The 230,686-nt window shown below is 55.1% G+C and carries 210 protein-coding genes, 3 tRNA genes, 5 pseudogenes and 1 riboswitch (2 of these 219 only partly in view); of the genes and pseudogenes, 154 read left to right on the top strand and 64 right to left on the bottom strand.

All coding sequences use genetic code 11. The features are described 5' to 3' along the window. The 4 genes from COHPA_RS0111125 to COHPA_RS0111110 all read left to right on the top strand — a co-directional run. Nucleotides 1–161: the final stretch of a cytochrome c oxidase subunit II gene (locus tag COHPA_RS0111125; protein WP_035120649.1), read on the top strand. 301 nt of this gene lie to the left of the window's left edge; 161 of the gene's 462 nt are visible here — the last part of the coding sequence; its start codon lies beyond the left edge, outside the window; it ends in the stop codon at nt 159–161. 63 nt (nt 162–224) lie between these two features. After that, nucleotides 225–1,856 carry a cbb3-type cytochrome c oxidase subunit I gene (locus COHPA_RS0111120; protein ID WP_084760990.1) on the top strand — a complete coding sequence of 544 codons (1,632 nt, stop codon included), beginning with the start codon at nt 225–227 and terminating at the stop codon, nt 1,854–1,856. A 5-nt stretch (nt 1,857–1,861) separates the two neighbouring features. Next, the gene (locus COHPA_RS0111115) at nt 1,862–2,509 is read left to right on the top strand and encodes an SCO family protein (protein WP_027086244.1); all 648 of its coding nucleotides are present in this window, start codon (nt 1,862–1,864) and stop codon (nt 2,507–2,509) included. After that, a complete protein-coding gene (locus tag COHPA_RS0111110) occupies nt 2,506–3,063 on the top strand; it encodes a hypothetical protein (RefSeq protein WP_027086243.1) in 558 nt (185 codons plus the stop codon). The genes COHPA_RS0111115 and COHPA_RS0111110 overlap by 4 nt, the downstream gene beginning before the upstream one ends. Nucleotides 3,064–3,093: 30 nt before the next feature. On the opposite strand, the gene COHPA_RS0111105 is transcribed toward COHPA_RS0111110, so the two are convergent. Next, on the bottom strand, nt 3,094–4,515 hold the full coding sequence (locus COHPA_RS0111105) for a glycosyltransferase (protein ID WP_084760579.1): 1,422 nt from the start codon (nt 4,513–4,515) through the stop codon (nt 3,094–3,096). A gap of 878 nt (nt 4,516–5,393) precedes the next feature. Between COHPA_RS0111105 and COHPA_RS0111090 the strand changes: the two genes are divergently transcribed. The 6 genes from COHPA_RS0111090 (at nt 5,394) to COHPA_RS0111060 (ending at nt 10,205) form a co-directional block, all read left to right on the top strand. Then, nucleotides 5,394–5,468: transfer RNA gene (locus tag COHPA_RS0111090), tRNA-His, on the top strand. Between the two features lie 89 nt (nt 5,469–5,557). Continuing rightward, a tRNA-Pro gene (locus tag COHPA_RS0111085) sits at nt 5,558–5,632 on the top strand. A gap of 174 nt (nt 5,633–5,806) precedes the next feature. Continuing rightward, nucleotides 5,807–7,237, top strand: coding sequence for an RtcB family protein (locus COHPA_RS0111075; protein ID WP_027086241.1), 1,431 nt, complete (start codon nt 5,807–5,809; stop codon nt 7,235–7,237). Between the two features lie 8 nt (nt 7,238–7,245). Next, complete coding sequence (locus COHPA_RS0111070) at nt 7,246–8,544, top strand: AAA family ATPase (protein WP_245590295.1); 1,299 nt, start codon at nt 7,246–7,248, stop codon at nt 8,542–8,544. A gap of 83 nt (nt 8,545–8,627) precedes the next feature. Beyond that, nucleotides 8,628–8,978, top strand: coding sequence for a DUF3243 domain-containing protein (locus COHPA_RS0111065; RefSeq protein ID WP_027086239.1), 351 nt, complete (start codon nt 8,628–8,630; stop codon nt 8,976–8,978). 270 nt (nt 8,979–9,248) lie between these two features. Next, nucleotides 9,249–10,205 carry an NmrA/HSCARG family protein gene (locus tag COHPA_RS0111060; RefSeq protein ID WP_027086238.1) on the top strand — a complete coding sequence of 319 codons (957 nt, stop codon included), beginning with the start codon at nt 9,249–9,251 and terminating at the stop codon, nt 10,203–10,205. Between the two features lie 80 nt (nt 10,206–10,285). Here the strand turns inward: COHPA_RS0111060 and COHPA_RS0111055 are convergent, their stop codons facing one another. The 4 genes from COHPA_RS0111055 to COHPA_RS0111040 are packed head-to-tail and all read right to left on the bottom strand — an operon-like array spanning nt 10,286 to nt 14,437. After that, complete coding sequence (locus COHPA_RS0111055; protein ID WP_027086237.1) at nt 10,286–11,389, bottom strand: GerAB/ArcD/ProY family transporter; 1,104 nt, start codon at nt 11,387–11,389, stop codon at nt 10,286–10,288. A gap of 21 nt (nt 11,390–11,410) precedes the next feature. Next, nucleotides 11,411–11,644, bottom strand: coding sequence for a hypothetical protein (locus COHPA_RS0111050; protein WP_027086236.1), 234 nt, complete (start codon nt 11,642–11,644; stop codon nt 11,411–11,413). Between the two features lie 5 nt (nt 11,645–11,649). Beyond that, the gene (locus COHPA_RS0111045; protein WP_027086235.1) at nt 11,650–12,849 is read right to left on the bottom strand and encodes a Ger(x)C family spore germination protein; all 1,200 of its coding nucleotides are present in this window, start codon (nt 12,847–12,849) and stop codon (nt 11,650–11,652) included. Nucleotides 12,850–12,877: 28 nt separating this feature from the next. After that, nucleotides 12,878–14,437 carry a spore germination protein gene (locus COHPA_RS0111040; protein WP_027086234.1) on the bottom strand — a complete coding sequence of 520 codons (1,560 nt, stop codon included), beginning with the start codon at nt 14,435–14,437 and terminating at the stop codon, nt 12,878–12,880. 428 nt (nt 14,438–14,865) lie between these two features. Between COHPA_RS0111040 and COHPA_RS0111035 the strand changes: the two genes are divergently transcribed. The 17 genes from COHPA_RS0111035 (at nt 14,866) to COHPA_RS0110955 (ending at nt 32,908) form a co-directional block, all read left to right on the top strand. Further along, entirely contained in the window at nt 14,866–15,513 is a 648-nt protein-coding gene (locus tag COHPA_RS0111035; protein ID WP_027086233.1) for a response regulator, read from the top strand. A 214-nt stretch (nt 15,514–15,727) separates the two neighbouring features. Next, a complete protein-coding gene (locus tag COHPA_RS0111030) occupies nt 15,728–15,985 on the top strand; it encodes an acyl carrier protein (protein WP_027086232.1) in 258 nt (85 codons plus the stop codon). A gap of 18 nt (nt 15,986–16,003) precedes the next feature. After that, nucleotides 16,004–17,014: an ABC transporter ATP-binding protein gene (locus tag COHPA_RS0111025; RefSeq protein WP_027086231.1), complete on the top strand. Its 1,011-nt coding sequence runs from the start codon at nt 16,004–16,006 to the stop codon at nt 17,012–17,014. After that, on the top strand, nt 16,986–17,777 hold the full coding sequence (locus COHPA_RS0111020; protein ID WP_027086230.1) for an ABC transporter permease: 792 nt from the start codon (nt 16,986–16,988) through the stop codon (nt 17,775–17,777). The genes COHPA_RS0111025 and COHPA_RS0111020 overlap by 29 nt, the downstream gene beginning before the upstream one ends. Before the next feature lie 2 nt (nt 17,778–17,779). Then, a complete protein-coding gene (locus COHPA_RS0111015; protein ID WP_211237874.1) occupies nt 17,780–18,604 on the top strand; it encodes an ABC transporter permease in 825 nt (274 codons plus the stop codon). Between the two features lie 33 nt (nt 18,605–18,637). Beyond that, on the top strand, nt 18,638–20,230 hold the full coding sequence (locus COHPA_RS0111010; protein WP_027086228.1) for a bifunctional metallophosphatase/5'-nucleotidase: 1,593 nt from the start codon (nt 18,638–18,640) through the stop codon (nt 20,228–20,230). 30 nt (nt 20,231–20,260) lie between these two features. Next, complete coding sequence (locus COHPA_RS0111005) at nt 20,261–20,521, top strand: acyl carrier protein (protein ID WP_027086227.1); 261 nt, start codon at nt 20,261–20,263, stop codon at nt 20,519–20,521. Continuing rightward, nucleotides 20,518–21,681 carry a BtrH N-terminal domain-containing protein gene (locus tag COHPA_RS0111000; RefSeq protein WP_027086226.1) on the top strand — a complete coding sequence of 388 codons (1,164 nt, stop codon included), beginning with the start codon at nt 20,518–20,520 and terminating at the stop codon, nt 21,679–21,681. Before COHPA_RS0111005 ends, COHPA_RS0111000 begins: the two co-directional genes overlap by 4 nt. A gap of 23 nt (nt 21,682–21,704) precedes the next feature. Next, nucleotides 21,705–23,237, top strand: coding sequence for a class I adenylate-forming enzyme family protein (locus COHPA_RS0110995; RefSeq protein WP_027086225.1), 1,533 nt, complete (start codon nt 21,705–21,707; stop codon nt 23,235–23,237). Beyond that, nucleotides 23,234–24,379: a nucleotidyltransferase domain-containing protein gene (locus COHPA_RS0110990; protein WP_027086224.1), complete on the top strand. Its 1,146-nt coding sequence runs from the start codon at nt 23,234–23,236 to the stop codon at nt 24,377–24,379. The genes COHPA_RS0110995 and COHPA_RS0110990 overlap by 4 nt, the downstream gene beginning before the upstream one ends. 11 nt (nt 24,380–24,390) lie before the next feature. Next, nucleotides 24,391–25,500 (top strand): hypothetical protein, encoded by a 1,110-nt coding sequence (locus tag COHPA_RS0110985; protein ID WP_027086223.1) that lies wholly within the window; start codon nt 24,391–24,393, stop codon nt 25,498–25,500. Between the two features lie 14 nt (nt 25,501–25,514). Continuing rightward, nucleotides 25,515–26,231 carry a dTMP kinase gene (locus tag COHPA_RS0110980; RefSeq protein WP_027086222.1) on the top strand — a complete coding sequence of 239 codons (717 nt, stop codon included), beginning with the start codon at nt 25,515–25,517 and terminating at the stop codon, nt 26,229–26,231. A 5-nt stretch (nt 26,232–26,236) separates the two neighbouring features. Next, the gene (locus COHPA_RS0110975) at nt 26,237–27,049 is read left to right on the top strand and encodes a sulfotransferase (RefSeq protein WP_027086221.1); all 813 of its coding nucleotides are present in this window, start codon (nt 26,237–26,239) and stop codon (nt 27,047–27,049) included. Beyond that, nucleotides 27,009–27,635 (top strand): adenylyl-sulfate kinase, encoded by a 627-nt coding sequence (gene cysC / locus COHPA_RS0110970; protein ID WP_027086220.1) that lies wholly within the window; start codon nt 27,009–27,011, stop codon nt 27,633–27,635. Before COHPA_RS0110975 ends, cysC begins: the two co-directional genes overlap by 41 nt. Next, complete coding sequence (locus COHPA_RS0110965; RefSeq protein WP_027086219.1) at nt 27,626–30,286, top strand: hypothetical protein; 2,661 nt, start codon at nt 27,626–27,628, stop codon at nt 30,284–30,286. Before cysC ends, COHPA_RS0110965 begins: the two co-directional genes overlap by 10 nt. After that, a complete protein-coding gene (lysA, locus tag COHPA_RS0110960) occupies nt 30,283–31,563 on the top strand; it encodes a diaminopimelate decarboxylase (RefSeq protein ID WP_027086218.1) in 1,281 nt (426 codons plus the stop codon). Before COHPA_RS0110965 ends, lysA begins: the two co-directional genes overlap by 4 nt. Continuing rightward, a complete protein-coding gene (locus tag COHPA_RS0110955; protein ID WP_027086217.1) occupies nt 31,502–32,908 on the top strand; it encodes a peptide ligase PGM1-related protein in 1,407 nt (468 codons plus the stop codon). The genes lysA and COHPA_RS0110955 overlap by 62 nt, the downstream gene beginning before the upstream one ends. 11 nt (nt 32,909–32,919) lie before the next feature. Here the strand turns inward: COHPA_RS0110955 and COHPA_RS25960 are convergent, their stop codons facing one another. Together COHPA_RS25960 and yyaC are read right to left on the bottom strand one after the other, a co-directional pair. Further along, complete coding sequence (locus tag COHPA_RS25960) at nt 32,920–33,087, bottom strand: hypothetical protein (RefSeq protein ID WP_211237873.1); 168 nt, start codon at nt 33,085–33,087, stop codon at nt 32,920–32,922. A 202-nt stretch (nt 33,088–33,289) separates the two neighbouring features. Further along, nucleotides 33,290–33,889, bottom strand: coding sequence for a spore protease YyaC (gene yyaC / locus COHPA_RS0110945; protein ID WP_027086216.1), 600 nt, complete (start codon nt 33,887–33,889; stop codon nt 33,290–33,292). A gap of 321 nt (nt 33,890–34,210) precedes the next feature. Here yyaC and COHPA_RS0110940 point away from each other — a divergent pair, with 321 nt between their 5' ends. Both COHPA_RS0110940 and COHPA_RS0110935 read left to right on the top strand, forming a co-directional pair. Next, nucleotides 34,211–34,522 (top strand): DUF1806 family protein, encoded by a 312-nt coding sequence (locus COHPA_RS0110940; RefSeq protein WP_035120635.1) that lies wholly within the window; start codon nt 34,211–34,213, stop codon nt 34,520–34,522. Further along, a complete protein-coding gene (locus COHPA_RS0110935) occupies nt 34,519–35,232 on the top strand; it encodes a PIG-L family deacetylase (RefSeq protein ID WP_027086214.1) in 714 nt (237 codons plus the stop codon). Before COHPA_RS0110940 ends, COHPA_RS0110935 begins: the two co-directional genes overlap by 4 nt. Here COHPA_RS0110935 and COHPA_RS0110930 read toward each other — a convergent pair. Next, the gene (locus tag COHPA_RS0110930; RefSeq protein WP_027086213.1) at nt 35,229–36,389 is read right to left on the bottom strand and encodes an acyl-CoA dehydrogenase family protein; all 1,161 of its coding nucleotides are present in this window, start codon (nt 36,387–36,389) and stop codon (nt 35,229–35,231) included. The genes COHPA_RS0110935 and COHPA_RS0110930 overlap by 4 nt on opposite strands. Before the next feature lie 149 nt (nt 36,390–36,538). Between COHPA_RS0110930 and COHPA_RS0110925 the strand changes: the two genes are divergently transcribed. Beyond that, nucleotides 36,539–37,396: a patatin-like phospholipase family protein gene (locus COHPA_RS0110925; RefSeq protein ID WP_027086212.1), complete on the top strand. Its 858-nt coding sequence runs from the start codon at nt 36,539–36,541 to the stop codon at nt 37,394–37,396. 62 nt (nt 37,397–37,458) lie between these two features. Here COHPA_RS0110925 and COHPA_RS0110920 read toward each other — a convergent pair whose 3' ends face one another. The 3 genes from COHPA_RS0110920 to COHPA_RS0110910 are packed head-to-tail and all read right to left on the bottom strand — an operon-like array spanning nt 37,459 to nt 39,310. Beyond that, nucleotides 37,459–37,767 carry a putative quinol monooxygenase gene (locus COHPA_RS0110920; RefSeq protein WP_035120630.1) on the bottom strand — a complete coding sequence of 103 codons (309 nt, stop codon included), beginning with the start codon at nt 37,765–37,767 and terminating at the stop codon, nt 37,459–37,461. Then, entirely contained in the window at nt 37,760–38,785 is a 1,026-nt protein-coding gene (locus COHPA_RS0110915; protein WP_027086210.1) for a helix-turn-helix transcriptional regulator, read from the bottom strand. Before COHPA_RS0110915 ends, COHPA_RS0110920 begins: the two co-directional genes overlap by 8 nt. 27 nt (nt 38,786–38,812) lie before the next feature. After that, nucleotides 38,813–39,310, bottom strand: coding sequence for a DinB family protein (locus COHPA_RS0110910; protein ID WP_027086209.1), 498 nt, complete (start codon nt 39,308–39,310; stop codon nt 38,813–38,815). A gap of 160 nt (nt 39,311–39,470) precedes the next feature. Here COHPA_RS0110910 and msrA point away from each other — a divergent pair, with 160 nt between their 5' ends. From msrA to COHPA_RS0110895, 3 genes are all read left to right on the top strand, one after another. Beyond that, on the top strand, nt 39,471–40,097 hold the full coding sequence (gene msrA, locus COHPA_RS0110905; protein WP_027086208.1) for a peptide-methionine (S)-S-oxide reductase MsrA: 627 nt from the start codon (nt 39,471–39,473) through the stop codon (nt 40,095–40,097). A gap of 77 nt (nt 40,098–40,174) precedes the next feature. After that, nucleotides 40,175–41,044 (top strand): HAD family hydrolase, encoded by an 870-nt coding sequence (locus COHPA_RS0110900; RefSeq protein WP_027086207.1) that lies wholly within the window; start codon nt 40,175–40,177, stop codon nt 41,042–41,044. After that, a complete protein-coding gene (locus COHPA_RS0110895) occupies nt 41,023–41,772 on the top strand; it encodes a GNAT family N-acetyltransferase (protein ID WP_027086206.1) in 750 nt (249 codons plus the stop codon). Before COHPA_RS0110900 ends, COHPA_RS0110895 begins: the two co-directional genes overlap by 22 nt. A 112-nt stretch (nt 41,773–41,884) precedes the next feature. Here the strand turns inward: COHPA_RS0110895 and COHPA_RS0110890 are convergent, their stop codons facing one another. From COHPA_RS0110890 to queF, 3 genes are all read right to left on the bottom strand, one after another. Continuing rightward, a complete protein-coding gene (locus COHPA_RS0110890) occupies nt 41,885–42,427 on the bottom strand; it encodes an Hcp family type VI secretion system effector (RefSeq protein WP_027086205.1) in 543 nt (180 codons plus the stop codon). 674 nt (nt 42,428–43,101) lie between these two features. After that, nucleotides 43,102–43,641 (bottom strand): VUT family protein, encoded by a 540-nt coding sequence (locus COHPA_RS0110885; RefSeq protein WP_035120623.1) that lies wholly within the window; start codon nt 43,639–43,641, stop codon nt 43,102–43,104. A gap of 29 nt (nt 43,642–43,670) precedes the next feature. Next, nucleotides 43,671–44,162, bottom strand: coding sequence for a preQ(1) synthase (queF, locus tag COHPA_RS0110880; RefSeq protein ID WP_027086203.1), 492 nt, complete (start codon nt 44,160–44,162; stop codon nt 43,671–43,673). Nucleotides 44,163–44,303: 141 nt separating this feature from the next. Beyond that, nucleotides 44,304–44,347: riboswitch (PreQ1 riboswitch) on the bottom strand. Between the two features lie 819 nt (nt 44,348–45,166). On the opposite strand from queF, the gene COHPA_RS0110875 reads away from it, so the two are divergent. Further along, nucleotides 45,167–45,709, top strand: coding sequence for a hypothetical protein (locus COHPA_RS0110875; protein WP_027086202.1), 543 nt, complete (start codon nt 45,167–45,169; stop codon nt 45,707–45,709). Here COHPA_RS0110875 and COHPA_RS25110 read toward each other — a convergent pair. Next, nucleotides 45,710–45,838: pseudogene (locus COHPA_RS25110) on the bottom strand (IS3 family transposase); the annotation flags it as partial. It lies immediately after the preceding gene. A 132-nt stretch (nt 45,839–45,970) separates the two neighbouring features. Here COHPA_RS25110 and COHPA_RS0110865 point away from each other — a divergent pair. The 11 genes and pseudogenes from COHPA_RS0110865 (at nt 45,971) to COHPA_RS0110810 (ending at nt 58,756) form a co-directional block, all read left to right on the top strand. Next, nucleotides 45,971–47,032 carry a Fe(3+) ABC transporter substrate-binding protein gene (locus tag COHPA_RS0110865; protein ID WP_035120621.1) on the top strand — a complete coding sequence of 354 codons (1,062 nt, stop codon included), beginning with the start codon at nt 45,971–45,973 and terminating at the stop codon, nt 47,030–47,032. Between the two features lie 3 nt (nt 47,033–47,035). Continuing rightward, complete coding sequence (locus COHPA_RS0110860) at nt 47,036–48,688, top strand: ABC transporter permease (protein ID WP_027086199.1); 1,653 nt, start codon at nt 47,036–47,038, stop codon at nt 48,686–48,688. Between the two features lies 1 nt (nt 48,689). After that, entirely contained in the window at nt 48,690–49,364 is a 675-nt protein-coding gene (locus tag COHPA_RS0110855; protein ID WP_027086198.1) for an ABC transporter ATP-binding protein, read from the top strand. Between the two features lie 194 nt (nt 49,365–49,558). Next, a complete protein-coding gene (locus tag COHPA_RS0110850) occupies nt 49,559–50,326 on the top strand; it encodes an NUDIX domain-containing protein (RefSeq protein WP_425393680.1) in 768 nt (255 codons plus the stop codon). A gap of 4 nt (nt 50,327–50,330) precedes the next feature. Then, nucleotides 50,331–50,507: pseudogene (locus tag COHPA_RS25105) on the top strand (cysteine hydrolase family protein); the annotation flags it as partial. 83 nt (nt 50,508–50,590) lie between these two features. Beyond that, the gene (locus COHPA_RS0110840; protein ID WP_027086196.1) at nt 50,591–52,030 is read left to right on the top strand and encodes a nicotinate phosphoribosyltransferase; all 1,440 of its coding nucleotides are present in this window, start codon (nt 50,591–50,593) and stop codon (nt 52,028–52,030) included. A gap of 511 nt (nt 52,031–52,541) precedes the next feature. Further along, entirely contained in the window at nt 52,542–55,175 is a 2,634-nt protein-coding gene (locus COHPA_RS0110835; protein WP_211237872.1) for a winged helix-turn-helix domain-containing protein, read from the top strand. Nucleotides 55,176–55,325: 150 nt separating this feature from the next. Then, the gene (locus COHPA_RS23375; RefSeq protein WP_027086194.1) at nt 55,326–55,565 is read left to right on the top strand and encodes a hypothetical protein; all 240 of its coding nucleotides are present in this window, start codon (nt 55,326–55,328) and stop codon (nt 55,563–55,565) included. A gap of 97 nt (nt 55,566–55,662) precedes the next feature. Continuing rightward, nucleotides 55,663–56,328 (top strand): DUF2306 domain-containing protein, encoded by a 666-nt coding sequence (locus COHPA_RS0110820; RefSeq protein ID WP_027086193.1) that lies wholly within the window; start codon nt 55,663–55,665, stop codon nt 56,326–56,328. Continuing rightward, complete coding sequence (locus COHPA_RS0110815; protein ID WP_027086192.1) at nt 56,325–57,290, top strand: NAD(P)-dependent alcohol dehydrogenase; 966 nt, start codon at nt 56,325–56,327, stop codon at nt 57,288–57,290. The genes COHPA_RS0110820 and COHPA_RS0110815 overlap by 4 nt, the downstream gene beginning before the upstream one ends. A gap of 101 nt (nt 57,291–57,391) precedes the next feature. Further along, nucleotides 57,392–58,756: an MATE family efflux transporter gene (locus tag COHPA_RS0110810; protein ID WP_027086191.1), complete on the top strand. Its 1,365-nt coding sequence runs from the start codon at nt 57,392–57,394 to the stop codon at nt 58,754–58,756. 53 nt (nt 58,757–58,809) lie between these two features. Here the strand turns inward: COHPA_RS0110810 and lplA are convergent, their stop codons facing one another. Beyond that, complete coding sequence (lplA, locus tag COHPA_RS0110805) at nt 58,810–59,802, bottom strand: lipoate--protein ligase (RefSeq protein WP_027086190.1); 993 nt, start codon at nt 59,800–59,802, stop codon at nt 58,810–58,812. 471 nt (nt 59,803–60,273) lie between these two features. Here lplA and COHPA_RS0110800 point away from each other — a divergent pair, with 471 nt between their 5' ends. From COHPA_RS0110800 to COHPA_RS0110780, 5 genes are all read left to right on the top strand, one after another. Beyond that, nucleotides 60,274–61,998 carry a proline--tRNA ligase gene (locus tag COHPA_RS0110800; protein ID WP_027086189.1) on the top strand — a complete coding sequence of 575 codons (1,725 nt, stop codon included), beginning with the start codon at nt 60,274–60,276 and terminating at the stop codon, nt 61,996–61,998. Nucleotides 61,999–62,016: 18 nt separating this feature from the next. Next, on the top strand, nt 62,017–63,090 hold the full coding sequence (locus COHPA_RS0110795) for an undecaprenyldiphospho-muramoylpentapeptide beta-N-acetylglucosaminyltransferase (RefSeq protein ID WP_027086188.1): 1,074 nt from the start codon (nt 62,017–62,019) through the stop codon (nt 63,088–63,090). A gap of 362 nt (nt 63,091–63,452) precedes the next feature. Further along, nucleotides 63,453–65,759 carry a glycoside hydrolase family 65 protein gene (locus tag COHPA_RS0110790; protein WP_027086187.1) on the top strand — a complete coding sequence of 769 codons (2,307 nt, stop codon included), beginning with the start codon at nt 63,453–63,455 and terminating at the stop codon, nt 65,757–65,759. A gap of 479 nt (nt 65,760–66,238) precedes the next feature. Then, the gene (locus tag COHPA_RS0110785; RefSeq protein ID WP_027086186.1) at nt 66,239–66,970 is read left to right on the top strand and encodes a ZIP family metal transporter; all 732 of its coding nucleotides are present in this window, start codon (nt 66,239–66,241) and stop codon (nt 66,968–66,970) included. Nucleotides 66,971–67,003: 33 nt separating this feature from the next. After that, a complete protein-coding gene (locus COHPA_RS0110780; RefSeq protein WP_027086185.1) occupies nt 67,004–68,137 on the top strand; it encodes a site-2 protease family protein in 1,134 nt (377 codons plus the stop codon). A 58-nt stretch (nt 68,138–68,195) separates the two neighbouring features. On the opposite strand, the gene COHPA_RS0110775 is transcribed toward COHPA_RS0110780, so the two are convergent. Next, entirely contained in the window at nt 68,196–68,570 is a 375-nt protein-coding gene (locus COHPA_RS0110775) for a hypothetical protein (RefSeq protein ID WP_035119420.1), read from the bottom strand. Between the two features lie 415 nt (nt 68,571–68,985). After that, complete coding sequence (locus tag COHPA_RS0110765; RefSeq protein ID WP_027086182.1) at nt 68,986–69,618, bottom strand: TraX family protein; 633 nt, start codon at nt 69,616–69,618, stop codon at nt 68,986–68,988. A gap of 253 nt (nt 69,619–69,871) precedes the next feature. Here COHPA_RS0110765 and COHPA_RS0110760 point away from each other — a divergent pair, with 253 nt between their 5' ends. Genes COHPA_RS0110760 through rnhA form a run of 4 tightly spaced genes read left to right on the top strand, consistent with a single transcriptional unit; the run spans nt 69,872 to nt 73,736 of the window. Then, nucleotides 69,872–71,152: an ArsB/NhaD family transporter gene (locus COHPA_RS0110760; protein ID WP_027086181.1), complete on the top strand. Its 1,281-nt coding sequence runs from the start codon at nt 69,872–69,874 to the stop codon at nt 71,150–71,152. A 40-nt stretch (nt 71,153–71,192) separates the two neighbouring features. After that, nucleotides 71,193–72,425 carry a multidrug effflux MFS transporter gene (locus COHPA_RS0110755; protein ID WP_027086180.1) on the top strand — a complete coding sequence of 411 codons (1,233 nt, stop codon included), beginning with the start codon at nt 71,193–71,195 and terminating at the stop codon, nt 72,423–72,425. A gap of 29 nt (nt 72,426–72,454) precedes the next feature. Continuing rightward, nucleotides 72,455–73,072 carry a class I SAM-dependent methyltransferase gene (locus COHPA_RS0110750; protein WP_027086179.1) on the top strand — a complete coding sequence of 206 codons (618 nt, stop codon included), beginning with the start codon at nt 72,455–72,457 and terminating at the stop codon, nt 73,070–73,072. A gap of 16 nt (nt 73,073–73,088) precedes the next feature. After that, the gene (rnhA, locus tag COHPA_RS0110745) at nt 73,089–73,736 is read left to right on the top strand and encodes a ribonuclease H (protein ID WP_027086178.1); all 648 of its coding nucleotides are present in this window, start codon (nt 73,089–73,091) and stop codon (nt 73,734–73,736) included. 117 nt (nt 73,737–73,853) lie between these two features. Here rnhA and COHPA_RS0110740 read toward each other — a convergent pair whose 3' ends face one another. Beyond that, nucleotides 73,854–74,678 (bottom strand): hypothetical protein, encoded by an 825-nt coding sequence (locus tag COHPA_RS0110740; RefSeq protein ID WP_027086177.1) that lies wholly within the window; start codon nt 74,676–74,678, stop codon nt 73,854–73,856. 74 nt (nt 74,679–74,752) lie between these two features. Next, nucleotides 74,753–75,598: a hypothetical protein gene (locus tag COHPA_RS0110735; protein WP_027086176.1), complete on the bottom strand. Its 846-nt coding sequence runs from the start codon at nt 75,596–75,598 to the stop codon at nt 74,753–74,755. Nucleotides 75,599–75,765: 167 nt separating this feature from the next. On the opposite strand from COHPA_RS0110735, the gene COHPA_RS0110730 reads away from it, so the two are divergent. After that, nucleotides 75,766–75,954 (top strand): hypothetical protein, encoded by a 189-nt coding sequence (locus COHPA_RS0110730; protein WP_027086175.1) that lies wholly within the window; start codon nt 75,766–75,768, stop codon nt 75,952–75,954. 59 nt (nt 75,955–76,013) lie between these two features. On the opposite strand, the gene COHPA_RS0110725 is transcribed toward COHPA_RS0110730, so the two are convergent. After that, nucleotides 76,014–76,796, bottom strand: coding sequence for a hypothetical protein (locus COHPA_RS0110725; protein WP_027086174.1), 783 nt, complete (start codon nt 76,794–76,796; stop codon nt 76,014–76,016). Nucleotides 76,797–76,873: 77 nt separating this feature from the next. Beyond that, complete coding sequence (locus COHPA_RS0110720) at nt 76,874–78,163, bottom strand: ABC transporter substrate-binding protein (protein WP_027086173.1); 1,290 nt, start codon at nt 78,161–78,163, stop codon at nt 76,874–76,876. A 730-nt stretch (nt 78,164–78,893) separates the two neighbouring features. On the opposite strand from COHPA_RS0110720, the gene COHPA_RS0110715 reads away from it, so the two are divergent. From COHPA_RS0110715 to COHPA_RS0110685, 7 genes are all read left to right on the top strand, one after another. Beyond that, nucleotides 78,894–79,625, top strand: coding sequence for a response regulator transcription factor (locus tag COHPA_RS0110715; protein WP_027086172.1), 732 nt, complete (start codon nt 78,894–78,896; stop codon nt 79,623–79,625). Beyond that, nucleotides 79,622–80,641 carry a sensor histidine kinase gene (locus COHPA_RS0110710; RefSeq protein WP_027086171.1) on the top strand — a complete coding sequence of 340 codons (1,020 nt, stop codon included), beginning with the start codon at nt 79,622–79,624 and terminating at the stop codon, nt 80,639–80,641. Before COHPA_RS0110715 ends, COHPA_RS0110710 begins: the two co-directional genes overlap by 4 nt. A 29-nt stretch (nt 80,642–80,670) precedes the next feature. Beyond that, the gene (locus tag COHPA_RS0110705; protein WP_027086170.1) at nt 80,671–81,396 is read left to right on the top strand and encodes an ABC transporter ATP-binding protein; all 726 of its coding nucleotides are present in this window, start codon (nt 80,671–80,673) and stop codon (nt 81,394–81,396) included. Beyond that, nucleotides 81,393–84,113, top strand: coding sequence for an ABC transporter permease (locus COHPA_RS0110700; protein ID WP_027086169.1), 2,721 nt, complete (start codon nt 81,393–81,395; stop codon nt 84,111–84,113). Before COHPA_RS0110705 ends, COHPA_RS0110700 begins: the two co-directional genes overlap by 4 nt. 777 nt (nt 84,114–84,890) lie before the next feature. Continuing rightward, nucleotides 84,891–85,763: a stalk domain-containing protein gene (locus COHPA_RS0110695; protein ID WP_027086168.1), complete on the top strand. Its 873-nt coding sequence runs from the start codon at nt 84,891–84,893 to the stop codon at nt 85,761–85,763. Between the two features lie 24 nt (nt 85,764–85,787). Continuing rightward, entirely contained in the window at nt 85,788–86,513 is a 726-nt protein-coding gene (locus COHPA_RS0110690) for a superoxide dismutase family protein (protein ID WP_156926640.1), read from the top strand. Nucleotides 86,514–86,556: 43 nt separating this feature from the next. Then, entirely contained in the window at nt 86,557–87,102 is a 546-nt protein-coding gene (locus tag COHPA_RS0110685; RefSeq protein WP_027086166.1) for a hypothetical protein, read from the top strand. 114 nt (nt 87,103–87,216) lie between these two features. Here the strand turns inward: COHPA_RS0110685 and COHPA_RS0110680 are convergent, their stop codons facing one another. Further along, complete coding sequence (locus COHPA_RS0110680) at nt 87,217–88,815, bottom strand: helix-turn-helix domain-containing protein (protein ID WP_027086165.1); 1,599 nt, start codon at nt 88,813–88,815, stop codon at nt 87,217–87,219. Between the two features lie 12 nt (nt 88,816–88,827). Continuing rightward, nucleotides 88,828–90,534 (bottom strand): sensor histidine kinase, encoded by a 1,707-nt coding sequence (locus COHPA_RS0110675; RefSeq protein ID WP_027086164.1) that lies wholly within the window; start codon nt 90,532–90,534, stop codon nt 88,828–88,830. Between the two features lie 267 nt (nt 90,535–90,801). Here COHPA_RS0110675 and COHPA_RS0110670 point away from each other — a divergent pair, with 267 nt between their 5' ends. From COHPA_RS0110670 to COHPA_RS0110630, 9 genes are all read left to right on the top strand, one after another. Next, a complete protein-coding gene (locus COHPA_RS0110670; RefSeq protein WP_027086163.1) occupies nt 90,802–91,731 on the top strand; it encodes an ABC transporter permease in 930 nt (309 codons plus the stop codon). 14 nt (nt 91,732–91,745) lie between these two features. Continuing rightward, entirely contained in the window at nt 91,746–92,648 is a 903-nt protein-coding gene (locus tag COHPA_RS0110665) for a carbohydrate ABC transporter permease (protein ID WP_027086162.1), read from the top strand. Between the two features lie 54 nt (nt 92,649–92,702). After that, a complete protein-coding gene (locus tag COHPA_RS0110660) occupies nt 92,703–94,346 on the top strand; it encodes a type 2 periplasmic-binding domain-containing protein (RefSeq protein WP_027086161.1) in 1,644 nt (547 codons plus the stop codon). 96 nt (nt 94,347–94,442) lie between these two features. Further along, on the top strand, nt 94,443–95,174 hold the full coding sequence (locus tag COHPA_RS0110655; RefSeq protein ID WP_027086160.1) for a ThuA domain-containing protein: 732 nt from the start codon (nt 94,443–94,445) through the stop codon (nt 95,172–95,174). Between the two features lie 31 nt (nt 95,175–95,205). After that, nucleotides 95,206–96,258: a Gfo/Idh/MocA family protein gene (locus COHPA_RS0110650; RefSeq protein WP_027086159.1), complete on the top strand. Its 1,053-nt coding sequence runs from the start codon at nt 95,206–95,208 to the stop codon at nt 96,256–96,258. 248 nt (nt 96,259–96,506) lie between these two features. Beyond that, nucleotides 96,507–97,286, top strand: coding sequence for a basic amino acid ABC transporter substrate-binding protein (locus tag COHPA_RS0110645; RefSeq protein ID WP_051421833.1), 780 nt, complete (start codon nt 96,507–96,509; stop codon nt 97,284–97,286). 76 nt (nt 97,287–97,362) lie between these two features. Then, entirely contained in the window at nt 97,363–98,022 is a 660-nt protein-coding gene (locus tag COHPA_RS0110640; RefSeq protein ID WP_035119418.1) for an amino acid ABC transporter permease, read from the top strand. 5 nt (nt 98,023–98,027) lie between these two features. Next, complete coding sequence (locus tag COHPA_RS0110635; protein WP_425393705.1) at nt 98,028–98,759, top strand: amino acid ABC transporter ATP-binding protein; 732 nt, start codon at nt 98,028–98,030, stop codon at nt 98,757–98,759. Nucleotides 98,760–98,839: 80 nt separating this feature from the next. Then, nucleotides 98,840–102,484 (top strand): Npt1/Npt2 family nucleotide transporter, encoded by a 3,645-nt coding sequence (locus tag COHPA_RS0110630; protein WP_027086155.1) that lies wholly within the window; start codon nt 98,840–98,842, stop codon nt 102,482–102,484. Nucleotides 102,485–102,807: 323 nt separating this feature from the next. Here the strand turns inward: COHPA_RS0110630 and COHPA_RS0110625 are convergent, their stop codons facing one another. Then, nucleotides 102,808–103,509, bottom strand: a complete 702-nt coding sequence (locus COHPA_RS0110625) for a peptidylprolyl isomerase (RefSeq protein WP_027086154.1) — start codon at nt 103,507–103,509, stop codon at nt 102,808–102,810. 194 nt (nt 103,510–103,703) lie between these two features. Here COHPA_RS0110625 and COHPA_RS0110620 point away from each other — a divergent pair, with 194 nt between their 5' ends. Both COHPA_RS0110620 and COHPA_RS0110615 read left to right on the top strand, forming a co-directional pair. Further along, nucleotides 103,704–105,461, top strand: a complete 1,758-nt coding sequence (locus COHPA_RS0110620) for an ABC transporter ATP-binding protein (protein ID WP_027086153.1) — start codon at nt 103,704–103,706, stop codon at nt 105,459–105,461. Next, entirely contained in the window at nt 105,433–107,382 is a 1,950-nt protein-coding gene (locus COHPA_RS0110615) for an ABC transporter ATP-binding protein (RefSeq protein WP_027086152.1), read from the top strand. Before COHPA_RS0110620 ends, COHPA_RS0110615 begins: the two co-directional genes overlap by 29 nt. A 7-nt stretch (nt 107,383–107,389) precedes the next feature. Here COHPA_RS0110615 and COHPA_RS0110610 read toward each other — a convergent pair whose 3' ends face one another. Continuing rightward, nucleotides 107,390–107,944: a L,D-transpeptidase gene (locus tag COHPA_RS0110610; protein WP_027086151.1), complete on the bottom strand. Its 555-nt coding sequence runs from the start codon at nt 107,942–107,944 to the stop codon at nt 107,390–107,392. Nucleotides 107,945–108,044: 100 nt separating this feature from the next. On the opposite strand from COHPA_RS0110610, the gene COHPA_RS0110605 reads away from it, so the two are divergent. The 12 genes and pseudogenes from COHPA_RS0110605 (at nt 108,045) to COHPA_RS25100 (ending at nt 115,210) form a co-directional block, all read left to right on the top strand. Next, nucleotides 108,045–108,296, top strand: coding sequence for a DUF6953 family protein (locus tag COHPA_RS0110605; RefSeq protein ID WP_027086150.1), 252 nt, complete (start codon nt 108,045–108,047; stop codon nt 108,294–108,296). Between the two features lie 418 nt (nt 108,297–108,714). After that, nucleotides 108,715–108,816: pseudogene (locus tag COHPA_RS26470) on the top strand (DUF6953 family protein); the annotation flags it as partial. Further along, the gene (locus COHPA_RS26465; RefSeq protein WP_425393704.1) at nt 108,808–108,888 is read left to right on the top strand and encodes a putative holin-like toxin; all 81 of its coding nucleotides are present in this window, start codon (nt 108,808–108,810) and stop codon (nt 108,886–108,888) included. The pseudogene COHPA_RS26470 and the gene COHPA_RS26465, both read left to right, overlap by 9 nt. Before the next feature lie 239 nt (nt 108,889–109,127). After that, on the top strand, nt 109,128–109,367 hold the full coding sequence (locus COHPA_RS23365; protein WP_051421745.1) for a nucleotidyltransferase family protein: 240 nt from the start codon (nt 109,128–109,130) through the stop codon (nt 109,365–109,367). A gap of 252 nt (nt 109,368–109,619) precedes the next feature. Beyond that, the gene (locus COHPA_RS0110590; protein ID WP_027086149.1) at nt 109,620–110,198 is read left to right on the top strand and encodes a TetR/AcrR family transcriptional regulator; all 579 of its coding nucleotides are present in this window, start codon (nt 109,620–109,622) and stop codon (nt 110,196–110,198) included. A 182-nt stretch (nt 110,199–110,380) separates the two neighbouring features. Further along, nucleotides 110,381–111,145 carry an SDR family oxidoreductase gene (locus COHPA_RS0110585; protein ID WP_027086148.1) on the top strand — a complete coding sequence of 255 codons (765 nt, stop codon included), beginning with the start codon at nt 110,381–110,383 and terminating at the stop codon, nt 111,143–111,145. A 276-nt stretch (nt 111,146–111,421) separates the two neighbouring features. Next, a complete protein-coding gene (locus tag COHPA_RS0110580; RefSeq protein ID WP_027085583.1) occupies nt 111,422–111,766 on the top strand; it encodes a helix-turn-helix domain-containing protein in 345 nt (114 codons plus the stop codon). Next, a complete protein-coding gene (locus COHPA_RS0110575) occupies nt 111,688–112,572 on the top strand; it encodes an IS3 family transposase (protein WP_084760463.1) in 885 nt (294 codons plus the stop codon). Before COHPA_RS0110580 ends, COHPA_RS0110575 begins: the two co-directional genes overlap by 79 nt. Nucleotides 112,573–112,794: 222 nt before the next feature. Then, entirely contained in the window at nt 112,795–113,493 is a 699-nt protein-coding gene (locus COHPA_RS0110570; protein ID WP_027086147.1) for a CTP synthase C-terminal region-related (seleno)protein, read from the top strand. A 259-nt stretch (nt 113,494–113,752) separates the two neighbouring features. Beyond that, nucleotides 113,753–114,382 carry a hypothetical protein gene (locus tag COHPA_RS0110565; RefSeq protein WP_156926639.1) on the top strand — a complete coding sequence of 210 codons (630 nt, stop codon included), beginning with the start codon at nt 113,753–113,755 and terminating at the stop codon, nt 114,380–114,382. Nucleotides 114,383–114,436: 54 nt separating this feature from the next. After that, nucleotides 114,437–114,940 (top strand): GNAT family N-acetyltransferase, encoded by a 504-nt coding sequence (locus COHPA_RS0110560; protein ID WP_027086145.1) that lies wholly within the window; start codon nt 114,437–114,439, stop codon nt 114,938–114,940. After that, nucleotides 114,941–115,210 (top strand): histidine phosphatase family protein, encoded by a 270-nt coding sequence (locus tag COHPA_RS25100; RefSeq protein WP_084760564.1) that lies wholly within the window; start codon nt 114,941–114,943, stop codon nt 115,208–115,210. It abuts the gene before it with no gap. Between the two features lie 313 nt (nt 115,211–115,523). Here the strand turns inward: COHPA_RS25100 and COHPA_RS0110550 are convergent, their stop codons facing one another. Genes COHPA_RS0110550 through COHPA_RS0110525 form a run of 6 tightly spaced genes read right to left on the bottom strand, consistent with a single transcriptional unit; the run spans nt 115,524 to nt 120,331 of the window. Then, nucleotides 115,524–116,468, bottom strand: coding sequence for an ABC transporter permease (locus COHPA_RS0110550; RefSeq protein WP_027086144.1), 945 nt, complete (start codon nt 116,466–116,468; stop codon nt 115,524–115,526). After that, entirely contained in the window at nt 116,461–117,390 is a 930-nt protein-coding gene (locus tag COHPA_RS0110545) for an ABC transporter ATP-binding protein (RefSeq protein ID WP_027086143.1), read from the bottom strand. Before COHPA_RS0110545 ends, COHPA_RS0110550 begins: the two co-directional genes overlap by 8 nt. A gap of 18 nt (nt 117,391–117,408) precedes the next feature. Beyond that, nucleotides 117,409–118,485 (bottom strand): DUF4097 family beta strand repeat-containing protein, encoded by a 1,077-nt coding sequence (locus COHPA_RS0110540; RefSeq protein WP_245590337.1) that lies wholly within the window; start codon nt 118,483–118,485, stop codon nt 117,409–117,411. A 5-nt stretch (nt 118,486–118,490) separates the two neighbouring features. Next, nucleotides 118,491–119,234 (bottom strand): hypothetical protein, encoded by a 744-nt coding sequence (locus COHPA_RS0110535; RefSeq protein WP_027086141.1) that lies wholly within the window; start codon nt 119,232–119,234, stop codon nt 118,491–118,493. Next, on the bottom strand, nt 119,235–119,957 hold the full coding sequence (locus COHPA_RS0110530; RefSeq protein WP_027086140.1) for an ABC transporter ATP-binding protein: 723 nt from the start codon (nt 119,955–119,957) through the stop codon (nt 119,235–119,237). Between the two features lie 2 nt (nt 119,958–119,959). After that, entirely contained in the window at nt 119,960–120,331 is a 372-nt protein-coding gene (locus tag COHPA_RS0110525; RefSeq protein ID WP_027086139.1) for a GntR family transcriptional regulator, read from the bottom strand. Nucleotides 120,332–120,534: 203 nt separating this feature from the next. On the opposite strand from COHPA_RS0110525, the gene COHPA_RS0110520 reads away from it, so the two are divergent. From COHPA_RS0110520 to COHPA_RS0110480, 8 genes are all read left to right on the top strand, one after another. Further along, nucleotides 120,535–122,841 carry an ATP-binding protein gene (locus tag COHPA_RS0110520; protein WP_027086138.1) on the top strand — a complete coding sequence of 769 codons (2,307 nt, stop codon included), beginning with the start codon at nt 120,535–120,537 and terminating at the stop codon, nt 122,839–122,841. 72 nt (nt 122,842–122,913) lie between these two features. Beyond that, entirely contained in the window at nt 122,914–123,696 is a 783-nt protein-coding gene (locus tag COHPA_RS0110515; RefSeq protein WP_027086137.1) for a sporulation protein, read from the top strand. A 28-nt stretch (nt 123,697–123,724) separates the two neighbouring features. Next, a complete protein-coding gene (gene rpiA / locus COHPA_RS0110510) occupies nt 123,725–124,396 on the top strand; it encodes a ribose-5-phosphate isomerase RpiA (RefSeq protein WP_027086136.1) in 672 nt (223 codons plus the stop codon). Nucleotides 124,397–124,915: 519 nt separating this feature from the next. Then, on the top strand, nt 124,916–125,551 hold the full coding sequence (locus tag COHPA_RS0110500) for a histidine phosphatase family protein (protein WP_027086135.1): 636 nt from the start codon (nt 124,916–124,918) through the stop codon (nt 125,549–125,551). A gap of 15 nt (nt 125,552–125,566) precedes the next feature. Next, a complete protein-coding gene (locus tag COHPA_RS0110495) occupies nt 125,567–126,181 on the top strand; it encodes an FMN-binding negative transcriptional regulator (RefSeq protein ID WP_027086134.1) in 615 nt (204 codons plus the stop codon). Beyond that, a complete protein-coding gene (locus COHPA_RS0110490; protein ID WP_027086133.1) occupies nt 126,178–126,654 on the top strand; it encodes a hypothetical protein in 477 nt (158 codons plus the stop codon). The genes COHPA_RS0110495 and COHPA_RS0110490 overlap by 4 nt, the downstream gene beginning before the upstream one ends. Before the next feature lie 40 nt (nt 126,655–126,694). Beyond that, a complete protein-coding gene (locus COHPA_RS0110485; RefSeq protein ID WP_027086132.1) occupies nt 126,695–126,994 on the top strand; it encodes a hypothetical protein in 300 nt (99 codons plus the stop codon). 20 nt (nt 126,995–127,014) lie between these two features. Continuing rightward, nucleotides 127,015–127,632: a GyrI-like domain-containing protein gene (locus COHPA_RS0110480; RefSeq protein WP_027086131.1), complete on the top strand. Its 618-nt coding sequence runs from the start codon at nt 127,015–127,017 to the stop codon at nt 127,630–127,632. Nucleotides 127,633–127,656: 24 nt separating this feature from the next. Here COHPA_RS0110480 and COHPA_RS0110475 read toward each other — a convergent pair whose 3' ends face one another. The 4 genes from COHPA_RS0110475 to COHPA_RS0110460 form a co-directional block, all read right to left on the bottom strand. Continuing rightward, complete coding sequence (locus COHPA_RS0110475; protein WP_027086130.1) at nt 127,657–127,923, bottom strand: type II toxin-antitoxin system RelE family toxin; 267 nt, start codon at nt 127,921–127,923, stop codon at nt 127,657–127,659. Further along, nucleotides 127,907–128,143 carry a hypothetical protein gene (locus tag COHPA_RS0110470; protein ID WP_027086129.1) on the bottom strand — a complete coding sequence of 79 codons (237 nt, stop codon included), beginning with the start codon at nt 128,141–128,143 and terminating at the stop codon, nt 127,907–127,909. The genes COHPA_RS0110475 and COHPA_RS0110470 overlap by 17 nt, the downstream gene beginning before the upstream one ends. A 175-nt stretch (nt 128,144–128,318) precedes the next feature. Next, nucleotides 128,319–128,534, bottom strand: coding sequence for a hypothetical protein (locus COHPA_RS0110465; RefSeq protein WP_027086128.1), 216 nt, complete (start codon nt 128,532–128,534; stop codon nt 128,319–128,321). Nucleotides 128,535–128,707: 173 nt separating this feature from the next. Then, on the bottom strand, nt 128,708–129,535 hold the full coding sequence (locus COHPA_RS0110460; protein ID WP_027086127.1) for a hypothetical protein: 828 nt from the start codon (nt 129,533–129,535) through the stop codon (nt 128,708–128,710). A gap of 245 nt (nt 129,536–129,780) precedes the next feature. Between COHPA_RS0110460 and pyrH the strand changes: the two genes are divergently transcribed. Then, entirely contained in the window at nt 129,781–130,524 is a 744-nt protein-coding gene (pyrH, locus tag COHPA_RS0110455; RefSeq protein WP_027086126.1) for a UMP kinase, read from the top strand. On the opposite strand, the gene COHPA_RS0110450 is transcribed toward pyrH, so the two are convergent. Further along, complete coding sequence (locus COHPA_RS0110450) at nt 130,521–131,201, bottom strand: SOS response-associated peptidase (protein ID WP_027086125.1); 681 nt, start codon at nt 131,199–131,201, stop codon at nt 130,521–130,523. The genes pyrH and COHPA_RS0110450 overlap by 4 nt on opposite strands. A gap of 145 nt (nt 131,202–131,346) precedes the next feature. On the opposite strand from COHPA_RS0110450, the gene COHPA_RS0110445 reads away from it, so the two are divergent. The 11 genes from COHPA_RS0110445 (at nt 131,347) to COHPA_RS0110390 (ending at nt 145,651) form a co-directional block, all read left to right on the top strand. Further along, nucleotides 131,347–131,718, top strand: coding sequence for a YhjD family protein (locus tag COHPA_RS0110445; protein WP_027086124.1), 372 nt, complete (start codon nt 131,347–131,349; stop codon nt 131,716–131,718). Between the two features lie 9 nt (nt 131,719–131,727). Beyond that, nucleotides 131,728–132,996 (top strand): DNA polymerase IV, encoded by a 1,269-nt coding sequence (locus COHPA_RS0110440; RefSeq protein WP_027086123.1) that lies wholly within the window; start codon nt 131,728–131,730, stop codon nt 132,994–132,996. After that, nucleotides 132,993–133,313, top strand: a complete 321-nt coding sequence (locus tag COHPA_RS0110435; protein ID WP_027086122.1) for a YolD-like family protein — start codon at nt 132,993–132,995, stop codon at nt 133,311–133,313. The genes COHPA_RS0110440 and COHPA_RS0110435 overlap by 4 nt, the downstream gene beginning before the upstream one ends. Nucleotides 133,314–134,016: 703 nt before the next feature. Continuing rightward, on the top strand, nt 134,017–135,471 hold the full coding sequence (locus COHPA_RS0110425) for a protein adenylyltransferase SelO (protein WP_027086120.1): 1,455 nt from the start codon (nt 134,017–134,019) through the stop codon (nt 135,469–135,471). Nucleotides 135,472–135,594: 123 nt separating this feature from the next. After that, nucleotides 135,595–136,443 (top strand): alpha/beta hydrolase, encoded by an 849-nt coding sequence (locus COHPA_RS0110420; RefSeq protein ID WP_027086119.1) that lies wholly within the window; start codon nt 135,595–135,597, stop codon nt 136,441–136,443. 1 nt (nt 136,444) lies between these two features. Further along, nucleotides 136,445–136,816, top strand: a complete 372-nt coding sequence (locus COHPA_RS0110415) for a YkvA family protein (protein WP_027086118.1) — start codon at nt 136,445–136,447, stop codon at nt 136,814–136,816. Between the two features lie 149 nt (nt 136,817–136,965). Next, nucleotides 136,966–138,099 (top strand): DegT/DnrJ/EryC1/StrS family aminotransferase, encoded by a 1,134-nt coding sequence (locus tag COHPA_RS0110410; RefSeq protein ID WP_027086117.1) that lies wholly within the window; start codon nt 136,966–136,968, stop codon nt 138,097–138,099. A gap of 4 nt (nt 138,100–138,103) precedes the next feature. Beyond that, nucleotides 138,104–138,625 (top strand): GNAT family N-acetyltransferase, encoded by a 522-nt coding sequence (locus tag COHPA_RS0110405; RefSeq protein WP_027086116.1) that lies wholly within the window; start codon nt 138,104–138,106, stop codon nt 138,623–138,625. Nucleotide 138,626: 1 nt separating this feature from the next. Further along, entirely contained in the window at nt 138,627–140,990 is a 2,364-nt protein-coding gene (locus COHPA_RS24395) for a glycosyltransferase (RefSeq protein ID WP_027086115.1), read from the top strand. Nucleotides 140,991–141,014: 24 nt separating this feature from the next. Then, the gene (locus COHPA_RS24390; RefSeq protein ID WP_027086114.1) at nt 141,015–144,125 is read left to right on the top strand and encodes a glycosyltransferase; all 3,111 of its coding nucleotides are present in this window, start codon (nt 141,015–141,017) and stop codon (nt 144,123–144,125) included. Nucleotides 144,126–144,427: 302 nt separating this feature from the next. Then, nucleotides 144,428–145,651 carry an IS256 family transposase gene (locus COHPA_RS0110390; protein ID WP_027086000.1) on the top strand — a complete coding sequence of 408 codons (1,224 nt, stop codon included), beginning with the start codon at nt 144,428–144,430 and terminating at the stop codon, nt 145,649–145,651. A gap of 243 nt (nt 145,652–145,894) precedes the next feature. Here COHPA_RS0110390 and asnB read toward each other — a convergent pair whose 3' ends face one another. After that, the gene (gene asnB / locus COHPA_RS0110385) at nt 145,895–147,703 is read right to left on the bottom strand and encodes an asparagine synthase (glutamine-hydrolyzing) (RefSeq protein ID WP_027086113.1); all 1,809 of its coding nucleotides are present in this window, start codon (nt 147,701–147,703) and stop codon (nt 145,895–145,897) included. Further along, nucleotides 147,691–150,732, bottom strand: coding sequence for a glycosyltransferase (locus COHPA_RS0110380; RefSeq protein WP_027086112.1), 3,042 nt, complete (start codon nt 150,730–150,732; stop codon nt 147,691–147,693). The genes asnB and COHPA_RS0110380 overlap by 13 nt, the downstream gene beginning before the upstream one ends. A 225-nt stretch (nt 150,733–150,957) precedes the next feature. On the opposite strand from COHPA_RS0110380, the gene COHPA_RS0110375 reads away from it, so the two are divergent. From COHPA_RS0110375 to COHPA_RS0110330, 7 genes are all read left to right on the top strand, one after another. Continuing rightward, complete coding sequence (locus tag COHPA_RS0110375; RefSeq protein WP_027086111.1) at nt 150,958–151,851, top strand: glycosyltransferase family 2 protein; 894 nt, start codon at nt 150,958–150,960, stop codon at nt 151,849–151,851. 61 nt (nt 151,852–151,912) lie between these two features. After that, the gene (locus COHPA_RS0110370; protein WP_027086110.1) at nt 151,913–152,698 is read left to right on the top strand and encodes an alpha/beta hydrolase; all 786 of its coding nucleotides are present in this window, start codon (nt 151,913–151,915) and stop codon (nt 152,696–152,698) included. Between the two features lie 195 nt (nt 152,699–152,893). Further along, nucleotides 152,894–153,484: an AAA family ATPase gene (locus COHPA_RS0110360; RefSeq protein WP_027086108.1), complete on the top strand. Its 591-nt coding sequence runs from the start codon at nt 152,894–152,896 to the stop codon at nt 153,482–153,484. A 533-nt stretch (nt 153,485–154,017) separates the two neighbouring features. Beyond that, nucleotides 154,018–154,617, top strand: coding sequence for a TetR/AcrR family transcriptional regulator (locus COHPA_RS0110355; protein ID WP_027086107.1), 600 nt, complete (start codon nt 154,018–154,020; stop codon nt 154,615–154,617). A 69-nt stretch (nt 154,618–154,686) separates the two neighbouring features. Next, complete coding sequence (locus tag COHPA_RS0110350) at nt 154,687–157,008, top strand: MMPL family transporter (RefSeq protein ID WP_027086106.1); 2,322 nt, start codon at nt 154,687–154,689, stop codon at nt 157,006–157,008. Between the two features lie 1,070 nt (nt 157,009–158,078). Then, on the top strand, nt 158,079–159,452 hold the full coding sequence (locus COHPA_RS0110335) for a purine-cytosine permease family protein (RefSeq protein ID WP_027086104.1): 1,374 nt from the start codon (nt 158,079–158,081) through the stop codon (nt 159,450–159,452). Between the two features lie 3 nt (nt 159,453–159,455). Beyond that, on the top strand, nt 159,456–160,268 hold the full coding sequence (locus tag COHPA_RS0110330) for a carbon-nitrogen hydrolase family protein (protein WP_027086103.1): 813 nt from the start codon (nt 159,456–159,458) through the stop codon (nt 160,266–160,268). A 27-nt stretch (nt 160,269–160,295) separates the two neighbouring features. Here the strand turns inward: COHPA_RS0110330 and COHPA_RS0110325 are convergent, their stop codons facing one another. The 3 genes from COHPA_RS0110325 to COHPA_RS0110315 all read right to left on the bottom strand — a co-directional run bounded on the left by COHPA_RS0110325 (nt 160,296) and on the right by COHPA_RS0110315 (nt 162,375). Beyond that, nucleotides 160,296–161,168, bottom strand: coding sequence for a hypothetical protein (locus COHPA_RS0110325; RefSeq protein WP_027086102.1), 873 nt, complete (start codon nt 161,166–161,168; stop codon nt 160,296–160,298). Between the two features lie 69 nt (nt 161,169–161,237). After that, on the bottom strand, nt 161,238–161,684 hold the full coding sequence (locus COHPA_RS0110320) for a hypothetical protein (protein WP_027086101.1): 447 nt from the start codon (nt 161,682–161,684) through the stop codon (nt 161,238–161,240). Nucleotides 161,685–161,970: 286 nt separating this feature from the next. Beyond that, nucleotides 161,971–162,375 (bottom strand): CBS domain-containing protein, encoded by a 405-nt coding sequence (locus COHPA_RS0110315; protein ID WP_027086100.1) that lies wholly within the window; start codon nt 162,373–162,375, stop codon nt 161,971–161,973. 224 nt (nt 162,376–162,599) lie between these two features. Between COHPA_RS0110315 and COHPA_RS0110310 the strand changes: the two genes are divergently transcribed. From COHPA_RS0110310 to COHPA_RS0110295, 4 genes are all read left to right on the top strand, one after another. Then, a complete protein-coding gene (locus COHPA_RS0110310) occupies nt 162,600–164,903 on the top strand; it encodes a type IA DNA topoisomerase (protein WP_035119416.1) in 2,304 nt (767 codons plus the stop codon). 118 nt (nt 164,904–165,021) lie between these two features. Next, nucleotides 165,022–165,609, top strand: a complete 588-nt coding sequence (locus tag COHPA_RS0110305) for a Uma2 family endonuclease (RefSeq protein ID WP_027086098.1) — start codon at nt 165,022–165,024, stop codon at nt 165,607–165,609. A 276-nt stretch (nt 165,610–165,885) separates the two neighbouring features. Further along, complete coding sequence (infC, locus tag COHPA_RS0110300) at nt 165,886–166,374, top strand: translation initiation factor IF-3 (RefSeq protein ID WP_027086097.1); 489 nt, start codon at nt 165,886–165,888, stop codon at nt 166,372–166,374. An 18-nt stretch (nt 166,375–166,392) separates the two neighbouring features. Further along, nucleotides 166,393–167,472 (top strand): acyl-CoA dehydrogenase family protein, encoded by a 1,080-nt coding sequence (locus tag COHPA_RS0110295; RefSeq protein ID WP_027086096.1) that lies wholly within the window; start codon nt 166,393–166,395, stop codon nt 167,470–167,472. An 86-nt stretch (nt 167,473–167,558) separates the two neighbouring features. On the opposite strand, the gene COHPA_RS0110290 is transcribed toward COHPA_RS0110295, so the two are convergent. Then, entirely contained in the window at nt 167,559–168,134 is a 576-nt protein-coding gene (locus COHPA_RS0110290; RefSeq protein ID WP_027086095.1) for a dihydrofolate reductase family protein, read from the bottom strand. A 151-nt stretch (nt 168,135–168,285) separates the two neighbouring features. Between COHPA_RS0110290 and COHPA_RS0110285 the strand changes: the two genes are divergently transcribed. Together COHPA_RS0110285 and COHPA_RS0110280 are read left to right on the top strand one after the other, a co-directional pair. Continuing rightward, a complete protein-coding gene (locus COHPA_RS0110285) occupies nt 168,286–168,822 on the top strand; it encodes a sigma-70 family RNA polymerase sigma factor (RefSeq protein WP_027086094.1) in 537 nt (178 codons plus the stop codon). Next, a complete protein-coding gene (locus COHPA_RS0110280; protein WP_027086093.1) occupies nt 168,819–170,006 on the top strand; it encodes a DUF4179 domain-containing protein in 1,188 nt (395 codons plus the stop codon). The genes COHPA_RS0110285 and COHPA_RS0110280 overlap by 4 nt, the downstream gene beginning before the upstream one ends. An 81-nt stretch (nt 170,007–170,087) precedes the next feature. Here the strand turns inward: COHPA_RS0110280 and COHPA_RS0110275 are convergent, their stop codons facing one another. After that, nucleotides 170,088–170,543, bottom strand: coding sequence for a DinB family protein (locus COHPA_RS0110275; protein ID WP_027086092.1), 456 nt, complete (start codon nt 170,541–170,543; stop codon nt 170,088–170,090). A gap of 38 nt (nt 170,544–170,581) precedes the next feature. Next, the gene (locus COHPA_RS0110270) at nt 170,582–172,621 is read right to left on the bottom strand and encodes a molybdopterin-containing oxidoreductase family protein (protein WP_027086091.1); all 2,040 of its coding nucleotides are present in this window, start codon (nt 172,619–172,621) and stop codon (nt 170,582–170,584) included. Nucleotides 172,622–172,756: 135 nt separating this feature from the next. On the opposite strand from COHPA_RS0110270, the gene COHPA_RS0110265 reads away from it, so the two are divergent. From COHPA_RS0110265 to nasC, 10 genes are all read left to right on the top strand, one after another. After that, entirely contained in the window at nt 172,757–173,866 is a 1,110-nt protein-coding gene (locus tag COHPA_RS0110265) for a WD40/YVTN/BNR-like repeat-containing protein (RefSeq protein ID WP_027086090.1), read from the top strand. Beyond that, the gene (locus COHPA_RS0110260) at nt 173,863–174,141 is read left to right on the top strand and encodes a MoaD/ThiS family protein (protein WP_027086089.1); all 279 of its coding nucleotides are present in this window, start codon (nt 173,863–173,865) and stop codon (nt 174,139–174,141) included. Before COHPA_RS0110265 ends, COHPA_RS0110260 begins: the two co-directional genes overlap by 4 nt. A 112-nt stretch (nt 174,142–174,253) precedes the next feature. Next, entirely contained in the window at nt 174,254–175,666 is a 1,413-nt protein-coding gene (locus tag COHPA_RS0110255; protein ID WP_027086088.1) for a hypothetical protein, read from the top strand. A gap of 191 nt (nt 175,667–175,857) precedes the next feature. Beyond that, a complete protein-coding gene (locus COHPA_RS25560; protein WP_156926637.1) occupies nt 175,858–176,022 on the top strand; it encodes a hypothetical protein in 165 nt (54 codons plus the stop codon). Between the two features lie 164 nt (nt 176,023–176,186). After that, complete coding sequence (locus COHPA_RS0110250) at nt 176,187–176,387, top strand: cold-shock protein (protein WP_027086087.1); 201 nt, start codon at nt 176,187–176,189, stop codon at nt 176,385–176,387. Between the two features lie 126 nt (nt 176,388–176,513). Further along, nucleotides 176,514–176,723 carry a cold-shock protein gene (locus COHPA_RS0110245; protein WP_027086086.1) on the top strand — a complete coding sequence of 70 codons (210 nt, stop codon included), beginning with the start codon at nt 176,514–176,516 and terminating at the stop codon, nt 176,721–176,723. 245 nt (nt 176,724–176,968) lie between these two features. Further along, nucleotides 176,969–179,398, top strand: coding sequence for a nitrite reductase large subunit NirB (gene nirB / locus COHPA_RS0110240; protein ID WP_027086085.1), 2,430 nt, complete (start codon nt 176,969–176,971; stop codon nt 179,396–179,398). A gap of 28 nt (nt 179,399–179,426) precedes the next feature. After that, the gene (gene nirD / locus COHPA_RS0110235) at nt 179,427–179,762 is read left to right on the top strand and encodes a nitrite reductase small subunit NirD (RefSeq protein ID WP_027086084.1); all 336 of its coding nucleotides are present in this window, start codon (nt 179,427–179,429) and stop codon (nt 179,760–179,762) included. 24 nt (nt 179,763–179,786) lie between these two features. After that, nucleotides 179,787–182,147, top strand: coding sequence for a nitrite reductase large subunit NirB (gene nirB / locus COHPA_RS0110230; RefSeq protein ID WP_027086083.1), 2,361 nt, complete (start codon nt 179,787–179,789; stop codon nt 182,145–182,147). Continuing rightward, a complete protein-coding gene (gene nasC, locus COHPA_RS0110225; RefSeq protein ID WP_027086082.1) occupies nt 182,148–184,268 on the top strand; it encodes an assimilatory nitrate reductase catalytic subunit NasC in 2,121 nt (706 codons plus the stop codon). A 724-nt stretch (nt 184,269–184,992) separates the two neighbouring features. On the opposite strand, the gene COHPA_RS0110220 is transcribed toward nasC, so the two are convergent. After that, nucleotides 184,993–186,225, bottom strand: coding sequence for an S-layer homology domain-containing protein (locus tag COHPA_RS0110220; RefSeq protein WP_027086081.1), 1,233 nt, complete (start codon nt 186,223–186,225; stop codon nt 184,993–184,995). 242 nt (nt 186,226–186,467) lie between these two features. Further along, nucleotides 186,468–187,271 carry a (2Fe-2S)-binding protein gene (locus tag COHPA_RS0110215; protein WP_027086080.1) on the bottom strand — a complete coding sequence of 268 codons (804 nt, stop codon included), beginning with the start codon at nt 187,269–187,271 and terminating at the stop codon, nt 186,468–186,470. A gap of 226 nt (nt 187,272–187,497) precedes the next feature. Between COHPA_RS0110215 and lplT the strand changes: the two genes are divergently transcribed. Further along, nucleotides 187,498–188,709: a lysophospholipid transporter LplT gene (lplT, locus tag COHPA_RS0110210; protein ID WP_027086079.1), complete on the top strand. Its 1,212-nt coding sequence runs from the start codon at nt 187,498–187,500 to the stop codon at nt 188,707–188,709. Here lplT and COHPA_RS0110205 read toward each other — a convergent pair. Beyond that, nucleotides 188,685–188,981 carry a hypothetical protein gene (locus COHPA_RS0110205; protein ID WP_027086078.1) on the bottom strand — a complete coding sequence of 99 codons (297 nt, stop codon included), beginning with the start codon at nt 188,979–188,981 and terminating at the stop codon, nt 188,685–188,687. The genes lplT and COHPA_RS0110205 overlap by 25 nt on opposite strands. A 171-nt stretch (nt 188,982–189,152) precedes the next feature. Here COHPA_RS0110205 and COHPA_RS0110200 point away from each other — a divergent pair, with 171 nt between their 5' ends. Both COHPA_RS0110200 and COHPA_RS0110195 read left to right on the top strand, forming a co-directional pair. Next, nucleotides 189,153–191,000 (top strand): sulfatase-like hydrolase/transferase, encoded by a 1,848-nt coding sequence (locus COHPA_RS0110200; protein ID WP_027086077.1) that lies wholly within the window; start codon nt 189,153–189,155, stop codon nt 190,998–191,000. Nucleotides 191,001–191,048: 48 nt separating this feature from the next. Continuing rightward, the gene (locus tag COHPA_RS0110195; protein WP_027086076.1) at nt 191,049–191,717 is read left to right on the top strand and encodes a phosphatase PAP2 family protein; all 669 of its coding nucleotides are present in this window, start codon (nt 191,049–191,051) and stop codon (nt 191,715–191,717) included. Between the two features lie 68 nt (nt 191,718–191,785). Here COHPA_RS0110195 and COHPA_RS0110190 read toward each other — a convergent pair whose 3' ends face one another. Next, nucleotides 191,786–192,388 carry a TetR/AcrR family transcriptional regulator gene (locus COHPA_RS0110190; RefSeq protein ID WP_027086075.1) on the bottom strand — a complete coding sequence of 201 codons (603 nt, stop codon included), beginning with the start codon at nt 192,386–192,388 and terminating at the stop codon, nt 191,786–191,788. 222 nt (nt 192,389–192,610) lie between these two features. Here COHPA_RS0110190 and COHPA_RS0110185 point away from each other — a divergent pair, with 222 nt between their 5' ends. After that, complete coding sequence (locus tag COHPA_RS0110185) at nt 192,611–194,113, top strand: DHA2 family efflux MFS transporter permease subunit (protein ID WP_027086074.1); 1,503 nt, start codon at nt 192,611–192,613, stop codon at nt 194,111–194,113. Nucleotides 194,114–194,592: 479 nt separating this feature from the next. Beyond that, nucleotides 194,593–195,027, top strand: coding sequence for a hypothetical protein (locus COHPA_RS0110180; RefSeq protein ID WP_027086073.1), 435 nt, complete (start codon nt 194,593–194,595; stop codon nt 195,025–195,027). A gap of 132 nt (nt 195,028–195,159) precedes the next feature. Here COHPA_RS0110180 and COHPA_RS0110175 read toward each other — a convergent pair whose 3' ends face one another. Next, nucleotides 195,160–196,041, bottom strand: a complete 882-nt coding sequence (locus tag COHPA_RS0110175; RefSeq protein ID WP_027086072.1) for an aldose epimerase family protein — start codon at nt 196,039–196,041, stop codon at nt 195,160–195,162. A 180-nt stretch (nt 196,042–196,221) separates the two neighbouring features. Between COHPA_RS0110175 and COHPA_RS24385 the strand changes: the two genes are divergently transcribed. From COHPA_RS24385 to COHPA_RS0110145, 6 genes are all read left to right on the top strand, one after another. Continuing rightward, nucleotides 196,222–198,264, top strand: coding sequence for an ATP-binding protein (locus tag COHPA_RS24385; protein ID WP_027086071.1), 2,043 nt, complete (start codon nt 196,222–196,224; stop codon nt 198,262–198,264). 77 nt (nt 198,265–198,341) lie between these two features. Next, nucleotides 198,342–199,010: a hypothetical protein gene (locus tag COHPA_RS0110165; RefSeq protein ID WP_027086070.1), complete on the top strand. Its 669-nt coding sequence runs from the start codon at nt 198,342–198,344 to the stop codon at nt 199,008–199,010. Between the two features lie 109 nt (nt 199,011–199,119). After that, nucleotides 199,120–200,166, top strand: a complete 1,047-nt coding sequence (locus COHPA_RS0110160) for a LacI family DNA-binding transcriptional regulator (RefSeq protein WP_027086069.1) — start codon at nt 199,120–199,122, stop codon at nt 200,164–200,166. A gap of 13 nt (nt 200,167–200,179) precedes the next feature. After that, complete coding sequence (locus COHPA_RS0110155; RefSeq protein ID WP_027086068.1) at nt 200,180–200,632, top strand: VOC family protein; 453 nt, start codon at nt 200,180–200,182, stop codon at nt 200,630–200,632. A gap of 22 nt (nt 200,633–200,654) precedes the next feature. Then, on the top strand, nt 200,655–201,353 hold the full coding sequence (locus COHPA_RS0110150; protein ID WP_027086067.1) for an SDR family oxidoreductase: 699 nt from the start codon (nt 200,655–200,657) through the stop codon (nt 201,351–201,353). 29 nt (nt 201,354–201,382) lie between these two features. After that, nucleotides 201,383–202,012, top strand: coding sequence for a ThuA domain-containing protein (locus COHPA_RS0110145; protein WP_027086066.1), 630 nt, complete (start codon nt 201,383–201,385; stop codon nt 202,010–202,012). A gap of 74 nt (nt 202,013–202,086) precedes the next feature. On the opposite strand, the gene COHPA_RS0110140 is transcribed toward COHPA_RS0110145, so the two are convergent. After that, the gene (locus tag COHPA_RS0110140; protein WP_027086065.1) at nt 202,087–202,695 is read right to left on the bottom strand and encodes a DUF3298 and DUF4163 domain-containing protein; all 609 of its coding nucleotides are present in this window, start codon (nt 202,693–202,695) and stop codon (nt 202,087–202,089) included. Nucleotides 202,696–202,867: 172 nt separating this feature from the next. Here COHPA_RS0110140 and COHPA_RS0110135 point away from each other — a divergent pair, with 172 nt between their 5' ends. Continuing rightward, entirely contained in the window at nt 202,868–203,206 is a 339-nt protein-coding gene (locus COHPA_RS0110135; RefSeq protein WP_027086064.1) for a zinc ribbon domain-containing protein YjdM, read from the top strand. A 70-nt stretch (nt 203,207–203,276) separates the two neighbouring features. Here the strand turns inward: COHPA_RS0110135 and COHPA_RS23340 are convergent. Together COHPA_RS23340 and COHPA_RS0110120 are read right to left on the bottom strand one after the other, a co-directional pair. Next, nucleotides 203,277–204,378 (bottom strand): annotated as a pseudogene (locus COHPA_RS23340) (MFS transporter). 416 nt (nt 204,379–204,794) lie between these two features. Next, nucleotides 204,795–205,346: an ANTAR domain-containing response regulator gene (locus COHPA_RS0110120; protein ID WP_027086061.1), complete on the bottom strand. Its 552-nt coding sequence runs from the start codon at nt 205,344–205,346 to the stop codon at nt 204,795–204,797. A gap of 334 nt (nt 205,347–205,680) precedes the next feature. Here COHPA_RS0110120 and nirB (COHPA_RS0110115) point away from each other — a divergent pair, with 334 nt between their 5' ends. The 3 genes from nirB (COHPA_RS0110115) to COHPA_RS0110105 are packed head-to-tail and all read left to right on the top strand — an operon-like array spanning nt 205,681 to nt 209,375. Further along, nucleotides 205,681–208,167 carry a nitrite reductase large subunit NirB gene (nirB, locus tag COHPA_RS0110115; RefSeq protein ID WP_027086060.1) on the top strand — a complete coding sequence of 829 codons (2,487 nt, stop codon included), beginning with the start codon at nt 205,681–205,683 and terminating at the stop codon, nt 208,165–208,167. 31 nt (nt 208,168–208,198) lie between these two features. Further along, nucleotides 208,199–208,537: a nitrite reductase small subunit NirD gene (gene nirD, locus COHPA_RS0110110; protein ID WP_027086059.1), complete on the top strand. Its 339-nt coding sequence runs from the start codon at nt 208,199–208,201 to the stop codon at nt 208,535–208,537. 22 nt (nt 208,538–208,559) lie between these two features. Continuing rightward, the gene (locus tag COHPA_RS0110105) at nt 208,560–209,375 is read left to right on the top strand and encodes a uroporphyrinogen-III synthase (RefSeq protein WP_027086058.1); all 816 of its coding nucleotides are present in this window, start codon (nt 208,560–208,562) and stop codon (nt 209,373–209,375) included. Here COHPA_RS0110105 and COHPA_RS0110100 read toward each other — a convergent pair. From COHPA_RS0110100 to COHPA_RS0110090, 3 genes are all read right to left on the bottom strand, one after another. After that, nucleotides 209,358–211,322 carry a sensor histidine kinase gene (locus COHPA_RS0110100; RefSeq protein WP_027086057.1) on the bottom strand — a complete coding sequence of 655 codons (1,965 nt, stop codon included), beginning with the start codon at nt 211,320–211,322 and terminating at the stop codon, nt 209,358–209,360. The genes COHPA_RS0110105 and COHPA_RS0110100 overlap by 18 nt on opposite strands. Before the next feature lie 17 nt (nt 211,323–211,339). Beyond that, entirely contained in the window at nt 211,340–213,289 is a 1,950-nt protein-coding gene (locus COHPA_RS0110095; protein ID WP_027086056.1) for a sensor histidine kinase, read from the bottom strand. A 78-nt stretch (nt 213,290–213,367) separates the two neighbouring features. After that, nucleotides 213,368–214,030 (bottom strand): response regulator transcription factor, encoded by a 663-nt coding sequence (locus COHPA_RS0110090; RefSeq protein WP_027086055.1) that lies wholly within the window; start codon nt 214,028–214,030, stop codon nt 213,368–213,370. Between the two features lie 183 nt (nt 214,031–214,213). On the opposite strand from COHPA_RS0110090, the gene COHPA_RS0110085 reads away from it, so the two are divergent. The 3 genes from COHPA_RS0110085 to COHPA_RS0110075 all read left to right on the top strand — a co-directional run bounded on the left by COHPA_RS0110085 (nt 214,214) and on the right by COHPA_RS0110075 (nt 217,371). Further along, the gene (locus tag COHPA_RS0110085; RefSeq protein ID WP_027086054.1) at nt 214,214–215,371 is read left to right on the top strand and encodes an HD-GYP domain-containing protein; all 1,158 of its coding nucleotides are present in this window, start codon (nt 214,214–214,216) and stop codon (nt 215,369–215,371) included. Nucleotides 215,372–215,486: 115 nt separating this feature from the next. Continuing rightward, a tRNA-Thr gene (locus tag COHPA_RS0110080) sits at nt 215,487–215,562 on the top strand. A 222-nt stretch (nt 215,563–215,784) separates the two neighbouring features. After that, nucleotides 215,785–217,371 (top strand): SIR2 family protein, encoded by a 1,587-nt coding sequence (locus COHPA_RS0110075; RefSeq protein ID WP_027086053.1) that lies wholly within the window; start codon nt 215,785–215,787, stop codon nt 217,369–217,371. Between the two features lie 181 nt (nt 217,372–217,552). Here COHPA_RS0110075 and COHPA_RS26080 read toward each other — a convergent pair whose 3' ends face one another. The 4 genes and pseudogenes from COHPA_RS26080 to COHPA_RS26455 all read right to left on the bottom strand — a co-directional run bounded on the left by COHPA_RS26080 (nt 217,553) and on the right by COHPA_RS26455 (nt 219,614). Then, on the bottom strand, nt 217,553–218,383 hold the full coding sequence (locus tag COHPA_RS26080) for a site-specific integrase (protein WP_027086052.1): 831 nt from the start codon (nt 218,381–218,383) through the stop codon (nt 217,553–217,555). Between the two features lie 218 nt (nt 218,384–218,601). Beyond that, nucleotides 218,602–218,748: pseudogene (locus COHPA_RS26460) on the bottom strand (tyrosine-type recombinase/integrase); the annotation flags it as partial. Between the two features lie 309 nt (nt 218,749–219,057). After that, nucleotides 219,058–219,420, bottom strand: a complete 363-nt coding sequence (locus COHPA_RS0110065) for a hypothetical protein (RefSeq protein WP_027086051.1) — start codon at nt 219,418–219,420, stop codon at nt 219,058–219,060. Then, nucleotides 219,405–219,614 carry an ImmA/IrrE family metallo-endopeptidase gene (locus tag COHPA_RS26455; RefSeq protein WP_156926747.1) on the bottom strand — a complete coding sequence of 70 codons (210 nt, stop codon included), beginning with the start codon at nt 219,612–219,614 and terminating at the stop codon, nt 219,405–219,407. The genes COHPA_RS0110065 and COHPA_RS26455 overlap by 16 nt, the downstream gene beginning before the upstream one ends. A 413-nt stretch (nt 219,615–220,027) precedes the next feature. On the opposite strand from COHPA_RS26455, the gene COHPA_RS0110050 reads away from it, so the two are divergent. The 3 genes from COHPA_RS0110050 to COHPA_RS24375 all read left to right on the top strand — a co-directional run bounded on the left by COHPA_RS0110050 (nt 220,028) and on the right by COHPA_RS24375 (nt 222,452). Beyond that, complete coding sequence (locus COHPA_RS0110050; protein WP_027086049.1) at nt 220,028–220,258, top strand: hypothetical protein; 231 nt, start codon at nt 220,028–220,030, stop codon at nt 220,256–220,258. Further along, nucleotides 220,255–221,007 (top strand): C39 family peptidase, encoded by a 753-nt coding sequence (locus COHPA_RS24380; protein WP_027086048.1) that lies wholly within the window; start codon nt 220,255–220,257, stop codon nt 221,005–221,007. The genes COHPA_RS0110050 and COHPA_RS24380 overlap by 4 nt, the downstream gene beginning before the upstream one ends. A 161-nt stretch (nt 221,008–221,168) precedes the next feature. Continuing rightward, nucleotides 221,169–222,452: a fibronectin type III domain-containing protein gene (locus COHPA_RS24375; protein WP_027086047.1), complete on the top strand. Its 1,284-nt coding sequence runs from the start codon at nt 221,169–221,171 to the stop codon at nt 222,450–222,452. Between the two features lie 172 nt (nt 222,453–222,624). On the opposite strand, the gene COHPA_RS25545 is transcribed toward COHPA_RS24375, so the two are convergent. Beyond that, a complete protein-coding gene (locus COHPA_RS25545; RefSeq protein WP_156926635.1) occupies nt 222,625–222,792 on the bottom strand; it encodes a hypothetical protein in 168 nt (55 codons plus the stop codon). Nucleotides 222,793–222,906: 114 nt separating this feature from the next. Here COHPA_RS25545 and COHPA_RS24370 point away from each other — a divergent pair, with 114 nt between their 5' ends. Then, the gene (locus COHPA_RS24370) at nt 222,907–223,704 is read left to right on the top strand and encodes a hypothetical protein (RefSeq protein WP_027086046.1); all 798 of its coding nucleotides are present in this window, start codon (nt 222,907–222,909) and stop codon (nt 223,702–223,704) included. Nucleotides 223,705–223,729: 25 nt separating this feature from the next. Here the strand turns inward: COHPA_RS24370 and COHPA_RS0110025 are convergent, their stop codons facing one another. Both COHPA_RS0110025 and mscL read right to left on the bottom strand, forming a co-directional pair. Further along, the gene (locus COHPA_RS0110025; RefSeq protein WP_027086045.1) at nt 223,730–224,362 is read right to left on the bottom strand and encodes an NUDIX hydrolase; all 633 of its coding nucleotides are present in this window, start codon (nt 224,360–224,362) and stop codon (nt 223,730–223,732) included. Beyond that, nucleotides 224,363–224,872: a large conductance mechanosensitive channel protein MscL gene (gene mscL, locus COHPA_RS0110020; protein ID WP_027086044.1), complete on the bottom strand. Its 510-nt coding sequence runs from the start codon at nt 224,870–224,872 to the stop codon at nt 224,363–224,365. Nucleotides 224,873–224,980: 108 nt separating this feature from the next. Between mscL and COHPA_RS24365 the strand changes: the two genes are divergently transcribed. After that, nucleotides 224,981–226,738, top strand: coding sequence for an ATP-binding protein (locus tag COHPA_RS24365; protein ID WP_027086043.1), 1,758 nt, complete (start codon nt 224,981–224,983; stop codon nt 226,736–226,738). On the opposite strand, the gene COHPA_RS0110010 is transcribed toward COHPA_RS24365, so the two are convergent. Beyond that, nucleotides 226,705–227,619, bottom strand: coding sequence for a diacylglycerol/lipid kinase family protein (locus tag COHPA_RS0110010; protein ID WP_027086042.1), 915 nt, complete (start codon nt 227,617–227,619; stop codon nt 226,705–226,707). The genes COHPA_RS24365 and COHPA_RS0110010 overlap by 34 nt on opposite strands. Nucleotides 227,620–227,761: 142 nt before the next feature. Between COHPA_RS0110010 and COHPA_RS0110005 the strand changes: the two genes are divergently transcribed. The 3 genes from COHPA_RS0110005 to COHPA_RS24360 form a co-directional block, all read left to right on the top strand. Then, complete coding sequence (locus COHPA_RS0110005; protein ID WP_027086041.1) at nt 227,762–228,865, top strand: DNA alkylation repair protein; 1,104 nt, start codon at nt 227,762–227,764, stop codon at nt 228,863–228,865. Continuing rightward, nucleotides 228,862–229,923: an FUSC family protein gene (locus COHPA_RS0110000; RefSeq protein ID WP_027086040.1), complete on the top strand. Its 1,062-nt coding sequence runs from the start codon at nt 228,862–228,864 to the stop codon at nt 229,921–229,923. Before COHPA_RS0110005 ends, COHPA_RS0110000 begins: the two co-directional genes overlap by 4 nt. 634 nt (nt 229,924–230,557) lie before the next feature. Further along, nucleotides 230,558–230,686: the 5' end (the start) of a hypothetical protein gene (locus COHPA_RS24360; protein WP_027086039.1), read on the top strand. It continues 537 nt past the right edge of the window; only the first 129 of its 666 coding nucleotides appear in the window; the start codon lies at nt 230,558–230,560; its stop codon lies off the right edge, out of view.

Here is a 230,686-nt window from a genome sequence, read left to right as displayed (position 1 = left end):
GCTTCGAAATCGCAGGCACGAACGTCAATGCGATGGTGCCGCCGGGTTATGTACAGGAAATCACGCAAAAGTTCAGCAAGCCCGGCGAATACTTGGTGCTTTGCAACGAATATTGCGGAATCGGCCACCAGATGATGAGTACCTTCATCACGGTAATTTAAAGGGGGGAAGCGGACGTGGAAACCACCAAACTACAATTGCTTAAAGACAAGGCTAACCGAGCGATGGGGATCAATCCGAGCGACGCGCTCATTAGCAAGACGTACATGTTCATCGCCTTCGCCGCGCTGCTGCTGGGCGGAATCTTAGGTTTAACGCAAGGGCTTGAGAAGGCCGGTCTCATAACGCTTCCGGAGTGGCTCACCTACTACCAGGTGCTGACCGCGCACGGGTTCCTTCTCGTTATCGTGTTAACGGCGTTCTTCACCATCGGTTACTTCTACGCCGGATTGTCGCACACGTTGGGAGGTCTGCTACCTAAGGTTAGGACAATGGCCTGGATCGGCTTCTCGCTCAAGATCATCGGCTTCCCGCTCGTCGTCGTGCCCGTCTTGCTTAACGACGCGACGGTGCTGTACACGTTCTATCCGCCGATGGCCGCAAGCCCATGGTTCTACATCGGACTCGTGTTCATCGTGCTCGGCGTCTGGATGTGCGCGTTCGGCGCGTTCGTTCAAGTGGCGAGCTGGAGGAAAAGAAATAAGGGGCAACACGTCCCTATTCTCGCTTTCTTCGCGACCGGCGTATTCGTGCTCTTATTTTTCGGCAGTATAGGGGTAACGATCGAAGTGCTTACGATCATTCCGTGGGCGTTCGGCTGGACGGACACGATTAACGTCATGGTTAGCCGCACGTTGTTCTGGTCCTTCGCGCACACGCTCGTTAACATCTGGTATTTGACGGCGGCATCCGCATGGTATGTCATCGTGCCTAAAGTCATCGGCGGCAGACGGTTCAGCGACGTGTTGACAAGGTTCGTTATTATCGCGCTCGTCATTACGAACATTCCCGGCGGATTCCACCACCAGATTATCGACCCGGGAATTTCGCTGGCGATTAAATTCATGCACGTATTCATGAGCTTGGTCATTTCGGTTCCTTCCATGATGACGGCTTACGCGATGTTCTCCGTGTTCGAGCGCAGAGGCAGAGAGCTTGGCGGGAGAGGGCTGATCGGTTGGTTTAAGCGAATGCCGTGGGGCGACGTACGCTTCCTGGCGCCGTTCATCGCCATGGCCGCGTTCATCCCGGGCGGAGCCGGCGGTATCGTCCAATCGACCAACCAGCTCAACCAAGTCGTCCATAATACGATGTGGGTCGTCGGACACTTCCACCTGACGGTCGGCACTACGGTCATGCTGACGTTCTTCGGCATCAGCTACTGGCTGATCCCGTATATTTCGAAACGCGTGCTGACGCCGAAGATCAATAAGCTTGGCGTCATCACGACGATCATCTGGACGGTCGGCATGGCTTTGATGTCCATCTCGATGCATACGGTCGGCTTGCTCGGCGCGCCGCGCCGAACTTCCTATACGACCTACGGCGACAGCGCGACGGCCGCGAGCTGGGATCCTTACATCATCGTCCTGGCGATCGGCGGCACGCTCTTGATGATCGGGGTTATCCTGCAAGCCTATGCCGTCTTCCACCTGATGTTCCGCGCTCCTAAAGGCGAGACGGAGTTCCCGATCGCGGACGTCGAAGAGAACGCATCGGAGACGCCTTATTGGACGGAACGCTGGGGACGCACGATATTCCTCATGCTGCTCCTGATCGCGATGGCTTATGTCATTCCATTGGTCGATATGATCGTCAATGCGCCTCCGGGCTCGCCGCCGTTCAGAACCTGGTAATCGCCATGAGCCCCCGGAGCAAAGTTCGACCTACGACCGTCGCGCTAGTCGTCGTTCTCTTGTTCGGCGCCGTATGGTTCTACGCGGGGACGGACGGGTTTACCGCGTACACGACGGAGCAAGCCAGACTTGCTCGGTTGGCGAAGACCCAGCCTTCGTTCCCGCCCGATGTAACGCTCGAAGACAGCCGAGGAAGCAGCTACTCGATCTCCGAATTCGCGGGCCGATACGTATTCATTACGTTCTTCTACTCCTCCTGTCCGACCGTGTGCGTAGAATTGGAGAGGAACATGGAGCAGGTCTACGATAAGCTGCCTCGGTCGTTGCTCGATCAGGATATCGTCTTCCTGAGCATCAGCTTCGACCCGGATCGGGATGACCCGGCGCGGCTTGAAAAGTACCGACAGTTTTTCGACTCCGACGGCGAGAAGTGGCGGATGGCGAGGGTGAAGGATCAGGCGGAGTTGGATCGATTGCTGGATCGGTTCGGGGTCATTGTCATCCCGGACGACAGCGGCGGCTTCGCGCATAATTCGGCGTTCTACTTGGTAGACCCGGCGGGAACGTTAGTAGACGTGATGGATTATGAGGATGCAGACAGGGCGGCTGAGAAGGTTGCAGGGTATTTGAATAAGGGGGGCGCGGGCTTATGAAACAAGCGGCGTACGGATTCGCGTTGTTCGTGTTCTTGGCGCTGCCCCCCGTTGCCCGGTTTCTCGAGTCGGTCATGATCATGCACATGCATATGCAGATGCCACTGCTCGTCATCGCCGGGTACATGATGGCGCGGTACTTCCAGCTGTGGTTTCCCGGATTTTTGGCGAAGTGGAACGGCAACGGCATTCCTGGGATCGTACTGTTCTCGATCGTCGTCATGTACTGGAATTTGCCGCGAGCGATGGACGAATCTCTCGAGCTTGCCGGATCGGAACTGTTCAAGTTCGTCAGCTTGACGTTCTTGGCGGGATTGCCGCTAAGAGACAGCTGGCAGAAGGTAGGCTATGCCTGCAGATCGACCGTATTCATTGGCTACATGGCGATTTCCGTTGCGCTAGGACTGTTGTACACGATCGCTCCCGTTCAGCTATGCAACAACTACTTGCTTATCGAACAAATCACGCTGGGCTGGGGATTTCTGACGACCGCGATCTGCATGGCGGTATACGTTGTTTATCGCTTGATGATTCGGCATTCCGAGTATGAGTAAACGATTAACGTAAACCCCTGGCCATTAGGCTCAGGGGTTTTGCTTACGCGCTCGGCGGGATATTCTCGGCTGAACGATACTGTAATAGATGCGCTCGTAGGCTGCGGCTTCTTGCTCGACGGCGGGAAATCGCGTTTGTTTCATATTCGCTTTGAAGACGTTAAGCATAGCGGGATTATCGAGCAGCTCGGTAATGCGCTCGGCCAGGTGGGATGGATCTCCGATACGGAAGGCAAGTCCGTTGTAGCCGTCTATGACTTTCTCCGCCATCCCGCCCACGTTGGTCGCGATCGCCGGAACCTGACTGGCCAATGCTTCTTGCAGCGCTAGAGGATGGTTCTCGTACCAGATCGAAGGGATAACGGCAACGTCCACCTGCTGATAAATGTTCGGAATGTCGTTTGCCGTATACACGCCCAACATCTCGACGCGACCGTCTAAGGAGGCGGCATGTTCCAGCTTGCGCACGTATTCCTCGGGGCCAGACCCATAGATTCTCAGCTTAAGCCGATCCGAGGGGATCAGAGACATGGCTTGCAGTATCAGATGAACCCCTTTATGCGGAACGAGGGTGCCGCCATAGAATAAAGTCAGAGAGTCTCCGGGTTGATAGCTCCTTTCGTTGACTCGAATGTTCTCGAGGTTCATGCCATGATGGATCACATCCACTTGCATATCCGGCAAATGGCTTCTGAACACGCTTGCCAGGAACGTCGACGGCGAAACGATTCTGCTCGCGGATCTCAGTAGCGGAATATGGGATTGAAGCCTCTGTTCCACGTCCGGGATCTGGCAGTGGATGAGGCAGTTCCGGCCATTGTCGGGACCGGCGCAAAGCGCTTGATCGTTGCGAAGCAAGGTGTTCTTCGGGCATAAGAACCAGAAGTCGGTTAGCGTAACGACATATCGGGTTCGAAGTTGAATGCAAGCTTGCATGAATTCCATCCCTCTTAACGGATGCCCGAAATGAACGAGGTGCGGCTTTTCCTTCCTGATCACCGATTGCGAGAATAGTAGCAAATCATTGTTGCTTATATCGAAGGTCTTGGCAGGGTCCGATCGACTATGCCGATAGGCCAGAACGGGAACCCCTTCATGGATATATTCGCGATACAAGACATCGCCTATAGCCGCCGTGAATAGCTCCGGATTCCTATTGCTGTAAGTGACGATCTTGACTCTATGCCCTTTGGCGCTCAAGGATTTAGCTTGGTTAAGAACGAATTTCTCGGTCCCGGCGTAGGATTCCGGAAAAAAGGAATGAACGACGAACAATAGGTTAAGCCTTCGATGGCGTCTTCGCCGTCTGATCGGCTGCTTCCTTCGTAGTCGCTGCAGCCTTCTTCTAAGGCCGATCCGGCTTGTTGTCCGGTTTCTAATCAGCTTCTTACCCCGGTCTCGTCTAGGTTTGCGCCGTTCTGCCGCTCTCTTCCTTCTCGTCTTCAAGGTCACCGCTGCGCCTCCTTAGCCATGCGTCATACATTCGCTAAGTTACTATATTCCCGGTGAGCATCAGATTCGTGGGTGGGTTACTCGTAGCGGGCGGACTATGAAAAAAGTGGTTGACATGGTTAATGTTCGGATGTTAGGATTACCAGCATATATTTCATTCGAGAAAGGAGTGCAGAAGCATGATGAAGATGAATCGTCTCGAGTTGGCAACCCCGGTTGCTTGTCAATTGCCGCAGAATCGTAATCGGAAGCATGGCTTCTACATCCAATCTCATACGGGCATTCTTTACGGACGCAGATCCGGTTCGGTTCGATGGTTGTATTCTACAGCCTGAATCCGTTCGCGGTAAACTTACATAAGCGTACATGTAAAGACTGCTTGATGCCGAGCGGTCTTTTTCTATGGCTGAATACGCCGTAGGGAAGGATCAGGGGCAATCAGGGGTCTTTTTTTGATTCCTTCGAAGTTCAGATCGCGGGACGATTCCATGATGAGAGGAGATGAACGAGGTGCGGAAGTTTTGGAATAAACGTCAGGAACGCAAACATCGGGAGCAATTTTATTGGGATAGCCGATTGGTGATGTTGAGTTACGTGCCTTTGCCGTAGGGTGAAGGTGAACGCCTATACTTCATCGGGCTATCTGGAATCCGGTATCATCCTTGCGCGGCGGCAGGGATGCGGAGACAGGTGGCTTTTGTTTTTAGAGGGAAAGAAAGTCGAAATTCAACGAACGAAGCGAGGTGAGCGCACGATGAAACGATTGAAGAGATATTGGTACCAGCGTCGGCAACGGAATGATCCGGAGACGATTGCCTGGGAAAGCCATTTGAAGGTATTGAGTTACGTTCCTTATCCGGTAGGGTGAGGATCTTTCGGAGGCCATGGCGAAAAGGCGAACGCGGCGGATTGTGACTCCGCAAGTACCGGTTCGATTCCGGTTGGTCTCCCCAAACCTAACAATTTGGATGGGCAATATCACATAGGCTGCTGCTACCCGGCGGCCGACAGATCGCGGGGAATGCCCGCACCTATCCTCCATCGGGACGTAGCTCAGCTTGGCTGGAGCGCTTGCCTTGGATGCAAGAGGCCGCAGGTTCGAATCCTGCCGTTCCGACCCTTATGAATCAGAAGGAGGCTGATAAGACATGATCGGACTTAACCCTAGCCGCAACGCCGCAATGTCGCCACATCCGACAAGCCTGCTCATTGTCCTTCGGCCTCTACGGGCCCTAGCAAAGGAAATAGAAGAGCGGCTGTCCATTAACCTTTGAGAGGAAGTACCTTCTTTATGAGTTCAAATTTTAACGATGTTTATTATCGGCGAGTCGATCTCCCTGCAGGGGAATTGCACGTATTCGCCCACGAAGACTTATTTCACGCCATGGGAGCCAAGGTGCTCGAGATGGCCAACAACAATATGCAAATTCCGAATATCCGGTATATGAGCTATACGCCCGATGCTCATGTCGGCGTCGGCACGTGCATCGGCACGACGGCGGTATGGGGAATGGACAACGGCTTCGTATCGCCGTCGATCGTCGGAAGCGACATCGGCTGCGGGATGAGGGTGCATCTGACGAACTTGCACGAGCGGGACCTTCAAGACGTCAAGCTTCGGCGCAAGCTGGTTAAAGCGATCGAGAAACGGATTCCGGTCGAAAATCACGCGAGAGGTTATTTTTCGGACGTTCGCTTGGAGGACGTCCTTCGCAAAGGGCTTCACGGATTGCCGGGCAAATATGTCCCTGATGCGTACACGCCGAGGAAAGCGACTTCGTTGACGCATGTCGAGTGCAGCCGGTTTCGGTTCGACGAAGGCGAGCTGGATCGAATTCCGGAGCCGGCGTGGCATAGGTCCCATCGCCAGCTCGGCACGCTTGGCAACGGGAATCATTTTATCGAGATCCAAGCTTTAAGCATTAACGAGGACAACCGCGCAACCGCAGAGAAGTGGGGTTTGAAAGACGGCCAGATCGCCGTCATGATCCATTCCGGCTCCCGTTCTTGGGGCGGAGCGGTCAATCAGTATTGCGGCTCGCAAGTCGCTAAGACGATGAGGAAGCTCGGGCTTGGCACGGCCGACCCGAAGCTCGCCTATGCGCCGCTCGACAGCGAAGCCGGACGTACGTACGCGCATTTGATGTATTCGGCGCTTAATTTCGCGGTGGCGAATCGGCACTTGATGGCTTTTGCCGTTCGGGACGCATTCCGAGAGACGTTCGGCTCTCAGGCGGAATTAAGCACGCTATATGACTTGATGCACAACTACGCGGTCGAGGAAAATCACAAGGAAGAAGCGTTGCTCGTCCATCGCAAAGGCACGACGCGCGCGCTTCCTGCAGGCCACTCCGGCAATCCAGAGCCTTACCGCGCTACAGGACATCCTGCTCTCATCCCGGGCTCGATGGGAACGGCTTCGTATCTCATGGTCGGAGCTGCAGAGGGCGTGCGCAACTACTATTCCATCTGCCACGGGGCAGGGAGGATTCGTTCGCGGAACGCGACGAAGCAGCTCGTTACGGTGGACGAATTCGCCTCCTCGATGCGGATCGGGCAAGAGGACGAGATCGTGTTGAATCATCGGGCGCTCGAGGCTCTGATCGATGAGTCGCCGCAAGCGTACAAAGACGTAGACCGAATTATAGACAGCGTCGTCCGGGCTCGGCTTGCCGACGTAGTCGCCAAATGCCGTCCGCTGGCGGCGGTGAAAGGGGTGTAATGGATAAGATGACTTTACAAGCCAAAGCGACGGAGCCTCGGTTCATCGTCCGTGCGGAGCCTGGCGCAGGCCAGCCGCAGGACATGAAGAACTATTTCAACTATATCGAGGCCGTTCACAAAATTATCGATTTTCTGAGAGATCGGTTCCGGTGCGATTTCCGGCTTTATTATCAAGATGACGGCAACGAAGCGTGGAACGGACTAGAGGAAGATATTCGCAACGGGTACGAGGGGGTCGAGCATGTAGCAAGCTTATACGACTTGGTGGAGACGAACATTTTCGAATTTTCCGGCGATCCTGAAGCGACGAGGAAAGGGTACGCGATCAGGCCGGCCGTACGCAATAATCTGTTTATCTATCCTAAGCACCGCGTCGCGTTGGTCAGGATCCCTAAGATTACTCTGCATGGCATCGGTTACGAAGATCTGATATTCGCGGAATCGGATGAAGGGATGGTACGGTTTCTGGAGGAGATGAGAAGCCGTCAGCTAGATAATCCGAAGATCGTCCTGTTCACCGACACAAGAGACGGGCTGGAACAGACCCGCGAACCGTTTACTTATTCCGTTAGCCGAAGCGACGTGTTCTTGGACGAAGAGCTCAAGACGCAAATTTTCCGTTCGGTCGACGAATTTTTCTCGAAGGACCGCTCGTTCTTCCAAACGTACGGCATTCCCTATAAAAGGGGCATCCTCCTCTACGGAAAGCCTGGAAACGGGAAAACGACGCTGGTTAAATCGATCTCTTCCACGACTAGCGCTCCCGTAGCTTATTGGCAAATTACCCAATATACGAACAGCGGATCGATCCAAGAGGTATTCGCCGCAGCGACGCAAATGGCGCCGATGGTGCTCGTCATCGAGGATATCGATTCGATGCCGGAGTCCTGCCGCTCGTACTTCTTGAATACGCTGGATGGCGCAATCTCCAAGGAAGGCGTCTATCTCATCGGTACGACGAACTATCCGGAGAAGATCGACCCCGCGCTCATGAACCGCGCCGGCCGATTCGACCGGGCGTACGAAGTCAGAACTCCGAACGAACCGCTTCGCCAAGCCTACTTGATTCGCAAGGGAATGGATCGTCTTGCGGATGAGGAGACGATCGCCAGAACCGCTCGCGCAACGGAAGGCTTTACGCTTGCTCAATTGGGCGAGCTGTATGTCTCCGCCGCGCTGCAAATGCATTACGAGAACGCGGTCGATCTGGATCGGCTGATCGCCGATATGAAATCGGATTACGCAAAGGGGCGCAGCGGGGAGTGGATGACGGAAAACCAACCCCGGCGTCTTGGTTTCTCGTAGCGATCCGGTGAACGGAGGTTCGGTCCCGCGCGACTTGGTTACAATGGTAATGCATTCAGTCAAGTCCACCGAGGAGGGTTCCCATGTCCGAGAATAATCATGTCGTGGAGAAGGGCGGCAACATCCACCCGAATAACGTAGACGAAGCCATCTCGAATATCGATGCCGACGAAAGAGACCGCATTCTTCGCAACTTCGAAACGTTCAAAAACTATCTGGGCAGACGGGTCAAGATGGCTCAAAGCATCGGACTAGGCGAAGAGCAAATGACCGTCATCGCCGAGGAAGTAGCCGACTATCTCGCGAATAACGAAAGTCCGCGCAATAGCGAAGAGATGCTTCTGCAAGAACTATGGGCGGTCGGCACGAAAGAGGAACGCCACATGCTCGCGCATGTGCTCTTAAGGATGGTTCAGCCGCAGAACAAACATTGATCGCATTCGAAGTGTCCCGGTTGGGCGAAAGTCCGCGCGGGGCACTTTTTTTGCATCGCTCGGACTCCCGAGGTCTGGGAATTTCAGAATTCGACAAGAAATCCTAGTTCGATAGTCGCATTGACGACGCCTCCGCCAAAAGTGCATAATTTGATTAAGTTACACAAAAATTTCCAGTATTCGGGGCGGTTATACGCACAAGCCGGACATCGGGTAAGGAGTTATCTTCTTCAATAAACGGATAGTGAGATTGATCGGGAGGGAATGCATATGGCTGACAAGAAGGTCATCGCGGTGATCGGCGCAACGGGAGCACAGGGACGCGGATTGGTACGGGCTATTCTGGACGACAAAGAGGGAGATTTCGCTGTCCGTGCCCTATCAAGAGACGTTAACGGCGAAAGGGCAAAGGAATTGGTTGAATGGGGAGCCGAGTTAGTGGCTGCCGACCTTGATGATATTGAAAGCTTGCATCAGGCGTTCCAAGGAGCGCACGGGGTATACGCCAACACTTTTTTCTGGAATACTTTTTCGCCCGAGAAGGATACCGAGCACGCCAGGAATATGGCTGCCGCCGCCAAGCAAGCAGGCGTTCAGCATCTGATTTGGTCGACTCTTGAAGATACGCGTAAATGGATTCCTTTGGGCGACGACCGTATGCCGACGCTGATGGGAACCTATAAGGTCCCGCACCTCGACGTGAAAGGAGAGACCGACCGATTTTTCATTGACGAAGGAGTCCCGACCACGTTCTTATTGACATCGTTTTATTGGGACAACATGATTTATTTCGGCATGGGGCCGAGGCGGGGAGAAGACGGCGATTTAATCTTTGCGCTGCCTATGGGCGATAAGAAGCTGGCAGGTATTGCCGCCGAAGATATCGGCAAATGCGCTTACGGAATTTTCAAGGGAGGGCCTGCCGAATACGTCGGGAAGTATATCGGAATCGCCGGAGAACATTTGACGGGAGACGAGCTTGCCCTGTCTCTTTCGAAAGCGTACGGCCTGAAGGTTCAATACCATAACATGCCGCCTGCGATGTATCGCGGCTTGGGGTTCCCCGGCGCGGAGGATTTAGGAAATATGTTTCAATATTTTCAGGAGTACGAACAAGTGTTTTGCGGCGCGCGAGACATCGGTACTTCTCGTCGATTAAACGCTGCATTGCAAACTTTCGATGAATGGTTGGCTAACCATAAACATCGAATTCCGATTGAGCAATGATCTTCTTCCGTAAATAATAGCAAAACATCAAAAGCCGGCGATCTTGGATCGTCGGCTTTTGAATGATTTTGTGCTGCGGATCACTTAACAAGAGGTCTTTTTATTTTGCGGATAACGGCGACAATGAGCAGAAGAGCAGGGAGCAGCAGTCCGTTAATGTAGGCGAATGACGCCCACACCGGAATAAATGCGGTCAGATCTCCAACGTTGCGGTATACGACAAGCGACATCACAATCGTTATCATGCCGAGCGGAAGCGTCAAGAATCGGTAATCGGCCGCCTTCATCACCCGGGCAAAGCCGACAACGGACACGTAGAACAGTATCGCTAGACGGAAATATATCGTAACGAACCAGATCGTCGCCATAATGATTTCGATCCGCTGCAGAAAATTGCCGATGTTTATTTTTTTGGACAATTCGTAGGTCGGATACATGAACAACGACGTGAGTTGTCCTCCGAATAAGAGAATCGTAATCAGCGTTGTGATGAACATCAAGAAGCCTGCCATCGCCAATCCGGTGAACAGGGCACGACCGACTTTCTCCGATCGGTTGACATGGTTAACCAGCATTAGGAAAATAACGGGTTCGAGAAACGGAAAGCTAACGTAGGGCAAGCTTGCTCTGATTACAGGCTTCCATCCGTTCTCAAGCACGGGCAGAAGATTTGTCTTGCTGACTTGCGGGACTATAAATAGGAAAAGGACGGCAAATAACGCGACGATCCAAGGGAACAACAACTCCGCAGTGCGCGCCAAGGGCTCCAGGCCGAGGCGCACGCCGACAATAATGACGCCGAATAAGACGATATGTATCGCCTCGATCGGCGTCTCCGGCATAATCTGCATCGTTAGAAAGTCGCCGATGTCGCGCAAGGTATAAAAGCCGATCATAAAAGGGAAGGTGGCCAAAAACCACAATGACACGATTTTCCCAACCCATTTGCCGAATATAATCTCGATGTATTCGGTTAGCGCCATGCCTGGAAATCGGTTAGAGAGCCTGATGGCGATCTGCAGCACCAGCAGCCCGATAGCAGGCGAGAGCAGGCTTGAGATCCAGGCGTCCTGCTTCGCCTGGGAAGCAAGAGTGGACGGAATGACGATAATCGCGCTGCCGATACAATAGAGCATGATTAAGATCGATAACTGCCTTGCGCTTATTTTGCCGTTATCCATCATCGCGAACACCGTCCGATCCGTTTAATTGATCATGCCGATTAGCCATTCGTTTACCGGCTTGAAGGCGAACGTAATCCAGTGGGTCGGATTCCAAATCGGGATGTGGAGCGCTCTGGCTATGCCCAGAACCGTCCCGAGCAACAGCAACGCGGCGAATGTCCATAGTTCCTTCCACAACCCTTGTCGCCGTAATGGCGTGACCTCGAACAAAGCGATGCCTATCGATACGGCTGCGACAGCCGCGGCGATCATCATCTAAATCACTCCTTTATTAGGTTCTTGAGAGAATTGTTGATTGTACCGGACAACGTGGTTTGGACCTTCACCTTCACATGAACGGGCATGATCGCGAAATGTCGGTCCCAATCCTTTCGAAGCTTCTTCCATAACCTCGGATTGGCTCGGTGAACGGCATCGCCGAAGCCGAAAATGTCCGATTTGAACTGTTTTTGCGCCTTGACGATGGCGGAATCCAATATATCCTCCAGCTTCTGAACCGATCGTCTATCTATTTCGGCGAACGTCTCTTCCTTGGTCAAGTCGATCCGGCACAAAACCTCGCTAATGTTCTGTTTGACCCGCAGATCCACATCGACGATTGGCTCTCCGTCTACGGTGCGGGCCTTTACTTTCACATTGGAGCGAACGACCTGCACCGCGATTTTTCCTCCGTTCGGACAGGACATGAATCCGAGGGTGGTCGAAATCTTATTGATGATATAGTTGTAGCCTTTGCTTTCCGTTTCGTTCAGCCAACCGACTAGCTTATCCTTCTTAAAGACGGCAAGACTTGCGGAGGAAATGCTCGCGGGCACATCGATGCGCTCCATGTTGGACTTGTTGTTACCGGCCTTTTCATCGCCTGTCGCTTCGAGGGTGGCGAGCACCGGGTGTTTGCCTTCGTTGGCGAGATCGGCAATCAATTTATCTAGCGTGACGCTCAACGAAGGCGCCCAATTGTTCTGCGAGGTCGTCATCGACTTATAAATCTTGACGGCGGGAAGTTTCTCCAGCGGCGTCATGATTGTCAACATCTCTTTCGCTTTTCGGCCTTTGGCGATCGCAACGAAGAAGTCGGTCCTCAGCTCGTGATCCCGGATCATGAAATCCAACACGTCGCCGATGCCTTCTCGCGCCAGCTCTTCTCCAATAACAAGAATTCGCAAATGAGCCATATATATTTTCCTCGGGCTGTTCGTCGTCATTTTGCGTATCGCTTCCATTACGGTGTTGCCGGTTTCATTAAACAAGGTGACGGGCGATCGACCGCTTCCCCCTTTCTCCGCAACTTCTCCAGGTTCTACGATTTGGGCCGATACCAGATATCGATCATTGTCCGTTCTGTCGATGCTGAGTCCGACGGTAATGGCCAGATCGTTTAATTCGCTCCGGTTCCAGCAGCCGGTAGCAAGCGACAACAACAAGACCGTCAATATCGTCAAGACGACTTTGCATTTCAAGCGGTTCCTCTCCTTGGTTGGAAGCAGTCTATTTCGGTTTAGCCGGAGGCGGCGACGTCTTGCCTTGCCGGATGATATTGCGCCGATTGATTAGCCGGGGGCGGGTGTTCATTAACCAAAGGGGTTTCCGGATCACCGTATCCTTCAGATCGTCCGGAATGTACGGAGAGAATGGAGCCGTATAAGGCACCCCGAACGACTTCAAGCTGCTCATGTGAAGGAGTAGAACCATGAGCCCGAGGAATATGCCGAACATACCGAACGAAGCGGCAAGCCCCATTAATGGAAAACGCAGCATACGCATAGTAATGGACATATTGATGGCCGGATAGATAAAGCTGGCGATCGCCGTGATCGACACGACGATGACCATCGCCGCCGACACGATGCCGGCATTGACGGCAGCCTGACCGATAACGAGCGTGCCGACGATCGAGACGGCTTGTCCGACCGCTCTTGGCATGCGCAATCCGGCTTCCCGCAATACTTCGAATACGATTTCCATGACCAGCGCTTCGATGAATGCCGGGAACGGAATGCCTTCGCGTTGAGAGGCCAAGCCGATGAGCAACTGAGTGGGCAGCATCTCCTGATGGAACGTCGTAATAGCAATATAGAGGGACGGAGCCAGCAAAGAGATGAATAAGCCGATAAAGCGCAGAATGCGAATCAAGCTGCTTATATCCGCGCGTTGGTAGTAATCCTCGGCCGAGTGAAGGAACGAAATGAATAACGCGGGAACGACGAGTACGAACGGAGTTCCGTCGACCAAGATGACGACTTTGCCTTCGAGCAGCTCGGCGGCAATTACGTCCGGACGCTCCGTGTTGTAAACGGTGGGAAAAGGGGTGAAATCCACATCCTGGATATACGCTTCGATATATCCGCTTTCCAATATTCCGTCGATATCGATCTGATCGAGCCGGCTGTGAACTTGCTCCACAACGTGGTCGTCGGCGATGCCTTTCATGTACATGACGGCTATGTCGGTTTTCGTTATACGACCGATCATGCGGTTATCCAGCCGCAAGTTTTGATCTTTAATTTTTCGGCGAATTAACGCGGTGTTCGTTCGCAAGCTTTCCGTGAAGCTTTCTCGAGGGCCGCGGACGACGGTTTCGACAGCCGGCTCCATGATGGCGCGGTGCTCGTATTTGCTAAGATTGATGAACAAGCCCCGGTCGTATCCGTTCAGCAGCAAAATAACGTTGCCGGACAACAGCGAATGAATCAATTCGTCGAAAGTGTCCGTCTCGTTGATCTGCTCGACCGCGAGCGCATGATTACTTAAATAGTTCAACATATCGGCGTCCGAACGTATCGCATTCGCCAATGCATCTTGGTCAAGACCGGACATTAGCGCCTCGATAACGCCGCTCTGGATCGACGTAGTATCGACTAAGCCGTCTGTATAGATTATGGCGGAATGAAGCTGTTCGTTCGCGCCGATCGGCAAGTCCCGGACGACAAGGTCTCCGCTGTTACCGAGAGTTTGCCGAATGTGTTGAACGTTATGATGTAAATCAAGATGCAGTTGAGCGGTTTGCTTGGCCGCCTCCTGCCGTTCGGGATGGTTGTTGCGTCGCATGGGCATGTTCCTTTGACGATTGTAGCACCATTGTTGCCTCCGACCGACGCTCGTAAACGCTTTGAATGTTACAATGAAGATATCAACCGAATATGAATGAAGGGCTTGGAACCGGGGAACGAATATTACTTCCTCATCCGGACAAGTAAAGCGTAAAGCTCATGTCATCAAACTCTGACTGCATTAAGTCAGAGTTTTTATTTATTTTGCCAAAAAAAGACAATAACCCAAGTTAAATGGGTGTATTTTGCAAAAACAACCATAATTCGACTTGAATAATGTTTGACAGTATATGTCAAAGGGCGCAGGTGGAAAAGGACGACTTCAACTATAATAAGGTTCAAGTATACGGAAAACGGTTTCAGGGGGAGTGATATCGCCGGGAGTGGCGAATCGAAGAGATCGATCAAATAGAGGAGGGATGAATAATGATAACGGTAGTTGTTGCAGATTCGCAAAGAATCGTCTGCGAAGGCATTAAGCTGATCTTGGAGCGGGAGCCGGACATGCAAGTCGTCGGGTTCGCCTCCACGGTGGACGAAACGTTGAGCCTGTGCGAACGGTGTCAGCCCAACGTCATATTAATGGACGCGAATATGAAATCCGCCGACGGGGCAGACGGAACCGAACGTATTCTCATTCATTCCGAAGGCGAGACGAAAGTAATCGTTCTATCGAAGGACAAAGAAGGCATTATCCAGGCGATCAGCAACGGAGCCAACGGGTACGTTCTGAAGACGATCAATTCGGAAGAGCTGATTCTTACGATCAAGACCACCGTTCGAGGGCTTAGCGTCATGCATCAGGAAGCTTTCTCCGGATTCGCCCGTCAGATGAAAAACCATAAGAAGTCGGATTCCCCGCTGGGTCAGCCATGGAATGTTACCCTGACCAAACGCGAGCTCGAAATTATCCATCAAGTCATCGAAGGCAAAGAAAACCGGGAAATCGCCAAAAGCCTCTATATTTCCGAAGGAACCGTCAAAAACACCATTTCAGGCATCCTGAAGAAGTTGAATCTCAAAACCCGCATCCAGCTAGTCGTATTTGCTCTTAGGAACGATATCGGCGCCTAAACCGGCAACGCTTACGATCACGAATAGGACATCCGGACAATCCTTTTTGTCCGGATGTCCTATTTTGTTGCTCCAAGTCATGGCGAACGGGCAGTCATTTCGTGACGGATAGCATCTAGGTCCATATCCGAAGTTATTGTACGGTTGTAATACGCAAATTATATTGTCGCAACACGATAGAACTTGTTATACGGCGGAGGAGGTGAGGTTAACGATGGACATTTACGCGAAAATCGTGGAAATCGTAGCATTGGTTTTTCGATTGGATTCGGAACAGGTGAGAAGAATGTCGGCGGACGACTCGCTCGCCACCATCGGGCTCGACTCGCTGAATTGCATGGAGATTGTCGTTAACATCGAGGAAGAGTTCTCGGTCGCGTTCCATGACGAAGAACTGCTGCTCGACAATCTCAATACGATCAACAAGCTGTGCGTAATGGTGTCGAAGAAGCTGGAGCTCTACACGATTTGAGCAGAGGGAGAGAGCGGAATGGCTTTGATCGAAGTGACCGATTTAGTCAAGGAATACAAACTGAACGTTCGCAAAAAAGGTTTGAGCGGAGCGATCCGAAGCTTGCTCGTTCCGGAGTTCAAGCTGAAGCGAGCCGTCGACTCCATCAGCTTCACGATCGACAAAGGCGATACGGTCGGCTTCATCGGTCCTAACGGGGCCGGCAAATCGACGACGGTCAAGATGCTGACGGGTATTCTGGCGCCGACGTCCGGGAGTATTACCGTCGGCGGTCTATCTCCGTTCAAAGAACGCAAGAAGAACGCGATGCGCATCGGAGTCGTCTTCGGCCAGAAGACGCAGCTGTGGTGGGATCTTCCCGTGATCGATACGTTCGATCTGCTCCGGCACATCTATCGCATTCCTGCCCAGGCGTATAAGCACAATCTAGCCATGTTCAGCGAGATGCTCGGGCTGCAGGACTTCATTAACGTGCCGGTCAGGCAACTGAGCCTCGGCCAGAAGATGAGGGCCGACATTGCCGCTGCGCTGCTGCACGATCCGGAAATCCTTTTCTTCGACGAGCCGACGATCGGACTCGACGTGGTGGCCAAAGAAAAAATCCGCGAGTTCATTACGTTCGTGAATCGTGAGAAAGGCACGACGATGCTGTTCACGACTCACGACATGGACGATATCGAGAGAACCTGCAACCGCATGATCATTATCGACAAAGGGACGAAAATATACGACGGCACCGTGGAGGACATCAAGCGCACGTACGGCAACGATCGGATTATGGTCGTGGAGTTCGGCGAGAAAGCGGAGCCGATCCGCATCCCCGGCGTAGAGCTGATCGACGCGAAAGATAACCGGATGTGGCTGAGATTCCATAAAGACGAAATTCAAGCGTCTCTGATCTTGAACCGGCTCACCCAGAAATACAGCATTTCCGACTTCACCGTTCAGGAGCCGGAAATCGAGGGAATTATCAGAGACATATATCTCGGGGGGATACACCTTGACAAGAGCGTATCTGGAGTTTGCTAAGAAATCGTTCCAGAACAACATCGTATACCGCTCGGAGTATGTGGCCGGGGTCATTAACGCCATCGTCATGATCTTCGTGAACATCGCTATCTGGAAAGCGATCTACGAGGAGGAAGGCTCGCTGGAAGGCGTGCAGTTCAAAATCCTGGCGACTTACATCGTGCTGTCCTTCCTGCTGCAAACCTTGTACGTGATGGATGAATACTTCATTGAAGTGAAAGTGAGGAACGGTCTCGTGTCCTCGGACCTTCTCAAGCCGATCGGATTCAGACTCTACGTGTTTTCGTATACGGTCGGCACGCTCGCGTTTCGATTCCTGTTGCAGATGTTGCCTGCCCTCATCCTGTCGATCTTCCTGTTTCATCTTCTGTTTCCCTTCTCTACCGTCATGTTCCTGTACTTCCTTGTGAGCGCGATTCTAGGCTATCTCGTGCTGTATAACTTGAATTTTCTGATCTGGGTAAGCTCCTTCTGGTTCTATTGGACGTTCAGCCTCGTTACGATCAAGGATGCCGCCGTCATGCTGCTATCCGGCGCGTTGATCCCGTTCTGGTTCATGCCCGAGGGGATGATCGATACGCTGCAGTTGCTGCCGTTCGCCTCGATCTACTCGACGCCGATACAGATTTACTTGGGAATGGTGCCGGAGGACGAAATCTTGACCGGTTTGATTCGGCAAGCGGTGTGGGTGCTCGTGCTGTATGCGGTCGGGCATGTGTTATGGAAAGGCGCTTCAAGGAAACTCGTCGTGCAAGGGGGATGACCGTGGGCAAACATAGCATGCGAAGCCTGTTCGTGCTGTTCTTCAAATACTCGAACATGAACCTGAAGCTGGCGCTCGAATACAAGCTGAATCGAAGCTTGATCGCGCTCGCCATCTTCTGCCGGGAAATGATCGGCGTAGTCGTCATGTTCCTCATTCTGCTGCGGTTCCTTCATATCCGCGGATGGGAAATCCACGAGATGCTGTTCCTGTACAGCTTCTTGTTCCTCTCTTACAGCTTGTTCGTGCTCCTGTTCGCGGGAATCCGCGATTTCGATAATATGGTGCACTCGGGAGACTTCGACCGGCTCCTTACCCGGCCGCTCGGTCTCATGTATCAGATTATCTCGGCGAGAATCGATTTCACCGCGACGATCGGCCACGGCGTAGTCGGAATCGTCCTGTTCATGAACACCGCCTTCTCGGTCGGAATCGAATGGAACTGGCAGAATAGCCTGTATTACGTATTGGCGCTGATCGGCGGCACCATCATCCAAGCTTCCCTCTTCCTGTTGTCCGCTTGCTTCAGCTTCTGGGCGGTCAAGACGGAGAACCTGCGCAACCTGATCTTCTTCAACGCGAGGAGGATCGCCGGTTACCCGCTGAGCTTCTATCCCGTCTTCATCCAAAAGCTGCTCATCTTCGTTATTCCGTTTTCATTCGTCAACTATTTTCCCGCTCAATATTTTCTGAGGAAAGACGGGTCTTTCTGGGAAGGGTATCTCTATTTGACGCCTGTCGTCGGCGCGTTGCTATTCTACCTCGTGTTTTTGCTATGGAAGCTTGGCGTGCGCAGTTATACGAGTACGGGCAATTCCGTCTACTAATCAAAATGAATGGCGAGGGGGGAGCAATAGGCTATGGAATCCGCGGCAACAAGAAAGAGTTACCGCAACGTGATCGTGCTCGGCGTTCTGCTCCTGGCCCTCATCGTCTATCTGACGATAAGACTGGTGAACTTCAATGAAGTGAAGCTGGCGGCGGGCTTCTACGATAAGAAAATCACGATTATGAGTACGGCGGACATTCACGGACATTTGGTCTATGAAGAGGCCAACGGCGGTTATTATACGCTGGACGAGATCAATACCCAGATGGGGCTGCCGCTGATGAAGGGCATCGTCGAAGACATTCGCGCGGACAATCCCGACTCCTTATTGCTGGATAGCGGGGACATGTTCCACGGCACGAACGAAGCCAACGTGAACGAAGCGGAAGGCATCGTGAAGGCCATTAACCTGATGGGATACGACGCGATGGCTCCGGGCAACCATGACTTCGACTACGGCTTCGACCGTCTATTGGAAATCAAGTCGGAGTTAAAGTTTCCGATGCTGTCGGCGAATGTCAGCTATAAAGGAGAAGCGGTGTTCCAGCCGTACCTCATCAAGGAGGTCGGAGGGTTAAAGATCGGGCTGTTCGGGCTTACGGTACCGGATTCGTTGTCCAATATGAACGTGTTCGGCCCGTCGGACGTCCGCTTCGGGGACCCCGTGGCCGCGGCCCGGTCGACGGTCGCCGCCTTGCAGGCGGAGCAGGTGAACGCCATCATCCTCGTGTCCCATTTGGGAGACGACAGGGACAAGGAACTGGTGGAACAAGTCGGCGGCATCGATCTCGTATTGAGCGGCCATCATCATTGGCTCTATAAGAAGGCGGATCGCGTCGGCGATACTTACGTGGTCGAAGCGGGCTCTTACAGCACGCATATCGGACAAGCGGACCTTTATTTCCGGGACGGCAAAGTCGTCGATCTGTCTTGGACGCTTCATCAGTCTCAAGACCGATCCAAGGAAGACCCCGAGATGGCGGCGATCGCGGACGAATATTACGCCATCGCTTTCGAGAAAGGGAAGAGGGTCGTAGGGAGCACGGATGCCGTTCTGGACGGCGTAAGGTCGCACGTCAGGTCGCAGGAGACGAATCTGGCGAATCTGCTTACGGACGCCATGCGAGAGGCGGGAGACGCCGATATCGCCCTGCTGAACGGGGGCTCCATTCGCGAGAGCATCCCGAAAGGCGAAATTAGGCTGTACGATGTCAGCAAGCCGCTGCCGTTCGTCAATTCGCTCATGACGGTGGAAGTCCGAGGCGACAAAATCTACGAGGCGATCGAGCGGGGGCTGCGAGGCTGGCCGAACGGTTCCAGCAACGGCGGATTCCTGCAGGTATCCGGCATCTCCTATACGTTCGACGGCTCCAAGCCTGCCGGCAAGAGGCTCGTCAGCGTCGCGAAGGACGGCAAGCCGCTCGACAAGGACAAGCTGTACAAGCTCGCGACCAACGATTATCTCGTGTACGGCGGCGACAACTACGAGGAGTTCAAAGACGCGAAGCAGCTGTACAAAGGCGACCTGCTGAGCACGGTACTCGCCGACTATATCGAAAGCAAGGGCGAAGTGGAAGGGAAGACAGACGGCCGGATTACGGTGATCAACGAAAGATATAAATAATATCGCGCCAGAAGAAAGGTGGACATTCACATGACTAAAGAAGAAATCGAACTGAAAATTTGCGAGATGATCAAGGAACGCGCTCCTATTCCAAGCGATACGATCCGGCTGGACGAGGATTTGAGGGAGAATTACGGCGTCGATTCCCTGGTGCTTGTCGAACTGTTGGTGGAGATCGAATGCGCGTTCGACATTACGTTCGATAGCAGCTCGCTTACGAACGAATTTTTCTCGACGGCGGGAACGATTGCCGATTACGTCTATCAGCGACTGGCGGCTGCCATCCTATGAGCGCCCCGTACGAGGTCGGAGCCGCGAAGTCCAAACGCTCGATTCCGGACGTCCCGCGTTATTTCGTCCCGCATGTCGGAGATTGCTTCGCCAATGCTTACGGTGCCGTCGCCAAGCATATGGGGCTGAACCCGGAGCTCGTGCTGGCGGATTATCTCTGCTTTATGTACGACGAACAAACCGAGTACATCGGGATCAACTTCCTGGGCAGGTATTCCACCTCCGTAGAATTTACCGAGGAAGAGCTGAACTCCTCGATGGAATTCGCTTATTTGCCTCCTACGGCGATCTACCTTGAACAGAACAAGCCGGGATTGCTTCCGGAATACAAGGATCGTCTTCAGATCCGGCTGCTGATCCAAGATGATCCGGCAATCGCTTATAGGAGAACCAAAGAGCTGCTGGATGCCGGTCGACCCGTCATTGCCGTCGTGGATTTGCACGGCGTGAGCTACCATCGGGCGTTCAAGCGGGAACACGGCATTCATGCGGTCGTCCTTACCGGCTACGACGAAGAGAATCAAATTTACGAGCTGTTCGACAAATACAAGTTGTCCAGCAGCGATTTCGACGGAACCTTGCCGATGGAGGAAATCATGCAAGCTCGTTCGGCACTCTGCCTGCAGAACAATCCGATTACGGGTCCGTTCAGCCGTCCGGTGAGAAACCTGTGGATGGAGCTTGAAGTCGGAGAAGAGTTTCGGGTGACAGAGGAACGAATCCGGGCGATTATCCGCCAGAGCAGTCTGCGGATGAAGGGGTTGCAGCCCGTACACGGACGGGTGTGCGGCCTGGAACGGCTTGAAGCTTTCCGGCAAAGCCTCCTGGACAAGAAAGAGATCGTCTTCGACGAGCTTGAGGTGTATCGGTTCCGCACCTATTACAACCGGTCGATGAAGGGGCTCAGCAGGCAGAGGAAGAGATTCCAAGCGTTCATACAAGAAGCAAGCGCTTTAATATCGATTCCCGGGGACGTGTGCGCGGAGTTAAACGAAGAGTTGGAAGCTTCCGCCATGAGGTGGGATATCGCCGCCAATCTGTCGCTAAAGCTGGGCATTGCCAGAAAACCGGCGATTCTGGATGAACTTTGCGAGCAGCTTAGGTTCATTCGAGAAGCGGAGACGAAAGTCGTCGGTTATTTGGATCGATGCGCGGAGTAACGAGAACCGAAGGAGGGATCGAGATGGCCGAGCCGAATTCGCCATGGCGCTTGTTCGAAGCAAGCCGCGACAAGTACCGGGACCATATTCTGCTGATCTACAAGGACGAATCGTTCACGTACGAGGATATTTACCGCAAGGCGCTCGAATTCGAGCGGATGCTCGAAACTTACGACTTCACGATGGGCGGAGTTTTCTTGCCCAATTGCACGGAGTTTATTACGGGTATGCTCGCCTTGAACAAGCGCAAGAAGGCGTTCGTCTCCTTATCCTATCAATTCAAAGGCGAAGCGCTGATCGAATTGCTCGACCATACCGATATCGAGTTGCTCATTACGGACGCCGCAGGGCTGGAAGCGATTCGCGATCATATCGACCGGCTGAATATCCGCATCGTATTGGAACTTCAGGCGGAGGGGAGCTTTCGCATTCACGAGTTCCCGAACAAGGAACGCCGAGAGCTGTCGGGAATCGACGAGAACACGTTCGGCATCTGCTTCACGTCGGGGTCCACGTCGCGGCCGAAGGGCATCGTGCTCTCGAACGACGCGATCGTCGGCAACGCGCTCGCGGTCGCGGATCATCTGAACTTCACTTCCGAGGACCGGACGATCGTTCCGCGATCGCTGGCTCAAGCCAGCCCGCTTGCGGGAGACGTGCTCATGGCCATTAGCCGGGGAGGCGGCATCATTCTGCTGAACAACGTGTTTCACCCCGCCATTTTCCTCAAAGCGATTCAAGATTATAAGGCTACTCAGTTCTATATCGTCCGGACGATGCTGCTGCAGACGTTAGAGTATCCGGGCTTCCATAACTACGACGTCAGTTCCCTGCGAAGGGTGCTGATCGGCGGCATGGTGAACTCGCTCCATATCTATCAAGCGGCCGCCAAGCAATTCCCCCGCGTGAAAGTATACAACGCCTACGGGACGTCGGAAGCGGTCGCCAGAGTGACGTTCGGCGAACACGAGGACGTCACGAGCCGGCCTTGCGTCATCGGCAAGCCGATCAAGGGCTGCGGCGTCCGCGTCCTTCGGGAAGACGGCTCGGAGGCGGACGACGGCGAGACCGGCGAAATCTACATTACAAGCGATTATGTCATGAACGGGTACTACAAGGCCCCGGCGTTGACCGCGGAAGTGTTGACGCCGTGGGGGGTTCGGGTGAAAGACGTCGGGTACAGGGACGAGAACGGATTATACTTCGTGCTCAGCCGCAACGACGACATGATCATGCAAGGCGGCAGCCGGGCTTATCCGATCGATATCGAGGAGGTGCTGCTGAAGCATCCTTCCGTGAAGGAAACGGTCGTCATGGGCATCGAGGACGAGAAGCTGGGACAGAAAATCGTGGCGTTCGTCTGCTTGAAGGCCGACGTTAGCGCGGATTCGAGACAATTGTACAAGTGGTGTTTCGCGCAGCTGGAGGACCGGAAAGTGCCGAAGGAGATTCACATTGTCGATCAAATTCCGCGGAACGTGATCGGGAAGATCAACAAGAACGAAGTTAAAGCGCTGTATCGCCATCTGATAACCCAAGAGGAGGCCGTGTTATGAACCGCAATCAATTATCGCCCGAAAGACAGCTCGTATTGATGGCATCGGTGGAGATCGACGAGTCGCAGCGGGAAGCGCTGACGAAGCTGGTGACGTCCCGGATCGAATGGGCGGAAGTCATCTACCAGATGGTTACCCACAGGACGCTCAACATGCTGCGCTACAACTTGAATAAATTCGATCTGTTCGAGGGATTGGAAGCCGAGCTGAAACGCTTGATGAATATGCAGTGGGAAGTGTACCGCGAACGCAACGGTTACTATGCCCGCAAGCTGGCGGAAGCGCTCCGGGCGTTCGAGAAGGAAAAGCTGGTGCTCGCGATTCTGAAGGGCAATCTACTGGTGAACGTCGTCTATCCGTCGATCGAGACCCGGTTGTTCAACGATCTCGACTTCCTGATGCAATTGGACGATGTCAACGGGGTTACCGCCGCGCTGGAAGGACTAGGTTACGTTCAGGGGCATTACGATGCCGCGAAGCACGAGATTACCGAAGCGACCCGCAAGGCGAAGCTCGTTCAGCAGATGACGACGCACGAGATTCAGGAGTTTCTGCAGCTGAGCGATAACCCGTTCGCCCCGCTCGTCGAAATCGACGTCAATCACGACATTCTATGGCGAGGCAATTGTCCGTACAAAGTGCCGACCCGTGAACTGATCGCCCGGGCGGTTCCGATCGACATTCACGGCGCAACGGGCTACAGGCTCGATCACGCGGACAACATGATCCAACTCTGCTGCCACCTGTACAAGGAAGCGGCGCTCATGGTATGGATCACGAGCCTTAAAGACTTGAAAATCTATAAGTTCGCCGACCTTCATATGTACATTCGCAAATTCGGGCAGGAGATCGACTGGAACGTGTTCGTAGAGAGAGTCAAGCATTACAACCTGGAGAAAATCGTCTATTACAACTTCCACTACATCGCGATGATGTTCGGAGATTCGGTGCCGGAGGACGTCGTTCGGCAGCTGCAGCCGGATGATCTAGGCTACTTGGATCATTACGCGATCGAGAACGAAGAGCCGTCGGTATGGGAGTTCGACTTCTTCACCCGGTTGTTCGACGTCAATCGGATCTCGGCGATCGACGAGCGGCAAGTCGCGGGCTTCAGAAGATTCCAGGCAGCCAAGTTCAGCTAGGAGACAAGCCTATGACGAAGCAGAGAACGGTAACGCTATTGTGCTCCGGGTTCGGTCTCGGACTGTATGTGCCCGGTTTGCTGATCGCGAGACGACTTCAACGTCTGGGCGTGCGCGCGGACGTATGCGTGTTCGAGAACGTTATCCTGCCGGATAAGCTCGATCAAGTGCTGCGCAGCAAGCAGGCTTGCCATCGCAGCTTCCCGTTCGCGCAATTCTCGGCGAAGATGCCGATGGACATGACGAAGACCGTCGACGAAGAGACGATCGATGCGTTGCTGGGCGAGTGGGCCGCGGAAGGGCGACGCGATTTTCTCGTCTTCTCCGGCCACTGGCTGCACGTCGTGAACCGGTACCGGGACAAAGTGCACCCCGAGACGGTGAACGCGGAGATCGTCTACGTCGATTGCGGTCTGCCTCCTTCTTGGACAAGCTTGAAGCACTTCGAGCCGGATTATGCCGCGGGCTATCGCGAGACTTGGATTTACGATACGGAGAAGATGAAGCTCGCGACTCCGATTGCCGTTAACGACGCGCCGCCGATCCCTTATCGGGAGAGGGAGCCTCGGTTCGTCATCCATGGCGGCGGTTGGGGGATGGGAACTTATCAGAGCAAAATACCCGAATTGCGCGCGCAAGGCATTCCGCTGGACATCGTCGTGTACGAGACGGAAGAAGCGGCGGGCGGCGCTGCGGGAGACCGATTTTTCATGATGGATCCTTCTTGGTCGCCTTGGCGTCGCGACGAAGCGGGCGGCCACATATTCCCTCCCTTCGGAGAGGTCGTGCAGGGGAAGCCCGTCGCATTCGCTAGCCGGGAATCCCATCACGAGCTGTTCGACGTTACCGGGAAAACCCGAGGCATTATCGGCAAGCCGGGAGCGGGCACGATGATCGACTCGTTGGCTTCGGCGACGCCGCTTATCATGCTGGAGCCTTTCGGCGAGCACGAACGGAGGAATACCGAGATGTGGGCAACGCTCGGATTCGGCGTTCCATACGAGCAATGGAAGCAGGCGGATTACTCGCTGGGAATGCTGGAGCGCCTGCACGAGAATCTCATGGCCGCGAGAGGAGCGTACGCGGACTTCGCTGCCCAATATCGGTCCAATGTCGGATGACGAAGGGTGGGTATATGAGACATGACCGATGGGTAAGGAATCCGAACAAAGGAATTCTCATCGTCTACGAAGGCATAAGCGGATCGGGCAAAAGCGAAGGCATTGCCCAGTTGACGAAAGATCTCGTCTCCCAAGGCTATCCGGTATCCGTAGCCGAGTGGAATTCCAACCGATTCATCCGAGGCGTGATCGGCGTGATGCGCAGGCTTCGTCTGTTGACGCCGACCGTCTACAGCTTATGGCAATGGTTCAGCTTCCTCATCGATTACTGGTTCTTTATGGTTCCGAAGCTTAGACGGAATCGAATCGTCATCGCGGATCGGTACGTCTATACGGGAATGACCCGCGACGTCGTCAATGGCGCCGGGGCAAGGCTTAGCCGACTAGGGCGGTTCCGGGTACGGAAACCGGATATGGTCGTCTTCTTCGATACGCCGCCCGAGACATGCAACGAGCGCATTCAATCCCGGGGCAAAAGGCTATTTCATCCCGGAAGGCCCGTTCGTACAAACATGCGGTCGGCCGAACGGGATCTGCTGTATTTGACGCGAATGCGGGACGAATACGCGCGGATCTTCTCCGACAAGAGCTTGCTGCGGGATACGACGGTCTTATTCGTTCAGGATTCTTCGCGCAAGGCGAACGAAGTCGTGAAAGCCTATATTTCGCAAAGGACGGAAGCGGCGGCTTCGCGCCTATTTCAAGCGGACAACCGCACGAGGGGAGTGTAACGAAGGTGGATATTATCATTTCCGCAGCCGTGCATCGATCCGGTTCCACGCTGCTGCAGAGAATCGTCAACAGCCGCAAGGAAAATTTGATATGGGGCGAGCACCAGGGCGTCGTTACGAACTTCCTGGACATCTACAAGCAGGTTCGCACGTACTCTCTGGATTATCGCAAGGAACGGAACGCCTATTTCGGCAGCGACGAGAATCCGAACGTATGGACCGCGACGATGACGCCGGAGTTCCCGTTCGTGGAGCAAGGGGTCGTGGAATCCGTTCGAGCGTTCCTGAACGCGCTGTATTCGCAGTACCGGGATTCCCACGACACGATCGGGTTTAAGGAAGTGCGCTACGGGGAGCAGGAGCTGAAGCTGCTGCGCAAATGTTATCCCGAAGCGGAGTTTCTGCTGGTCGTCCGAAATCCGATCCATACCTGGCAAAGCTTGATGAACTGCCGGGGCTGGTATAAGGACGACGTCAGAACGACGGCTAACAAGTGGAATCACAATACGGGCGGCTATTTGGCTCTGGCGGGCAGCGATCCGAAGTCGCATCTGATCGTATACGAGAATCTCATTCGCAAGGACCCTGCCACATTGGATACGGTCGAAGCCTGCGCCAAAGTGCCAAGGCAGCAAATCCTCAACGTCATGAGTCACAAGGTCGGCAGCACGTCGAACGAATCGATATCGGACGAGGATCGGAACGTCATTCTCGAAATATGCGGAGAGCGCATGCGACAGTTGGGGTACCTGACTTCTGAGGGGGAGGAGGACCGCCATGAACCATCCTTCGGTCGTCTGGCAGTCGTCCAAGATTAACCGGGAAGATCGCTGCGTCTTGAATCAGCATCCGAGCTTCGTGCTCTGGTTCACCGGGCTGTCCGGAGCGGGCAAGTCGACGCTCGCTTACGAGTTGGAGCGAAAACTGCACGAAATGCATATCCGATCCTTCGTCCTCGACGGAGACAATCTTCGGCACGGCATCAACAGCAACCTCGGATTTTCCAGAGAGGAACGGCGCGAGAACATCCGCAGGGCGGGCGAAATATCGAAGCTGTTCGTGGAGGCGGGCATCGCGACGCTGGCTTCGTTCATCTCTCCTTTCCGCGAGGACAGGGAAGGCGTAAGGGCGCGGTTCGCTCCGCGAGAATTCATCGAGGTGTACGTGGAGTGCCCCATCGAGGAATGCGCCAGACGGGATCCGAAAGGCCATTACAAACGCGCGAAAGAAGGGACAATGAAGAACTTCACGGGCGTCGACAGCGACTACGAGCCGCCTTTAAGTCCGGAGATCGTGCTGCGGACGGACGAGCAAACCGTGGACCAATGCTGCGAAGCAATCGTTCTTTATTTGTCGGCCAGCGGTCTCATTCCGAGGAAGAAGGTGAGCGCGCTATGGGATTAAACGAGTATTTGGAGAACTTGGTCACCACGGTCCACTACCCGATCACGTTCGGAGCAACCGAGCCTGCGACGTTATCGAGATGGATGGTCAAGGCGGTGACGATTCCGAATGCGGGACCCTGGGGCACGAAGCCTTACTTGGGCGAGGACGGAAGAACGATATACGTGTATGAAACCTCGACATTGCCGGTCGAGAAATTGGAACAGAATTGGCGCCATTACAATTCGGACTTGATCGAGGTTCATCAAGATCCGAACAAGCCGGGCAAAATGTTCAATCCGGAGCCGGACAAGTGGTTGTATGCCGTATGCAACGTGTATGCGATGGAGGACAGCGAAGCGCTGATCAAAATTTTGACCTACATGCCGTCCCCGATCCGGTTGTGGATTAACGGCGAATTGGTGATCGCAGGCAACGAGGATTTCGTGGTGAAGGACTTGCTCGCGAGGGTGCGGTTCAAAGCGGGCAACAACGTCGTTCTGGCGGAACTTCCGCTGCGCTTGAGGGTATCCTTGACGACGCAGGAATTCATCGTCAAGCTCCAGCCGTTGCGCCGATTGCGGAGCGAATCCGCGAATTACGAGTTCATCGACCCGGAGCTGATCGATACGCTTGAGCGTTCCGCGTGGATCGCTCCGGAGAGAGTGAACGTCAAGGGCGGAGAGCAGCTTCGACTGATCGTGCTGTCGTCCTATCTTCGCGGGGAAGGCGGGCAGCCTGTCTTGGTGCGGCTCGAAAGCGCGGACGGCCGGACGCTGGCGACGGTTCGGACCGAGTCGGGCCAAGCGACAACGCTGCCGATCCCCGAAGCGGCAAGCGGCACGCTGCGCATCGTTGCCGAAGGATCGGAGGACGGCGCGGGCGTTCGCTGCAAACCCGTACATTTGTTGTGCGGGGACTTCGCGGAGGAACGGGACAGCCTGCTTCGCCAAGCGGCCGGCAGGCAAGACTTGCGAGAGGATATCATCTCTTCGATGCGACAAATGATGGAGCTGCCCCAGTCGTTCCAAGAGGTGAACCAATTGGTCCCTTACGAGGTGTACGACTCGCTGCTAGAGAGAATGGCGGAGTTCCGCGCAAGCATGAACGCTCCCGAGAGGCTATATCTTCGAACGTACTCGGAAGTATTCAAGGCCCGCTATGCCGTCTATCGCCTCAAAGACACGAAGGACGCGTCTATCGCTTACGTCGTCAATTTGCCGGAGCATTACGACCCGGACCGCAAGTACCCGCTAGTCGTCTATTTCCATGACGCCCAAGGACGCAACTTCCCCTCCGATCTGCCTTGGACGAAGCGTTTCTCGTTCACGGAAGCGATAATCGTGCAGATGGTGGGCATCGGCAGATTGAACTATACGGACGATATCGGGGTCATTCGCACGATCGGAGAGATCGTGCAGGAGCTGAATGCGGACCGCGACAGAATATACGGCATCGGATTTTGCACCGGCGCAATGAAAGCGTATCGGCTCGGCTTTATCGCGCCCGACTTGTTCGCGGGCATCGCGACGATAATCGGGGACGCAAGGATCGACGCGAATGAACCGCAGTACGAATGGTTCGACAACCTGGGCAATACGACCGTATACGGGCTTTGCAGCGACGAGAACTGGTTTTTCAACAGCGCGCGCAAGATCAACTTGCTCCAACGAATGAAGAAATCGCATATCAAGCTGTACGCCGGGTTTTTCCACAACGAATTCAACACGCTGCACAATTCCCGAACGCTGATGCGCCGGTTGGTCGCAACGGACAAGGAAAGATATCCTCGGGAGATCGACTTTATGGTGTTGGAGCCGTGCTTCTCCAAGTCCCATTGGCTTCGGGTGAAGCGCATTGTCGATTTGAAAGAGCGAGCGAACGTGAAAGCCAGGATACTCTCGCGGCAAGAAGTGGAGATTCGCGCCGATAATGTGAGCGAGCTGGAATTGCTGTTAAGTCCCGAGGAGATGGGGCTGGATTCGGAGATCACCCTGCTGGTGAACGGCAGGAGAGCGTCCGCGCGGTTGAGTCGGTATTCTCGGGCGACGTTATCGATCGGCGACGCTGCCGCTTCGCTGTCCGTATCGAATCTATCGAAGGAGGCTTTCATCGCCGCTTACGACGCCATCGGCGTCGATGAGACGCAGCTTGGAATCAAGCGGCTGTACACGGGGCCCTGCACGGTCGTGAAGCCTTCCGGACGCAGCCCGTTCACGACGAAGCTGTCGTACCTGCTGCAGAATCCGATTCGCGATCGGTATATATATTACAAATACGAGTCTTGCCGGGAGTCGGAGTTGAACTTAGAGCATACGAGCGAAAGCAACTATATCTTCATCGTCGATGCCCGTAGCCCGAGCGTGCAACAGCAAAGGCTGCTGGAGGCGATCGGACTAAAGCTTGAGCCCGAGCGGCTAACCTGGAAGGGGCAATCTTACGAGGGCGACTACTATGCCTTCATCGCTTGTCCGAATCCTTGGTTCGCGGACCGCCGGGTAATGGTCGCGGTATATAACAGCGACAAGCTGGACGGCGAAATCGTCGGACTCATGAATTCCTTCGATCGAAACCCGCTCTTCTATTATGACGCGATCGTGTATCATCATGGCCGTATTCAGGGGCTCCGCCATGAGGCGGAAAAGTCCGAATCTCTAGGAGGGGTCGTATGAACGACGTTGATTACCGGTCGCTGGCCGAGCAGTACGGAACACCCTTATACGTCTACCAAGGCGACAAAATCGAGAGTCGATACCGGCTATTGCGCAGCTGTCTGCCGGAGACGTTCGAGGTGTTCTATTCGGTGAAGTGCAATCCGCTGCTCGGCGTCTGCCAGTTGTTCCGCGAGCTGGGAAGCGGCATCGAAGTCGCTTCTCTCGGAGAGCTGCGCATGGCGCTGCAAGCGGGCTTCAAGCCCGGAGACATCATCTTTACGAGTCCGGGGAAATCGATGGAGGAGCTGGAAGCCGCGATCGATTGCGGCATTTACAGCATTAACGTCGAATCCGTTGAGGAAGCGCGGCGGATTAACGCGATCGCCATGCGAAGGAACGCTCTCGCGAAAATTTCGGTGCGGATCAATCCGAACTTCAACTTCTCCGGCGCCGGAATGAAAATGACGGGAGTACCGACGCAGTTCGGCATCGACCAATCGGAAATGGCCGAGGCGATGGACGAGATTCTATCTCTCCCCTACGTATCCTTAATCGGAATTCACGTATTTTCCGGTACGCAGATGCTGAATGCCGATCTCATCGTCCGTAATCTGGCCGAAGTGATGAAGCTCGCCGTGGAATTATCGGAGGCGCACGATTTGGCGTTGCAATTCCTCGATTTGGGCGGAGGGTTCGGCGTTCCGTATTTTCAGAGAGAACAGGAATTGGATACGGACAAGCTGCGCCTCGGTTTATCGGAGCTGTGGGAGCAGTACGGCGAGAAGCTGCGGGGCGTCCGCATCGGCGTCGAGAGCGGGCGGTTCCTGCTGGCCGAGTCCGGCGTATTCCTGACCAAGGTGTTATACGTCAAGGATTGCAAAGGGGCGAAATACGTCGTATGCGACGGGGGCTCCAATCAGCACGCGTCTTCTGCTTTCCTGGGCAGGTACGTAAGGAACAACTTTCCTATGCGCTTGCACGGCAAGGACGGGGAAGAGACGGAGGAAGCGAACGTCGTCGGTTCGCTCTGTACGCCGACCGACGTGATCGGGCAGAAGGTCCGGCTTGCGAAGGCGGAGGCGGGAGATCTTCTCGTCGTGGAGAAATCGGGAGCGTACGGGTTGACCCATAGTCCGGTGCTGTTCTTAAGTCACGCCCTTCCGGCTGAAATCATGATCTATCGGGACGAAGTTCACGTTCTGCGCGAAAGGGGGAAAGCGGAGGATTGCCTCCATGGGCAGCGTTCGCTGCTTACGGGAAGGTCCGTCCGCGACGAGTATGTCTACTCCATTTAATTTAGTCGCCCGGTTGACGGAAGAGCGCGATCGCGGCGCGATCGTGTGGCTGCTCAATATCGGGGCCGAAAAATATTGGAATCCGGTGCAGCCGGGCGTCGTCGACCGCGGCGAAGATCGGATCGTGGGCCGGGTAGAGGAGATGAACCTGCTGCTATGCCGCGAGCAGGACATTCTGATCCTGCGGGAGATGCCGGACCCGTATTACCTGGACAAGCTGCGGGAGTGGGGATTCTCGATTCCGCGGCGGATCCGGGTCCCTAGGCAATCCGATTCTTGGACGCCGATCTCGGAATTGGTGTTGCGGGACGTGGATCTCTTAACGGAGCTGGCGAAGGTTGCCGAAGCGAACGATGACGTCTGGTTCGTTCCGTATGCGGTGACCCGATTGGAGGAGCAGATTGCCGCGAGATGCGGGCTGCGTCTTGCGGCGGCGCCATCCGGCGTGAACGCGGCGGTCAACGACAAGATTGCCAATCGGGAAATCGCGGTGGCGTTGGAGCTGCCCGTATGCCAAGGGCGCGTATGCGGCTCCGCCGAAGAAATCGGTCAAGCGTACGCGGAGTTGACGGAGCAGCCTCCTTACTTCGACAGGGTCATCATTAAAGAACCGTTCGGCGCGTCGGGCAAAGGGTTATATATCGTAGACGGCCCGGACAAGCTGAGGCCGATCCTGCTGCGGGTTTCCAGATTCGCCAAGAGCAATCCGCAAGCGCAATGGCTGGTGGAAGGCTGGTACGATAAGCAGGCCGACATCAACTACCAGCTGTACGTGTCGGAGGACGGCAAAGTCGATGTTTTTTCCATTAAGCAGCAGGTGTTGAGGGATACCGTGTATATCGGCTCGAGGATGCCGGTGGAGTTGGGAGCGGACGCGATCGACCGTTATCGGGAGTTCGGGGAGGCGATCGGGAAGCATTTGCACGCCATCGGCTTTACCGGAGTCGCCGGCATCGATTCGATCATTACTCGGGATGGGGGAGTCATCCCGATTATCGAGATCAACGGCCGATTCACGCTATCTACTTATATCTCGTTTCTGGAGCGCGTAATCGGGGATGCGAAAGTGTTCTCTCGGTACTTCAAGGTCGCGACGGACGAACCGGTCGACTTTCGCGCGGTTTGCGAGGAGTTGGAACGGGAGCGGTTATTGTACAGTCGGGATACGGGAGAAGGCGTCCTCGTCTATACGTCAGGCACGCTGCCGACGGTCAAGGACGAGAGCAGCGGCAAGTATCCGGGGCGTGTCTTTACCTTAATCGTCGCCCGCGATTGGGAGCGGGTGGAGGAGATCGGCTCGAGATTGGAGTCGTTGCTGGATAGCTGGCAATATCAATTAACCTAGTCCGCCGAGGACTAGGTTTTTTTGCGGTTGTTGTAGCTGTTGTTATTGTAGTTATTGTTGTAGTTGCAGTTGTTATTGTTATTGTTATTGTATTTGTTGTTGTTGTTATCGTAGTTATTGTTGTAGTTGCAGTTGTTGTTGTTGGCGGACTTCCGGTTAACGTGACGATTTATCTGCACCGAATGCAGTTCCAGGGATACATGAACAATCTCTAAAACGACTAGATGCACGGAGTACCGTTAGTTCGAGGACAATAGGGCTTTGGAAGATATTTTGGGTAACTAGCTGTACCTCGTGCAGGTAAATTGCCGGAAATGATCCAAATGCAGCGGACTAACTGTACTTCATACAGGCGTTGGAATCGATGCCGGCGGCAGGCAATCATGCATCGAGTTGCCCTAACCGGAGATGAGCAGCGTCGTCTTGCCGCGGCAGCAGCACGAGAGCTAAGTGCAAGCTTCTCGCTATGAGTTCGGCCATTCGGGTGACGAGATACAGGCGCGTGCTCTGCAGCAAGGCCAGTTCCATGAAGCCGCCGACGTTGACGACGCCCGACAGATGGATGTCGCCGACCGGGGGGAGCTTCTTGCCGACGCCGGACCCCGGATGCAAGGGGCCTTCCCCGAGAAGAATACTGCCGACGTTGGCGGAGTTGCCGAGGCAGGCGTCGACTCCGATAATAAACGGATTACGGGTCGTCCAATAGAGCCGTTCCATCGTTTCATCGAGATTCATCGCATGCACGGGGTCTTCCAGCGTGCCGTATACGTCGAATATGGAGCTATGGAATTTGCGCAACGCCGACCCGACAAGAGGTCCGAGCGAGTCGCCGGTCGACCGGTCGGTGCCGATGCAGACGATGGCGACCCGCATGTCCGACGGCAGCAGCTTGAAGTAGTCGCGCAATTGAACGGCGAGCTTGACGCTGGCGCCCGGATCGGTTACCGCGATCCGGAAAGGCCACTGAATAGAACGCTCCACGGCATCACTTCCCAAACATAATGTATCGCTATTGTTCGATGATACATTATGTATCAAGAAAAGGTTGTCGGAATATGCGAGGCTCGATAAAAATAAATGGTATATCGCCTCCGTACCGCGTGAAGCCCGGATATAGTCGTCCAAACCGGCTAATTCCCGCCCAAGTCCGCCATCTGCTCCGAGTCAGTCGCCCAACCCGGCTAATTCCCGCGAAGTCTCGCCTCCCGCTAGCCCGAATCATTATCGCTTTGTTGTCATTTCTCGGGCTTGAAGGTAAATTGAATAGTATATTCATCAGCGCAATGAAGGAGCAGGAGAATGATGAAGGAGATTCATAGTAAGGATTTAGCCGAGGCGCTGGCCGCGTATCGCGGTCAAGAAGCCTATATTCATAGCGAAGCGACGTCGTTCGTGTTCGCGCGCAACTTCCGCATTCGGATTACGGATACGGCGGTGGCGGGCGAGGGACCGTATCGCGTCGGGATTCGGTTCGAAGGTCAAGGATGGATTCGGGCGGAAGCGCTCACCCACTACGAGATTGACGAGCAAGGAAGGCTGCTGCTGGCGGGGCATGACGAGCAAGGGCGCATGCACGTCGCGTTGGAGTTGGGAAAGGAGCCGTTCCCGGAATGAGCAGAAAACTATTGGCGGTATTCGCGCACCCCGACGACGAGTCGTTCATCTGCGGGGGAACGCTGGCGAAATACGCGAGCGAAGGCGTGGACATCACGCTGGTCAGCGCGACGCGCGGAGAGATGGGGAGACGGATGGGCAATCCTCCGTACGTCACCCGGGAGACGATGCCGATCGTGCGGGAGAGAGAATTGAGAGAAGCGTGCGAAGCGCTCGGCATTAACCGGCTGATCTTCTTCGACATTCGCGATAAAACGGTAGAGTTCATCGATTCCGAACTGCTGATCGCCAGGATTGCATCGCTGATCGACGAAATCCGGCCCGACGTCGTACTGACGTTCCATGAGACGCTGGGCGGGCACCCCGACCACTGCGCTATCGGCCAAGCGACGACGATCGCGCACGAGCGAACGAAGGAACGCAGCGGAGCCGAACTGTTCTTCATCACGTTCAGCGATAAGCTGGCGAATGCGGAACGCTTCGGTTATACGTACCCGAATCCGATCGTCCGGGTCGATATCTCGAAGCACCATAAAGCGAAGTTAGCCGCGTTCCGCGCGCATCGCTGCCAGACGGAGATCGATCCGTGGGTGTGGGCGCCGGACCGGCAAGCCCTGTCTAGATTCAACAAGTACGAGTATTTCATCGCGGGCAACAAAAAGTCCCCGCCGCATCCGGGCGAGGACTTGTTCCCTCCGTCCAAGCGTTAAGGCGCTTCGCTTAACGCTTCGAACGCGAGCATCGAGAGCACGGTATTGTCCATCGGAGGATTGTGCAAGCCGGCGCGAACGTCGCGGTAGTAACGTTCGAGCGGCGAGCTCTTCGCCAGGCTGGAGCCCCCGACGACGCGCATCGCCAGATCGACGACCTTAAGGGCGTTATTCGTGGCGACGTATTTCGCCAAGCCGAGCTCGGCCTTCAAGCCGGGGCGGTCCTCCGCCTTGCTATTGTCCCAACGGTCCGCAGCCGCATAGAGCAGGCAGCGGGCCGTTCTAATGTCCGCTTCCATCTGTCCGATCGACTGCTGGACGAGCGGAAGATCCGCGATCGACCCTTGCAGATGGTTCGGCCGGTGCGACTTCGCGAATCGCGCCGCGTAATCCCGCGCGGCGATCGAGATGCCGACGTAGCACGCCGGAATGTGCAGCAGCCATCCTCCTCCGTCATCGATTCCTTTGCCGTTCAGTCTTGCATTCTCGGCTGCAAGCGCGCCATGCAGCAAGACGTCGTGGCTGCCTGTCGCGCGCATGCCGATCGTGTCCCACGTCTCGACGACCGTCACCCGATCGGTTTTCCTCACGAGAAACTCGGCCGTGCAATCTTCTTCCGGCAAGTAGGCGGACACGACGAACCGGTCGAGGATCGGCGAGAGCGTGCTGAACGTCTTGCGTCCCGTAATTCGCCAGCCCTCCTTGTCCCGAACCGCCGTCGTCTCCGGTTTGCCCCCGCGGCTCGGGCTGCCCGAAGCGACTTCGCTGGCGAACGTGTTGATCATAACCCCGTCCCGAACGACGTCGCGGCACAGCTCCGCGAACAGCTCCTCCGGCCACTTGCCGCACTCGCGAAAATGCAGCATTTGCCCCAGATGCCAACCGACCGCAAGCGCGGTCGAACCGTCCCCGTAAGCGAGCCGTTCCTGCAACTGCACCATCTCGTATAGGGATAACTCGTCGCCGCCGAATGCACGAGGGACCGTAAGCTTCATATATCCGGCTTCGCGAAGCTCGGCGAAGTTCTCGAAGGGAAACGAACCCTCCCTGTCGTGAGCGGCGGCGCGCTCCGAGAATCGCTTAGCCAGCTCCTCGACTTGGAGTACCCTCTCCCGCTGCGCGTCATTGCGTATATAATGATCGATCATCCGTTGCATGACGTACCTCCGTTCCTTGTGTCATTTTCTATTATTGAAATAATCACCCCCCGAGTCAACTTCGGGAAGGCAAATTGACTATCCCGATCCCCGATGCTTACAATGGCAATAGCCCATCGTACGAGCGTTGGCGAAAGGGGGCCGAATCGATGACGTCTACCGGGTTAGTGCTGGAAGGCGGAGGCATGCGCGGGGTCTACACGGCCGGCGTGCTGGAATATTTCTCGGAGCAGGGGCTTTATTATCCGTATATTGTCGGCGTATCCGCGGGGGCTTGCATGGCGGCCAGCTACTTGTCCAGGCAACGCGGCCGCAACCGAATCGTCAATGTCGACTGGGTCAAGGACCCTCGCTATATCTCTTGGAAGAACTATTGGCGCAAAAGGCAGCTATTCGGAATGGACTTCATCTTCGACGAAATCCCGAACGCGCTCGTCCCGTTCGATTACGATACTTTCCGGAAGAGCCAAGAAGAGCTTGTCATCGGAACGACGGATTGCCATACCGGCGAAACCGTCTACTATCGCAAGAGCGAGCCCGGCTTCGATCTGCTGCGCGTGCTGCGCGCGTCCAGCTCGCTGCCCTTCATCGCCCCCATCGTAGAGTACGGCGGCCGGGAATTGCTGGACGGCGGCATCTCGGATCCTATACCGCTGCGCCAAGCGGAGAGGGACGGATGCAAGCGCAACGTCGTCATTCTTACCCGCAATTCCGATTACCGTAAATCCCGCAACCGGTTCACTTGGTTGATCCGCCGCGCCTACGGCCGATATCCGGACTTCGTCGCCACGATGATGCGCAGGCACGAGATCTACAACGAGACGTTAAGCTATATCGACGAGCAGGAACGAAGCGGCCATACGTTCGTCATTCGTCCGCAGTTGCCGCTGACGGTCGGACGAATGGAACGCGATCCGGTTAAGCTTGATGCGCTGTATTTGCAGGGGTATAAGGATGCGGAGCGAATGATGCCGGCATTGCGGAAGTGGATGGAAGCGCAACGATAGATAATGCCAAGAAGAAAGCAGCCCTGCCGGAGACGGCAGGGCTGCAGTTTTGCGGGCAGACGCTAGACGTCTAATCCCTTGCCGCCGACGGGGCGGAGACGGACCGGCTCGATGGCCGCGATTAACGGCCGAGCGCGCTGGATGACTGCCAGCACCTCCTCGTCCTTGAGGGAATTCGCGTGGGCTTCGGCATCGCGCCACAGCTCCGTGATCCAAATCGCATCCGGATCGTCAACGGATTCGTTGATGATATAGTGATGGCATCCCTCCATATGTTCCAAGTTTCGAGAAGCTTCTAATAGGACGGACAGGAGCTCCTCTCTTTGCCCCGGGTGAGCCGTCAACTTGCCGAACATCGTAAATTTACTCACGATCGCGACCATCCTTTCCTATGTTCTGCGGTTGATCCGCTTTATTCCGCATCGCTTCATAATGCTCCTGCATGCCCCGGGTGACTTCCGTCATACGTTCGATGAGCATGCGGGGCTCGACAATTTCGAGAGACTTTCCGTAAGGGAGAAGGAAGTACGGCACGTACGTCTTCAGCGATTGTTCTCCTAGATTGAATACGGCTTCCCCGGGAACCTCGCGTTCGATTAGCGCATGGCCGAATAGCCAATGCCTGCACAGCTCGTTAAGCGCGTGCTCGTGTCCCCGAAGTCTGACGGCGATCAGCTTCTCGGCGTCAAGCGAATCCGGGAGCAAGGAACGCAGGAGGAAGTCTCTTGCGGAAAAGGCAGCCGGGCGCTCGAATCGGGTATTCGCCGGCTCTAAACGGACGATGCGATCCGCGCGGAAGCTCCGAATCGCTTGCCGCGTATGACAGTACCCGACGACGTACCAGATTCCTTTCCAATGAACGATCCCGTAGGGATCGAGGACGCGACATGCGGCGTTCGTCTCGGGCGATCCCTTGGAATAGGCCATGTTCAGCGATACGCCTTCGGCTGCGGCATCCTCCAGCAGTCTGAGCAGCTCGCGCTCCTTCGCGTTCGTGGGCGTCTGAATGACGGCAAGCCCGCCGCTATGCCGATTGATCCATTCCAACTGCTCGTCGTTCGTGTACCGCTTCAGCTTCTCTACCGCCCGGACGAGCGCATCCGTGAACGGATAACCCGCTTCCTTGGCGAATACCGACGCGTGCACGAGCGCTTTCTGCTCCTCGGAATCGAAGAGCAGGGGAGAGTCGACGAACTCGCCGTACAACCGGTAACCGCCGTTCGGTCCGGCGTCGGCGATGATCGGGGCTCCGCTGGCGCACAGCGAGTCGATGCATCGGTATACGGTGCGGACGTGGATTTCCAATTTGTCCGCGAGCTGTTGCGCCGTTACCCGTTTCCCCGAACGAAGCAGCCATAGAATGGTCAGCATATTGTCAGCTTTGGACATGCCGCTTCTCACATCCCGTAAATCAGATTAAAGGCGAGGCGTCAATCCTTGGTCGACCCACGATTCGTAAGTCGGGCCGTACACATCGGGCACCCGAAGGCCGGCCTGGCGCATGAGCACGGTCATCTGCCCGCGATGATGCGCTTGGTGCATGAGCGTGAACCGCAAGGAAGCTCCGTTCGGCCAAGCTTCGCCGAGAATCGCGACAGTCTCGGCCAGTTTCGCGTCGTTCCACTGCGTTCGAACGGCATGCAGTAAATCCCGGCTGATCCTGTGATACTCAGACGCGATCATCACGGCGGAAGACGGGGCTTCTTCGCCTCCGGCGGGTGCATCGAATTCAAGCCCCAGATTCGTCATGAAGTGAAGCGAGCGCGCCAGATGCCAGGCGATCTGTCCCAGCGTACGCCGGCCATCGCTGACCGCTTGCTTCAGCGAATCGTCCGATAATGCACGCAGCACGTTCTCGGTTATTTCCACTTCTTTAGTCCATTCTGCCGCAAAGTCCTCGATTTTGGCAAACATATTCCATCCTCCGATACTAGTTGGATTGGTTGGTTAAAGCAAGATCAGCATACACAACAAACACTGACAGATACGGTCAGTGTTTGCCGTCTTCTTGTTTTTGCCGCGGCTTACGTTCATAATTTCAGTCAAATCGAGGAAAACGAGGCCGAGTCGCACAATGACGATTATTCGAACGCTGACGCTGGGAATGGGCTGCTTCTGGAGTCCCGAAGCGTTATTCGGGGCAATACCCGGAGTTATACGGACGCGCGTCGGTTATGCAGGCGGCACGACGGCTCGTCCGACGTACCGCGAGATGGGGGATCATTCCGAGGTCGTTCAATTGGATTTCGACGAGGAGCTTCTATCGTACGAGCAGCTGCTGGAGACGTTCTGGACGAACCATAACCCCGTTAATATTAACGGTTATAAAGGGAGGCAGTATCAATCGATGCTGCTCTATCGCGACGAGGATCAACAAGAAGTCTTTCATCGCGTGAAGCAACGGATGGAAGAGGGCAAGGGAATCCTTGAGACCGAGATTTCGCCCTACACCCTACTTTACCTAGCCGAGGCCAGACACCAGAAGTATTACTTGCGCAGGTTCCCGAATGCCCTAGCGAAGCTCGGCGAACTCTATTCGTCCGAAGAAGAGTTGATGAACGCCACTTTAGCCGCGCGGCTGAACGGATTGGCCAAAGGCTATACGAATCTGGGACGCATCGTGGACGAGATCGGCCGGTGGTGGGTGAGCGATAGCGAGCGGGCGGAGACGATCCGGCTGATTCGGGAGATTCGCTGGTAAATTTTGCGTGCCGATAGATGTCAATCGCCTCTTTAATGTGGTAGATTATTCTATAAAAATAAACGGGGGGCGACGAGATGAGAACATTATACGTGTCCGACATGGACGGTACGCTGTTGAACGACGAGCAGCGGGTTAACCCGGAATCGGTTCGCATCCTCAATGGGCTGATCGACAAGGGATTGCAGTTCACGGTCGCGACCGCTCGGTCCTACGAGTCCGCGACCAGGCTCCTCGCCGGGCTTAACCTGCATTTGCCGGGAATATTCATCAACGGCGTATTTATCGCCGATCCGCATAGCGGGCGAATCATCGAATCGCATTACTTATCGAATGAGTTAGGTCAGGAAATCGTCGGGCTGTATTTGCAAGCAGGGCTCAACCCCGTCGTCTACACGATCAACGACGAAGGGCAATCGCGAGTCTATTATCGCGGCGTACATAACCCGAGCGAGGACTATTATTTCGGCGACCGGCTCCAGACGGAGAGCGAGCGATTCCGCCTCGTCGACGATTATACGGAATGCCTGAAAGAGAAGCTGATCGCGGTGAACGCCATCGAGACGCCGGATCGTCTGCAAGCGGTCTACGAGGTGCTCGACAAGCGGGAAGGCTGCATCTGCCATTTCGGGCCGGATATTTACGCGCCGGGTTATCATTGGCTCGAAGTGTCTAGCGACCAAGCAACGAAACGCAAAGGGACGCAGAGGCTGAAGGAGTTGCTGAGCTTCGACAAGCTCGTCTGCTTCGGGGACAACTTGAACGACCTGTCGATGTTCGAGGGAGCCGACGAATGTTACGCGGTCAGCAACGCGCACGAGTCGGTCAAGCAGATTGCCACGGGAATCATCGATAGCAACAATAACGACGGCGTCGCTAGATTTTTGGCGGAGCATGGGCAGAAGAGTGCCGGGGGGGTCGCCATATGGGTGCCGGAAAAGAAGTAGAGGAGTTTTCGATCAACGCTTGGCCATCTCTGCAGACGGTGTTGTTGGACGGATGGCTGCTGCGGTTCGCGGACGGATATACGTGGCGTTCGAATTCGGTCAGCGCGCTCTACGAAGGGGGCGAGCGGACGCTGGAAGACAAGATCGCGCTATGCGAAGCGATCTACGCGGACGCGGGACAGCCGGCGATTTTCAAGATCACGCCTTTCATCCACCCTCGGTTGGACAGCCTTCTCGGAGAACGCGGCTACGAGTCGGTAGAGCATTCGCTCGTGATGGAACTGGAGGATTTGTCCGCGGTTCCCGAGCCGTCGCGCTATGACATCCGGATCGACCCGTCGGTCAATCAAGCTTGGATCGATCGGCTGATCTCGATGAACGGAGTGTCCGAGAAGAACGGCCGCGCGACGATGAAGATGTTCGAGAGACCGCTCATGAGGACGGGATTCTTCACGCTCTATGACGGAGAGACGGCAATCGCTTGCGGAATCGGCGTCGCGAACGACGAGTACGTCGGGCTGTTCGACATCGTCACCCATCCCGCGCATCGCGGCAAGGGAGCGGGAGAGCAGTTGCTTCGGTATATCTTGAAGTGGGCGAGAGAAGGCGGGACGAAGAAAAGCTGCCTGATGGTGCTTCGCGACAACCCGCCCGCCAACCGGCTGTACGAGAAGTTGAATTATCGCACGATCTACGAGTACTCTTATCGTTCACGCACTAGTAAATAGAACGACAGCCGTATACGCAAGGAGTTGCACGAACAGAAATATAAGCAGCATCGGCGACGATGAGCAAGGGGCACTCCGAGGAGTGCCCCTTTGCGTTGCGATTGCTTTGCGTTTACAGCTTCTTGTTCGACTCGAAGCTCCATCCGCCCGTAACCGGGGGATTCGTGCCGCCCTTGGCGTTCTGCGAGCTGTAGCTGAGGAGGATGGAAGAGAAGCTTAGCTCCAGCTTCTCGAACGCGTTGTCCGCGCCGTAGGAAGTAATCAGAATGTCGTTGAGCTCGTAGGAGAGCGCCGTGGCAGGCGCTTCGCCGCGCTTGACGAAGGCGACGACGCCTTTCCTGATAAACGTCCCCGAAGCCGTTGCGAGGAACAACTTCACGGACGCGGCGTCGGGGGCCTTCGTTATGACTAGTGGTCCGGCCGTAGCCTTGCCCGCGCTTGAACCGCCTCCCCCGAACATGATTCGCGAGTTGCTCACGCTGATTTGCGCGCTGCTCAGAGCGATCCATCTTTCGTACCCCTTGAGCGTCGATTCCCCGTCGATTCCGTCCAGCCTCAAGTAAATATCGTACGGGGTGCCGCTTGTCGTGGCCGCCGATCCCGCGAACGTGCCGAACGACAACGCGAGCAGACAAACGGCCAGTAAGGCGATCAAGCTCTTGTTCGGTTTTCTGATCCGATATCACTCCTTAGACAATGGGAATGGCGTCATAGGAGTGTATTCGGGGCGGCGCGGGTATAGAATCGGGCTGAGATTGTAGCGGAGAGCGACAATACTAGGCGTGCGGCGAGGGGACGGGCTGAGATTGTAGCGGAGAGCGACAATATTGGGCGTGCGGCGAGTGTGCGTGCTGAGATTGTAGCGGAGAGCGACAATGTTGGGCGTGCGGCGAGGGGACGGGCTGAGATGGTAGCGGAGAGCGACAATGTTGGGCGTGCGGCGAGGGGACGGGCTGAGATTGTAGCGGAGAGCGACAATGTTGGGCGTGCGGCGAGTGTGCGTGCTGAGATGGTAGCGGAGAGCGACAATATTGGGCGTGCGGCGAGTGTGCGTGCTGAGATGGTAGCGGAGAGCGACAATATTGGGCGTGCGGCGAGTGTGCGTGCTGAGATTGTAGCGGAGAGCGACAATGTTGGGCGTGCGGCGAGTGTGCGTGCTGAGATTGTAGCGGAGAGCGACAATATTGGGCGTGCGGCGAGGGGACGTGCCGAGATTGTAGCGGAGAGCGACAATGTTGGGCGTGCGGCGAGTGTGCGTGCTGAGATTGTAGCGGAGAGCGACAACAATAAAGGACGGAGCCGTAAAGGCTCCGTCCTCAACCAACCCTATCACGCTACCGCATTCGCGCCGACCAGTCGCCTAGGCAGCACGCCTATTACGCCGGTGCCGAGGAATTGCATCGCGATCTTCACGAGAATTTGGCCGGCGATCGCGTAGCCCGTCATTTCCCACGTGAGGAAGCCGCCAAACAGCGGAGACAAGCCGACGATGACGAAGATGGCGCTGTCGAGCGCTCCCCCGACGATGCCGCTATAGAGCACCTTTAACCCTATCGGCAGCTTGAGGCGCGTATAGATCTCGGTGTCCGTTGTCTCCGAGAACAGGAAGGCGATCGCCGACGCGGCGACAATCTGAAGTCCGTCCCCGAGCAACGAGGAGGATATGGCGGAGATGACCAGTGCCGTAACAATCGCAATGTAAGTATTGCGGCGGCCGACCGCGTTCTGCACGAGATCGCGGAAGATGAACGTCGCACCGATCAGGAACGAGCCAACGGGGAAAATGAGGTTGCCAAGGTTAAGCGGAGCGTAAGAAGCCGTTAGTATATTCGCCGTCACGATAGACAGCAGGTACAGTAGAATGCACACCATTTTCATATTCATATCGTTCAACTCCCTTATCGATTGTCGATTGTCTCTGGATACAGATCATGATTCATGAGGCGATATTCCACCATCCGCTCGTACTTCGTGCCGGGCTGGCCCCAGTTGCAGTACGGATCGATCGAGATGCCGCCGCGTGGAGTGAACTTGCCCCACACCTCGATGTAGCGCGGCTCCATCAGCCGGATCAGATCGTTCATGATGATGTTCATGCAGTCCTCGTGAAAATCGCCGTGATTGCGGAAGCTGAACAGATACAGCTTAAGCGCCTTGCTCTCGACCATTCGCCGGTCCGGGATGTACGAGATGTACAGCGTGGCGAAATCCGGCTGGCCGGTAATCGGGCATAGGCTCGTGAACTCGGGGCAATTGAACTTGACGAAGTAATCCCGTCCGGGATGCCTGTTGTCGAACGCCTCGAGAATTCCCGGATTGTACGAGAATTCGTACTTCGTGCCTTGGTTGCCTAGCAGCGTGACGTCTTGCATTTCTTCTTTCGTGCGCATGACGAATAATCTCCTTCCTGAATGAGAAGAGGGAGATATCGGAACTGGCTCTATCCACTAAAGAGCATGAAAAAAACGACACCTGTTCGCAAGCCGGACGGCAGTAACGTACTGCGGCTTCGGCTGCGAGAGACGTGTGCGTTTTCCTTAGTTTTTTATAGAGGGAGTTCGCGAACCTCTCCTGAGACGGCCGTATGGGCAAGCCTCAGATTTTCTTCTTTAGTTACACAGGTACTATAGCACAATCTGCCCGGGCAGCCAATCCCAAAACTGAAGGGTAGTGTAGTTTAAGATCATACGCGCCGAACCGGATCATAAGTAGATCGAATTTCTTAGAACAAGAAATGATACTAGGAATGCACAAGTTGAGTTGCAGGAGACTAGAAGAACTTGTTCTAACTTAATAGAAATAGAATAAATGCAAAAAAGGCTGTGCTCGGGAGTGATCCGATGAGAAGAAGGCTTGAAAGAGCAGTGATAGGCTGTACGATAGCAGTACTGTTCGTACTTTTGATTCCTCTTATGGAAAGCTATATATTACCGAAGAAGCAGGTCTCAACTCAACAAATGAGTAGCGATAACATAGACATCTCAAGGGATAAATATTATTTCAGGAACTTTACTTGGTCAGGTATATTCCCACTATACGGTGGGTTCATTTCTGACCCTCATTTTTTGTTCCAGCTTCCAGAGGACTTAACCCAGTATCTTTCGCCGGTCTTTCAGACAAAGCCATTCAGATACCAATCAATACCAATTAATACGGGTGAATCCTTTCTAAATGCCACTCCATTGTCTGGAGTGGCATCTTCTTTACGTCAGTCATTATTGATGAATTTACGGGGCACCCACATGGATTATTTTAGTCAATTTTACTCATTATAATAAAAGGTCTTTTGTTGGATGAAAATCTAGATTATGGGTGATAGACTTGAGATTGGAGGAGCCATGATGAAAGGATATCAACGTGACTTCCCAATCAATCGTACTGGAGGATTTTCGGAATGAAACGTAAGATGTTTATGTCGTTTGTCATGATTATCATAATGGCGCTGGGCTTGCTGGGGCAAGCGGTTGCAGCCAAGGATTTTGCGTTCTCGCGGATTGGACCCGATGCTAATGCTTCCATTTATCAGCCACCGTCGGGGATTTCGGGAGGGGTACCGGGCATGTGTTACTATTACAATTCAAATTATACAGATGTTATATTCCATTGTGCACAAACCATCCAATATCATCCGAATGGTTTTATTGCAATAGGCAGCAGGACATTCGAACTGAAAGTATTTGATAAAAATTGTATTGATTTGCGTGATAAAATTGATAGGCTTGCGACAATCTATAAGATCTATCGTTCTGATTTGGCTAGGTCACTGAATGAAATGAATAAGACCTATCTGACATGGGACGAACTCATTAACTATGGGAAACAAAGAGACCTAATAGGCTTGCATGCAAGTGCTGTCATAACTGAATGGACATATGCACAGAAAGGTCACCAATATATTAATTCTTTAATTACTTTAATTACTAAGATTAAACCGTAACTTTAGCATGTAATGAAAAGATTCGCTTTGGGCATTATCAGCGGGCGTTCCCTTACGGGTAATGCTCATGGTAATGCCCTTATTCTTTACCGCCTTCTGGAACGCAGATGACGTGTACACAGAGCCTTGATGCATTATCGGCATACCCACTGAGAATCATTTTCAATTACTCATTGACACTAGTCTAGATGCGGTGTTATGATTCAAAAGGCGACAATGATAATGATTTTCATTACCAATATGAGGAGTATGAACTGGAACATGATTATCCGTAAATTTGTATCTATAGCGCTCGCAACTGTACTTATAACGGGATTGGTTTCGGCATGCGGTAATACCGCAAGTCCAAGTGCAGCACCGGAGAGTGCAGATAAAGTTGTCAACATTTATTCCGCCCGCCATTACGATGTGGACGCCAAGCTGTACACACAGTTCACGCAAGAGACCGGAATCAAAGTGAATGTGGTTGAGGGCAAAGCCGAAGAGCTGATCGAGAAGATCAAGCGGGAAGGCAAAAGCACGCCTGCCGACTTGTTTATTACGGTTGATGGCGGCGTATTGAATAATGCGAAACAGTCGGGTATTCTTCAGCCGGTAGAATCCAGCGTGATTGAGGGGCAAGTGCCGGCTGCGCTCCGCGATACCGACAACCAATGGATCGGACTGTCCACCCGCGCGCGCGTCATCGTCTTTTCGAAGGACCGGGTGAAGCCGGAGCAATTGTCCACGTATGAGGATTTGGCGTCGGACAAGTGGAAGGGCAAGGTTCTCGTTCGTTCCTCCACGAGCATGTACAATCAGTCGCTTCTAGCATCCTTCATTGCATTGGATGGGGAAGAGAAGGCCGAATTATGGGCCCAAGGCATCGCAGCCAACCTCGCACGCGATCCTGAGGGCGGAGATCGAGATCAAGCTAAGGCGGTTGTTGCAGGAATCGGCGATGTGGCCATCATGAACACTTATTATGTAGGACAGCTGTTTAACTCCGATGATTCGGAAGAAGTGAAAGTCGCCGAGCAGATTGGGGTGTTCTTCCCGAATCAAGAGACGACAGGCACGCACCGCAACATCAGCGGCGCCGGCTTGATCAAGCATAGTCGGAACAAGGAGAATGCGGTAAAGCTCATCGAATTTCTGACAGGTGAAAAGGCGCAGGCGTTATTCGCCTCCGAAAACTTCGAATATCCGGTGAACGAGAAGGCGGAATGGCCTGAATTGCTGAAGTCCTGGGGAGCCTTCAAGGCCCAAGAGGTGGATTTCGCTGAGTTCGGGGATTATAATAAAACCGCTGTTCAAATTATGAATAAAGTAGGTTGGAAATAGGCAATGCAGCAACTGGCCAGACTTCTGCGGGATTTCAAAAAGCATAACAACGGCTGGTTGTGGATCAGTCTTCTGGCGGCAGCGATCATATTGCTGCCTCTTCTAGCTATTCTGGCTTCGGTAGGTAAGGCGCCTAACGAGAATTGGAGTCACATTACCGAGTACATGCTCAAGGATTATGTGCTCCAGTCGGTATGGCTGGTCTTGTTCACTGGAATCTTGACCGTTCTCTTGGGAGTGATCCTTGCATGGCTTATGGCGGGGCATGACTTTCCGCTGAGAAAATTTTTCCGGTGGGCGATGTACTTGCCCTTGACCATTCCGCCCTATATCGGGGCCTATACTTACGGCAACATGTTTAGTTACACGGGAACCGTTCAGACAACGCTGCGTTCGATGGGCATCAAGCTTGACCAAGCCTATTTCGATATTATGTCCATGCAGGGCGCCGTCTTCATCTTTACGATGTTCCTCTTCCCCTATGTGTATATGATTACCGTATCCTTCTTGGAAAAGCAAAGCGGCTCATACATCGAGAATGCAAGACTGCTGGGACGAACGCCGGTGGCCGTCTTCACCCGAGTGGTGCTGCCTATTTCACGTCCTGCGATTGTCGGAGGCGTAACTCTCGTTGCGTTCGAAGTGCTCAGCGATTACGGGGTCGTGAACTATTACGGCATACAAACCTTTACGACCGCGATATTCTCGACCTGGTTCGGCATGTACGATATCGAATCGGCGACTCGACTGGCAGCCTTCTTCATGATCGGAATCGTCAGCCTACTGGCGCTGGAAAGGTTGCTGAGAGGCCATCGCAAATTCAGCGCGACAACCAGCAAGAATAGTCCGCTCGCACCAATCCGGCTTAAGGGAATATCCCGCTGGGGTGCCACGGCGTTCTGCCTACTCGTCTTGGCCGTTTCCTTCGTCATTCCGGTAGGACAGCTATTCGTCTGGGCCGGGTGGACTTATGAAGAAGTTCTTCTGACTTCCGATTTTCTCGAAATGACGTTTAATACGATCTCCGTTGCCTTCCTAGCAACCGCGTTCATCATGCTGTTGTCCATCGTCGTCGCCAATATGACCCGCATCATGAACAACTCATTCGGAGCCGCATTGGCCAAAGTCTTGACCCTCGGTTACTCGATACCGGGCGCTATCGTCGCCATCGGGGTGTTGTCGATATTTATCTGGGCGGATGAACGCTTGGCGCCGCTGTACAGTTGGATGGGCAGGGGCGATGCTCCGCTGATCCTGAGTTTGTCTCTGGGGATGATGGTGGTTGCCTATATTATTCGGTTCACGGCAACCGGTTATAATTCCGTTGAGGTGGGATTCGAAAAAATCGGATTAAAGTATATGGAAGCGTCGAGAATGCTCGGCATCGGCTTCACGCGGACGTTCTTCAAGGTCGATCTCCCCTTGATCAAGGGAGCTCTGCTGAGCGGGACCCTTCTGACATTCATTGAAATCGTAAAGGAACTTCCGTTGGCGTTGCTGCTCAGACCTTTCAACTTCGACACGCTCGCTACCAAGTCGTATCAGTACGCGAGCGATGAGCGGATTTTCTCCGCCGCAGTGCCATCCTTGTTCATTATTGCGGTCAGCCTGATATCGATCATCGTTCTCCATCAAGCGGGAAAGAGAGTGGTATGACTTGAGTATTGTAGCTATTAATAAGTTGACTTTCACCTATTCCAGCAAGAAGCTTTGCGTTATCGATGATTTCTCCTTCTCTATGAACAAGGGAGAGATTGTCGGGGTTGTGGGAGAGAGCGGGTGCGGTAAAAGCACGCTTCTCAGGCTGATTGCAGGACTCGAAACGCCTCTGAGCGGCAAGATCGATATCTCGGAAGTGACCGTGGTGGATTCCCGTACCTTTGTTCCGCCCGAACGTCGTGGTGTCGGGATGGTTTTCCAGGACTACGCCTTGTTCCCGCATCTTACGGTGGCCAAGAACATCGAATTCGGACTCCATCGCCTGTCCCGATCGGCGAGAAGTGCCCGTGTGAAAGAGATGGTGGAACTCGTAGCGCTCGCCGGTATGGAGAACCGCTACCCCCACGAACTCAGCGGAGGACAGCAACAGCGGGTGGCGCTGGCCCGCGCGTTGGCGCCTAAGCCGACCTTGCTATTGATGGATGAGCCGTTCAGCAATTTGGATGCGGCCCTCAAGGCGGCGATTCGTTCCGAGCTGCGGGAGATTCTTAAGAAAGCCGAGATGACATGCCTGTTCGTCACACATGACCAACAAGACGTCGATGCGCTTTGTGATCGGACGATCAAGATGGGCGAACGTATCGCCGTACAATCCGAGCGGATCAGTTCCTGAGACATACAGATAGGATCGTTTTAAACCATCGGCCTCGTGGGCGGTGGTTTTTTCAGTTTGTAAGACTCGATGTGCCCACCATGGGTATCCTCTTTCGATTTCAGATTAAAGGGTTACCCTAGTACCCATTGACTTTCCGATTAATAATGTCATAATGACAATATAAAATGAGCTGCAAGGTGGGTTCCATGATCATGTCAACGGACGATGCAACGAACTACTCCCCGCGAAAATACCGCACGCCGGACGGCGCGCCTGCGGACATCGTGATTTTCACCATCACGTCAACTCCGCGCAACACGACGAAGAGATCGTTGCCGACGCGCGATCTCGAAGTATTGCTCATCCAGCGCCGTAACTGGCCGTTCGCCGGACAGTGGGCGTTACCCGGCGGTTTCTCGAATGAGACGGAGACGATCATGGAGAGCGCGAAGCGAGAACTGGCCGAAGAGACGGCCGTCGAGGACGTGCATATCGAATATTTCAACGCCTACAGCACGCCGGGGCGCGATCCTCGAGGCTGGATCATCTCGCACGCTTTCCTCGCGCTCGTGCACGAGCGTTACTTGGCGAACCGGAGGGCGGACGACGACGCGGCGGATGTCCGACTGTTCAAGGTCGAGGAAGCGCTCGGCATGGACCTTGCATTCGATCACGACGTGATCTTGCGGGACGCGCTGGAGCAGATTCGGCACCGAATGCTGACGACGACGATCGCGAAGGAGTTTCTGCCCGAGGAATTCACGATCGGCGAGCTGTATCAAGTGATTCGAACGGTCGTGCCGACGTTCGAGGAGAAAAACTTCATTCGCAAGATCACTTCGACGCAAAGCCGGAAAGGTCTTATCGAAGAAGCGAAGGATCATCGCGGAGAGCCTCTCATGTCCAATCGCTATTCGCAAAGAGCGGCACAGATGTACCGCTTCACGGATTACGTGCCTCGGTTATCCATTTACAGTTAAAGGACATCTGGTCGGCGTGTGTACAGATATTTGCGTCCTGCATACGGCAGTGGATGCGTATAACAGAGGGTATCGAATCGTCGTTCACGCGGATGCGGTCGCTTCGTTTAATCCGCAAGGGCAAGAATGGGCGCTGGGGCATTTCGAGCGCACGCTTGGCGCGAGCGTCGTAGTCGGCTGAGAAGTCCCGCAGGGGTTAACTTTCGGGCAAATGGACGATGATTGGATTGGGAATAGACGAAGCGTGGCGGAAGGGGCAGGTCGATGAACGGCAACAACATGACGCTGCATACGGATAAATACCAGATCAACATGATGTATGCGCATTGGATACAAGGAACGAAGAACGACAAAGCGGTGTTCGAGGTGTTCTTCCGCAAGCTGCCTTTCGGCAACGGTTATGCGGTATTCGCCGGGCTCGAGCGGGTCGTGGACTACATTCGTAACTTGAAGTTCGGCGAAGAGGAGATCGCGTACTTGCGTTCGCAAGAAGAGGGGTACAAAGAGGAGTTTCTGCAGGAGCTTCGGGAGTTTTCGTTCACCGGGCAACTCGATGCGGTGCCGGAGGGCACGCTCGTGTTCCCGAGCGAGCCGATCGTTCGCGTAGAAGCGAGAGTGTTCGAAGCGCAGTTGATAGAGACGGCGCTGCTAAATTTCGTGAACTATCAGACGCTCATCGCGACGAAGGCATCGCGCATTAAGCAGGTGGCTGGGAACGACGGCCTGCTCGAATTCGGGACGCGGCGGGCGCAGGAAGCGGATGCGTCGATATGGGGCGCGAGGGCTGCCTTTATTGCGGGCTTCCACGCGACCTCCAATCTGATGGCGGGCATGCTGTTCGGCATCCCGACGAAAGGGACGCACGCGCACGCTTGGGTGCAAGGGCACGATACCGAGGAGGAAGCTTTCCTCAAATATGCCGAGGCGTTGCCCGATCAGGTGACGCTGCTCGTCGACACGTACGATACGCTAAGAAGCGGCGTGCCCGCCGCGATTCGCACGGCGCAATATCTGGAGCGCCAAGGAAAGAGAATGAATGCAATCCGACTCGACAGCGGCGACCTTGCGTACTTGTCGCGCACCGCGAGGCAGATGCTCGACGACGCGGGGTTCCCTTACGTGAAGATCGTCGCCTCGAACGACCTTGACGAGAACATTATTTTCAACCTTAAAGGGCAGGGCGCGAAGATCGACACGTGGGGCGTCGGCACGCAGCTTATTACGGCGGGCGACCAGCCTTCGCTCGGAGGCGTCTATAAGCTGGTCGCGAGGGAGAAAGACGGGCAGTACGTGCCTGTTATTAAAATCTCTGGCAATCCCGAGAAGGTGACGACGCCCGGCTTCAAGGCGATGTATCGGATCGTGAGCCGAAGCACGGGGAGAGCGGAAGGCGACTATATCGCATTGGAGCACGAGAAGCCGCCTACGGACGAACCGCTGAAGCTGTTCGATCCGGTTCACCCTTACATCTATAAGAACGTCGCCGATTACGATGCGGTGCCGCTCTTAAGACGGATATTCCAAGCGGGCGAGTTGGTGTACGAGATGCCGAGCTTGAAGACCATAAGAGAGTATCACGCGCAGCAGCTAGACTTGTTCTGGCCCGAGTACTTGCGCAAGCTGAATCCGGAGCCGTACCGCGTGAGTCTGAGCGCCGAGACGTGGCAGTTGAAGATGGATTTGATCGCGAAGATGCGGCAATAGGACAGGGAGGGCAGGGGCGGCACAAGGATGCCGCTCTTTGATTTTGCGCAAATAGCGGCGAATCGATAGTTATTTTTCGTAGTAATAGTAAATTTGCGAAGATAACAACCAATCGACAGGTATTTGAACGTAAAGAACGGATTTGATTGAAGTCCGGTTGAAATAACGGCTTATCGTTGTTATTCGGCGGTAATGACACCGTTGTTGGCGAAATAACGGCATATCGTTGTTATTGTGACCGGGTAGCGAATGAGGTCGGGAGAGATTCACGCGAGATAAAGGTTGCCGGAAAAATGCCGTAAGCCTATGATGGCTGTAGAGGTCACTACAAGCGATTCGAACCCGGCACGTTACTTCGGACGGTCGGAACGGTGCCGGATCTATTGACGCTTGCGAAGAGAGTAGGAACGAAGCGATGAATATGCCCCTATTGGCGACTAAACTCTATATTCCTCTCCCGCGGACTCATGTTGTTCGAAGGCCGCGCTTAATCGAGCAATTGAACGAAGGATTGAATGGTAAGCTGACCCTCGTCTCCGCTTCGGCCGGCTTTGGAAAAACGACGCTGATCGGCGACTGGATCGCGGGTTGCGGACGGCCTGCCGCATGGCTGTCGTTGGACAAAGGAGATAACGACGCCAACCGCTTTTTGGTTCACTTCGTTGCTGCTTTGCAGACGATCGAGGACAGTTTCGGACGGAGCTCCGTTAACGCGCTCCAATCCCAGCAACCGCCTTCAACCGAAACGATTCTAACGATGCTGCTCAATGAAATCTCCGCCCACCCGCACAAATTCGTCTTCGTTCTGGATGACTATCATCAGATCGATGCAGAATGGTTAGGCGATTCTATTGCTTTTCTGCTCGATCATCTCCCTGCCCAGATGCACCTGGTCATCGCCACTCGCGAAAATCCGCAACTCCCCTTGGGACGGTTACGCGCCAGGGGTCACTTATCCGAGTTGCGCGAAGCGGACCTCCGCTTTACTCCGGGCGAAGCAGCCGCTTTTCTCGATCAAGCGATGGGGTTAAGTCTTACGGCCGATGAGACGAACGCTCTGGAGACTCGCACCGAAGGCTGGATTGCCGGTCTTCAGCTAGCGGCACTCTCCATGAAAGGGCATAAGGATATCCCTTCGTTCATTCGGGAATTCGCCGGCGACAATCGGTACATCATGGACTATTTGGTCGAAGAGGTCCTGCAGCGTCAATCCGAATCGATTCGGAGCTTTTTGCTTCGGACGTCCATTCTCGACCGCTTGCATGGCCCGCTATGCGACGCCGTCGCGGGTCAGGAGGAAGGCAATGCGCGGCTGGAGCTGCTGGAACGCGGGAATTTCTTTGTCGTCCCTCTAGACGACAAAAGACGCTGGTATCGCTATCATCACCTCTTCGCCGAGGTTCTCCATATGCACTTGAAGGCTGATCATCCCGATCAGGTAGCCATGCTGCATCTGCGCGCGAGCGTGTGGTACGAACAGAACGGAATGGCGGCGGATGCGATCCGCCATTCGCTCGCCGCAGAGGATTACGTGCGAACCGCGGACCTCGTCGAGCAAGCTATACCTTCTTTGCGCAGGAACAGGGACGAGATTGCCATGTTGGGATGGATTCAGGCGCTCCCGGTCGAACTGATCCGATTCAGGCCGGTGTTATGCGTTTGGTATGCCGGAGCGTTGCTAGCCGGCGGGAGGTTAGAAGCCGTTGAAGACCGGTTGCGGGATGCCGAGCGGTGGCTGCTCGCATTGGCTGATCAGAACGGTCGTCAACAAGCATTGTCGGCAGGAATGATTGTCTTGGACGAAGAGGAGTTTCGTCGCCTTCCGGGGTTGATTACCGTATATCGCGCGGGACTTGCATTAGTTCTAGGCAATGTGCAGGCTGTTCAACAATATGCACGGAAGGCGCTCGAGCTCGTGCCCGAGGAAGACGGTCTTCCGCGCGGAGCGGCGACGGCGCTCTTGGGACTCGCATCCTGGAGGAGCGGAGATTTAGAGGAAGCTCGCCGGATGTTCGCCGAAGGCTTAACTAGAGTGAAGCAGGCAGGTGCCGTATCCGATGCGATCAATGGCGCCAACGCGATCGCGGTCATCTGTATGGCGCAAGGCCGACTGCGCGAGGCTATGCGTACTTATGAGCGCGGCTTGCAGCTTGCGGTGGAACACGGCGATCCTAATCTTCGGGGGACGGCGGACATTTACGTGGGAATGAGCGAAATTTACCGAGAGCTTAACGACCTTCGTGCCGCCGAGCGGCATTTGCTGAAGAGCAAAGAACAAGGCGCGCATGCCGGATTTCCGCAATTCCGATATCGCTGGTGTATTTCCATGTCTCGATTGCGGGAGGCGCAAGGAGACTTGAACGGTGCGCTCGATCTTCTTCTTGAAGCAGAGAACTTGTTTGCCAGCGATTTTTTCCTTGATGTACGACCTACGGCAGCGTTGAAGACGCGGCTGCGAATCCTGCAGGGAAGGTTGGGGGGAGCGCTCGATTGGGTGCGGGATCAAGGGTTGTCCGTCCAAGACGACCTATGCTATGCACGCGAGTTCGAGCATGTCACCCTGGCTAGAGTACTCTTGGCCCAGAATAAGATTGACCATGCGGACCGCTCGTTGCGCGATGCATTGGAGCTTCTGGGGCGTCTCCTCCAAGAGGCGGAAGCAGGCGGGAGGATTGGAAGCATGATCGAAATCCAGGTCGTGCAGGCCATCGCTCATCATATGCAAGGCGACACACCTGCCGCGCTTCGGCAACTGGAACGATCTCTGACATTGGCTGAGCCGGAAGGCTATGTCCGTACCTTCGTAGACGAAGGTCAACCAATGGCTAACCTGCTTGAAATCGCCGCTAACCAAGGGATCGCGCCTGCTTACGCCCGTCGCCTTTTGGCAGCTCTAGGCAGGGTTGATACGTTGCGCGAACCACGGACCAAGCCGTTCAAGAAGCTACTGCTCGAACCGCTAAGCGAACGAGAGCGCGATGTGCTTCGGTTCCTCGCAACCGACTTGAGCGGCCCGGACATTGCCCGCGAACTCATCATATCCTTGAACACCTTGCGTACTCATACCAAGAACATCTATGACAAGCTAGAGGCGAACAGCCGTCGAGAGGCAGTCCGCCGAGCGATTGAACTCGGTTTATTATAAGCAGACAGCTTTCGCCCCGGATTTTCCGGGGCTTTTTTCTATTCTTCTATCGACAACAATCACCGCATGAATCACCAGATGTGGTGATGCCGTCTCACCACATGAATGTGTATCTTTGGAATTAAGCAAGCAACATGGAGGAGGTTACGAATGAGTGAAAGGAACGGGTCTGCGGAGGATCAACGCGAACACGCAAGGTATGAAATTCGACTCAAAGGACATCTGGACAGCCGGTGGTCAGGTTGGTTCGAAGGCATGAGCTTCTCGTACGGCAACGACGGAACGACCGTCCTCGCCGGCAGAATCGTCGATCAAGCCGAATTATTCGGAATGCTGAGAAAAGTGCGCGATCTCGGTCTGCCATTAGTCTCTGTCATCCAGATGGAATAAAGAGGGGGAGGGAGAATAGCATGAAGGTTACGGTCTGGAATCTTATCGGTTTAGCAGGGGTTGCGGCCCGGCAAGTGACGGCAAGAGAGAGCCTAGTATGAAAGCGAACGACTATGAAGCGGGGAATAACGGTTCGGCGAAAGGGTTTGTCGCAGCTATATTCATACTGAGTTTCATTCCTCTCGCCGCCGGTATCTTTCGCCTTGCCGTGCTGGCAGGCGGCGCGGAAATTACGCCGGACAACGCGCGATTCTTCGCGTCTCCGACGCCGGTCGTGCTGCATATCCTTGGCGCCGTCGTGTATGTCATCCTGGGCGCGTTGCAATTCGTACCCGGTTTTCGGAGGCGACGGCCAGGCTGGCACCGCGCGGCTGGGCGGCTGCTCGTTCTATGCGGACTGATCGTGGGGCTCTCGGGGCTGTGGATGACCTTATCGTATCCGATTCCGTACGGCGGTCGCCTGCTTTACGTCTTGCGTCTCCTGTTCGGATCGGGCATGGTCGCTTCCATCCTCCTCGGCTTTATGGCGATCCTGCGAGGAGACGCGATCCGGCATCGTGCCTGGATGTCGCGGGGCTTCGCGATAGGGCTTGGCGCGGGCACGCAGGCGCTGACCCTGATGGCCGGGGAGATGGTCGCCGGCCCGCCGAACGATCTCGGCGAAGCTTTGCTGAATGGCGCGGGTTGGGTGATCAACCTCTCCGTGGCCGAATGGGTCATCCGCAGACAACGCAAGCCATATGAATGGAGGAAAAAGAGATGAAAGCTATCGTATACGAACGGTACGGACCGCCGGACGTGTTGCAACTGCGGGAGGTTGCCAAACCGGTTCCCAAGGAAGACGAGATCCTGATCCAGGTCTATGCGGCAACCGCCGCGGCGGGAGATTGGCGCTTGCGCAAGGCGGATCCTTTCTTGGCGCGGCTGTTCAACGGGCTGTTGAAACCGAAACGCGTCCCTATTCTTGGATTCGAACTGGCCGGCGTGGTCGAAGCGACGGGCAGTAAGGTGACTCGATTCAAGTCCGGCGATGAGGTCTTTGCATCTTGCGGCTTACAATTCGGCGCCTATGCCGAATACAAATGCTTGCCCGAGACAGGCAGCGTCACCTTAAAGCCGGCGAACATGACGTTCGAGGAGGCTGCCGCTGTTCCGGTTGGCGCCTTAACGGCATTGCAATTTCTTAGGAAAGGCCGCATTCAACGCGATCATCGCGTTCTCGTCTATGGCGCTTCAGGTAGCGTAGGGACATATGCGGTACAGCTGGCTAAGCATTTTGGCGCGGAAGTGACCGGAGTATGCAGCACGTCGAACGTGGAATTGGTGAGATCGCTCGGCGCCGACCGGGTCATCGACTATACGAAGGATCGGATATCGGATGATGGTCCGGCTTACGATATTATTCTCGACACGGTCGGGAAGAGTCCATTCCAGGCATGCTTGAAGCGTCTGTCGCCTAACGGCCTTTATCTGCAATCCGCTCAAGTGAGACTGTTGCCAATCGTTCGCGGGCAATGGATCAACTTGACGAGCAGCAAGAAGGTGATCGGGGGAGGAGTGAAGGAAAACCCGGAAGACTTGCTCTATTTGAAGGAACTCATCGAAGCCGGAGAGCTGCGTGCGGTCATCGATCGCCGTTATCCGCTGGAGCAAGCGGCCGAGGCTCACCGTTACGTAGAACAAGGCCATAAGAAAGGAAACGTGGTGTTAAGCGTTCGGCAGTGATGATGAGCTACGTTATATTATTTCGTTTAACCAATAAACAATGTATTGACTTCTTGCGCTCTCCGTCTATAATGAGGGACTGAGAAGGGCAGAGTGATCCCATGCAACTAGTCAAACACATCTTGAAGTTAGCCATTCCGTCGATCGCTACGTTCTCATCCATGACGTTCACCGGACTATTGGTCCTCATGATCGTCGGTAAACTCGGAGCGGCGGCGATTGCCGTCGTCGGCATCGTGAATATTATCATGTACAACCTTTGGGCGTTGTTCTCCGGCGTGCAAGGCGCGATCAACTACTTGGTCGCCCAAAACTACGGCCAAGACGATATGCGCCAGGGCAATCAGCGAATGCAGATCGCGCTGCTCATCACCGCGGTGCAAGGGATCGTGTTGATCGCGGGCAGCTTCTTCCTGCCGTACGGGATCTTATGGGCGATGGGCTCCAACGAATCGATACTCGATCTGGGGACGCCTTATTTGCAAGTCCGGATGCTGGCGCTTGCGTTCGGGATGTTCAACACCGTGTACTTCGCTTTCATGCGGGCGGTCGGAGATACAAAGACGCCGATGACGTTATCCTTGATCAACAGCGGGCTAGTCGTCATCTTGACCTACGTGCTGGCTTACGGAGAGTTCGGATTCCCGGAGCTGGGGCTGCAAGGGGCGGCTTGGAGCATGGTCATCGCGGAGGCGGCGACGATGCTATTGTGCTTGCTTGTACACTATCGTTATATGCATGAAAAATATCAGACGCGCGAATGGGTACCGATAGAACGCCCGCAAATTCGCTTGGTATCTTTCGAAAGCATGAAGCTCGGCATCATGGAAGTGTCGAACAGTATGGGAATGCTCGTGTTTACCGCATGCATCACGCATCTGGGCACGACGGCGATCGCGGCCAACGAGATCGCTTTGAACGTCCTATCGTTCGGATTCATGCCGTCGAACGGATTCGGAGCCGCGGCCACCATCGGAGTCGGTCAAGAAATCGGCAAAGGCAACCGGGTGGAAGCTCGCCGCTTCGGCATCGTGACCGTCTATTTGGGACTTATTTTCATGGCGCTCATCTCGATCGTATTCTTCCTGTTCGCGTTGCCGCTCGCGAAGATGTACACGACCGAGGAAGCCGTCTATACGACCGCGGTCTCGCTTATTCAGCTGACGGCTTTCGTTCAATTGTGCACGGGAGCGAACATTATTTTCGGCGGCGGATTGCGCGGCATCGGGGATACGACATTCCTATCGAGAACGGCGTTCGCAACCAACTGGCTGTTCTTCATTCCGTGCGCGGTCATCTTGACGCAAGTGTTCGATTTCGGTCAGACGGGAGCTTGGACCGCGCTTTGCATGTCGATCACGCTAACGGCGGCTATCAACTCGTTGCGGTATTTAAAGCTCGATTGGTCGAAGCTCAGCGTCGTAACGGGCAAAGCCAATGCCGCTCCCGCCGCGATGCATATGTAAGGTTTACCAAACAACCGCTTCCGGTGACGGAGCGGTTGTTTCTTTGCATACGTCTATACGAGCAGAGCCAAGAAATCCTCGCGGGGAATCGGGCCGAGGTACGCCCGCAGATCGACGCCCTCCAGCGCGGCGGCGAGAGACGCGGCGTCATAGCGGACGCCGATCAGCTTGGCCGCGATATCGGACACTTCGCCCGTGCCGAAGAAGTCGCCGTAGATGGCGGCTTCCTTCACGATTCCGCCTTCCACGTTGAGCCGCACGTCGTACGTGCCCGCGCCCTCGACGCGTTGTTTCTGCTTCACGTTGAACGCCGGGGAACGTCCGTAGTTCCAGTCCCAGGAACGGTATCTTTCGTCGGCGAGCGCGCGCGCTTCCGCCCATTGTTGTTCGCTCAGCTTGTACTCCGGAATTTCAGGCTCGTCCGCGAAGATCGACTTGAGCAGCGATTGGCGGAACTGCTCCATCGTCATCGGCTCGGCGAGAAACTCGGCGATGTTGGCGACGCGGCTGCGTACCGACTTCGTCGCCTTGGACGCGAACTTGGAAGGGTCGACGTTCAGCGCCGAGACGATCGCCTCGACCTCGGAGTCGAACAGCAGCGTGCCGTGGCTGAACATGCGGCCTTTGGAGGCGAACTGCGCGTTGCCGGATATTTTGCGTTCGCCGACTTGCAGATCGTTGCGTCCGCTGAGCTCGGCCTCCACGCCAAGCTTGCGCAGGGCGGCTACGACCGGCTCGGTGAACTTGCGGAAGTTATGGAACGATTTGCCGTCGTCGCGCGTGATGAAGCTGAAATTCAGGTTGCCAAGATCGTGGTATACCGCGCCGCCGCCGGATAGCCGCCGCACGACGCGGATGCCGTTGTCGGCGACGTAGGAAGCGTTGACTTCCTCGGCGGTGTTCTGGTTTTTGCCGATGATGATGGAAGGCTCGTTAATGTAGAAAAGAAGATAGTCGTCCTCCGCGGGGAGCTTCCGCAGGATGTACTCCTCGAGCGCGAGGTTCAAGGCGGGATCGTGAATGTTGCCGTTATCGACGAATCGCATGAAGATTCCTCCTAAGCTGACTGAATCGCATTATGGAATCAGTTAAGCACATCGGGAAACGGATCGCAAATGCGGGCATCTGTTCTTGACACCTTATCGCGAATGCGTTAGATTACTATCCAATAGCAACTCCCATATCGAACAGCAATGACCCAAGGAAACGTCGTTCAAGCTCGGTCGTACAGAGAGGAAGCCCTAGGCTGCAAGGCTTCCCGATGCGAATGGACGCACCCCGCCTTGCGAGCTGCCGCGGAGAATCGAGTATCCGCCGCCGGGATCTTCCCGTTATCCAACGAGAACCGACAGGGTGCTTGATGCTGCCTGCTCGGTTGAACTAGGGTGGTACCACGAGCGAGCGCATTCGTCCCTGACGAGTGCGCTTTTTGGCGTTCGGGGGGCGAACGGTGCAAACACGGATCCCCAGATAACGGAACTCATGAAACATCTTCCCTAATGAAGGAGGCAATCATCATGCGTCAGAATACACTGCTCGCGCCAACTCTGCGCGAGGCGCCGGCCGATTCGGAGGCGATCAGCCACCAACTGTTGCTGCGCGCGGGATTCATTCGGCAATTGGCGGCGGGTATCTATACATATTTGCCGCTAGGGTGGCGAGTGCTTCGCAAACTAGAGAGTATCGTCCGGCAGGAGATGGATGCGGCGGGCGCGCAGGAGCTGCTCATGCCGGCCATGCAACCGGCGGAGCTGTGGCAGGAGTCGGGACGATACGACGTATACGGGCCGGAGCTGATTCGGCTGAGCGATCGGCACGACCGGGCGTTCGCGCTCGGTCCGACGCACGAGGAGGTTATTACGGCGCTCGTGCGCGACGAGATTCAGTCGTACCGGAAGCTTCCGGTGACGCTCTATCAAATCCAGACGAAGTACCGCGACGAGCGGCGTCCGAGGTTCGGGCTGCTGCGGGGACGTGAGTTCTTGATGAAGGACGCGTACTCGTTCGATACGAGCTGGGAGGGCTTGAACCGCACTTACTGGCGGATGTACGAGGCTTATGGCGCAATCTTCGCGCGCTGCGGCTTGAACGTTCGTCCGGTGGAAGCCGACGCGGGAGCGATCGGCGGCGAAGGAAGCACGCACGAGTTCATGGCGCTCGCCGACATCGGGGAGGATACGATCGCGAGCTGCACGCACTGCGACTATGCATCCAACCTGGAAAAGGCTCGCGCGGGGGACAGAGGCGCGCAGACATCGACCGATCGTACCTCCGTTATCCCGCAACCCGAAAAAATCCACACGCCGAATATCCGCACGATCAACGAACTGGTCGCGGCGCTCGATATCCACGCTAACGAGCTCATCAAGACGATCGTCGCGCTCGTCGACGGCAAACCGGTTGCGATTCTCGTTCGCGGCGATCACGACGTTAACGAGATTAAAGTTCGCCATTACTTCGGCGGCGCGGCAAACTTCGAGATGGCGGACGCGGATACGATCGAGCGCCTGACGGGCGCGGCTGTCGGATTCCTCGGCCCGATTGGCTTAGACCTCCCAATACTGGCAGACATTGCGGTAGCGCGCATGTCTGGCGGCGTTGCGGGAGCGAACGAGCGAGATTTCCACTTGCGCAACGTTCAACCGTTACGCGACATCCCGCACGCGCAGATCGGCGACTTCCGCAACGTTGCGGAGCGCGACCCATGCCCGCGTTGCGAGGAAGGCACGCTCGCGTTCAATCGCGGCATCGAAGTCGGACACGTATTCAAGCTCGGCACGAAGTATAGCGAGAAGCTGGGCGCGGCGTTCCTGAACGCCGAAGGCAAGCGGCAAGCCGCGATCATGGGCTGCTACGGCATCGGCGTTTCCCGCATGCTGTCCGCGATCGCGGAGCAGAACCACGACGCGGGCGGGCTCGTCTGGCCGCTCGCGATCGCGCCGTTCCATGTCCATCTGATTCCGGTGTCTATCAAAGACGAGACGCAGATGCAGGCGGCGGAACGTCTCTACCAAGAGCTATCCGCACGCGGGATCGAAGTGCTCCTTGACGATCGCGACGAACGTCCGGGCGTGAAGTTCAAGGACGCGGACTTGTTCGGCATTCCGATGCAGGTCGTCGTCGGCAAGCAGGCCGGCGAAGGGCTCGTCGAGTTCAAATTCCGCAACCAAACGCTCAAAAATACGATACCCATAGACGAAGCTACTCGGCGTATAATGGAGAAGATGAACAGTATCGGTTAGACGGATGGGAGCGGCATAATGAAGAAGATCATGTTTACGGGCGGCGGGTCGGCCGGTCACGTAACGGTGAATTTGGCGTTAATACCAAGGTTCCAGTCGGAAGACTGGACCGTTGAATATATCGGCTCGCATGCGGGTATCGAGAAACAATTGATCGCGGACGTTCCGAACGTGAGGTATCACGGGATCGCGACGGGCAAGCTGCGCAGGTATTTGGACTGGAACAACATCAAAGACCCGTTTCGGGTCGTCAAAGGCGTATTCGATGCGTACCGCGCGATCAAGCGGGGCAAACCGGACGTGATTTTTTCCAAAGGCGGGTTCGTTTCCGTTCCGGTCGTGCTGGGCGCCAAGCTGAACCGGGTGCCGGTCGTCATTCACGAATCGGACGTGACGCCGGGACTCGCGAATAAGATCGCGATTCCGTTCGCGACGAAGGTGTGCACGACGTTCCCGGACACGGAGCGGCATCTTCCGAAGAAGAAGGCGTACTACGTCGGTCCGGTCATCCGTGAGGCGCTGGGCCGCGGCAACGCGGCCGGAGGGCGGGCGTGGAGCGGGTTCACGGATCGCAAGCCGGTCATGCTCATCATGGGCGGCAGCTTAGGCTCGCGCCGAATCAACCTCGCGGTGAGAGAGTCGCTGGAACGATTGACCGGGCGGTTCCAGATCGTGCATCTGTGCGGGAAAGGGCAGACGGACGACTCCGTAAAGGCGCCGGGCTACCTGCAAATCGAATACGTGCAAGACGAATTGCCGGACATCCTCGCGATGACCGATCTCGTCGTCTCCCGCGCGGGAGCCAACTCCATCTTCGAGTTTCTGCACCTGCGCAAGCCGATGCTGCTGATCCCGCTCACGAGAGCGCAAAGCCGAGGCGATCAACTGCTTAACGCCGAATCGTTCCGCAAGTCGGGCTATTGCGACGTGCTGCAGGAAGAGGATCTGACCGCGGACACGCTCGTCTCGCGAATTGACCGGCTTTACGATAACCGTCAAGCCTATATCGACCGCATGGAGAAGGGCGCGCCGCATACGGATACGCTGGGTAACCTGATGAGTCTGATCAAGGGCGTGGCGAAGAAACGTTAGCTGCAATCGTACAGTTATCGAATCAAATCGACCAGCATATTGAAATTACCTGCGAACATGCAGGTAATTTTTGCGTTATCGGGTCAAATAAGCGCTGGTTAGGACTGTGACTGCACTTTCGCAGTTATTTAAGTCTCTAGGAGGGACAACGTATAAAATACATGTATTTTCGCAGACGTTGCGACTTGGCAGACTAGCCGGAGCCAAACCAAACCAAACCAAACCAAACCAAACTCCGTAATAATGCCAACGATCTCCATGCGATCAGACATTCATGCGCCGAACCAGCCGTGCTATCTTGTCACAAGAAGCCGCGAAACGCGTGAGCGCAGCGGCCAACTTGCAGATGAGGGGCGAATCGCATGGCGAAAGCAGCGGACAAATATTTGAAGGTAGACCCTTGGGCGGTCGTCGAGGAGGGTTTCGACCCCGCGCGTAACCGGGTATCCGAATCGATCTTCTCCTTGGGCAACGAATATATGGGGATACGGGGATTTCCGGACGAGGGTTATAGCGGGGACAGCCTCGTCGGCAGCTATTTCAACGGTTTGTACGAAGAGATGAAGCTCGGCGCGCATTACAAGGGCATCATTCGCCAGCTCCGGTTCATGGCGAACGCGGTCAACTGGGCGCACACGCGCATCGAAGCAGAGGGAGAGACGCTGGATCTGGCGACGAGCGCGTTCTCCGGCTTCATGCGCAGAGTCGATTTTCGCACCGGCGTCTATGAACGTCGATTCGTCTGGCATCTGGCGAGCGGCAAGTCGATCCGGATCACGTTCGAGCGTCTTGTCAGCATGACGCAATCGAACTTGGGCGGCCAGCGGGTCGCGTTCGAAACGGACGATTTCGAGGGCAACCTCCGCATCCGCGCAGGCCTTGACTTCTCTCCGATCCACGAGGATCAAGGCAAGAACCTGTGGAACGAGATAACAAGCGGAGAGGAGAACGGCTGGACGAGCATCGTTGCCAAGACGATCAACACGGGCAACCGACTGGCGTCGGCTTTCACGCTGTCGGCATCGCACAATGCGGCAACGACGCCCGTGAAGGAAGAGAAATACGTCGGGCAAGCGTTCGCGCTTCCGCTGAGGCCGGGGCAGCCTTCGCACTTCTCCAAGCTTGTCGTCAACTACGCCGAGAAGGACGCATCCGTCGACATGGCGGCGCTGAAAGAGTGTGTGACTGCCGTTATCGACGCCTTGCCGATCAAGACGTTCAACGAATTCGTCGCCGATCAAACCGCGTATTGGACGCGCATCTGGGAGACGTCGGACATCGCGATCGAGGGCGATCCGGACAATCAGCAAGGTATCCGCTACTGTATTTTCCAACTATATCAGACGTATCGGGGAGACAATCCGGGCTTCAATATCGGCGCGAAAGGCTTGACCGGCGAAGCGTATCGCGGGCTCGCGTTCTGGGATACGGAGACGTACTGCCTGCCGTTCTATCTGTTCAACAATCCGAAGGCGGCCAGAAGCTTGCTCGAATTCCGCTACAAGTCGCTGCCGAATGCGCTGGAGCGGGCGAAGGAAGTCGATTGCAAAGGCGCGTTCTATCCGATCGCGACGATCGACGGCACGGAAAGCTGCGACCTGTGGCAGCATTCGAATCTTCAGCTTCAAGTCGGCACGGCTGTCGGCTACGGGATATGGCATTACGTGAAGGTAACCGGAGATAAAGCGTTCCTGCACGAGCAAGGCATGGAGATGCTGCTGCAGCTGTGCCGGTTCTACGAGAGCCGCGGCCAATGGGGACAGAAGACGGGGCAGTTCGGGTACTACGGGGTCATGGGACCTGACGAGTTCCAATTGATGGTCAACAACAACTGCTATTTGAACCTGACCGCCCGAAAACTGTTCGAGTACACGCTCGAAGCGATCGAGGGCATGCGCAAGGACGTGCCCGAGGCGTTCAAGTCGCTGGCGGATCGGCTTGGCGTGACGGAGGCGGAATGGAAAGGCTGGCGGCGTCTGGCCGATAACATGAAGATCCCGCTCGACGAAGAGACGGGCGTGTACGAGCAGCACGACGGGTTCTTCGATATGCCGCACATCGACATCCATTCGATTCCGGTGACGGACTTCCCGCTCTACCATAACTGGTCGTACGACCGCATCTATCGTTACGACATGATCAAACAGCCGGACGTGCTCATGTTCATGTTCCTGTACAACCAGCAATTCTCGCCCGAAGCGAAACGCGCGAACTACGAATATTACGAGTCCCGCTGCATTCACGAGTCCTCGCTGTCGCCGTCGATCCATTCGATCTTCGCGGCCGAGCTCGGCAAGCACGACGAAGCGTACAAGTTTTTCGAGTTCGCGACTCGCCTCGATCTCGACAACTACAACCGCAATACGCGGGAAGGGCTGCACACGACGTCGATCGCGGCGGCTTGGATGAACATCGTGTACGGCTTCGGAGGCATGCGTTCCGACGGCCCCGACGGCTTGATCTTGAACCCTTCGATCCCGGCGCGTTGGAGTGGGTATAGCTTTAAGTTCCAGTACAAGGGCACGGTGCTCGGCGTGCGCGCATCGCGCGGGGACGTAGAGGTGAAAGCCGTCTCCGGCGAGCCGGTTCGGGTGCGCTTGTACGGCCGGGACTATACGATCGACGCGGCCGGCGTTACGCTGGAGCTTGAAGAGGCGAGAATCGGATAAGGCGTATGGCGAAGAGGTTTTCATGCGTGAGTCCGCGATCGATCGGATCGGATCGGGCGCATACGCTGAATAACGTACAACAACCGTTCTCCGCTTCAACTGCATGAAATACAGTTCGTTATCGCAAGATCGCCAATTTCACCTGAATAACCGCACGAACTACAGTACATTATCGCCGAAACATCGGTTCTCGCATTTTCTCCCAAAATAACTGCACTTCGTACCGTTAACAGGTCAAGGAGTATCCCGTTGGTCGGAATACCTGCCATACATGCAGTTAGTGTCGAGCGATGAGATGACGCTGCTTTGGCCTAGTTGATATCGATCGATCGGTAATAAAAATAGAGGTGCCCCTCGGTCGAATCGACTTTGGGACACCTCTTTTCATCATGAAAGGTCGAAGAGGTTGCAAATCGGATGGATTATTCTTAAGATCAGATCATACGTAAACAAGAATATTGCATAAAGGAAGGTTGGATATGGAGGCAGCGTTGGCAGGAAGCTTTATATCCGCAATGGCCACTGTTTTCGGTGCCGCTCCGATCTTTTTCATCCGGAAGCTGTCCGAGAAGTGGAAAGATATCCTGATCGCTTTCACGGCGGGAATTATGGTGTCCGCTTCTACTTTCGGTCTTATGCCGCAAGCGATCAAGGAATCGGGCATCGTCGGGTTAACCTTGGGCTTGCTTGCGGGGATTATCGTGCTGGATCAGATCGAGAAGAACATTCCGCATATCGACGTCGAGAACGACAGCCGGGTCTCCGCTTTCGATTCGAAGTCTTTGCTGGTCATCATCGCGTTGTTCATTCATAATATTCCGGAAGGGCTGAGTACCGGGTTCAGCTACGCGAGCCAGAGTTCGGGACTCGGACCGATTGTGGCGATCTCGATCGGGGCGCAGAACGTTCCGGAAGGGCTGATTCTCGCCGTATTCCTCATTAACTCGAACGTCAGCAAGCTAAGGTCGTTCCTCATCGTATTTATCACCGGCCTTATGGAGGCCGTATCGGCCGTCGCCGGATACATGATGGCGAGCGGCATCCAGGGGATGATCGGATTCGGGCTGGCGTTCGCCGCGGGCGCGATGATGTTCATCGTGTATAAAGAGCTCATTCCCGAGAGCCATGGACACGGTTACGAAAGACCTTCGACGTATTCGTTCATATTCGGCCTATTGATCATGATCTATATCAGTCATTGGTTCGGCTGACCAAGCTGCCCCAGGAAAGGATACCGCTGCGCTATGAAAGCCAAAACCCGTTCCACCCTGACCGCGATCGGCGTATTCCTGCTGGCGAAGTTCAAGTGGGTCATCGCTCTGCTCAAGTGGTCCAAGTTCGGCGGCACGCTCTTCTCGATGGCGGCGAGCCTGTCGGCTTACGCGTTATTCTTCGGATGGAAATTCGCGATCGCGATCGTGTACCTTATATTCGTTCATGAAATGGGCCATCTCGTGGCGGCCCGCCACAAAGGAATCGCGACGTCTCCGGCGATGTTCATTCCTTTCGTCGGCGCGATGATTTCCATGAAGGAACGACCGCGCGACGCGGCGACCGAAGCCTATTTGGCTTACGGCGGTCCGCTAGCGGGATTGCTTTCCTTCTTGCCCGCGGTGCTGCTCTATCAGGTGGACCAAGTTCCGTTCTGGGCGCTCGTCATCTACCTCGGCGCGACGATCAACCTATTCAACTTGCTCCCGGTGTCGCCTCTGGACGGGGGCAGAATCGTATCCGTGCTCTCGACGAAAATATGGCTGTTCGGACTGGCCGCTCTGCTGGCGCTTGTCGTGGCGTTCCCCGATAGTCCGATGATGTACGTGATTCTGCTGATCGGGATATTCTCCTGGTGGAACCGCGCGAGGGAAGGCTACCGCAGCGAAGTGCTGGGCTACGAGAAGGAGAAGCTGGAGCGGCTCGCGGCGATGCTGCGGGACTGGCCGAAGCTGACGAGCACGCTGCCGCTTAAGATGGCGCTGGCCGCCGAAGCCGAAGAAGCGATGAAACACAGAGGCAAGCTGCGCAAATGGTCGATTCCTTTCCTGCACGACAAGGAGAAGTTCGCGCGCGAGAAGGCGGAGATCGACCTGAATTATGTCATGCGAACGCGCGAGTTGCTGCAAGAGTGGGAGCATCAGCCGGTTCTGTACGAGGACGGAGATCCCGACCGTCCGGTGCCGTCCGAGCTGCTCGAGCATGCTGTGCGCAAGGCTGAAGCCGATATCGCCGTCATTCAGGAAGAGCAAACCCGTTATCGGACGTACTATAAATCCTCGTCGGCGGTGAAGTGGAAGGTGCTGATCGCGTACTTGCTGCTGGCGGGCGTCTTGTCGGGGTTCATGCTGTACGGTTATCGATTGATGGAGCTGTATACGTTATAGGCGATGAACGAACAACGACTTCCTATCCCGCATGACGGGATGAGGAAGTCGTTGCGTTTTACCGGTTGCCGTACTTGTACACGCCGATACCTAGAAAAACCGACGCTACGATGAACACGTAGGGGCCGGAGCCCGCCGCATTGATCGAGACGCCGAACACGTCCGCGCTTTTCCAGTTAATATAGGCGATGCCGCAGACGATGCCCGCGATCGCGCCGACGTATCCGCCGAGTTTATGGATCGATTTGCCCTGGAGCAACCGAATGATCGGATACAGGAAACAGATCAGGAACAAGTATCCGTCTTGGCTGAAGCCGTTCTCGGAATAAAATCCGAGTTCCACCCATGTGAAAAATAGACATAACACAGCCAAGCAAGTCGAGACGAAAATGATTTTGCCGCCCAAATCCCACGCGCTGAAGTTGAATTTCATGAAGTCCTCCCGATGTCGCTGCTTATTGTGGCGAGGCATGCTCGCAAGCCTCATTCAGTATAACAAGTCCAAGTATGCCGCGAAGCTAAAGATAAGCTTAAATTTAATGGAGCGAATGACCTTTGATTATATGCGGGGGATTAAAGAAGCCGATCGTTCTATTACGCCTGCATGGAATACAGTTATTCGGTCTCAGATCCTTATACAAGTTGATTTACTTGCACAAAATGCATGTAGGAGCTCGTAAATCTTTAAAAAATGTATTTTTCGCCTAAATTACTGCACTCTGCGCAGTTACTTTGGATTAGTAGACAGCTCATTCAGTTCTAGAACTGTATTCAATACATGTAAGCGAAGATTTAATGGAGCGGAGTTTTTCATAAAAAGCAGCATCAGCATGCGGGCTACTCTATCATTAGTCGAATTCCAGCAGCGCCGCGAGGGCGGCGAGAGCGGCCAGATGCGCGGGATAGAAGCTGCGCCATAGCCAGCGGGGAGGCGCCAGTCCAAGCTTGAAACTCGCGAACAGCGTGTCCCGGTAGGCGAGGAAGAGCGTCGGGAAGATGCTGAACGCTTGCACCAGCCAATCGGAATCGAGAGCGAATGCCAGCGCGTTAAGGGCAAGATGCGCGAGCACCCAATATCTGCGATCCAGATAGCGGTAGATGCAGATGAGCGCGATCGCGTAGTAGCCGTAGTCGAACGGGAGCGCTTCGAGCGCGAACGCGGCGACGGCGGCGAAGCCGACGGCCCAGCGCGGATAACGGTCTGCCGAGATCAGTACCGCGAGACAAACCGCCAACGTGCCGATGACGTTAATCTTTAACGTAGATAACCCTAGCATGAAAGGAATTTGGGAGAGGACGGCGAGAATGACGAGGCGCCGCAGGTAGCGGCCGACGTCGCGCGTGCGAAAGTAGCCTTGCACGATGAAATAAGCATAGATCGGGAACGCCATCCTACCGATGACCCGCCAAGAGACGTTGCCGGGGAAGAAAATGATGCCGATATGATCGATTAACATCGAGAGCATGGCGATGATTTGCATGGCTGCGCCTCCGTGCGCGTTCGATTGTACTCTTATGTAAAAGAATATACGAACGGTAAGCGGCGAACAAGCGCAGGGAAGGAAGGGTTGACCGTCGCAGCGGGTTGGACAATAATGGGTGTGTCGGCAACGGACATAACGGTGAAATGAGTTGCTATGGCAGTCCGCTCGCAAGCGGATTGCCTCTTTATTTTTTCGCTCGGCTACAAAATAAGGTATGATGAGTGTTGACGATATCGACTCGGGAGGTTTTATGGAACAGCAAGCGATCTATGCGATAGCGATATTCGCCGTCGCTTACGGTTTGATTATATCGGACAAGGTTCATCGGACGATCGTTGCGATGCTCGGAGGCATAGCCGTCGTCGCTTTCGGCATCGTAGACGTGAACTCGGCGATTGAGTCGTATATCGACTTTAATACGCTGGGCTTGCTGATCGGCATGATGATTATCGTCGGCGTGACGGCGAAGTCGGGGCTGTTCAGCTACATCGCGGTCATAGCGGCCAAGCGGGCGAAGGGCGAGCCGGTCAGAATCATGCTCGCGCTTGCGGTCGTTACGGCGGTCGCTTCGGCGTTCTTGGATAACGTAACGACGGTGATGCTTATCGTACCGGTGTCTTTCAGTCTGGCTAGACAATTGCAAGTAAGTCCGTATCCGTTCCTATTCACGCAAATTCTCGCTTCCAACATCGGCGGCACGGCGACATTAATCGGCGACCCGCCGAATATCATGATCGGCAGCGCGGTGGAGGAATTGACCTTCATGGCGTTCATCGACAATTTGGCGCCGATCGTCGTCCTGATCTTGGCGGTTCATCTTCCGCTGTTCAGGTTGCTTTTCCGCGGCGAACTTCGTACGACGGAGGCGCGCAAAAGCGATGTGATGGATCTCGATGCGCGCGCGCTGCTGACGGATATTCCGCTGCTGTGGAAGAGCCTAGCCATTCTGGCGCTCACGGTCATCGGATTTTTCCTGCATGGCGTGATCCACGTGGAGTCTTCCGTTATGGCGCTTGCCGGCGCGTTTCTCTTGTTGCTGCTAGCGGGCGAACATACGATGGAGGAGGCGCTGTCCCGCGTCGAATGGACGACGATTTTCTTCTTCGTCGGATTGTTCACGCTGGTAGGCGGATTAGTAGACACCGGCATCATTCGGGATTTGGCCGTACAAGCCATCGATCTTACGGGCGGCAACGCGACGGCTACGGCTATGCTGGTGCTATGGATGAGCGCGCTGTTCTCGGCGTTCATGGATAACATCCCGTTCGTGGCGACGATGATTCCGCTCATTCAAGAGATGGGCGCCTTGGGCGTTAGCGACCTAGAGCCGATCTGGTGGAGTCTGGCTCTCGGAGCATGCTTGGGCGGCAACGGGACGCTGATCGGCGCCAGCGCGAATCTCGTGACAGCGGGGCTGGCGGCCAAGGAAGGCTATCCCATCAAATTCGTGAAGTTTATGAAGCTTGCATTACCGCTGATGCTGCTGTCGGTTGCGATCTGCAGCGTCTATATTTATTTGCGATACTTATGAGTAATGGTGATCAGATAACATGCAGCAAGAAGGAGTAACGATGAACGGATTAGAAATGGCTAGCGCCAAGCCTGTGGGCAGACGACAAGCGGTCGTATGGCTAATCGCGCTGCTAGGCTCGCTGACCGCGTTCGGGCCGCTGTCGCTCGATCTGTATTTGCCCGCATTGCCTCAACTGGCGACCGATTACGGAACGAGCTCGTCGCTGGCCCAGCTTAGTCTCACGTCTTGCATGATCGGCTTGTCCGTCGGCCAACTGTTCGCAGGCGCGTGGAGCGACGTTATCGGCAGACGGTGGCCGCTGCTTGTCGGGCTTGCGGTGTACGGTATCGCATCTCTATTGTGCGCGATGAGCCCTTCGATCGGAACGTTCATCGCGCTTCGGTTTATACAAGGCTTTGCCGGCTCGGCGGGCATCGTCATTGCCCGCGCGGCGGCGCGGGACATGTACGAGGGTCCCGAGCTGACCCGCTTCTTCGCGATGCTAATGCTCGTGAACGGTGCGGCCCCGATCTTATCGCCGGTCATCGGAGGGCAGTTGATGAAGGCGATGGGCTGGGAAGGATTGTTCTACGTGCTGGCGGGATGGGGGCTGCTGCTGTTCGTCGGCGTTCTATTCGGTTTGCCGGAGACTTTGCTTGCGGAGAAGAGGATGACCGGCGGATTAGGCGAGACGCTGCGGACGTTCCGAAGGCTGCTCGGCAATCGCCGCTTCATGGGATTCGCGCTTACGCAGGGATTGGTGTCTGCGGCTATGTTCGCGTACATCTCGGGCTCGCCGTTCGTGCTGCAGAACATTTACGGCGTATCGCCGCAGCTATTCAGCGTGTTCTTCGCGGTCAACGGTCTCGGAATCATTATCGCCGGACAACTAACCGGCCGGCTTGCCGCCCGGGTGGACGAGAAGAAGCTGTTCGTCGCAGGATTAGGCATCGCGCTCTGCGGGGGTGTGTCGTTGTTAGCGATGATCGCGCTCGACGCTCCGCTCGCTTTGATCCTTATCCCGCTCTTCTTCGTCGTGTCGAGCGTCGGTATGGTCAGCACAAGCGGATTCGTTCTCGCGATGGGCGATCAGGGGCATGCGGCGGGCAGCGCGTCGGCCCTCCTTGGCTTGATGACGTTCCTGCTTGGCGGGCTGCTGGCGCCGTTCGTCGGCATTGCCGGCAGCAGCAACGCACTGCCGATGGGCATTATTATCGCGGCATTGGAATGCTGCGCGGTGCTTGTTTTTCTGCTTATGGTTCATTGGAGAAAAACTCCCGCAGCCGTATAATGGATAGAGATAAAGAGGAGCGTGCATGCATGGACAACGTGACGAATACGCTGAGACAAGCTTACGATAAATACGCGGAAGAACGGGACCAATCGCGGATGGCGCCTTGGAAGTTCGAGGTGCGCCAGCAATTCCTGCACTCGCTGCTGGAGGAAGATAAAAATTCGATTCTGGAAATCGGGGCAGGGACGGGGCGAGACGGGCTTTATTTTCAGGAAAACCAGTTCGAGGTCGTGTGCGTCGATCTGTCCTCCGAGATGGTGCGGCTGTGCAAGGAGAAAGGGCTCGATGCGCGGCAGATGGACATTCGCGAGCTGGCGTTCGACGACTGGCAATTCGACAGCGTCTATGCGATGAACAGTCTGCTGCATATTCCGAAGGCGGAAATCGGAGACGTGCTGGCGAGTATTCATCGGGTGCTGAAACCGGGAGGGCTGTTCTTCTACGGCGTATACGGAGGAGAGAGCTCCGAGGGCGTATGGGACAAAGACGCCTATGAGCCGAAGCGGTTTTTCGCGATGTACACGGACGAGGAACTGCAGGCGCTGGCATCGCCGCTGTTCGGCGTGGAGGAATTTCACACGGTGCCGATGGGGGAAGGTTCGCCGCATTTTCAGGCGTTGTTGCTCCGGAAGCCGGGCGAGTAGGGCAAGGGGGATATCGATGGCGAAGCAGAAATATTACGTCGTGTGGGTAGGCAGGGAGCCCGGGATCTACGTGACGTGGCCGGAGTGCCAGAAGCAAGTCGATCAGTTCGAGGGCGCCAAGTACAAGTCGTACGAGTCGAAGGCGGAAGCCGAGGTCGCATACGGGGCCGGGTGGAAAAGGAGCTTCGGACAAGCGGCTAAAGCGTCGGGCGGGGCTGGAGGTGCGAAGTCTTCAGGCGGAGTGGCGTCCAAAGAACCAATCGACTACAACAGCATCTCCGTCGACGTCGGAACGGCCGGCAATCCGGGTCCGGTCGAGTACAAAGGCGTGGATACGCAGACCGGCGAAGTCCTGTTCTCCGTCGGTCCGATCAGCAAGGGGACGAACAATCTCGGCGAGTTCCTCGCGATCGTGCACGGACTCGCATACTTGCAGAAGCAAGGGAGCAACAAGACGGTCTACAGCGACTCGATGAACGCGATCAAATGGGTCAAGGAGAAGAAAGTCGCCTCGACGCTCGTCCGCGACGAATCCACCTCCGAAATCTGGGGCCTCGTAGACCGCGCCGTCCAATGGTTGAAGACGAACAAGTACCCGAATAAGGTGACGAAGTGGCAGACCAAAGAGTGGGGCGAGATCAAGGCGGACTACGGTCGGAAGTGAGGGGCGCTGGGCTCAAGCGGCTTCCATTAACGTTCAAACGTAAAAAGCAGCCTGCCGGAATGGGCAAGGCTGCTTCACGCGCTGAAGAAGACCGTCACAAGTTCCTTTAATACCCTACTAGATCCCTTTCAAAACATAAGGTACGTCCAACGGTTGAATATGAGGAAGCGGTCTCCATTTGTTCTTGCCCGTTACTTCTTCGTAGCTGCCATCTTTTAAGCTAAGATAGATGCTATACTCAAGATCAATTTCGATGTCCCCGTTGTGTAATAAAGACTCCCATTCAATCCATGAACTTCCTTTCGGAAAAACGAACGCAATGCCGTCTGTTTTTCCAAAGCCCTTCTCAGAGACCTTTGCACTAAAATGAATAAACTCGTAATCGGTTCTAGTCGTGCTGGCAGCTACTTTAGCGACAACATTTGTTTTTGACGCATTTGCGTATTCAAAATAACCATACGCTTTGGTCGGATTAGAAGAAATCGAGTGTTTGAATGGCTTCGAGACCTTCGGTTCTATTTCATGCTTCGGATCCCAAAAGTAATCTCTCATGAAAAAGTCGTTTAGATCATCTGAATAATATACATCGATGGCGCTAATTACACGGTATCCTTTGTCGGCACGATATGGCTTTGACGTCCAATCGATAATACCGTCCTTATCCGAGTCGTAGATGACTTTTTTGTCTTCAGGCCCGTCTGGGTCTATGCTTATAACAAAGTTGGTCATTTTCATAGTTGTTCTGTTAGGCCTAGTTGAAATCGCCCTAGAAGTGGCAATAATTTGCCTCTTATCAGTGTCAGCATAGGAGACTTTGAGATTTGTAATGTAGGTAACTCCGCTTATTTCGGCCGAAGCGGGAATGGCTGCTATCAGCAACGACGCTGCCACCATGAATGCCAAAGCCAATTTTCCGATTTTAAGCCTTACTGTTGTCAACATGATTTAATTCTCTCCTTTTGTCGTCTTATTCTGCGACTCATGATGGTTTACAACGGTTCATTCGCCTCTTTCACCTACTGGATCCCTTTCAAAACAAATGGTACTTCTAACGGTTTAAGAACGCTATCTGGTGTGTTTCGAGTCAACGGTCTCCATTTGCGCGCATCCGTTACTTCTTCGTAGCTGCCATCTTTTAAACGAAGAGAGAAGCTATACTCAAGATCAATTTCATTGTTCCCATTGTGCATTAGCGACTCCCATTCAATCCACGAAATTCCTTTCGGAAAAACGAACGCAATGCCGTCTGTTCTTCCAATGCCCTTATCAATGACATCTGCCCGAAAATCAATAAACTCGTAGTCGGTTCTAGTCGTGCTGGCAGCTACTTTAGCGACAACCTTTGTTTTTGACGCATTAGCGTATTCAAAATAACCATACGCTTTTGTCGGATTAGACGACTCCGAGTATTTGAATGGCTCCGAGACCTTCGGTTCCATTTGATGCTTCGGATCCCAAAAGTAATCTCTAACGAAAAAGTCGTTTACTCCATTTGAATAAAATACAACGATGCCGCTAATTAAACGGTATCCTATGTCGGCACGATGTCTATTTGACGTCCAATCGATAATACCGTCCTTATCCAAGTCGGAAATAAATTTACTGTCTACAAGCTCGCCTGTATCTAAGCTTTGAAGATAGTTGGTCATTTCCATGATTTTTCTGTTAGGTCTAGTTGAAATCGCCTTAGAAGTGGCAACAATTTGCGTGTGAGCGGCGTCGGCAAATGCGACTTTCAAATTTGAAATGTAGGTAGCTCCGCTTATTTCGGCCGAAGCAGGAATGGCCGATACCAGCAATGATGCTGCCACCATGAATGCCATAGCTAGCTTTCCAAATTTATACCTTACTGTTTGCAACATGATTTAATTCTCTCCTTTTCGATGGCCTGCGAATCAAAACTAGGTTTGAATTAGCATTAGCGAATAAAGTCGAATACTGCCTTTTTATTTCTATAAATTAACATTAAATGAAGCATCAATCCATATTGTATATTTAGTACCAGAAAATTGTCTATAGTTCCAAAGGCATGAGGATATTTAGGTCTCTGACCGCGAAGAGGGAGGAGGTCGACAAGCTGCTCGGGCTGGAGTTAGGGGCGGAAGTGAGCGACGAGTCTCCGAGCTTCATTCTGTTGCCTTGCCAACGTAAAAAGCAGCCTGCCGGAATGGGCAAGGCTGCTTCACGCGCTGAAGAAGACCGTCACAAGTTCCTTTAATACCCTACTAGATCCCTTTCAAAACATAAGGTACGTCCAACGGTTGAAGAACTCTATTATTAGTAAACCGGACTCCATTTCCTCGTGCCCATTACTACATCGTATTTGCCATCTTTAAAGCGAAGAGAGAAGCTATACTCAAGATCCATTTCGATGTCCCCGTTGTGTAATAAAGACTCCCATTCAATCGATGTATCTCCATTCGGAATAACCAACGAAACGCCGTCTGTTTGTCCAAAGCCCTTCTCAGAGACCTTTGCACTAAAATAAATATACTCGTAATTGGTTCTTGTCGTGCTGGCAGCTACTTTAGCGACAACATTTGTTTTTGACGCATTAGCGTATTCAAAATAACCAATCGCTTTGGTCGGATTTAACGAAAGCGATTGTCTGAATGGCTTCGAGACCTTCGGTTCTATTTCATTCTTCGGATCCCAAAAGTAATCTCTAATGAAAAAGTCGTTTAGTCCATTTAAATAAGATACATCTATGGAACTTTTTATACGGTATCCTCTGTCGGCACGATATCTCTTTGACGTCCAATCGATAATACCGTCCATATCCGAGTCGGAAATGACTGTTCTGTCATCAGGCCCGTATGGGTCTATGCTTGTAACAAAGTTGATCATTTTCATAGTTGTTCTCTTAGGCCTAGTTGAGACCGCTCTAGAAGTGGCAACAATTTGCCTGTGGGTATCATCGGTATATGAGACTTGGAGATTTGTAATGTTGGTAGCTCCACTTATTTCGGCCGAAGCAGGAATGGCTGCTACAAGCAACGACGCTGCCATCATGAATGCCAAAGCCATTTTTCCGAATTTATACCTTACTGTTGTCAACATGATTTAATTCTCTCCTTTTGTCGTCTTATTCTGCGACTAATGATGGTTTGCAACGGTAAATTCGCTTCTCTCACCTCCTATTTTAATCCAGCCATCGCCTCGTCGACTGCCGCTTGGCCTTGTTGCTCCACTTGCTCAAGCGCCTCTTCGATCGTCAGCTCGCCCGCAATCGCGCGATCGACAAAGCCTTGCGCCACCGCTTTAAATGCGTTGATCACATCGATGTTCATCGCCGAATAGGGGTCAACTTGATTGGACTGAGCTTTAAGCGCGTACAGTGGAGACAGATCGTGTCCGGCGATCGGACTGATGTCTTCTATAACGGCGGGCAAGCCGTAATTCGGCTGCGCCTGCGCGAGGGGCCGATTATTCGTAGAATCACTGACGATGAAATCAACAAGCTTGGCCGCTTCTTCCCGGTGTTGGGATGCTGCCGATATGCCGAAAATATCGAACAACTCATACGCGGTGGAATATTCAGGATTCTCGGGGTTGACCGGTACGGAGACTACACCCCAATCGATCGATCCCCCGCCATCCGGCATCTGGGAATAAGGTTCGAAATTATACGCCGTGTTCTGGGAACCGACTGTCATCGCCGCTTGCTGCGTGAAAAATGCCGGAGCTTGACTGACTTCCTTATTTACCTGGTCTTTGTCCTTGTCGAACACGACGCCAGCCCGGAAAGCCTCTATGGCATAGGTCCATATCTCGCGCCATTGATCCGTGTTCATCGTCACATTGCTCGTCTTGGGATCGATGAAGGGAATCTGCTGCGTCTCTCCCATGCGAAGAATCAAGTTCAGGGTGACCTCTTTGTAATAATTCATTTGGAACCCGTACAACGGCTTGCCGTCTTGAGCCTTTGTCGGAAACCGCATGGCGAGCTGAATCACTTCCTTCCAGCTCATGCCATTCGTTGGATACGGCAATTTATACTGATCGAATAGTTTCTTATTGTAATAGAGCGCTTGGGTATGAAAAGTAGGCGCCAGTCCGTATAGCTGACCGTCCGGCGATGCGGCGCCGATCAAATCGGTGACAATCGGGGATAGCTTGTCCGAAAGCCCTTTACCCTTCTGTAACTGCGACAGGTTGAGCAATTGACCTTTCTCTACCGCTTGCTTATACAGATCCAGGCCGTTCAAATACATGACATCGGTAGGTCCGGCCTGGTTCGCATCGTCTTGGACGACTTGAACGTTAATGCGGGGAAATTTCGTTTTAAAAGCATTGCCGTACATCAGGTTGAATTGCTCGGCGGACGGATAATTCACGGTGAGCGTAACCTGTTTGTCCTTTGAAATCTGACAGCCTGCCAGGACGAGCATTAACAATGCGACGATAACAATTGCGAACTTTGGCATACCGATCGACGGCCTCCGAATCTAGGTTTGAATTAGCGAATAAAGTCGAATTATGTTCATTTATTACTACAAATTTACATAAAATGAAGAGACAAACCATATTGTATATTTCGTACCATAAAATTGTCTATAGTTCCAAAGACACGAGGATATTGAGGTCTCTTGATAGGCAAGGATTTTTTTAACCTATCGGAAAGTATAAAATGGGGGGTTAGAAGCTGCTTATTTTAATAGGGTGGTGTGGGATGAGAACGGATCGTAAACAGACATACCCGGGGGGATATTCGTAGGTGCTAGCGTGATAGTCGCTATCGTGTGACCGTGAATACGTCCGCACAGCGACGGAGTGAACCCCACTTTCTCCGCCAACCAATAGAACCTGCGATAGAACCTGCGATCGTACAGCTATTTCATGGAACCGGTAAGGTGTTAAGTCCATAAATGCAAATGTGCAGGTGATAGCGAGCTGCGTGACTCCATTGAGGGTTTGCAGGACTAATACCTGTAATTTTGCAGGATGAGGGGATAAACGAGCGCTTTCGAGTAGGATTAACTGCAGAATTGCAGGTGCAGCGACTCCAGAGGAGGACAAAGTGTGCGCACCCCCGATGGAGCGGTTTGTAAATGTAAGGTTGATTTTCTTGTAGGTCTCTTGATAATTTCTTCATATTTATCCTGTACAATGGAGAGTAAATAGGTTTCGGATCAAGCGAGAGATGAGGCGCATAACGTGAACAACTATGTCGAGACGAAAGCGACGATTCTCGTCGTCGACGACGAAGAGAAGATGATTGCGTTCATAGCCAGCTATTTGCGCAACGACGGGTATCGAGTCGTGGAGGCATTAAGCGGCGTAGAGGCGCTGGAGAAGCTGCGGCAGGCGCCGAACGTCGATCTGGTGCTGCTCGATTGGATGATGCCGGGCATGAACGGACTGGATACGTGTCGGCAAATCCGGAGTTTCTCGCAGGTGCCGGTCATCTTCCTGACCGCGAAGGCGGAGGAAGTCGACAAGCTGCTCGGACTGGAACTGGGCGCGGACGATTACATGACGAAGCCGTTCTCCATTCGGGAACTGGAGGCGCGTATTCGCGTCGTGCTTAGACGCACGCAATCCCAGCCGCACCGGAATGCGGCAGCGGAGCGGAAGTCCGACGAACTTCTGCAACGGGGAGGGTTGACGATCGACTTGCCCAAGCATGCGGTCAGCGTGCAAGGGCAGCCGGTCCCGTTCACGCCGACGGAGTTCAAGATTCTGCGGACGCTGGCGCAGTCCCCGGGGCGCGTGTACAGCCGTCTGGATTTGCTTGAAATCGCGCTCGGCGAAGAGTATACCGGCTACGAGCGGACGATCGACACGCATATTCGGAACATCCGGCGGAAGATCGAGACGGACTTTTCCAATCCGGCATACATCGTGACGGTTCACGGCGTAGGCTACAAGTTCGGTGATGCCCAATGAAGCTGCGCGCGAAGCTTGCCGTTACCATTGGAATCGTGGCGACCCTTACCGCAATCGCCGCGCTATTGCTCGGATACGCGTGGGGGAGCCATGGAGACGCAGGTAGTCGTTCCCTGCAATATGCGCTTATTCTGCTATTTCTCTTTCTTCTTCTTGGAGCGGCAGCGTTGTGGGTCGCGCAACTGCTCGCGAGCCGGATGCAGCAGCTCGTCGCCGAGGCGCGTCAAGTATCGCTAACCGGCATAGAGAAGGATATCCAAGTCGGCGGCGGGGACGAAATCGCCGAATTGGCCGTCTTGTTCAATCGGGTTTCGAGGGAATGGATCCAAGGGGAAGAAGCGCGCAGTCGGCTCGTCTCGGACGCGGCGCACGAGCTGCGGACCCCTGTGGCGATCTTGCGCGGACATCTGGAGACGATGCTTAAAGGCGCGATGGAGCCTAAGCGAGAGAACCTCGTCTCCCTGCTCGACGAGACGAAGCGGATGTCGCGGCTCATCCAAGAGCTGCAGCAGCTCAGCTTGGCCGAAGCGGGGAAGCTGCGGCTCGATCGCGAATGGATCGATATCAACCTCGTTCTTCGGGAAGTCGTCGATATCCTCTCGGTGGAAGCGGAAGAGAAAAGGATCGGACTCGGCGAACTGGACGCCTTGGCGTGCGAGGTCTACTGCGATCCGTCGCGCATGAAGCAGACGCTGATCAACTTGATCGGCAACGCGATTCGTTATACGCCGGAAGGCGGCAAAGTCGAGATTCGGCAAAGCGCGGAGGCGGACGGCTTCATTCGGATCGAGGTTGCGGATACGGGACCTGGCATCGCGGCCGATAAGCTGCCGTATATTTTCCACCGGTTTAACCGCGCGGATGACTCCCGCAGCCGTTCGGCGGGCGGGACCGGCCTAGGTCTCGCGATCGCCAAGCAATTCGTCGAAGCGCACGGCGGCACGTTGAACGTCGCAAGCGAGATCGGAAGCGGTACGGTGTTCGTGCTGAGGCTTCCCGTCTTTCCGGCAGCGTAACCCATTCATTGTGAAACGAGGGAATCGGCATGAAGGATCAGCCAGTACTGCTCGAAGCGCAAGCCGTTCGCAAAATATACGGAATCGGAGATCAAGCGATCGAAGCGGTAAAGAACGTAAATTTCGAGCTGCGCCGCGGCGAGATCGTCTCGATTATGGGACCGTCCGGTTGCGGCAAAACGACGCTGCTCAACTGTCTGGCCGGCATGGACGACGTCACCTCGGGGAGCGTTCGGATGGAAGGATTTCAGGTTTCCGGACTTGCCGAACGGGCACGGGACGCTTTTCGCGCGAAGTACCTCGGCTTCGTCTTTCAATTTTATAACCTGGTGCCCGTGCTTAGCGCGGTCGAGAACGTCGAGCTTCCGCTTCTATGCAACGGAGTCGCCAGATCGGCTGCGAGAGAGAGGTCGCTTCAAGCGCTGACGCGGGTCGGTCTCAGAGACCGGGCGAACCATCGCCCGGACGAATTGTCGGGCGGGCAGCAGCAACGCGTCGCCTTGGCGCGGGCGATCGTGCACCAGCCGAGAATCGTATTCGCGGACGAGCCTACGGGGGCGCTCGATGGCGACAGCAATGCGATGGTCATGGATTTGATCGATCATATCAACCGGCACGACGGGATTTCCTTCGTTATCGTGACCCATAACCCGAAGGTGTCGGGTTACGCCCACCGTACGCTGTACATGGACAACGGCAAGCTCATATCGGAGCGTCGGTCTGTTTCTGCGGAGGAGAGGGCCCTGACGCCATGATGCTGCTTATCGGATTGACGCCGCTCGTCCTATTGCTGCTATACGTCGTATGGCTAAACCTTCGTTTTCCCCATATTCGGCGCATCGCCGCAAGAGAGGCATTGCTGAACAAGCCGACAACGTTGCTGACGATCGTCGGTCTGTCGATCAGCACCGCGTTGATAACGCCGTTGCTGTCCATGCTGACGACTTATTCCGCGAGTACGGATCGGTTCGTCAGGGAACATCTCGGCAATATCGCTTACGAAGTTCCAGCGATCCAACAACCCGTTCTACCGAACCATTATTACGAACCGGAAGATATGCGGTCCATGCTGCAGTCCGTAAGCGGCGAGGCGTCGGACCTGCTGCCGATCATCTCTTACGCCCTCACGCTCAGCAGAGGATCGGACGCGTCTACGGAACGGTTATTGCCGAGCGTTCTCGTCGTCGGGACAGATATGGCGCAAGCATTGGACTGGGATCCCGGGCTGCGGGAGCTGAACTGGCCCGAACGGCTAGCCGAGGACAGAATCATCCTCTCCTCGGCTGCAGCGAACCAGTTGAACGCCAAACCGGGGGACAGCGTGCGCGTTCTGGATTTGGACAATCGCAAAGTCGGCTTTATCGTCGACCGCGTCGTCGCGGAGCGGGGGCTGACCGGGTATCTCGGCGTTCAGCGTGCCGAGGCTACGGCGATCGTCAGTGCGGATGCCGCGCGCAAGCTGTTCCATCTGCCTGAAGATACTTATACGAGCGCGGTCGGCTCCTCTTTCCCCGCGCCGCCTTGGCAGACCGTTTACGTCAAGGAAGAGGCGGTCCGGACGGCCTCGGACGCGAACCCGACGTCTTACGCGGCCTATTTCTTCGGCGTTCCGATCATTAACGCGTTCGTCATGAGCATCATTCTGACGATCAATCTGTTCCGGTTAATCGCGGAAGAGCGCAAGACGGGAATGAGAACGATGCGTACGCTCGGGGTGAGCCGGCTGGATTTGAAGCGGATCATGCGGCTGGAAGCGCTCTATTGCGCCGGATTGGCTTGCTCGATAGGCGGACTGGCGGGTGCGGCGCTAACGGCGTGGATTGTCAAAGGGTACAGTCGGTTTTTCGATTTCGCGGGGGAATCGGAACTTCTCTTGAACCCCGGTACTCTCATCGAGTCGGCCATCATCGGCATGTCGCTCGGGGTCGGCGTCGTATTCGCGTGCATGTGGGTCGTCTCTCAACGCGCGCTCTCCTATCGGGAGATGGGGACGGTCCACGCCAAGCGACGCGTCGCGCAGACCTCTTCAGGATCTCATCTGCATGCCGGGCTGTCGGGCATACTGTTGCTGCTCGTTGTATTCCTTGTCTCGTTAACGGCCATTCCATCCGTTAGGGAGGCTTGGTTCGAGGGCGGCGACTTCGCAACGATGTCGATCACCGCATTCCTATTGATCGTCCCTGGAATCGGTTACGCCGGGGTCAGATGGCTGGAATGGACGTGCCGGATTGCGCTCGCGGTGCTTCGCAGAGCTTCCGGCGCTTTCGGCATGCTGAATTTGGGGCTGTCCCAACTGAAGGCTAACCGGGTTCGGACGGGACTGTTATTGATTCTCTTCTGCTCCGTATCTTGCTTGGCGAGCTTCTCCACGGTGCTGGCCGACTACAATAATCGGCTCATCGAGCAGACGGATAGCAGAACGGCGACCGGCGGCTTCGATTATTATGCGGAAGACATCCGGGTTGTCTCTTCGGAGCAATTGCTCGTCGCGCTGAACGAAGTCGGATTTCCGCAAGAGGAGTTTCCGCAAGCGGCTTCGCTCGTGCGACTTCCGTGGGAGGAGTCGGAGTGGAGAGGCTACATGATAGGCGGCGTCGACGCCGCTTACGCGAGCGCCAACGAGCTTCCGATTGTTCCCGATTATTCAGGGGAAAGCCATGCAAGCGACCCATGGATGACGCTGCTCGAAGATCCCGACGCGATTATCGTATCGACCGGCGCGCTAAGCTTCCTGGGCGGTTGGGGCCTGTTCGGGGCGCAAGAGGCGACGACCGTGACGTTCAATGTGAATGGGCATGAGGTCAGCAAGCGAATCGTAGGTGTAGTAGACGACGAACGGCTCTCGTATCCTGCGCAACCTGGGATTTGGATGAACGCCCATGAAGTTCTCCGGCTAGGAGAGAGAGCGAAAAAGCGGCATTCCGCGATCTTCCTCCGCTTCGATAACGCCGAGCTTGCGCGGCAATGGCAGAGCGATACCGCGACGGCGCTCGCCCGGTTCAACGTATCGCCTCTTAACAGCGCCGTGAATGAGAACGCCGGTTATTTCCTTAACATCGGACTGTTGCTGAGTTTGTTCGAACGCTTTAACCTGGTTGCTCTCGCAATCGGAATCACGGGTCTTGCGGTCGTGACGCTTCGCGCGGCGAAGCTCAGAAAACGGGAGCTTGGCGTGCTAAGAAGCATCGGCATCCCGCCGCGACTGCTTCGCATGTATATATGGACGGAGGGCTTCCTGACGGGCGCTTTCGGTTCATTGCTCGGTTATGCCGCCGGCGGGTACTTCGCTTACGCGATTTGCGAGCCTCAATGGCGAATCGATGCCGCGGGAACGAACTTCGTCCCGCCGACGCCGCGATTGTTTATCGTACTGGCGATTATTCTGTTCACGGTCGCCATGACGACGTTCTGGACCGCCCGATCCGTCTACAAGGTGTCTCCGATCGAATCGACCAAGTATATCCCGTCCTAAAGACGTTCCGCCTTAGCGGGGCGTTTTTTTAACATTTCATAGGCTGCCCTATTTCAATAGGTGATGTGGGATGAGAACGGGTCGAAAAGCGGACATAGAACCTGCGATTGTACAGCTATTTCATAGAACCGGTAAGGTGTTAAATCAACTAAATGCAAATGTGCAGGTGATAGCTAGCCGCGTGACTCCATTGAAGGTTTGCAAGACTAATACCTGCAATTTTGCAGGACGAAAGGTTAAACGAGCGATTTCGGGTAGGATTATCTGCAGAATTGCAGGTATGCAGCGACTCCAGTGGAGGACAAAGTGTGCGAAACCCCGATACAGCGACTCCAGTGGAGGACAAAGTGTGCGAAACCCCGATACAGCGACTCCAGTGGAGGACAAAGTGTGCGAANCCCCGATACAGCGACTCCAGTGGAGGACAAAGTGTGCGGACCTCCGATGCAGCGACTCCAGTGGAGGACAAAGTGTGCGAACCCCCGATGCAGCGACGGAAGTAGGGAGGGCCGTCCATCCTGCTGCGCTCTGACGTACGCTGCCTTTGACGCCAAAAGCGCACTCCGGGAGAGCCGTGACTTTAGCGGTTGAGACGAGCAAGCCCGACCGATCCGAGCAGGATCGGTTTTTTTATGGATACAATCGCATTCCGCGGGTGTTCTTCACACGATCTTCGCATCATTTTCGCACAAACTCGATTTCGTCCCCTCAGAAACTTCAAACGTCCTCTGTAACATAGGAATCGTAAATCAGTGACGAGGAGATGGAATTGTGGCAATGAGAACAAGGTGCGCGCTGTTGTTGCTGGTGGCATTCATGGCTAGCATGCTCGGAGGACGTTCCGCGTTCGCGGACGATGAGGCGTTCTTGGACGAGACGGAGATCGCGGAACCGGCGGCCGAGGACTTCTTCGAAGGATTAGAGGAGATGCAGGAGAACGAGCTCGCGTTCAAGATCGTCAGGCTGGAGGTCGTCGGCGGCAACGCGAAGGTGACCGATGCGCATTTCAAAGCGACGTTGCTGTTCCAGAACACGAGCCCGTATACGATCAAAAACCCGGCGACGTCCGTCGAGCTGCTCGACAAGGAGTTCAATACGGCGGCTTTCGCTAAAGTGAAGTTCGAAGGTGCGTTGAAGCCGGGCCAATCTCAAGGCTTCGTCGCGGAGTTCGACAGCAAGATCGAGGTAACGCCGGGGCAGCGTGTCAAAGAGTTCTCCGTGGAGATGAACGACTACTTGTACGGAGAGAGGATCGACGATGCGTCGGCGATCGAAGACAAGGGTACGTACTTATTCGTGGACGGCAAGCGACTGAAGGTGAAAGTGGCAGATCCGTACGGCTATCAATATGTTCCGGCGAAAAACTTGCTGGAGGCTGCCGGCTTCAAATACGTCTGGGACGCTAAAAAGTCGACGTTCACGGCTACGAAAGGCAAGCTCAAGGTCGAGCACAAAATCGGGTCGAGCACGATGAAGGTGAGCGGTAAAGTCGTAAAGCTGGACAGCGGTCAGACGACTACCTTGAACAAGGTGCCGACGATGTCTCTTAGCGTGCTGAAGTCGATATCCGGCAGCTTCGCGATCGCGAGAGGCGAGCATGACGGCGAGATCATCATCTTGTCCGTAGCGGATCAGGATCTCATTAAATAACGTAAACGGGAGGCGCACATGCGCATGAAAACATGGAAATGGAAACAAATCGGTATTGCATTCGCCTGCGGATCGCTATTCTTCTCCGGTATTGCCATGGCGAAGCAGAGCAATATCTCCGTGTCGTTCGACAAGGCGAAGATATTCGTGAACGGAGCGGACCGCTCGTCGTCCGAGGGGCAATACAATAACAATGGCCAACAAGTACCGGAGTCGCTGCAATACAAAGGCACCACCTATGTGCCGATTCGCATGGTCGGCGAGTTGCTCGCGCAGCCGGTCTATTGGGAAGAAGCGACGAAGTCGATATGGATCGGCGAGACGTACGTTCCGATTATTAACGCGACTGGAACCGTTATCGGCAAAGCGCTGCTGTCCGCGGCCGAAGGCGGCGTGAAGGTCCGTCTCGAAGCGAAGGGACTCTCAGAGGGCAAGCACGGCTTCCATCTGCATGAGAAGCTGATCGAGAACAACGATTTCAAGACGGCCGGCGGACACTACAATCCCGATACGAAGAAGCACGGCCACGACAATCCGGAAGGACACCACGCAGGAGACTTCCCGAATCTCGTCGCGGATGCCGACGGCTCGGTGAACGCGGAATTCGTTCTAGAAGGCCTGACGCTGGAGAAGGGCGCGGATCGGTCGGTGTGGGGCAAATCGTTCATCATTCACGCGACGGAAGACGACTATAAGACGGACCCATCCGGCAATTCCGGCGATCGCATCGCCGGCGGCAATATTCGATAAGGGCGGCACAGCGTCTATGTCTATGACACCTTGGATGCCCTGGATGAGGAGATTCGGAATTTCTTTCGCCGCCGCGCTATTATCGGGTTTGCTGTTCGGAGTTCTGCTGCGCGTCGTCATGGGCATCATCGCGCTTGCTTATCCCGAGATGGCCTCGGGCTTTCACTGGGAAGCGTTGCTGATGCTTACGGTGCTTGGCATGTTGTTCACGCTGGGGAACAGCTTGATCTTCACGTGCGTAATGCCTGTGTTGCCGGATAGGTGGGCGACAAGAGGGCTGAGTTACGGTGTCGCGAACGCGGCTGTCATCGGGACTCCGTTCTTCCTGTCCAATCCGGGCGGCGAGTTGTTCGGACCGCAGGCGTTCCTGGGCGTCTCGCTGTTCACGTTGTTGTTCGTCTGGGGTGGCGTAAGCTTATCCTGGACAGTCGACAAGCTCGAACGATGGGTGGCGGTTGGACGAATCGGGCGCACTCGGTTTACGTACGCGAGCTTCATCGTATTGATCGTGCCCGCGATCATCATCCTGTTCAACATCGGACGCGAGATGTTCACGGAGATCATCCCGGAAATACGGAACCATTGGTAGCGGCAGAGCCGTTCTCGTCGAAAGACGAGAGCGGCTTTTTATATTTGAGCACTAGTCTATAACCGACGGGAATTGACAAATTATTTCCTCGGAAATGATAGCTTATCCCTTCGGTTATTGCGTCTGCCGCTGCTTCCGGTAATCGATCGGCGTGCAGCCTGTTTCCTGCTTGAAAAACTTCGAGAAATGGGGATAGTTCGCATAGCCGACTTTGCGGGCGATGTCGTGTACCGACCACTTGGTCGTTTCCAGCCATTGCTTGGCCGTCTGAATACGGGCTTGGATAATGTACGTGCCCAGAGAGACGCCGATTTCCTTCTTGAACAGCCGAGCCAGATAGTCGGGGTTCAAGTAGACGACTTCGGCGAGGCTGATCCGCGTAAGATCGTCGCCAAGATGCGCATGGATATGCCGGGTGATCTGCGCGACGACGGAAGTCGGGGCGGCCGCGAAGTCGCGGTATTCCATCGCGGTGCGAAGCAAGTAGGCGAGATACTTCTCCATGTCCTCGATGGAGTGCAGCGATTGCGAGAACAACTGGTCATGCGTCCGTCCGGCGTACAGCTTGTGCGCTTGGATTTCTTGGCTCTTAAGATAGGCGTACACGAGCTGCGCGATATCGAGCCGGAACTGGCCGAGCACGGACACGCTCACCTCTTGCCCCCGGACGAGACGGTGCAAGTACCGGGATGTCTCGTCCAAGAAGGCCGCAGCGTCGTTCGCGTTCAGCAATTCGTCGAGCAGCTTCAGGTCGGGCGGAGCGTAGGCGGCTTGCCTTTCCTCGTCATGGCCGAGGACGAGCACGCGGTTACGATGCTTGATGCGTTCCTCGTTCGCCCGGATCAAGGAACGCATCTCGCGGTGGACATCACTCAGCCGAGCGGGACGAGCGATCGTACAGCAAGCGTCGCTCTTCAAGATCCGGTTCGCGACGGGAAGGAATGCTTCGCAGAGTTTCGCGGCTTCTAGGGCGCGCTCGGCCTCAAGATCCGTTGCACGCACGATGGCGATCCAATTGAACGGCTTGTATTCGAAGATCGCTTCCGCGGTCGCGGCAAGTTGCTGGAACGACTCGTTCAGCACGTTGAGCAGCGCGAAATCGAACAGTCCTTTATCGTCTTTGCCTAAGCTCTTATCGTAAGGAAAAATAGTGAACAGCAGGGGCAGGAAGACGTCTTCTTGCCCATAAGACAGGTTGCGTTCGGCGATCGCGTCGGCGATAGCCGTAGCTTTCAGCTCCTTCGCCTCCGTCGCGAGCTTCCGCCAGAAGTGTTCGATCACCGTCTTCTCGCTTTTCTTCCAATAGATCCCTTCCCGGATCGCCTTCTCGTTCTCCGCCTGCTCGCGAACGCGCGCAATCGCCTTCCGGATAATGAGCGTCAGCTTGGCGAATTCGATCGGCTTCAGGAAGTATTCGAAGCTGCGCAGCTCGATCGCCTTCTGCGCGTAGTTGAAGTCGGCGTAGTTCGTCAAGAAGATCGCCTGCGCCTCGTGCTTTTCCTCACGCATCCAAGCGAGCAGATCGAGGCCGCTGCCCTGCGGCATCTCGATGTCGCAGATCAGGATGTGAACCGGCTCCCGTTCCAGCAGCTCGCGCGCTTGCGCGACGTTACTGGCGGTGTAGACGCGCTCGATGCCGAGCGCCGGCCAATCGATCTTCTTCGTAAGCGCCGTAATGACGAAGTAGTCGTCGTCCACGAGCAAGACGTTCATCGCGCAACCCTCCTAGTATTCTTCGTACGGCAAGTCGAACCCTACGCGTGCGCCGCCCGTCGCCTCGTTCGAGAAACCGACGCGCGCTTCCTTGCCATACAGCAGTTCCAGCCGCTGAAGCGTGTTCATAATCCCGATATGGGTGCCTTTCGATTGATCGAGCGGCTCGCCGAGCGACAACTTCGCAAGCACGTCGGCCGGGAAGCCCGGACCGTCGTCGGAGACGCGGATGCGCAACCGCTTCCCGCTTTCGCCGGCGAACGAGTCGACCTCGACGCGAATGTGCGCCTCTTTGTCGCGCGACACGGCGTATTTGACCGCATTCTCGATGAACGTCATGATCGCGAGCGGCGGGATTTTCGCGTTGCCGATCTCGTCCTTGTCCGAGGGCAGGATCGCGTACGAAAACGCGTCCCGGTAACGATGCCGCTGAATGTGCAAGTACGTCCCGGCGTGATCGAGCTCATCCTCGAGCCGCACGAAATCTTGTCCCTGCTGGACAATGTAGCGGAAGTACTTAGACGTCGAAATCGCCATCTGCTCGATGCCTTCGTACATTTGCATTTGCGCCATACTATGGATCGTCGTCAGGCAATTCAGGAAGAAGTGCGGGTTGATCTGCAGCTTCATATAGTCGAGCTGGATGCGCTGCTTTTCCATTTCCCGCTCATAGATGTGAATTTTGAACGACCGGATTTGCTCGGCCAAGTATTTGAACTGCGCGTTTGCTTGCTCCAGTTCGACGATTTTGCTGCTTTTGAAGTCGAGCGGCCGATCGTCGTCGTTCAGGAGCGCGAGATTTTTAGCGAAGCTCTGGATCGGCTTCAACACGCGGCGGTTAAAAATCAGCATGACGGTGCTCAGCGTGAACGTCACGACGAGCAACAGCAGCATGATGAGCAACTGGGCGATCATGATTTTCTCGAATGCGCCGAACTTGATCGTCATCTTCACGCTAAGCGCGGCGTTCGAGAACGACTTGGTTACGTTGGAGCGGGATGGCGCGCCGCCGGCAGCCGGGTTGACAAGGTTATGCCCGTCGGCGTCCGCCAGTATAGCTTGGCCATTCGCTCCGAGGTTGATTTCGCTTAGCGGACGAATCAGATCTTCGGCCGAGATCAGGCCGATCAAATAGCGGTCGTAGAACGGCACGATATTGATGACGTAATAGGTACCGTTGATCTGTACCGGCGTCCAGCGAGAATAATACTGCTGGTAGACGATGCGATCGTTCGTATACGAATCGATCTGCCGTTTGAGCGCCAAGTAGTCGGTATAGTTCAGGGTCATCGGGCCGCTGTTGGCGAAGAAGTTATGTTCCTTCAAATAAAGAAAAAAGTTGTACTGTTGCCCGTAATTTTTCTGCAGCTCGGAGAACCGTTTGTATAGCGTGGTGTTCGCGTCACGGAACGCGGCCGAATCGGCGTCGGCGGCGGCCATCGTCTTAACGCTCTCGTCGTTGACGAGCGTCCAGCCCATATAGTGGTTCATATATTCGAAGTCGTGGTTGATCCGGTCGATGTACAAGTCGGCTGCATCCTCCAGATAGCTGGAAGATTGCTGGCGGACAATCGACACCGCGACGAAACTGATAATCCCGTCCAGCGCGAGCGCCGTAGAGAGGATGAGCAGCATAATTCTCAAATAATGCCCGATCGGGTGCGGCTTGCTCTCGGCAAGTTTCTCGGAAGACGGCGGCGCAGGCTTTGCCATAGGCATGAGCAGTCCCTTCTTTTGTGTAAGCGATTTCATTTCCGGTTTATCTACCATTATAGAACGAAAAAACGAAGAAAACATAAGCAGATATTGTCTTGGCGGCTAAAGTCCGGATTGCACATGCGAAAGTCTGAAAAGCGCAACCGTTTCACGGCTGCCGAGGCGAAGCTAGGCCCAAAAAGTCCGTATGACGATAGTGGGACGTCCGGATTCCGTTCGCGGGCTGCTCTACAATAGGGACATAGACATCAAGAGAAGAGGTGAAGGCCATTGAACGCTAGCCGAGCGACGTTCAACGTTCATTACGCATGGCGGCGCATTAGCCGGAACTGGGGGCTGTACTTGCTCCTGCTGCCCGCCGTCGTGCTGTTGCTCTGTTTCACTTACAAGCCGATGTACGGCGTTGTTATCGCCTTCAAGGATTTTAGCCCGGTTAAAGGTATCTCGGAAAGCCCATGGGCGGGCTTCAAATACTTCGAGAAGTTCTTCCATTCCTATCAATTTCCGATCACGATCAAGAACACGGTCGCGATCAGCCTGTACAGCCTCGCGACGTTTCCGATTCCGATCGCGTTCGCGCTGCTCGTCAACCAAATGCGGCAAAACCGGTTCAAGAGGGTATTTCAGACAATCAGCTACATGCCGCACTTCATCTCGACCGTCGTGCTCGTCGGCCTGCTGCTGATCCTCCTGTCGCCGAGCAGCGGCCTGATCGGGCAGCTATACGGGCTTTTCGGCGCCGAAGCGCCGAACGTGATGGGCTCGACGACTTGGTTCAGCAGCGTGTTCGTCTGGTCGGACGTCTGGCAGCATACCGGCTGGGACAGCATTATTTATATCGCCGCTCTGTCGACGGTTAATCCGAGCTTGTACGAGGCAGCCACGATGGACGGGGCAAGCCGGTGGCAGAAAATCCGGTATATCGATATTCCGATGCTGATTCCGACCGTCATTACGCTCCTGATCCTGCGCATGGGCGGCCTGCTGGGCGTCGGCTTCGAGAAGGCGTACCTGATGCAGAATAACCTGAACATCTCGTCCAGCGAGGTCATCTCGACCTACGTGTACAAAATCGGGTTGCTCAGCTCGCAGTACAGCTTTTCCGCGGCGATCAACCTATTCAATACGATGATTAACTTCGCGCTGCTCATCCTCGTGAATTACATGTCCAAAAAATTCAGCGAGAACAGCTTATGGTAACGAGGAGGATGGCTATGAACGCAATAGAAACGGCGGCGCCGGCGCCTCGCAAGCGCGCGTCGGCGGGGGACGTCCTGTTGTACGTATGGGCCGCGCTCGTGCTCGTCGTGCTGCTTTACCCGCTGTACTTTATCGTCATCGCGTCGTTCAGCGATCCGTCCGCTGTCGGCAATGGCCTCGTCTGGCTCTTTCCGCGCGGCTTCACGCTCGAAGGTTACACGGAGCTGCTGAAGCATAGCAACATCTGGATCGGCTATCGCAACACGATTTTCTATACGATTGCCGGTACCGCGATCGGTCTCGCGGTCAACGTGTCGGCGGCGTACGCATTGTCCCGCAGAGATTTGTTCGGCCGCAAGACGCTGTCGTTGTTTTTCATCTTCACGATGTTTTTCAACGGGGGGCTAATCCCTACGTTTCTCGCGATTCGCGATTTCAACTTGTACAATTCGTGGCTGGTCGTCGTGCTGCCGTTCTCCGTCGCCGTCTTCGACATCATCGTGGCGCGCACGTTTTTCCAGACGAGCATTCCGAACGATTTGTGGGAAGCGGCGCAAATCGACGGCTGCGGCAACCTGCGTTATTTTGTCCAGATCGTGCTTCCGCTCTCCAAAGCAATCATCTCGGTGCTCGGGTTATGGATGGCGGTCAGCCAATGGAACTCGTACTTCAACGCGCTCATCTACCTGCGCGACAAAGACCTGTACCCGCTGCAGCTTGTCCTCCGGGACATTCTCATTACGAATCAGATGCAATCGAACATGGGGACCGGCGAGGCGGCGCAAATCGCGCTGCGATTGGCGAACCTGCTGCGCTACTCGGTTATTATCGTCTCGACGATTCCGATCATGCTCGTCTATCCGTTCGTGCAAAAGTACTTCAATAAGGGGGTGATGGTCGGTTCGGTCAAGCAATAAGGCGGGACAACCGCGCAGGCATTCGATATCATCATGATAACGGGGGTAATGTCAATGATTCGATCTTCTTCGAAAAAAACGCTGACGGCCATCGTGCTGGCTTCGATGCTGGCTGGCGTACTGGCGGGGTGCAGCGGCAATAACGATAACGGCGGAAGCGCAAGCAACAACGGCAACGGCGCGAGCGCGGCGGCGCCTTCTGGCAATGAAAGCAACTTCAACGCGGAAGGCCTTCCGATCGTGAAGGAGCCGGTCACGTTGAACGTGCTGACGGTTCGCTGGGGCAACATGGGAGACAGCTTCACGAAGAACGCGTGGCTGCAGAATTTGGAGAAATCCACGAACGTTAAGATTAACTGGGAAGTGAAGTCTTCTAATGACTGGGGCGACCAGAAGGCGATCTTGATGGCGAGCGGAGAGCTGCCGGACATCATCTTCGGCGACATGGCGTTCACCTCGTCCGACATCGTCAACAACCTTGGTTTGTTCCGTCCGCTTGACGACCTTATCGATAAATATATGCCGAACTTACAGGCGGCCATGACGGAGTCGCCGAACATGCGGAAAATCAGCACGTTCCCGGACGGCCAAATTTATTCGCTGCCGGCAAGATTGCCCGCGCGTCCCGCGTCGGCGATGCAGCCGGTCATCAACAAGACGTGGCTCGATAACCTCGGGCTGCCGGTTCCGAGCACGATCGACGAGCTGTACGCGACGTTGAAGGCGTTCAAGGAGAAGGATCCGAACAAGAACGGCAAGCAGGACGAAATCCCTTATAGCGATTCGGCCGACATCGATATGAGCATGTTCATGCCGTTCGGCATTGCGGATCTCATCGGCCTCGGCATGATCATCCAAGACGGCAAGCCGGTCTATTATCCGACTTCCCCTCAATATAAAGAGGCGATCAAGTGGGCGAATAAGCTGTACGCCGAAGGCTTGATCGACAAGGAGACGTTCACGCAGGACGGCACCATGCTGACCGCGAAGCGGCAGAATCCGGACGCCGCGCTGATCGGGTTCACGTACCAATGGACGCCGGACGCCGTATTCGGCAAGTGGAAAGACCAGTACGTCACCATTCCGCCGATCGTCGGTCCGGACGGCAATCGTTATCAGCAGGGCGATCCGAACGGACTTAGCTTCCGCCGCAACGAGCTTCTGATCTCGGCGACGAGTAAGTATGCGGAGATCGCGGCGCGGTGGGCCGACCAGTTCTACGATAACGAGGCGAGCATCCAGAATTTCTGGGGAGCGATCGGATCCTCGATCAGCAAAAACGCCGACGGCACCTATACGCTCATGGATCCGCCGGAAGGCACAAGCGCGGACGCCTGGTATTGGGACAGCTCGACGCGAGACTTCGGTCCGAAGTACGTAAGCCCGAGCTTCGAGCAGAACATCAAGCTCGATCCGTCGACGGGAGACGGCTTGAAGCTGGAGATCGACAAGCTCGGCGCACCGTACGTGGCGACGCCGTATCCGGAAGTCATGTATACGTCCGAGGAATACGAGGAGCTGCCGACGCTGACGACGGACATCGGCGGCTACGTCAAAAGCATGCGCGCTCAATGGATCACGAAAGGCAACATCGACGAAGATTGGGACGCGTACGTGAAGAAGCTGAACGACATGGGACTCGAGAAGCTCGTCAAAATTTACGGCGATGCGTACGCTCGCTATTCGACCGTTAAATAAACGAAACGCATAGCAACGGACTGCCCCGCGGACAGGTTGCCGCGGGGCGGTTCCTTAGAGGCGCGAAACCGCGTCGACATCAAGGAGGCATTCAACATGGACAACGCATTGCGCGTAACGGTATGGAACGAGAACAGGCACGAGAAGGCGAACCCGGTCGTCAGGCAAATTTATCCGCAGGGCATTCACGGCGCGATCGCTGGTTTTCTGAAGGAAGCGGGCTTCGAGACGCGGACGGCGACGTTGGACGAACCGGAGCACGGCTTGACGGACGCGACGCTGGAAAGCACGGACGTGCTGATCTGGTGGGGCCATCTCGCGCACGGCGAAGTGAGCGACGAGATCGTTCGCAAGGTGCAGCAGCGCGTGTTGGACGGCATGGGGCTGATCGTGCTGCACTCCGGTCACTTCTCGAAAATTTTCCGCGCTTTGATGGGCACGGGCTGCGACTTGAAGTGGCGCGAGGCCGACGAGCGCGAACGGCTATGGGTCGTGGCGCCGGGCCATCCGATCGCCGAAGGCATCGGCGAGTACATCGAGCTGGACAAAGAAGAGATGTACGGCGAGCATTTCGATATTCCGGCGCCGGACGAGCTGATCTTCATGAGCTGGTTCGAAGGCGGCGAGGTGTTTCGCAGCGGCTGCGCGTACGCGAGAGGCAGCGGCAAGGTGTTCTACTTCCGCCCGGGCCACGAGACGTATCCGACGTATCATAACAAACAAATTCAGCGCGTTATTGCGAACGCCGTCAAGTGGGCGACGCCCGCGCGTCGCGAACGTCCGATTCGCGGCAATACGCAGCCGCTCGAGACGATCTCAGCGAAGTAATCCGGGCGAGAAGGAGAAAGGGGAAATCATCATGACCAAACATCGGATCGGACTAATCGGGCTTGGCGGCATGGCCTACGAGCACCTTCGTTGGATGAACGCGGAGGGCCGCTTCGAGCTCGTCGCGATCAGCGACGTGAACGCTGAAGCGCTGGAGAAGGCGGGCAAGCAATTCGGCATTCCGGCAGAGAAGAGATACTCCGAGTTCGAGAGATTGATCGCGGATACGGACGTCGATGCGATCGTGGCGGTCACGCCGAACGACTCCCATGCGGCGATCGTTCGGGCGTGTCTGGAAGCGGGCAAGCCGTTCCTGGCGGAAAAGCCGTTCACCCGGGTATTCGAGGAAGCGGAGGAGCTGCTCGAGCTGTACCGGGGCAAGCCGGCGAAAGGCATGATCGGGTTCAGCTACCGTTACACGGCGGCATTCCGTTATGCAAGGGAGCTGATCCGCGAAGGCAAGCTCGGTCCGGTACGCAGCTTCTCGATTCAATATTTGCAAAGTTGGGGAGGCGTGCAGAACGATACGCCGTTCCTGTGGCGCTTCGACAAGCGGGTGACGGGAACGGGTACGCTCGGCGACCTCGGCTCGCATATGATCGACATGGCGCGCTATCTGTTCGGCGAGTTCGAGGAGTTGTCGGCGCAACTTCATACGATCGTGCCGGAGAGACGCGACCCTGCCTCGGGCCGAATGGCGAAAGTCGAAGTCGACGACTTCGCGAGCTTTCAGGCCAGAATGGCGGGAGACGTCTTCGGCGTGTTCCAGACTTCCCGCAACGCGTTCGGTTCGGGCAATCAGCACGAGGCGTCCGTCTACGGCGACTTCGGCACGCTCCACGCGTCGACGCTGAATCCGGACCAGCTTGTCTGGATTCGCCATGACGACACGTCCGGGGAAATCGCGCGTACGACGCTTGACGTGCCGCATCGCTGCAAAACGTCCCAGTACGCCGATTTCGCGGCGATGCTGGACGGAGAAGAGCGCGACGGATTGCCGGGCGTCGTGGACGGCTACCGCAATCAGCAGGTGCTGGATGCCATCGTCCGGGCACACGAGGCGAAACGGACGATTCGTATTTAACGATTAGAGGTATTGCGACGACTGCCGTTCTTGCGGCAGTCGTTTTTTAATGAGCGATAAGGAGAGCAGCAATCCATATAGGCGGGTTTGCTGTAACCGCTCTTATGATGTGAACTTTCTTGACAAATGCCAATTATTCTCATTGATATCCGATTGTTTGCTTGATAAACTTTCTTTGTTATGAGTCGCAATTATAGGGGGATGCTAGAGTGAAAAAAACAACTTGGATATTAACATCGATCGTCATCATGGCAATGATCGTATCTGCTTGCGGCAATAAAGAAGACAATAACGCAACGAACGCTTCCGGCGGCGATGAGAAAGTATATCGCTTCGCGACGGACGCGCAATATCCGCCGATGGAGAGCATGGACAAGGACAAGATCGTCGGCTTCGACGTCGACTTCCTTGAGGCCGTCATGCAAGAGGCGGGCTTGAAATACGAATTGAAGAACGTCGGATGGGAAGCGCTGCTTACGAGCGTTGAACAAGGAACGGAATTCGACGGAGGCATTTCGGCAATGTCCATCACCGACGAGCGCAAAGAGACGTACGATTTCTCGCCGGCTTACTTCGAATCGACGAACATGATCCTCGTTAAAGAAGGAAGCGCGATTGCGAACGCGCTGGACCTGAAAGACAAGAAGGTTGCCGTCCAAATCGGCACGACGGCGGATAAGCTTATGACCGAGATCATGGGCAAAGGCAGCACGGACTTGAAGAGATTCGAAAGCAACACGCTGGCCATCATGGAGTTGGATAATAACGGCGTCGATGCGGTTGTCGCGGATATCGCCGTGGTTCAAGAATACTTGAAGAACAACCCGAACGCGAAAATCAAAGGGATTCTTGACCGCGAGAATTTCGCATCCGAATACTATGGCATCGCCTTCCCTAAAGGCGGCGAGCTGAGAGCGAAGCTTGAGCCTGCGGTTAAGAAAGTGCTTGAAAGCGATAAGTACAAAGAAATTTACGCCAAATGGATCGGCGGCGAGCCGGATATGACCGGCGTGCTGAGTCAGAAGTAAGAGATGGGGAAGCATGCGTAATGATACATTGCGCATGCTTTTTTTGCGAAGGAGCATGATGAATACATAAGGAAGGATGTGCCTGGTGAGCGATTTTAATTTTCACATTATCGAGGAGTACTTTTCGCTGTTCATGGAAGGTACGCTCTTAACGATCGAGCTCTCGATCGGGGGGATCATTCTCGGATCCTTGCTAGGACTGGCAATTGCCTTCGGGAACATGTCGCGCAGATGGTATTTGCACTTGCCGACGCAAGGCTATATTCATTTATTCAGAGGAACGCCTTTACTGCTGCAAATTTTGATCGTGCATTTCGGCGTCGTCGCCCAAGTGCTGGGCAGGACGGATGCGATCGTCGCGTCCGTTGTTGCGCTTGCTCTTAACTCGGCTGCCTATACGGCGGAAATTTTCCGCGCGGGCATTCAGTCGATCGACAAGGGACAGACGGAAGCCGCGCTTTCATTGGGGATGACCCGAGGACAGGCGATGCGCCATATTATCCTGCCTCAGGCGATTAAACGCATGATTCCCGCATTCGGCAACGAATTTATCGTGTTGATTAAAGATTCTTCGCTAGTTGCCATCATTACCGCGCCGGAGTTGATGTATTGGACAAGATCGGCAGCCGCGCAATACAGCAGGGTGTGGGAGCCGTATTTGTTCGCCGCGCTCGTCTACTTGGTGCTGACTTATTCCTTGAGTAAGCTGCTTAAATTCGCGGAGAGGAAAATGTGATGCCCATGAATCCGATCATATCCGTGCAAGGAATCCATAAATCGTTCGGCAAAAACACGGTGCTTCGGGACATTTCGATCGAGATCGAGAAGCAAGAGGTCGTCGTCGTGATCGGTCCTTCGGGCTCCGGCAAGTCGACGTTCCTGCGATGCTTGAACCTGCTCGAGAGACCGGAGTCCGGCGATATCCGGATCGAAGGCCAGTCCTTATTCGATAAGAAGACGAAGATCGAAGAGATCCGCGCCGAAGCCGGCATGGTGTTCCAGAACTTCAACCTGTTCCCGCACAAGACGGTTCTCGAGAACATTATGCTTGCGCCGATGAAGGTGCGTAACCAGTCCGCCGAGCAAGCCCGCGCGAAGGCGCTGGAGCTGCTCGCCAAAGTCGGGCTGATAGACAAAGCCGACGCGAAGCCAAGCTCGCTGTCCGGGGGCCAATCGCAGCGCGTGGCAATCGCTCGCGCCCTCGCGATGGAGCCGAAGGTGATGCTGTTCGACGAACCGACCTCCGCGCTCGATCCGGAGATGGTCGGCGAAGTGCTGGCCGTCATGAAACAGCTGGCGCAAGAGGGAATGACGATGGTCGTCGTCACCCACGAGATGGGCTTCGCGCGTGAAGTCGGCGACCGGATCGTGTTCATGGAACAGGGGAAAATCGTCGAGATCGGCGAGCCGAAGCAAATTTTCGAGGCAGCGCAGCAAGAACGGACGAGGGTATTTTTATCGAAGGTACTGTAATTTTAGTTCGCGATATAGGCTTCCCTACTCTCATGTTGTACAATTGCCTAATGGCGTTGTACGAGGGAGTTTAGAGTCGAATGATGAAAGCCGGAAGCAACAAGCCGCGATCGCGGTTATCGCTAGGGGAAATCGGCCAAGGCGGAGCGGAAGGAGCTCGCGTTCGTTGGCTGATTTTCTATTTATTCTGCGTGGTGTCGGCGTCCACCGTAGGGAGAACGGCTGCGGATACGTTATTCCTGTCCCGGTTCGACGCATCCCGGCTTTCGATGATGTATTTGCCGCAAGCGGCCTCTTTGATATTCATTGGTTTTCTATTTCAACGTTACGGCAGCCGAATCCGTCTGGATCGGCTGCTTGTGCTGCTTATTCCGGTCATTTCGGGTTTAGTCGTACTATCGCGGCTCGGGGTGGCGGCCGATCTAGGCTGGGTATATCCCGTCATTTACGTCGGGTTCGACGTATTCAACTTTCTCATGATCGTATGTTTCTGGCAGTTCGCTTCCTCCGTGCTCGACCAGCGAAAGGCGAAGAAGACGATTCCGCTCGTCGGCAGCGGCGGCATCGTCGGCGGGATCCTAAGCGGCTTCGGTCTGAAGCTGCTGGCCCCTCTCATCGGTACGGACAACTTGCTCCTCCTGTATGCCGCTCTGCAACTGCTTGCGTTGGTGTCCGTCCTCTTGATTAACCGGACGGTCCCGAACCCGGCGGATACTTACGGGAGCGGAGCGGCTGGAGCTAAGGACAAGCAGGCGAAGAACAAGCTCGGCAAGCGTTCGGGCTTGTTCGAGAACGTGCCGCATCTGAAGTACATCGCGATCCTCTCGGGCGCTCTCGTGATCTCGCTTACGCTCATCGATTATCAGTTCAAGGTTATCTTAAGAGAGTCGCTGCAGAACGAAGCGCTTGCGGGGTTCATGGGCAGTTTCTACGGTTTCTCCGGGTTATGCGCGTTACTCGTGCAATTGTTCGTGGCGGGCAAATTGCTCAGCCGGTTCGGAGTGATGATGTCGATTCTCGTGTTTCCGATCGCGTTGTTCGCGGGGAGTCTCGGCGTATTGCTTGCTCCGGCGTTAGCGCTGGCACTGCTCGTGAAAGGCAGCGACAAAGTGCTCGGGGATACGATATATTCCTCGGTCAACCAGCTCATCATGTTCCCGATCTCTCCGGAATGGCGCAATCGCGCGAAGAGCTTCCTCGACGGCGTCATCCGCAACGGGGCGAAGGGAGTCGCCGCCGTCAGCTTGATCGTCTTGTCGCCGCTGCTCAGCGTACGGGAATTCAGCTTCGTCGTGCTTGCGCTCGTCGGCATCGGCATCTACGCGGCGATTCGCGTTAAGGGCGCTTATCTGCGCATGCTGCTATCGACCTTGGAAGCGCGGGGGACGGAGTTGCCGGAGGCGGAGCTCGATCTGATGGATCCCGCCAGCCGCCGCTTGTTGGCCGGAGCGCTAAGCAGCCCCGATCGCCAGCAAGCGTTGTATGCGCTGCGAACGCTGTCGGGGCTAGAATCATTCGATCTGAAGCCGTATTTGCCAGCGTTGCTGCGCCACCCGGCTTCGGAGGTCGCGGCGGAAGCGCTCAGGCATATCGAGCGGGCGACGCCGGACGGTATGCGGCAAGAATTGCGGAAGCTGCTCGCGGAGACACCTGACGACGGCGTTATCGCGCAAGGGCTCATCGCGATTGCCGCGTACGCCGAAGAGTCCGACTTGGTGCTGCTGACGGAGAAGCTCGATGCGGACAAGGTAGAGATAAGAGCAGGTGCGATCGCAGGTCTGATCAAGTATTACGGAATCGAAGGCATGTTCCGAGCGGTAGGCACGTTAAAGGCGCTGATCGAGAGCGGCTTCGAGGACGAGCGGACGGCGATGGCGTCGTTGTTCGGCCGGATCGGTATCCGGGAGTTCTATAAGCCGCTTATCCCGATGCTTCAGGATTCATCGGCCGAAGTGCGCAGATGCGCGCTGCGGTCGGCGAGCGAGCTCGCCGTACCCGAGCTTGTGCCGTACATCGTTCCGTTGCTGAAGGAGAGCCGGACTCGCCGGCAGGCAATAGAAGCGTTGGCGGCTTACGAAGACGCGATCGTGCTTCCGTTGCTCGAACCTTACTTGGCCGCGGCAGTGTCGCCCGCTTCTCCGCATGTGCCGAAAGCGATTGAACGAATCGGTACGCAGGCGGCATTCGACATGCTGCTGAGGCATTACGGGACGGCAGGCTTCGACATGCGCGATCGGCTGCTCGCTGCGATGACGGGCATGGAGCGGGAGCCGCTTAAGGTAGACGCGAACGAAGTCGAACGTTTGGCGTTGATCGAGCTTGAGCATTACCGGTTATTCGCCGACAATCTGAACTGGACGACGCGCAGAGCCTCGGATACGGAGCTGCGCGATGCGGCGGAGCAAGCGCGGGCATCGATGATGCGGAGAGCGTTCGGACTGCTCGGACTCATTTACGATCCGATGACGATCGATGCCGTATATCTGGGATGGTTGGAAGGCGACGCCAGACGACAGGCGAACGCGGCTGAAGTCATGGACCAGCTGTTGCAGGGGGAAGTGAGGACGGAGCTGACGAAGTGGATGCTGGCATCGCGCACCGCGGAAGCAAGCAACGGGCAAACGGTGAAGAAGGAGCAGCTCATCTGGTTATATGAGCGCGGAGACGAAATGCTGCGCGAAGCGATCCGCTATTCCGCGATCGGCGCGGAAGCGGACCGAACGGGCAGACGAGGTCTTCCGTTCATAGGAGTCGACGATGGGGACGCGCTGCGCGAGCGGATGACCCGTCTGCAAATGCTGCGGCAATCGAGCTTGTTCGAAGGGTTTAAGAGCAAGGATCTTCTGCCGCTCGTCGATTATTTGCAGAAGATCGACGTGTCTCAAGATCAGCTTCTCTTCAGGGAAGGCGATCCCGGCGATTCGATGTTCCTCGTGCGCGAAGGCACGGCAGGCATCTACCGACGCGATACGCTTATCGATGAGCGCGGCCCCGGCGACCATATCGGCGAGACGGCGGTGTTGACGCGCAGGTTGCGGACGGCTATGGTCCGCGCGAAGACGGACGTTAGTCTGCTGCGTCTAAGCTCGGCGGATTTCTACGAGGCGCTGTTCGACCGGACGGAGCTTGCGCTCGAGATGATGAAGCGGATGTCCCGCAAGCTTCGCGAGGCCATGGAGCGCCAGCGTCAAGCCGAAGCGTCGGGGCTTACGGCACAGGCGCATGCCGAAGCGGCGGCGGCTCGCGAAGCGACTTCCGACACCGCTTCCGACAACGCTGCCGATTCGCCATCCGAGCCGTCCGCCGAAATCACGAACCAAGTCATCCTGCGCAGAGTGCTTATTTTGCAGAAAATAGAGCTGTTCGCACACCTGTCCCAAGACGACTTCGTTCGGCTGGCGAACCGGGTCGAGGAGGTCGCGTACGAACCGGGAGAAACGATCTGCCGCATGGACGAGCACGGGGATACGATGTTCGGCATTATCGAAGGCAGCATCCAGGTGCATAGAGGCGCGGAGAAGCTCGCGCAGCTCGGCGTCGGGCAATGCTTCGGCGAGATGGCGATCATCGACAGCGGACCGCGCTCGGCCGACTGTACGGCGATCGAGAGAACCGTGCTGCTCAAGCTGGGCCGCCAGCAGGTCATCTCCTTCGTCTTCCAGCAGATCGAAGCGCTCAAAGGGATGATGAAGGTGCTCGCCGATCGGCTTCGGGAGCTTAATTAGGATCAAGGTTGAATATTCTCGGTGACTGACTAATTGACTAACTAATTGACTGACTAAACGATGCTAAATGTACCGAATGCAGTTCCGGAATGAAACAAGTTACCATTAGATCGATGAGATGCATGGAGTGCTGGTAATTCGGCGCAAAAGTGGTTTTGAAGGAGATTTGAGCCAGTTACATGTACTTGGTGCAGGTAGATCGTCATAACAAAACATCCTTGGTCGATTAACTGTATTTCATGCACTCAAGCGGGATTCGACCCAACCAAAAAGACGTTCGTTCATCGGCATTAGCAGCCGGAGAACGAACGTCTTCTTTCGCGTTACTTGATGATTTCCGGTTCCGGAGCGTCCGCGCCGCGGGTGTCTACCGTAACCTTCTTCATGACTTGAGCCGTCTTCGGGCGGTCTTGCGAGCCTCTCGGCGTGCTTACGATCTCGTCCGCGACTTCGATGCCTTCGATCACTTTGCCGAACGACGCGTATTGGCCGTCCAGGTGCGGAGAATCCGCGACCATGATGAAGAACTGGGAGCCCGCCGAGTTCGGATCCATCGAGCGAGCCATCGAGAGGACGCCTCTCGTGTGCTTCAGGTCGTTCTTGAAGCCGTTGCCCGAGAATTCGCCTTCGATACTGTAGCCCGGTCCGCCCATGCCGGAGCCTTCCGGGTCGCCGCCTTGGATCATGAAGCCCGGGATTACGCGGTGGAAGATCGTGCCGTCGTAGAACCCTTTTTTAACTAGAGAGATAAAGTTGTTGACCGTGTTCGGCGCGATCTTAGGGTAAAGTTCTACCTTGATCGTCTTGCCGCTGTCCATCTCGATCGTGACGATAGGATTATCGCCGGAAGTGTCCAAAGTACTCGTGGCTGCCGCCCCCTCTTGATTAGTTGATGCCGGCTGAGAAGCCGTTCCCGATGCATTGTTGCCGGAATTGTCGCGCTTTCCGCATCCCGCCACGATGAGCAGGGCAACGAGCGCCAGAGCCAATACGGCTAAGCCTGTCCGTTTTCTTGCTGCGAACAACCTTGCTTCCCCCTTGCATGCACATATTACTTTCCGTATCATACCATTTTCGCGCCGTGCGAATCCAGTCGGGTACTTACCGCGATTAACGGGACGTATACGTGGTTTTATTAACCGCTCTTGCAACCCGGGGAGCGATTGGTTAAGGTGGGTTTAGACGCTAGAGGCCAACCTCGATAGAAAGGACAACGCGGATGCGGACTTTTTTCAAATTTCTAGGGAAGTATCGGATCTCGGCCGGCATGGCCGTCGGTTTCATGTTAATAGAGCTGTTCGCGGAGCTGCTGCAGCCTTACCTGATCTCGATCATCATCGACAAGGGGATCGCCCGGCAGGATCTGTCGGTCGTCTGGCTATGGGGCGGCGTGCTCGCGCTTGCGGCATTGGCGGCGTTCGTCTGCGGCATTCTGAGTTCGTTCGTCTCGGCGCACGCCAGCCAAAGCTTGGGCTACGACGTTCGGGAAGCGCTTTATTCGAAGGTGCAGGGGATGGCTTACGCCGCGTTCAACCGGTTCGCGACCTCGTCGCTCATTACGAGACTGACGAACGACGCGACGCAGCTGCAGGACGTCGTGTTCATGGGGCTGCGGTTTTTCCTGCGGATGCCGCTGCTCGTCGTCGGAAGCATGATCATGGCGCTGACCGTGGATGCATCGTTAGGTTTGTTGCTCGTCGTTACGGTTCCGGTGCTGGTTTTATTCGTTATTTGGGTGATGAGAAAGGCGTCGGCGCTATTCCGCAGAGTCCAAGCGAGGCTCGATACGCTGAACGGCGTCATGCAGGAAAATTTCACGGGCATGCGGCTCATCCGGATATTCGTACGGCGGAAGGTGGAGGGCGAGCGGTTCGACCGGCGCGGGCGCGAGTTGATGAACAGCTCCGTGTCGGCGATGCAACTGACGGAGTTTACGCAGCCTTTCATCTTGCTTCTCATGAACGCGGGCATTATCGCGGTGCTCTGGTTCGGACATCAGGAGATCGATACGGGAAGCGCGTCGATGGGGCAGGTCGTCGCGATCGTCAACTATTCGCTGCGGACGGCCGTGGCGATGTCGATGCTCGGTTCGATTATCATGACGGTATCGCGCGCCCGGGCTTCGGCTCAACGGGTCGAAGAGGTATTGTTTACGGAGGAAAAGGACGCTTTGGCTACGGGCGGCGACGCTTCGGCGGCAACGGCGTTGGACGGCGATCTGGCGTTCGAGAACGTGACTTTCCGCTATCCCGACGCGGGGGCGCCTTCGCTCGAGGACGTGACGTTCGGCGTGCGGGCGGGACAGACGGCGGCGATCATGGGCGCGACCGGCTCGGGCAAAACAACGCTCATGCAGCTCATCATTCGCTTCTACGAACCGGACTCGGGCGTCGTGCGTGTCGGCGGGGAGGACGTGCGGGAAGTCGATCTCGGTACGCTGCGCGGTTCGATCGGGTACGTCCCGCAGGAGGCGCTGCTGTTCACCGGTACGATCCGGGACAACATCGCGTGGGGCAAGGAAGACGCGACGATGGAAGAAATCGTCGAGGCGGCGGAGTCCGCGCAAATTCACGAGACGATCATGAAGTTCCCGGACGGCTACGACACGCAGCTCGGACAGCGCGGCGTGAACTTGTCCGGCGGGCAGAAGCAACGGCTGTCGATCGCCCGGGCTCTCATAAGGAAACCGGCGATTCTGCTGCTCGACGACAGCATGAGCGCGCTCGATACGCGGACGGAGGCGGCGGTCATGCAAGCGCTCGGCCGCTTGTCCGGCACGACGACGCTGCTCATAACGCAGAAGATCAGCGCCGCGTCGAAGGCGGATCTGATCATCCTGCTGGACGACGGACGCATGCTCGCTCAAGGCAGCCACGGGCAACTGCTGGCGACCGAATCTCTCTACCGCGCGATCTACGAATCCCAATCCGGAGAGGAGGCGGCGGCTCATGCGACGGATATGGCAAGCTATAAGTGAACCTTTTCGCTACCCGCGTCCGGACCTGAAGCTCGAGGAACAGAAGGGCCTCGGCTTAGGCGGGCCGATCGGCCCGAGAGGTCCGGCGATGCCGGTTCCGGGTCAAGGCGGCCCAGGGGGCCAGGGGGGCGCGGGGCGTCCGGGCAGTCAGAGCGGTTCAGGCGGGCCGGGCGGTCGCCGCAAGGCGGAGAAGGCGAAGGAGTGGCGCAATACGCTAAGCCGGATTTGGAACTACCTCTCCTATCGCAAAGCGCAGATCGGCATCATTCTCGCGATGGTCGTCATGACGACGGCTCTGGCGCTCTTGGGACCGTATTTGATCGGCCAAGCGATCGACGATTACCTGGAAGGGCCGGGCGGCGAGCCGTGGGTGCTGTTCCTCGTCGGCTTGTCCGGCGTGTACGTGCTAAGCTCGGCCATCGGCTGGGTACAGAACGTGTGGATGATTCGCATCGCGCAGGAGACCGTGCTGCGGATGCGCTTGGATTTGTTCGCCCGTCTGCATAAGCTGCCGATTCCGTTCTTCGGCAAGCGCAGGCAAGGCGATCTGATGAGCCGGATGACGAACGACATGGACAACGTCAGCTCGACGCTCGGCAGCTCGGCGATTCAACTGTTCTCGAGCGTGCTGATGCTGACGGGGACCATCGTCGTCATGCTTCGGCTCAGTTGGATTCTGACTGTGCTTACTTTCTTGATCGTTCCTCTTATGGTCCTCGGCATGAGGTGGATTACCCGGCGGACGGGACCGCTGTTCAAGGAACGGCAGCGGCATCTCGGTGAGCTGAACGGATACATCGAAGAGACGTTGTCGGGACAGCGCATCGTCAAGGCGTTCTCCCAGGAAGAGCGCGTCATGCGGGAGTTCCGGGAGCGCAACGATAAGATCAAGCTGGCGGGCTTCTGGTCGCAGTCGATCTCGGGCTTCATTCCGAAGCTGATGAACGGGCTGAACAACCTTAGCTTCGCCATCATTGCGGGATTCGGCGGCGTGCTGGCCATTCACGGCAACGGCGTCACCGTCGGGACGATCATTATTTTCGTGGAGTATGCCAGACAATTCACGCGGCCGCTCAACGATCTCGCGAACCAATGGAATACGCTGCTGTCGGCGATCGCGGGCGCGGAGCGCGTGTTCGAGGTGCTGGACGAGCGGGAGGAAGACGCGGACGAGGGCAATGCGCGGGAGCTTGCTGCGATGAAGGGCGAGGTCGTGTTCGACGGCGTATCGTTCTCGTACGACGCGCAAGCGGGACAGACGCTGAAGGATATCGATTTCGTCGCGAAGCCGGGCGAGACGATCGCGATCGTCGGACCGACCGGCGCCGGCAAAACGTCGCTCATCCAACTGCTCGCCCGCTTCTACGACGTGAGCGGCGGCACGATCAAGGTGGACGGCCACGACATCTCGGCGATCAAGCGGGACAGCTTGCGCTCGCATATGGCTTTCGTGCTTCAAGATTCGTTCCTGTTCGAAGGAACGATTCGCGACAACATTCGATACGGACGGCTGGACGCGCCGGACGCGGAGGTCGAAGCGGCGGCTAAGCTCGCGAATGCGCACGGTTTTATCGCCCGGTTGCCGGGCGGATACGGGCACGTGTTGAAGGGCGACGGCAGCGGCATCAGCCAAGGGCAGAAGCAATTGCTCGCGATCGCCCGCGCGATTCTCGCCGACCCGTCGATCCTCGTCTTGGACGAGGCGACGAGCAGCATCGACACGGTGACGGAGATTAAGATCCAAGAGGGCTTGTACCGCTTAATGGAAGGCCGCACGAGCTTCGTGATCGCCCACCGGCTGAACACGATTCGCAAGGCCGATCAAATTCTCGTGCTGAAGGACGGACGGATTATCGAGCGCGGCACCCATTCGCAGTTGCTCGCGGCCGGGGGCTTCTACAGCAGTCTGCATCAGGCGTGAGTCGGCGTTATTGTTGGATGAGTACGGGCGTCTTGACCTTGATTTGATCGTACAGCCAGCGGACATCCTTATTGTGCATACGGATGCAGCCTTTGCTGACGTACTTGCCGATCGACTTCTCGTTGTTCGTGCCGTGGATGCCGTAGGCGTAAGAGGTCTTGCCGCTCTTAAACGTAACGAGAAGTCCGAGCCAGCGGTCGCCTAACGGATTCTTCGGATCGCCGCCCTTGATCTTCTCCTTGTAATAGGGGCGGTTCTTGATTTTCTCGCGGATGGTGAACAGGCCTTCGGGCGTGAGGGACGGCTTGCGGCCGGTCGCTACGATGAACGACTTGACCAGCTCGCCGAGCTCGTAGAAGTACAGCTTGTTCTGGCTTTTGTCGATGACGATGAACTGCTCGTACTTGGCGTACTTCTCGGCGAGTACGTTCGTTGCTTCGGCTTTCTTGGTCGCTTTGGCTGCGGCTGCAATGGCTGGCGTGGCGGCCAGCGTGAAAGACAAGAATAGCAATAGGACGAATGCGGTGAGCGTGCGCCAGCTCCCGGTGCGAATGACGCTCATGGATGGATGCCTCCCGTGTCGGTAATGACACACTATATGCGGGAGGCGAGACAAGAATGGCGACTTTTAACAACATTTTATATACGAAGGGGACAAACAAGTGAATTATACAGCGAACGATGTCGCAACCTGGATGTTCAACCGCATGCGCGACGCCGGCGTCTTGTACCAAGAAGAAGCCGTCGAATACATCCGCGCCAACTTCGGAGACTCGTTCATCTACGTGAACGAAGCCGGCCACGAATCGATCGACAAAGAAGTGAAGAAACTCTTCAAGAAGATGCACGGCGGCAAAGCTGCATGGGATCGGGACGGGTTCTTCTGGGGCTGGACTTCGGCGATAAGGGTGTAGGGTAGTGTGAGGTGAGGGAGGCTGTTGAGGGAGATATCGGAGGAGTAAGGGGAAGATCCGCGCGGGGCGCGGGTCTTTTTTATGTAATCGTAGTGTCAAAGCTGGAGTTCCGAGTGGGAGTGGGACGAATAACAGTAAATGGATAGTTATTATTCGGGTAAACAGTTGAATTATCCAAATAACAACAGATCGATAGTTATTGGGGCGTATATACGGGTGTTGACAGTTTAGTGGCTCAAATAACTGCAAACTGTTGTTATTTGGCGAGTATGAGCTCGATATGGACGAAATAACTGCAGATCGTTGTTATTTTGTTATGGGTATGACTGCTTTTTTTGGGAGTGTCAAGGATTGACTGAATTTGTTTGAAATGTAAAGGAACATCCAAGTGGGCATGGTTTACTAAGAAGCCGTCGAATACATCCGCGCCAACTTCGGAGACTCGTTCATCTACGTGAACGAAGCCGGCCACGAGTCGATCGACAAAGAAGTGAAGAAGCTGTTCAAGAAGATGCACGGCGGCAAAGCCGTGGAAGTTAAAGATGCGATTCTCATCATGATTGGTTTTGCAACTTTTGTAATTGCGCTTTAACATACATCGGGAATAACTACAAGAAAAAGTAAAATCCCACCCCAAGGTTAGCGCCAAAGGTGGGATTTTTTCTCTTTGCTTACTCAGAAGGGAAACCCGTCCAAGCCAATTGTCGAGGCCAAGTGTTCCAGCACTTGGTCTTGTTATATGAATAATAACATACGGAGAATTGAACGACAAGAATGTTAGTACCGTAGGATCCGTGCGGGGTCGGGTCTTTTTATGAACATAAAGCTTATATCGCAGAAGCCTTTTCAGTTGAGAAGATCGGACTTTTTGGTTCCTTCGCAAGAGATGAGCAAACGGAAGAAAGTGATATTGATATATTAGTGGAATTTAAGCAGCCAGTTGGCTTTGAGTTTATTGAACTTAAAGAATACCTAGAATCATTGTTTCAAAAACGAGTAGATCTGGTAACGGCAAACGCGCTAAAACCGTTTATGAAAGAACAAGTCATGAACGAGGTGCAATTTCAATGAAACGAAAGGGCATTTCAATTAATTGACATCTTAGAGTCAATTAACAAAATTGAGACTTACACTAAGGGAATCGATTTCGATTCCTTTTGTTGTAATGAAATGATGTTTGATGCGGTAATTAGAAATCTAGGCCGACCAGAGATTGCTGGAGGCCCACTTTTATGGAAAATAATACTCAACTATCCCTCACAGGCCCGAATACTTTACTGATCGTTCTCAAAATGATAAGATAACTCGGCGGAGGTGATTGTCATGGCGCGAAATCGAGAGTTCGATGAGAATGTGGTGCTTCAAAAGGCGATGGAGCTCTTCTGGGAGCAAGGATACGAAAAAACATCGATAAACGACCTTGTAGAAAGGATGGGAGTCCATCGTCGGAGTTTATACGATACTTTCGGAGATAAGCATGCCTTATTTATGATGGCGATTGATCGATATGAGAGTGCTACCAAGTCTAACCTTGAGTCTCTTGTTTCACGGAGTAAATCTGCCAAGCAAGCGATTCGTTTTATTTTCGATTATATGATTGAAGGTAGCGAGGATGGGCCGACGGGATGTCTATTCGTCAATTCCGCTGTCGAACTGGCTTCTCGGGATAGCGAGGTCGATGCTAAGGCATGTGAATCGTTCAAGTTTACCGAGGAATTGCTGGCGGAGCTTATTCGCAAGGGTCAACACAATGGCGAGTTCCAAAGTAAGGAATTTGCGGAGGTTCTTGCGGCAAGCTTGCATAATACGCTGCTTGGCATTCGTGTCCTAGTACAAACTTCGGTCGGCAAAGATAAGCTGAATCTAATCGCTAACTTTTCCATGTCGCTATTAGATAAATAATCGGTCTTGCATTTAATACTTTACCGATCGTTCTCAATATGTTATGCTGCGAATACGAGAACGACCATTCTCATAACCGCAATAAGGGGTGAACCCAAGCTCCGGTGGCGGCATTGTGAAATGCAGTTATTTTTTTTACCAATACGAGAACGATGATTCTCAAATAGGGAGAGGGATTCGATATGTCAATCGCGCAAAATCAAAAAGGCAAAGTGGCTTTGATTACGGGTGCCACCCGTGGAATCGGCTTAGAAACCGCCCGCGGGCTTGGCCGATTGGGTATTACCGTTATTATCGGTGCTCGCGATGCCCGCAATGGCGTAGCTGTCGTCAATCAATTAAAGCAAGAAGGAATAAACGCGGTCAGCGTGAAAATAGATGTGAATGAGATCGCGGATCATGGAGCAGTCTATGATTATATTGACAATAACTTCGGCAAACTGGACATTCTAATTAACAATGCAGGCATTCTGCTGGATGTGGAAGATATTTCGGGAAACATCGTAAACCGCACGAGCACGCTCCCGATTGAACTTATTCGTGAAACGTTCGATGTTAACTTTTTCTCGCAGATCCAGTTCACTCAAACCCTATTGCCGCTTATTCGTAAATCCGAGGCGGGGCGTATCGTTAATCTATCCAGCGTTCTTGGTTCCTTGACTTTGCACGCCAATCCCGACGCTCCGATCTATTCTTTCAAAACCTTCGCGTACAATGCCTCAAAAGCAGCTTTGAATGCTTTTACCATTCATTTAGCGCATGAATTGAGAGACACTCCGATCAAGGTGAATTCCGTTCACCCAGGTTGGGTCCGCACCAGACTCGGGGGAGGCAGCGCATCAATGGATGAAGCTGAAGGAAGCGTGACCAGTATCAAATTTGCTACCCTTCCCGAAGAGGGACCAACAGGCGCATTCTATCATCAGGACGACCAACTGCCTTGGTAAGCGAATAACGCATGTGCTAGAGACTAAGGAGATCCGCGAACATTCGCGGATCTTTTCCTGCTTCAAAATCGAACAAATGTTCTTCGGTTTATTGGTACAAGATGGTATACTGGTGAAGTACAATTGAATCTTGGGTGGGTTGCACTTTTAACATACATCGGGAAATAACTACAAGAGAAAGTAAAAACCCACCCTTGGTTAGTAGAGTGCACCCCTTAGAATGGACATTGGAAAAACCCCTGGTTTATCCGATGAATTCTAGGGGGTGCATTTTTTATGGCTGTTAAGGGGCAGAAGTTCAAGCGATACACGCATGAGGTTAAAGTAGAGGCAATTCGCCTCCATGTTGAGGAAGGTTGGACTTATCGTCAGATCAATGAACATTTGGGGATTGCAGATCAAGATCGCATGAAAAAATGGATGCGGAAGTATCGGAACTTGGGGCAGTTCGGGTTATTGGATCGGCGTGGCCGAAAAACAGAATACATCAACCAAGATCGACACTTACAAAGCTTGATACGGGAAAATGAAATGCTAAAAAAGTGTTTGGAAATCTGGATGCGGGAGGTGTGCGTCGAAAGTACAGGGCCATTGAGCAGGCGTCAGAGTGGTATGCGGTAAGTGAGCTTTGCAAAGCATTTAAGGTTTCGCGCAGTGGTTACTACGCCTATTTAGCGCGTAAGGGGGCTAGTCGAGATAAGGATCTCAAAGCAAGAATCCAGGCCTTATATACGAAGTATGACGGTAAATACGGGTATAGGCAGCTTCAGCTTTTCCTTTTTCAAGAACAGGGAATATGGGTTAACCATAAGAAAGTTCTACGTCTAATGCAGGAGCTCGGGATACGTTCTAAAATCCGGCGTAAGCACCGCTGTAACTACGCGTCAACAGTCGGTGGGCGCGTCGTGGAGAATCTGTTAAAGCGAGACTTTCAAGCCAACATGCCAAATCGAAAATGGGTCACAGATGTCACTCAGGTTCGAGTGGCGGATACCTGGCTATATTTATCGGTCGTTAAAGATTTATTCAATAATGAAATCGTCGCTCATCATATGGACTTACGTAACGACAACCAACTCGTCTTGCGGACATTCGAGAAGGCCTTTGAAAAGCAAAAGGACATGTCTGGATTGATCGTTCACAGCGATCAAGGATTCCAGTACACGTCCTATGCATACCACGACATGCTGCCAAAGGTTGGCGCCCAAATCAGCATGTCACGCCGAGGCAATTGTCATGACAACGCCTCAATGGAGAGCTTCTTCTCGCATCTCAAAACGGAAGGGCTCTACCTCTATGATATACGAAGCGTTGAAGAGGCACAAAGGCGAATCGAAACTTATATTGCGTTTTATAACCATTCTCGACCGCAAAGAAGACTTAAAAAAATGACGCCGGTTGAGTACCGACGCCAGTTTGTTGCTTAGGTGTTTTTTCATTGTCCGCTAAATGGGGTCTTGACCATAGCGCCGCGGTGGGTTTTCGAGCTTCTGTAACTTAGAAGGGATGAACCATCCAAGCCAATTGTATAGCCGAGTGTTAGCCGCACTCGGCTTTCTAAATAAAACAATACCATAAAATGTTGATGAAATGAACAACGTAATTTCGAATGAAGCCAGAACCATAAATTGACTAGGAGATGGGGAGATATGAAATTTGCGATTATTGGCGAGTTTGATTCTTCATTTAAGCCCCATCAAGTAACGAACGATGCCATACGCCATTCATTGCATTCCATGAATCGTAGCGTGGATTGGAATTGGATCTCTACTGAAGAGGTGCTTTCCGATAAAGAAGGAATTCTTAACTCCTACAGTGGCTTTTGGATTGCGCCCGGCAGTCCATACAAAAGGATGGAAGGCGCATTGGACGTAATAAGGCACTGCAGAATGAACAATGTGCCATTATTGGGGACTTGCGGCGGATATCAGCATATTGTAATCGAATATGCTAGGAACGTTCTATTCATAGAAGATGCCGAGCATGCCGAATATGATCCCTATGCGTCTAATCTCGTTGTGAATAAGCTTGTTTGTTCTTTGGCCGGTAAAGCTTTGGATATTAAGGTAGACAAAGAATCAAGAACCTATCGAATTTATAATCGAATACGGATCAAAGAGGAGTACTATTGTAACTTCGGTTTAAACCCGGAGTACCAGGAAAAGCTGCATCAAGCAGGATTAAAGACAGTCGGAAGCGACGACGACAACGAATCGAGAATCGTTGAATTGTCGAATCATCGTTTCTTTGTGGGCACGCTTTTCGTACCTCAGTTACTCTCTACTCAAGAACAACCTCATTGCTTAATCACGGAATTTTTAAGACAAGTCATTAATAGCACCATATAGAGATGACGGAGGTCCGCAGAGTTTGCGGGTCTCTTTTTTGTCGAACTTAATAAGAATTTTAAGTGCTTCTACACCTTGCATAGTATATACTCGTTACAAATATATCCATAGATTTCCTTATCTCATTCGGGCGTAGCCAGAGAGGACTTCACCGGCGGCGTGAGGGAGGATAACCCAAATTAGCAGAGAGAAAATTTATAAAATACTATACCTACTTTCAGCAATTCCAGTTGGATTTGGTTGTTTCTACGTCTTTATAGTGTTTGCATTCAACTTCGGGGATAGCTTTCCTTTTGGTAATGGAAATAAACTACTTGCTGTTATGGCAGTGGTAATAGCTGTAATAGGAATGATCCTTTTTCTATGGTTAGGAAAAATAATTTACGATTCGTATCGATATATTCCGCATATACTTGGCATAATTCTAGTTTCAACTATTTTAGCCATACCGGCCATAAAGCTTGTTAATCATATTAATGATTCCTATCGTCAATATTACGCCAAACATCATGAAGATAAATATATTACTGCTCTGCAAAAACAATTCGAAGAGAAACTGAGCTCATCAGGTCTAGATTTTGATAGGGCCAAGAGTAACTTCGAATCACTTTATTATAGAGATAAGAGAGTCTATTTAACCAAATCAAACGATCGGAAATTGACAATCGAAGAGATAGATAAGGTTATTCATATTGTGCCAGAAGCCGATGTGCAGATTAGCATAACGATTTATTATCACAATAAATTAGATGCAACCAATGAAAGGTTTCATTTGTTGCTCAATAAGGATAAAACGCCAACCGCAGTATGTGATCCGGGCAATATGGATGACTATGAATTGTTTTGCGCCAAATATGTTAGCGAGGCGTATAGAAACAGTGGGATTTGAACCGCCCCGGCGGGCGGATGGAAGTAACGCTTGTCATTGATTGGAGGCGATCTTGTGAATATAAGAATATTGGATGAATCGGATGCCAGGCAATATCAGGAACTACGATTGTGTGCACTGCTGGCGAATCCCGAAGCTTTCGGTTCGACTTATGAGAGAGAAAGTCGATTTACCGTGGAATTTATTATCGACCGTATAAAGCCGAGCAAGGACAAATTTGTTTTAGGGGCATTCGACAAAGATGGAGCTTTAATAGGAATGGTAACCCTTGTCCGTGAAAGCGGAGTGAAGACCGCCCATAAAGCCAGCGTATTCGGAATGTACGTGACCCAGGAACGAAGAGAGCAAGGAGCAGGAAAGGCGCTAATGAACGAACTAATCAAGATTGCCAGAGATATGGATGGTCTCGAACAAGTGAATTTGACTGTTGTATCGAATAACGAACAGGCCAAGAAGCTTTATCAATCAGTAGGCTTTGAGATATACGGAACAGAACGCCACGCATTAAAGTTTAATGACCGATACTATGATGAGACTCTGATGGCGTTACCTCTGTGAATAGAGCAACATTGTCGAGAAGGGGAGACGACTAGGCATGCTCAGGACAGGGCCATCCCTCGGATCAAACAACTGCTCGCTGAATTCGCAGGCAAGAAGATCGCGATCGGAACGCACGGGAACATCATGACGATCATACTGAACTATTTTGACGGGAGCCATGGTTATGAGTTCTGGGCACAGACGTCGAAGCCCGATATCTACAAGCTGGAATTCGATGGCGAGCGATTCGTGCAAGTAGAACGGTTATGGACGCCGCCCGATCGGTGAAGAAGATCTCGATCCTCCATGCTATGCTGAAAATAACAACGAATCGATAGTTACTTTTTGCGCTTTTGCTCATATCGAAGAAATAATAACAAATGGATAGTTATATCTGTAAATATCGTTCGATTGAAGTCACTTTCGCCAAAATAGCTGTAAATGGTTGTTATTCGTCACCTAACCTACGCTGGACTCGACAATAACTGCTAATGGTTATTATTTTGCTGCCGCCACCGCCATTGCAACCACCGTCGTTGCCACCGCCATAAGCAATCGCCCTCCGCCTGGCCTGCAAGGCCAAGCGGAGGGCGATTATAGTTTACGCGGCCACGTCCCGCTTCGTGAACGCCAGCCAAGCAACCAGGTTGAACACGATATAATAGCCGGCCAGCACCGCGATGGAGAAGCCGAGCGTCATCCCTTCTTGGTAAGGCTGACCATCCAGATACTGCGACAAGTCTATATTTGCAAACAGCAAGTACTTGCTCCATTCGTACGGGTGGAAAATCTCCAGCATGAGCACGCCCGCGAACAGCAGGAAGATCGAGAAACCGATCGCCATCGCGCTGCTGCGGAACGCGGACGAAATCATGAACGCCAGCGTCACGAACATAATCGTGGATACGCCGTTCAGAAGATACGTCTGCCATAGATGGCCGAACATGTTGTGCTCCTTAACGATTCCGTGCGAGTCGACGGTCAAGTAAGGAAGCCCGGTGGAATCGAATTGGTAGAGGATACCGTTCACGAGCAGCGATATTAAGAAAAGAATAATGAGCAGCAGCAGGCCGAACATGATCATGGAAGCGTATTTGGCTATGAGTATCTTCAAGCGGTTGGCCGGCCGGATGAGCAGCAGCTTGATCGTGCCGGTCGAGAATTCGCCGGCCAAGCTGTCCCCCGCGATAATGACTGTGAACAACGTGATCAGAACGATGAGATCCGCAGCGCCGTTAATGCCGCTCCACATCGTTCCGTCTTCCGGAGCGATGTCGTGCGCGAGCCGATACTTACTGATCGCGAGCTCGTCCCGGGCCCAGTCCTTACTGTCCTCGCCCATGTTCGGGTCCGCGAGCATTTTCTCGTAATGCGCGACATCCGCAGTAACCTCCGTCTGCCACGTCGTCTCCGTCAGGTCCTTGCGGTCGTAATACCAGTCGAAAATACTGGCGATGATCACGATGGCGATCATGCCGCCGATCATCACCCATGTGCGGTAACGACGATACACTTTCATATTCTCGTTCGCGATGAGATTAACCAATGCCTTCGCCTCCCGTCATTTCCAAGAAACGATCCTCGAGCGACTGCCGCACCGCGCGGGCGCCGTACACGTCGACGTCGTTCTTGATCAAGTAAGCCAAAATTTCCGGTATCCGGTCGCGGCCCGTCACGACTTCGATTCCCTCCGAAACCGCCTTCGCGTCTTCGACGCCGTTCATCGCGCGGATGTCCGCGACCGCGAGGGCGTCCGCCGAAGCTTCGATCAAGTACGTCTGCGCTTGGTCGTTGCCGCCGACGAACTCTTCGACGCCTTTCACGTCGATGAGCTTGCCGCGCTGCAGAATCGCGATCCGGTCGCACATCAGCTCCATCTCGGACAGCAGATGGCTCGATACGATGACGGTGATCCCTTCCTCGCGGGTGAGATGCCGCAAGTAATCGCGGAGCTCGCGAATGCCCGCCGGATCGAGACCGTTCGTCGGTTCGTCGAGAATGAGCAGCGACGGTTTATGCAGCATCGCTTGGGCGACGCCGAGCCGCTGGCGCATGCCGAGCGAATATTTCTTCACCTTATCGTGGATGCGGTCCTCCAGCTTAACAAGCTTAACGACTTCGTCGATCCGCGCTTTGGTGACGCCCGGCACCATGCGGGCGTAGTGGACCAAGTTGCGGTACCCGCTGAGGTATTTGTACATTTCGGGATTTTCCACGATCGCGCCGACATGGCTGATCGCTTGCTCGAATTCGGACTTGATGCTTTTGCCTTTAATGAGAATTTCGCCTTGCGTAATCTTCATCAGGCCGACCATCATGCGGATCGTCGTCGTTTTCCCGGCGCCGTTCGGTCCCAGGAAGCCGAATATTTCCCCTTTAGGTACGTCGAACGTCAAATGATCGATGATCGTCGTCTTGCCGATCCGCTTCGTGACGTTGCGTAAGCTTACGACTGCTTCTTGACTCATGGTTGTGCCCTCCCGTTATTATTCTTCGGCATAGATGACGATGTTGCCGTCTTCCGAAGTTACGTCGACTTGCCACTTTCCGTCGCCGACGGTTCCCCGCAGCGAGTAATCGCCTTTGCGCTCGCTCTCGACCGGGAACGGCAGCGTTGTCCGGAAGCGTCCGCCGGCGGTTGCCGCGTTCAGCCTGTATCCCGAATCGGCGGGCAGAATCACGCTCGTCTTCCCGTTGTCGGCGGTGACCCGGATATCCCCGCGAACGTCTTCCAGCTGGAGATCGCCGTTGCGGCTCCTCAGCTCGACGGCCCCGTCGACATTCCACATGTAGACAGGTCCGCCTTTGGTTTCTCCGCTTACTTTGCCGGCGATGCTTCTAAGGAAGTTACGACCCGAATGATTGTCGATCGCGACGTTGCCTCGAATGTCGATCAAGTTTGCGTCAGCGGAGCGATTGATCAGCTCGATATCGCCCGTTATACCGGACAGGTAGATGTTCCCGTAGTCCGAGGTCGCGGTAACGTTGCCTTGGACGTCGACGACTTCGAGCAATTCGCCGATCGCCGTGGCTGTCGCGTCTCCGACCGTTCCTTCGATACGTACCGTCGCGTTCTCGCTTTCGACCCGTACGTTCATGCCGTCCGGCACGAGCAATACGTAGTCGATGGTCGTGTCGTCGTTCCAATCGACGCGTTTGCCGTCCACGGATGCCTTCAGCGCGAGGCGACCGTCCCGGGCGACTTGATCGATCTGGACGGCGTCGCGCTTGCGATTGGCGAGATCCGCATCCCGAGCGGTCGCGGTAATCGTATAGCGTAAACGGACCATGGCGTCCTCCGAACGATTGACCGAGATCCGGCCCTCTACGACGCTGGACAATGACACTCCCGCGAGGTCTTCACGAGGGATGGTCAATTCCTTCTCCGCCGTAGCGACAGACTCGCGCCGCGAAGCATCGTACGCGTCCGTCTTCCGCTCGTTCACGAACGGCTTCCCGAATCGCTCGAACGACTCCGCTTTATTCGTCCAAAAGTCGGCGATCATTAGGCAGAACAGCGCCGCGACGGAGAGGAGGAGAAGCATTCTTCGCTTGCGAAACATGCGGCTCACACCTCCACCTCCTTCTCGAAGATATAACCGTTCAGCCACGTCAGCGCCGCGCCGAGCAATGCGAGACCGATGAACGGTCCCGAATTGAAGTACACCTTGTCAAGCTCGTTTCCTCCGACAATGAGCTCGGGCGCCCATTGCAACGCGTCGGACAGCAACGGATTGAACCGCATGATCAGCCATAGCGCCGCGAAGAAGGAGACGAACACCACGAGCCACTTGAATCTGGCGACCAATTGTCCGCACAGGAACGCGAATTGGACGACGATGACGAACAGCGTGACGAAGAACAAATACATCCATAGCATGTGCGCCGCCAAGTTGAAGAGCGCGGGGAAAGCATCTGCGGCTTGATCGTACTCGTTGAGCTCCTGCCATTGCGACGGAAGCAGCGTCGCCGCGAAGCTGCCGGCGATCCATATGCCCGTCGCCACGAGCAGAGCAAGCGAGGCTGCCAGCTTCGCCGTCAACACCTTCCACCCGCGAACGGGCAGAGACAGCAATAGATAAACCGAGTTCGACCTCCACTCGGCATGAAGCTGGTAATATCCCATACCGACCGCGAGCGCTCCCGCGAACAGGTAAGGGAGGAACAAGGCGATCGATGGGACGTAATCCGGGTTCCAATCGTCTCTCTTGTACAGGAAGAGCAAGTGCAGCAGAAGAACGGCCGCGCAGAATACGCCGTACAGCGGCAACGAGGCGCGCACCTCTTTCAGGAACAATTTGCGAAACGCCATCTACGCGTACACCTTCTCCCATAAGTTCTCGAGCGAACAGCCGTATTCCATCCGCAAATTTTCCGCCGTGTCGTGGATGTGCACGCGTCCGTCCCGCAGGAAGATTACGTCGTCCAGCATCGGCTCCGAATCTTTCACGGAGTGGGTCGAGAGCACGATCGTCTGCTCGTCCGTCCGAAACTCGCGGATGATCAAGCGGATGATCGCGGAGCGCGACGACGGATCGATGCCCGAGAACGGCTCGTCGAGCAGCACGAGCGGCACGTTGCGCGCGAGCGCCGCGATCAGCTTCAGTCTGGCGCGCATGCCCTTGGAGAGATTGCGTACCTTCTGTTTCGGGTCCAAGTTCATCGCGTCCAGCATTTGCGCGGCTTTGTCCGCCTCCCAGTCGCGATAGAACGAAGCGATGAAGCTCAAGGTTTCCTTGACCGTCATCCAGTTATAGAGATGATCGATCTCGGGTAGGTACGCGATGTGCGCCTTGTTGCGCACGTCGGGCTCGCGTCCGTTCACGCGGATCAGGCCGGAGCTCGGGTAGATGAGTCCCGCGAGCATCTTAAGCAGCGTCGACTTGCCGCTGCCGTTCGGGCCGAGCAGGCCGACGATGGTGCCTTGCTTAATCCGAAGATCGATGCCTTGGAGGGCGTGCTTCAGCAAATACCGTTTATGTACTCCCGTCATCTCGATTACGTTCGGTTGCGTATGTTCCGTAACGCCGGTCATGTCTATCCCTCCTCCTTGTATAGCTGTCCGCGCAACAGACGTTCGGTTTCGTCCGGCGCTATGCCGAGCTCGCGCATCTCCTCGATAAATTGCCGAATCGCGGCTTGAGCCATTTCCGTTCGGATATTCTGCAGCAGCGCCGGATCGTTCCGGATGAACGTACCTTGGCCGCGGAGCGTCTCGGTCAACCCTTCGCGCTCCATCTCTTGGTACGCGCGCTGCACCGTATTCGGATTTACTTGGGACATTTGCGCCCTCTCCTTGTGCGAAGGAATTTTGTCGCCGGGCGAAAGCTCGCCTCTGGCGAGCGCCTTTTTGACCTCGTCGACCATCTGCTGATAGATCGGTTTGGGACTGTCGAAGTTCAGCTGCACGTACGATCCTCCTTCTCGACCGCGAACCAGTACACTATTTGACTAGTGCACCATAAACATTATTTCTATTTTCATCCGTTGTCAATCTATTTGTTCCGCGTGTACAGTTAGAGAGAGGTGACAGCAAGGGATTTGTCGAATTGTTTCGAATATAAAAAGGCAACCGTGTTTCGGCGTCACTTACCTATCAGGAGGCAATCATCGTGTCTATACGCACCAAACTCGCGCTGCTCATTACGCTCGTCGTCACGATCGTGCTTTCCTTGAACATATCGGCCTATTATTACTCCACGAAACGCGACATGCAGGAGAACGCACGCCAGCAAATGCTCGATATCGCGTCGCAGATCAGCGCTTCCGTGCAGTCCTCGCAAGAGTTCCGCCAACACATGGAGGACAGCATGGCGGAGAAAATCAGATTGGTCGCGATCGCCGCGATGCAGAAGCTCGATCCCCGCGCCGATAACGTAACGAACGAACAGCTCGTCCAGCTCAGCGAGGAGCTCGGAGTCGAGGGCATAACGCTATGGCAAAGGCTCCGAGACGGCGACGTCGTCGTCCGGAAGTCGTCCAGCCCCGAGGAAATCGGCATGAGCTCCAGGTCGTGGAGCTATTGGTTTACCGCATTCAATGAGCTGTTCGATCGCCGTAACGTGCTCACTGTGACGGAAGGCGAACGCTCGCAGCATTTCTGGTCGGGTCCGATCAACTTCGCGTCGTCCGATCCGTCCAGGATATACAAGTGGGGCAACTATTACGACGGAACGACGGATTACATCATCAATCCGTTCGTGAACGGCACTTCCGTGCTTGGTTTCGAAGAGAAAAGCGGCACGAACGCCGTCATCAGGACGATTCTGAGCAGCAATCCGGACATCCTCGAAATTACCGGCATTGATCCGGAGTTTTTCGGCAAGCCGATTATTTGGAAAAGAAAGCAGGGCCAGTTGATCCAGAACCTCGACGTTCGGCCGGTCCCGTTCGGAACCTACGAGCTGAAGAGCGAAGCGAACGACGTCTTGAACGTCATGAATTCGATCGAGCAAGGCTCGCTCGTGTCGTCGAACGAGACGGTGACGATGACAGGGCCGGACGGCAAAACGACGAAGAAAAAGATCATGAAGAGCTTTCTGCCGATCCATCGAGACAAAACTTACGTCGTCAGCGTCAGCTTCGATCGCAGCAGCATCGATGACGCTCTCCGCAGGCAGTTGACGGTTCATTCTTCGATCTCGCTCGTGCTCATCGTCGGGACGTTGATCGCCAGCTATATTGTGTCGGGCTTCCTCGTGCAGACGCTGAACCGAATCGTGCATAAAGTGAACGAGATCTCCGCGGGCAAGTTCGGATCGACCGTCGTCGTGAAGAGCAAGGACGAGCTCGGGATGCTCGCTTCGCGAGTTAACCTGATGTCCGGCAATCTGCAGCAGTATACGGACCAGATCAAGGATCACGCCGAAGAACTGCGCAGCATGAAGGAATACTTGGAATCGTTCGTCGGCAATACGTCCGATGCGATCCACGTCACCGACCTGCAAGGCGTCGTACTGACCGTGAACAAAGCGTTCGAAGCGATGTTCGGCTGGCAAGCGTCCGACCTCGGGGGGCAACGTCTTGACAACGTGCCCGAAGGTCTCGAAGCGGAAGCCGCGGACATCGAAGCCCGCGTGCTTCGGGGAGAACCCGTCGCCGACTACGAGACGGTCCGTCTGGGGAAAGACGGGCAGCCGATCGACCTGAGCGTGACCGTATCGGGCATCCGCGATCAGCACGGCGCGATCATCTCCATCGCTACCATCTCAAGGAATATTACGGCCCGGAAGCAGACGGAGGAAGTTATCCGGCGGTCCGAGAAGCTGAGCATCGTCGGACAGCTCGCGGCGGGCGTCGCCCATGAAATCCGCAATCCGCTGACGACGCTGCACGGTTTCGTCCAGCTTATGAAGCATAAGCCGTTGTCCTCGGCCCATATCGATCTCATGATATCGGAGCTCGACCGGATCAACTTCATCGTGAGCGAGTTTCTCGTCTTGTCCAAGCCTCAGGTCAGCCGCTTCAGACCCGCCGATCTGAAAGAAATCGTCAGCGACCTGCTCCTGCTCCTTGATTCCCAAGCGAACATGAGCAACGTGCAATTCCGGACCTCGTTCCCCGAGGCGCCGATACCGCAACTGATTTGCGAGCCGATTCAGTTGAAGCAGGTCCTTCTCAATATTCTGAAAAACGCGATGGAAGCGATGGAAGGAGGAGGCGTGATCCGAATCGAGCTGCTGCATGAGGAGGGGGAGAGCTTAACCGTAAAAGTAACGGACGAGGGCTGCGGCATCGCGCCGGAAGAGCTTCATCGCCTCTGCGAGCCGTTCTTCACCAAGAAATCGACCGGCAACGGGCTCGGGCTCATGGTCAGCCAGCAGATCATCTCCAACCATAAGGGGACGATCACGTTCCGCAGCGAGCTTGGCGTCGGTACGAGCGTGGAAGTGCGTTTGCCGCTCGGCGGGCAGCAGTAAATCGAATTAGAATTTTCCCGGTACCCCCTCCGTATGATGGTGTATGTGAAGATCAAGGAGGGGGTTTTCGTTATGTCCATGTTCAAACGCATGCTTGCGAACGTCGGGATCGGCGCCGCCAGAGTCGATCTGATACTCCGGGAGCAAACGGTACAAGCGGGGAATACGATAAGCGGTGTCGTCCGCATTCAGGGAGGCCGCGTCGAACAACAGGTCGAAGTCGTCTATGCCTGCGTGAAGACGCGTTACTTGAAAGACGTGAACCACTCCAAGATGTACGTGGACGCGACGATCGCCGCCATCCCGCTCGCCGGCAAGTTCACCGTCGAAGCGGAGCGGGAGTACGAATTGCCGATCGCGATCCGTCTTCCTCCATACACGCCCGTCACGATGGGGGGCACGCAGGTGTGGATTCGTACCGGAATGGAAATCAACGAAGCCATCGACCCGAAAGACGAGGATTACTTGCAAGTGACGCCGCATCCCTACACGGCGGTCGTTCTGGAAGCAGCGGAGCGGGCGGGGTTCCGTCTTCGGGATGCAAGCTGCGTATACGCGCCTTACCACGGCATAGCGCAGGGGTTGCCGTTCGTTCAGGAATTCGAATTTCTTCCTTCGCCGAAGCGCCGGGACCGACTGGACGAACTGCAGATCGTCTGCTATCCTGACGACGACGGAATCGGCTTGCTCTTGCAGATCGACCGCCAAGCTCGCGGCGTTGCCGGCTTGTTCGCGGAAGCGACGGACACGGACGAAGAACGTTTCGCCAGGCTGCGCTTCAAGCGTGAACAGCTTGCCGACGGTCCGGGTATCGTCGTATCCTGGATCGAAGAGAAGGTTCGCAAATACGCGTAAAGACGAAGATACGCTGGGGGATTACTTCATGATCAGCAAGGCTAAGAAGTTAGCGGCAGAGAAGGCCGTCGAATTCGTGCAGGGCGGAATGATCGTAGGGCTGGGGACGGGATCCACTTCGTTCTTCGCCATTCATAGAATTGCCGAACGGATGAAGCAGGAGGGGCTGAATATTCGAGCCGTATCCAGCTCCACAAGTTCGGAGGAGCTGGCTCTGCAGCTGGGCATTCCGCTGGTCCCGTTCTCCGAGATCGATTCGATCGATCTGACGATCGACGGCGCGGACGAGGTGGACGGGGAATTCAATCTTATCAAAGGAGGGGGCGGCGCCCTGCTCAGGGAGAAGATCCTAGCGTCGAACAGCCGGAAGTTTATCGTCATCGTCGACGAATCCAAGGTCGTGAACCGGCTGGGCAAGTTTCCGTTGCCGGTCGAGATCGTCCCATTCGCGGCGGAGCTGACGATCAAGAGGTTGGGCAAACTCCCGTGCACGCCCGAGGTCAGGATGGTCCACGGCAAGCCGTTCCTGACGGACAACGGGAACTGGATCGTCGATTGCCATTTCGGCGAGATTGCCGATCCAGGCGCGCTGAGCCGGCAGCTTAAAGCGATCGCCGGGGTCGTGGAACACGGTTTGTTCCTGGCGATGACCGACACCGTCGCGGTCGGGCATACGGACGGCACCACCAGGTTTCTGTAGCGGGTTCCTCTTTGTACAATCGCAGGTCAATCAGTCTCGTTACTGGTTGGCCTTTTTTGCGCGCGGGGGCCGTTGTGTGTATTGTCGTACAAAGACCTCTGTCTTGACCGTCAATGGAGTCTGTTTGTGCGATTTTTCGTACAACTGTCGAAGCTTGTAAATCGCTTTGTCTATTTTCCAATTCAAGGTGATATAATGGTTTCGATTATGTTCTTGAACGGTTAGTGCTAGGAGGCGCAGATCAAGTAGAGAACATGCCGGCCGCAAAGTCGCCATAGGCACGCACGGGAATGTGATGGCGCTGATGATGAATCATTACGATCAGGCGTACGTATGGGATTTTGTGAGTCGAACGAGCAAACCGGATATTTATAAGCTGGTATTCGAGGGTTCGAAGATGGCTGAAGTAACGAAGCTATGGAGTGGTGATGTCGAGAGATGAACGAACAAATGTCTTTCCGATTAGCTAGAATCAACCCCGACCATAAGTTCTACACGACGGTGAGCTGAGGTACATACATGAGCCGTACAACGACCATCCACATCACAAGGCACGGACAAACCGAGTGGAATACGCTGAAGAAGTTTCAAGGCCACAACGATTCGCCGCTTACGGAACTCGGCGTTAAGCAGGCGGAGTGGTTAGGGGAATCGCTTCGCAATACCGCTTTCGACCGGGTCTATTCCAGCTCAAGCCCAAGGGCTTTCAGAACGGCGGAGATCGTGGCAGGAGGAAGGGGAATTCCGATTGAAGCTTGCGACGAGTTCATGGAGATTAATCTAGGGATTTGGGAAGGCATGGACCAAGGCGAGGCCGAGCGTTCATACCCGGAGCAATTCCATAACTTCTGGAAAGACCCGGAGGCTTTTCGCGTTCCGGATGGCGAGACGTTCAGGGACGTATCCGAGCGCGCGATTCGCAAGCTGCTTCAGATCGTCGCGGAGAACGCCGGCCAGTCCATTCTCGTCGTCACTCACACTGTCGTCGTAAAGCTCATTATGGCTTATTTTGAGCAACGCGATTGGAAGGATCTGTGGAATTTGCCGTACATTCATCCGACTTGCTTGTGCAAGGTTGAAGTGAATGACGACGGTCACGCGATAATCCTGCACGGCGATATTAGTCACTATCGGGAAGCGGCAACGGAGAGCTGAGCGGGGAGGGCGCGGATGTACATTCCTAAACATTTCTTAGTTGAAGACCGCGGGGCGATCTATGATTTTATCGATCATCACGGGTTCGGTATTCTGTTCTCTACGAGCAATGGCTGTCCGGTCGCGTCGCATCTTCCGTTCGAGTTGAAGCGGGACGAGGGATGCATATACGGTCATGTGGCGAGAGCCAACGAGCAGTGGCAAGAGATTGCGGATCAAGAGGCGCTCATCGTCTTCCATGGCCCGCATGCGTATATTTCGTCCTCCTGGTACGAGACGAACCAGAGCGTGCCGACTTGGAACTATGTGGCGGTTCACGCTTATGGACGAATCGAGCTGATCGAAGACCAGACGGAAGTCATGCGCTCGCTTAATCGGTTGGTCGAGAAATACGAACAACCGAACAGCTCGTACAAGCTCGATGAGACGAACCGGGAGTTCGCGGAGAAGCTTTCCCGAGGCATCGTCGCGTTCCGAATGAAGATCGATCGGCTAGAAGCCAAATGGAAGCTGAGCCAGAACCAATCGGAAGAGCGGCAACGGAGCATTATTGATCATCTTGAACGATCCCGGAGCGAGGATGCCAGGGAGATTGCTGAATTGATGAAAGGCAATAGGGGGGAATCATGAGACGATTAGGCGTAATCGGGTTAGCGTTGCTGATGATCATTCTCGTCTCGTGCACCAATGAGGAAACGATTGATCCGCCTCGATTCGACGATAGGGATTTAAGGTTTAATCTGCTCCAATCGGATAATAGCTTGGGACTGCAAAGTTATGTCATCGAGGTACAGAACGCGGGAAAGCTGAAGATCGGCTATTTGAAGCTGTACGTTTCTTATCCGATCAAGCAAGAGAGCGGTAGCAGATCCAACCCCTTCAGGGTGGAAGGCAAAACAAGAAGCAACAATCCGGTCATGCTGGGCGAAGGCGACAAGGCAATCTTCCAAGTTGACGCGCCGATAAATGACGTGTTCGGCGACAGCGCCTTATTGGACTTCGATCATCCGAATCTTAATTTCGAAGGATATGTGTTGGAAGGCGATCAAATCATTCCATTCGGATTAGGCGGAGGATTGGAATTGATTATAAGAGATTATTGAATCTATAGTTTAACAGCGTACAAGAAACTCGAGGTGCCGAATGCGGAGCAGAACGAGTGACGTCATACTATTCATCGTCAGCGGAATACCTTTGCTAGTCTACCCGATCGTGCTGATCGCCAACATTATGCAACTGGCGGGAGAGAATTCCGGCGAGGATGCGTTATTAAGCTTAATCGTATATGGCTTCATCCTGGCGAGCAGTACGTACGTGATTACTTATATCGCCAGTCTAATCGCCTATATCGTACGGAAGAAACGCAGCAGATCAGTCGTTCTTCTCCCTTATTTTCATCTGCTGGCCGTAGTCGTTCTCTTTATGGTTTGGGAGAATTACTGAATAACGCGGGAGTGAGACATGTGAACAAGAAGGTAGATTATAAAAAAGATTTCAAACAGCTTTACGTGCCCGGTACGTCGCCGCAAATCGTGGATGTGCCGACGATCCCGTTCATGATGATCGACGGCTCCGGTAATCCCAACGGCGAGGAATTCGCCAAGGCGACGGAAGCCTTGTACAGCTTGAGTTACGCGGTGAGAATGTCTTACAAAACCAACGATGTGCCCGCTGGATACTACGAATATACGGTTTTCCCGCTCGAGGGCGTATGGGACTTGCTTGACCGGTCGAAGCCGGCGACGGACAAAAGCAACCTCAAGTACACGATTATGATACGGCAGCCCGATTTTCTGACGGTACAAGGGTTCGAGCGGTTTCGGGAACAGACGATGAAGAAAAAGCAGAATCCATTCCTCGAGAAGGTCCGGTTCGAGCAGCCGACGGACGGGCTAAGCTGTCAAATGATGCATCTCGGAAGCTTCGACGACGAGCCGGCAAGCTTCGCGCGCATGGAAGCGTACTGCGCGGAACAGGGTTTTACTCGCGCGAGCAAAATCCACCGGGAAATCTATTTGTCCGATCCTCGGAAGACGGAATCCTCGAAGCTGAGAACGGTGTTAAGGTTCCCTGTACAATAAAAGACACTTGAAGTTCAAGTGTCTCTAGGTCTTATAGATATCGCCGCGCGCCCCCACTTTTACAACAATGACAATTAGTTCATTATCTATCACTGAATAAATGATTCGATAAGTGCCAACCCGGAGTCTAAATTGATTGTCTGTTCCCTGCATTCTTTTAATATTAAGTTCAGGATGTCGAGGGTCTTGTGATAATATCTGTAGATGATCTAGGATGCGGTTTCTAGTTGCTCTATCTTGCCTTTGAAGATACTTATAGGCATCCTTGAGAAATTTAATTTCGTAGTTCATGCTCTACATCCTTAAGGTTGATTAATTCACCCTTGAAGTAGGCTTCTTTAGCTTTGTTAATAGCTTCTAAATCATCTTGCGTAGTGGGCTCGTCGTCTAAGGGTAATTCTTTATTGGTAGATGATTGCGAGAGCCGTTCCATTAAATCAGAAACTAACTCGAGATCTTTATCGGACAATCGCTCAAGCAATTCATTAAATCGTTCTTTACTCATAGACATTCCCAGCCACTCCTTTCAAGAACTAATTATAGCCATTATAACATCAAATACACTTGATAAGGACTCACATTCTACTGCAGAGGGTAGTGGAACCAGCATGTACTGACCTCGACGCTGCCGTACAAGTGAGATCCCCGAATCGCTTCGGGGATCTCTTCCTTGCAGCCCCTTGCGCCTACCGTTGCCGCACCATGAAAAACTCGCAATCCCGCCGCGAATGGTAGCTGATCTCGCTGACGCTGGACTGCACGACGACGATGTTGTCGTCGAAGCGGATGACGGTGCCGCCGGAATCGATCAGATGGTCGTCCCGGAACACTCGTATGGAAGCGTGCTGCCGGGCAGCCTCTTCGAAATCTCGGTCGGTTTCCAATCTTATGCTTAGCGCCATTCGCTCGTCCACTCCTTCATGCTCCTTATCATAGCATAAAGGCAGGGATGGACGCCGCGCAGGGTCCTGTACTGGACCTCCCGCGCGCTTTGGTTTCAGGCTTCGCCCCGAGCCATCTCCCAGGTCCCAGACCCCTCCGCCGCGCAGCGGTTTCGACTTCTTCATCGGCCGGCCTACTTGCCCGCCGCGGCGATCTGCGTTTTCGTCTTCGCGATAACCGCCGCGATCTTCTTCTCCGCGGCGAGAACTTCCCGCTGTTTGTCCGCGACCTGCTTCGCGAGCGAGGCTAGCGTATCCAGCGCGTTCAGAGCGCTGCGCGTCTCGCTCTTCTTGATCGCGTATTTGAAGTCGGTCCAGACGGCCGATTGGCTCTTGCGCGGCAGGGCGGCGGCGCTGTTCAGGGACTTGATCTTCACTTTGAGGGTATCGGTCTCGCCGAGCGTATTCCTGGCGGCTTTGATCTTGGCGGCGGCAGCGGCTTTGGCGTTCTTCAGCTCGGTTTCCTTCGCCCGGATTTTGTCCCGCGCGAGCTGGGTCGCGACTTTCATCGCATCGGCTTGAAAGCGCAGCGCGTCGTTCAGGAGCTTGCTCTTAAGCTTCCGCACGATGGCAATCTGCTTATTGAGCGCGGTATACTCGTCGAACAACGGCTTGTACTTCGCCTTCATCTGCGCGACCTCGCCTTTCAGCTTATCCAGCTTGGCGCCGTCGACGAGCCGAATCTCCTTCCGCAGCGCGAGCAGCGCCTGCTCGTTCGCATAGTGCTGCGCTTTGATCTGCGCCTTAAGCTGCAAGTCCTCGTTCAACGAGGCTTGAAGCGCGGGGTATAGTTGCTTCAGTTTGGCGGCAGAACCGGCGTCCGCGCCCTTGACGGTCTTGTCGAAGTCGGCTTTGACCGGCGCGGTCAGTTCGATGGCGGCGGCCTGCATCGCGGCCGGCGCGGCGCTCCATACGGTAACCGCGAACAGCAGCAACAGGACGCCTTTACGCATTCTAACCATGAGAATCCCTCCTTGATATTTCGAATCCGGACAACAAAAAAAGCACCTGCAAGAAAGGCGCGTTAACGCCTTATCTTACGGGTGCTTCCTTACGTAAGTGGTCCGAATTCGGTTGTGTGCGTTCACTATACCAAGGCGCGGTAAAGCTGTCAAGCGAACAGTCGGCACCCCTTGAAATCTCCCTCTTCGTCCGAAAAGTATATCTATAATCTCGGTACATAGAGTAGATAGCGGAGGTGCGAACGATGCTCAAATACAAGCGAGTGTTGATCAAGCTAGACGGCGTCGCCATCGCGGGCAACGGCGGATTCGGCTTCGATCCCGAGAGATTGGAGCATGTCGCCGGCGAAATTCTGTCCGTCGTCCGATTGGGGGTAGAAGTGTGCCTCGTCGTCGGGGGCGGCAATATTTTTCGCGGAAGCATCGCGTCTTCTTGGGGGATCGAAAGGGCGGAGGCGGATCGTATCGGCACGCTCGCGACGGTCGTCAACAGCCTCATGCTCCGCGGCGTCCTGAAAGCGAAGACCGACAGGGAAGTGCGCGTCATGACCGCTTTGCCGGTCAGCGCCGTCGCCGAGCCATACATACGGTTAAGAGCGGTTCATCATCTTGAAAAAGGGTACATCGTGATCTTCGCGGGGGGCAACGGACAGCCGTTCGTCACGACGGATTATCCTTCCGTGCAGCGGGCGATCGAGGTGAGATGCGCCGCCCTGCTCGTCGCGAAGCAAGGGGGGGACGGCGTGCCGAACGCCGATCCGAAGACGGACCCGGATGCCCGCCAATACAAGTCGATGCATGATAACGACGTGCTTCGGCGCGACTTAACGGTCATGGACCAGTCGGCGTTCATCCTGGCGCGGGATTTCGGCTTGCCGATCCACGTCTTCAACTTCGATAAGCCGGGGGCGATGAAGGCGATTTGCGAAGGAAGCGGCGAAGGTACGATCATTAGCAAAGATTCTGTCCTGGCGCTGGACGAAGCCTAGAACAGCGTCGCTTGCTCTTCGATGCATTCGGGCGTATCGTTCTTCACGTTGCCGACGACCTTGGACACCGGATACGCCCGCATCGCCGCGGCGTCGTAAGGCCGCAGCAGGCTCGTGAGCCCCGCCGCGTCCGTGTTGCCGCGATCTAACCAGTACGCCTCGTCCTCCGGACGCACGATAACGGGCATCCGGTCGTGAATGTCCGCCATCAGCTCGTTCGGCGTTGTCGTGATAATCGTGCAAGTGCTTATTTTGCGCCCGTCCGGGGCGACCCATGTATCGTACAAGGCGGCCATCGAGAAAATACCGCCGTCCTTCATCGTAATCCGCATCGGTTGCTTGCCGCCCCCGGCCTGCTTCCACTCGTAGAAGCCGTCGGCCGGCACTAGCGCTCTTTTGCGCTGTACCAATCCTCTGAAAGAGGGTTTCTCCAGCAGCGTCTCCGCCCGCGCGTTAATCATTTTCGAGCCGATCTTATCGTCGGTTGCCCACGAAGGGACCAGCCCCCAGCGAAGCTCGCCGAGCCTGTTCTTCTCCCCGTCGTTCACGACCGCCAGCACTTGCTGCATCGGCGCGACGTTGTAGCGGGGCGTATGGTACCGGTTCGTCGGCAAGTCGCTCAGATACCTCAGCATTAACTCCTCGATGGACACTACGATCGTATATCGTCCGCACATGGAAATTCCCCCTTATCTTTATCAGTATAAGCCTGTACACCCAAAAAATAAATGTGGATAAAGGAACATCCGTTCGCATATAATGATTAACACGAACATTCGTTCGTAGATTCATGCGAACGTCGGACGATAAGGGAGAGGATCGATGAAACCGCCTGTACTAAGCAAAGACGAGCTGCGCTTGGTGAAGGACGCGATTGTCATTCCCGTCATGCTGGACTATCTCCAGAGCGACATCGATACGGCCCGCAAGGCGGGATTTAAGCTGGATTTGATACTCGTGCGCGGCTTGCAGAAGGTGCTGGACGATCTGATCAACGAGCATTACGAATTGCGCAAAGCGCTCAGGGAGCGCGGAATTAAGTTGTTCCCGGAGAAGCGGACGCGGGCGGGCGTGGAGGCCGCTTATTTGTGCCGGGGGTATGAGCATCAGTTGACGTTGCTGTGGGGCACGCTGCGCAACGAAGCGCTGAGAAAAGCGAGCGAATATACCGGAGTTAAGCTAACGGATGGGTGATGGACACGAATGGGACAAAGCGCGGAAAGAATCGTTATGCTGGCGGATTGCCAAAGCTTCTACGCGTCGGTGGAGAAGGCGGCGAATCCGCAATACGCGAACAAGCCGGTCGTCGTCGCGGGAGATCCCGAGCGCCGCAGCGGCATTATTCTGGCGGCTTGCCCGTTGGCCAAGAAGTTCGGGGTGACGACGGCGGAGACGGTGCGCGAGGCGATCGCCAAATGTCCGGACCTCGTCATTATCCGGCCGCGGATGCAGCTGTATATCGATATTTCGATGCAGATTACGGATATTTATCGCGCGTTCAGCGATTTGGTAGAGCCATACTCGATCGACGAGCAGTTCATCGACGTGACGGGCAGCCAGAAGCTGTTCGGCACGCCGCTCGAGATCGCGCAGGCGATCCAGGATCAAGTGCGGAGCGAGACGGGAATTTATACGCGGCTTGGGATCAGCTATTCCAAGGTGACGGCGAAGATGGCTTGCGACCTATGGGCCAAAAAGAACGACACCGGGCTGTTCGTGCTGCGCGAGGCGGATTTGCCGGAGCTGTTGTGGAAGCAGCCGATCAATAAGATGTTCATGGTCGGGAGCCGGATGACGGCGCATTTTACGGCGATGGGGATGCCGACGATCGGGGATTTGGCGAGGACGCCGCTGCCCGAATTGAAGCGGCTTATGCGCCGCAAGTTCAGGAAAAACTGCGACATCGACGCGGAGCTGTACTGGCGGCTCGCCAACGGCAAGGACGACAGTCCGGTCAGCCCGTACACGCACAAGACGCCGCCGAAGAGCGTCGGCCATCAGATGACGCTGCCGCGCGATTACCGGACGATGGAGGAGCTCAAGGTCGTGCTATTGGAGTTGACCGAGCTCGTGTGCAGGCGTTGCCGGGGGCTCGGTTTCATGGGCTTCGTCGTGTCGGCCGGGTGTCAAGGCGCCGACTTCGACCGCCCGACCGGCTTCTATCGGCAGTCGAAGATGCCGGAGCCGACGAACGTGACGAACCACGTGTACAAGGCGGCGGTCGAGCTGTTCGAGCGGCATTGGGGCGGCGAGCCGGTGCGCAAGGTGGCGGTCGGACTCACCCAATTGTCCGGCGAGGAGGAGTACCAACTGTCGCTGTTCGACGAGCGGGACCGATTCCGCATGCTGGAGCGGGCGACGGACGCGCTCAAGGATAAATACGGCAGCACCGCGATCATGCGAGCCGTCTCGAAGACGGCCGCGGGGCAAGCCGAGGATAGAGCCGGCAAGATCGGAGGGCACTATAGATGACGAAGAAGCTCGAGAATAACGGACTATGGGAGTCGAGCCGCATGATGCTGCCCGAGCATAAGGAACGGATTATCGAGATGAACAACCGGCCGGAGCGCAGGACGAAGCCGATGCTCGACCCGCAGCGATGGGAGGAGATCAACGAGCGTCTTAGCGCGGCTTGCCAGACGGGCGAGGAGATCGAGCTGCTGCTCTGGGAGCCGGAGGCCGACCGGACGGTCAGCGGGACGATCGTGAAGCTGGATTTGCTGTCTTACCGGATATTCATCGGGGACCAGTGGGTGAAGCTGGCGAGCATCGTGGAGGTGCGGGGGTAGGGGAGCGTGTCGGGCAGAGCAGGGCAGAGCAGAGCAGGGCAGGGCAGGGCAGGGCAGGGCAAGGCAGAGCAGAGCAAGGCAGAGCAGAGCAGAGCAGGGCAGAGCAGAGCAGGGCAGAGCAGGGCAGGGCAGGGCAGAGCAGGGCAGGGCAGGGCAGAGCAGAGCAGGGCAGAGCAGAGCAGAGCAGAGCAGAGCAAGGCAGAGCAGAGCAGAGCAAGGCAGAGCAGAGCAGAGCAGAGCAGAGCAGAGCAGAGCAAGGCAGAGCAGAGCAAGGCAGAGCAGAGCAAGGCAGAGCAAGGCAGAGCAGGGCAAGGTGAACAAGCAGCGCCGTCGGTGGTGGAGATTCGATTACCTGCTATTATATAGTCTTGAAGCGGCAGATTGACCGATTATCCGTGAATACCTGCCTAGATACAGTTCCTCTAGACGCCAAACGTCGACTTGAGCGGATAACATACGGATTACCTGCACATCCGCAGGTCTCCCCCATCACAATCCCGATCTAGCAACAACGCCTGCACGATTGCAGGCGTTGTTGTGCTTTAACGCCTATCGCTGCCTAACGCGGACTGATTGTTCACGCCGAAGTAAAAGCTTCCCTTCGCAATGCCGACGATGTTTAACCTTTTCTTATGAAGCGACGCTTACCGCAATGAAAAGGTTATAATACACCTAAGACCGAAGTTGGGAGCAGGAGGAAACGATGACGAACCCAGGGTGGAATTTCGATAACAGTTACGCGAGGCTGCCGGAGTCCTTTTATACCAAGATGAACCCGACTCCCGTACGCTCGCCGAAACTCATCGTTCTTAACGAACCGTTGGCGCAATCCCTCGGACTGGACGCCGAGGCGCTGAGGAGCGAGGATAGCGTCGCGGCGTTCGCCGGCAACCGGATTCCGGAAGGTGCCGAGCCGATCGCGCAGGCTTACGCGGGGCATCAGTTCGGGTATTTCAACATGCTGGGAGACGGACGGGCGCTGCTGCTTGGCGAACAGATCACTCCGCGGGGCGAGCGGGTGGACATTCAGCTTAAAGGCTCCGGCCCGACGCCGTATTCCCGCCGAGGAGACGGCCGGGCGGCGATAGGACCGATGCTGCGCGAATACATTATCAGCGAAGCGATGCACGCGCTCGGCATCCCGACGACCCGCAGCCTGGCGGTCGCGACGACCGGCCAGCCGATCCAGCGCGAGGTCGAGCTGCCGGGCGCGGTGCTGACGCGCACCGCCGCCAGCCATATCCGCGTAGGCACGTTCCAATACGCGGCGCAATGGGGCAGCGCGGAGGACCTTCGGGCGTTAGCGGACTACACGATGCAGAGGCATTGTCCGGGCATCGCGCATGACGACGACCGCTACCTGAACTTCCTGCGGGAAGTGATCAAGCGCCAAGCCGCGCTCATCGCCAAGTGGCAGCTCGTCGGCTTTATTCACGGCGTCATGAACACCGACAACATGGCCATTAGCGGCGAGACGATCGATTACGGCCCGTGCGCCTTCATGGACGCGTACGATCCGGCGACGGTATTCAGCTCCATCGACTCGCAGGGGCGCTATGCATACGGCAATCAGCCGCCGATCGGCGGGTGGAATCTCGCGAGATTCGCGGAGACGCTGCTGCCGCTGTTGCATGACGACGAGGAGCAGGCCATCAAGCTGGCCGAAGGCGCGCTGGCGGACTATGCTTCGCAGTACAGCCGCCATTGGCTGGCGGGCATGCGGGCGAAGCTCGGCCTCGTAGGCGAAGAGGAGCAAGACCAAACCTTGATCGAGAACCTGCTCGAGATCATGGAGCGGGTAGGGGCGGACTTCACGAACACGTTCCGGGCGCTGACGCTTAACAAGCAGGATGACGAGGCGCTGTTCGGAAGCGCGGAGTTTGCCGAGTGGGAGGAGCGCTGGAAGGCGAGGCTCGGCAGGCAGCAAGCTTCGCAGGCCGAGTCGCAACAGCTGATGCGTGCCGCCAATCCGGCGGTCATCCCGCGCAACCATCGGGTGGAAGAGGCGCTGGAAGCGGCTAACCGCGGGGACTACGGCGCGATGGAGCGGTTGGTTGCCGTACTGGCGCGGCCTTTCGCATACGACGCCGCGCAGGAACAATACTGCGCGCTGCCGGCGGGAGCGACGCGTCCGTACCGGACCTATTGCGGTACGTAAAACGTAGGGACATTCGAGTATGGTATAATGGGCTGTAAACGCATTCAACATTTTCACGACCCGCCGTAATTCGCAAGATATTCAAAGACTAGCGCGTCAATAGTCACCCTCGGAGGCCAGTTCATGTACGAGAGATTGCTGCCACCCATCCAAACCTACGAAGCCAGGGACGGAAGATCCTTATGTTATCGCCATTACCGCGCGGACAGCGACAAGCTGATGATTCTGCTGCACGGGATCTCGGAGGATGGACAATATTTGCACCCGCTCGCGGAGTTCATCGCGAAGCGGCAGTTAGCGCAAGTCGTCGTGCCCGACCTGAGAGGGTACGGCTTGCACCCGATCCGCAGAGGCGACGTAGAATACGTGGGCCAGCACGATCATGATATCGAGGATTTGGCGGTGTGGCTGGAGAAGAGCGAGCCGCAGGCGGACAAGCTCATCCTTGCCGCCCATTCGGGCGGAGGAGGCAACGTGCTTCGCCTAGCCGACAAGCCGCTTGCCGGGCAGGTTAACGCTTATTTGCTTCTGGCGCCGGCGATTCACCCGAAAGCGCCCATTAACTACGAGAAAAACCATATGAGCACGGTCCAGCTGAACGTGCCGAGACTGGCGGTGTTAACCTTCATGAACAAGCTCGGCATCCGCTGGTTCAACCGTCTGACCGTTATGCATAACGATAAGCCGCCGGCTCGCCGGCATGGTCGGGAGACGCTCGAACTCAGCTACCGTCTGCTGCAATCCCGCGCGCCGAGCGCCAAGTACGAGCGCAGCTTGAAGGCGATGACCCAGCCGACGCTCGTGCTCGTCGGGGAGAAGGAAGAAGTGTTCGTTCCGGGACAGTACGCTCCGATGTTCGCCGAGCATAACGACGCCAAAGTGAAGATGATCCTGGACGCCGACCATGACGGCATCCTATCGAGCGAAGGGGCGTTCCGCGAAGTCGAGCAGTGGCTTCGGGAGCTGGCATAGCATGTTGAAGCCGCTGCAAGCATGGGCGAGACAGTTGAAGAAGCAGCTCTTCGTTCTCTATTATGCTTATCGGGATGCGCGCACGCCCGGGTATGCCAAGCTGTTGTCGGCTTGCGTGGTGGCGTATGCTTTCAGCCCGATCGATTTGATTCCCGATTTTGTTCCGATTCTAGGCTACTTGGATGACCTCATCCTTATTCCGCTTGGCGTGAAGCTCGCTTTGAGAATGACGCCTCGGTCGGTATTGGATGAAGCCAGGGCAAAGGCGGAGGCCAGAGTCGCCAGAGACAAGCCGAAGAATTGGGTGGCGGCGGGGATCATTGTTACGGTCTGGGCAGCCGTTGTTCTATCGGGTTGTCTGATTATTTTCTAAAATTCATTGAATACAAGTGAACGGCCGAGGGGCGCGATATGCGTCTAACGGCCGTTCTTTTTTGTGTTCTGGCCGTCTTTCGTCCAATCCGTATCGGAACGTCTCTCATAAACTATCATTGATTTCGACCTAGTAAGGAGTGAACCGGAATGGCTATCCAATTGTTCGTGCCAACTTACCGAGTAGATGAATGCATCGAGGAAATCCGCCAATGCCTTGAGCTGGGGTGGACAGGCATCGGGTTCAAGACGGTGGAATTCGAGAGCGCATGGCGCGCCTACACGGGTCATAAGCACGCTCACTTCGTGAATTCGGCAACCGCTGGCCTGCATTTGGCCGTCAAAATATTAAAGCAAGTCCATGGCTGGCAGGACGGAGACGAGATCGTCTCGACGCCGTTGACGTTCGTCTCCACCAATCACGCGATCCTCTACGAGAAAATGAAGGTCGTATTCGCGGACGTTGACGAGCATCTGTGCATGGACCCGGAAGATTTGGAACGGCGAATCGGGCCTCGGACGCGCGCGGTCATGTTCGTAGGATTAGGCGGCAATACGGGGCAATACGCCGATATTCTCGCCATATGCAGGAAGCACCGCCTGCCGCTCATCCTGGATGGCGCGCATATGGCCGGAACCCGTCTCCACGGGGAAATGCCGGGCAAGGAGGCCGACGTGGCGGTCTATTCGTTCCAAGCCGTCAAAAATTTGCCGACCGCCGATTCCGGCATGATCTGCTTTGCGGACGAAGAGATGGACGGCATCTGCAGGAAGTACACTTGGCTCGGCATCAACAAGGATACGTATACCCGAACGCATAGCGCGGGCAACTACAAATGGAAATACGATGTCGAATATTTGGGGTACAAGTATCACGGTAATTCCGTCATGGCGGCGATCGGACTTGTCCAACTTCGGTATTTGGACGAGGATAACCGGTTCCGCCGGCAAGTCGCGCAATGGTACGAGGATCGCCTTGGCCACGGAAGCAGCCGCGCCAAGCCGATCCCCGTCGCCGCGGACTGCGAGTCGTCCCGCCATCTGTTCATGATCGAATCGGGCAACCGAGACGAGCTTCTTCATGTGCTGAACGACAACGAGATCTACCCCGGCGTTCATTACCGGGACAATACCGACTACGCCATGTACGCCTATGGGCAAGGAACATGCCCTCGGGCTCACGACATGTCCGGACGGATTCTGTCCTTGCCGATGCATCTGCAACTGCGCGAAGAAGACGTAGACCGCGTCTGCGAAATCGTAGCAGCCCATGCCAAGGAGTGAGCGGATGAACCACGCATACGTTATTCGGACCGAACGTCTACGGTTGCGCCAGCTCGAGCTCTCGGATTTAGAGCTTGTGCTCCTTTGGCGGAACGACCCCGCAATCCGCCAATGGTTTCTAAGCAGCGGCACGATCACTTGGGAACAACATCGGAACTGGTATGCGCGATATCTGGAGAACGGGGCGGATATCGCGTTCATCGCCGAGGACATGGCAGGTTTGCATGAACCGGTGGGGATCGCGGCGTTATACCGGATCGATGCCTCTCGCGGAACGGCGGAGTTCGGGCGGCTCATGGTCGGCAACGCGCGGGCCAAGGGCAAAGGCTTCGGACTCGAGATCGTCGGCGCGATATGCGCCTTCGGATTCGAGCGATTGGGGCTGAACGCCATCGATTTGGAAGTATACGAGCACAATGCCGCGGCTATCAAGATTTATGAAAAAGCGGGCTTTCGAACCGTCGGCGCCAAATCCGCGGAACAAGGTCCCGTACGTATCATGACGCTGCCCAATCAAGGAGGGTAACATGATTACCGCTAAACCGTTGTTGGAAGGCGCGAAGGTGTACGAATCCGAATCGCCGGTCCAAGATCCCGTCATCAGCGTCATTATGTCGACCTATTGCCGGGGCGACAACGGGCTGCTGGAACGCGCCATTCGCTCGGTGCTGAATCAGACGTTCACCGCGTTCGAGTTTATTGTCGTCGACGACGGTTCGACGGATCGAACGCGCGAGATCGTCATGCGTTATAGGAACCATGATCCCCGAATCGTCTATATCCGCAACGAGCGCAATTCCGGTCTGCCGGCGCTGCGGGTGAACCAGGGCATCATGCGCGCGAAGGGGAAGTACATCGCTTACCAGTTCGACGACGACCAATGGACGGACATCGCGCTGGAGGCGTTATACCGCGAGATCGTTCGGCAACCGCGGGATTGCGTCGTGTTCGGCAAAGGGTTGTTCAGAAACTTGAAGACGCAGACGGAGTTCTACATCGGCGCCGCTCTCCGGTACGACGAGCTGCAGCTCTATAACCGCATTATCAATAATGCCGTCTTGCATCCGAAATCGCTTTGCTACGCCTACGGCGCTTACGACTGCCATCTGGCCATGCGCCGGACGAGCGACTGGGATCTATGGCTGCGATGGGCGGAGAAAGTGCCGTTCGTCTTCGTCGACCAAGTGATCAGCATCGCGGAGGCTTATCACGAGAAATCGCTGGGCTCGGATTATATCTATGATCCGCAACTCTTCCGTCTTTGCTACGCGATCGATCGGTCGGATCGGTTAAGGCTCGACCGAATCGAGGACTACGCGCTGGATAACTTGGATTTTCTGCACGACGGCGCTTACCGGGAGCATGTCTATCGGAAGCAGGTGCTGCCGTGGTTCGAGCAAAGACCCGAGTGGGCGAGCCGCAGGGCGCGTTACGATACCATCCCGGCCAAACCGATGAAATACGTGCTCGTTACGAAAGACGCGTACGATGCGACGGTCGTGATCATGCTCAAAAACTATATTCGGGCGCTGGACGGTTCCTATCGGTTCGTCTTCGTTCCGGAGTCCCTGCTGAACGCCGACGCGCTCCGGAACATCGACATCGCGGTGCTGTGCAGAACGATTGAGGATCGTTCCGCCGCGCTTCTCGATCTATGCAAGCAGTCGGGTATTCCGATCGTGTACGCGATCGACGACGATCTGCTGCTCCTGCATACGGTGAGTCCGGAATACTGGCGATACGCGCCCGGAACCCCCCAGCACGGCAACCTGATCCGGCAATTGTCGAATGCGGACCTCGTACTCTGTTATTCCCGCTCGACCGCGGCTTCCGTACGGCCTTACAACTCCCGAATCATCGAATTGGATACGAACGTGGCGGAGAAGATTTTGAACCGTCAGGCCGAATCGTTCGACCCGCCCGCCGCCCCGTTCAAGATCGTAATGCTCGGGACGAAATCGAGAAAAGAGGAGATCGACTGGCTCTGGGACGAATTGCTCGGCGTCAGCAGCGAGTTCAAGCGGGGGGTCGAATTTCATTTTTGGGGATACATCCCCGCGCAAATCGGTTCCATACAGGAGAGCGACGTGTTCGCCGCGGAGTTCTCGGTCAGTTACGAGGAGTATATAAACCGGCTTTCGGCGAGCCGATTCGATCTGTTGCTTTGTCCGCTCTTCGATACGCCGTTCAAGAAGGGCAAATGCCCGATCAAATGGTTGGAAGGGACGATCTGCGGCGCGGTAGGCCTGTTCTCCGACGTAGAGCCCTACGAATCCGTGCAACACGGCGTGAACGGCTTTAAGGTGCCGAATGAAAAGGGCCGTTGGGCACGGGAAATCGGCCGAATCATCCGAATGCCGACGGCAGATCGGAAGCGAATCCGGAATCGCGCGGTCGACTGTATCCGCAAGAGGTATACGTCCGAGGCGCAGGCCGGCAAATTCGCCCTCGCGATGGAGAGCGTCAGCCCTCCGGCTTCGCCGACGGAAGCGGAACGCGCGCGGGCCGGGCTGGCATTAACGCGGATTCGGAATAAACTGTCGTATGCGATCGGGATGCCGAATCGACCCGTCCGAACGCTTCGTTGTCTGTTCCGATGCGGCGGCAAGCGGATGAGCGGGCTTATGCGGGTAACCGTTCGCGACGAGGCGGGACGAGAAATCGAAGCCTTCGACGTTGAACTCGCAGGGTTGTCGGGCGATTGCTCGCTCGCGTTCCCCATTCCTCCGATGCCGGTTAACGGCGCTCCCGCGCTGCATATCGAATTTCGCGTCTCTTACGACGAGGGCAGCGGTTATCTATCGGTATTCGAACGCCCGGTGCGCTATCCGTTTCTTAGGCTTATCGGCCGAAGAGAGGGTCTGTACGCCGAGATGGGCGAACGAGAATAACATCAATGGACGGAGGGATCGCGCTTGATTTCATTCCATACTCTGGCTTCGGACCGTACGATCTTGAAGTCAGGCTGGCTTCGCCGATTCAAGAAGCCGGCGATTAGCGTCATCATGCCGACTTATTGCCGTAACCGAACGACCTTGAGCCGCGCGATCGACAGCGTCCTGCGGCAGACGTACCCGAATTTCGAATTGATTATCGTGGACGACGGCTCCACGGACGGCACGTACGAAACGCTGCGACGGTACCGGAAGCGGGACTCGCGGATTACGATCATACGGCACGAACGGAATAGCGGACTTCCGGCGGCAAGAGTGAACGAAGCGATTCTTCTCGCCAGAGGCGAATATATCGCCTATCAGTTCGATGACGACGAATGGGAGCCCGACTGTCTAGCGACGTTGTACGGCGAAGCGCTTCGGCAGGGCGAACCGTGCGCCGTATACGGCACCTGCCTTGCCGCGATTAAGCGGCAGGACGGAAGCGCGCAGCGATCGGACATCGGACGGGCGTTCGACTACTCCTTGCTTCAGAGCGGCAACTTTATCGCGAACAATAGCATCCTTCATCCCAAGTCCGTTCTCGAGCAGTGCGGCATGTACGATCCCCATGTCCTCGTGCGCCGTCTGTCGGACTACGACTTGTGGCTGCGCATGGCGCGCAAGCTCAAATTCGTATGGGTCGACAAGGTCGTCAGCAGCGTTAACGCCGGGGAGAAGCATTCGCTTGCCGAATCGGACGGCATCGTGCTGAAGCATTACGTCAAGCTGCGCCAGTATATGGAGATCAACCGCGAGTCGATGCTTGCGCCCGAGGCGATCGGCCGATACGAAGTGGACGGCACCGCTCATCTAGCTCCCAGCTTGTCGCAGCGGGAAATCGACGAATGGAGCCGCAGCGAAATTTTTCCGTTCCGGAGCCGCACTCCCTATTACTTGAAGGCGGAGCAACGCGAGCTGGCCAATCTGTCCCGTCCGTGGACGCGCCGGTTGGCCGTGATCAAGAGCCTGTACTCCACCTCGATCGACGTCACCGTCAAAAACTATACGAATCGGCTGCCGGCTTTTCCCTATCGATACTGTTATCTCGACGAGAACAACGCGGGTGCGCTCGGCTTCGACGAATACGACGTTCTGGCGCTATACAAGACGATCGGCCCGAACGCTACGGCCGCTCTCGAGAAAGCCAAGGCTGCCGGCAAGCCCTCGATTTACGTGATGGACGACAATATGTTCAAGTTCCACGAGCTAGGGGAGGAATTCGGGTACTTAAAGCCCGGAACGCAAGGCTATCACCATCTCCAACATCAAGTGTCGGGATGCGACCAGATTATCAGCTACAATTCCGTGATCACGGAGGATTGCCGACGTTACAACCCGCGAGTCATTCAAAGCCGCACCAACATTCCGGGCGCATACCTGACGGATAAGAGGCGCTTGGCGCGGAAGCGGCCGTATAAGTTCGGCATCTTCACCGGACCGTCGAGAAAACAAGAATTGCAGCGCCTGTTTCCGGTTCTGGAGCAGTTCAGCAAGTTGGTCGGAGACCGGGCAGAGTTTCATTTCTGGGGAATGAATCCCGACGATTTCGGTCGGCTGCACGGTAAGACGTATTATCGGGCATTCACGAACAGCTACGACCGGTACTTGGAATGGCTGCGAGCGGGAGAGTTCGATTTTACGCTGTCTCCTCTGGATGGCGCCTTGGATGCGGCGAGAAGCAAAAGTCCGGTCAAATTTCTGGAAGGCACCGCTGCCGGGTCCGTATGGATTTGTTCGAACGTACCTCCTTATTCGGAGCTTCCGGACGACGTGTGCATCAAGACCGGCAACGCCCCCGAGGATTGGCTGGCCGCCTTGCTGAAGGCGGCCGGTATGGGGGCATCCGACATGAACGCGATGCACGCACGGGCCTATGCGTACGTTCGGCGCCATTACGCGAGCGAGGCGCAGGTCCATGCCTTCGCGGGCGCGTTGGAAGCGTCGGAGTTGCACCGCAAGTTGCGAGGCAGGCGAATCGCTTATTTTTTCCATGAATCCTACTTGGGAGGCGCCACGCTTCATCTGCTGAAGCACGCGACGTTCATGAGAGAGATGGGCTTCGAGGTGCTGCTATGCGTGCCGGAGTCGCAGCGGTACGTTCCCGATCTGTACGCGCGCGCGGCGGCGGGAGGACTGGCGATCCATGAATTGCCGTATATCTCTAACGTCAAGGTGGACCAGGACCCTCAGGCGGCGTACACCGCGCCGGTCATTGCCGATTGGATGCAGCGCAATAACGTCGGATTGGCCCATTCCGTCACTTATATCGAAGCGGTGGGCGCCGCTTGCAAGGCCGTCTATATCCCGCATGCGGCTACCCTCCATCAATACTACGCCTCCCATTTGACGCTAGATCGGATTCGCTCCGTCTATCGAATCGACGCGGTTCATTCTTCTTCCCGCAAATATTCGGATATATGGAGCCGCCTGCTGGATGTACGGGGGACGAAGCTGTGCTGCGCCGTCGAGTCGGCTTTCTTCGACAGCTTCGATGCGAACCGACGCCGGTTAACGGCGCTGCCCCAGACGCAGACGCATACGATTCGCGTGTTGCTGTCAGGGACGATTCAGCCGCGCAAAAATCAACTGGAGGCGATCAAAGCGGTGCATCGTCTTCGGCAAGAAGGCGTCCCCGTCAGCCTGAAGCTGATCGGGTACGACCGGCTGGTGGGCGATTACCGCCAATCGTGCCTGAGCTATATACAAAATAACGGGTTGGAGCAAGCCGTCGAGATGGCCGGATTCCAAGACGACCCGCTTCAAAGCTACCTGCAATCCGACCTCGTCCTTTGCTGCTCGACGGACGAATCGATGCCCCAGGCGATTCTGCAGGCGATGGCGTCCGGCGTGCCGGTCGTGACGACGGAAGTCGGCGGCGTAAGAGAGCTCGTCAAACACGGTTACAACGGGTTCCTCTTTGAAGGAGCGGATGCGGACGCTATCGCGGCAACGATATCCGAGGCGATCGGGTCGCTTCGCAACGGTGCCGGAACGATACTGGACAATGCCTATCACGGCGTTAGAATGGTAGCCGATCCCGACTACGTGAAGAGCGAGCTCGTCCATTTCTACAATGAAGCGATGCCATAACAGGAAGCCGACCTTACAAGGGTCGGCTTTCGCGTGCGTATCCCTGCAGCGGGACAGCCCGATTCGTAGCAGGCGCGAAGCAGTCGCATCTATAAACGCCGCTAACTGCACGTATTGCCGTTATTTCGGGCTATCGACGGTCGCTCTCGCTCGTTGCTGCACCAAGTACAGTTACTTTAGTTCGAACCAGTTAAGTCCATATAATTGTGTAAAATGGTTGTCCTAAAAAAGGAGAGCCATAAATAAATTCCTCTCTTAAAATGAAAGTTGTCGAGACCCATTTTAGAGGAGGATTTTTATTTATGGCTCAGTATCAGATTACCGTAGATACGGCATTGTTGCATCAACTGTTTTTAGGAAAAGGACAAGATTCTGGGGTGAATGGTTTGTTGGAATCCGTGTTAAACCAGGTTCTCCAAGCACAAGTAGCTGAGCAGGCAGGAGCAGATAAGTATGAGCGATCCGACGAAAGGACGGGATACCGCAATGGGACTTATCCTCGTAAACTAACGACTCGTGTAGGAAGCATTACACTGCATGTACCTCGGCTTAGGGACGGCAGCTTCTCTACGGAGCTTTTCGCCCGGTATCAAAGAAGCGAACAAGCTTTGATGCTCTCTCTTATGGAAATGGTGATTAACGGCGTATCCACACGCAAAGTAACCACGATTACGGAAGAATTGTGCGGAGCCGAGTTTTCTAAATCGACAGTGAGCGAGCTCTGCAAACAACTGGATCCTATCGTAAGCAGCTGGAATAACCGGCCGCTTCATGAAACTTCCTACCCGTTTATCTCGGTCGACGCCATGTTCGTTAAAGTGCGTGAAGATGGGCGGGTTCGTTCCCGTGGCGTCATGATTGGCTATGGCGTAAACAAGGACGGGCAACGTGAGATTTTGGGCCTCATGCTCGGTGACACCGAAAGCGAGGCAAGCTGGAGCGAGTTCTTTAGCTCGCTTAAGGCTCGCGGGCTTCGTGGTGTCGAGTTAGTGGTTAGTGATCACCATGGCGGCCTTGTACGCGCTGTAAGGCAACATTTCCAAGGTATAACGTGGCAGAGATGCCAAATGCACTTCATCCGCAACGTTCTAGACGCAGCGCCGAAAGCACTGAAGACCGAGATTAAAGGCCGTGTCCGATCGATATTTGAAGCGCCCGATCTAGAGACTGCTCGACAGTATCTGAAGCAGACCCTAGAGGCGTATTCGAGCAAAGCAGCTAAAGCGATGGAGACGCTGGAGAGCGGTTTTGACGATGCTACAGCTATTATTGTATATCCTGAAGCGTACCGAATTCGGCTAAGAACCACGAATGGCGTGGAGCGTTTAAATGCCGAAATCCGGCGGAGGGAGAGTGTGATACGGATCTTTCCTAACCGGGAATCTGTTATTCGCCTACTAGGCGCAGTCCTGATGGAGTACGAGGAAAAGTGGACAAGCGGCCGGCGCTATTTCAACATGGATGAGTATTACGAATGGAAGAAAACAGCACCAAACCCTGCTAGTAACGTCATCCGTATCGGTTAACTTTTAAGCAGAGGATTTTACACACAATTTTGGACTTGATCTTCGAACCCCCCATTCCCTCTCAATACCTGTACGTACTACATCTCAACCCGGCAATATCCGCCCGTTTCCTCGTTATTTGCTAACTAACTGTACTCCATGCAGGTATTGTGCTGAAAATTTCGGAATAAGGTTATTTACTGTATTCCGTGCAATTGAATGGTAACGAATGTTACCGCATCAAGCGGTAATAACGATGAGTTATTAGAGCGGCAATCCCAATCTCTTCCTAAGCGATCCTCTCTTTCGCTCGAACGCGTGCTGCCATTCCGCCAGCATAACGAGCGCGAACAGCAGGCGATCGTTCCGGATCCCGTCAGCCAGCGTCCGCTCCGCGATGGCGGCCACGGCGTCCATGTCCAATCCCGGCACGCTGCGGCGAATGAAATAGGGTCTCGCGGGACCGTGTTCATTGAACCATTGCCTCAGCCAATCCCGCATCGGAAGAACGAAGCCCTGCTTGGGTCGCTCGACGATGGACTCCGGCAAATATCGCTTGGCGGCTTGGCGGAGCAGCACTTTGACGCGGTCCGCCGTCATCCGGCTCGGGTCCGGCAAGCGGATGCCGTATTCCACGAGCTCCTTGAACAGGTAAGGGGCTCTTCCTTCCAAACCGTGCGCCATCGACATCCGATCGAATTTCACGAGCAGATCGTCAGGCAGCCAAGTGAGCAGGTCCGCGGCCGTGGCCCGGGCGAGCGGAGGCAACCCTTCGATATCGCGCAGAATCCGCCTCTCCCAAGGGTCGCAAGCATCGTCCCCGGCGATTAACAGTCGTTGACGCGTGTAAACATCCGTCAGCAGCGGGAATCCCGAGGGACTGATCGCTCTGTCGTCATGAATGAGGCTCTGCACGGGCCGTTCCCCATTCGAAGCTAGAAATCGCCGGTAATAGAAGTAACCCGCGAACGCTTCGTCCGCGCCCTCTCCCGACAGTACGACCTTCACGTCCTTACGCGCTTCGCGGCATAGCCAGTACAGAGGCAGCAACGCCTGATCGCCGTTAGGCTCGTCAAGCGCGGAAGCCGTTTGCGGCAGCAGCGACAGGAACGCCGCCTCGTCGAAGCGGTACCGATGATGCCGGCTTCCGATGGCGGCGGCTACCGTCCGGGCATGCTCGCTTTCGTCATGCTCGGCGGAGGCGAATCCCATCGAGAAAGTCGGCAAGCCGGGTTGGCTTCGCGCGGCGATCGCGGCGACCAACGAGCTGTCCAACCCGCCGGACAAGAAGACGCCGACCGGCACGTCGGCAGCCAATCGGCTTGTAACCGCCTGCTCAAGCAGCTCCGCGACCTTCGTCTCGGACGGCTGCTCGGCGTCCGCGGATGGCGGCGGAAATCGATAATAGCGCGACTTCCGCGGTACGGGATCAGTCACCCGCACGGACAGCCTCTCTCCCGGGAGGACCCGATGGACGCCTGCCAACAGGGTCTGTCTCCCCGGGATGTAATGCAACGCCAAGTATCGCTCCAGGCTTCGCGGGCGAACGTCATTGTCCACCCAAGGGAGCGCGGCCACAACCGCCATGCTGGAGCAGTATGCGAATTTACCTTCGGCCCATGCGTAGAAGAGCGGCTTCTCCCCGAAGCGGTCTCGGGCCAGATGCAACTCCCCGCTTCGCCGATCGAGAATCGCGATGGCGAACATCCCGTCCAGCTTATCCAGCATTCCGTCCATTCCCCACGCGGCATAACCGTGCGCGACCACTTCCGTATCGCTGTCGCTTCGGAATGAATAACCGAGCCGGCGCAGCTCCTGCCGCAGTGAACGGTAATTGTAGATTTCTCCGTTCTGAAAAGCGACGATTCGCCCGCCCAAGCCGTAGAAAGGCTGCCCGCCCCGCCGCAGGTCGATGATCGATAGACGCCGCATGCCCATGGCGACCGGTCCCTCGGCGAACCGGCCTTCGCCGTCCGGGCCGCGATGCTCGAGTTCGCCTAGCATGACCGCCAAGCTCCGCGTGATGAGCCGTTGTTGTCCCGCCAAGTCGATTATCCCCGCTATTCCGCACATGCTCTCGCCTCCCCGCTCAGCCAAGCCTCTTGGAATACGTTGCCGTAGGCGATCGCCATCGCCTCGGAATCGTTCATCGAATCGAGCAGATAACGACCGTAAGTTCCCATCGTCCGGCGCAGGGCCGGATCGTTCGCCAGCGTCTCGATATGCCGGGCTAACGTCGCCGTGTCTCCCGGCATGTAGAACAAGCCGCTGATGCCGCCCTGAACCTGCTCCGTAATTCCGTACACGGGAGTCGTCACGATGGGCAGACCGTAGGCCATTGCCTCCAGAATGACTCTAGGAAAGCTCTCGACTCTGGACGTGCAGACGGCAATGTCCGCGATAGCCATATAGGACGGGGCTTCGGAGGTTTCCGGAATGACGTGAACGCGAGTCCGAAGGTCGGGAGGAAGAGATTCGACGCGCCATCTCAGTCGCTCGCTGTACTCGCCATGACGGTCGCCGACAATGAGGAATCGGCATTTCGAGACGGTTTCCCGAGTCATGCGAAGCGTCGCTTCCGCCAGATCGATCTGTCCTTTGCGTTCGCATACGGTGCCGAGCAGCAGCACGATGCATTCATCGCCGGCGAAACCGAGGGCTGAACGAAGCTTGTTCCGATCCTCTTGCCGGAGATGAAGGAGCAGCCGCTTGCGATCCAAGCCGCTATGAATCGTCTCGAAATTCAGCCTGGATTCGAGATTCCGGAATTCGCTGCGGGTCGCGTCCGATACGAATACGACGCGGTAAGGATAAGCGAAACAGCCGAGAGCCCGCGCGGCGATCTCCGATCCGAAACGATCGTAGTAGGTTTGCCAAGGCTCGCTCTCGCGCACGTTCCAGACGGAGGGCACGTTCAACCGCTTGGCGGCCTCGATCCCGTAGAACGTCTCGAGCGTATTGGCGTAGACCAATTGGACGTTCCATTCTCCGATCCGCCCGGCGAATCGGTCGATCGCCGAATCGTACGACCACGCGTTCGTCAGCGGGTGAGGAGCGACTTCAACCCGAATGCCCTGTTTCTCGTAAGCCTGCCTTAACGGACCGTCCTGCGCGCAATAGACGATCGGATCGATGATTCCCTTGTCTTTGAGCAAGACCGTTAACTCGAACTGGCTGTAGGCGGAACCTTCCCAATTCAGGTTATAGGCGCACATCAACGCAGGGATAGGTTGGAATCGTTCCGTGACGGCCGTCTTGGAGCGGATGTCGAATCTCTCGTTATCGAGCGACAAATTATCGTTATAGTAGGGATCCGTAGCGAATCCGTATTTGGCTCTGAACGCGGCGGCCTCTGCCGGGTGATCGACGAAGCCCCGGCTGGCCCCTTCATGATGCGTCAGCTCCGCGTCCGCGCAATAGACGATCCGGTAGCCGGCGGCGCGAAGCCGATAGCCGTAATCGACGTCGTTGTAGGCGACCTTGAACGCACGTTCGTCGAATCCCCCGAACTTCATGAACAACTTGCGAGGCGTTAGGAGGCACGCTCCGGTGACGGCGGCGCAGTTGCGATTCGCCCGGGCCAGGCTCATATACCCGTTATCCCGGGCAGGCAGCCGCTTAAAGGAAGGGCCGGCCATCCCTTTGTATAAGCCGTGCGTGACGCCCGCGTGCTGGATATGGCCGTCCGGAAACAAGAGACGGGCGCCGACGGCGCCGACGCCTTGCCGCTGGGCCCACCCGACCATCTGACTTAGCCATTGGGGCTTCAGCGCTTCCGTATCGTTATTCAAGAAGAGGACGTATTCCGCGTCGATTCGCTTAACCGCCTCGTTGTTAAGGCGCGCATAATCGAATCCGTCCGCCGAGTCGGGAATCTGGATCACCCGATGCCGGACGCTTTGCAGATAGCGAATCGACTCCGGATCGTCGCTCCCGTTATCGACGATGACGGCCTCCCAATTCCGGTAGCTTGTACGTTCCAGCGACTCCAGACAATTGCGCAACAACCCGTGACGATTTCTCGTGCAAATGACGATGACGACTTTCGGACCGTCATCGGGGAATACGGGCGCGAATATGCCGAGGCCGGCCTGGAACGCCCAGTCGGGTTGAACGACCCGCGCGCGGACGCCGCTCCGGTCCCATGCGTCTTGCGCCGCCTTCCTGCCGGCCTCGAAGCTATAGGGCTTCGCCCCTCCGCCCGACGAAGTGGAGCCGGGATGTATTCGCCAATGGTACAGAATTCGCGGAATATGGCCGATACGTCTAGCCTTATCGGCGATTCTGAGCGCCAAGTCGTAATCCTGCGAGCCCTCGAACCCGCGCCTCATTCCGCCGGCCGCGCGGAACAAGGCCGTCCGCACGACGAACAAATGGCCGAAATACATATAAGACAACAGAAGCTCCGGCGACCAGCCCGGCTTGAACTGGGGAGCGACGCGGCGGCCTGCCGTGTCGAGCTTGTCGTCGTCGGAGTAGATGATGTCCGCATCGGGATGCGCATTCGCATAAGCGGCGACTTCTCCGAGCGCATCCGGAGTCAATACGTCGTCCTGGTCCAAGAACGCGAGGAATTCCCCCGACGCCATCGCGACGGCCTTGTTCGTGGCGACGCTGATATGCTCGTTATTCTCGCTGAACGACGCTCGGATGCGGCCGTCCGTCCGAGACCATCTCCGAATCGCTTCCCGGACCGATGGGTCGGTGCTCGCATCGTCTACGATGCATAGCTCCCATTCGGAGTAGGCTTGGCGGCGTACGCTTTCGATCGCTTGGTCGAGATACGGAATATGCGGATGATAGACCGGCATGATTACGCTAAGGAGAGGCCTGCGCTTCAACTTATCGATTTGCGTCCGATGAACCTTTTCCCTGCGCTCGTTCCATCGGTTGACCTCGAGCCATGCCTCGTAAGGATCTATTGTCGGTTTGACCCAGAAGCCTTCAGGCATAGGCAGGGTTCCCCGGTTAGCGTTCCGTCGCCGCCACTCCCGGGCGACCGCGATCGATTGTTCGCGCAGCGAGCTCGGAAGGGAGGCCGAAGGATGCTCGCTGACCGCATGAGGAATTGCCGGAAACGGCTTAGGTTTCCCGGAGGTCAATCTCCTCCAGGCTTGCGCTAGGTAAATCTTTATCTTTGTCCAGACTCCTGAACCCGTCACGAAATTCACCTCTATACCTGCGTTAGTAGATTGTACAAGATATGATCGTCCCGGGGTCCGCTTCACGGCAACTGTCAGTCCAAGCAACAAAAGGCGGGAGAAGCGAGAGTCGAATTGCCGCATATGCTAGTACGAGGTTTATTACTCGGGAATCGAGGTGGCGGCATGGATTTATCTTGGCTGTTCGGGCGATTCGGAAGGAGGAGCCCGCAACCGAAAGTGAGCGTCATTATACCGAATTACAATTACGAGAGATTCCTGCCCGAGAGGCTGAGGTCGATTTTCTACCAGACCTACCCGGTCCACGAAGTCGTGTTTCTGGACGACGCATCGACCGACGACAGCGTGCGCTTGTTCCGACGATACGTTGCGGCTCTGCCTCGCAAGCGGCGGCGCATGAATATACGAACGATCGTTAACGAGACGAACTCCGGCAACGTGTTCAAGCAGTGGGCCAAAGGAATCGAAGCGGCGGAAGGCAGCCATATCTGGATCGCCGAGGCGGACGACTATTGCTCGGAGACGTTCTTGGAGAGCGTGATGGCCGGCTTTCGCTCCGACGATCGGATCGTGCTCGGCTACGCGCAATCGAGGCAAGCGGACGCGGACGGGACGATATACGCCGACAATTATTTGACGTATACGAACGACATCGATACGGAGAGATGGAAATCCCCGTACGTCAGGAACGGCATAGACGAAATCAGGGATACGCTGGTCGTCAAAAATACGATACCGAACGTCTCCGGCGTCGTCTTCAAGAAATTCGACGTGCGGGAGATTGAGCCGCGGATGACACGTTACCGTATTTTGGGCGATCTCTGCTTCTACGTATGGATGCTCGAGCATGGCAAGATCTACTACCATCCGCGATCCCTGAATACGCACCGGAGACATCCGGAAAGCGTGGCGCTGAAATACGAGAACAAGCGCATTCTCTATCGAGAGATCGTCGATATGCAGGACGATTTGATGGCGCGCTTCGAGATCGATGAAGCCACCTTGGCGAAGGTCTACGCCTACCGGTATACGGCAAGCCAGTACTATGAATGGTCGTAGACAGGAAAAAATACCCAAGCTATGATAGGGGGAGTTGAGGCTGAGAGGGGCGGCAGACAGGATGAGTACAATCGCATTCGAATATCCGGTCGTAAAGTTAACCTATAAAACCGTGGGAGAGCGGCAGCTCTCGCTATACATGGTCGCGCCTTTGAAGAAAGGGGCGAACCGCCCGGCTATTCTCTTTTTTAACGGCGGCAGCTTCAGCCCGCATCCGTCCTTAAATCCCGCGCAGTTCCAGCATCAAGCCGACTATTTCTCAACGCTGGGCATGGCGGCGATTTGCGTCGATTATCGCAACGGAGCGGACACGGGTTTCGCGCCGGAGCAAGCGATCAAGGATGCGAAATCCGCGGTTCGATGGGTGAGAGACCACTGCGAAGAATTAGGCGTCGATCCGGACCGAATCGCGATGTGCGGAGCGTCCGCAGGAGGCTATGTCGCCGTATCGTCGATCATGTTCGATCACTTGGACGACGATGCCGACGGAAAACGCACGAATACTGTTCCGAACGCGCTCGTTGTTTTTGCCGCAGGCATGGACGGAGTGGATATCATGGACAGGCTCTTTCCGGACTTGCGGGACAAGGCGCTTGCGATGTCGCCCCTTCATCAGATCCGCCGATGCTTGCCGCCGACGTTATGGATGTGCGGCTCGTCCGATGGAATCTTCGAGCAAAACCGAACGTTCGTAGAACGGATGATTCAAGCGGGCAATCGTATAGACTTCATCGCGTACGAGGGGATGGAGCACGGATTTTTCAACTATGGCAGGCATGAGAATCAGTATTATTACGAGACGAGATCAGAGATGGAAAGGTTTCTAGCATCTACAATAACTTGTTGACGAGGTGGCGCATCATGGCGAAGAGGCAGAGGGAGCAAATCGGACTATACATACGATCGCCTACGAAGTAGATACGCAGTCGCAGCTTAAGGTACTTTTTTACATTCAATACAAGGACGGCTACGAGGACGATGGGGACATTTTCGAATATCCCATCGATAGCGTCAAATTCGACCACGATAAGGTGAAAACCCTATGATCATATGGATCAACGGTGCATTCGGAAGCGGAAAAACGACGGTTGCGCATGAGTTGCATAGGAGAATTCCCGACTCGCACGTCTACGATCCGGAGAACGTCGGCTACTTCATCTGGAAGAACGCGCCGAAATCGTTCAATCAAGGCGATTTTCAAGACTTCCCCCAATGGAGATCGATGAATTATGACATGCTCAAGATGATCAGCGACCGGTTCGACGGGCCGATTATCGTGCCGATGACGCTCGTGAACCCGCAATATTTCGGCGAGATCGTGGGTCGATTAAGAGCGGACGGCGCCGATGTGAGGCACTTCGCGCTGCTGGCATCCCGAGAGACGTTGTTGAAGCGCCTAAGGAAGAGAGGGGACCGGAGCGATTCTTGGCCGGCTCGGCAGATCGATCGATGCGCGGCAAGCTTGTCCGGCGAGCTCTTCGGACATCATATCCATACGGACCATCGAACCGTAGAAGAAGTCGCCGAGCGGATCGCGAGCGAAGCGGGAATCCGACTGGCGCCCGACAGTAGAGGATGGCTAAGGAAGCGGATAGATCGGATGATCGTTACGATCAAGCATATTCGAATTTAGATCTAGCGGAGGTGGACCGGTTGAGCGGCGCAAATCAGCAACCGGCTCTGTCCGAGACGATTACCTACTGCTGGACGAGTTGTTCTAGATCGTTGGACTGGCCTAAACAACGACCAGTTGCAGTTATTCACGATCGGATCGAATGCAAGGATGGAATTAACTCACATACGCAGTTATTTAATCACTTATACAGGAAAACGACCAAGTTTGATTCAAATAACTGCATATCGTTGTTATTCTAGGCCCATTGAAGCTAGATGCGCAAAATAACTGTAATTGGTTTTTATTTTCGAGTTGCAACGATCTCCGCATAAAGGTAGGAAGGTGTCTATGTCGCATGGTCGCTGCCACGAAGCTATCGAAGCGTACGAAGCTTTCGAAGCTTGCGCCCGCCGCAGCTTTCGAAGAACCGGCTTTCCAAAATTTCGCAATGCGCGCTTGCGCTCCGAAATCATCCTGTGCTATGATCTGTTTGAACGTTCATTCAAATCACTAAACGCGCTACATATCCCCTACGATACAGAGGTGTGCCGATGACTGACCCAGACAAACGAGAGAGAATTATCGCGGCCGCTTATGACGTATTATCCCAAAAAGGGTACGATCGAGCATCGACGAAGGAAATCGCGACTACGGCCGGGGTTGCGCAGGGGCTCATCAACTACTATTTTCCGAGCAAGGATCAATTGTTCGCGGAAGTGTTCCGCCGAGAGACCGAGCGGTATTGCGACTCATTCGACGGGGTATTCGAGGTCGATCCGAACGAACCGCTGACGATCGAAGCGATAGCGAAAGTGATGGAAGTGCCGAAGAGCAGGGCGCTGGAAGAACCGGAATGGTTCCGTCTTCGCTACGAGCTGTTCGCGATCGGTCTTCGCAACGAGGCTGCGCTGCCGATTCTTAAAGATATGTTGGAGGTCAAGACCAAGCATGTGGCCAAGATCGTCCGGGATGTGACCGGGCTTCCTGCGGAGCAATCGGAAGGCCTTGCGGCGATTCTCCATTCCGTAATCGAAGGGTTGGCGCTGCAGAAAATCGCCGATCCCGACTTCAAATACGACGAAGCTTACGCGACGCTGTCGCAGATGCTGGGCGCGTATTACGCAACGGTTTGCGAAAAGGGAGAAACTTAAGCGTTCTTCTCTCTTTTTTCACGCATATTGTTTGAGTGTTCAAACAGGAATTGAGGAGAGTGGAGAGAAATGCACCGTTTGTTGTTAGGTTGGGGAAAGAGGGTTCATAAGCTGAGATGGCTCGTCGTGTCCTTGTGGATCGTCTGTCTGTTGCTCGGAGGCATCGCCTTCGGCAAGCTGACGCCGCTGCTAAGCGGGGGAGGCTGGGACGTTGCGGGATCGCACTCGAAGGAATCGGTGGATCTGATCACGACCCAGTTCGAGGGGCGGTCCGAGAGCGCGATGACGCTCGTCGTTCGCGATCCGCAACATGCGGTCGGCACGGCCGAGTACAACGAGAAGCTGAAGCAGATCGTAGACACCGTGCGCGTGGAGAAAGGCGTAGCAAGCGTGTTCAGCGTCCTAGACGCTTCCGAAGGCGTGGGCTCGGGGCTCGTCGGCCAAGATCCGAACATGAGCGTCGCGTTCGTCGAGATGAACGAGAAAGCCGACTTCGTCATGAACACGGTGCCGGATTTTCAAGAGCGCGTCGTCGACGTCGGCAAGAGTCTCGGCGTAGAGAGTTACCTCGTAGGAGGCATCGCCTTCTGGGGCGAGAGCAGCGTGCAAAGCCAGGAAGGGCTTGCGACGGCGGAAATGATCGTTTTCCCGCTCATCATTATTATTCTGCTCATCGTATTCCGTTCAATCGTCGCGATGGTCACGCCGCTTATGGTTACGATCGCTTCCATCATGGTCGCGATGGGCATCGTCTATCTCGTGGCCCGGGAAGTGGAGCTGTCGGTGTTCGTGACGAACTCCGCCTTGATGCTCGGCCTCGGGGTCGGCATCGACTACTCGCTGTTCATCGTCAGCCGGTTCAAAGCGGAGCTTGAGGTGCCGGGCCGCACGAAGCAAGAAGCGGTAGCCGTCACGCTGGCGACCGCTGGACATACGGTGTTCTTCTCGGCGCTTACCGTGATCGCGGCGCTGTCCGCGCTGTTCGTCGTGCCGCTCGATGCGATCAAGGCGATTGCCTTCGGCGGAATCGCCGTCGTGTTCGTAGCCGGATTGGCTAGCTTGACGTTGTTGCCGGCGGTACTCGCCATGCTCGGAACGCGGATTAACAAAGGCCGCATACCGTTCTTCCGCGCAAGACCGGCCGGCAAGGTCAGCGGATGGAAACGATGGACGTACGGCATTATGCGCCGTCCGGTGCTGTTCTTGATCCTTACGCTCGCGGCGCTGGTCGCGGCCGCATTACCCGCTAACGATATGAAGCTGGGTTCGCCGGATATCCGTACGCTTCCCGAAGATACGGCCGTGCGCCAAGGGACGGCTTTAATGGAGCAGTCGTTCGGTATCGGCGCGGCGGGGCAGATCAGCATCGTGCTTCGCGACGAAGGCGGCGAGCTTGGCTCTTCGGATGCGCTCGCGAAGATCGAGAAGCTGGTGTCCGATCTGAAGACGCAAGAGCACGTCGTTAACGTCACGTCCGTCCATTCGTTCTTCCCCGGAATGGATGCCGCAACCGTGTCCGGCGCGTTGCAGAACGGAGGCGGCGCGCTGCCTGCGGACTTGAATCTAATGGTTAAACGGTATATAAGCAACGACAGGCATACGAGCTTAATCGACGTGACACTGGATCAGTACGGGTCGAGCGACGAAGCCAGAGACGTCGTGCAGAAGCTGAGGGACGATCTGCTCCCGTCGGCGGATTTGCCGACAGGCTCGACCTTTACGATCGGCGGCGAAACGATGGTAGGAGTGGATACGTCCAAGGCGCTGAACGACAGCTTGCTGCCGGCGCTCGGCGTCATGCTCGTCCTGATCTTCTTGATTCTCGTGCTGACGTTCCGCAGCTTGCTGCTTCCGCTCAAGGCCATTATCCTGAACTTGTTCTCGGTCGCGGCGACCTACGGGCTTCTCGTGCTCGTCTTCGCGCTCGGGTACGGCAACGAGATCTTCGACGTCGAAGCGAACGGTTATATCGTGCATTTCGTGCCGATGCTGCTGCTGGCCCTCCTGTTCGGTCTGAGCACCGACTACGAGGTGTTCCTCGTCAGCCGCATCAAGGAAGAGTACGACCATTCCGGCGAACACGAGGACAGCATCGCGGAAGGCATGGAGAAGACCGGACCGCTTATTACGGGAGCGGCAGTGCTGATGGTTGCCGTATTCACGGGCTTCGCCTTCTCGGGCGTGCCGCCGATCCAGATGCTCGGCTTCGGCATGGCCGTCGCGATCGCGCTCGACTCTACGATTATCCGGATGCTGCTCGTTCCGGTGGCGATGAAGCTGCTCGGCAAGTACAACTGGTGGTTTCCGGGGCGTAAGACGGCGCAATCGCATACGCAAGGGCAAGCGTCGGAGAAGCGGAAAAGCGCTAGCGTGGCGGATTTGCAAAGGTAATGGGGATATAGCGATAAAAAACAAGCCGATTGTTCTCCTGATGGAGGACAATCGGCTTGTTTTTACTTAAACTTGTAAAATCCACCTCCCGGTTTCCAACGTATTTCAAACGTATATGAATGACTCCGGTAAGGAGAAAATCTGGAGGAACGTAACCAGTAGGGTTAGATGTGAGATACATGCAAGCCACTCCTGCGGGGGAATCAACTCGTGGGCACCCGGCATCTGGATAGAGAAGTCTATCAACATGAAGCTCTCGGATCAGCCTATGATAGTCAAGGGAAGGCAATGGTTTCGGAATATTACCGTTAATCAGAACCCGGATATGCGCTCTTTATATACAGGAAACTCTTAAAGTGGTGTGGACTGGGGTGAAGCGCCTGTTTACGAGAGTATGAGGAAGTCTGCTGTTCCATTCAGTAGATTTGAAAGAGATGATTGCAACGCATTCTATCAAAATGGCAGTCCTGACTGCCCTTTATCAGAAACGGGAACGGTTGGGGCTGACCTATGAGGATACGCTTGCCTTGGCGGAGGGAATTGCGCGGTACATTTCGAATTTCCAGCGAATCGAAGCGGAGGTCATTCTGGAGGCGGGCGCATCAATGTGGAACAAGGGTGGACGCAGAACGCTCGGATAATTATCGATGCAGCAATTGCTGGACATTATGGAGGCTTCTCTGCATGCGGGCGTAGACAAGCCTTTCGTGGATGAGCTATACAAGGAACTGCGGCGCAAGTTAACGCAAGAACAAGGATGACAAGCAAGAGTCACCTTAAACAGCTAGTGCGACGCCGTGTAACGCCGACTCAGCTACTCAAGCTCTTATAATTAATCTGGGGGATTTACTAAGAGAGAATTTTTGCAAACCTTCGTCTAAGACATATAGGACTTTTGGTGCACTTATATGACATAGTTTGGTAAAATAGACATTATGAAATTATTCGCCAACATTATACAATTCTCGATGTGTTCTGTACAAAGGCATTCAGCCTACTAAAGGAGCGTTCTCAATGAGAAAAGTAAACCGACTCGCCGATGTTACCTATACACGCCATGAGGTGATACGATGAGCCAATTAACGGAGCAATTCGGACGGGACAATATCAGCCCTACGCCTAAGAACGAACGCAGCATGACGCTTTTCTCCACTTTCACGCTCTGGCTTGCCGCCAACGTCGTCATTACCTCCATAATGACCGGCATGTTGTTCGTGCCCGACCTCTCGATTCAAAATGCGATGCTTGCCATACTCATCGGTTCGGCTATCGGAGCCGTGCCATTGATCTTAACCGGATTGATCGGCACGAGAACGGGACTGCCTACAATGGTGGTGGCCAGAGCGGCATTCGGTCATAAAGGCGCGATACTTCCCGCGCTCGTGAATACGCTCGTCCTGATCGGTTGGAGCTGGATTCAAGCCTATATGGCGGGATTGAGCTTGAACTACGCGATCGAATACGCAACCGGCTATAGCAATATCGATTTGTTCGTCATTCTCACGGAGTTGCTTGTCGTAGCCATTACCATATACGGCCATCGCGGCGTGGAAAGCATCGAGAAATGGGTATCCGTCGCCATGCTGGTGTTGTCCGCTGTCGTCTTCTACAAGCTGTTCACCGCATATGAGGTGTCATCCCTCATCGAGATGGAGATTAGCGAGAATCCTGGTATCACCGCCATAATTGCTTTCGATATCGTCGTGGCCACGGCCTTCTCCTGGATGTCCAGCGTCTGCGACTTCAACCGCCACTGCCGTTCCGAGAAAAGCAGCCTGTGGGGAACCTATCTGGGATACCTGCTCGCTTCCTTGATCGCGATGGGACTTGGAGCGGTCGTCAGCGGATTCAGCATCGTGAACAACATGGAACAAACCTACGATCCGACCGTTCTGCTTGCCGAATACGGCTTCGGCTTCGCCGCGGCGATCGTCGTGTTCCTGTCCGTGTTATCCACGAACGTTATGGCGCTTTATAGCGCAACGATGTCCCTGATGAACGTATTTCCGAAGACGAACTTCTGGAAGCCGATTATCGCCTTAGGGATCGTATGCACGCTCGGCACGCTGCTTAAGGAATCGCTAATGACGAACTTCTTCGACTTCGTTCTCTTGGTCGGAAATCTGTTCATTCCGGTGTTCGCCATCATTCTCGTCGATTACTTCCTTGTGAAGAGAAGCCGCTACGACGCGGAGGACATCGCCTTCGACCGTCAAGGATTGTACCGGTATCAGGGCGGATTCAACCTCGTCGCTTATATCGCTTACGCTATAGGCGCGGTATTCGCCTATTACTTTACCAATGTACATCCGCTTAGCATGGGGGCCACCATCCTTACCTTCGTGTTGTCGGGCATCCTCTATTATGGATTGATGGGCGTCTCCGGACAGCTTTCCGGCCGCCAAGACCAAGATGCGGATTCTCAAGCTAAACTGGGGGCGTAGTCAATGGCGACGCTCCAACAAATCGCGGTCGCGCAATCCGCGTTCGTCAACGGAGACGTAATCTGCAACTTGAATAAGATGGATCGCCTTGTTCGGCAATGCCTGAGCTTGCACCCGAAGGTACGCCTGATCGTCTTCCCGGAGCTTGCGGCCACCGGTTATTTACTCTCTCCGCAAGCGAAGGACTTGGCTCAGTTACAGACGGGCGAAATCTATATAAGCATGAGAGAAACGGCCATACGGAACGGCGTCTGGATCGTCTACGGCTATGTAGAACGAGATGAAGCCGGTCACGTATACAATGCGATCCAGATGATCGACCCGTCCGGCGGTATAGCGGGCAATTACCGCAAAATCCATTTGACGCCGCTTGAAAAATCCTGGTTTCGCCCCGGCTCCGACCTTGTTGCCGTCCGTACGGACGTTGGCGTCGTAGGGCTAATGATTTGCTGGGATCTCGCCTTCCCCGAACTCGCTCGCTCGCTTGTCCTTCAGGGGGCGGATCTCATCGCAGCTCCCAGCGCATGGGAGACGCCCTACGATTCGCCTTTCGTTCGATTCGGCGCCGCGCGAGCCATCGATAATACCGTTTATGTTGCCGCATGCAATCATATCGGAACATCCGGGGAGCTATCCTTCTTCGGGAAATCCGCCATCTACGCGCCGGATGGCGCCACGGTCTGCATGGCGGAGGAGAACGAGGAGCGGATCGTTGCGGCTGATTTGGATTACGAATGGCGAGACGAGATTAAATCCACCTTCTTCACCATGCTTGCGGATCGCAGGCCCGATACCTATTGGGGTTTGATGCGATGAACGGCAGGATCGCCCCTTCGTCCCGAATCAAGAACCAACCTGCAGCCGATTGACGATGCTCACATCGAGGATGCTCGGGGAATCGAAAGGGGCCTTTACGACGACGATGAGGGGGTGGCTGCCCTGCGGAGGGTGCTTCCATTCCAACGGCAGGGAAGCCATTCCCGTCTTGTCCGCCCGGTAATGGCGCTCGAACAGCATGTCTCCCGTTGGCGTTACCGCAAGGGCCAAGTAGGATTGCCCGGCTTCCGCGTATGCGTTCAACCATAGCTCCCCCGACGATGGCAGCAGCGTAAGCGCACGGCGCACGGCGCGTTCTTCGCTCGGCCGTTCGGCAGTGACGAACGGCGCGAAAGCCCGATTCGCGACGGCGATCGTTGGCACGTTCTGCGGAACGGAGGTTGGGGCCTCCGCAGACGAACCGACGCGCACCTCCAGCTTTCGCGACATATAGACTTCGGGGGACGGTACGAACGCGCCGTTCTCAAGCCCGCTGTCGGGCTCCTTGATTAGGATCGCCAGAACTTGATGTTTGCCCGAAGGAAGATCGAATAACACGACCTTCCGATTCTCAATCCGATCGCGCGCGGGCACCGTGACGTCGATCTGCGACACGACTTGCCCGTTATGCCGAATCGGCACAGCCGTATAGTCGACGAAGAACAGGACGCGGTACGCGTGCGGCTCCGAATAGTCGTTCAGAATGGTCATGTTGAGCGTATATCGATCGCTCGGCACGGCATGGATAAGCTGATAATCGTCCAGCGCGCCGTCGCCCCATAGACCGAATCCCATCGATTCGCCGCTATCCTGCGGTCGTCCGCCGCTGGCTTCGTTTCCGCCGTTGCCGCAGCCGCTTGCAAGGACAACGGCAAGCAGCAAGATCATCCTTTTGAGCATTAGCGATCCTCTTTCGTCGGTAAATTCAAGAAGACGGCAAGGCGCGGGGCGCCTGCCGCCTTCTTCGGGTTATGATTTGATGGTATAGTACATGTTCAGGTTTTTAGAAGATACAAGCAAACCGTTATTGTTCTCGTAGATGTAATGGTAAGTCACCGACGTCAACTGATCGATATCTTCGATCGGAACCGGCGGCGTGCTTACGGTAGCCGTCGCTTCGTTATAACCGCTGCCCGTGCCCGAGGCTGATCCGAGCAACGTATTGCCCTCTTTAACGTAAACCTGAACCTCCGTCAATTTGTCCTGGCATGCGCTCAGACAATCCGTCTTGCCGGTTGCGATCGGTACGCCGCCGATAACGAGGGCGCTGTTCGTCACTTCAGCCAATGAGCGGGGCGATCCGTGGACGTTCATGGTCATATACTTTAAGATTTGGGTAGCGGCGTGTGCGGATACTCCCAAAGAGACGGTTAACGTCAACATGGCAATTAACGAAATCGCGATCCGTTTTCTCATTTCACTAAATTCCTCCCGATAAGTTTATTTAGTTGCCTGAAAAACGTAGCTTTCCGCAGCCACCTCCTGTAATTAAATGTTTATTAGCCAAATGATGTCAATTAAAGCGTATGCGAAATGGGCGAAGGAATCAATAAGTAAAAAGACGGAGTTTTACGCTGTGACGCAAGGTGTCGCGCGCCGTATTTCGACAATGCAAATGAGCCGCGAAAATAAAACAACGGACTTTCGCGCAATATGTGCGCTAAGTCCGTTGTTTGTCGTATGGGGGGATTGCCTCACGACGTCAATCCGTAATATTGCGAGTATAGTACTCGATGATGTCTCTGCGCCTAATAATGCCGATGAATAGGCCGTCGTGGTCGACGACCGGAACGAAGTTCTGGTCTGCCGCGAGCTGCAGCATGTCGTCCAAATCCGCTTCCAGCCGGACGCATTCGTGATGGATGCGTTTGTTGACTTGGGTGACGGGGACGGTGTCCAGGTTATCGAACGTAAGGCCTGGCGTGTTCTTCAGCTTCCACAGCAGATCGCCCTCGGATAACGTTCCGATATATTTGCCTGTTTCGTCGATTATCGGGATGGCCGTATAGTGACAGCGCTCCAGGTGCGTGATCGCATCGAGCATCGTAGCGCCGGCAGAGAGGTACGCCACTCGATCCTTGGGCAGTAAGAAATGCTCAATTCGCATAACGATCCCTCCAATGGGTCAGAAGTTATCTACTATTAAACCATAAAACGGCCGTCCGATGTAATGCTTTACATTATTTGTATGATTGCCGGGCGTATAGCGCGATCCGGCAACCCGTGGTATGATTTTGAGTATACCATACGCGGCGAAGAACGCCCCCGGCCGGACGGCCTTCTGTCTGCCGGGGGTTCGTTGTTCGTCCGCGCGGAGAGGAACGAGCAGACCTGAAGACGCTGATTATCGCGGAAAAGCCCGACATGGGCCGCAACATCGCCGCCGTCATTGAGCCGAAGGCGCAGAATCGACGTTCGTACCTTGAAGGAGACCAATACATCATCACCTGGGCGATCGGCCATTTGATCGGACTGGCGGAACCGGACCTGTATGATGAGAAGTATAAAAAATGGCGCTTCGGCGATCTTCCGATCATTCCGGACGCGTTTAAGCTGCTGCCGAACCCGCGTACGAAGGATCAACTGCAGGTGATCAAGGAGCTTGCGGAGCGCTGCGACGCGCTCGTGAACGCGTGCGACGCCGGGCGCGAAGGGCAGCATATTTTCTCCCTGATCGTACGGCACCTCGGTTTGAACCAGCCGGTGAAGCGGCTCTGGATTTCCGACCTGACGGCGGAGACGATCCGCAAAGGGTTCGACGAGCTGAAGGATAACGAGGAATATTCGAATTTGACCCGGGCGGCGAGAGCGCGCAGCGAAGCGGATTGGCTCATCGGGATGAACGGCTCGCGGGCATTCACGACGAAACATAACGAGCTTCTTTCCGTCGGCCGCGTGCAGACGCCGGTGCTCGCCCTGATCTACGACCGGCAGAAGCAGATCGAAGCGTTCGATTCGCTCAAGTTCTACGATATTACCGGCACGTTCGCCCAAGCGGCGACGACCTATCGCGGGATATGGCAAGGGGAGCGGATTACGGACAAGGCCAAGGCCGACGCGATCGCCGCCAAGGTCAAGGGCAAGACCGCCGCGATCGCCAGCTACGAGGTCAAAGATACGAAGGAGTACCCGTTTAAGCTGTACGACCTGACGCTGCTGCAGCGGGAAGCGAACGGGAAGTTCGGCTTCTCCGCGAAGAAGACGCTCGACACCGCTCAGGCGCTGTACGAGAAGCACAAGGTGATCTCCTATCCGCGTACGAACTCCAACTACGTGAACGAGCAGAACATTCCGGAGATGCACCGGATTCTCGATTCGATGCGCCATTCTCCCGACTACGGGGAGTATGTTAGCGGCGCCAATAAGCGATTCGTACATACCGGGAACAAAGCCGTGTGCAACCCGGCGAAGGTCGAGGACCACCATGCGATCATGCCGACGATGAAGAAGCCGCAGGGGCTAAGCCCGGACGAGAAGAAGCTGTACGATCTGATCGTGAAGCGGTTTCTGTCGCACTTCTATCCGGCGGCGGAATACAAAGTGCATACGGTGCTGACCGAGGTGGAGCGGGAGAGCTTCAAGACGACGGTGAAGCAATTGCTGTCATTAGGGTGGAAAATCATCTACGCGGGCGATCAGGAGAAGAAGAGTCCGAAGGACGGCGCGAAAAATAAAGATAAAGAGGACGGCGGAGCCGCGCAAGAGGAAGAAGCGGAGGAGACGGACGCGCCGTTCGAGCTCGATAGGGCGCAATCGGCGCATTGCGCGGACATCGAGGTCAAGGAGAAGGAGACGCAGCCGCCTAAGCATTACACGGAGGGTACGCTGCTGAAAGCGATGGAGAGCGCGGGCAAACAGATCGAGGACGAAGAACTGCGCGACGCGATGAAGGATTCCGGGCTCGGCACGCCGGCCACCCGCGCGGCGACGATCGAACGGCTGAAGCAGGTCGGATACGTCGACATGCAAGGCAAACGGATCGTCCTCACGCAGAAGGGACGCATCGCCGTCGAGCTGATCCGCGGCGCGGGAGTCGAGCTGCTCACATCGCCGGAAATGACCGGGCAATGGGAGCGCAGGCTGAACGAAATTTCGCGCGGACAAGCGTCCGCCGACACGTTCATGGAGAACGTGAAGAAGTTTACGCGGCTTATTATCGCGAAGGTGGGCGAGCAGCGCCCGGCGATGAAGAACGCGTTCGCGGCCGCCGAACCGCCGGCGGGCGGCAAGGGCGGCAAGAGGGCGGCTTCCGGAGGCGCGAAAGCGGAAGGCGCGGGCAAGCGGACCAGTCGTACCGCAGCACCCTCGGCTAAATCCTCGGGCTCCGCCACGGCAACCGTAACGCCGCCTGCGGCGCCCGGCGTCGTCTGCGCGTGCCCAAGACCGGGCTGCGGCGGGTACCTCTTCATGGGGCGCAAAGGCTACGGCTGCAGCCATTACCGCTCCGGCTGCGGGTTCGTCATCTGGAAGGAGAGCCTAGGCCGCACGTTGACCGACGCGATGGTGAAGAGTCTTGCCGAGAAAGGCAAGACGGGCAAGCTGAAGTTCGGCGGCCAAGACGGAGAAGAGCCGTTCGAAGCCCGGATCGCTCTGGTCAACCCGTCGACCGGCGAGCTGGCGCTGGAGCGGGTTTAGCGGGATTGACACGAGGACGAGTTATGGGATAATGAACTTATCATATACGGGAAGCACCCTTCGGCCGAACACGACGTGTTTGAATGAAGGGTGTTTGCGTTCAAAGGGGAAACAAGCGATGACGGATCAACGCAAACCGAAGGAAGATCGCGTGAAGGAGCAGCCGGTCACGTACGATGTCTATGCCAGCATGCCGGACGACGGCATGCGATACGAAGTATTCGACGGCGTGCTCGAGGCGATGTCGCCGTCGCCTACCGCGACGCATCAGACGGTTAGCAGGGAACTGCTCCTCGTAATGCAAAGTTGCAAATCTGAATATCTCATCTTCTACGCGCCTCTCGACGTGATTTTAAGCCACAGGAACGTGCTCCAGCCCGATTTGCTCCTCGTCCATCGCAATCGCGCTAACATCGTCACGGAACGCGGCGTGGAAGGAGCCCCGGATCTTATCGTAGAGATTTTATCTCCGAGCTCAAGGGCCCGGGACAAAGTCGTGAAGATGCGAATTTACGCCAAACACGGCGTGCCGGAGTATTGGGTGGTCGAGACGAAGGCGCGGACGATTGAACGGTACGTGCTGACGGAAGCCGGCGTTTACGAGCTGCGCGATCTGTTCGAGGAGAATGATGCGGTGTCTTCGGACAAGCTGCCTTGCGCAGCGTTCGTTGTCGGCGAACTGTTCAGCGATCTTCCGCACGCGTAGAACGAACAAATGCCGCTTGCCAAACGGGTGACGTTAGGTTACTTTATATTAAGTTGAAATCGCGAACATACGGGGGCTCGATGAAGTCGGGCTGAGATTGCGGCCGCATGCCGCTGACCGTCGAATCTGATCTGGGTAATGCCAGCGTAGAGACGTCCTTTTGTCGCGCATCCGCGAGATGCCGTGCGCTAGCCTGCCCTTTGTCCGGGGCAGGCTTTTTCGATGGAAGGCGGCCGGACAATAACCGACGTTCGATATGCGGGAGGTCCAACTCACATGCTCATTATGAACGAGAAAATAAAATCGGCCGAAGTGTCGTTGACGGGTCTAAACGGCGAGGACCTGGGCGTCGTGTCGCGCGATGATGCGCTGAAGATGGCGCGGGAGCTCAAAGCCGATCTCGTCTGCACATCGCTGTTCAGCAGTCCTCCTCCCTGCAAGCTGACGGCAAGAGGGATGGCTAAGCAAGAGGCTTCGAAGGAGAAGCAGGCCGTTCGCAAGCAAGAAGGTCCATTGAAAGTGAAGGAAATACGTTTAACGGCGAACATAGAAGATCACGACTACGATACGAAATGCCGTCAGGCGGACAAGCTTCTGGTTTCCGGGAACGCGGTGCAGCTCGTCGTTAAGCTCCAAGGCAAAGAAGGTCCGCAGGCGAAGCGATTGCTGGAGAGAATGCTGAAGGACTTGGCCGCGAGCGGCCGCAAGGAGACCGGCATCCAGCTCGGAGGCAAACAAGCGGCCGTTAAAGTTATTCCTCTGTAAGAGGGTGGAGGTAGCAGAATGGAAGTTCGATTCGCCGACTCGTTCGTTGCCAAGGCAAGAGAACGGTCCGCAAGCATGGAGCAAGCGCGGACGATCGATCCGCTCCTATTGGAATACATCTACGAACATAAGCTGTTTAAAACATTCGTGCCGAAATCCCTCGGCGGTCTTATGCTGCCGCTGCCCGAAGCGCTTCGCGTATTCGAGCGCGCGTCATGGATCGACGGCAGCTTCGGCTGGCTCGTGACGATCGGCTCGGGAGGCGGATTTTTCTCGGCGACGCTGCCTCCGGAGCAGGCGCGAGAGCTGTTCGGACACGACAAAGCCGTCGTCGCGGGCAGCGGTTACCCGAACGGCATCGCGCGGCGGACGGACGGCGGGTATATCGTCAGCGGACGTTGGTCGACGTGCAGCGGCGCGACCTTCGCCAGCGTGTTTACGGCGAATTGCCGCATCGCGGAGGATGCCGAGCCCGTCACGCAGGATACGCCGTACCGTTCGTTCGCGTTCCTGCCCGATCAAGTCGCGATCGTTCGCGATTGGAACGCGTTCGGCATGCGGGCGACGGATAGCCATTCGATCGTTGTCCATGAGGCGTTCGTGCCGGCCGAGCGGACGTTCGATATTACGTCGCCGCCGCATCAGGGCGACCCGATATTCCGTTATCCGTTCATGGCGTTCGCGCAAACTTCGTTCGCGGCGGTCACCCTCGGCGTCGCCAACCATTACATGGAGGAAGCGGCTGCTTTCGCGGAGTCGAAATCCGCCGACTGGGCTCAGTCGAAACCGGAGCGGCTGACGGCCTTGCGCGCTCGTATCGAGAAGCAATCGGCTGCGCTTGCCGAGGCCTCGGCACTGTTCTACGGCATCGTGGACGCGACCTGGCCGGAGTTCGAGCGCGCCGGGGCGTTAAGCCCCGAGCAGGAGAGCGAGATCGCCCGTCTTAGCCGGCAAGCCGCTAAAGTCGCATTAGCCTCCGCGCACGATATTTTCCCGCTGCTCGGCATGACCGCGCTCATGGAGGATCATCCGCTCAACCGCGCCTGGCGCGATCTGCACACGGTAACGCAACACGCGGTTCTTGTAGCGAACTCTTAAAATGGTCAATAAAAACGGATAGAGACTCAGAACGTATCTGAATCTCTATCCGTTTCTTGTTAGCGTATCTGTTGTGCGAGGCAAGGTCATCGAACCGTCTGGTAGACGAGGCCTATGGCTCCGGAATCGAATGTCTTGTTCTCGATAAGTTTAAGCTTGATCTTCTCCGTGAGACCTTGGAATAGCGGCAATCCGCTGCCGATCAGGACGGGAGAAACCGTAATTTTATACTCGTCTATTAAATCGAGCCGCATAAGGGAATGCGCAAGCCTAGGACTGCCCAGGATGACCATGTCTTTGCCCGGTTGCCGTTTGAGGTGATTAATCTCTTCCTCTACGTCTTCCTTCACCAACCTGGAATTGTTCCATTCGGCGTTCTCCAACGTCTTGGAAAAAACGATTTTGGTTGTCTTCTCGATCCATTCGGCATGATTCCGTTCATGCTGCGAAGCCGACGGGTTCGAAGGCACGGACGGCCAGTAACCGTGCATCATTTGATAAGTCTTGCGTCCCCAAATGACCGTGTCGGCCGTGCTCAAAATCTCTTTCGCGTGTTTCTCCAGATCGGCATCGTAGGAAACCCAGCCGATATCCATCTCGCCGTTCGGCCCTTCTACGAAACCGTCAAGCGATGCGTGCAGGAACAGTACGAGTTTTCTCATGATCAGGCCTCCAATGTTTATGAGTTGTAGCAAAAGTATACTTTAATTTTCAATATTAGCGTTATTTTTCTTCGAAATGGATCAAGGAAGGAACCTATCGGACAAGTTCGGTCTCTAATAGATATAGGACTGGCCCAAAGGAGAGGGAGAATTGAACGAGCTGATCGAAATGATCATTCGCGCAAGGCAGGGATCGAAAGACGATTTCGTCCGTATGATTCGCCTGTATGAGAAGACGATGTATCGTATCGCCTTCGGGATGCTGCGCTCGGACGAGGATGCAGCGGATGCGATTCAGGAGACGATCATGGCGGCCTTTCGCCAAATCCATCAGTTGCAGGAGCCGCGTTATGCGCAAACCTGGCTCGTCCGCATTCTGATTAATCATTGCAACGGTATGCTGAAGCGCAGAAGCCAGGTTATTCCGCTGTACGACAATGATGCCGTTACCGGGTCTTCAACGGAACATCCAAGCGATGACCGGCTTGATCTGTACCATGCCATCGGCCTGCTCGGACCGGATCAGCGGGAAGCGATCATCCTGCACTATCTCGAGGATATGCCGCTGAAGGAGATCGGGGAATTGCTCCAACTATCGGAGGGAACCATCAAGTCGCGTCTATATCGGGCTAGAGAAAGACTGGCGCTGTTCATGAAGGAACCTGCGCAAGAGGAGGGAATGCTATGAGCATCGAGGACATGATCCGCGGCGAGCTAAACGGTACGACGGATCGGCAGGACCTCCCGATTCCCGACGCCGTGAGGAGAAGGATCGATGAGACATTGGCGGCGTTAGTCGGCAAGGCAGCCGACGGGCAAGACATGATGCAAGGCGGCGAGCAGAGCAAGCATGATGCAGCGACTCTTCCAGGTCGAAGACCGGCTGCCCGCTCCCCGAATCGAACAAGACGGCTGGCGATCGCATTCGTCCTCCTCCTGTTGTCCATGAGCGTATGGATTGCGTCGAACCCCCAGACGGTTAAATCCATGAAGCCGCATATATCCTCCATATTCGGCTGGTTCGGCGATGCCGGCGTGAAGCGGAACTTACCGCTGCAGAAGACGGGCGACCTGCCGATTCTGGCAGAAGTCAAGAATAACGGGTATATTCTGCGCATTCATGAGGCTTTCTACGACGGCCTGCAAGTATCGTTCACTTACACTTTTCGCAAGGAACAAGGGGAGATCCCGCCCGGAACTTACGTGATTCCGGACTTCCAGCTTGCGCCTTCCGCGAAGAAGTTGCTCGGATCTACCCGTAAATTCGATAATGGCGGTTTGCACGAAGGATATGCGGCAGGCGTGGTCAAGTATTTCGTGCAGAAGAAGCTTCCCAACTCGTTCGACTTAGAGGTTAACGTTCCGAAGTTCGGAATGTCCGAGAAGGATAACTACACCGTTCGGAAGGGGGATTGGAGCTTCGCGCTGCCGATTAAGGGAGAGGATCACTCCCGCACGGTCCAATGGGACGAGCCGCTCCATGCTGAACGGGAGAGAAATTCGTTCGATGTGGTAAGCCTGCGCATGTCGGACACGGCTGCGGAATGGCGTCTAAGGCTGCAAATCCCGCTTACAGCGCGATTGGACATGGTGAAGCAACGTGAATCTATTACCTACCGCATCATGGACGAGGACGGCAACGAACTGGAACAAACAGGCGTTTCGAAATCCGGGCGCGACACGGATCACGGTAACCCGGCTCCGCCCGACGCCTTGCATATCGAGGACGTTCTGACCCATACTCCGCCTATCCGAAACGGCTCTACCGTAACTGTCGTGCCGGTATACCGAACGATGACCGAGGTGAACGGCCAATTCGAGGCGAAGGACGCGCCGATGGATGAACTGGCTATTCAAGTGCCGGTGGACTAGCGGATGGAATGCCAAAGGAGCTGCTCCTCACGCCATGATCTCATGCGCGTATCGGGCAGCTCCTTGGTGTCGCTTATCCGATTAGAGCCTCGCGTACGTGATGTAATCGACTTGGACGGGCTCTGCCGATTCGAGCCGAAGCGCGCGGTTAATCTGTCCCCGGTGATATTGTCCGTGCAAAAGGACTTGCGACAGGATGTCCCGGACGGACGTTCGGAACGGGACTCCGCTCTGGTTGGCGTAGTCGATCGTCTCGTCCAGGGCGGATTCTTCGAGCCCGCCGATATATTCGCGATATTGCTCGGCGTTCTCCTCGAACATCGCCCGGATCGCCGTCAGGTCTTCCGCTTCCTCCCACAACGAATATTGCGCGCTGCCCTTGCCTTGTAATCGGGACAGCCAGACTCGTTCCGCGATCGCGATGTGCCGGGCCAGCTTCGTAAGATCTTTGTTCGTAGTCTTACTTTCCTCTAGCGCGTCCAAGATGCGTCCGTCCGCCCAGATCATGTGGTCCATCATGCGTTTAATCGTCTTCATGTCGATTTCCTCCTCATCCAAGTGCGTAATGTAACCCCCTACGCCTTCTCTACGTCGACGCGGGTGGAGAAGAACGTCGCCCCGCCGCCCATGTCGGAGAGACGTTGCGACGTCAATAGATTGGCGGCGTTCACGCCTTCGTTGCCGCTTTCCCACCATAAGCCTTGGCAGACGAGCACGCCCGGAAGCACGTTGTCCGCGACTTTGAGCGTAATGCGGATTTCGCCGCGTTCGTTCCATACGCGCACGGCGTCGCCGTCGGCCAACCCGCGAGCGGCGGCATCGGCGCCGTTCATATCCAATAGCGGCTGCTTCTCGAGCTTCTTCATGCGCGGTTGGTTGGCGAACGTCGAGTTGAGGAAGCTATGGTTCGGCCCCGGGACGAACAAGAACGGCAAGCCGTTCTCCTCGCGGATCGGGTAGTACTCGGGCACCGGAGGCAAGCCTGCCTGGGCCATCTCTTCCGAATATAGCTCTATCCGGCCGGACGGCGTTGGCAGCCCGTCTTTCATGGCCGCGGGACCCGCCGGCTTCACTTTAAGGAAGCCGTGCTCTTGCAGCCGTTCGTACGTAATCCCCTCGAGCGACGGATTAGCCGGATTGTCGAGCGCTTCGCGAATCATCCGCTCCTCGGTGATGTCGAACGCTTCCGGCTCGAAGCCCATGCGCAAGCCGAGTTCCTTGAACAGCGTAAAGTTCGACTTGCACTCTCCCATCGTCTCGATGATCGGCTCGTGCAGTTGCACGTAGAGATGCCAGTAGGAGGCGTACAAGTCCAAATTCTCGAAATGCGAAGTCGCCGGCAGCACGAGGTCCGCGTACAAGCAAGTATCGGTCAGGAATAGGTCGTGCGCGATCGTGAACAGATCGTCCCGCATGAACCCTTGGCGTACGCGGTTCAAGTCCGGCGCAACGATCGCAGGGTTGCAGTTGTATACGAAGATCATGCGGACGGCGGGATCGGCCTCGGTCAGCGCTTCGCCCAGCCGGTTCATGTTGATCGTGCGCACGCTCGGATCGGGCAGCAAGTCCGGTCGTTCGACGCGCTCGGCATTAAACGCCGAGTAGCCGCCGTTGCCCTTGATCGCGCCGCCGCCCCGCACGTTCCAGGAACCGATGAGCGCAGGAAGACATGCGATGGCGCGGATCGCCATCCCGCCGTTGTCGTGATGCTGCAGGCCGTTGCCGATTCGAATGAACGACGGTGCGCCTGCGGCATACCGACGAGCCAAGTCCACGATCTGCTCGGCCGGGATGCCGGTGATGCCCGCGACGACTACCGGCGGATATTCCTCGGCCTTAGCCACCAAATCCTCGTACCCTACGGTACGTTCCCCAAGGAATGCCTCGTCCGTTAGGCCTTCTTTAATAATGACATGCATGAGTCCCATCGCCAGCGCCGTATCGGTGCCGGGAACAATCGGTATAAACTCGTCCGCCCATGTAGAGGTGCGGTTCCGATGCACATCGATGTGTACGATCGTCGCCCCTCTTTTGCGAGCTTCGGTTAAATACATCACTTGGTGCATGTTCGTGGAGACGAGGTTGCAGCCCCAGATCAGCACGAATTTCGAATGAACGGTATCCTCGGGATCGGTGCCGTAGCTTCCGCCCATCGTGTAGCGATAGCCGGTCGAACCGGCCACGCTGCATATCGTCCGATCCAATTGGCTCGATCCGAGTCGGTGGAAAAACCGTCGGTCCATTCCTTCGGCGCTCAGAATCCCCATATTTCCATAGAAGCTATAAGGAAGAATCGCTTCCGCGCCATGCTCGCGAATCGTCCGCTGCATGCGCGATACGATTTCCTCGTATGCCTCCTCCCAGCTAATCCGCTCGAAGGAATGCGTTCCTTTCGGGCCGACTCTGCGCAACGGGTATAGCACGCGATCGGGATGGTAGACTCGTTCCGGGATATGGCGGACTTTATTGCAAATCGCGCCTTGCGTGGCGGGGTGATCGGGGTTGCCGTCTACGGACACGATGCGTCCGTTCTCTATGTTAACATGCAAGCTGCACGTATCCGGACAATCCAGCGGACATACGGACCGCGCCGTGCGGATTTCGGTTGTTGTCATACGATCGTTCACGCTCCTCTAGCTGCTCGCGGCATGCCAATAGTATACAACATTCCGAGTGTTCCGGCGGGCAGGAAAACACTTACATTTCGGCGAATCATTAGCGTGGAAGGAATTTTCCCGGGAGGTATTCGATTGAGCAAACAAGTGAAAGTGCTGGTCGGTACGAATAAGGGCGTATTCATTTACTCTTCGAACGAGGAAAGACGCAATTGGAGCATGGCCGGACCGTTCTTGAACGGTTGGGAGGCTTACAGCGTGCTGGGGGACAGCCGCAACGGCAAGCATGCGCTGTTCGCAGGCACGTCCCATGCTGCTTACGGCGCTTCGATCCGGGTCAGCTATGATTTCGGCGAGACGTGGACGCAGATCGAAGACGGCCCGCGATATTCGGAGGAGAGCGGATTCTCGCTGAACCGGATTTGGCAGCTTGTCCAAGGAGCCTCTTCGCAGCCGGAGACGCTGTACGCCGGCGTCGAAGAAGCGGGGCTATTCGTAAGCCGGGATCAGGGGCTCACATGGAGCGAGCTTAGCGGCCTGACGAGTCATCCGACCCGTCCGGGTTGGCATCCGGGCGCGGGAGGCCTGTGCTTGCATACGGTGATCGTCGACCCGACCCGTCCGGAACGGATCTGGGTGGCGATGTCTTCCGTCGGCGTGTTCCGCTCGCTGGACGGCGGAGAGACATGGCACACGTGCAACGTCGGGCTGGCGCGAGTACCTACGGGACAGCCGTACGACGAAATCGGTTATTGCATCCACAAGATGGCCCAAGACCCCGATGACCCGGACGTCTTGTATATGCAAGAGCATTGCGGCGTGTTCATGTCCAAGGACGGCGGGGACAACTGGTTCCCGGTCGAGGAAGGGCTGACGATGAAGGAGGGCATGGAGCCGTTCGGCTTCCCGTTCGTCGTCTCCAAGACGGGGGACTTGTTCATCATCCCGCTCGAGAGCTCGGAGAAGCGCTCGATGAAGGACGGCCGCTTGCTCGTCTATCGCCGCCATCGCGACGAGACGGAATGGTTGCCGATCGGGGACGTCGTGCCGGAAGAGCTGCAGCACGTCAGCGTGCTGCGGGACGCGATGGACGTCGATTCCCTTGAGCCGTACGGCGTCTATTTCGGCACGACGTCCGGCGAAGTGTTCTGCTCGACCGATCGCGGCGTGAAGTGGCAGAGACTGCCCGGCCGGTTATCTCGGGTGTTGTGCGTCAAAACGTGGATCATCGAGGGCGAGGCATGATGATTATCGAAGCGACGGTGCCGGGCCTGTTGACGGATTGTACGGCGGGACGAGCGCGGTTTACGGTCGAAGCGGAGACGCTGCAAGAAGCGATCGACCGGATATTCGACGACTACCCGTTGCTGAAGCGGCACGTATACACGGAGAACGGCAGCGTGCGCAAGCACGTCATGCTCTGTTATAACGATCGGAATATCGCTTGGCTCGACAGTCTGGATGTTCCATTGCGCTCCGGCGATCGGCTGCACGTCGTGCAGCTCGTGTCCGGGGGTTAACCCGCAAGCCCTATTGGCCTAATGTCGCCAATAGGGCTTGTGCCGTTCCACGAACGCCTATCCGCTCGCGGGCATACAATGTATGACTTCCACGAGTGAGAGGGTGGTTCAGGTGGATATCCAATTGACGGCGATACATTGGGTATACCTGGCATTTATCGTGTTCATATTGGCGCTGCTCGTCAAACGCCGCGACACGACGTTGATTTGCGTCGTCGGCATATTCACGATCGGCTTTATCGCGACGGAGACGCCGGAGGGCTCCGTGGCGGGCATCTTCGAGAGCTTTATCTACGCGACCAAAGAGCTTCTGGGGACGATCTTCATTATCTCGATTATCGTCGCGATGAGCAGAGTTCTGATCATTACCGGCATTAACGAAATGATGGTCGCCCCTTTGACGCAATTTCTGAGGACGCCGACGCTCGCTTTCTGGGGAATCGGCTTGATCATGTTCGTGACGTCGCTGTTTTTCTGGCCTTCGCCCGGCGTCGCCCTAATCGGGGCGGTATTGCTGCCTGTGGCGGCTCGGGTCGGCTTGCCGGCGCTCGCCGTGGCGATGGCGATGAACCTGTTCGGTCATGGGATCGCTCTGTCCGGAGACTATATTATCCAAGGCGCGCCTAAGCTGACGGCGGACGCGGCGGGCTTGCCGGTCTCGGACGTGATGGAGGCCAGCGTGCCGCTGGTCATCGTAATGGGCGTTGCGACGACGGTGCTGGCGTTCTGGCACATGAAGCGCGATATGAAGCGCGGAGCTTGGCGGGACGGCCTCGTCAAGGGCAATCGGGGGACGGAAGATATCAACGGCGCTTCATCGGCGATCTCGGTTGCGCTTTCTCCCGTCTTGAAGAAGACGCTCGCCCTCCTGATCGTCCTGTCGTTCATCTCGGACGTCGTCGTCATGTTCGCGCTAGATCTTCAGGGGGGCGACGCGACGGCGCTCATCGGAGGCACGGCGGTCATCATCCTGATCGCGGTCACGATGATCGCCCATCGCAATCAAGGGTTGGAAGAGACGACGTCCTACCTGATCGAAGGATTCCAGTTCGGATTCCGGGTATTCGGCCCGGTCATTCCGATCGCCGCGTTCTTCTATCTGGGCGACTCGGCGCTCACCCAGCTGTTCGGGGATGCCGCGCTAGCCGAAGGGTCCCACGGCCTCGTGAACGATCTCGGCGTCTCGTTCGCGAATAGCGTGCCGGTCAACGAAGGCGTTGCAGCCGCGACGTTGACGGTTACTGGCGCGATTACGGGGCTCGACGGTTCCGGCTTCTCCGGGATATCTCTCGTCGGACCGATCGCGAACATGTTCTCCATCGCCATCGACGGCGGAGCGGCAACGCTGACGGCGCTCGGACAGATCGCCGCGATCTGGGTCGGCGGCGGCACGCTCATTCCGTGGGCGCTTATTCCGGCGGCCGCCATCTGCGGCGTCAGCCCGTTCGAGCTGGCGCGGCGCAATCTGAAGCCCGTGCTGATCGGCCTCGTCATGACGACGATCGTCGCCATGTTCCTCGTCTGACGGCTTCGGGTCCCGCAAGGAGCCTGCTCATCGCGTGCTTCTTGCGGGATTTATGTGCGCCGAAGCGATCGCGCTGCCGTTGCCGTGATGGGTATTCGGCAGGACATGGGGGAATAATAGCGATAGCCTGAAAATCGAAAACCGTATCTCCTTGCGAGACGTCGAATTTCTTCGCGACAGGGGGGCATGCGGTGGGAGTCGTGCAGCCTTGGGATGGTGTCATGGGGCAGGCGCAAGGCATCGTCATGGATAGGGAACAAGGGCTTCTAACGGGGGCGGCGAATCCGCGAGGGACGGTTCGGCGATCGGGTGGTGAAGTCGGGGGATCAAGCTCCCTCAACTTTTTTTGCAATTAATTTGCTTTTTGGTTGCGAACCTGATAATATAAGACATATCGAAATCGTGACCTGAATTCACACATGAAATGGGTTATGTTCCGAATACCCTTTCATGGTGTGGATTTTTTATTCGTTCGAATAAAAAAAAGTTCATGAGGCATTATTGTTTGGAGGTGAAATACATGCAACAAGGAACAGTGAAATGGTTCAACGCTGACAAAGGCTTCGGTTTCATCGAGGTTGAAGGCGGCAACGACGTGTTCGTGCACTTCAGCGCGATCCAAGGCGATGGCTTCAAAACGTTGGACGAAGGCCAACGCGTTTCTTTCAATGTGGTACAAGGCAACCGCGGACCACAAGCGGAGAACGTAGTTAAGCTGTAATCCGCAATTAATGAAAAGTCCTTGGCGATTCCGATCGCCAAGGACTTTTTTATTCGGTTCGCGCATATGGCTAATCCATCCGAACTTGGGTATGCTAAATCGACTTTGAATTGGAGGGGTCCGTCCATGTATTCTCGGAAAAAGACGTTCGAGGAAATCCCGGAGGAAATGACGGCGATATGGTCGTGCGAGAGCGAGGGCTGCAACGGGTGGATGAGAGATAATTTCTCCCTTGAAGCCATCCCTACCTGTCATGTATGTCAAACGCCGATGGTCAGCGGGATGAGGATGCTGCCGCAATTGGTCAACACGGGCAAAAGCCGCTCGATGAGGTAGCATCGATAAGAGGAATGGAATATAGAGCACCGAACCAGGAAGGGCGTCTTAGGCGCCCTTCTTTTTTGTGTCATATAATTTTACGCATAAAGAGGATTTATCAGATTCATCGAAAAAATCGAACGGTTTTACGAAACACTTCACTTGTTATGCGTAATATTATATGACATAATGACACTATTAATCGGTTAACTACATCATATATATAACATTACATGTTAGATAAGAGTAGGGGAGTGGCTAACATGAAGAAAAAACTGGTGTTGATCGGGAACGGAATGGCCGGCGTCAGCTGTATCGAACAGTTGCTGAAGCTGGCTCCGAATCGCTATGAGATTACGATCTTCGGGAGCGAACCGCATCCGAACTATAACCGGATCTTGCTCTCGTCCGTGCTCGCCGGCGATGCCGGCATGCGCGACATCGTCATCAACGACTGGTCCTGGTACGAAGAGAACGACATTACCTTATATACCGGGCAGACGGTAACCCGGATCGACGGCGAGCGCAAGACGGTCGGCACGGACGGAGGCATTAGCGTACCTTACGACGAGCTGATTATCGCGACGGGGTCGCTGCCTTTCATGCTTCCTTTGACCGGGGCGGACAAGGAAGGCGTCATCGCTTTCCGCGATATTAAAGACTGCGAGACGATGATCGAGACGAGCCGCAAGTTCAAGAAGGCGCTCGTCATCGGCGGCGGCCTGCTCGGTCTCGAAGCGGCGCGCGGCTTGCTCAATCTGGGCATGGAAGTTTCGGTCGTGCACATTCACCCTTATCTGATGGAGCGCCAGCTTGACCAGTCGGCTTCCGTCATGCTGCAGCGCGAGCTGGAAGGCCAAGGCATGAAATTCCTGCTTTCCAAAAACACGGATTCGATTATCGGCCGGCGGAGAGTGACCGGCGTCCGCTTCACCGACGGCTCGGAAGTCGCGACGGATCTCGTCGTTATGGCGGTCGGCATTCGCCCGAACGTCTCGCTGGCCAAGTCCAGCGGCATTGACGTGAATCGCGGCATCGTCGTGAACGATTACCTGGAGACGAGCGTCCCGCATATCTCGGCGGTCGGCGAATGCGCGGAGCATCGCGGCATTGCGTACGGTCTTGTTGCGCCGCTGTATGAACAAGGCGCGGTGCTGGCCAAGCGGCTCGCTGGCGCCGAGACGGGGCAAGGCTACCAAGGCTCGGTCGTCTCCACGAAGTTGAAGGTTTCGGGGGTCAACGTGTTCTCGGCAGGGGAGTTCAAAGACGCGCCGGATACGCGCGCGGTTCGCCTTCAAGACGAAGTGGACGGCATATACAAGAAAGTCGTCATTCGCGGCGGCAAAGTGATCGGAGCGGTGCTGTTCGGGGATACGACCGACGGCTCCCGCATCTTCTCGCTCATCCGCAGCGGCGAAGACGTGACGGGCAAGGAGAAGGAAGTGCTGCTTGGCGCAAGCGCGGGAGGCGGAACGGCCAAGTCCGGCGTAGAGCTCGTAGCGGCGATGAGCGACGACGAGATTATTTGCGGGTGCAACGGCGTCAGCAAAGGCGCTATCGTGCAAGCGATCCAAGAGAAAGGCTGCGCGAGCGTGAACGAGATCAAGGCATGCACGAAGGCGTCCGCTTCTTGCGGAGGCTGCAAGCCTCTCGTCGCCGATTTGCTTACCTGCGTCGTCGGCGCGGACGGCGTCAAAGCGGTGAAGGAAGGTATTTGCGGCTGTACGACGCTTGGGCGCGACGAGGTCGTCGAAGCGATCCGCGGCATGCGTCTGACGACCTCGAAGGAAGTCATGAACGTGCTCGAATGGAGCAACCCGGAAGGCTGCTCGAAGTGCCGTCCGGCGTTGAACTATTACCTCGGCATGGTGTGGCCGGAGGAGCACGAGGAGGAGCGCGAATCCCGGTTCGTCAACGAGCGCAACCATGCCAATATTCAGAAGGACGGCACGTATTCGGTCGTGCCTCGGATGTACGGCGGCGTAACGACGCCGAAGGATTTGATTCGGATCGCCCAGATCGCCGACAAGTACGAGGTGCCTCTCGTGAAGATTACCGGCGGCCAGCGCATCGACTTGCTCGGCGTGAAGAAGGAGGATCTGCCCGCCATGTGGGCCGACCTCGACATGCCGTCGGGCTACGCGTACGGCAAGGCGCTGCGGACGGTCAAGACGTGCGTCGGCTCGACCTTCTGCCGCTTCGGCACGCAGGATTCGATCGGCATGGGTATCCAGCTCGAGAAGAAGTTCGAGCGATTGAACACGCCGGCGAAAGTGAAGATGGCCGTATCGGGCTGCCCGCGCAACTGCGCGGAAGCGACGATCAAAGACTTCGGCGTTATCGCGATCGACGGCGGCTGGGAGCTGCATGTCGGCGGCAACGGCGGCACGAAGCTGCGCGGCACCGACGTGCTGTGCCGGGTGAAGACCGAGGAAGAAGTGCTGGAATGGTCCGGCGCGTACTTGCAATTTTACAGGGAGACCGGCAAGTACAACGAACGCACGTCCGAGTGGTTGGAGCGCATCGGCCTCGACACGATCAAAGCGGCTCTCGAGAAGCAGGAAGATCGCCACGCTCTCGTCGCGCGAATCGAGCGTACGCTCGGGCTGACGAAAGATCCATGGCAAGAGATTATCGCGGAGAAAAAGCTGAACGACACGTTCGTTCCGATCGTCAGCGCGGCGCAAAGCTAATCGGATGAGAGAAGGAGGGGGAAGCAGCATGAAACGAATCGCAATCGGATCGATCTCGGAAATCGGAGAACGCAGGTCGCGCACGATACGGATCGGCGAGCTCGAAATCGCATTGTTTAAACTTTCGGACGGCACTTTCCGGGCCGTGGAGAACCGGTGCCCGCATAAGGGCGGCAAGCTTTCGGAAGGAATCGTGTGCGATCATCACGTATTCTGCCCGCTGCACGATTGGAAAATCAATCTGACGGACGGTCTCGTGCAAGCGCCGGACGAAGGCTGCGTGACGACGTTCGAGGTGGAAGTCGACGAGGTTTCCGGAACGATATGGCTTCATGTCGATGACGAACATATTCTCGTCTCGTAAGCAGCAAGGGAGAGGTGACGAGGGATGGAGAAGTTAAAGCTTGTGCTCATCGGCAACGGCATGGCCGGCGTGCGATGCATCGAAGAGATCCTTAAGCTCGAGCCGGATCGGTTCGAGATTACGATATTCGGACGGGAACCGCACCCGAACTACAATCGCATCATGCTCTCCAAGGTGCTGCAAGGCGACACGCGGATTTCCGACATTACGATCAACGACTGGCAGTGGTACAAAGACCGCGGCATTGCGCTCCATGCCGGAGACCCTGTCATCGCGATCGACACGTTGAAGCAAGAAGTCTTAAGCGAGCAAGGCATAACCGTGAAGTACGATAGGCTCATCCTAGCAACGGGATCGCTTCCGTTCATGCTGAATCTTCCGGGAGGAGATTTGCCCGGGGTTACGGCATTCCGCGATATCAGCGATTGCAATACGATGCTCGAAGCGTCCCGCAAACATAAGCGTGCCGTCGTAATAGGCGGGGGGTTGCTCGGATTAGAAGCGGCGCGGGGATTGCTCAATTTGGGCATGGAGGTTAGCGTCGTCCACATTTTCCATCATCTGATGGATCGTCAGTTGGACCCCGACGCGGCCGAGCTGTTGCGGGCGGAGCTGGAGTCTCAGGGAATGCGGTTCCTGCTTGAAAAGCATACGGAGAAAGTGATCGGACGCAAGCGCGCGGAAGGGCTGCAGTTCAAGGACGGAACGAGGGTGCTCGCCGATCTGGTTGTCATGGCCGTCGGCATCAAGCCGAACGTGCAACTGGCCATCGATTCCGGCATAGCGGTCAACCGCGCGATCGTCGTGAACGATCGGATGGAGACCAGCATTCCGAACGTCTATGCGGTCGGGGAATGCGCGGAGCATAGAGGCACGGTGTACGGGCTCGTCGCGCCGCTCTACGAGCAAGGTAAAGTGCTAGCCAAAGCGGTCTGCGGCTCGGCGACCGAGGGGTATCAAGGCTCGGTATTGTATTCGCAACTGAAGGTGTCGGGAGTCGAAGTATTCTCCGCCGGGGAAATTCGCGATACGGAAGTGACGGCTTCTCTCAAGGTAATGAATACGATCAACCGGACGTACAAGAAAGTGACCGTCCAAGGCAACCGAATCGTCGGCGCGGTACTGTACGGCGATAGCTCGGAGGGCAATCAACTGCTCGGCTATATTAAGCAAGGCGCCGATGTGTCCGTTCTCGAAGCGAAGCAAGGCGGCGGGCAAGGCGCGGATGCGGATGAGTCTTACGTCTGCGAGCTGTCGGACAAAGAGACGATCTGTTCCTGCAACGGCGTGTCCAAGGGAATGATCGTGACGGCGATTCGGCAGGAAGGGCTCGAGACGTTCGAGCAGGTTCGGGAATGCACGAGAGCGTCCAGCTCATGCGGCGGGTGCAAACCTCTCGTCTCGGCGCTCCTGAAAGTGACGCTGGAGAACGGAGCGGGTGCGGAAACGCCCAAAGAGACGGTATGTGCTTGCACGTCGCTGGCTCATGACGAGTTGAGGCAGGCGATCGCGTTAGGCGGATATGCGTCTTCGGCAGCCGCGCGAGCCGGACTCGGGTGGCTGACGACGGACGGCTGCGAGAAGTGCGGCCCCGCGATTCGTTATTATCTGGGATGTGCGCATGGTCCAGCTGCCGCTGCTTCCTCTTCGCCTGCGCTAGCGGACGGTACCTACAAGGTGCGGCCCCGCACGTACGGCGGATATGTCGGAGCCGATCAGCTTCGCAATATCGCGGATGTTATCGAGACATACGGCATCCCGCACGCGAAGCTTAGCGATGGACGGCTTGATCTGCTCGGCGTCGTTCGCGAACGGGTAGCCGACGTGGAAGTTGCGTTGAACATGCCTGTAGCCGGCCGCTCTTATGGCTATCCGGTGTCGGTGACCGCCTGCGACGGCATGGCGTACGACCCTCTTGCGCTTCAGGACTCGGTTAGCCTTGCCGCGGAGTTGGAACGCCGACTGGAGCGCGCGCAGACGCCCGCGCCTGTCGCGGTCGCCGTATCAGGCAGTCCGCTGCACCGGGCGGGCACGCTCGCCAAGGACCTCGGCATCGTCGGGGCGCCGGGCGGCTGGGAGCTGCACGTGGGCGGCAACGCTCGAGGGACGTTGCGCCAAGCGCAGCTATTGTGCACCGAGTCCGAGGACGGCGGCGCGATCGAGATGGCGGCGGCGTTCCTGCAAGCCTATGCCGAGAACGGCTGGTACGGGGAGACGACGGGCGAATGGATCGACCGCGTCGGCTTGATCAACCTGCGAGAGCAGCTCTTTAACCGCGCTTATCGGCAAGGTTTGCTGGACCGGCAACTGGAATGGGCCGAGGATGCTCGAGAGGGCAGCACTACACAACGGCAGTCGGAAGCTGCGATAGGTCAGGTGAGATAGATGAGCGTAAACCTTAATTCCGCCGAATCGCACGAGACAAGGTCGGTCTTCGACACGCAATGTCCGTTCTGCAGCGTGCAATGCAAGATGCAAGTCATCGAAGAGAAGTCCGCGGGCAAGGCGCCTATATTCACGGTAGTCCCGAAACCGAACGCCGCATCCGAAGGCCGGCTATGCATTAAAGGCATGAACGCATACCAGCATGCGCTCACGGCCGAGCGCATCCTATATCCGATGGCGCGCATCGACGGCGAATTCGTGCGTATCTCATGGGATGAAGCCTACAACCGCATTCATCATAAGTTTTCGGAGCTTCGCAGCCGATATGGCTACGATTCGATCGGCGTCTACGGCGGCGGCTCCCTGACGAACGAGTCCGCGTATTTGCTCGGCAAGTTCGCCCGCGTCGCCCTGCAGACCAAGTACATCGACTACAACGGGCGCTTCTGCATGTCCGCCGCCGCGTCGGCGGGCAACAAAGCGTTCGGCGTCGACCGGGGGCTTACGAACCCGTTATCGGATATCGGCCTTGCGAAGTGTATTATTCTGGCGGGCACGAACATCGCGGAGTGCCAGCCGACGCTTATGCCTTACTTCACGAGGGCGAAAGAGAACGGCGCCTTTTTCATCGTCATCGATCCGCGCGAGACGGGGACGACGGCAATGGCGGACCTGCACCTGAAGGTCAAGCCGGGGATGGACGCGGCGCTTGCCAACGGTTTGCAGAAAGTCGTGCTCGAGGAAGGCTTGGTCGATCCGCTGTTCTTAAACGAGCGAACGACCGGTTACGGCGAGCTGAAGGCGCACCTCAATCAGCTGGATTTGGAAGAAATCGCGGAGTTGACCGGCGTTCCTTCCGCGGACATTCGCAAAGCGGCGAGCGCATACGGCAAAGCGGCTTCCGGCATGGTGTTCACCGCCAGGGGCGTGGAGCAGCAGACCGACGGCTATATGGCCGTGCGAGGCTTCCTTAATCTCGTGCTGATGACCGGCAAGATCGGCAAGCCCGGCTCCGGTTATGGAGCCGTTACCGGCCAAGGCAACGGTCAAGGAGGCAGGGAGCACGGGCAGAAGGCCGATCAATTGCCGGGTTACCGGCTGATCGAGAATGCCGAAGATCGCGCGTATATCGCCGGCGTATGGGGAGTCGATCCCCATAGCTTGCCGGGCAAGGGCGTGTCCGCGTACGAAATGATGGAGAAAATCCACCAGCAGGAAATTCGCGCTCTGATTGTCATGAGTTCCAATCCGATCGTCTCGAACCCGAACGCGAACTTCGTGGAAGAAGGGCTTAGGAAGCTGGATTATCTTGTCGTCGCGGATATGTTCCTATCGGAGACGGCTCGCATGGCCGATCTGGTGCTGCCGGCAACGGCCTATATCGAGAACGAAGGCACGCTGACCAACCTCGAGGGCCGCGTCCTTCTAAGAGAAGGCAGTCGGCCTGCGCCCGGAGAGGCGAAGCACGATTGGCAAGTGATGTGCGGCATCGCGAAGAGCTTCGGCAAAGAGCAATGGTTTGCATACGAATCCGCAGAGCAGATTTTCGAAGAGCTTCGGATCGCCAGCAAAGGCGGGCATGCCGATTATTACGGCATTACGTACGAGAGGTTGCGCCAGGAAGAAGGCGTGTACTGGCCGTGTCCCGATCCGGAGCATAAAGGGACGAACCGCCTGTTCGAATCGTCCTTCGCTCATCCAGGCGGGAAGGCGGAGCTAATACCGGTCGCGAACCACCTGCCCGACGAGCCGACGGACGATCTGTACCCGCTTTGCTTGACGACGGGCAGGGTGTTGACGCACTATCTGACGGGCGTCCAGACGAGGCGAAGCCATTCTCTCGCCGCGCGCGACGTCGAGTCGTACGTGGAGATCCACCCGCGAACGGCGCGGCGACTCGGCATCAAGGACGGAACGCTCGTTCGGCTGGCATCGCGCAGAGGCGTCGTCGTGCTGCGCAGCCGGTTCACGAACGGGATTCGCGAGGACACCGTGTTCGTGCCGATGCACTGGGGCGACACGCAGAACGTGAACAAAGTGACGAATCCCGCCCTCGATCCTACCTGCCGCATGCCGGGCTTTAAATCCTGCGCGGTCCGGATCTCGCCGCTGTTCTCCTAAATACGTGGCAAAGGGATAGGTCGGCGTTAATCGCCGTCCTATCCCTTTTTAGCGGCACCGCATGCCGCTAAATCGCCGCCCCCGCAGCGCGAGCCCGGTTAGCGGCACCGCATGCCGCTAAATCGCCGCCCCCGCAGCGCGAGTCCGATTAGCGGCACCGCATGCCGCTAAATCGCTGCCCCCGCAGCGCGAGCCCGGTTAGCGGCACCGCATGCCGCTAAATCGCCGCCCCCGCAGCGCGAGTCCGATTAGCGGCACCGCATGCCGCTAAATCGCTGCCCCCGCAGCGCGAGCCCGATAAGCGGCACCGCATGCCGCTAAATCGCCGCCCCCGCAGCGCGAGTCCAATTAGCGGCACCACATGCCGCTAAATCGCCGCCCCCGCAGCGCGAGTCCAATTAGCGGCACCACATGCCGCTAAATCGCCGCCCCCGCAGCGCGAGTCCAATTAGCGGCACCACATGCCGCTAAATCGCTGCCCCCGCAGCGCGAGTCCAATTAGCGGCACCGCATGCCGCTAAATCGCCGACCCCGCAGCGCGAGCCCGGTTAGCGGCACCGCAAGCCGCTAAAACGCCGCCCCCGCAGCGCGAGCCCGATAAGCGGCACCACATGCCGATAAATAGCCGACCCCGCAGCGCGAGTCCAATTAGCGGCACTACATGTCGCTAAATCGCTGCCCCCGCAGCGCGAGTCCGATAAGCGGCACTCCGACGCCTCGCGAATTACTTCTTCTTGCTAACCGAGAAGATGACCGTCTTCGTCGTCGAGTCGACGATGATCTGGACCGCGTCGCCGGCGATAGAAGTTTGCGAGGAGCTGACGGGCTTGCCGGCCGCGACTTTCGAAGTCGTGTCGGCGAACAGCGTGCGGAACGTCGAGGCATCGTAGCCGAACAGGAAGTTAGAGAACAGATCGATCGCTTCTTGATTGCGGGCGAGCGCGCCGTCCCGCAGGCGAACCGTAATGCCGTACGCGTCGTACTGCGGATCGAGCCACAGCGTCGTCTCCTCCGTCGGCTTCGCCGATCCGGCCGGCTGGGCAATCACCTCGTCCATCTCCGTCTTATCCTTGAACAGACGAAGCTTCGTATCGAGCAGATCATGGTTCGCGCCGCGCAACGTTCCCGCTGCCTTCAATACGTCGTAGGCGTCCCGCATGCGTTGGTCCGGGAACGTGACGGTCCTCGCCCCGCCGGCGGTCGGCACGGATAGCTGCAAGCCTCCCGTCGGCGCGGAGACCGCGATACGCTGCTTCTTATCGGTCAGCCGATTCAATACCGCGAGCGCTTCGGCGCGGGTTACTTTGTCTCCGACGCCGAAATTACCGTTCGGGTAGCCCAGCATAATGCCCTTGACGAGCGCCTCGGCGATGAATTTCCGCTCTCTCTCCGTCGCGCTTTGCAAATCTCCGTAAGACCGGGCCGTCTGTTGGCTAAAGGCCGAATCCTCCAGAAACTCCGTCTCCTGCAGCGTATAATATACGATCTCCGCTACGTTCTCCCGCGTCATATCGCCTTGGAAGTCGCTATACCGGCTCTTGTTCAGCAAATGCAAATCGCTGGCGACGTCGATGTAGGGCTTCGCCCAATAACCCGCCGTTACCGGCTTGAAGTCGTAATACCGATAATCCTGCATCAGAATCGTCTGATTCTCCGCGCTCAAAGATTGCACGAAGCTTGTGCTCCAGCTTCGTTCGCCGTCCTGATGCAATTCCGTGTACGAGAGAACGAGCATCTTGATGAACTGGTCGACCTTCACCGGGTCGTTGGGCTTGAAGGTGCCGTTCGGATACCCGTCAAGTATGCCTCGATCGACCATCGCCGCAATCGTTCGTTCCGCCCAATGCCCCTTAATATCCTTGAAAACGGGGATCGTCGCCTGCGCGAATGCCGAAGTCTGTACCGAGTTTGCGAGTAACAAAGCCGTTACCCATAAAGTTGCCGTTCGTAGCCGCATGCTATTATAATGCCTCCTGCCCCTATCGTTTCCAATCAACACCACTTAGCTAACCATATTTCGGATAGGGCTGGAAACAGGCGATACGCCTAATATTCCCGCCGACTTAAGTCGGACAATAAGATGGGGCTGGAGGCACGGAAGCGTTGCGGGACGCGGGTTTGAGGCGGGAAAGCGCGACGAAAGCAAAAAGCTCCGACCCCCCGGATTTCCGGGGATCGGAGCCATGAACCATAGGCGCGTTACGCTTTCTGAGCCAGCCCAGCTTCGATTTCAAGCTTGCGCTGCGCGCGATCGGCATCTTTCAAGAGCGGACAGTTATAGCATTTAACCCCGTTCTCGCGACGATAATACATGCAGCAGGACGAACGAATCATCGTTTTCGTCCCCGGTTTATAGGGACTATCGAGGTAAACGGGCTTATGGTCGAACGGATTGCCGCGTTTGCGGTTGAACGTAGCTGCCGGCAATCCGGCCAGTTGTTCGAAATCGTCCTCGATCCGCCTACGCTTCGGACCTTGGGGCGTATTCTCGCGAATGAAATCCATCATGAACGCCGCCCGCGTGCCGAACTGATTCCAGATGAGGTCGGGCTTCAAGCCCCCGGCAACCGCAATCCTCTCGATGAGCGGATTGAACTCGTACCGGAAGTAACGTTCCCATTCTTGCGCGACGGCGGCTTCTCTCTCGCATGGCGTCCCCGCGGGGAGCTCCGTCCACTTCAGCTCATGCAGCTTGAATACGATCTGGGCATATTCGTTATGCATCACGAGCTGCACGGTCAAGTTTGCCGGCGATAAGTCGAGCACGCGGTCGTACTGGGACATCATCAACTGTTTCGTCGAGGCTAGTCCGAAGGCTGCAAGACCCAGGAACGATACGGGAAGCTCCATCCCGATCGCCTTGAGAACTACGCTGCTCCGCTCCAGCAAATCTCTCATGACCGCAGGATCATCTATGAGTTCGTTCGCGGACACCGTATAAGCGGGTTGATCCGCGCCATGCGTCGATATATGGCAATATTTCTCCATGAAAGTTAAATCCATCGTTATCCCGCCTGGCCATAAGAATGAGAATCATTATCACATATAAACTAACAATAACGCCACGGCCGGGGAAAGTCAATGTCGAGATAACGCCGACGGGTCACTTAAAGGTTCGGTAAAAAAGCAAAAGAACTAGGGACTAAGTCTCAGGGAAAGAGTATAATATGGGACGGACAAGTGTGCGCGGATCTTTAGATTGTTAGTTCATGGAAGGCGGGACATTGTCGTGCTGCAAGGACTTAGAAAGAAACTATCGCCATTGAATACGGTCGTATGGACACAATTCTTAAGCGCGTTCTCCGATAATTTGAATTTTTTCCTCGTGGTGGGGATGGTCAATAGACAAGAGGTGGACAATCCGGACGGGGTTGTTACGTACATCCAAATGGCGATTCTATGCGCCTATGTGCTGCTTGCGCCGCTCGTCGGAGCTTTCGCGGATAAGAAGGCGAAGTCGCGCGTACTGTTGCTCGGCAACGCCCTTAAGTCCGTGGGGATACTCCTGTTGTTGTTTGGCGTTCCGCCCGTGCTGTGTTATTTCTTCGTAGGGATCGGCGCGGTCGTGTATTCTCCGGGCAAATACGGGATTCTGTCGGAATTGACGAAATCCGAAGGGGAGCTGCTGAGGGCGAACGCTTGGGTAGAAGGCTCGACGATCTTCGCGATATTGACCGGTACCGTTGCCGGCGGATTACTGGCGGCCAACTCGGATTTGCCGGCGATTCTCGTCTGTCTGTTCATCTACTTGCTGTCCTTGGCGATGACGCTGCTTATCCCGGCCAAAGCCGGAAATCCGAATATCGATTACAAGAAGTCCGCCGGCCAATTTTTCAGCGATATGACGATCTTGTTCCGCAACCCTAGGGGAAAATTTTCTCTGCTGGGCACGAGCGCGTTCTGGGTTACCGCGGCTGTACTGCGCATTGCGCTCATCGCGTGGCTTCCCGTTAATCTCGGCATCGAGGATACGGACGAGCAATCGATGATTATCGGCGCGACGGCTTTCGGGGTCGTCGTGAGCGCGGTGTTGATTCCGAAGCTCGTGCCGGAAGGCAAGCTGTATCGCTCGTTCTTCTACGGGATCGTCATGGTGGCCTCGGTGATGGCCGCAAGCTTCACGCATCACGTAGCGTTCACGGTATCGCTGCTCTTTATTACGGGAGTTATGGGGGGCATATTCCTTATTCCGCTAAACACGATGCTTCAAGAAGAAGGCAAAACCGCCATCGGCTCCGGCAGGACGATCGCGGTTCAGAATTTCGTGGAGAACGCCATTACGGTCGTCGGGTTAGGCATTTACTTGTTCCTTACCGAGATGGATATGTCGGTCAATTGGGCCGTTATCGGCATGGGTTGCGTACTGACGTTGTTCCTCTTGTATTTGTCCACGCAGTTCGGGACGATCCGCGCGACTTATTCGCGCAAGGAAACGACGTGAACGAGTCCGGAGCCCGCGAATACTTTAATCATGGAGTGCGAGGCATCGTATTCCGCCCGACCTAGACCTACGTCTGTGGACGGCTCCGAGCCGAGGACGTAGAATAAATCGTCGGCAAGCGTGCGGACGCACACGTCGCGCTCGTCTTGGGACAGACTATTCCAGTCGCTTATGTCCATCTCGAACGCTTCGTAGAATTGCGGGACGGTCGATATCGCGTTTACTAAATCGTCCAATATGCGGTCGTAATCTCTTGAATAGGCGATGGCCATGGGGTTGCCCCTTTCATTTTTACAACATTATACGCGACGCCGTTTTCTTTAGCCAATTTATCGTATATCCGAATGATAGGGATAACCAACCTTTAGATGTGTTTCCTATGAGATATACTTTCATACGCGATACCGTTTCGCTATAATATTGAGGTCACGGAGGTGGATGGATTGCGTGAACGAGTCGGCGGATGGCTGTCTAAGCCGTTTGTGTTTTTCTCGATAATTATGTTGTTCAAAATTTATTTGGTTAAAATCGTCGTTTTCAACGAGAGCTCCTACTGGCTTCCGCTGATCACGGACATTCCTTCCGTCTGGGTGTTCTTCGCGTTGATCGAATGGTTCTCGCCCCGCCGAAAATTCGGCTGGTACTTGACGGTTAACCTGCTGCTGACGAGCATCTATTTCGCTGTCATTATGTATTTCAAATATTTCGGAGTTATCGTAACTTATCATGCGCTCCAACAAGTAGGTCAAGTGACGGAGGTCAGAGGCAGCGTGATGTCGCTGCTGCATCCGTACTTCCTGTTTATATTCGTGGATATCGTCGCGTTCCTGCTGCTGATGTTCAACCGTAAATTCCGCGCGTGGGGCAAATCTCTCGCCGTGCGGGAATCGAAGGTTATCGTTTCCGCGATTTTCGGCGTAACGCTGGCGGCCAGCATCGCGAACATATGGGTGCATCGGGACACCATCAATGAGCTGAATCAGGCGCAGAACATGGGCATTATCAACTATGAAGCGAACGCGATCGTCGCCAGCGTGGGCCAAGATTTGGGGGATCCGAGTCTGGTGACGCCGGAAGCGATATCCGCTCTTAAGAAGCTCGGCAACCCGCAAGCGCCTCTGTATTGGGGGCAAGCGAAGGATAAGAACGTCGTCATTATACAATTAGAAGCGTTCCAGAACTTCCTGCTCGACGCGAAGATCGACGGCCAAGAAGTTACGCCGGTATTGAATCAGCTCATGAAGGAGCACTTTTACTTCCCGCACTTCTATCAGCAAGTCGGCCAGGGCAACACGTCGGACGCCGAGTTCGTCGTGAATACGTCGTTCTACATTCCGCAGCACGGCGCCGCTTCGCAAGATTACGGCAACGCGGCGCTGCCGAGCATGCCTAAAGTGTTAAGCGCCAACGGCTATCAGACGGCCACGTTTCATACGAACGACGTGCAGTTCTGGAATCGAAAAGAGTTATATAAAGCGCTCGGCTTCGATAAATATTATGATGCGTCCTATTACGGGGATGAAGACCTCGTGTTCTTCGGATCGTCGGACGAAGTGTTTTACGACAAAACGGCGGATGAGCTGCTGAAGATGAGCCGAAGCGGCAAACCGTTCTATGCGCAATTGATCTCGATGTCCGCCCACCATCCGTTCGATATTCCGGAGCGCAAAGTCAGCTTTAAGCTGCCCGAACGATACGAGGATACGCTCGTGGGCGACTATATCCAAGCAGAGAATTACGCGGATTACGCGCTCGGACAATTCTTCGATAAGCTGAAGCAGAACGGGCTATGGGACAAGACCGTGTTCGTCATATATGGAGATCATCTCGGCTTGCCGCTTTATACGCTGTCGCATCATGAGAAGAAGCTGATGGAGGAAATATACGGTCGGCCGTACGGCATCTCGGAAATGCTCAACATTCCGCTTGTCATCGCTGCCCCGGGAATTACCGAGCCTAAGGTGCTGGAGCAGACGGGCGGACAGGTGGACATTTTCCCGACGATCGCGAATTTGCTTGGCGTCTCGCTTAAGGACCACATTCATTTCGGTCAAGATTTGCTCAACGAGACGGATAACTTGCTTCCGCAGCGCTATTATTTGCCTTCCGGTTCGTTCGTCAACAATAACGGTATTTTCGTTCCGGGCTACGATTACGAAGACGGCACGGTTTATCCGTTCGATGGCGCGAAGCCAAACGGCGCGGATACGACCGAGGACGAATTCAATCGGGCGCTGGAGCTGCTCAGACTGTGCGATAGCTACGTCGGAAATCTTCCGAATCACGATTGAACCGAACCGTAGAGAGATTAGAAGGATAGAAACAAGGGGGTAACAACATTGAAACTGAAGTTGCAATCGATCGATTGGAAAAGGTACGCGCCGCTCTTGTCGATGCTCGTCTTCCCGTTCCTCGGCATGATGTACGCCATGACGAATAGTCCGTTGCCGGACCAGGAAGCTTCGCTGTTGATTACGAGCGTCGATCACGCGATTCCGTTCATCAAATATTTCGCGCTGCCTTATTCCATATGGATCTTTTATATTTACGTCTGCCTCGTGTATTTCTTCTTCAAGGAACCGAACGCCTATTACCGCGGGCTGCTGACTTATATCGTCTGCGCTCTGATCTGCTACATGATCTACACCGTATTCCAGACGACGGTGCCGCGTCCGGAAGTAACCGGCAACGATCCGTTCGCCGCGTTGATGCGGTATATCTATAATCGGGACCAGCCGTTTAACTGTTTTCCCAGCATCCACTGCTTCTCCAGCTACATGGTGATGAGGATTTTGTGGACCAGCTCGTTCCGCAACAAGTGGAACATGATCCTGATCACGGGGATGTCCAGCATCATTATTATGTCCACTCTGTTCGTGAAGCAACACGTTATTATGGACGCGCTCGCGGCCATTCTGCTCGTGGAGCTCGTCATTCCGCTGATCATTCTGCTCGAGCGGTCGTTCAGAACGGTCAAACAGCGTCAAAGAAGCACGTACGAAGCATAAAGACAAGAAGCCCGTCACCGCGGGGAGCGATCTCCGGCGTGACGGGCTTCTTTATGAGTAACCATGCCTTAACGGACGGATAATTGGCACATTCGAAGGTAACCTTGCTTGATCTGCTCGGGCGTATAGCCGAATTCCTGCTTCATGTGGAAGTATCCCGCCGGCGACATCGAGCAGATAAGCGCATGCGCGGTTAGCTTCGTATCGATCAGGTTGGAAACTTCGGGACCGATCATCTCGGCCAGCAGTCCCGATATTAGCTCTCTTAGCGTCTTATACAACGGGGTGTGGAAGAAATTGCCTCGCGTGTCGTCGCAAATGATTTTCGCTTCCATCGTAACGACGATCAGATCGGCTTTCTCTTCGATCGCGTCGATCCATCTGTTCAGCAATCCGCCCAGCCGTTCGACGGGGCTCAGGCGAGTATGGTCTCTTAAATAAGCCTTGAATTGTTCGATCAATTGCTCGCTGAAATCTTGCAGCAATTCGCTGCACAGGTCGCCTTTATGCGCATAACGGCGGTATAAGGTCGCTTGTCCTACGCCTGCTGTCTTGGCGATTTGATGCATGCTTACGCTATGAACGCCATGCTGGTTAAAAAGGGATTGAGCCGTTTGCAGAATGAGTCTGCGATGCTCGATCGCGTCTTTGCGCTCACGTCGGCAGGACATGTTGACACCTCTCCTCGCACAAAAAAATAACGTTGTGTTCGTATTGACTCTCAAACGTACGTGCGGTAACATTTGGATTAAGCGGACAATTGTCCGTTTAATTAAGAGAGCTACCGAGAATAGCGTCCGTGTCTGTATTGTATCGCGTCCGTAATAGAGCGGTCAACGAACAGGCGAGAGAGACGGCGGTCGTGCGCTCTAATCATGGATAGGAGGTTTACTATGTCATCTGCAACACAACCGGCAGCACCCTCGGAGGATGCATCGCTGCGCAGCATTATCGCTCCTTTGATTGCCATCATCGTCGGTATTTTCATGGTTATACTGGACGGTACGGCCGTTAACGTCGCTCTCGAGAAGCTGATCGTCGAATTCAAGCTGACCGATTACTCCGTCGTTCAATGGACCGTTATCGGTTACGCGCTGGCGCAAGCCGCGGTCATTCCGCTGGCGGGCTGGCTGTCCGACCGATTCGGCGCCAAGCGTATATTCTTGATCTCCATCGGCATGTTCACGATCGGGTCGCTCTTGTGCGCGCTCGCCACCAACGTGGAGATGCTGATTACTTACCGGATTATTCAAGGTCTCGGCGGCGGCGTGGTGATCCCGATCGCGATGGCGTTCATCTATCGATTGGCTCCGCCAAGCAAAGTCGGTATCGTCATGGGGATGATGGGCATCCCGATTCTGCTGGCACCGGCGCTTGGCCCCGTGATCGCGGGCGCATTCGTCGAACACGCGTCCTGGCAGTGGATTTTCTTAGTTAATCTCCCTATCGGCGTCATCGGCATCTATTTCGGCATCCGCACGCTGCCTAACATTGGGCGCCAGACGGTCGCGACTCTCGATTCGCTGGGCATGATCCTTGGACCGCTCGCTTTCGCGGCGCTCGTGTTCGGAGTCTCCAAGGGCGGCATCGACGAAATCACCGGCGAATCCAAGTGGGGCAATACGGATACGCTTGTCGGGATCGGCATCGGTCTGATCGCTCTGGTCCTGTTCATCATCGTTGAATTGAGAAGGAAGAATCCGCTGCTTGAGCTTCGCGTATTCGGCTCGGGCAACTTCTCGAAAGGGATTGTCGTGCAATGGGTGTCGCAGATCGCCATGTTCGGGACGATGTTCCTTGTACCGCTGTATCTGCAGCGCGCACTCGGCCATTCGCCGCTCGAAACCGGGCTGATCATGCTTCCGCAGGCGCTCGCTTCGGGCTTATTCATGCCGATCGGCGGCAAGCTGTCCGATAAGATCGGCGCGCGTCCGCTCGTTATCGCGGGAATGATCCTGACGACGGGCTCTGCCTTCCTGCTCTCGAACCTATCGGCGGGCGACAGCCTGATCATGGTGATGATCCCGCTCGCTATGCTGGGCGCAGGGATGGGCTTGTTCATGATGCCGCTCAATAACCATCTGATCCAATCCGCTCCGGCGAACCTGGTCGGACGCGTGACTTCCTTGACGAACGCGGCGCAGCAAGTCATGATGTCATTCGCCGTAGCCGTGCTTACGACGATTTACGCGACGAAGCTCAATAACATCATGACAGACAAAGGGCAGGGCGCGCGTCCGGAGCTCGCCGACTATACCGACGCTTTCGGTCATACGTTCTTTATCTTGATCTTCGTTGCGGTAGCGGGCGGCATACTCGGCCTTATGCTATCGAAACCTAAACCAATTGAAGGCGAAGAGAAGCGATCCGCGGATCTTCATGCGATGGTAGGCTAAATAAATTGGACGGCCCCCGCAGACTCGGTCTGTCGGGGGCCTTGATTATTTGTAGCGCAACCGCGCGATTCTTCCTGAATTCACTTGCACGAACACAACGACGGCCCTACCTCTCCATCGTCATTGCGGCTCCTAGGCCGCGCCAGTGAGAATTCGTGTTTCCTTCCAGCAGCCGATCTTCATAAAGGATTGTGTTTGCTTTGGTAAACGGAGGAATATTGCCCAAAGAGGAAAAACCTGAGGGTTACTTGCTTCTACGAAATCTTATTATACGGTATTGAACTGAAAATGTAAATGAAAAGTAATTCATTAACAAAATGGACCGTTTGCGTACAAGCCTGCGAGATTTGTCTCTTGCAGGCTTATTGTTATCATGCATGTCGAACGCGGCTGCGCTGTATATATTACCAACCGGTACCGCAAGAGGGTGAGTCAGTTCGAGCCCGACGAAGGTTCATTTTCATCGAGGAGGCGTTCGCATGCGGCAATTTGCGGCTTTGATCCGAGAATTGAGAGCATGGTTGGTTCAGGTGCCTTTCGTAAAAACGTTGATGCCGATCCACCTGCACTTGCTGTTCGGCGGCGTATGCGTGCTTTTCGCGAGAAAGTTGTTGTATGAGCTCGTCTCTCCGTCAAGCTATGATACGCTGCACAACCTGTTTTACGATTTTCCGCTCGATCTGCTGGCGTATTACTCTTTCTTCGCCGGTTTTTGGTTGACGCTCATTTCCCGGGACATTAGACTTCTTCCTTACGCGATGTGGGCGTACGCTTTCGTAACGCTGTTTCCCTTCGAATCGCTCGGGCTTGCGCATTATGTCAGAGCGGCGATCTACGTCGTTGCAGGCTTCGCGCTCTCCCGCTATTCCGCCTCTTCGTACAACAACACCGAGAAGAGAACGGCGGTGTTCTGATTAGATTGCCAAATTCAAGAATGCGTGTATAGTATTATACAATAAGCTTCAGCTTACGGATTAGACCGCCAATAGAAAACCCTCGGTTTACGGTGCTATAAAGGCACGGGGCTGACCGAGGGTTTTGTTGTGTTAGCGTTGCTCGTACGAGATCGTTAACTGGAGGCGAAGAGGCTGCCCGGGGTTAACGAGAAGCAAGTCCTTCTTATGATTCAGCGCTTCGTTCAGCGCTGTCCAAGGCTCCACGCAGACGAACGGCTTGTCCTCGATGGACCATAAGACGACGTATCGGAACTCCTCGCTGTAGGTCATTCGCACGAATCCGCCTTTACCGTTGAGAGGAAAACCGACCTCCGGTTTACGCGCATCGAGCAAAGCGACGGACTCGACGCGGCCTTGCAAATCGAGTGCGCCATGAAACGGTTTTTCGTTATTGTCGTTATAGTCCAGTATCGTCGCAGCGTCCGTCTCGTAGGCGAGATGTTTGCCGTCCGCGGCGAAGTACGGGTGGAACCCCGCAACCATCGGCATCGGCTCGTCCGAGCCGTTCGAATAGAGCTGTTCGATCGTAAACTTTCCGTCCTTAAGGCGGTACGTAAAGCGAAGTTCGAACGCGAACGGATAGGACGCCAAAGTCTCTTCGTCGCTGCGGAGAGAGAACGTGGCGTATGCGCCGTCGTCCGTACCCGTCTCGATGACCTGCCAAGGCTTTATGCGGGCGACGCCGTGATTCCTCATGGCATAGACGGCGCCGTTCCATTCGTATTGCCCGCCCGCCAGTTGTCCGCAGATCGGGTACAGAATCGGAATTCCGCCGCGTATATTCGCCTGCGGATTCAAGAACGTCTCTCGGTCAAGATAAAGGAGTTCCTGGTCTTGCAACCGGCAATGGGTCACGATCGCGCCGCGTTCGGGGCAGAAGACGACTCGGGATCGCGTCGCGGCGTCGGTCAGTTCGTAAAGCGGATAACCGTCGACGAAAGTGTTTATGGCATAGTTCGCTTGGTCGCGCATGTCGATCCTCCCGCGTGAATGAATTCATCATTCGTCATTATAACAGCAATGGAATGACGTCTGCCGAAATGAGATGAGTAATTATTAATTAATCACATGAAGGAAATGTGAGTTTGAAATGGAATGTTTATAAAATAAGGTAATTATTCTCATTTAATAGTTGAGCGGAGGCGTGAGAATTTGACGATTAGAAAACCCTTTCTAATCCCTTTCCTGATCGGACTCGCCATGGTCGCGGCCTATTTCCTATGGCCGGGCGTTTGGCGTAAAGAAGGCTTCGAAGGCTTAATGGTAAACAATGTATTGCAAACCGCGGCGTCGCTGTTCTCGGCCGTGGTCATTATGTATGCGTACTATTCCTCCGATAAGGAAGCCAAATTTTTAAAGTTCTATGGGCTCGGTTTTGTTGTAAACACGCTAGCGTTAGCCATCTGGACGTGCGGAACTTATAGTCGTAACACCGAGCCCAATTTCATGGGTATCCCCGAATGGATCTGGGTAGGGCAGCATTTTTTTTACGTTGCCGCACTCTATCATCAATATTTGGACCCGTTTCGCACCAAGCGCTCCAAGCTCATCTTCGTACTCGACATGCTGCTTTTTTCAATGGTTGCATCTACCTTATATTGGGAAATCCAATTTATTCCGGACGTATTGGAAAACGAGCTTTCGGACTACTTCCTCTGGATAAGCAAGTTGAACGCCTCGTTTAACGCGGTTATCGTGCTCCTGTTGATCTACTTAAGCATGAACAATGGCAGACGCTCGCCTAGCATGGCCGCTAGCCTGACGTTTATAGCCGGGTTTATTTTAAGACAAATCGGCAATACGACGATTTTATATTTTGCGCCTCTCTCCGATAACGGGGAATGGTCTTGGATCTCGGACATGAGTTGGTTCATGGGCTCGATTCTGATCGGGATCACGCCGCTATTGGTTATCGGAAGGAATTTCAACGAGATTCGGGTTGCTCCTACCTCGCGGGCTTCGCACTTGGTGCGACGGTACGGCACCATCGTATTGGCCAGCATCGCTCTGATCGCGATCGTGTGCACGCTAGGCAAGTTCACGCCGGTCAGCGTCGGCGCCATTCTTACGATCGTGTTGCTGGCCGTCCGGCTGTCGGTTGGAATATGGGAGTTGGAAACCGTCGATATCGCCTTGAAACAGACGGGGGTGAACTATCGCAACTTCGTGGAAAATTCGCTTATCGGGGTATTCGTCGAGCAAAAAGGCGAGTTGGTTTACGTAAACCGCCATGCCGTGCTCATATTCGGCACCGATGCCGGAGAGATGCTAGGCAGGCCGCTGGCCGACTTTATTATTCCCGCAGATCGCGAGCGTCTGAAGCGGGAATTCCCGACGTTGAACGAGCGCGGTTACTCCGCCCGGCTGCGCGTCACGGCTTGCAAAGAGGACGGCACCGAAATCTTCTTGGAGTTGCAGGCGTATTCCGCTTACTACAAAGGCAAGTCGGCCATATCCGGGACGATTCTGGACGTGACCGAGAACAAAATGTCGGAGCAGCTGTTGATTCGCTCGGAGAAGCTTTCGGTCGTCGGCCAGCTGGCGGCAGGCGTCGCGCACGAAATTCGCAATCCCCTGACCGCTCTCAAAGGCTTTACGCAGTTGCTGTACAAGGACGCCGACCGCAATCGCAATTATTACGAGATGATGCTCGTCGAACTGGAACGGATTAACTACATCGTCGGAGAGTTCGTGCTTCTGTCCAAGCCGAACCAATGGAAGGCGATCGTTCCGTCCTGCATGTACAGGATGCTTGGGGATATTATCCCGATCATGGAGTCTCAGGCGATTATTACGAACGTGAGCATACATGTCGATCGGAGCGAGAATCTTCCCGACGTGCGGTGCGACATCAATCAGATCAAACAGGTTCTGATCAATCTGATGAAGAACGGGATCGAAGCGATGCCGGACGGCGGCAACCTGCACATACGGGCATGGCATGACCGTTCGGGATACGTCGTCATCGAAGTGGAGGATCAAGGGGGCGGAATTCCGCAGGAAGTCATCAAGAGACTGGGAGAACCCTTCTATACGACCAAACAAAGCGGCACCGGGCTCGGATTGACCGTGTGCTTTAAGATCATTCAAGCTCACGGGGGAGCGCTGACCTTTACGAGCCTGCCGAATCAAGGTACGGTCGCCAGCGTGAGGTTGCCTGTCGAAGGTCCTGCCGAAGAGCTTCGGGTCGGTTAACCTGATGAATGAAAGGCGAAGAATTGTCCATGATAGTACGGGACATTCCAACCAGAAATTCCGAAGGAGTCGATCGAATGAGAATCAAGTTATGGAGAACGTTGCTGCTGGGGATGAGCATCGCGCTCTGCGCGGCGCCTCTGGCAACGGCGGCACAAGCGGCGCAAGACGAATGGCAATTGGCGAAAAAGACGAGACCGGGTTTAACGTTGCCGATGGCGAAGTTTAAATGCGACATGCAGCGGCTATGGATCGACCATGGGAATTGGACGCATAAGTACATAGTGAGCGCGATTGCCGGCATGGAAGATAAAGATAAAGTGCTGGCAAGATTGCTTCGCAACCAACAGGATATCGGTAATGCGATCAAGCCTTACTACGGAGAAGACGTCGGCAACAAGTATGCAAGCTTGCTCACGGAACATATCGTTCTCGCGGGCAAACTAATAGACGCGCTGAAGAGCGGCAACCAAGCCGATGCCGAGAAAATCAATAAGGACTGGTACAAGAACGCCGACGACATCGCCCGCTACTTGAGCGGGATCAATCCGAACTGGACCTATCAGGATTTGAAGGCGATATGGGAGCGTCATCTGGAGTTCGTGGCGGCGCAAGCGAAAGCCAGATTCGCCAAGGATTGGGAAGCGGACATCGCCGCATTCGATAAAGGCGAAGATCACCTGATCAAGTATGCCAATACGTTGTCTACAGGGATCGTAAAGCAGTTCCCGAATAAGTTTCAATAACATGCGATGCGACCGTCCTTCCGGGGGCGGTCGTTATTCGTTTGACCGGAGAGATAATATCGGTTACCATAATCGTGTGAATAAACGCGTGTTTATAGAAGGTGAATAGATGGGTAACATCGGCATTAACGCAACGGAAATCGCTAAGATCGCAGGAGTGTCGCGCAGCACCGTCAGCCGGGTTATTAATAACTACGCCAACGTCCCTCCGGAGACGCGGAAGAAAGTCATGGAGATCATCGACCAGCATCGATACGTTCCTAACTTGTCGGCGCAGGTGCTCGCCGGCAAGAAAACGAGGACGATCGGCATGTTTATGATCGAGAAGGGTCACGTGGCCGGCGACTTTATCTCGAACATGCTGCTCGCCAGCGTGATAGAAAGCGCTTCTTCCCATGGCTACTACGTGTTGACGCACATCATTCGCGGCCGTTGCGACTCGGATAGCATCCGGGGAGTGAAAGATATTTTCTATCAGCGGCGGATCGACGGCGGATTGTTCTTCGGAGCGGCCGACGACGAGCCTTTCATCGAAGAGCTCGTCTCCGAGGGCTTCTGGGTCGCTAGCGTAGATCAGTCGTTCGAGGGACGCGAGGAACAGCCTAACCGGATGGTAGGGGACCTCAATAACGAATGGGCGATGAAACAAGCCGTCTCGCACTTGGCGGCGCTGAACCATCGGGAGATCGGGCATATCGGGGGCGACTTGAAACGTTACTCCGGGATCGCGAAACTGGAAGGTTTCCGTAAAGCGATGTCGGAATGCGGTCTCGGCGTTAACGAGGACTGGATTCTTCCCGGCGGTTTTCACGAAGAAATCGGGTATGAAGCCATGAAAGGGTTCCTGGCGAGCGGCAAACGGTTGCCGACGGCGATCGTCATGGCGAACGACAGCGTCGCGTTCGGAGCGGTCCGGGCGCTGCGCGAACACGGACTGGACGTCCCGCGCGACATCTCGATCGTCGGGCTTGACGATCATGCGTTAAGCGCCAGATTCCAGCCCGCGCTAACGACGCTGAGAGTCGACTTCGCCGGTATGCTGGAGCAATTGACGACTTCGCTCGTCAAGCACATCGAGAAGAAAAAGGTCGGCGCCGAGAAGGTTACGGCAGAAGTGCATTTGATTGCAAGGGATTCCTGCAGGAACCTAACGTAGAGGAGAATCGAATATGGACAAAGGCGCATTGGGGAATAACGTCATTACTCAGATCGGATTGCTCGTGCACGACATCGAGAAGACATCGCAAGCGTACGCGGACTTCTTCGGAATGGAGAAGCCGCAATGGTTCTGGACGGACGTCGCAGACGTCGCTCGGACGGAGTATCGCGGAAGCCGCTCCGAGGCGCGCGCCAAACTCGCGTTTTTCGATATGGGTTCCTTGCAGTTGGAATTGATCGAACCGGATCATGAGCCAAGCACATGGCGCGAATCGCTGGATAAGAACGGCGAAGGGTTTCATCATATCGCGTTCGGCATTAAGGGCATGAAAGAGAAGATCGCGGTCATGGAAGCCGGAGGGATGCCGCTATTGCAGAAAGGCGAGTACACGGGCGGCCGTTATGCTTATTTGGACTCGTTCCAAGAGTTGAAGGTGCTGATCGAATTATTGGAAAACGACTAACGAACGGACGGAGGGAGCGCGCATGAACTATCTGATTACCGGCGCCGGAAGAGGATTAGGATTGGAGCTGACGAAAGCGGCCCTGGAGCGCGGTCATTCGGTCATTGCTTGCATAAGAGAAACGGCGGACGCGACGGGAGGGCTATTGAAGCTGGCCGCCGAGCATGAACGGCTGCACATCGAACGGCTGAACGTCACTCACGAAGAGGAAGCGATGCGGCTGGCGTCCAAGCTTGCCAAGGACAACGTCAAGCTGCACTGCATCATTAATAATGCGGGCATTCTGCTTGCCAGGGACCATTCGATCGAGACGCTGCCCATGCACTCGGTACGGTTATCGTTCGACGTCAACGTATACGGACCGATGATCGTCGCGAAACACCTATCGCCGCTATTGGCCGATAACGAGGGCGCTAGGCTGCTTAATATTTCGTCCGAAGCCGGCAGCATGGCGATGGCTTACGGCGGAGATTTCCCGTATGCGATGTCCAAGGCTACGCTGAACATGTTCTCCATCCAATTGAAGCATCTGTTATGGAAGCGCGGCATTCGCGTCTTCGCGATCCACCCCGGTTGGATCAGGACCGATATGGGCGGCAATAACGCGCCGTTGTCCGCTGGGGAGAGCGCCCAAGGCATCTTGGATATTGCCGACGGCACGACGAAGATCGCGGACGAGCTCGTCTTCGTCGATTACACGGGACGTTCCATGCCGCTCTAAATTATATGGCGAAAGCAGGTTTGTGAAGAATGAAGCAGATCGTAGCGATCGTAGGCGATTATTATCATCGCGAAGCCGATAGCAATGCTTCTTTGCTGGCGGCCTTGAGGTCGAAGGCGGACGCGGGCGAAGTGAACATCCGGTTCGTCGGCAGAGAACAGCTTGTCGAAGCGTTGGCCGAACGTCCGGATGCGGTGATCTTGTTCGCCGAGGACCGGCTTGCTCCGGAGCGGGACGAGAACGCGAAGTGGATGACGCCGGAGGCGGCCGCGGAGATCGTGCGTTACGTCGAGGCGGGGGGCGGATGGCTTGCCTGGCATTCCGGGCTCGCTTCTTACGACCCGCAAGGCGAATACGTGAAGATGCTAAGAGGACATTTCCTGATGCATCCGAGCGAGCATCAGCCCGTAACGTATACCGGGGTTGGCGGCAGCTTCGAGATTGTCGACGAGCATTATTTCGTCGAGTGCGACACGGAGCGGACGGAAGTGTTCTTGCGTTCTTCATCCATCGACGGCGAGTCGATCGCCGGATGGAAACACGCTCACGGAGCGGGGCGCGTCGCTTGCTTCACGCCGGCTCATCGGCCGGAGGGGCTGCTTAACGAGAGCGTGCTTAAGCTGCTCGAACAATCCGTCGTCTGGTGCGCGGGCAACTAACTTATGTTTGTAACGATAACGGCATGCGCTTAACTAGCGCTGCCGTTATTTGTTGTACGCGCCGCACGCCTTCATCAATACATCAGCTCGCCGAGGGGGCCGTTCTCGTCGATAATATCTTGGATCGTGAACACCGAGATCGGGAAGTACGGGAAGCCCCAAGCGTATGGCACAATCTCGTATAACTGAAAATAGATGACGAGCGATTTATCGGCGATATAGTAGTCTTGGTCGGGCGTAATGCCGGGGTATTCGACGAGCAGCGGCAGCTTCCTACGTTTGATCTGCGCCTGGATCAGCTTGTTCAGCGTCTTCTCGTAATTGCTGCCCGGCTTAAACAGCTCGGACAACGTATAGCTGCGGCCCGTGTCCGCGTCGAAGGTGAGCGAGCGTTGCAGCGTATTGCCGTGAGCGCCCCCGGTATAGGCGTAGTTAAGCAGCGACAAGCTGAGAACGCCGCGCTCGTTCGTCTTGATCTCGAACGTTCCTATCATCTCTTGGATGTTCTCGCTCGGGTATCCTTGATCCTTCATCAATTCGCGGGCGGCCGATTCGATCGCTTTGTTCATGGTGTCCGCGGCTTCCGGCGTCGTGCCTCCGGCGACGTAGGGGATCGATACTTTGACGTGATCCTCCTGCATTGCGTGGATTTCGATCGGCAGCATTAAAGTTTGGCCGTTCATCGGAACCTCTCCTTTTCTCCTAGGCGGGTGTCAATCTAGCGTATGCGGCGGAAGAACGGGCGGTGAGCGCGGCGAGAATATCTACGGGCCGAATGAATGCTCCGGTTGTCCATGTCCTAAGACTGTGATAGGCTGAAAGCTAGTTATGTCAATAGATTGGAGAGGTGCAGAGATGGCTGATTTGCCGAATTGTCCGGAATGTAGTTCCATATACACGTACGAGAATGGCGGGTTGCTCGTCTGCCCGGAGTGCGGCCATGAATGGGTAAGCGGCTCGGAAGCCGAAGCGGAAGGCGCTAAGGTGGTCAAGGACGCGAACGGCAACGTGCTTAACGACGGAGATACCGTGACCGTCATCAAGGATTTGAAAGTCAAAGGGAGTTCTTCGGTCATCAAGATCGGCACCAAGGTCAAGAACATCCGATTGGTCGAGGGCGATCACGATATCGATTGCAAAATCGAAGGCTTCGGGGCGATGAAGCTCAAATCCGAATTCGTCAAAAAAGTGTAATCGCCGTGAACGACAACAACCTCCCCGAACGAAGGTCGGGGAGGTTGTTCTGTATCGACCGAGCGAATAATTAAGCCGAAGCCTCTGCTCCGGTCTGCGCGCGCCCGCCGGAACCGATCCAGGAAGCTTTCCAATCGCGCTGAACGATCAGCAGCATGACGACGCAGAAGATGGCGACGCCGCTCAGAATCAGGAAACCGGTCGTGTAGCTGCCGGTCGAATCCTTGATGTTGCCGAGAATTTTCGGCAGGAAGTAGCCGCCCAGACCGCCGGCCGCGCCGACGATGCCGGTAATGATGCCGATCTCTTTGCGGAAGCGCTGCGGGACGAGTTGGAAGACGGCGCCGTTGCCCATGCCAAGCATCATCATCATGATGAACAGAAGCGCGGTGATGACGGAGAGAGCGGGAAGCGTCGATATGCACGCGAGCATAACGGCAACGCCGGTGTAAAGCATGAGCAGCATCCGGATGCCGCCCAGACGATCCGCTAACCAGCCGCCGATCGGACGGAAGAAGCTGCCGGCTATGACGCACAGCGTCGTGAAGTCTGCTGCGCGAACGGCGGACAATTCGTATTGCGTATTGAAGAAGATCGTTAAGTAAGTCGACATGCCGACGAAGCCGCCGAACGTAACGCTATACATGATGCAGAACAGCCACGTGTCTCGTATCGAGAACATTTTCGCGTAGTCTTTGACTTTAGCGGGAGCGGGTTGGTTCGGGCTGTCTTTCGCGAATATCGTGAAGATTGCGAAGACGAGAATAATCGGAATCAAGGCGAGGCCGAACACGACGTGGTAATCTCCGTAATGCGTCGCGATCCGGTTCGCGAACAGAGTCGCGAAGACGGTGCCGCTGTTGCCCGCCCCGGCGATGCCCATGGCGAGTCCTTGGTACTGCGGCGGATACCACCGGCTGGCCAGCGGCGGCGAAGCTGGCGCCGGAGATGCCGAGCATCAAGCCGACGAAGTACATATCCTGCAGGCTATCCGCGAACAGCCAAGCGTAAGTGAGCGGAATCATCGTCAGCAGCATGCCGAGCTGGCTTGTTTTCTTAGGTCCGATGCGATCCGTCAAGAAGCCTAAGACGAGCCGGAGGATCGAGCCGCCGAGGACGGGCAGGGCGACGAGGTTCGCTTTCTGCGATGCGGTCATGTTGAAATCGTCCATCATGACGACGGCGAGCGGACCGAGCAGTACCCAAATCATGAAGCTTACGTCGAAGTACAGAAAAGCGCTGATCAGAGAAGGTTTGTGCCCAGCTTTCAAAAATCCTTTTCCAGCCATCGGAATCTCTCCTTTGTGTTTACCGCCGCGTTATGATCTGTTGGAAGCGGTTTTACGCTGCACAAGAAAAGCCGGAGCTGTCGATGTGATCGACTGCATCCGGCTTCGTTGCCTGGCTACGATACGCCCTTGTATCGTATGTCCGTTAATCGTTCGGTAAAGAAATCGCATGATTGCTTGGTTCAACAGGGTGACGGCAGCGGCTTCGTCGCCGTAATCCGTCCCCTCGATCGAGGGTGATATCGCCATTATATGTGCGAAGTTAGATCGATGTCAACATAATTAACACAACAATTTCATTAACCGTGAATGAGCTGATACACCTTGACGATCGAAGCGGCGACGTCGCCGATGCGCTTGCGCTCGTTCATCGCTTGCTTGCGCAGAAAATCGTAAGCATCCGATTCGTTGATTCCTTTGATTTCGCATAGGATCGCCTTAGCCTGGTCGACCCATTTCCGCTCCTCCAGCCGCTGGATGAGCTGTTCTTTCTCCTCGTGCCACCGCCTGCGTTCATTGAAGGAGCGTTGCGCCCATTGAAGCGTCCAATCGATTTCCACGGGGGTCATATGCGGGAACAGAATCCCGTCGAGCGCATAGCCCCATTCCGGTTCTCTAGGAATGCGCGTCTCCGCGCACAACCAGAGGATCGGAAGCTTGCGGATGCTGATCACCGTCATTTGCCGATCTTTCAGCTTCGCGTAAGGGACGTGAAGAATGACTGACGACGCCATCGGGAGACCGCCCCGCAGCTCGGCTTCGTTCCTGGCCGATGACCTGCAGTGGCCCTGCAGAACGGCAACCGGAGCGGGGTCGACGCCCTCTTCCTGCCACAACAGCGGTTTGCTCATGATTACTCCTCCTGCCGAAACGCTTATGTAATATAATATAACATAGGATTCCGATTGTTGTCGAGGAACGATTGCGCAAGTCACTTATGGTAAGGTTCGCTAATAAAATCGAGAGGGAGAGAACCATTTTCAACCTATTGATGTTAATTATATTGACATTCAGACCGATTTAATCCTATACTGGTCTCATAACAGAATCTAGAAAACCACGGTGAATCGGCACAACGGCGTGTCGATCGCCTCGGCAACGAAGCCTGTCCCTAAGATGAATCTGAGGGATGGGCTTTTTATGTTTACTCAAGCCTTGCGGTTACGAAAGAGAGGAGAGAACGAAATGAAACGGAAGTTAGTCATGGTCGGGAACGGAATGGCGGGGGTCGCCTTCGTCGAACAATTGCTTAAGCTGAATCCGAACAAGTTCGAGATTACGATTATCGGGGCCGAGCCGCATCCGAACTATAATCGCATTATGTTGTCGTCCGTTCTGGCCGGAGACGCCGAGATGAAGGATATCGTGCTCAACGATTGGGATTGGTACCGGGACAACCATATTATGCTGCATGTCGGGCATACCGTAACGCAGATCGATTCGGCGAAGAAGACGGTGCACACGGATCAGGGATTAGCGGTCCCGTACGACGAGCTCGTGCTGGCTACCGGCTCGCTGCCGTTCATGCTTCCATTGCCCGGCGCGGATAAAGAAGGCGTAATCGCCTTCCGCGACATAAAGGATTGCAACACGATGATCGAGACGAGCCGCAAATACAAAAAAGCGATCGTCATCGGCGGCGGATTGCTCGGACTGGAAGCCGCTCGCGGATTGCTGAACTTGAACATGGAAGTCAGCGTCGTTCATATTTTCAACTTCTTAATGGAGCGTCAGCTCGATCCTACCGGATCGAAAATGCTGCAAGAGGAGCTTGAGCGACAGGGGATGAAGTTCCTGCTCGAGAAGCATTCGGACACGATTATCGGCAAGAAGCGCGTGACGGGCCTCAGGTTCAAGGACGGCACGCAGGAGGACGCCGATCTGATCGTCATGGCGGTCGGGATCAAACCCAACGTGCAGATTGCCAAGGAAGCGGGAATCGAAGTCAATCGCGGCATCGTCGTGAACGACGTCATGGAAACGAGCGTGCCTAGCATCTACTCGCTCGGGGAATGCGCGGAGCATCGCGGCATCGTCTACGGGCTCGTGGCGCCGCTGTACGAGCAAGGAGCCGTCCTTGCCAAGCATCTTGCGGGCGTAGAGACGAAGGGTTACGCGGGCTCGGTTCTCTCGACGAAGCTTAAAGTGTCCGGAGTTCAAGTGTTCTCCGCGGGCAGATTCACCGATGAACCCGGCACGAAGGCGCTTCGGGTGCAGGACGATCTGAGCGGTATCTATAAGAAAGTCGTCTTCGAGGGAGGCAAAGTCGTCGGCGCCGTCTTGTTCGGCGATACGTCGGAAGGCTCGAAGCTGTTCTCGCTCATCCGCAGCGGAGAAGATTACGCCGGACGCGAGCGCGAGGTGTTGTTCGGTAAGGAAGGCGGCGGCGGCTCGTCCAGCACGGCCGATCTGGTCGAGGCGATGAGCGGCGACGAGATCGTGTGCGGATGCAACGGGGTAACGAAAGACACGATCATAGAGGCGATCAAAGACAAAGGCTGCGTGAGCCTTGGCGAGATCAAAGCCTGCACCAAGGCGTCCGGCTCTTGCGGCGGCTGTAAACCGCTCGTCGAGCAAATTTTGGCTTCGACGCTAGGCGAGGACAACGTCAAGAAGGTGAAAGAAGGCATTTGCGGCTGTACGGAGCTAAGCCGCGACGAGGTCGTCGAGTCGATCACGCGGATGAAGCTTAAAACTTCGAAGGAAGTCATGCACGTGCTGGAATGGCGCAATCCCGAAGGTTGTTCGAAATGCCGCCCGGCGCTCAACTACTACCTTGGCATGGTATTCCCGGAAGAGCATGAAGATGAGCTTGAAAGCCGCTTCGTGAACGAACGCAACCATGCGAACATCCAGAAGGACGGCACGTTCTCCGTCGTTCCGAGAATATACGGCGGCGTGACGACCCCGGAGGAGCTCAAACGTATCGCCGACGTAGCCGGCAAATACGACGTGCCTCTGGTCAAGATTACGGGCGGCCAGCGGATCGACTTGCTCGGCGTGAAGAAGGAAGACTTGCCGAACATGTGGAGAGATCTCGACATGCCTTCCGGATACGCCTACGGCAAAGCGCTGCGCACGGTCAAGACGTGCGTCGGCAACACGTTCTGCCGGTTCGGCACGCAGGATTCGATCGGAATGGGCATCGCGATGGAGAAGCGGTTCGAACGGCTCAATACGCCGGCTAAAGTGAAGCTTGCGGTATCCGGCTGTCCGCGCAACTGCGCGGAGGCGACGATCAAAGATCTCGGCGTCGTTGCGATCGACGGAGGATGGGAAATCTATGTCGGCGGCAACGGAGGAACGAAGGTCCGGGCAGCGGATTTGCTGACGAAAGTGAAAACCGAAGACGAAGTGCTCGAGTGGACCGGAGCCTACCTTCAATATTACAGAGAGACGGCCAACTTCGGCGAGCGTACCTCGGAGTGGCTGCAAAGGGTCGGACTCGCGCACATCAAGGAGGCGCTCGCGGACCAAGGCGAAAGGCAAGCTCTCGTCGCCCGCATCGACAAAACGCTCGATCTGATGAAAGACCCTTGGCAACAAATCATCGAGAGCGACGATCTTCGCAAAGCGTTCGATTCGCTGACGGCGAATTCGCCGGACTCCGCATCGGGCGGCGGCCTGAACGCCGTGCAAGGAGCGCTGGCGGAGAAACCGCAAGCGGAATAAATACAAAGAGAGAAACAGAGGAGTGGGGACCATGGCTGACATCCACATCGGACATTTGAGCGATTTCGCGGATCGCCGCGCCCGCACGGTGCAATGGGACGGGACCGAATGGGCAATATTCCTGCTGTCGGACGGCACGTTCCGGGCGATCGAGAATCGTTGCCCGCACAAGGCGGGGAAGCTGTCGGAGGGCATCGTATGCGACCATCACGTCTATTGCCCGCTGCACGATTGGAAAATCGATATGAACGATGGACAGGTGCAAGCCCCCGATACGGGATGCGTGTCTTCGATAGAAGTCATTCATCATGAAGCGACCGGGAAAATATTCCTGCGCACGGAATCCGTCGGTCTGAAGCAAACATCCTAATATCTGCAAAGGGGACATAGGTATGGGGAAACTATCGGGGAGGCACGTTGCGGTAACGGGACCGAGATGCGAAGAAGAGTTCAACCGGATCGTCGATAAGCTCGGCGGCACGCCATGGATTTATCCGGCTCAAGGCACGGTATATTCCAATGGCAATCAGCTTATGTTTCAAATTATGGAGCTCCTATGGCGTCCCGTCGATTGGCTCGTGTTGACGACGGGGATCGGGACGGAGGCGCTTCTGTCGATGGCCGAGAAGCTCGGGATGCGCGAGGAGCTGCTCGCGGTCATGAAGAAATCGCGAATCGCCGCGCGCGGGTATAAGACGGTGAACGCGCTGCGCAAGCTCGGCATCCAACCCGAGATCAAAGCGGACGACGGGACGATGGACGGCGTGTACAAGGAGCTTGCGGAGCACGGACTATCGGGCAAGCGCATCGCGCTTCAGCTATACGGCGACCCTTCGCCGAGAATCTCCGGCAAATTGCGCATGGCCGGAGCGGAATGCATCGAGCTGCTGCCTTACGTGCATGTCATGCCCGACGTCGGGCCGATCGACGAGCTCATCGGCCGGTGTATCGAGGGAACGCTGGACGCCGTCGTATTCACGAGCACGGTCCAGGCGCGGTCCGTCTTTCAGCGGGCTCGCGAGACGAGCAAGGAGCAGCCGTTGCTCGATGCGTTCGGTTCGCGCGTCCTCGGCATCGCCGTCGGCAAAATTACGGCTGAGGCGATGAACGACGAAGGGATGATGCGAGTCGCCTATCCGGAGGAGGAGCGTCTCGGGCCGGCGATTCTGTGCGCCGCCAGCCGTCTGCTGCTAGATCATCCAGCTTGACGCGCCTCCGGGAGAGGCAGGAATCGTTAACGAGAGACGATTGCCTTCCTCCGTCGCTTCGGCCGTCAGCAGTCCGCCTAATCGATCCGCCTGCTCGGCGAGTGCGCGCATGCCGATTCCCCAATCGTCCGCGCGCGTCAGACGTCCATCATCCGCAAGCTTCAACCGCACGGTCTCATCCCGCTGGTCGAAGCTGACGGACAGTCTGAATCGCCGAGCGGGTTTTTTGCTTTTCAGTCCCGTCGCAATGCCTTCTTGCAGCGTCTGGAACAATAAACGTTTCTGCAACGTGCTAAGCTGGCTTGGGAGCGGCCCGAGCTGTCTCTCGAAGTGGCAGCCGGTCGCCTGTTCCGTCTCGCGGATCAATGCGCCGATCGCTCCCGGCAAATCGTAATGTCCGGCGTCCTCCCGAAGCAGGCGCACGGATTGCCGAATGTCCTCGAGTCCTCTGCGCAGGAGCTCTTGAGACGCGGCGAGCTTCTCCTCCGCATGTCCGCGATCCGCGTAGATTAGCTTATTGGCCTCCTCCATATGAACGACGGTATCGCTTAACGTATGGCCGACAGTGTCGTGAATGCTGCCTGTGATGCGATGCCGTTCCTCCATGATCATCGACTCGGCAATCGCTTCCGCATTTTCCCGCATCGAGGCGGCCAGCCGCTCGTTCGCGCGCTGAAGCTGCTCGGTCCTCTCCTGCAGTTCATAGGTGCGCGTCTGCACGATTTGCTCCAGGGATCGATTAAACTCGGTCAGCTGCCTGTTCATCGCCATATATCGGTACATGATTACGCGAATCAGGCAGACGATAAAGGCGAATAACCCTAGGAACAGCAAATCTTTCGGCAGCTGAAGAACCCACGCGGTCGTCTCCTGTACCTGCTCCGGAACCCGATCATAAATGATGAACCTGTAAATATGAATTAAAGTGATTGCCGCAAGGGACGAGAAGCCGGCCATGATCCAGATCGATTCCAGATCTCTCCGCTGGCGATACGCGACCAGGATCGTCCAGTAAGCCGCTATAAAGATGACGATGAAAATAGGCGTAAATACGAGGATCGACCACATGTACAACGTGATGCTCGTCAATGCCCCGATAATCGAGAATGCCGACAACGTTAGCGCCGTATGCCTGAACAACCGGATCGCACGTGCGTTAATGCCGGAGAATACTTGCTCCATGGCTCCGATGAAAGCGAATGTCGCGATCGGCAGGCAGACGTTCTGGAAATAGACGAGAGCGGGAACGTCGATAATCGCCTGCTGCAGATCGTTCTGGACGAGCGCGGCGTACCCGCCGGAAACCGCCAATAGGCTGAAGTAGAGGTAAAGCTGGTTACGTTGCGACTTGTAAAGGCCGAGAGCGATGCAGCCGCTGAAGATGAGCAGGACGCCGATGAGCAGGTTGTCCAAGTCCTCCCGAAGCATGCTTCCGACCAGACCGGACTTGTCGCCGTACGCGGCTTCCAGCCTTAAGACGGACTCATTGCCTAAGCGGACGAGCAGATCGATATATGGCGGCTGCGGCAAAGGAAGCTGTACCATCTTCCATTGACCGACGGGGACGATCCATTCTTTCTTGTTCAGCAAGTAGGAGTAGATCCTGTTGTTGCCGTCGAACGCTCTCAGGCTTCCGATGCCTTTGACCTGCAGGTAAGGATCCTTCGGGTCGCCTTGAGGCAGAGGGACGCGCAGCCAAATGTTAGTCGCGGGCATCTTCTCGTTCGGACGGTTGGGTTGCCAGCCGCTCGAAGGCGCTGCGACTTCGTCGTATGTCGAAGCTTCAGCCCATTGCCAGTCGGAAGGATCAAGTGTCCGTGCCGAGCCGTCTCGCGCTTGTGCGACAGCCAGCATCCAGCTTATGCCGGACACCAGGACGAGCACGATGAGACTCGTTCTGAGCAACGGAAGGTGCGCTCGCCATGTATCGGTTAATCGTCTTTTCATCGGGGGTACTCCTCTCGTTAGCTCAGAGCTCGATTGTCCGCCAATCCGTAAGGCAACGTTAATCGAAGTACGCAGCCCGGCTGACCCGGGGAGATGGACATCGTACCGCCCAGGTTGTCGATCCTCTCCGACATCGCCTTCAATCCGAACCCGTATGCGGAAGGAGCATAAGTTCTCCCGTCGCTCATGAGAAGGAAAGCGAGCTGCGTGCCTTCCACGCGCAGCGAGAAGCGGAAATGCTGGCTTCCGCTATGCTTAAGGCCGTTCGTAATGCCCTCTTGCAGAGCCTGATACAGCACGCGCTTCTGCAGCGTCGTGAGGTTGTCCGGCAACGGATCGATATGGCGTTCGATCGATACTCCCGTCGTCTTCTCCGATTGTTCGATTAGAGCGATCATCGCTTCCTGCAGATCGTACCGGGTCGTATCGTCGCGCATCAGATTGGCGGATTGCCGAATTTGCTCCAGACCGCGAAGGACGAGCTCCCGAGAGGCTTCAAGCTTGTTCTGCGCTAATTGCGGATCACGGGAAAGCAGGCGTTTGGCGGCTTCCAACTGTACGATCGTCGCGGTGAGCGAGTGCCCGATCGTATCGTGGATCGTGCCGGTTAGCCGATGCCGCTCCTCCAGCACCATCGTCGAAGCGTTCGCTTCCGCGGTTTCTTTCATCGAGTGGGCAAGGCGGGCGTTCGCGTCCTGGAGTTCGGACTCCCGTTCCCGAAGCTCGGACGTGCGCCGGGCTACGCTATGCTCCAAAGAAGCGTTGAAAGCTTTCAATTGTTCGTTGAGCGCGCCGAACCGGGAGATGATGACCCGGATGAGGCAGACGAGGAACAGGAACAGACCGACCGACAGAATGTCGAAAGGAAGTTCGCCTAGCAGAGGAACTTTCCTCTTGAGGACGTTGAAGACGGCCGGCGTATACGTGCGAAGCACGTGTACCAGCGCCACGGCCGTTACGATTAAGAAACCTGCGAGCATCCAGATCGATTCCGTGCCTTGGCGGTCTTGATAAGCGGACCAGATCGATTTAAGAACGAATCCGGCCGTGAAGATGAACATCATGAGCAACGGATAGCTGATCAGCCATTCGAACGACGTTCTTGTCATCAGCACGGCGCTCGCCAGCGTAGCGATCGCGAAGCCGAGCACGAGCCATCTCAGCCATCGCAGATGACGGGTGTGGGCTTCGTCGAATACGACGTTCATAATGCTGATGAAACCGAATACGCCGAGCGGGAAAATGCCGAGTTCCATGTAGCTCAGCCAAGGTTGGTCCCACAGCCATTGCAAGAGGTAATTGCGTACTAGAGTCGCGTAGGAACCGCATAAGGACAGCATCGCCAAGTAAAGGTGAAGCCGATCGCGGCGAATGGAGTACAACCCGAGCGCGAAGAAGAAGAAGAACAGGAACAAGCCGCCGATCAAGAAGCAATATAAATCCTTGCGGACGAGATGGATGATGAGATCGCCCTTGTTAATGAGCTGAATGCTGGGTTCGGGGCTGAACCGCCCGTCGTTGCCGATCAGGACGAACGCTTCGGGGGGCAGCGGCGCGGAGAGCGGCGCGAGATTCCAATGGTAATTTAAATTCAAGCGATGGCCGCTTGAAGAAGGGTTATAGGCGTAGAGCAGCTTGTCCCCGTCGTAGACGGACACGGATGCCGCGTTCAATATCCATAGCTCCGGTTCCCTGATATCGGCAGCTTCAAGCGGCAGGCGGAGCCAATAGTCTTGTTCGCTTCCGTACGGGTCGGATCTATCGTCTACGGACTTCCAGCCGGTCTGCGGGGGCGCCGACGACGAAGAGCCTGCCGCGGCCGGTTGCCACTGGACAGGCTTGATGAAGATGCGATCGTTCTGGCGTCCGAGCGAGATCAGTCCCCATGCGATTAAAATCAGAAGGCCAAGCAATATCGCAAGTACGCGCAATAACGGAAAATGATTTCCGAGGCTGCCACGAGCCAATTCCGATTCCTCCCGCCTGCGTTCATTCCGCTGCTTATCATTGTAAAGGGCGCGGGCGGATTGTCACAGTGACTGGCGTCATATGACAGTCATGTCTTTAAGCCAGATAACGGCTTGCGTGCGGTCGTTCGTTCCGATCTTGTCGTAGATAGAACTGATATAGTTTTTGACCGTGCCCTCGCTCATGAATAGCAACTGGGCGATGTCGCGATTGTTGCGTCCTTCGACCATCAACGCGATAATGCTCATTTCCCGGTCGGTGAATTTCACTTCCGTTAATTTGTTTCGCGTGCCCGAGACTTGCGGACGCGAGTGATGGTGAGGAGCAGCCAATCGCGCGGCGAGCTTCACGGCGATGGAAGAGGGCAGCATGATGGAGCCGCTGGCGGCGTCTCGAATCGCCTGCAGGAGCTTGTCCGTAGGAATATCCTTAAGGAGGAAGCCGACGGCTCCGCTGGCTAAGGCATCGATAATATAATCGTCCTCATCGAATGTCGTAAGGACCATGACTTTGGTGTGCGGGGACTGTTCCCGCAATTTCTTCACGGCTTCGATTCCGTTCATGACGGGCATGCGAATGTCCATGAGCACGAGATCGGGGTCATGGACGGCAACGAGCCGGCAGGCTTCCTCGCCGTTCTCGGCGGTCGCGACGACTTCAATGTCGTCCTCGAGCTGAAGAATGGTTTGCAATCCGTCGCGCATGAGTGTCTGATCGTCGGCGATTATGATTTTTAACATGCGGCTTTCCCCTCGATTCATCGTCCTATATATACATGATTATAGTGCATTCGACCGCATTTCACATTAGTGACCTGATCAGTGACGGGTGTCACTGGTCATATGACGAGAGACTTTCGTACGATATAGGCAGAGAGCGGGGACGAGACGATAAGCCCCGAGAATGAAAAAGGAGTGTAACTTATGATCATTATGCATACGAGCCAGTGTCGTCCGGGGATGAAGTTGGGTCGTTCGATCTATACAGAGCAAGGTCATGTATTGGCGGGGAGAGGCTTCGTGCTGACGGAACACGCCATTAATAAACTTCAACAGCTCGGGTTGCCGTACCTGCATATCGAGCAGGAAGGAACGGAGGATATCGTAGCCGATCAAGCGATCCGCGACGAGACGGTTATCGTGCTGCACGGAGCGCTTGTGCACGTGATGGACGAGTTGACGGGCGGAAGACGCGAATCGCTGTCGCCCAACGTCGTCAGATTCTGCTTCGATGCGACGAAGCTGATGATCGACGATCTGCGCACCCGCAGGAATACGCTTTGCCTGCCGGTTCACCTCAGCACGACGTTGGCCGACGGGGAGAAGCAACATTTTCTCGAGCATGCGATGAACGTCAGCGTATGCGCGACTCGCCTTGGGATCGACGAAGGGCTGGACGCGGAAGAGCTGCACGCCCTCGCGATGGGCGCGATGCTGCACGATATCGGCCGCCTCTTGCTGCCGAACGGGCTGCAAGCCCGCGCGTCGACCGGGGATCGCGAGCAATACATGAAGCATGCGGAGTTCGGCTTCCGCTTGCTTAGAGACAGCGGCTTCCCGGTATTGACTGCGCAATGCGCGCTGTTCCACCATGAACGCAACGACGGCAGCGGTTATCCGTTCGGCGTTACGGGCGCCAAGATTCATCCGCTTCACCAGTGGATCAGCATCTTCGATATGTTCGATACGATGGTGAACGGCCGCGATAATGGGAATCCTATGCTTCCGCACGAGGCATTAGAAGTGCTGTACGGCGGTGCGGGCACGTTGTACGACATGGACAAGGTCCGCAGGCTGCGCGACAATCTCGCGCTGTTCCCGCGGGGAACGACGGTTCGCCTCAGCACCGGAGAGATCGGCGTCGTATCCGGCCTGCACGAAGACAGCAAGCAGAGGCCGATCGTGCGCGTCATCCGCACGCCGGACGGCGAGACGCTGTCTACGCCGTACGAAGTCGACCTGAAGCGGCAACTGCATCTCATGATCAGCGGCGTCGGCAACGACAAGGCTACGGCCGGAGCGATGTTCAATCAGGAGGCGCAGACGGAAGGCCGCTCCAATCGCGTGTTCCATCTGGTGTAACCGTAACGGAAACACGGGCTAGGGTTTCGAATGTGTCGATATGCGTAAGGAAAAAAATACCTAGCCCCAAGTTCTTGACTTTTGTCCCTCGAGTCTGTATTCTAATAAAGGATTTGCTGATGTAGCTCAGCTGGTAGAGCAACGCATTCGTAATGCGTAGGTCGGGGGTTCGAATCCCTTCATCAGCACCATAATAAAGCCCATAACGGCGCGGTTTCCGAGGTTTTCGGAGCCGCGCCTTTTTTGTTCTAACGCGTGATCTTCTAACTTTCTTCTAACCTTTAGTCAACTAAAGCGTGTTATATTCGATGTTTGGGTATAGTTCTACTTTATTCGTATCCTAATGATAAACAGGAGATTCCCATAAACTGTCGAATGTAAGATAGAAAACGGCCGTTGTGAGGGGAACTTAAATGAGTAATGCTCTGCGGATATTGAAAGAAAAAAATGAATATCCGATCGTATTCATCGGATCGGGTATTTCGAGAAGGTATTTAAGCGGGTTTCCTGGTTGGAATGAGCTGCTTAAAGAGTTTTGGGATGATTTAAATACCAGTAAAGATTTTTATGGTTTCTTAAATAACCTTAGAAGAGAAATCGAAGAACGTGGGATCATTTCGGAATATGATCTTGATTACCAAACAAATATCGCAGCGGGCTCTGAAATTGAAGTTCTTTATAACGAAAAGTTTTTCCGTGAAGAGACAGTGATTCCTGGATTTGATCAAGAGAAAGCGTACAAAACAAGATGGTCGCCTTTTAAAGTAGCTCTTTCGAACAGATTCTCCTTATATCAAATTAAGCAGGGTATGACTGAAGAGTATAAACTCTTCAAAGCATTCATTAATAAAACGCAAATCGTCATCACCACTAATTATGATACTTTTATTGAAGATTCGGTGAATAGTGATACGAACGGCGGAATGAAAAAATATATTGGTCAAAAAGGATTCTTTGAGCCGACTGTTGGTTGGTCCGAGATATACAAGATCCACGGTTGCGTCGAAGAGCCCTCATCAATCGTAATTTCTAAACCTGATTATGATCGTTTTGAAAAAAATTCAATATTAATAAGTGCAAAAATAATTACGATGCTTATACATTCACCAATAATTTTCCTGGGATATTCTCTAACAGACGGGAACGTTCGAAAAATTATTCGCGATTTTTCATCGTCAATGACACCTGATGAGATAAAAAAGATGGCGTCAAAAATTATCATTGTTGAACGTGAAGAAGGCCAGCGAGACATTGTTGAACAAACATTCTATGATAAGGACCTTGGCTGTGAGTATACAGTGCTTAAAACTGATAATTATGAATTGCTTTGCAGTATTCTGACAGAAATTGATCAAGGCGTTCATCCTGCAGAGGTTCGTAAGTATCAGCATGTAATTAAGAAATTAATTGTAAATCGCGGGAAAAGTGGTAGCTTGAATACGTTACTCCTTTCACCGGAAGGGCTCGAAGATATTGAACGTAGAATTGGTGATGAAAAATTAGTTGTGGCACTAGGTGAAACAACATATATTTTCCAAATGCCGGACCTTTTAACTTATGTTTATGATTACTTCTTTGGTGGGAAGACTATACATACAGAGATCGCTTTAAGATTTATTGCAAGCCAAGCAGCGACATCACGGATTCCGTTTCTTAAGCATGTAGAAGGCGTCGATATAGATAGTACAAGTCTGCATTCGACTGAAAAAGAAAAATTGAAACAACGGATAGAACGTTACGCTTCGCCAGACTCTTGTATCCGTTCAATTTCGGAGACGTACAAAATAAGAGCAAGGACGATCGCTGAGATAGTTGCTCAGGGGCATCAACCATATAAGGAATACGAAATAATTTCTTATAACAGCTTAAGAATAAATACGGAGGAGATTGGACAGTATTTGAAGGGGAAATTAGAGGTGTGCAAAGCAGATGGCCTTAGAAGTTTATTGACGCCATTTCGAAGGTTGTTAATGATTTACGACTTCCTGACAAATAAATAGAGGTTAGCGCCGAACCCACTGGGAGTTGCCACTAACCTCTTTGTTACCACTATTGTTATTGGCTTAATTATAACACCATATTCACGGGCTGACAATAAAATTGTTGCTTGGAGATAACATTAGGTACCAATGCTTGATATACAAAGAAGCCTCGGTGAACGTGCACCAAGGCTTTTTGTTTTTACTTCTTTTGCTTCTTCTCCATCATAAATTTTTCAAACGACGGAGCCATTTTGAACGGCGAATACTCTGCCTGGACATATCCGAGATCACGGTAAAAGTCCCCGGTGCTGATGCGCGATTGCTTTCCTTCCCAATCGATCGTAATGCCACGATATGTCTTTAGGTCGCCACTGTCATAGTCTACGCCGACAATCGGCTCCGCAGTTTTCTCCGACACGTTGGGGAGTTTAGCAGATGTTCCCTTGCTCCCGGTGATGGAAGTCCCGATCGACTTTAGAATTGATTCCTGCAGGTTGGGGATAACGTGCGAATAGGTATTTAGAGTTACTTGTATTGATGAATGACCGAGCCGTTCTTGGACGACTTTAGGATGGACACCGTTTTTAAGCAGGATAGTAGCGTGCGTATGCCGGAGGTCGTGGAAGCGGATCGGCTTGAACTCGACGTATGGCTTGCCGGCTGCCTTCAGCTTCTCCTGCTGATTCATCACCCGTCGGATGATCCTGTAGTAATTACGCATGAGGTTACGCTGATAGATCGGCGTGCCGGTGCTCGTCTGGAAGAGCAGGCCGTGATCGTTGTATCCTTCCTTCGCGCGTTCTTTCTCCTGCTCGGCAAGATGGGTGCGAAGGTATTCGACTGTATCATCGAACAGCGGCACAGGGCGAACGCTTGAGTTATTCTTCGTGTCGTCGATCTCGTAGCCGTCCTCACCCTTCGTATACGCCTGTCTAACGGACATAATGGCCGTATCCAGGAATACGTCGGTACGTGGCATGCCAAGGATCTCAGACTTACGCATGCCGGTGGACGCGGCCAGTTCGAACACTTCAAAGTATTGATCTTCCTTAGCTTCTTCAATGAAGAGCTCGAGCTGCTCTTCGTTCCATACTTCAAACTTCGGCTTCTGCCCCGTGGCAGCTCAACGCCTTCAGCTGGGTTGAGTTTTATTTGTCCTTCGAGTCGTGCTTCATTCAGTGCAGTAACGACAAGAACGTGAAGCTTCTTGATCGACGCAACGGCCAGCGCCGGCAGCAACTTCTTATGGTATTGCTCGTGAAAGTGGTCGCGCTTAAGCTTCGGCAGGATCGTCTTGCCCATATTCGGAATCAAGTGCGATTTGATCAACCAATTATACGAACTCCATGTTGCCGGCCGAACGGACGTTTTCTTCTTTTCCAGCCAGCGAAGCATATAGTCGCTTAGCGGCTCGTCCGACGGTGCGACATACGGCCCCTGTTGTAATGATTGTAATATACCAGGTAACGCCTTCTCCGCATCCCTCTTTAGATCGTTCCCACCAGGTATCCACTTTGGTTTGCTTTTGCCGGTCAACTCGTCCTCGATCCGGACGACGATGTAATAGCGGTTGCCCTTCTTAGCAATGTGACCCTCATGGATATCTCCCTAAAGAATTAGAATGTATGTTCTGTTGTGTGTGAAAAAGAAAAGCCCGCTAAGGCTTATCAAGTTCCCCATAGGCTGGAGATTCTGCACCGGTCATCATTCATAGCCAAGCTTCCATCGCCACTTATCAATCATTACCTCGTTCTTCGCTCTCAGCACCTCATACATCCGCATATACTTCGGATCATTCACCAAATCCCAAGCACTTCGATTAGCGACGCCAGGCTCATTGTTGGCGGCAATTTCTTTACTTGCAACATACTCCCCATAAGCCTCCCAGCTGGCATAACGAGCCTCCTTAGGCGGGTCAGGAAGTTCGAATACCTCAATTGGAGGCCACTGATCGAGCCGAGCCGATTGGATTAAACTGTCGCGTATATTTGGGGTAAGGTTTCGTACTCGGATATTAGCAGCAGTCATGTTTACATCGCACCGTTCAACAATTACGTTTGGAAGCAAGTCAGTGAAACCTTCCTGAATATATACGTCGGCATAAGTAGTCGACTCGCGAACATATTCGCTTCCCGTTCCATGATGGCCGCTGTTCGTTCGTCAATCAGAGTCATATCTGAAGGACTATTCAAATCGAATTGACCGTGAAGGAGGATATGCCCTAGTTCATGGGCACGGGTAAAGTTCTGCCGGCGCCTCATCGTATGTTCGTCATAGTTAGAATCCGAATCGGTTGAGAGGAAAATAACGAATTTCGTGTTGCGCTCCTCAATGATCTTGATCGTATAACCGTCCGGGCCGTCGAGTTCTTTGTACAAGACTGGCCATTTCGCTTACGGATGTACTTGTCGATCATGATCGGAGGTTCTGGGTTGCCTAGTTCCTTCAAGACTGAAGTGACTGCTCGATTAATGGGTCCGTATCGGGGACTCGTCAGTTTCGGTAGCTTCAAGCAATCACTCCTTAGTCCTCGTCGTCCTCAACGTAGGCGGATTTCGCGACTTCGATATGCTTTAAAAACTTGGCGTATGCTTTCGGGGACATTTCTTCCTTGGCGCGCATAATGAATTGAACCTCGGGTCGCTTTCGTTATCAGAGGAGGATTATCGTCATAATGGACAATGAAATATTGACGCTGGCCGCCATTGTGGCGGCTTTTGTCGGGGTAGCAAAGGGTTATGGCATGCCAAATAAGCATAGCGCAGCGGTCGCCCTCGCGGTGGCCGCTGTATTCGTTCTAGCGCCGGAGTCGTGGCAGGTTACTCTTATCAAGATATCAACGATCGGTCTGACAGCTGCCGGCGCGTACAGCTATACCAAAAACCGGGGAGGCGGCAAGGGATGAATCTCGTCTATTACAGCCAAGAAGATCCGCGTTGGCGGAATACGATGTACAGCGTCATCCGCGATCCCAAGCAGACGATCGGGCTCGCTGGATGCGGGCCGACGTCGTTTGCAATGGTGTTCAGCTCGTTGACCGGACGGACGCTGCTGCCGCCAGAAGCAGCGAAGTTCGCGGTCGACCACGGTCATCGAACGGCCGACAGCGGTACGGCATGGAGTCTGTTTGCTGACATTGCCAAGGCTTACGGACTGACGTGTAGACAGGTCTGTAAGCTGGATGATACCAAGAAGGCACTCGCCACCGGAGCGCTCTTGATCGCATCGATGAAGGGCGGCGGACATTTCACCCGTTCCGGCCACTTCATCGTGCTTACCGGAGCTCATGGCGGTCTGATCGACGTAATGGATCCTAACCACGACAACGACAATTACAAGCGGGATGGGTTGATTATTGAGGGCAAGAAGAACGACGGCTTCGTGAGCGCGAAGGAATCTGTATTTGTTAGCGAAGCGCGGTCATATTGGATTTTTACTTATCTATCTGAGGAGGATCAACCTATGACCAAGGAAGAGAAGCAAGCATTCTACGAACTGGCCGCTCGTGTGGTCAAGTTGGAAGAGAAGGTAGACGCTCCGGACTGGTTTGTTAAGGAGTTCGGCAGCGCTGACCTTGGCGGATTGATTCATGAGCCGCAATTTACGGCGGAGGACTGGCGTGTGCTGACGATCGGGCTTCGAGCGAGGAGATAGGGATTACTGACCGAGGGTTTCGGCTCTCGGGTTTAGCTATTTCCCGACATTTTCCTTTTAACCCTCAAGTATAATGTATAAAATTGTAGAATTTCAGTCTGATAGTTCCTCGTTTGAACCTGTATAGTAAATGTTACTTTGAGAAAAGGAGATTATTTTTAATGAACAAGATCAAACGGTTGTTAGGGTTTTTTTTGCTAGTTTCTTTATGCGTGTCGCTTTTCCCTGCGTTTGCTAGTGCTAATCAAGTATCATTATTGAGTGGAAAAACAGTGCAGGTTGGATCGAGTCATACCAACTATATTACTACTACGACTGCGGTAACTGATAATAACCTCGCAACAGGGACATCTTTAGCAAAGGGAGTTTCCGATACGAGCATTAAAGATACTATTACCTATGATTTCTCAAGTGTTCAATCTATTGATAGTTTCAAAATTATTATTGCTGGATATACAAATCAATCTTTCGCAATCGTATTTTATGGTGCAAACGCCACCGAGTTAGCAAAATACAATTTAACAACGTTCACAAGTAACGATGGCGTATATGAGTTACCCCAGAGATTAACGGGAGTAAGGAAAGTAGCGATTTGGAATAACCATACTGCTGCACAAACAGTATTAGAATGGGATGTTTATCGCGATGTAGCGCCGATAAGCCCAGAGTTATCTGCCTCAGCAGGTAACGAATTAGTATCATTAAACTGGAATTCTACGGATGCTCGTTCTTACACTATTCAGCGAAGCACAACTGCTGGAGGCCCATATGAAGTTGTAGCGGATAATGTGACCTCTACTAGTTATATTGACTCCAATGTAATTAATGGGACAACTTATTATTATGTTGTTGTTGGTAAGAACAATGAAGGTACTAGCCCAATTTCTAATGAAGCTTCAGCAACAGCAACAGTAAATGCGCCGAATGCTCCTACAAACTTAACTGCTACTGGAGATAATGAAAAACAATCAATTAATTTACATTGGGATTCTGTTACGGAAGCGACGTATTATCAGGTAAGCAGATCTACAGTTGCTGGTGGCCCATATAATACCATTGTAAGTGATGTAACTGGAACTTCTCTCGAGGATTTTGATATAGTTCAGGGAATAACTTATTACTATGTAGTCATCTCCGTAAATCAAGGCGTAGTTAGCCAACTATCTAACGAAGCCTCTGCTAAACTCGAAGTACCTGATTATGGCCGAGCAATACTCACGATTTATATCGCCGGTGGACAAATAAAGGAATATGACCTCTCGAGTGCTGAGCTAAATGCCTTCATCTCATGGTACGATGCTAAGGACGCCGGATCAGGTCCTTCTAAATTCGCATTTACAAAGACGTGGAACAAGGGGCCGTTTAAAGCACGCACCGAATATGTGATCTTCGATAAAATCCTATCGTTCGATGTGGATGAGTACGATGTAGCTGTTGAAGAATAAAAGGATCAGCCCGGGGGCTTCGGCTCTCGGTTTTTTTTTGTTTGCTTGTTGTAACCTTTGGTGAAATTCTAAAGTGACGGGGATGCACGAAATAGCGCGGCGGCATCGAGTTACAGAAGCAAATTCGAGGCCTCGGGTCGCATTTCGGTCGCTGACCCGGGGCGCTCTGCGGTTATTTCTTCTTCGCCTGTTTGGCTCGGTTCAGTCCCGCGTATCCGATTACGAGACCGAGAACCAGCACCACGATGCCTACGGGAACGTTCACCATTAGTATGTCGATGATACCGAAGATGACAAGCATCAGGCCGAAGATGGATAATGCGTGCGGATTTTGTTTCATGGGACACCTCGCGTAAGAAAGTTAATGTTATCTATTATAACGTATATTCTTATCATTGGCTTTTAAGAGGCCGCATATATTAGTGGCAATATGCTGTCTTAAGGAGCGGTTGCCGTGCCGATGATCCCGAATTTCCCAAGCGATTTGCTGGAGGAGCATAAGCGATGGCATCACGAGCATCACGACATCGATATCAACCGGCCGCCGGCCGGTTACGGACTGGCGTTCCTGAACTTCCATCGCGGGTATATCAGGAGGGTGCTATCTTGGTATGGCCGGAACGGATATCCTTCGAATTTATTGGAGCCGTGGGCGAGCGTGCCCGAGGCGATTCGGATGTCCCCCTGCTACAACCGGGCTGCCGAAGCCCGCATTCTCTACGAGCCGCAGTCGTTCGCGAGCGCAGACGAGCTCGGCAGGTTCATCGAATCGTCCGGCATCCACGGGTGCATCCATGAACAGGCCGCGCTGCTCTACCGTAACCCCGAGCTTAACGATTTCGATTTGGCGCCGCGCCATACGGAATTTTATAATTGGCACGGGATGATCGATCGCTGGTATCAGAACTGGGAAGGGCTTGGCAGGTTCCGAGACGGGATGGCGTACTGGTGCGGCCCGTTCGACTCGGCCGATAACGAGGTGCTGTTATACAGGGAATCGGACGATACCTGGTGGCTCGGCCAAGTGCAATCGGGCGATTCGATTAACCGTTCCCCCGTAACGATGCTGGAATGGTCGGCGATCGGCGAAAGCCGAGCTTACGGCCGGTTCGGAGACGGACGACCGCTTCGCGTATGGGACGTCGACGGAGACGGCAAGCTGGAGGTCGTATTCCGCGACCCGGTAGACGGAAGCTGGCGAACGGGCAAAATAAAAGACGGCCGTCTGCAATGGCAGTCGATCCGTCTATAGATGCAACGAGGAGCATTCCTTCCGGCTAAGCCAACTCGCGCAAGCGCTTGAACACATCGATGTAATAGCCGGAATCCCGAGGGACGAACGCGGCCTTGGTCACCGTCGTTTCGCTCGGGCTAAGCCGACCGTCGCGCGAGACTGCGCCTCTTGCGCGAAGCTCATCCACTGAGCCCTCCATCAGCGCGATCAGATCGCGAGCCGATGCCTCGTATATGCCCGCCACTTCTACCTCTTGCAGCCGGAACTGCGCGAGCTCCCACTGGGCGAAATACCCGAACACGCCGCTGATTTCCCGATCGATTATTCGTTTGCCGTGATGGACGCCTTCGTGATCCTCTTTGAACGTAATCAAATACGCGAGCTGCTCGAAACCGACCTTAAGGCCGATCTCCTCTTCGAGTTCCCTGACGGCGTCTTTCGGCGATTCTCCGGCCGCGAGATGTCCCGCGACCGTAATATCGAAACAACTCGGATTCGTGTCCTTGTCCGCGGATCTTTGTTGGAAGAGGACGATCGCCTCGCCGTTCTCTCCCGGCCGTGCCAGCCAGCAATGAAAAGTGCGGTGCCAGTAGCCGTGCGCATGAACAGCTTCGCGCGCGGCTGTGCCGATCCACCGGTCATTCTCGTCGTAAATATCGAGAATTTCGCCCGTCATCTATGCGCGCGCCCCGGCAGCCTGTCCGTCTTCCGTTACGTCGGACGTGCAATGCGAGCACCGTCTTGCCGCAATCGGGATTTCGGACAGGCAGTACGGACATTCCCGCGTAGTCGGCTCTGCGGCTGCAGGCTCCTCGGCATTTTTCTTCCGCGCCAACCGGTTAATGAATTTGACGAGCAGGAACACGCAGAAAGCCACGATGACGAAATCGAGCACCACGTTGATGAACTGGCCGTAGGCGATGACGGCCGCGCCGAGTTCGTTGGCTTCCGCGAGCGTTTTCGGCTGCACGCCGTTCTCGAACGTCTTGCTAGTGTCAAGGTTAATGAACAAATCCGCGAAGTCGACGCCTCCGAGCAGCTTCCCGATCGGGGGCATAACGATGTCGTTGACGAGCGAAGTGACGATTTTGCCGAACGCCGCGCCGATAATGACGCCGACGGCCAAGTCGACGACGTTGCCGCGCATCGCGAACGTTCTGAATTCGCCTAACATGGATTTAAACATGGGAGGACCCTCCTGTATAAGCTTATTTTTGGAAAAGGATTTTGGAGCTCATCGTCGAATGGTAATACATAATGGAGAACGATGTCTTGCCAGGCGAAGGAGTGTATTATGTACGGTACAGGCGCGGTCGGTCCTGTCTTTTTTTTGCTGCTGGCACTGTTGATCAGCATACTCGCATCTTATACGATGTTCAACTTTATTGGCAATCTCAAACGTACGAGCGGCGGATTTCGCCAGTTCTGGCTGGCAGGCGGCGCGTTCGTTTTCGGCATCGGGATATGGGCGAAACACTTCGTCATGCTGCTGGCGCTCGAACAGACGCTATACTTTGACTGGACGATGCTCGTCGCGCTGTTTTTTATTATTTTTTTCTCGTTGATGACTTTCGTCTTGCTGACGTTCCAGGGGGTTGTCGCTTACCGCTTGCAGCTAGGCAGCCTGATCTTGGCGACCGGCATCGCGTTCATGAGTTATTTCACGATTTTCGGGCAACCGATCCAGAAGCTTTCGGCCCAGCCGTCCTACTTGATTCTGTCGCTGCTGGCGCTGTTCTCGGGCACTTACGTGGCATTCCTCCTATCCGAAATCAACAATAAGAAGCTTAAATGGTTATCCAGTATTATTCTTGGTACTTCCGCCATCGTCGTTCAATGGTTCGGCAATAAGGGGATGCAAATCGAGTATTCCCAGTTTTACACGGAAGACAAGCTTAATGCGGACATTTCTCTTCTTGCGATTATTATCGGAATCGGAGCTTTGCTTATTTTGCTGTCGACGCATTTTACGTGGTACATCGATAAACGGCTAGGCCAGATGGACGAACGTTACCGTCTGCTCGTCGAGAACTCCCTGGATACGATCGCGATCTTCAAAGGCGGGCATTGGGCGTTCGTGAACGAAGCGGGGCTGAGGATGTTCGAGGCGGACCAGAGCAACGACTTGGTAGGCAAGTCGATCTATGCGTTCCTACCGGTTCGCGACCATATCAAGGTGAAGGAACGGCTGAATAACCTGGTTGTCACGGGAGGCGGCAAGCCGCTCGAGCAAGAGTGGTATACGTTGAACGGGAAAACGCTCCATACCGAGATCGTAGAGACGATAACGACGATCGAGAACGAGCCCGCGGTGCAGGTAATCATCCGGGATATATCCGAGCGGAAGAAGAACGAGGAGCTGCTGATCAACTCCGAGAAGCTGTACGTCGCCGGCCAATTGGCAGCGGGAATCGCGCACGAAATCCGCAATCCGCTGACGTCTCTCAAAGGTTTCCTGCAGCTCATCGCGTCGGGGCGCAAAAACAACAGCACCTACTACGACATCATGAATTCGGAGCTGGATCGCATCGAAGACATCGTCAGCGAGCTGCTCATGCTGTCCAAGCCTCAGGTATACGATCTCTCTTATCAGGATTTGCGGGTGATGATGCGCGATACGGTGACGCTGCTCGAGACGCAGGCCATTCTGCACAATATCGCGATCGAGGCGGAGTACGGCACGGACCCGCTATGGATTTACGGCGTGGAAAATCAAGTGAAGCAAGTGTTCATTAACGTGATCAAAAACGCCATAGAGGCGATGATAGACGGGGGATCGATCCGGATCAAGCTGTACCGGGAGAACGACAGCATCTGCGTGCGCATTCGCGACGAGGGACCCGGCTTCGGGGAAGACCAACTGGCCAAGATCGGGCAGCCTTTCTACACGACGAAGGAGAAGGGGACCGGCCTCGGCCTGATGGTGAGCTATAAGATCGTCGATAATCATCAAGGCCAAATCAACGTCAACAGCGAAATCGGCAAAGGAACGGTATTCGAAATCACGTTCCCGTTCCGCTATCCGGAGAACGTCGTCAAGAAGACGAGTTGACCCGGCAGCAGCTCCGCTTGAAGCGGGGTTGCTCCGGAGGGCTCTCCGTCGCCGTAAGCGAGGAATCGTCCGCTCGGCTCGATCGTCACCTGGCGCCCCTTAAGCAGCGTAACGTTACGCAGCTTAACGTGGGCGCCTTTTAGAATCGTCGGGAATACGAACAGGATGCGCCATAGGCTGCAGCCGTGGACGACGCACACGTGCAATTGTCCGTCGTCGAATCGCGCATCCGGGCATATGCGCAGCCCGCCTCCGTAGGAAGCGATGTTCGCGACGGCGGACAGCCATCCGCGCCGGAACCGATGAACGGTGCCGTCAACCGTTATCGTCATGTCGGAAGGAGAGAACTTCGCGAGCCCGCGGACGAATCCGATGAGATAGGCCAGGGAACCGATGCCCAGCCTGTTGCACCAGCGTTTGTAGCGCGAGCCGTTCACGTCGGCCGCGACCGCCCCGTCCATTCCGACGGCGATCGCCGTTATCGTGACTTGCGTCTCGAGGCCGGAAGTCGACGCGATCGCATCGGTTAATCGGGTCCGACCGGACACGATAATGTCCAGCGCCTGAATCGGATCTCGCGGAATACGGAAAGCGCGCGACGTATCGTTGCCGGAACCGGCGGGAATGATGCCGACCGGAATGCCGGTGCCTACGAGCAGCGGAAGAAGGCCGTGCAGCGTGCCGTCGCCTCCGACGACCGCAATCGCTTTCCATTCGGTGTCGCTTAATTGCGCTGCGGTTCGCTCGTAAGCATCTTGTCCGTTGCTCGATAATACGGCCCTGTAGGTTGTACCCCGTGCCTGTAATCGCTGTTCTACTTGCCGCCATACTTTGGCGCCTCGGCCGTTGCCGGAATTCATGTTCACGACGAACAGAATCAAGGGGTCACGTCTCCTCGGTTATGCGGGTGTGAGCTCATTATAAAGGGAGTTCCGAGGGGATGGGAAGATCAAGTTAAGCTGTTCGCGGGACATGCTATAATTAACCATGTAAGTGATGAGGGTTCATCAAGGAGGAACGATCGTGGCCGAGCCGCTTAAGGCGATCTATCATGAGGCATTCATACAATCCTTCGCCGATAAGGTGAAAGGCGCATATCCTTCGTTCGATAAGCAAGCGTTCATCGAAGCCGTGTTGGGCCCAGGTTGGGACGAGCTCGAGCTCAAAGGCAGAATGCGCAGAATAACGTTAAGCCTTGGGACGACGTTACCGCCCGATTACGAGAAAGCGCTTGATATTCTGCTTGCGATATACGACACGTGCGGAGGGCTGCCGTATATTTTCTTCCCGGATTTCGTGGAGGTGTACGGTTTAAAGGACTGGGAGCGTTCCGTCCTTGCGCTGGCGAAATTCACGAGTACGTCAACCTCGGAGTTCGCGGTCAGGCCTTTCGTGAAGAGGAATCAAGATCGCATGCTCGCGCAAATGCTTGCATGGGCCGACGATTCCGACGAGCACGTGCGACGGCTCGCCAGCGAGGGCTGCCGCCCGCGGTTGCCATGGGCGGATGCGCTCCCCGCGTTAAAGCGCGACCCGGAACCGATTATTCCGATCTTGGAGAAGCTCAAAGCGGATTCGTCGGATTACGTTCGCCGGAGCGTCGCGAATAACTTGAACGATATATCCAAAGATCATCCCGAGCGCGTCGTCGAGATCGCGAAGGCGTGGATCGGCGATAACGAGCGCACGGACCGGGTGCTGCGCCACGGCTGCCGCGGTCTGCTGAAAGCGGCTCATCCGGAAATCATGGCCTTGTTCGGCATGGCGCCGCCGACAGGCGTAACGGTCGAGAGCTGGACGGTTACGCCGAACGAGGTCGCGATCGGCGATTCGGTTCGGTTCCGTTATGCGATAAGAGTTCCTCAGGGCGAGCCGGTCAAGCTTCGAATCGAATTGGCGGCTTATTTCGTCCGTACGACGGGAAAGTCTTATCGCAAGCTGTTCAAGCTTAGCGAGAAAGTCGTCGGCGGAGGCTCGCTGCAGGAGGGCGGGCGCAGCTTCTCGTACGCGGACTTGTCTACGAGGAAGCATTATCCGGGGCTGCACAAGCTTGCGCTCGTCGTGAACGGGCAAGAGTTGGCCGACGCCGAGGTTATGCTATTAACCGCCGGAGAGCTGGCGCCATGACGATCGGTGCAAGAGTGCTCAAAACCGGACTTGCCGTCGCCGTAGCGTTATGGGTCGGGATGCTGGTCAAGCTGGACACTCCTCTTATCGCCGCGATCGCCGCTATTTTTACGATTCAACCGTCTATCTATCGTTCGTGGGTGCAATTGCTCGATCAACTGCAAGGCAATATGATGGGCGCCGCGATCGCGATCGTCGCCGTCTGGTCGGTGGGCAATTCCCCGATATTGGTCGGCGGTGTCTGTATCGGCGTCATTCTGTTATGCCTGCGGCTGCGGGTGAAAGAAGATGCGATCGGCCTTACGCTCGTCACCGTAGTCGTCGTGATGGAGGCGCAAGGAGAAAGCTGGCTGCTGGCGTTCGATCGGTTGGCCGCGATCCTGACGGGCATCGTATCGGCGTTCGTCGTCAACGTCGCGGTTGCTCCGCCGAGGCACCGCAACCGGTTCGTAAACCGGGTTCAAGAAGCGGAGGCGCTGTTGTCCCGGTTGCTTCGCACCGCCATCTCCAATGAACTGAAGGAAACCGTGTTTCAGGACGAATACAAGCGGATTCGCGGAATGTTGCGCAAGCTCGAGGAGTTCTATGCTTTGTTCGCGGAAGAACGGGTATGGCGGCGAGAGGTTCGGCTTCAGCGAGCGCGGCTGCTTATCGTCTATCAAGGCATGATTGCCGCTTTGGAGAAGGGCGTCTCCCTGCTCGACGCCGTAGAGGAGATTTACTTCAGCGTCTCGACGGCTCAAGCGTGGAACCGGATCATCGATCGCCAGATCGAATCGCTGTGCGGTTACCATGAGCAGCTCATGTGGAAGTGGCAGGGCAAGATGAAGCCCGGCTCGCATGCCGCGGCGCCGCCCGAGGAAGTGTCGATGTTGTTGTCCGAGATGATCGTAGACCGCGATGAGAGCGACCCGACGTCCCGCGCCAAGCTGCTCGTCATCACTTCCGCCGTCTTCTCCTACGAGCAGCAGCTGCGACGGTTGGACAAGCTGATGGAGCAGTGGCTCCAGCGGGAGGAGAGAGGTCACGCTTCCGACATAACCGTTAGGGCGGAATAGCGGCATGTGGTGCCGCTAATGAGGCGCGACAGCGAGAGCGAGCGGAATAGCGGCACCAGATGCCGCTAATGAGGCGCGACAGCGAGAGCGAGCGGAATAGCGGCACCAGATGCCGCTAATGGGGCTCGATAGCGAGAGCGAGCGGAATAGCGGCACCAGATGCCGCTAATGGGGCTCGATAGCGAGGGCAAGCTGATTAGCGGCACCAGATGCCGCTAATGGGGCTCGATAGCGAGGGCAAGCTGATTAGCGGCACCATATGCCGCTAATGGGGCGCGACCGCGAGTGCGAGCGGAATAGCGGCACCAGAAGCCGCTAATGGGGCGCGACAGCGAGAGCGAGCGGAATAGCGGCACCAGATGCCGCTAATGGGGCGCGACCGCGAGTGCGAGCGGAATAGCGGCACCAGAAGCCGCTAATGGGGCGCGACAGCGAGAGTTGACGGAATAGCGGCACCAGATGCCGCTAATGAGGCGCAACCGCGAGAGCGAGCGGAATAGCGGCACCAGATGCCAATAAATGTTGCAATAAACAGAAAATACTTATATACTCACATCAAACGCGTGAAGCACACCGTCCTTTCCCCGACTGGGGATTGGGCGGTTATTTTTTTGTCCAAGGAGGACGATGTTAGATGGGTAACTTCGAGAAAGCGTACACGGCGTGGTTAGAAAAGCACAAGGCTGCAGCGAGCGGGGAAAGATTACGCAGATTGGTAAAATGTCATGGGTTCGGAGAAAAGTTCCTAATCGAACAGGTTTTA

The organism is Cohnella panacarvi Gsoil 349, assembly GCF_000515335.1.
Classification (GTDB): domain Bacteria; phylum Bacillota; class Bacilli; order Paenibacillales; family Paenibacillaceae; genus Cohnella; species Cohnella panacarvi.
Note: the sequence above shows the minus strand (reverse complement) of the source record. Positions and strands in the feature narration are given on the sequence as shown.

Excerpts from the sequence above, each read along its gene's own strand:
- COHPA_RS0111120 (WP_084760990.1), top strand. The coding sequence starts at position 225 with ATGGGGATCAATCCGAGCGACGCGCTCATTAGCAAGACGTACATGTTC.
- COHPA_RS0110815 (WP_027086192.1), top strand. The coding sequence starts at position 56,325 with ATGAAAGCTATCGTATACGAACGGTACGGACCGCCGGACGTGTTGCAA.
- COHPA_RS0110660 (WP_027086161.1), top strand. The coding sequence starts at position 92,703 with ATGATTCGATCTTCTTCGAAAAAAACGCTGACGGCCATCGTGCTGGCT.
- COHPA_RS0110990 (WP_027086224.1), top strand. The coding sequence starts at position 23,234 with ATGAACCGCAATCAATTATCGCCCGAAAGACAGCTCGTATTGATGGCA.
- COHPA_RS0110330 (WP_027086103.1), top strand. The coding sequence starts at position 159,456 with ATGGCGACGCTCCAACAAATCGCGGTCGCGCAATCCGCGTTCGTCAAC.
- COHPA_RS24365 (WP_027086043.1), top strand. The coding sequence starts at position 224,981 with ATGTACGGTACAGGCGCGGTCGGTCCTGTCTTTTTTTTGCTGCTGGCA.
- COHPA_RS0110640 (WP_035119418.1), top strand. The coding sequence starts at position 97,363 with ATGTGCCTGGTGAGCGATTTTAATTTTCACATTATCGAGGAGTACTTT.
- COHPA_RS0110580 (WP_027085583.1), top strand. The coding sequence starts at position 111,422 with ATGGCTGTTAAGGGGCAGAAGTTCAAGCGATACACGCATGAGGTTAAA.
- nirD (WP_027086084.1), top strand. The coding sequence starts at position 179,427 with ATGAAACGAATCGCAATCGGATCGATCTCGGAAATCGGAGAACGCAGG.
- COHPA_RS0110425 (WP_027086120.1), top strand. The coding sequence starts at position 134,017 with ATGACGAACCCAGGGTGGAATTTCGATAACAGTTACGCGAGGCTGCCG.
- COHPA_RS0110250 (WP_027086087.1), top strand. The coding sequence starts at position 176,187 with ATGCAACAAGGAACAGTGAAATGGTTCAACGCTGACAAAGGCTTCGGT.
- asnB (WP_027086113.1), bottom strand. The coding sequence starts at position 147,703 with ATGTGCGGAATAGCGGGGATAATCGACTTGGCGGGACAACAACGGCTC.
- COHPA_RS0110980 (WP_027086222.1), top strand. The coding sequence starts at position 25,515 with ATGAGACATGACCGATGGGTAAGGAATCCGAACAAAGGAATTCTCATC.
- COHPA_RS0111005 (WP_027086227.1), top strand. The coding sequence starts at position 20,261 with ATGACTAAAGAAGAAATCGAACTGAAAATTTGCGAGATGATCAAGGAA.
- COHPA_RS0110985 (WP_027086223.1), top strand. The coding sequence starts at position 24,391 with ATGACGAAGCAGAGAACGGTAACGCTATTGTGCTCCGGGTTCGGTCTC.
- queF (WP_027086203.1), bottom strand. The coding sequence starts at position 44,162 with ATGCGCACGAAAGAAGAAATGCAAGACGTCACGCTGCTAGGCAACCAA.
- COHPA_RS0110620 (WP_027086153.1), top strand. The coding sequence starts at position 103,704 with ATGCGGACTTTTTTCAAATTTCTAGGGAAGTATCGGATCTCGGCCGGC.
- COHPA_RS0110930 (WP_027086213.1), bottom strand. The coding sequence starts at position 36,389 with ATGCAACGGATGATCGATCATTATATACGCAATGACGCGCAGCGGGAG.
- COHPA_RS0110270 (WP_027086091.1), bottom strand. The coding sequence starts at position 172,621 with ATGACAACAACCGAAATCCGCACGGCGCGGTCCGTATGTCCGCTGGAT.
- COHPA_RS0110935 (WP_027086214.1), top strand. The coding sequence starts at position 34,519 with ATGAGCAGAAAACTATTGGCGGTATTCGCGCACCCCGACGACGAGTCG.
- COHPA_RS0110500 (WP_027086135.1), top strand. The coding sequence starts at position 124,916 with ATGAGCCGTACAACGACCATCCACATCACAAGGCACGGACAAACCGAG.
- COHPA_RS0110800 (WP_027086189.1), top strand. The coding sequence starts at position 60,274 with ATGCGTCAGAATACACTGCTCGCGCCAACTCTGCGCGAGGCGCCGGCC.
- COHPA_RS0110545 (WP_027086143.1), bottom strand. The coding sequence starts at position 117,390 with ATGAGTCAAGAAGCAGTCGTAAGCTTACGCAACGTCACGAAGCGGATC.
- COHPA_RS0110630 (WP_027086155.1), top strand. The coding sequence starts at position 98,840 with ATGATGAAAGCCGGAAGCAACAAGCCGCGATCGCGGTTATCGCTAGGG.
- COHPA_RS0110305 (WP_027086098.1), top strand. The coding sequence starts at position 165,022 with ATGACGGATCAACGCAAACCGAAGGAAGATCGCGTGAAGGAGCAGCCG.
- COHPA_RS0110750 (WP_027086179.1), top strand. The coding sequence starts at position 72,455 with ATGGACAACGTGACGAATACGCTGAGACAAGCTTACGATAAATACGCG.
- COHPA_RS0110680 (WP_027086165.1), bottom strand. The coding sequence starts at position 88,815 with ATGAACGTCTTGCTCGTGGACGACGACTACTTCGTCATTACGGCGCTT.
- COHPA_RS0110495 (WP_027086134.1), top strand. The coding sequence starts at position 125,567 with ATGTACATTCCTAAACATTTCTTAGTTGAAGACCGCGGGGCGATCTAT.
- COHPA_RS0110180 (WP_027086073.1), top strand. The coding sequence starts at position 194,593 with ATGCGGCAATTTGCGGCTTTGATCCGAGAATTGAGAGCATGGTTGGTT.
- COHPA_RS0110690 (WP_156926640.1), top strand. The coding sequence starts at position 85,788 with ATGAAAACATGGAAATGGAAACAAATCGGTATTGCATTCGCCTGCGGA.
- COHPA_RS0111040 (WP_027086234.1), bottom strand. The coding sequence starts at position 14,437 with ATGCGACGCAACAACCATCCCGAACGGCAGGAGGCGGCCAAGCAAACC.
- COHPA_RS0110635 (WP_425393705.1), top strand. The coding sequence starts at position 98,028 with ATGAATCCGATCATATCCGTGCAAGGAATCCATAAATCGTTCGGCAAA.
- cysC (WP_027086220.1), top strand. The coding sequence starts at position 27,009 with ATGAACCATCCTTCGGTCGTCTGGCAGTCGTCCAAGATTAACCGGGAA.
- pyrH (WP_027086126.1), top strand. The coding sequence starts at position 129,781 with ATGCTCAAATACAAGCGAGTGTTGATCAAGCTAGACGGCGTCGCCATC.
- COHPA_RS0110275 (WP_027086092.1), bottom strand. The coding sequence starts at position 170,543 with ATGAAGACGATTAAACGCATGATGGACCACATGATCTGGGCGGACGGA.
- COHPA_RS0110655 (WP_027086160.1), top strand. The coding sequence starts at position 94,443 with ATGGACAACGCATTGCGCGTAACGGTATGGAACGAGAACAGGCACGAG.
- COHPA_RS0110460 (WP_027086127.1), bottom strand. The coding sequence starts at position 129,535 with ATGGTTAGAATGCGTAAAGGCGTCCTGTTGCTGCTGTTCGCGGTTACC.
- COHPA_RS0110585 (WP_027086148.1), top strand. The coding sequence starts at position 110,381 with ATGTCAATCGCGCAAAATCAAAAAGGCAAAGTGGCTTTGATTACGGGT.
- COHPA_RS0111055 (WP_027086237.1), bottom strand. The coding sequence starts at position 11,389 with ATGATGGATAACGGCAAAATAAGCGCAAGGCAGTTATCGATCTTAATC.
- COHPA_RS0110860 (WP_027086199.1), top strand. The coding sequence starts at position 47,036 with ATGCAGCAACTGGCCAGACTTCTGCGGGATTTCAAAAAGCATAACAAC.
- lysA (WP_027086218.1), top strand. The coding sequence starts at position 30,283 with ATGAACGACGTTGATTACCGGTCGCTGGCCGAGCAGTACGGAACACCC.
- COHPA_RS0110775 (WP_035119420.1), bottom strand. The coding sequence starts at position 68,570 with ATGAAATTCAACTTCAGCGCGTGGGATTTGGGCGGCAAAATCATTTTC.
- COHPA_RS24380 (WP_027086048.1), top strand. The coding sequence starts at position 220,255 with ATGAATCTCGTCTATTACAGCCAAGAAGATCCGCGTTGGCGGAATACG.
- COHPA_RS0111050 (WP_027086236.1), bottom strand. The coding sequence starts at position 11,644 with ATGATGATCGCCGCGGCTGTCGCAGCCGTATCGATAGGCATCGCTTTG.
- COHPA_RS0110810 (WP_027086191.1), top strand. The coding sequence starts at position 57,392 with ATGCAACTAGTCAAACACATCTTGAAGTTAGCCATTCCGTCGATCGCT.
- COHPA_RS0110405 (WP_027086116.1), top strand. The coding sequence starts at position 138,104 with ATGAACCACGCATACGTTATTCGGACCGAACGTCTACGGTTGCGCCAG.
- COHPA_RS0110795 (WP_027086188.1), top strand. The coding sequence starts at position 62,017 with ATGAAGAAGATCATGTTTACGGGCGGCGGGTCGGCCGGTCACGTAACG.
- COHPA_RS0110050 (WP_027086049.1), top strand. The coding sequence starts at position 220,028 with ATGGACAATGAAATATTGACGCTGGCCGCCATTGTGGCGGCTTTTGTC.
- COHPA_RS0110665 (WP_027086162.1), top strand. The coding sequence starts at position 91,746 with ATGAACGCAATAGAAACGGCGGCGCCGGCGCCTCGCAAGCGCGCGTCG.
- COHPA_RS0110105 (WP_027086058.1), top strand. The coding sequence starts at position 208,560 with ATGGGGAAACTATCGGGGAGGCACGTTGCGGTAACGGGACCGAGATGC.
- COHPA_RS0110735 (WP_027086176.1), bottom strand. The coding sequence starts at position 75,598 with ATGTTGCAAACAGTAAGGTATAAATTTGGAAAGCTAGCTATGGCATTC.
- COHPA_RS0110090 (WP_027086055.1), bottom strand. The coding sequence starts at position 214,030 with ATGTTAAAAATCATAATCGCCGACGATCAGACACTCATGCGCGACGGA.
- COHPA_RS0110160 (WP_027086069.1), top strand. The coding sequence starts at position 199,120 with ATGGGTAACATCGGCATTAACGCAACGGAAATCGCTAAGATCGCAGGA.
- COHPA_RS0110865 (WP_035120621.1), top strand. The coding sequence starts at position 45,971 with ATGATTATCCGTAAATTTGTATCTATAGCGCTCGCAACTGTACTTATA.
- COHPA_RS0110185 (WP_027086074.1), top strand. The coding sequence starts at position 192,611 with ATGTCATCTGCAACACAACCGGCAGCACCCTCGGAGGATGCATCGCTG.
- COHPA_RS0110025 (WP_027086045.1), bottom strand. The coding sequence starts at position 224,362 with ATGACGGGCGAAATTCTCGATATTTACGACGAGAATGACCGGTGGATC.
- COHPA_RS0110325 (WP_027086102.1), bottom strand. The coding sequence starts at position 161,168 with ATGCTCAAAAGGATGATCTTGCTGCTTGCCGTTGTCCTTGCAAGCGGC.
- COHPA_RS0110965 (WP_027086219.1), top strand. The coding sequence starts at position 27,626 with ATGGGATTAAACGAGTATTTGGAGAACTTGGTCACCACGGTCCACTAC.
- COHPA_RS0110925 (WP_027086212.1), top strand. The coding sequence starts at position 36,539 with ATGACGTCTACCGGGTTAGTGCTGGAAGGCGGAGGCATGCGCGGGGTC.
- COHPA_RS0110245 (WP_027086086.1), top strand. The coding sequence starts at position 176,514 with ATGTATTCTCGGAAAAAGACGTTCGAGGAAATCCCGGAGGAAATGACG.
- COHPA_RS0111065 (WP_027086239.1), top strand. The coding sequence starts at position 8,628 with ATGTCCGAGAATAATCATGTCGTGGAGAAGGGCGGCAACATCCACCCG.
- COHPA_RS0110940 (WP_035120635.1), top strand. The coding sequence starts at position 34,211 with ATGAAGGAGATTCATAGTAAGGATTTAGCCGAGGCGCTGGCCGCGTAT.
- COHPA_RS0110315 (WP_027086100.1), bottom strand. The coding sequence starts at position 162,375 with ATGCGAATTGAGCATTTCTTACTGCCCAAGGATCGAGTGGCGTACCTC.
- COHPA_RS0110765 (WP_027086182.1), bottom strand. The coding sequence starts at position 69,618 with ATGCAAATCATCGCCATGCTCTCGATGTTAATCGATCATATCGGCATC.
- COHPA_RS0110995 (WP_027086225.1), top strand. The coding sequence starts at position 21,705 with ATGGCCGAGCCGAATTCGCCATGGCGCTTGTTCGAAGCAAGCCGCGAC.
- COHPA_RS24375 (WP_027086047.1), top strand. The coding sequence starts at position 221,169 with ATGAACAAGATCAAACGGTTGTTAGGGTTTTTTTTGCTAGTTTCTTTA.
- COHPA_RS0110220 (WP_027086081.1), bottom strand. The coding sequence starts at position 186,225 with ATGCGGCTACGAACGGCAACTTTATGGGTAACGGCTTTGTTACTCGCA.
- COHPA_RS0110530 (WP_027086140.1), bottom strand. The coding sequence starts at position 119,957 with ATGACCGGCGTTACGGAACATACGCAACCGAACGTAATCGAGATGACG.
- nasC (WP_027086082.1), top strand. The coding sequence starts at position 182,148 with ATGAGCGTAAACCTTAATTCCGCCGAATCGCACGAGACAAGGTCGGTC.
- COHPA_RS0110165 (WP_027086070.1), top strand. The coding sequence starts at position 198,342 with ATGAGAATCAAGTTATGGAGAACGTTGCTGCTGGGGATGAGCATCGCG.
- COHPA_RS0110390 (WP_027086000.1), top strand. The coding sequence starts at position 144,428 with ATGGCTCAGTATCAGATTACCGTAGATACGGCATTGTTGCATCAACTG.
- COHPA_RS0110410 (WP_027086117.1), top strand. The coding sequence starts at position 136,966 with ATGGCTATCCAATTGTTCGTGCCAACTTACCGAGTAGATGAATGCATC.
- COHPA_RS0110190 (WP_027086075.1), bottom strand. The coding sequence starts at position 192,388 with ATGTCCTGCCGACGTGAGCGCAAAGACGCGATCGAGCATCGCAGACTC.
- COHPA_RS0110695 (WP_027086168.1), top strand. The coding sequence starts at position 84,891 with ATGAGAACAAGGTGCGCGCTGTTGTTGCTGGTGGCATTCATGGCTAGC.
- COHPA_RS0110475 (WP_027086130.1), bottom strand. The coding sequence starts at position 127,923 with ATGAACTACGAAATTAAATTTCTCAAGGATGCCTATAAGTATCTTCAA.
- infC (WP_027086097.1), top strand. The coding sequence starts at position 165,886 with ATGCTCATTATGAACGAGAAAATAAAATCGGCCGAAGTGTCGTTGACG.
- COHPA_RS0110840 (WP_027086196.1), top strand. The coding sequence starts at position 50,591 with ATGAACGGCAACAACATGACGCTGCATACGGATAAATACCAGATCAAC.
- COHPA_RS0110710 (WP_027086171.1), top strand. The coding sequence starts at position 79,622 with ATGAAGCTGCGCGCGAAGCTTGCCGTTACCATTGGAATCGTGGCGACC.
- COHPA_RS0110875 (WP_027086202.1), top strand. The coding sequence starts at position 45,167 with ATGAAACGTAAGATGTTTATGTCGTTTGTCATGATTATCATAATGGCG.
- COHPA_RS23375 (WP_027086194.1), top strand. The coding sequence starts at position 55,326 with ATGAGTGAAAGGAACGGGTCTGCGGAGGATCAACGCGAACACGCAAGG.
- COHPA_RS0110720 (WP_027086173.1), bottom strand. The coding sequence starts at position 78,163 with ATGCCAAAGTTCGCAATTGTTATCGTCGCATTGTTAATGCTCGTCCTG.
- COHPA_RS0110350 (WP_027086106.1), top strand. The coding sequence starts at position 154,687 with ATGCACCGTTTGTTGTTAGGTTGGGGAAAGAGGGTTCATAAGCTGAGA.
- COHPA_RS0110910 (WP_027086209.1), bottom strand. The coding sequence starts at position 39,310 with ATGTTTGCCAAAATCGAGGACTTTGCGGCAGAATGGACTAAAGAAGTG.
- COHPA_RS0110615 (WP_027086152.1), top strand. The coding sequence starts at position 105,433 with ATGCGACGGATATGGCAAGCTATAAGTGAACCTTTTCGCTACCCGCGT.
- COHPA_RS0110465 (WP_027086128.1), bottom strand. The coding sequence starts at position 128,534 with ATGGCGCTAAGCATAAGATTGGAAACCGACCGAGATTTCGAAGAGGCT.
- COHPA_RS0110420 (WP_027086119.1), top strand. The coding sequence starts at position 135,595 with ATGTACGAGAGATTGCTGCCACCCATCCAAACCTACGAAGCCAGGGAC.
- COHPA_RS0110290 (WP_027086095.1), bottom strand. The coding sequence starts at position 168,134 with ATGAGAAAACTCGTACTGTTCCTGCACGCATCGCTTGACGGTTTCGTA.
- COHPA_RS0110725 (WP_027086174.1), bottom strand. The coding sequence starts at position 76,796 with ATGTTGACAACAGTAAGGTATAAATTCGGAAAAATGGCTTTGGCATTC.
- msrA (WP_027086208.1), top strand. The coding sequence starts at position 39,471 with ATGACGATTATTCGAACGCTGACGCTGGGAATGGGCTGCTTCTGGAGT.
- COHPA_RS0111075 (WP_027086241.1), top strand. The coding sequence starts at position 5,807 with ATGAGTTCAAATTTTAACGATGTTTATTATCGGCGAGTCGATCTCCCT.
- COHPA_RS0110320 (WP_027086101.1), bottom strand. The coding sequence starts at position 161,684 with ATGAGAAAACGGATCGCGATTTCGTTAATTGCCATGTTGACGTTAACC.
- COHPA_RS0110535 (WP_027086141.1), bottom strand. The coding sequence starts at position 119,234 with ATGGCGTTTCGCAAATTGTTCCTGAAAGAGGTGCGCGCCTCGTTGCCG.
- COHPA_RS0110490 (WP_027086133.1), top strand. The coding sequence starts at position 126,178 with ATGAGACGATTAGGCGTAATCGGGTTAGCGTTGCTGATGATCATTCTC.
- COHPA_RS0111070 (WP_245590295.1), top strand. The coding sequence starts at position 7,246 with ATGACTTTACAAGCCAAAGCGACGGAGCCTCGGTTCATCGTCCGTGCG.
- COHPA_RS0110415 (WP_027086118.1), top strand. The coding sequence starts at position 136,445 with ATGTTGAAGCCGCTGCAAGCATGGGCGAGACAGTTGAAGAAGCAGCTC.
- COHPA_RS0110075 (WP_027086053.1), top strand. The coding sequence starts at position 215,785 with ATGAGTAATGCTCTGCGGATATTGAAAGAAAAAAATGAATATCCGATC.
- COHPA_RS0110685 (WP_027086166.1), top strand. The coding sequence starts at position 86,557 with ATGAGGAGATTCGGAATTTCTTTCGCCGCCGCGCTATTATCGGGTTTG.
- COHPA_RS0110705 (WP_027086170.1), top strand. The coding sequence starts at position 80,671 with ATGAAGGATCAGCCAGTACTGCTCGAAGCGCAAGCCGTTCGCAAAATA.
- nirB (WP_027086060.1), top strand. The coding sequence starts at position 205,681 with ATGAAACGGAAGTTAGTCATGGTCGGGAACGGAATGGCGGGGGTCGCC.
- nirB (WP_027086083.1), top strand. The coding sequence starts at position 179,787 with ATGGAGAAGTTAAAGCTTGTGCTCATCGGCAACGGCATGGCCGGCGTG.
- COHPA_RS0110760 (WP_027086181.1), top strand. The coding sequence starts at position 69,872 with ATGGAACAGCAAGCGATCTATGCGATAGCGATATTCGCCGTCGCTTAC.
- COHPA_RS0110355 (WP_027086107.1), top strand. The coding sequence starts at position 154,018 with ATGACTGACCCAGACAAACGAGAGAGAATTATCGCGGCCGCTTATGAC.
- COHPA_RS0110205 (WP_027086078.1), bottom strand. The coding sequence starts at position 188,981 with ATGGCCATCGCCTATTCAAGAGATTACGACCGCATATTGGACGATTTA.
- mscL (WP_027086044.1), bottom strand. The coding sequence starts at position 224,872 with ATGTTTAAATCCATGTTAGGCGAATTCAGAACGTTCGCGATGCGCGGC.
- COHPA_RS0110610 (WP_027086151.1), bottom strand. The coding sequence starts at position 107,944 with ATGAGCGTCATTCGCACCGGGAGCTGGCGCACGCTCACCGCATTCGTC.
- COHPA_RS0110155 (WP_027086068.1), top strand. The coding sequence starts at position 200,180 with ATGGACAAAGGCGCATTGGGGAATAACGTCATTACTCAGATCGGATTG.
- COHPA_RS0110440 (WP_027086123.1), top strand. The coding sequence starts at position 131,728 with ATGGGACAAAGCGCGGAAAGAATCGTTATGCTGGCGGATTGCCAAAGC.
- COHPA_RS0111030 (WP_027086232.1), top strand. The coding sequence starts at position 15,728 with ATGGACATTTACGCGAAAATCGTGGAAATCGTAGCATTGGTTTTTCGA.
- COHPA_RS0110260 (WP_027086089.1), top strand. The coding sequence starts at position 173,863 with ATGATGATTATCGAAGCGACGGTGCCGGGCCTGTTGACGGATTGTACG.
- COHPA_RS0110135 (WP_027086064.1), top strand. The coding sequence starts at position 202,868 with ATGGCTGATTTGCCGAATTGTCCGGAATGTAGTTCCATATACACGTAC.
- rpiA (WP_027086136.1), top strand. The coding sequence starts at position 123,725 with ATGATCAGCAAGGCTAAGAAGTTAGCGGCAGAGAAGGCCGTCGAATTC.
- COHPA_RS0110295 (WP_027086096.1), top strand. The coding sequence starts at position 166,393 with ATGGAAGTTCGATTCGCCGACTCGTTCGTTGCCAAGGCAAGAGAACGG.
- COHPA_RS0110150 (WP_027086067.1), top strand. The coding sequence starts at position 200,655 with ATGAACTATCTGATTACCGGCGCCGGAAGAGGATTAGGATTGGAGCTG.
- COHPA_RS0110085 (WP_027086054.1), top strand. The coding sequence starts at position 214,214 with ATGATCATTATGCATACGAGCCAGTGTCGTCCGGGGATGAAGTTGGGT.
- COHPA_RS0110590 (WP_027086149.1), top strand. The coding sequence starts at position 109,620 with ATGGCGCGAAATCGAGAGTTCGATGAGAATGTGGTGCTTCAAAAGGCG.
- COHPA_RS0110645 (WP_051421833.1), top strand. The coding sequence starts at position 96,507 with ATGGCAATGATCGTATCTGCTTGCGGCAATAAAGAAGACAATAACGCA.
- COHPA_RS0111060 (WP_027086238.1), top strand. The coding sequence starts at position 9,249 with ATGGCTGACAAGAAGGTCATCGCGGTGATCGGCGCAACGGGAGCACAG.
- COHPA_RS0110280 (WP_027086093.1), top strand. The coding sequence starts at position 168,819 with ATGAGCATCGAGGACATGATCCGCGGCGAGCTAAACGGTACGACGGAT.
- lplA (WP_027086190.1), bottom strand. The coding sequence starts at position 59,802 with ATGCGATTCGTCGATAACGGCAACATTCACGATCCCGCCTTGAACCTC.
- COHPA_RS0110335 (WP_027086104.1), top strand. The coding sequence starts at position 158,079 with ATGAGCCAATTAACGGAGCAATTCGGACGGGACAATATCAGCCCTACG.
- COHPA_RS0110370 (WP_027086110.1), top strand. The coding sequence starts at position 151,913 with ATGAGTACAATCGCATTCGAATATCCGGTCGTAAAGTTAACCTATAAA.
- COHPA_RS0110000 (WP_027086040.1), top strand. The coding sequence starts at position 228,862 with ATGACGATCGGTGCAAGAGTGCTCAAAACCGGACTTGCCGTCGCCGTA.
- COHPA_RS0110730 (WP_027086175.1), top strand. The coding sequence starts at position 75,766 with ATGAGGATATTTAGGTCTCTGACCGCGAAGAGGGAGGAGGTCGACAAG.
- COHPA_RS0110790 (WP_027086187.1), top strand. The coding sequence starts at position 63,453 with ATGGCGAAAGCAGCGGACAAATATTTGAAGGTAGACCCTTGGGCGGTC.
- COHPA_RS0110820 (WP_027086193.1), top strand. The coding sequence starts at position 55,663 with ATGAAAGCGAACGACTATGAAGCGGGGAATAACGGTTCGGCGAAAGGG.
- COHPA_RS24395 (WP_027086115.1), top strand. The coding sequence starts at position 138,627 with ATGATTACCGCTAAACCGTTGTTGGAAGGCGCGAAGGTGTACGAATCC.
- COHPA_RS0110175 (WP_027086072.1), bottom strand. The coding sequence starts at position 196,041 with ATGCGCGACCAAGCGAACTATGCCATAAACACTTTCGTCGACGGTTAT.
- COHPA_RS0110450 (WP_027086125.1), bottom strand. The coding sequence starts at position 131,201 with ATGTGCGGACGATATACGATCGTAGTGTCCATCGAGGAGTTAATGCTG.
- COHPA_RS0110780 (WP_027086185.1), top strand. The coding sequence starts at position 67,004 with ATGAAAGCCAAAACCCGTTCCACCCTGACCGCGATCGGCGTATTCCTG.
- COHPA_RS0111010 (WP_027086228.1), top strand. The coding sequence starts at position 18,638 with ATGGAATCCGCGGCAACAAGAAAGAGTTACCGCAACGTGATCGTGCTC.
- COHPA_RS0111115 (WP_027086244.1), top strand. The coding sequence starts at position 1,862 with ATGAGCCCCCGGAGCAAAGTTCGACCTACGACCGTCGCGCTAGTCGTC.
- COHPA_RS0110755 (WP_027086180.1), top strand. The coding sequence starts at position 71,193 with ATGAACGGATTAGAAATGGCTAGCGCCAAGCCTGTGGGCAGACGACAA.
- COHPA_RS0110470 (WP_027086129.1), bottom strand. The coding sequence starts at position 128,143 with ATGTCTATGAGTAAAGAACGATTTAATGAATTGCTTGAGCGATTGTCC.
- COHPA_RS0110740 (WP_027086177.1), bottom strand. The coding sequence starts at position 74,678 with ATGTTGACAACAGTAAGGCTTAAAATCGGAAAATTGGCTTTGGCATTC.
- COHPA_RS0110785 (WP_027086186.1), top strand. The coding sequence starts at position 66,239 with ATGGAGGCAGCGTTGGCAGGAAGCTTTATATCCGCAATGGCCACTGTT.
- COHPA_RS0110515 (WP_027086137.1), top strand. The coding sequence starts at position 122,914 with ATGTCCATGTTCAAACGCATGCTTGCGAACGTCGGGATCGGCGCCGCC.
- COHPA_RS0110915 (WP_027086210.1), bottom strand. The coding sequence starts at position 38,785 with ATGTCCAAAGCTGACAATATGCTGACCATTCTATGGCTGCTTCGTTCG.
- COHPA_RS0110445 (WP_027086124.1), top strand. The coding sequence starts at position 131,347 with ATGAAACCGCCTGTACTAAGCAAAGACGAGCTGCGCTTGGTGAAGGAC.
- COHPA_RS0110955 (WP_027086217.1), top strand. The coding sequence starts at position 31,502 with ATGGGCAGCGTTCGCTGCTTACGGGAAGGTCCGTCCGCGACGAGTATG.
- COHPA_RS0110215 (WP_027086080.1), bottom strand. The coding sequence starts at position 187,271 with ATGGATTTAACTTTCATGGAGAAATATTGCCATATATCGACGCATGGC.
- COHPA_RS0111035 (WP_027086233.1), top strand. The coding sequence starts at position 14,866 with ATGATAACGGTAGTTGTTGCAGATTCGCAAAGAATCGTCTGCGAAGGC.
- COHPA_RS0110145 (WP_027086066.1), top strand. The coding sequence starts at position 201,383 with ATGAAGCAGATCGTAGCGATCGTAGGCGATTATTATCATCGCGAAGCC.
- COHPA_RS0110435 (WP_027086122.1), top strand. The coding sequence starts at position 132,993 with ATGACGAAGAAGCTCGAGAATAACGGACTATGGGAGTCGAGCCGCATG.
- COHPA_RS0110100 (WP_027086057.1), bottom strand. The coding sequence starts at position 211,322 with ATGAAAAGACGATTAACCGATACATGGCGAGCGCACCTTCCGTTGCTC.
- COHPA_RS0110850 (WP_425393680.1), top strand. The coding sequence starts at position 49,559 with ATGTCAACGGACGATGCAACGAACTACTCCCCGCGAAAATACCGCACG.
- COHPA_RS0110900 (WP_027086207.1), top strand. The coding sequence starts at position 40,175 with ATGAGAACATTATACGTGTCCGACATGGACGGTACGCTGTTGAACGAC.
- COHPA_RS0110540 (WP_245590337.1), bottom strand. The coding sequence starts at position 118,485 with ATGTTTCGCAAGCGAAGAATGCTTCTCCTCCTCTCCGTCGCGGCGCTG.
- nirB (WP_027086085.1), top strand. The coding sequence starts at position 176,969 with ATGAAGAAAAAACTGGTGTTGATCGGGAACGGAATGGCCGGCGTCAGC.
- COHPA_RS0110675 (WP_027086164.1), bottom strand. The coding sequence starts at position 90,534 with ATGCCTATGGCAAAGCCTGCGCCGCCGTCTTCCGAGAAACTTGCCGAG.
- COHPA_RS0111000 (WP_027086226.1), top strand. The coding sequence starts at position 20,518 with ATGAGCGCCCCGTACGAGGTCGGAGCCGCGAAGTCCAAACGCTCGATT.
- COHPA_RS0110140 (WP_027086065.1), bottom strand. The coding sequence starts at position 202,695 with ATGAACGGCCAAACTTTAATGCTGCCGATCGAAATCCACGCAATGCAG.
- nirD (WP_027086059.1), top strand. The coding sequence starts at position 208,199 with ATGGCTGACATCCACATCGGACATTTGAGCGATTTCGCGGATCGCCGC.
- COHPA_RS26465 (WP_425393704.1), top strand. The coding sequence starts at position 108,808 with ATGCACGGCGGCAAAGCCGTGGAAGTTAAAGATGCGATTCTCATCATG.
- COHPA_RS0110895 (WP_027086206.1), top strand. The coding sequence starts at position 41,023 with ATGGGTGCCGGAAAAGAAGTAGAGGAGTTTTCGATCAACGCTTGGCCA.
- COHPA_RS0110360 (WP_027086108.1), top strand. The coding sequence starts at position 152,894 with ATGATCATATGGATCAACGGTGCATTCGGAAGCGGAAAAACGACGGTT.
- COHPA_RS0110650 (WP_027086159.1), top strand. The coding sequence starts at position 95,206 with ATGACCAAACATCGGATCGGACTAATCGGGCTTGGCGGCATGGCCTAC.
- COHPA_RS0110570 (WP_027086147.1), top strand. The coding sequence starts at position 112,795 with ATGAAATTTGCGATTATTGGCGAGTTTGATTCTTCATTTAAGCCCCAT.
- COHPA_RS0110700 (WP_027086169.1), top strand. The coding sequence starts at position 81,393 with ATGATGCTGCTTATCGGATTGACGCCGCTCGTCCTATTGCTGCTATAC.
- rnhA (WP_027086178.1), top strand. The coding sequence starts at position 73,089 with ATGGCGAAGCAGAAATATTACGTCGTGTGGGTAGGCAGGGAGCCCGGG.
- COHPA_RS0110375 (WP_027086111.1), top strand. The coding sequence starts at position 150,958 with ATGGATTTATCTTGGCTGTTCGGGCGATTCGGAAGGAGGAGCCCGCAA.
- COHPA_RS25545 (WP_156926635.1), bottom strand. The coding sequence starts at position 222,792 with ATGAAACAAAATCCGCACGCATTATCCATCTTCGGCCTGATGCTTGTC.
- COHPA_RS0110120 (WP_027086061.1), bottom strand. The coding sequence starts at position 205,346 with ATGAGCAAACCGCTGTTGTGGCAGGAAGAGGGCGTCGACCCCGCTCCG.
- COHPA_RS0110485 (WP_027086132.1), top strand. The coding sequence starts at position 126,695 with ATGCGGAGCAGAACGAGTGACGTCATACTATTCATCGTCAGCGGAATA.
- COHPA_RS0111025 (WP_027086231.1), top strand. The coding sequence starts at position 16,004 with ATGGCTTTGATCGAAGTGACCGATTTAGTCAAGGAATACAAACTGAAC.
- COHPA_RS26455 (WP_156926747.1), bottom strand. The coding sequence starts at position 219,614 with ATGAGGCGCCGGCAGAACTTTACCCGTGCCCATGAACTAGGGCATATC.
- COHPA_RS0111110 (WP_027086243.1), top strand. The coding sequence starts at position 2,506 with ATGAAACAAGCGGCGTACGGATTCGCGTTGTTCGTGTTCTTGGCGCTG.